The sequence below is a fragment of the Streptomyces sp. NPDC050145 genome, from assembly GCF_044460245.1.
Lineage (GTDB): Bacteria > Actinomycetota > Actinomycetes > Streptomycetales > Streptomycetaceae > Streptomyces.
The window spans coordinates 1-222,955 of the sequence record NZ_JBITJS010000010.1 but is presented as its reverse complement, the minus strand read 5'-3'; the positions used below and the strand labels follow the sequence as shown (position 1 = coordinate 222,955).

At 71.0% G+C, this 222,955-nt stretch carries 209 protein-coding genes and 1 tRNA gene; 82 read left to right on the top strand and 128 right to left on the bottom strand.

Features of this window, described 5'->3' with window-relative positions:
• Positions 1-75 precede the first annotated feature (75 nt).
• Positions 76-243 carry a DUF3117 domain-containing protein gene (locus ACIBTU_RS21680; protein WP_003966491.1) on the bottom strand — a complete coding sequence of 56 codons (168 nt, stop codon included), beginning with the start codon at positions 241-243 and terminating at the stop codon, positions 76-78.
• 327 nt (positions 244-570) lie between these two features.
• On the opposite strand from ACIBTU_RS21680, the gene ACIBTU_RS21675 reads away from it, so the two are divergent.
• The gene (locus ACIBTU_RS21675; protein ID WP_399127936.1) at positions 571-1,374 is read left to right on the top strand and encodes an enoyl-CoA hydratase/isomerase family protein; all 804 of its coding nucleotides are present in this window, start codon (positions 571-573) and stop codon (positions 1,372-1,374) included.
• Positions 1,375-1,386: 12 nt separating this feature from the next.
• Here ACIBTU_RS21675 and ACIBTU_RS21670 read toward each other — a convergent pair whose 3' ends face one another.
• Together ACIBTU_RS21670 and ACIBTU_RS21665 are read right to left on the bottom strand one after the other, a co-directional pair.
• Positions 1,387-1,989, bottom strand: a complete 603-nt coding sequence (locus ACIBTU_RS21670; RefSeq protein ID WP_399127935.1) for a DNA-3-methyladenine glycosylase I — start codon at positions 1,987-1,989, stop codon at positions 1,387-1,389.
• Complete coding sequence (locus ACIBTU_RS21665) at positions 1,986-2,378, bottom strand: DivIVA domain-containing protein (protein WP_399127934.1); 393 nt, start codon at positions 2,376-2,378, stop codon at positions 1,986-1,988. Before ACIBTU_RS21665 ends, ACIBTU_RS21670 begins: the two co-directional genes overlap by 4 nt.
• A 146-nt stretch (positions 2,379-2,524) precedes the next feature.
• On the opposite strand from ACIBTU_RS21665, the gene folP reads away from it, so the two are divergent.
• Positions 2,525-3,385, top strand: coding sequence for a dihydropteroate synthase (gene folP, locus ACIBTU_RS21660; protein ID WP_399127933.1), 861 nt, complete (start codon positions 2,525-2,527; stop codon positions 3,383-3,385).
• A gap of 16 nt (positions 3,386-3,401) precedes the next feature.
• On the opposite strand, the gene ACIBTU_RS21655 is transcribed toward folP, so the two are convergent.
• Both ACIBTU_RS21655 and dapE read right to left on the bottom strand, forming a co-directional pair.
• Positions 3,402-4,151, bottom strand: coding sequence for a TIGR00730 family Rossman fold protein (locus tag ACIBTU_RS21655; RefSeq protein WP_188337027.1), 750 nt, complete (start codon positions 4,149-4,151; stop codon positions 3,402-3,404).
• 125 nt (positions 4,152-4,276) lie between these two features.
• Positions 4,277-5,359 carry a succinyl-diaminopimelate desuccinylase gene (gene dapE, locus ACIBTU_RS21650; protein WP_399127932.1) on the bottom strand — a complete coding sequence of 361 codons (1,083 nt, stop codon included), beginning with the start codon at positions 5,357-5,359 and terminating at the stop codon, positions 4,277-4,279.
• Positions 5,360-5,457: 98 nt separating this feature from the next.
• Between dapE and ACIBTU_RS21645 the strand changes: the two genes are divergently transcribed.
• Both ACIBTU_RS21645 and ACIBTU_RS21640 read left to right on the top strand, forming a co-directional pair.
• A complete protein-coding gene (locus ACIBTU_RS21645) occupies positions 5,458-6,405 on the top strand; it encodes a heavy metal transporter (protein WP_399127931.1) in 948 nt (315 codons plus the stop codon).
• A gap of 362 nt (positions 6,406-6,767) precedes the next feature.
• Positions 6,768-7,211, top strand: a complete 444-nt coding sequence (locus tag ACIBTU_RS21640) for an ATP-binding protein (RefSeq protein ID WP_399127930.1) — start codon at positions 6,768-6,770, stop codon at positions 7,209-7,211.
• A 106-nt stretch (positions 7,212-7,317) separates the two neighbouring features.
• Here the strand turns inward: ACIBTU_RS21640 and ACIBTU_RS21635 are convergent, their stop codons facing one another.
• Together ACIBTU_RS21635 and fdxA are read right to left on the bottom strand one after the other, a co-directional pair.
• Positions 7,318-8,412: a bifunctional succinyldiaminopimelate transaminase/glutamate-prephenate aminotransferase gene (locus tag ACIBTU_RS21635; RefSeq protein ID WP_399127929.1), complete on the bottom strand. Its 1,095-nt coding sequence runs from the start codon at positions 8,410-8,412 to the stop codon at positions 7,318-7,320.
• A 131-nt stretch (positions 8,413-8,543) separates the two neighbouring features.
• Positions 8,544-8,864, bottom strand: a complete 321-nt coding sequence (fdxA, locus tag ACIBTU_RS21630; RefSeq protein WP_161301852.1) for a ferredoxin — start codon at positions 8,862-8,864, stop codon at positions 8,544-8,546.
• 140 nt (positions 8,865-9,004) lie between these two features.
• On the opposite strand from fdxA, the gene ACIBTU_RS21625 reads away from it, so the two are divergent.
• Together ACIBTU_RS21625 and ACIBTU_RS21620 are read left to right on the top strand one after the other, a co-directional pair.
• Positions 9,005-10,021, top strand: a complete 1,017-nt coding sequence (locus ACIBTU_RS21625) for a GNAT family N-acetyltransferase (RefSeq protein ID WP_399127928.1) — start codon at positions 9,005-9,007, stop codon at positions 10,019-10,021.
• Complete coding sequence (locus tag ACIBTU_RS21620; protein WP_399127927.1) at positions 10,018-10,839, top strand: tetratricopeptide repeat protein; 822 nt, start codon at positions 10,018-10,020, stop codon at positions 10,837-10,839. Before ACIBTU_RS21625 ends, ACIBTU_RS21620 begins: the two co-directional genes overlap by 4 nt.
• Positions 10,840-10,976: 137 nt before the next feature.
• On the opposite strand, the gene ACIBTU_RS21615 is transcribed toward ACIBTU_RS21620, so the two are convergent.
• The 8 genes from ACIBTU_RS21615 to ACIBTU_RS21580 all read right to left on the bottom strand — a co-directional run bounded on the left by ACIBTU_RS21615 (position 10,977) and on the right by ACIBTU_RS21580 (position 18,158).
• Positions 10,977-11,597, bottom strand: coding sequence for a response regulator (locus ACIBTU_RS21615; protein ID WP_399128066.1), 621 nt, complete (start codon positions 11,595-11,597; stop codon positions 10,977-10,979).
• A gap of 2 nt (positions 11,598-11,599) precedes the next feature.
• Complete coding sequence (locus ACIBTU_RS21610; protein WP_399128065.1) at positions 11,600-12,760, bottom strand: histidine kinase; 1,161 nt, start codon at positions 12,758-12,760, stop codon at positions 11,600-11,602.
• 5 nt (positions 12,761-12,765) lie between these two features.
• Complete coding sequence (locus ACIBTU_RS21605; protein ID WP_399127926.1) at positions 12,766-13,509, bottom strand: ABC transporter permease; 744 nt, start codon at positions 13,507-13,509, stop codon at positions 12,766-12,768.
• Positions 13,506-14,411, bottom strand: a complete 906-nt coding sequence (locus ACIBTU_RS21600; protein WP_399127925.1) for an ABC transporter ATP-binding protein — start codon at positions 14,409-14,411, stop codon at positions 13,506-13,508. Before ACIBTU_RS21600 ends, ACIBTU_RS21605 begins: the two co-directional genes overlap by 4 nt.
• 95 nt (positions 14,412-14,506) lie before the next feature.
• Positions 14,507-16,480 carry a hypothetical protein gene (locus ACIBTU_RS21595; protein WP_399127924.1) on the bottom strand — a complete coding sequence of 658 codons (1,974 nt, stop codon included), beginning with the start codon at positions 16,478-16,480 and terminating at the stop codon, positions 14,507-14,509.
• A 143-nt stretch (positions 16,481-16,623) separates the two neighbouring features.
• Positions 16,624-17,013: a DUF6113 family protein gene (locus ACIBTU_RS21590; RefSeq protein ID WP_399128063.1), complete on the bottom strand. Its 390-nt coding sequence runs from the start codon at positions 17,011-17,013 to the stop codon at positions 16,624-16,626.
• A 35-nt stretch (positions 17,014-17,048) separates the two neighbouring features.
• Positions 17,049-17,939: an N-acetyl-1-D-myo-inositol-2-amino-2-deoxy-alpha-D-glucopyranoside deacetylase gene (gene mshB / locus ACIBTU_RS21585; protein WP_399127923.1), complete on the bottom strand. Its 891-nt coding sequence runs from the start codon at positions 17,937-17,939 to the stop codon at positions 17,049-17,051.
• A gap of 24 nt (positions 17,940-17,963) precedes the next feature.
• Positions 17,964-18,158: a hypothetical protein gene (locus ACIBTU_RS21580; protein WP_188337040.1), complete on the bottom strand. Its 195-nt coding sequence runs from the start codon at positions 18,156-18,158 to the stop codon at positions 17,964-17,966.
• Between the two features lie 263 nt (positions 18,159-18,421).
• Between ACIBTU_RS21580 and ACIBTU_RS21575 the strand changes: the two genes are divergently transcribed.
• Complete coding sequence (locus ACIBTU_RS21575; protein WP_399127922.1) at positions 18,422-20,569, top strand: prolyl oligopeptidase family serine peptidase; 2,148 nt, start codon at positions 18,422-18,424, stop codon at positions 20,567-20,569.
• Positions 20,570-20,778: 209 nt separating this feature from the next.
• Here the strand turns inward: ACIBTU_RS21575 and ACIBTU_RS21570 are convergent, their stop codons facing one another.
• From ACIBTU_RS21570 to ACIBTU_RS21505, 14 genes are all read right to left on the bottom strand, one after another.
• Positions 20,779-21,819, bottom strand: coding sequence for an ABC transporter ATP-binding protein (locus ACIBTU_RS21570; RefSeq protein WP_399127921.1), 1,041 nt, complete (start codon positions 21,817-21,819; stop codon positions 20,779-20,781).
• A complete protein-coding gene (locus ACIBTU_RS21565; RefSeq protein WP_399127919.1) occupies positions 21,806-22,789 on the bottom strand; it encodes an ABC transporter ATP-binding protein in 984 nt (327 codons plus the stop codon). Before ACIBTU_RS21565 ends, ACIBTU_RS21570 begins: the two co-directional genes overlap by 14 nt.
• 5 nt (positions 22,790-22,794) lie before the next feature.
• A complete protein-coding gene (locus ACIBTU_RS21560; RefSeq protein ID WP_399127918.1) occupies positions 22,795-23,814 on the bottom strand; it encodes an ABC transporter permease in 1,020 nt (339 codons plus the stop codon).
• Positions 23,807-24,730: an ABC transporter permease gene (locus ACIBTU_RS21555; protein ID WP_399127917.1), complete on the bottom strand. Its 924-nt coding sequence runs from the start codon at positions 24,728-24,730 to the stop codon at positions 23,807-23,809. The genes ACIBTU_RS21560 and ACIBTU_RS21555 overlap by 8 nt, the downstream gene beginning before the upstream one ends.
• Before the next feature lie 81 nt (positions 24,731-24,811).
• A complete protein-coding gene (locus tag ACIBTU_RS21550) occupies positions 24,812-26,452 on the bottom strand; it encodes an ABC transporter substrate-binding protein (protein WP_399127916.1) in 1,641 nt (546 codons plus the stop codon).
• A 131-nt stretch (positions 26,453-26,583) separates the two neighbouring features.
• Positions 26,584-27,087 carry a GNAT family N-acetyltransferase gene (locus ACIBTU_RS21545; protein WP_399127915.1) on the bottom strand — a complete coding sequence of 168 codons (504 nt, stop codon included), beginning with the start codon at positions 27,085-27,087 and terminating at the stop codon, positions 26,584-26,586.
• 59 nt (positions 27,088-27,146) lie between these two features.
• Positions 27,147-27,668, bottom strand: coding sequence for a GNAT family N-acetyltransferase (locus tag ACIBTU_RS21540; RefSeq protein WP_399127914.1), 522 nt, complete (start codon positions 27,666-27,668; stop codon positions 27,147-27,149).
• A 504-nt stretch (positions 27,669-28,172) separates the two neighbouring features.
• The gene (locus ACIBTU_RS21535; protein ID WP_399127913.1) at positions 28,173-29,330 is read right to left on the bottom strand and encodes an ABC transporter ATP-binding protein; all 1,158 of its coding nucleotides are present in this window, start codon (positions 29,328-29,330) and stop codon (positions 28,173-28,175) included.
• Positions 29,323-30,375 (bottom strand): ABC transporter ATP-binding protein, encoded by a 1,053-nt coding sequence (locus ACIBTU_RS21530; protein WP_399127912.1) that lies wholly within the window; start codon positions 30,373-30,375, stop codon positions 29,323-29,325. The genes ACIBTU_RS21535 and ACIBTU_RS21530 overlap by 8 nt, the downstream gene beginning before the upstream one ends.
• Positions 30,376-30,386: 11 nt before the next feature.
• Positions 30,387-31,337: an ABC transporter permease gene (locus ACIBTU_RS21525; protein ID WP_399127910.1), complete on the bottom strand. Its 951-nt coding sequence runs from the start codon at positions 31,335-31,337 to the stop codon at positions 30,387-30,389.
• Positions 31,330-32,262, bottom strand: a complete 933-nt coding sequence (locus tag ACIBTU_RS21520; RefSeq protein WP_399127909.1) for an ABC transporter permease — start codon at positions 32,260-32,262, stop codon at positions 31,330-31,332. The genes ACIBTU_RS21525 and ACIBTU_RS21520 overlap by 8 nt, the downstream gene beginning before the upstream one ends.
• Before the next feature lie 177 nt (positions 32,263-32,439).
• Positions 32,440-34,065, bottom strand: coding sequence for an ABC transporter substrate-binding protein (locus tag ACIBTU_RS21515; RefSeq protein ID WP_399127908.1), 1,626 nt, complete (start codon positions 34,063-34,065; stop codon positions 32,440-32,442).
• Between the two features lie 591 nt (positions 34,066-34,656).
• Positions 34,657-36,564 carry a translational GTPase TypA gene (typA, locus tag ACIBTU_RS21510; protein WP_399127906.1) on the bottom strand — a complete coding sequence of 636 codons (1,908 nt, stop codon included), beginning with the start codon at positions 36,562-36,564 and terminating at the stop codon, positions 34,657-34,659.
• 266 nt (positions 36,565-36,830) lie between these two features.
• Positions 36,831-39,206, bottom strand: a complete 2,376-nt coding sequence (locus ACIBTU_RS21505; protein WP_399127905.1) for an ABC transporter family substrate-binding protein — start codon at positions 39,204-39,206, stop codon at positions 36,831-36,833.
• A 402-nt stretch (positions 39,207-39,608) separates the two neighbouring features.
• On the opposite strand from ACIBTU_RS21505, the gene ACIBTU_RS21500 reads away from it, so the two are divergent.
• Genes ACIBTU_RS21500 through ACIBTU_RS21480 form a run of 5 tightly spaced genes read left to right on the top strand, consistent with a single transcriptional unit; the run spans position 39,609 to position 44,208 of the window.
• Complete coding sequence (locus tag ACIBTU_RS21500; protein WP_399127904.1) at positions 39,609-39,920, top strand: hypothetical protein; 312 nt, start codon at positions 39,609-39,611, stop codon at positions 39,918-39,920.
• 25 nt (positions 39,921-39,945) lie between these two features.
• Complete coding sequence (locus tag ACIBTU_RS21495; RefSeq protein WP_399127903.1) at positions 39,946-40,758, top strand: hypothetical protein; 813 nt, start codon at positions 39,946-39,948, stop codon at positions 40,756-40,758.
• A gap of 17 nt (positions 40,759-40,775) precedes the next feature.
• Positions 40,776-42,695, top strand: coding sequence for a fumarate reductase/succinate dehydrogenase flavoprotein subunit (locus ACIBTU_RS21490; RefSeq protein WP_399127902.1), 1,920 nt, complete (start codon positions 40,776-40,778; stop codon positions 42,693-42,695).
• Complete coding sequence (locus ACIBTU_RS21485; protein ID WP_399127901.1) at positions 42,692-43,468, top strand: succinate dehydrogenase/fumarate reductase iron-sulfur subunit; 777 nt, start codon at positions 42,692-42,694, stop codon at positions 43,466-43,468. Before ACIBTU_RS21490 ends, ACIBTU_RS21485 begins: the two co-directional genes overlap by 4 nt.
• Positions 43,469-43,518: 50 nt before the next feature.
• A complete protein-coding gene (locus ACIBTU_RS21480) occupies positions 43,519-44,208 on the top strand; it encodes a phosphotransferase (protein WP_399127900.1) in 690 nt (229 codons plus the stop codon).
• A 58-nt stretch (positions 44,209-44,266) separates the two neighbouring features.
• On the opposite strand, the gene argG is transcribed toward ACIBTU_RS21480, so the two are convergent.
• The gene (gene argG, locus ACIBTU_RS21475) at positions 44,267-45,712 is read right to left on the bottom strand and encodes an argininosuccinate synthase (protein ID WP_399127899.1); all 1,446 of its coding nucleotides are present in this window, start codon (positions 45,710-45,712) and stop codon (positions 44,267-44,269) included.
• A gap of 172 nt (positions 45,713-45,884) precedes the next feature.
• On the opposite strand from argG, the gene ACIBTU_RS21470 reads away from it, so the two are divergent.
• Complete coding sequence (locus ACIBTU_RS21470; protein ID WP_399127898.1) at positions 45,885-47,948, top strand: TPM domain-containing protein; 2,064 nt, start codon at positions 45,885-45,887, stop codon at positions 47,946-47,948.
• A 79-nt stretch (positions 47,949-48,027) separates the two neighbouring features.
• Positions 48,028-48,738, top strand: coding sequence for a PspA/IM30 family protein (locus ACIBTU_RS21465; protein WP_399127897.1), 711 nt, complete (start codon positions 48,028-48,030; stop codon positions 48,736-48,738).
• Between the two features lie 31 nt (positions 48,739-48,769).
• Here the strand turns inward: ACIBTU_RS21465 and ACIBTU_RS21460 are convergent, their stop codons facing one another.
• From ACIBTU_RS21460 to ACIBTU_RS21435, 6 genes are all read right to left on the bottom strand, one after another.
• Positions 48,770-51,460: a SpoIIE family protein phosphatase gene (locus ACIBTU_RS21460; RefSeq protein ID WP_399127896.1), complete on the bottom strand. Its 2,691-nt coding sequence runs from the start codon at positions 51,458-51,460 to the stop codon at positions 48,770-48,772.
• 228 nt (positions 51,461-51,688) lie between these two features.
• Positions 51,689-52,147 (bottom strand): ATP-binding protein, encoded by a 459-nt coding sequence (locus ACIBTU_RS21455; RefSeq protein WP_399127895.1) that lies wholly within the window; start codon positions 52,145-52,147, stop codon positions 51,689-51,691.
• A 177-nt stretch (positions 52,148-52,324) separates the two neighbouring features.
• Positions 52,325-52,774: a (deoxy)nucleoside triphosphate pyrophosphohydrolase gene (locus tag ACIBTU_RS21450; protein WP_399127894.1), complete on the bottom strand. Its 450-nt coding sequence runs from the start codon at positions 52,772-52,774 to the stop codon at positions 52,325-52,327.
• A 30-nt stretch (positions 52,775-52,804) separates the two neighbouring features.
• Positions 52,805-53,005 (bottom strand): SPOR domain-containing protein, encoded by a 201-nt coding sequence (locus ACIBTU_RS21445; protein ID WP_399127893.1) that lies wholly within the window; start codon positions 53,003-53,005, stop codon positions 52,805-52,807.
• Between the two features lie 253 nt (positions 53,006-53,258).
• Complete coding sequence (locus ACIBTU_RS21440; RefSeq protein ID WP_399127891.1) at positions 53,259-54,968, bottom strand: purine-cytosine permease family protein; 1,710 nt, start codon at positions 54,966-54,968, stop codon at positions 53,259-53,261.
• A 197-nt stretch (positions 54,969-55,165) separates the two neighbouring features.
• Complete coding sequence (locus ACIBTU_RS21435) at positions 55,166-55,918, bottom strand: GntR family transcriptional regulator (protein ID WP_399127890.1); 753 nt, start codon at positions 55,916-55,918, stop codon at positions 55,166-55,168.
• Positions 55,919-56,147: 229 nt separating this feature from the next.
• Between ACIBTU_RS21435 and ACIBTU_RS21430 the strand changes: the two genes are divergently transcribed.
• Positions 56,148-57,257, top strand: a complete 1,110-nt coding sequence (locus tag ACIBTU_RS21430; protein ID WP_399127888.1) for a threonine synthase — start codon at positions 56,148-56,150, stop codon at positions 57,255-57,257.
• Between the two features lie 235 nt (positions 57,258-57,492).
• On the opposite strand, the gene ACIBTU_RS21425 is transcribed toward ACIBTU_RS21430, so the two are convergent.
• Positions 57,493-57,753, bottom strand: coding sequence for a hypothetical protein (locus ACIBTU_RS21425; protein ID WP_399127886.1), 261 nt, complete (start codon positions 57,751-57,753; stop codon positions 57,493-57,495).
• 122 nt (positions 57,754-57,875) lie between these two features.
• Between ACIBTU_RS21425 and ACIBTU_RS21420 the strand changes: the two genes are divergently transcribed.
• Positions 57,876-58,436, top strand: coding sequence for a DinB family protein (locus ACIBTU_RS21420; protein ID WP_399127885.1), 561 nt, complete (start codon positions 57,876-57,878; stop codon positions 58,434-58,436).
• A gap of 77 nt (positions 58,437-58,513) precedes the next feature.
• Positions 58,514-59,209 carry a DUF2993 domain-containing protein gene (locus ACIBTU_RS21415; RefSeq protein ID WP_399127884.1) on the top strand — a complete coding sequence of 232 codons (696 nt, stop codon included), beginning with the start codon at positions 58,514-58,516 and terminating at the stop codon, positions 59,207-59,209.
• A 14-nt stretch (positions 59,210-59,223) separates the two neighbouring features.
• Here the strand turns inward: ACIBTU_RS21415 and ACIBTU_RS21410 are convergent, their stop codons facing one another.
• Genes ACIBTU_RS21410 through pcaH form a run of 9 tightly spaced genes read right to left on the bottom strand, consistent with a single transcriptional unit; the run spans position 59,224 to position 66,968 of the window.
• Positions 59,224-59,898, bottom strand: coding sequence for a 3-oxoacid CoA-transferase subunit B (locus ACIBTU_RS21410; protein ID WP_399127883.1), 675 nt, complete (start codon positions 59,896-59,898; stop codon positions 59,224-59,226).
• The gene (locus ACIBTU_RS21405) at positions 59,895-60,590 is read right to left on the bottom strand and encodes a 3-oxoacid CoA-transferase subunit A (RefSeq protein ID WP_399127882.1); all 696 of its coding nucleotides are present in this window, start codon (positions 60,588-60,590) and stop codon (positions 59,895-59,897) included. Before ACIBTU_RS21405 ends, ACIBTU_RS21410 begins: the two co-directional genes overlap by 4 nt.
• A complete protein-coding gene (locus tag ACIBTU_RS21400; protein ID WP_399127881.1) occupies positions 60,587-61,783 on the bottom strand; it encodes a thiolase family protein in 1,197 nt (398 codons plus the stop codon). Before ACIBTU_RS21400 ends, ACIBTU_RS21405 begins: the two co-directional genes overlap by 4 nt.
• A complete protein-coding gene (locus tag ACIBTU_RS21395) occupies positions 61,780-62,976 on the bottom strand; it encodes a 4-hydroxybenzoate 3-monooxygenase (protein ID WP_399127880.1) in 1,197 nt (398 codons plus the stop codon). The genes ACIBTU_RS21400 and ACIBTU_RS21395 overlap by 4 nt, the downstream gene beginning before the upstream one ends.
• On the bottom strand, positions 62,973-63,359 hold the full coding sequence (gene pcaC / locus ACIBTU_RS21390; RefSeq protein WP_399127879.1) for a 4-carboxymuconolactone decarboxylase: 387 nt from the start codon (positions 63,357-63,359) through the stop codon (positions 62,973-62,975). The genes ACIBTU_RS21395 and pcaC overlap by 4 nt, the downstream gene beginning before the upstream one ends.
• Positions 63,356-64,108, bottom strand: coding sequence for an alpha/beta fold hydrolase (locus ACIBTU_RS21385; protein WP_399127878.1), 753 nt, complete (start codon positions 64,106-64,108; stop codon positions 63,356-63,358). The genes pcaC and ACIBTU_RS21385 overlap by 4 nt, the downstream gene beginning before the upstream one ends.
• A complete protein-coding gene (locus ACIBTU_RS21380; protein WP_399127877.1) occupies positions 64,101-65,654 on the bottom strand; it encodes a lyase family protein in 1,554 nt (517 codons plus the stop codon). The genes ACIBTU_RS21385 and ACIBTU_RS21380 overlap by 8 nt, the downstream gene beginning before the upstream one ends.
• Positions 65,651-66,199 (bottom strand): protocatechuate 3,4-dioxygenase subunit alpha, encoded by a 549-nt coding sequence (pcaG, locus tag ACIBTU_RS21375; RefSeq protein ID WP_399127876.1) that lies wholly within the window; start codon positions 66,197-66,199, stop codon positions 65,651-65,653. Before pcaG ends, ACIBTU_RS21380 begins: the two co-directional genes overlap by 4 nt.
• Positions 66,192-66,968: a protocatechuate 3,4-dioxygenase subunit beta gene (pcaH, locus tag ACIBTU_RS21370; RefSeq protein ID WP_399127875.1), complete on the bottom strand. Its 777-nt coding sequence runs from the start codon at positions 66,966-66,968 to the stop codon at positions 66,192-66,194. The genes pcaG and pcaH overlap by 8 nt, the downstream gene beginning before the upstream one ends.
• Positions 66,969-67,170: 202 nt before the next feature.
• Between pcaH and ACIBTU_RS21365 the strand changes: the two genes are divergently transcribed.
• From ACIBTU_RS21365 to ACIBTU_RS21350, 4 genes are all read left to right on the top strand, one after another.
• Complete coding sequence (locus tag ACIBTU_RS21365) at positions 67,171-67,914, top strand: IclR family transcriptional regulator (protein WP_399127874.1); 744 nt, start codon at positions 67,171-67,173, stop codon at positions 67,912-67,914.
• Between the two features lie 88 nt (positions 67,915-68,002).
• Positions 68,003-68,692 (top strand): alpha/beta hydrolase, encoded by a 690-nt coding sequence (locus tag ACIBTU_RS21360; RefSeq protein ID WP_399127873.1) that lies wholly within the window; start codon positions 68,003-68,005, stop codon positions 68,690-68,692.
• A gap of 194 nt (positions 68,693-68,886) precedes the next feature.
• Positions 68,887-70,059, top strand: coding sequence for an MFS transporter (locus tag ACIBTU_RS21355; RefSeq protein ID WP_399127872.1), 1,173 nt, complete (start codon positions 68,887-68,889; stop codon positions 70,057-70,059).
• Between the two features lie 92 nt (positions 70,060-70,151).
• Positions 70,152-70,793 (top strand): DUF6000 family protein, encoded by a 642-nt coding sequence (locus ACIBTU_RS21350; protein WP_399127871.1) that lies wholly within the window; start codon positions 70,152-70,154, stop codon positions 70,791-70,793.
• Between the two features lie 10 nt (positions 70,794-70,803).
• On the opposite strand, the gene ACIBTU_RS21345 is transcribed toward ACIBTU_RS21350, so the two are convergent.
• Positions 70,804-72,132, bottom strand: a complete 1,329-nt coding sequence (locus ACIBTU_RS21345; protein ID WP_399127870.1) for a hypothetical protein — start codon at positions 72,130-72,132, stop codon at positions 70,804-70,806.
• 536 nt (positions 72,133-72,668) lie between these two features.
• Positions 72,669-73,685 (bottom strand): hypothetical protein, encoded by a 1,017-nt coding sequence (locus tag ACIBTU_RS21340; RefSeq protein ID WP_399127869.1) that lies wholly within the window; start codon positions 73,683-73,685, stop codon positions 72,669-72,671.
• Positions 73,686-74,080: 395 nt separating this feature from the next.
• Here ACIBTU_RS21340 and ACIBTU_RS21335 point away from each other — a divergent pair.
• Positions 74,081-74,153, top strand: a tRNA-Arg gene (locus ACIBTU_RS21335).
• Positions 74,154-74,281: 128 nt separating this feature from the next.
• Here ACIBTU_RS21335 and ACIBTU_RS21330 read toward each other — a convergent pair.
• The 7 genes from ACIBTU_RS21330 to ACIBTU_RS21300 form a co-directional block, all read right to left on the bottom strand.
• Entirely contained in the window at positions 74,282-75,475 is a 1,194-nt protein-coding gene (locus ACIBTU_RS21330) for a hypothetical protein (protein WP_399127868.1), read from the bottom strand.
• Complete coding sequence (locus ACIBTU_RS21325) at positions 75,456-76,862, bottom strand: N-6 DNA methylase (protein WP_399127867.1); 1,407 nt, start codon at positions 76,860-76,862, stop codon at positions 75,456-75,458. Before ACIBTU_RS21325 ends, ACIBTU_RS21330 begins: the two co-directional genes overlap by 20 nt.
• Positions 76,859-77,044 (bottom strand): hypothetical protein, encoded by a 186-nt coding sequence (locus ACIBTU_RS21320; protein ID WP_399127866.1) that lies wholly within the window; start codon positions 77,042-77,044, stop codon positions 76,859-76,861. Before ACIBTU_RS21320 ends, ACIBTU_RS21325 begins: the two co-directional genes overlap by 4 nt.
• A gap of 225 nt (positions 77,045-77,269) precedes the next feature.
• Positions 77,270-80,593, bottom strand: coding sequence for a type I restriction endonuclease subunit R (locus ACIBTU_RS21315; protein WP_399127865.1), 3,324 nt, complete (start codon positions 80,591-80,593; stop codon positions 77,270-77,272).
• Entirely contained in the window at positions 80,590-81,879 is a 1,290-nt protein-coding gene (locus ACIBTU_RS21310) for a restriction endonuclease subunit S (protein WP_399127863.1), read from the bottom strand. The genes ACIBTU_RS21315 and ACIBTU_RS21310 overlap by 4 nt, the downstream gene beginning before the upstream one ends.
• The gene (locus ACIBTU_RS21305; RefSeq protein ID WP_399127862.1) at positions 81,872-83,506 is read right to left on the bottom strand and encodes a type I restriction-modification system subunit M; all 1,635 of its coding nucleotides are present in this window, start codon (positions 83,504-83,506) and stop codon (positions 81,872-81,874) included. The genes ACIBTU_RS21310 and ACIBTU_RS21305 overlap by 8 nt, the downstream gene beginning before the upstream one ends.
• Before the next feature lie 36 nt (positions 83,507-83,542).
• Positions 83,543-85,690: a hypothetical protein gene (locus ACIBTU_RS21300; protein WP_399127861.1), complete on the bottom strand. Its 2,148-nt coding sequence runs from the start codon at positions 85,688-85,690 to the stop codon at positions 83,543-83,545.
• A 352-nt stretch (positions 85,691-86,042) separates the two neighbouring features.
• Here ACIBTU_RS21300 and ACIBTU_RS21295 point away from each other — a divergent pair, with 352 nt between their 5' ends.
• Positions 86,043-87,791: a DUF6119 family protein gene (locus ACIBTU_RS21295; protein WP_399127860.1), complete on the top strand. Its 1,749-nt coding sequence runs from the start codon at positions 86,043-86,045 to the stop codon at positions 87,789-87,791.
• Between the two features lie 192 nt (positions 87,792-87,983).
• Here ACIBTU_RS21295 and ACIBTU_RS21290 read toward each other — a convergent pair whose 3' ends face one another.
• The 3 genes from ACIBTU_RS21290 to ychF all read right to left on the bottom strand — a co-directional run bounded on the left by ACIBTU_RS21290 (position 87,984) and on the right by ychF (position 90,032).
• Complete coding sequence (locus ACIBTU_RS21290) at positions 87,984-88,397, bottom strand: DNA-binding protein (RefSeq protein WP_399127858.1); 414 nt, start codon at positions 88,395-88,397, stop codon at positions 87,984-87,986.
• Positions 88,379-88,663, bottom strand: coding sequence for a hypothetical protein (locus tag ACIBTU_RS21285; protein WP_399127857.1), 285 nt, complete (start codon positions 88,661-88,663; stop codon positions 88,379-88,381). The genes ACIBTU_RS21290 and ACIBTU_RS21285 overlap by 19 nt, the downstream gene beginning before the upstream one ends.
• 280 nt (positions 88,664-88,943) lie before the next feature.
• Positions 88,944-90,032 carry a redox-regulated ATPase YchF gene (ychF, locus tag ACIBTU_RS21280; RefSeq protein ID WP_399127856.1) on the bottom strand — a complete coding sequence of 363 codons (1,089 nt, stop codon included), beginning with the start codon at positions 90,030-90,032 and terminating at the stop codon, positions 88,944-88,946.
• Positions 90,033-90,218: 186 nt separating this feature from the next.
• Here ychF and ACIBTU_RS21275 point away from each other — a divergent pair, with 186 nt between their 5' ends.
• Entirely contained in the window at positions 90,219-90,914 is a 696-nt protein-coding gene (locus ACIBTU_RS21275; protein ID WP_399127855.1) for a DUF6542 domain-containing protein, read from the top strand.
• Positions 90,915-90,932: 18 nt separating this feature from the next.
• On the opposite strand, the gene ppgK is transcribed toward ACIBTU_RS21275, so the two are convergent.
• Positions 90,933-91,679, bottom strand: a complete 747-nt coding sequence (gene ppgK, locus ACIBTU_RS21270; protein ID WP_399128062.1) for a polyphosphate--glucose phosphotransferase — start codon at positions 91,677-91,679, stop codon at positions 90,933-90,935.
• Positions 91,680-91,717: 38 nt separating this feature from the next.
• Positions 91,718-92,716: a 4-hydroxy-3-methylbut-2-enyl diphosphate reductase gene (locus ACIBTU_RS21265; protein WP_399127854.1), complete on the bottom strand. Its 999-nt coding sequence runs from the start codon at positions 92,714-92,716 to the stop codon at positions 91,718-91,720.
• 126 nt (positions 92,717-92,842) lie between these two features.
• Here ACIBTU_RS21265 and ACIBTU_RS21260 point away from each other — a divergent pair, with 126 nt between their 5' ends.
• From ACIBTU_RS21260 to ACIBTU_RS21245, 4 genes are all read left to right on the top strand, one after another.
• Positions 92,843-94,231 (top strand): APC family permease, encoded by a 1,389-nt coding sequence (locus ACIBTU_RS21260; RefSeq protein ID WP_399127853.1) that lies wholly within the window; start codon positions 92,843-92,845, stop codon positions 94,229-94,231.
• 474 nt (positions 94,232-94,705) lie between these two features.
• Positions 94,706-95,974: an exodeoxyribonuclease VII large subunit gene (gene xseA, locus ACIBTU_RS21255; protein WP_399127852.1), complete on the top strand. Its 1,269-nt coding sequence runs from the start codon at positions 94,706-94,708 to the stop codon at positions 95,972-95,974.
• Between the two features lie 14 nt (positions 95,975-95,988).
• Positions 95,989-96,231 carry an exodeoxyribonuclease VII small subunit gene (locus ACIBTU_RS21250; RefSeq protein ID WP_399127851.1) on the top strand — a complete coding sequence of 81 codons (243 nt, stop codon included), beginning with the start codon at positions 95,989-95,991 and terminating at the stop codon, positions 96,229-96,231.
• A 153-nt stretch (positions 96,232-96,384) separates the two neighbouring features.
• On the top strand, positions 96,385-96,975 hold the full coding sequence (locus ACIBTU_RS21245) for a malonic semialdehyde reductase (protein WP_399127850.1): 591 nt from the start codon (positions 96,385-96,387) through the stop codon (positions 96,973-96,975).
• A gap of 100 nt (positions 96,976-97,075) precedes the next feature.
• On the opposite strand, the gene ACIBTU_RS21240 is transcribed toward ACIBTU_RS21245, so the two are convergent.
• Positions 97,076-97,612: a DUF4245 domain-containing protein gene (locus ACIBTU_RS21240; RefSeq protein WP_399127849.1), complete on the bottom strand. Its 537-nt coding sequence runs from the start codon at positions 97,610-97,612 to the stop codon at positions 97,076-97,078.
• Positions 97,613-97,827: 215 nt separating this feature from the next.
• Between ACIBTU_RS21240 and glpX the strand changes: the two genes are divergently transcribed.
• A complete protein-coding gene (gene glpX, locus ACIBTU_RS21235) occupies positions 97,828-98,862 on the top strand; it encodes a class II fructose-bisphosphatase (RefSeq protein ID WP_399127848.1) in 1,035 nt (344 codons plus the stop codon).
• Between the two features lie 132 nt (positions 98,863-98,994).
• Here the strand turns inward: glpX and ACIBTU_RS21230 are convergent, their stop codons facing one another.
• Both ACIBTU_RS21230 and ACIBTU_RS21225 read right to left on the bottom strand, forming a co-directional pair.
• Complete coding sequence (locus tag ACIBTU_RS21230; protein ID WP_399127847.1) at positions 98,995-99,363, bottom strand: WhiB family transcriptional regulator; 369 nt, start codon at positions 99,361-99,363, stop codon at positions 98,995-98,997.
• Positions 99,364-99,551: 188 nt separating this feature from the next.
• Entirely contained in the window at positions 99,552-100,247 is a 696-nt protein-coding gene (locus tag ACIBTU_RS21225) for a DUF1707 domain-containing protein (RefSeq protein ID WP_399127845.1), read from the bottom strand.
• Between the two features lie 166 nt (positions 100,248-100,413).
• Here ACIBTU_RS21225 and ACIBTU_RS21220 point away from each other — a divergent pair, with 166 nt between their 5' ends.
• Positions 100,414-102,081, top strand: coding sequence for a fumarate hydratase (locus ACIBTU_RS21220; RefSeq protein ID WP_399127844.1), 1,668 nt, complete (start codon positions 100,414-100,416; stop codon positions 102,079-102,081).
• 76 nt (positions 102,082-102,157) lie between these two features.
• Here ACIBTU_RS21220 and ACIBTU_RS21215 read toward each other — a convergent pair whose 3' ends face one another.
• Positions 102,158-103,684 (bottom strand): ricin-type beta-trefoil lectin domain protein, encoded by a 1,527-nt coding sequence (locus ACIBTU_RS21215; RefSeq protein ID WP_399127843.1) that lies wholly within the window; start codon positions 103,682-103,684, stop codon positions 102,158-102,160.
• Between the two features lie 138 nt (positions 103,685-103,822).
• On the opposite strand from ACIBTU_RS21215, the gene ACIBTU_RS21210 reads away from it, so the two are divergent.
• The 4 genes from ACIBTU_RS21210 (at position 103,823) to ACIBTU_RS21195 (ending at position 108,925) form a co-directional block, all read left to right on the top strand.
• Positions 103,823-105,220 carry a class II fumarate hydratase gene (locus ACIBTU_RS21210; RefSeq protein ID WP_399127842.1) on the top strand — a complete coding sequence of 466 codons (1,398 nt, stop codon included), beginning with the start codon at positions 103,823-103,825 and terminating at the stop codon, positions 105,218-105,220.
• 95 nt (positions 105,221-105,315) lie between these two features.
• Positions 105,316-105,987: a DUF402 domain-containing protein gene (locus tag ACIBTU_RS21205; protein ID WP_399127840.1), complete on the top strand. Its 672-nt coding sequence runs from the start codon at positions 105,316-105,318 to the stop codon at positions 105,985-105,987.
• A gap of 126 nt (positions 105,988-106,113) precedes the next feature.
• A complete protein-coding gene (locus ACIBTU_RS21200) occupies positions 106,114-106,833 on the top strand; it encodes a class I SAM-dependent DNA methyltransferase (RefSeq protein ID WP_399127839.1) in 720 nt (239 codons plus the stop codon).
• 37 nt (positions 106,834-106,870) lie between these two features.
• On the top strand, positions 106,871-108,925 hold the full coding sequence (locus tag ACIBTU_RS21195; RefSeq protein WP_399127838.1) for a SpoIIE family protein phosphatase: 2,055 nt from the start codon (positions 106,871-106,873) through the stop codon (positions 108,923-108,925).
• Between the two features lie 207 nt (positions 108,926-109,132).
• Here the strand turns inward: ACIBTU_RS21195 and ACIBTU_RS21190 are convergent, their stop codons facing one another.
• Entirely contained in the window at positions 109,133-110,194 is a 1,062-nt protein-coding gene (locus ACIBTU_RS21190) for an Lrp/AsnC family transcriptional regulator (protein ID WP_399127837.1), read from the bottom strand.
• A 90-nt stretch (positions 110,195-110,284) separates the two neighbouring features.
• On the opposite strand from ACIBTU_RS21190, the gene ACIBTU_RS21185 reads away from it, so the two are divergent.
• Both ACIBTU_RS21185 and ACIBTU_RS21180 read left to right on the top strand, forming a co-directional pair.
• The gene (locus tag ACIBTU_RS21185) at positions 110,285-111,574 is read left to right on the top strand and encodes an MFS transporter (protein ID WP_399127836.1); all 1,290 of its coding nucleotides are present in this window, start codon (positions 110,285-110,287) and stop codon (positions 111,572-111,574) included.
• Positions 111,571-112,869: an amidohydrolase gene (locus ACIBTU_RS21180; protein WP_399127835.1), complete on the top strand. Its 1,299-nt coding sequence runs from the start codon at positions 111,571-111,573 to the stop codon at positions 112,867-112,869. Before ACIBTU_RS21185 ends, ACIBTU_RS21180 begins: the two co-directional genes overlap by 4 nt.
• A gap of 99 nt (positions 112,870-112,968) precedes the next feature.
• Here ACIBTU_RS21180 and ACIBTU_RS21175 read toward each other — a convergent pair whose 3' ends face one another.
• Positions 112,969-115,257: a transglycosylase domain-containing protein gene (locus ACIBTU_RS21175; protein WP_399128061.1), complete on the bottom strand. Its 2,289-nt coding sequence runs from the start codon at positions 115,255-115,257 to the stop codon at positions 112,969-112,971.
• A gap of 256 nt (positions 115,258-115,513) precedes the next feature.
• On the opposite strand from ACIBTU_RS21175, the gene ACIBTU_RS21170 reads away from it, so the two are divergent.
• The 5 genes from ACIBTU_RS21170 (at position 115,514) to ACIBTU_RS21150 (ending at position 120,423) form a co-directional block, all read left to right on the top strand.
• The gene (locus tag ACIBTU_RS21170) at positions 115,514-116,455 is read left to right on the top strand and encodes an SPFH domain-containing protein (protein WP_399127834.1); all 942 of its coding nucleotides are present in this window, start codon (positions 115,514-115,516) and stop codon (positions 116,453-116,455) included.
• Positions 116,452-116,706 (top strand): hypothetical protein, encoded by a 255-nt coding sequence (locus tag ACIBTU_RS21165; RefSeq protein ID WP_399127833.1) that lies wholly within the window; start codon positions 116,452-116,454, stop codon positions 116,704-116,706. Before ACIBTU_RS21170 ends, ACIBTU_RS21165 begins: the two co-directional genes overlap by 4 nt.
• A gap of 113 nt (positions 116,707-116,819) precedes the next feature.
• A complete protein-coding gene (locus ACIBTU_RS21160; protein WP_399127832.1) occupies positions 116,820-117,347 on the top strand; it encodes a PadR family transcriptional regulator in 528 nt (175 codons plus the stop codon).
• On the top strand, positions 117,344-118,030 hold the full coding sequence (locus ACIBTU_RS21155) for an ABC transporter ATP-binding protein (protein WP_399127831.1): 687 nt from the start codon (positions 117,344-117,346) through the stop codon (positions 118,028-118,030). The genes ACIBTU_RS21160 and ACIBTU_RS21155 overlap by 4 nt, the downstream gene beginning before the upstream one ends.
• Positions 118,027-120,423 (top strand): FtsX-like permease family protein, encoded by a 2,397-nt coding sequence (locus tag ACIBTU_RS21150; RefSeq protein WP_399127829.1) that lies wholly within the window; start codon positions 118,027-118,029, stop codon positions 120,421-120,423. The genes ACIBTU_RS21155 and ACIBTU_RS21150 overlap by 4 nt, the downstream gene beginning before the upstream one ends.
• A gap of 218 nt (positions 120,424-120,641) precedes the next feature.
• On the opposite strand, the gene ACIBTU_RS21145 is transcribed toward ACIBTU_RS21150, so the two are convergent.
• On the bottom strand, positions 120,642-121,595 hold the full coding sequence (locus tag ACIBTU_RS21145; RefSeq protein ID WP_399127828.1) for a LysR substrate-binding domain-containing protein: 954 nt from the start codon (positions 121,593-121,595) through the stop codon (positions 120,642-120,644).
• A 132-nt stretch (positions 121,596-121,727) separates the two neighbouring features.
• Between ACIBTU_RS21145 and ACIBTU_RS21140 the strand changes: the two genes are divergently transcribed.
• Together ACIBTU_RS21140 and ACIBTU_RS21135 are read left to right on the top strand one after the other, a co-directional pair.
• The gene (locus ACIBTU_RS21140; RefSeq protein ID WP_399127827.1) at positions 121,728-122,282 is read left to right on the top strand and encodes a peroxiredoxin; all 555 of its coding nucleotides are present in this window, start codon (positions 121,728-121,730) and stop codon (positions 122,280-122,282) included.
• 15 nt (positions 122,283-122,297) lie between these two features.
• Positions 122,298-122,828 carry an alkyl hydroperoxide reductase gene (locus tag ACIBTU_RS21135; RefSeq protein WP_188337119.1) on the top strand — a complete coding sequence of 177 codons (531 nt, stop codon included), beginning with the start codon at positions 122,298-122,300 and terminating at the stop codon, positions 122,826-122,828.
• Between the two features lie 134 nt (positions 122,829-122,962).
• Here ACIBTU_RS21135 and ACIBTU_RS21130 read toward each other — a convergent pair whose 3' ends face one another.
• The 4 genes from ACIBTU_RS21130 to ACIBTU_RS21115 all read right to left on the bottom strand — a co-directional run bounded on the left by ACIBTU_RS21130 (position 122,963) and on the right by ACIBTU_RS21115 (position 128,059).
• Positions 122,963-124,339 carry an AI-2E family transporter gene (locus tag ACIBTU_RS21130; RefSeq protein ID WP_399127826.1) on the bottom strand — a complete coding sequence of 459 codons (1,377 nt, stop codon included), beginning with the start codon at positions 124,337-124,339 and terminating at the stop codon, positions 122,963-122,965.
• A gap of 116 nt (positions 124,340-124,455) precedes the next feature.
• Positions 124,456-125,190, bottom strand: a complete 735-nt coding sequence (locus ACIBTU_RS21125) for a transglycosylase SLT domain-containing protein (protein WP_399127824.1) — start codon at positions 125,188-125,190, stop codon at positions 124,456-124,458.
• Between the two features lie 390 nt (positions 125,191-125,580).
• The gene (locus tag ACIBTU_RS21120) at positions 125,581-126,906 is read right to left on the bottom strand and encodes a PhoH family protein (protein ID WP_399127823.1); all 1,326 of its coding nucleotides are present in this window, start codon (positions 126,904-126,906) and stop codon (positions 125,581-125,583) included.
• A gap of 379 nt (positions 126,907-127,285) precedes the next feature.
• Entirely contained in the window at positions 127,286-128,059 is a 774-nt protein-coding gene (locus tag ACIBTU_RS21115) for an isoprenyl transferase (RefSeq protein WP_399127822.1), read from the bottom strand.
• A gap of 170 nt (positions 128,060-128,229) precedes the next feature.
• Between ACIBTU_RS21115 and mgrA the strand changes: the two genes are divergently transcribed.
• A complete protein-coding gene (gene mgrA / locus ACIBTU_RS21110) occupies positions 128,230-129,267 on the top strand; it encodes an L-glyceraldehyde 3-phosphate reductase (protein WP_384621117.1) in 1,038 nt (345 codons plus the stop codon).
• 990 nt (positions 129,268-130,257) lie between these two features.
• Positions 130,258-131,556: a cytochrome P450 gene (locus ACIBTU_RS21105; RefSeq protein WP_399127820.1), complete on the top strand. Its 1,299-nt coding sequence runs from the start codon at positions 130,258-130,260 to the stop codon at positions 131,554-131,556.
• Here ACIBTU_RS21105 and ACIBTU_RS21100 read toward each other — a convergent pair.
• The 4 genes from ACIBTU_RS21100 to ACIBTU_RS21085 are packed head-to-tail and all read right to left on the bottom strand — an operon-like array spanning position 131,553 to position 134,514.
• The gene (locus tag ACIBTU_RS21100) at positions 131,553-131,957 is read right to left on the bottom strand and encodes a hypothetical protein (RefSeq protein ID WP_399127819.1); all 405 of its coding nucleotides are present in this window, start codon (positions 131,955-131,957) and stop codon (positions 131,553-131,555) included. The genes ACIBTU_RS21105 and ACIBTU_RS21100 overlap by 4 nt on opposite strands.
• 23 nt (positions 131,958-131,980) lie before the next feature.
• On the bottom strand, positions 131,981-132,442 hold the full coding sequence (locus tag ACIBTU_RS21095; RefSeq protein ID WP_399127818.1) for a protease inhibitor I42 family protein: 462 nt from the start codon (positions 132,440-132,442) through the stop codon (positions 131,981-131,983).
• 3 nt (positions 132,443-132,445) lie between these two features.
• A complete protein-coding gene (locus ACIBTU_RS21090) occupies positions 132,446-134,014 on the bottom strand; it encodes a peptidoglycan-binding protein (protein WP_399127817.1) in 1,569 nt (522 codons plus the stop codon).
• Between the two features lie 20 nt (positions 134,015-134,034).
• A complete protein-coding gene (locus ACIBTU_RS21085; protein WP_399127816.1) occupies positions 134,035-134,514 on the bottom strand; it encodes a hypothetical protein in 480 nt (159 codons plus the stop codon).
• A gap of 258 nt (positions 134,515-134,772) precedes the next feature.
• Here ACIBTU_RS21085 and ACIBTU_RS21080 point away from each other — a divergent pair, with 258 nt between their 5' ends.
• From ACIBTU_RS21080 to thrS, 3 genes are all read left to right on the top strand, one after another.
• Positions 134,773-136,431 (top strand): serine/threonine-protein kinase, encoded by a 1,659-nt coding sequence (locus tag ACIBTU_RS21080; RefSeq protein WP_399127815.1) that lies wholly within the window; start codon positions 134,773-134,775, stop codon positions 136,429-136,431.
• A gap of 124 nt (positions 136,432-136,555) precedes the next feature.
• On the top strand, positions 136,556-136,747 hold the full coding sequence (locus tag ACIBTU_RS21075; protein ID WP_399127814.1) for a hypothetical protein: 192 nt from the start codon (positions 136,556-136,558) through the stop codon (positions 136,745-136,747).
• A gap of 228 nt (positions 136,748-136,975) precedes the next feature.
• Positions 136,976-138,196 (top strand): threonine--tRNA ligase, encoded by a 1,221-nt coding sequence (gene thrS / locus ACIBTU_RS21070; RefSeq protein ID WP_399127813.1) that lies wholly within the window; start codon positions 136,976-136,978, stop codon positions 138,194-138,196.
• On the opposite strand, the gene ACIBTU_RS21065 is transcribed toward thrS, so the two are convergent.
• Positions 138,188-138,382, bottom strand: coding sequence for a hypothetical protein (locus tag ACIBTU_RS21065; RefSeq protein ID WP_399127812.1), 195 nt, complete (start codon positions 138,380-138,382; stop codon positions 138,188-138,190). The genes thrS and ACIBTU_RS21065 overlap by 9 nt on opposite strands.
• Entirely contained in the window at positions 138,379-138,678 is a 300-nt protein-coding gene (locus ACIBTU_RS21060) for a hypothetical protein (RefSeq protein ID WP_399127811.1), read from the bottom strand. Before ACIBTU_RS21060 ends, ACIBTU_RS21065 begins: the two co-directional genes overlap by 4 nt.
• Positions 138,679-138,838: 160 nt before the next feature.
• On the opposite strand from ACIBTU_RS21060, the gene ACIBTU_RS21055 reads away from it, so the two are divergent.
• Complete coding sequence (locus ACIBTU_RS21055) at positions 138,839-139,129, top strand: winged helix-turn-helix domain-containing protein (protein WP_399127810.1); 291 nt, start codon at positions 138,839-138,841, stop codon at positions 139,127-139,129.
• Here ACIBTU_RS21055 and ACIBTU_RS21050 read toward each other — a convergent pair.
• Positions 139,112-140,092 carry a GNAT family N-acetyltransferase gene (locus ACIBTU_RS21050; RefSeq protein WP_399127809.1) on the bottom strand — a complete coding sequence of 327 codons (981 nt, stop codon included), beginning with the start codon at positions 140,090-140,092 and terminating at the stop codon, positions 139,112-139,114. The genes ACIBTU_RS21055 and ACIBTU_RS21050 overlap by 18 nt on opposite strands.
• 302 nt (positions 140,093-140,394) lie before the next feature.
• Between ACIBTU_RS21050 and ACIBTU_RS21045 the strand changes: the two genes are divergently transcribed.
• Positions 140,395-140,910, top strand: a complete 516-nt coding sequence (locus ACIBTU_RS21045) for a DinB family protein (protein WP_399127808.1) — start codon at positions 140,395-140,397, stop codon at positions 140,908-140,910.
• A gap of 154 nt (positions 140,911-141,064) precedes the next feature.
• Here ACIBTU_RS21045 and ACIBTU_RS21040 read toward each other — a convergent pair whose 3' ends face one another.
• From ACIBTU_RS21040 to ACIBTU_RS20970, 15 genes are all read right to left on the bottom strand, one after another.
• Entirely contained in the window at positions 141,065-141,403 is a 339-nt protein-coding gene (locus ACIBTU_RS21040; protein ID WP_399127807.1) for a helix-turn-helix domain-containing protein, read from the bottom strand.
• Positions 141,404-141,414: 11 nt separating this feature from the next.
• Positions 141,415-141,783: a type II toxin-antitoxin system RelE/ParE family toxin gene (locus ACIBTU_RS21035; protein WP_399127806.1), complete on the bottom strand. Its 369-nt coding sequence runs from the start codon at positions 141,781-141,783 to the stop codon at positions 141,415-141,417.
• 76 nt (positions 141,784-141,859) lie between these two features.
• On the bottom strand, positions 141,860-142,555 hold the full coding sequence (locus ACIBTU_RS21030) for a hypothetical protein (protein WP_399127805.1): 696 nt from the start codon (positions 142,553-142,555) through the stop codon (positions 141,860-141,862).
• Positions 142,556-142,569: 14 nt separating this feature from the next.
• The gene (locus tag ACIBTU_RS21025) at positions 142,570-143,439 is read right to left on the bottom strand and encodes a hypothetical protein (protein ID WP_399127804.1); all 870 of its coding nucleotides are present in this window, start codon (positions 143,437-143,439) and stop codon (positions 142,570-142,572) included.
• 16 nt (positions 143,440-143,455) lie between these two features.
• Entirely contained in the window at positions 143,456-144,127 is a 672-nt protein-coding gene (locus ACIBTU_RS21020; RefSeq protein ID WP_399128060.1) for an OmpA family protein, read from the bottom strand.
• Complete coding sequence (locus ACIBTU_RS21015) at positions 144,127-144,714, bottom strand: hypothetical protein (RefSeq protein ID WP_399127803.1); 588 nt, start codon at positions 144,712-144,714, stop codon at positions 144,127-144,129. The genes ACIBTU_RS21020 and ACIBTU_RS21015 overlap by 1 nt, the downstream gene beginning before the upstream one ends.
• A 32-nt stretch (positions 144,715-144,746) precedes the next feature.
• Positions 144,747-145,313, bottom strand: a complete 567-nt coding sequence (locus tag ACIBTU_RS21010; protein ID WP_399128059.1) for a pilus assembly protein TadG-related protein — start codon at positions 145,311-145,313, stop codon at positions 144,747-144,749.
• A gap of 41 nt (positions 145,314-145,354) precedes the next feature.
• A complete protein-coding gene (locus ACIBTU_RS21005; protein ID WP_399127802.1) occupies positions 145,355-145,573 on the bottom strand; it encodes a hypothetical protein in 219 nt (72 codons plus the stop codon).
• A gap of 148 nt (positions 145,574-145,721) precedes the next feature.
• On the bottom strand, positions 145,722-146,609 hold the full coding sequence (locus ACIBTU_RS21000; RefSeq protein ID WP_399128058.1) for a DUF5936 domain-containing protein: 888 nt from the start codon (positions 146,607-146,609) through the stop codon (positions 145,722-145,724).
• 25 nt (positions 146,610-146,634) lie between these two features.
• Positions 146,635-147,585 carry a type II secretion system F family protein gene (locus ACIBTU_RS20995; RefSeq protein WP_399127801.1) on the bottom strand — a complete coding sequence of 317 codons (951 nt, stop codon included), beginning with the start codon at positions 147,583-147,585 and terminating at the stop codon, positions 146,635-146,637.
• 37 nt (positions 147,586-147,622) lie between these two features.
• Positions 147,623-149,008 carry a CpaF family protein gene (locus ACIBTU_RS20990; RefSeq protein ID WP_399127800.1) on the bottom strand — a complete coding sequence of 462 codons (1,386 nt, stop codon included), beginning with the start codon at positions 149,006-149,008 and terminating at the stop codon, positions 147,623-147,625.
• On the bottom strand, positions 149,005-149,343 hold the full coding sequence (locus ACIBTU_RS20985) for a TadE/TadG family type IV pilus assembly protein (RefSeq protein ID WP_399127799.1): 339 nt from the start codon (positions 149,341-149,343) through the stop codon (positions 149,005-149,007). The genes ACIBTU_RS20990 and ACIBTU_RS20985 overlap by 4 nt, the downstream gene beginning before the upstream one ends.
• 143 nt (positions 149,344-149,486) lie before the next feature.
• The gene (locus ACIBTU_RS20980) at positions 149,487-151,082 is read right to left on the bottom strand and encodes a CpaE family protein (RefSeq protein WP_399127798.1); all 1,596 of its coding nucleotides are present in this window, start codon (positions 151,080-151,082) and stop codon (positions 149,487-149,489) included.
• A gap of 223 nt (positions 151,083-151,305) precedes the next feature.
• Complete coding sequence (cpaB, locus tag ACIBTU_RS20975) at positions 151,306-152,034, bottom strand: Flp pilus assembly protein CpaB (RefSeq protein WP_399127797.1); 729 nt, start codon at positions 152,032-152,034, stop codon at positions 151,306-151,308.
• Between the two features lie 70 nt (positions 152,035-152,104).
• The gene (locus tag ACIBTU_RS20970; RefSeq protein WP_399127796.1) at positions 152,105-153,049 is read right to left on the bottom strand and encodes a hypothetical protein; all 945 of its coding nucleotides are present in this window, start codon (positions 153,047-153,049) and stop codon (positions 152,105-152,107) included.
• A gap of 310 nt (positions 153,050-153,359) precedes the next feature.
• On the opposite strand from ACIBTU_RS20970, the gene ACIBTU_RS20965 reads away from it, so the two are divergent.
• Entirely contained in the window at positions 153,360-154,409 is a 1,050-nt protein-coding gene (locus ACIBTU_RS20965) for a chitinase (RefSeq protein WP_399127795.1), read from the top strand.
• Between the two features lie 56 nt (positions 154,410-154,465).
• Here the strand turns inward: ACIBTU_RS20965 and ACIBTU_RS20960 are convergent, their stop codons facing one another.
• Entirely contained in the window at positions 154,466-154,993 is a 528-nt protein-coding gene (locus tag ACIBTU_RS20960) for a PadR family transcriptional regulator (protein WP_399127794.1), read from the bottom strand.
• A 138-nt stretch (positions 154,994-155,131) separates the two neighbouring features.
• Here ACIBTU_RS20960 and ACIBTU_RS20955 point away from each other — a divergent pair, with 138 nt between their 5' ends.
• Positions 155,132-155,671, top strand: coding sequence for a hypothetical protein (locus ACIBTU_RS20955; RefSeq protein ID WP_399127793.1), 540 nt, complete (start codon positions 155,132-155,134; stop codon positions 155,669-155,671).
• A 22-nt stretch (positions 155,672-155,693) separates the two neighbouring features.
• Here the strand turns inward: ACIBTU_RS20955 and ACIBTU_RS20950 are convergent, their stop codons facing one another.
• The gene (locus tag ACIBTU_RS20950; protein ID WP_399127792.1) at positions 155,694-157,040 is read right to left on the bottom strand and encodes an Nramp family divalent metal transporter; all 1,347 of its coding nucleotides are present in this window, start codon (positions 157,038-157,040) and stop codon (positions 155,694-155,696) included.
• Positions 157,041-157,125: 85 nt separating this feature from the next.
• Positions 157,126-157,704 carry a hypothetical protein gene (locus ACIBTU_RS20945; protein WP_399127791.1) on the bottom strand — a complete coding sequence of 193 codons (579 nt, stop codon included), beginning with the start codon at positions 157,702-157,704 and terminating at the stop codon, positions 157,126-157,128.
• A 127-nt stretch (positions 157,705-157,831) separates the two neighbouring features.
• On the opposite strand from ACIBTU_RS20945, the gene ACIBTU_RS20940 reads away from it, so the two are divergent.
• Genes ACIBTU_RS20940 through ACIBTU_RS20930 form a run of 3 tightly spaced genes read left to right on the top strand, consistent with a single transcriptional unit; the run spans position 157,832 to position 159,919 of the window.
• Positions 157,832-158,287, top strand: coding sequence for a hypothetical protein (locus tag ACIBTU_RS20940; RefSeq protein ID WP_399127790.1), 456 nt, complete (start codon positions 157,832-157,834; stop codon positions 158,285-158,287).
• 1 nt (position 158,288) lies between these two features.
• On the top strand, positions 158,289-159,551 hold the full coding sequence (locus ACIBTU_RS20935) for an amidase domain-containing protein (RefSeq protein WP_399127789.1): 1,263 nt from the start codon (positions 158,289-158,291) through the stop codon (positions 159,549-159,551).
• Positions 159,551-159,919 carry a hypothetical protein gene (locus tag ACIBTU_RS20930; RefSeq protein ID WP_399127788.1) on the top strand — a complete coding sequence of 123 codons (369 nt, stop codon included), beginning with the start codon at positions 159,551-159,553 and terminating at the stop codon, positions 159,917-159,919. The genes ACIBTU_RS20935 and ACIBTU_RS20930 overlap by 1 nt, the downstream gene beginning before the upstream one ends.
• 27 nt (positions 159,920-159,946) lie before the next feature.
• Here the strand turns inward: ACIBTU_RS20930 and ACIBTU_RS20925 are convergent, their stop codons facing one another.
• The 4 genes from ACIBTU_RS20925 to ACIBTU_RS20910 all read right to left on the bottom strand — a co-directional run bounded on the left by ACIBTU_RS20925 (position 159,947) and on the right by ACIBTU_RS20910 (position 163,833).
• Positions 159,947-161,431, bottom strand: a complete 1,485-nt coding sequence (locus ACIBTU_RS20925; protein ID WP_399127787.1) for a GntP family permease — start codon at positions 161,429-161,431, stop codon at positions 159,947-159,949.
• A 157-nt stretch (positions 161,432-161,588) separates the two neighbouring features.
• Positions 161,589-161,999, bottom strand: coding sequence for a RidA family protein (locus tag ACIBTU_RS20920; protein ID WP_399127786.1), 411 nt, complete (start codon positions 161,997-161,999; stop codon positions 161,589-161,591).
• Positions 161,996-162,763, bottom strand: coding sequence for an IclR family transcriptional regulator (locus tag ACIBTU_RS20915; protein WP_399127785.1), 768 nt, complete (start codon positions 162,761-162,763; stop codon positions 161,996-161,998). Before ACIBTU_RS20915 ends, ACIBTU_RS20920 begins: the two co-directional genes overlap by 4 nt.
• Positions 162,760-163,833 (bottom strand): sugar kinase, encoded by a 1,074-nt coding sequence (locus tag ACIBTU_RS20910; RefSeq protein WP_399127784.1) that lies wholly within the window; start codon positions 163,831-163,833, stop codon positions 162,760-162,762. The genes ACIBTU_RS20915 and ACIBTU_RS20910 overlap by 4 nt, the downstream gene beginning before the upstream one ends.
• Before the next feature lie 143 nt (positions 163,834-163,976).
• On the opposite strand from ACIBTU_RS20910, the gene ACIBTU_RS20905 reads away from it, so the two are divergent.
• Entirely contained in the window at positions 163,977-165,275 is a 1,299-nt protein-coding gene (locus ACIBTU_RS20905) for an amino acid deaminase (RefSeq protein WP_399127783.1), read from the top strand.
• A 245-nt stretch (positions 165,276-165,520) separates the two neighbouring features.
• Positions 165,521-167,128 (top strand): amidohydrolase family protein, encoded by a 1,608-nt coding sequence (locus tag ACIBTU_RS20900; RefSeq protein ID WP_399127782.1) that lies wholly within the window; start codon positions 165,521-165,523, stop codon positions 167,126-167,128.
• A gap of 15 nt (positions 167,129-167,143) precedes the next feature.
• Here the strand turns inward: ACIBTU_RS20900 and ACIBTU_RS20895 are convergent, their stop codons facing one another.
• The 3 genes from ACIBTU_RS20895 to ACIBTU_RS20885 form a co-directional block, all read right to left on the bottom strand.
• Positions 167,144-168,016: a serine protease gene (locus ACIBTU_RS20895; protein ID WP_399127781.1), complete on the bottom strand. Its 873-nt coding sequence runs from the start codon at positions 168,014-168,016 to the stop codon at positions 167,144-167,146.
• A 148-nt stretch (positions 168,017-168,164) separates the two neighbouring features.
• Complete coding sequence (locus tag ACIBTU_RS20890) at positions 168,165-168,809, bottom strand: hypothetical protein (protein WP_399127779.1); 645 nt, start codon at positions 168,807-168,809, stop codon at positions 168,165-168,167.
• Positions 168,810-168,906: 97 nt separating this feature from the next.
• The gene (locus ACIBTU_RS20885; protein WP_399127778.1) at positions 168,907-169,536 is read right to left on the bottom strand and encodes an alpha-ketoglutarate-dependent dioxygenase AlkB; all 630 of its coding nucleotides are present in this window, start codon (positions 169,534-169,536) and stop codon (positions 168,907-168,909) included.
• Positions 169,537-169,789: 253 nt separating this feature from the next.
• Between ACIBTU_RS20885 and ACIBTU_RS20880 the strand changes: the two genes are divergently transcribed.
• A complete protein-coding gene (locus ACIBTU_RS20880) occupies positions 169,790-170,998 on the top strand; it encodes a pyridoxal phosphate-dependent aminotransferase (protein ID WP_188337153.1) in 1,209 nt (402 codons plus the stop codon).
• A 113-nt stretch (positions 170,999-171,111) separates the two neighbouring features.
• Positions 171,112-171,525 (top strand): hypothetical protein, encoded by a 414-nt coding sequence (locus tag ACIBTU_RS20875; RefSeq protein ID WP_399127777.1) that lies wholly within the window; start codon positions 171,112-171,114, stop codon positions 171,523-171,525.
• A gap of 50 nt (positions 171,526-171,575) precedes the next feature.
• On the opposite strand, the gene ACIBTU_RS20870 is transcribed toward ACIBTU_RS20875, so the two are convergent.
• Positions 171,576-173,300, bottom strand: a complete 1,725-nt coding sequence (locus ACIBTU_RS20870) for an Ig-like domain repeat protein (RefSeq protein WP_399127776.1) — start codon at positions 173,298-173,300, stop codon at positions 171,576-171,578.
• A 184-nt stretch (positions 173,301-173,484) separates the two neighbouring features.
• Positions 173,485-175,317 carry a phosphoenolpyruvate carboxykinase (GTP) gene (locus ACIBTU_RS20865; RefSeq protein WP_399127775.1) on the bottom strand — a complete coding sequence of 611 codons (1,833 nt, stop codon included), beginning with the start codon at positions 175,315-175,317 and terminating at the stop codon, positions 173,485-173,487.
• Between the two features lie 326 nt (positions 175,318-175,643).
• Here ACIBTU_RS20865 and ACIBTU_RS20860 point away from each other — a divergent pair, with 326 nt between their 5' ends.
• The 3 genes from ACIBTU_RS20860 to ACIBTU_RS20850 all read left to right on the top strand — a co-directional run bounded on the left by ACIBTU_RS20860 (position 175,644) and on the right by ACIBTU_RS20850 (position 178,621).
• Entirely contained in the window at positions 175,644-176,327 is a 684-nt protein-coding gene (locus ACIBTU_RS20860; protein ID WP_399127774.1) for a hemolysin III family protein, read from the top strand.
• Between the two features lie 123 nt (positions 176,328-176,450).
• Positions 176,451-178,007, top strand: coding sequence for an MFS transporter (locus ACIBTU_RS20855; RefSeq protein WP_399127773.1), 1,557 nt, complete (start codon positions 176,451-176,453; stop codon positions 178,005-178,007).
• Positions 178,008-178,012: 5 nt separating this feature from the next.
• Complete coding sequence (locus ACIBTU_RS20850) at positions 178,013-178,621, top strand: TetR/AcrR family transcriptional regulator (protein WP_399127772.1); 609 nt, start codon at positions 178,013-178,015, stop codon at positions 178,619-178,621.
• A gap of 188 nt (positions 178,622-178,809) precedes the next feature.
• On the opposite strand, the gene ACIBTU_RS20845 is transcribed toward ACIBTU_RS20850, so the two are convergent.
• The 5 genes from ACIBTU_RS20845 to ACIBTU_RS20825 form a co-directional block, all read right to left on the bottom strand.
• Entirely contained in the window at positions 178,810-181,152 is a 2,343-nt protein-coding gene (locus ACIBTU_RS20845) for a galactose oxidase-like domain-containing protein (RefSeq protein ID WP_399128057.1), read from the bottom strand.
• Positions 181,153-181,253: 101 nt separating this feature from the next.
• On the bottom strand, positions 181,254-182,471 hold the full coding sequence (locus ACIBTU_RS20840; RefSeq protein ID WP_399127771.1) for a glycosyltransferase: 1,218 nt from the start codon (positions 182,469-182,471) through the stop codon (positions 181,254-181,256).
• Positions 182,468-184,087: an ArnT family glycosyltransferase gene (locus tag ACIBTU_RS20835; RefSeq protein ID WP_399127770.1), complete on the bottom strand. Its 1,620-nt coding sequence runs from the start codon at positions 184,085-184,087 to the stop codon at positions 182,468-182,470. The genes ACIBTU_RS20840 and ACIBTU_RS20835 overlap by 4 nt, the downstream gene beginning before the upstream one ends.
• Positions 184,084-185,352, bottom strand: a complete 1,269-nt coding sequence (locus ACIBTU_RS20830; protein WP_399128056.1) for a glycosyltransferase — start codon at positions 185,350-185,352, stop codon at positions 184,084-184,086. Before ACIBTU_RS20830 ends, ACIBTU_RS20835 begins: the two co-directional genes overlap by 4 nt.
• A 164-nt stretch (positions 185,353-185,516) precedes the next feature.
• A complete protein-coding gene (locus tag ACIBTU_RS20825) occupies positions 185,517-187,547 on the bottom strand; it encodes a thioredoxin domain-containing protein (protein WP_399127769.1) in 2,031 nt (676 codons plus the stop codon).
• A 100-nt stretch (positions 187,548-187,647) separates the two neighbouring features.
• On the opposite strand from ACIBTU_RS20825, the gene ACIBTU_RS20820 reads away from it, so the two are divergent.
• Entirely contained in the window at positions 187,648-188,256 is a 609-nt protein-coding gene (locus ACIBTU_RS20820; RefSeq protein WP_399127768.1) for an antibiotic biosynthesis monooxygenase, read from the top strand.
• Between the two features lie 25 nt (positions 188,257-188,281).
• Here the strand turns inward: ACIBTU_RS20820 and ACIBTU_RS20815 are convergent, their stop codons facing one another.
• Complete coding sequence (locus ACIBTU_RS20815; protein ID WP_399127767.1) at positions 188,282-188,713, bottom strand: MmcQ/YjbR family DNA-binding protein; 432 nt, start codon at positions 188,711-188,713, stop codon at positions 188,282-188,284.
• A 128-nt stretch (positions 188,714-188,841) separates the two neighbouring features.
• Here ACIBTU_RS20815 and ACIBTU_RS20810 point away from each other — a divergent pair, with 128 nt between their 5' ends.
• Positions 188,842-192,045 carry a tetratricopeptide repeat protein gene (locus tag ACIBTU_RS20810; protein ID WP_399127766.1) on the top strand — a complete coding sequence of 1,068 codons (3,204 nt, stop codon included), beginning with the start codon at positions 188,842-188,844 and terminating at the stop codon, positions 192,043-192,045.
• Between the two features lie 161 nt (positions 192,046-192,206).
• Complete coding sequence (locus tag ACIBTU_RS20805) at positions 192,207-192,974, top strand: MHYT domain-containing protein (RefSeq protein ID WP_399127765.1); 768 nt, start codon at positions 192,207-192,209, stop codon at positions 192,972-192,974.
• A gap of 99 nt (positions 192,975-193,073) precedes the next feature.
• Here the strand turns inward: ACIBTU_RS20805 and ACIBTU_RS20800 are convergent, their stop codons facing one another.
• Positions 193,074-193,325: a hypothetical protein gene (locus ACIBTU_RS20800; protein WP_399127764.1), complete on the bottom strand. Its 252-nt coding sequence runs from the start codon at positions 193,323-193,325 to the stop codon at positions 193,074-193,076.
• Positions 193,318-194,199: a mycothiol conjugate amidase Mca gene (gene mca / locus ACIBTU_RS20795; RefSeq protein ID WP_399127763.1), complete on the bottom strand. Its 882-nt coding sequence runs from the start codon at positions 194,197-194,199 to the stop codon at positions 193,318-193,320. The genes ACIBTU_RS20800 and mca overlap by 8 nt, the downstream gene beginning before the upstream one ends.
• Positions 194,200-194,329: 130 nt before the next feature.
• On the opposite strand from mca, the gene ACIBTU_RS20790 reads away from it, so the two are divergent.
• Positions 194,330-194,734 (top strand): DUF4307 domain-containing protein, encoded by a 405-nt coding sequence (locus ACIBTU_RS20790; RefSeq protein WP_399127761.1) that lies wholly within the window; start codon positions 194,330-194,332, stop codon positions 194,732-194,734.
• Between the two features lie 173 nt (positions 194,735-194,907).
• Entirely contained in the window at positions 194,908-195,405 is a 498-nt protein-coding gene (greA, locus tag ACIBTU_RS20785) for a transcription elongation factor GreA (protein ID WP_399127760.1), read from the top strand.
• A gap of 74 nt (positions 195,406-195,479) precedes the next feature.
• On the opposite strand, the gene ACIBTU_RS20780 is transcribed toward greA, so the two are convergent.
• The 3 genes from ACIBTU_RS20780 to ilvA form a co-directional block, all read right to left on the bottom strand.
• Positions 195,480-196,343: an ABC transporter permease gene (locus tag ACIBTU_RS20780; protein WP_399127759.1), complete on the bottom strand. Its 864-nt coding sequence runs from the start codon at positions 196,341-196,343 to the stop codon at positions 195,480-195,482.
• On the bottom strand, positions 196,340-197,311 hold the full coding sequence (locus tag ACIBTU_RS20775) for an ATP-binding cassette domain-containing protein (RefSeq protein WP_399127758.1): 972 nt from the start codon (positions 197,309-197,311) through the stop codon (positions 196,340-196,342). Before ACIBTU_RS20775 ends, ACIBTU_RS20780 begins: the two co-directional genes overlap by 4 nt.
• 172 nt (positions 197,312-197,483) lie before the next feature.
• Positions 197,484-198,725, bottom strand: a complete 1,242-nt coding sequence (ilvA, locus tag ACIBTU_RS20770) for a threonine ammonia-lyase (RefSeq protein ID WP_399127757.1) — start codon at positions 198,723-198,725, stop codon at positions 197,484-197,486.
• Positions 198,726-198,900: 175 nt separating this feature from the next.
• On the opposite strand from ilvA, the gene ACIBTU_RS20765 reads away from it, so the two are divergent.
• The 3 genes from ACIBTU_RS20765 to ACIBTU_RS20755 all read left to right on the top strand — a co-directional run bounded on the left by ACIBTU_RS20765 (position 198,901) and on the right by ACIBTU_RS20755 (position 200,213).
• Positions 198,901-199,389 carry a MarR family winged helix-turn-helix transcriptional regulator gene (locus ACIBTU_RS20765; RefSeq protein ID WP_399128055.1) on the top strand — a complete coding sequence of 163 codons (489 nt, stop codon included), beginning with the start codon at positions 198,901-198,903 and terminating at the stop codon, positions 199,387-199,389.
• Between the two features lie 90 nt (positions 199,390-199,479).
• Positions 199,480-199,962: a sigma factor-like helix-turn-helix DNA-binding protein gene (locus ACIBTU_RS20760; protein ID WP_399127755.1), complete on the top strand. Its 483-nt coding sequence runs from the start codon at positions 199,480-199,482 to the stop codon at positions 199,960-199,962.
• A complete protein-coding gene (locus ACIBTU_RS20755) occupies positions 199,959-200,213 on the top strand; it encodes a hypothetical protein (RefSeq protein ID WP_399127754.1) in 255 nt (84 codons plus the stop codon). The genes ACIBTU_RS20760 and ACIBTU_RS20755 overlap by 4 nt, the downstream gene beginning before the upstream one ends.
• A gap of 19 nt (positions 200,214-200,232) precedes the next feature.
• On the opposite strand, the gene ACIBTU_RS20750 is transcribed toward ACIBTU_RS20755, so the two are convergent.
• Positions 200,233-201,405 (bottom strand): cystathionine gamma-synthase, encoded by a 1,173-nt coding sequence (locus ACIBTU_RS20750; RefSeq protein ID WP_399127753.1) that lies wholly within the window; start codon positions 201,403-201,405, stop codon positions 200,233-200,235.
• 682 nt (positions 201,406-202,087) lie between these two features.
• Here ACIBTU_RS20750 and ACIBTU_RS20745 point away from each other — a divergent pair.
• From ACIBTU_RS20745 to ACIBTU_RS20735, 3 genes are all read left to right on the top strand, one after another.
• Positions 202,088-203,179, top strand: coding sequence for a hypothetical protein (locus tag ACIBTU_RS20745; protein WP_399127752.1), 1,092 nt, complete (start codon positions 202,088-202,090; stop codon positions 203,177-203,179).
• A 181-nt stretch (positions 203,180-203,360) separates the two neighbouring features.
• Positions 203,361-204,947: a M48 family metalloprotease gene (locus tag ACIBTU_RS20740; protein WP_399127751.1), complete on the top strand. Its 1,587-nt coding sequence runs from the start codon at positions 203,361-203,363 to the stop codon at positions 204,945-204,947.
• A 266-nt stretch (positions 204,948-205,213) separates the two neighbouring features.
• Positions 205,214-206,323 (top strand): hypothetical protein, encoded by a 1,110-nt coding sequence (locus tag ACIBTU_RS20735; protein WP_399127750.1) that lies wholly within the window; start codon positions 205,214-205,216, stop codon positions 206,321-206,323.
• A 7-nt stretch (positions 206,324-206,330) separates the two neighbouring features.
• Here ACIBTU_RS20735 and ACIBTU_RS20730 read toward each other — a convergent pair whose 3' ends face one another.
• Complete coding sequence (locus ACIBTU_RS20730) at positions 206,331-206,675, bottom strand: DUF1330 domain-containing protein (protein WP_399127749.1); 345 nt, start codon at positions 206,673-206,675, stop codon at positions 206,331-206,333.
• Between the two features lie 126 nt (positions 206,676-206,801).
• A complete protein-coding gene (locus ACIBTU_RS20725; RefSeq protein ID WP_399127748.1) occupies positions 206,802-207,845 on the bottom strand; it encodes an NAD(P)-dependent alcohol dehydrogenase in 1,044 nt (347 codons plus the stop codon).
• A gap of 118 nt (positions 207,846-207,963) precedes the next feature.
• On the opposite strand from ACIBTU_RS20725, the gene ACIBTU_RS20720 reads away from it, so the two are divergent.
• From ACIBTU_RS20720 to ACIBTU_RS20710, 3 genes are all read left to right on the top strand, one after another.
• The gene (locus tag ACIBTU_RS20720) at positions 207,964-208,911 is read left to right on the top strand and encodes a helix-turn-helix domain-containing protein (protein WP_399127747.1); all 948 of its coding nucleotides are present in this window, start codon (positions 207,964-207,966) and stop codon (positions 208,909-208,911) included.
• A 62-nt stretch (positions 208,912-208,973) separates the two neighbouring features.
• On the top strand, positions 208,974-209,633 hold the full coding sequence (locus ACIBTU_RS20715) for a TetR/AcrR family transcriptional regulator (RefSeq protein WP_399127746.1): 660 nt from the start codon (positions 208,974-208,976) through the stop codon (positions 209,631-209,633).
• 18 nt (positions 209,634-209,651) lie between these two features.
• Positions 209,652-210,026: a VOC family protein gene (locus ACIBTU_RS20710; RefSeq protein WP_399127745.1), complete on the top strand. Its 375-nt coding sequence runs from the start codon at positions 209,652-209,654 to the stop codon at positions 210,024-210,026.
• A 62-nt stretch (positions 210,027-210,088) separates the two neighbouring features.
• On the opposite strand, the gene ACIBTU_RS20705 is transcribed toward ACIBTU_RS20710, so the two are convergent.
• The 4 genes from ACIBTU_RS20705 to ACIBTU_RS20690 form a co-directional block, all read right to left on the bottom strand.
• Positions 210,089-210,772: an ABC transporter ATP-binding protein gene (locus tag ACIBTU_RS20705; protein ID WP_399127744.1), complete on the bottom strand. Its 684-nt coding sequence runs from the start codon at positions 210,770-210,772 to the stop codon at positions 210,089-210,091.
• Between the two features lie 55 nt (positions 210,773-210,827).
• Positions 210,828-212,312, bottom strand: a complete 1,485-nt coding sequence (locus ACIBTU_RS20700) for an ABC transporter permease (protein WP_399127743.1) — start codon at positions 212,310-212,312, stop codon at positions 210,828-210,830.
• 256 nt (positions 212,313-212,568) lie between these two features.
• Positions 212,569-213,825, bottom strand: a complete 1,257-nt coding sequence (locus ACIBTU_RS20695; RefSeq protein ID WP_399127742.1) for an Ig-like domain-containing protein — start codon at positions 213,823-213,825, stop codon at positions 212,569-212,571.
• Positions 213,826-214,142: 317 nt separating this feature from the next.
• Positions 214,143-214,481 (bottom strand): hypothetical protein, encoded by a 339-nt coding sequence (locus ACIBTU_RS20690; protein WP_399127741.1) that lies wholly within the window; start codon positions 214,479-214,481, stop codon positions 214,143-214,145.
• Between the two features lie 109 nt (positions 214,482-214,590).
• On the opposite strand from ACIBTU_RS20690, the gene ACIBTU_RS20685 reads away from it, so the two are divergent.
• The gene (locus ACIBTU_RS20685) at positions 214,591-214,884 is read left to right on the top strand and encodes a hypothetical protein (protein ID WP_399127740.1); all 294 of its coding nucleotides are present in this window, start codon (positions 214,591-214,593) and stop codon (positions 214,882-214,884) included.
• Positions 214,885-214,903: 19 nt separating this feature from the next.
• On the opposite strand, the gene ACIBTU_RS20680 is transcribed toward ACIBTU_RS20685, so the two are convergent.
• The 4 genes from ACIBTU_RS20680 to ACIBTU_RS20665 form a co-directional block, all read right to left on the bottom strand.
• Positions 214,904-216,058, bottom strand: coding sequence for a diguanylate cyclase domain-containing protein (locus ACIBTU_RS20680; protein ID WP_399127739.1), 1,155 nt, complete (start codon positions 216,056-216,058; stop codon positions 214,904-214,906).
• Between the two features lie 99 nt (positions 216,059-216,157).
• Positions 216,158-216,979, bottom strand: coding sequence for an enoyl-CoA hydratase/isomerase family protein (locus tag ACIBTU_RS20675; protein WP_399127738.1), 822 nt, complete (start codon positions 216,977-216,979; stop codon positions 216,158-216,160).
• Positions 216,980-217,019: 40 nt separating this feature from the next.
• Positions 217,020-218,141, bottom strand: coding sequence for an adenylate/guanylate cyclase domain-containing protein (locus tag ACIBTU_RS20670; RefSeq protein ID WP_399127737.1), 1,122 nt, complete (start codon positions 218,139-218,141; stop codon positions 217,020-217,022).
• Positions 218,142-218,356: 215 nt separating this feature from the next.
• Positions 218,357-219,229, bottom strand: coding sequence for a biotin--[acetyl-CoA-carboxylase] ligase (locus tag ACIBTU_RS20665; RefSeq protein ID WP_399127736.1), 873 nt, complete (start codon positions 219,227-219,229; stop codon positions 218,357-218,359).
• 121 nt (positions 219,230-219,350) lie between these two features.
• Here ACIBTU_RS20665 and ACIBTU_RS20660 point away from each other — a divergent pair, with 121 nt between their 5' ends.
• From ACIBTU_RS20660 to ACIBTU_RS20645, 4 genes are all read left to right on the top strand, one after another.
• The gene (locus ACIBTU_RS20660; RefSeq protein ID WP_399127735.1) at positions 219,351-220,925 is read left to right on the top strand and encodes an acyl-CoA carboxylase subunit beta; all 1,575 of its coding nucleotides are present in this window, start codon (positions 219,351-219,353) and stop codon (positions 220,923-220,925) included.
• A gap of 25 nt (positions 220,926-220,950) precedes the next feature.
• Complete coding sequence (locus ACIBTU_RS20655; RefSeq protein WP_399127733.1) at positions 220,951-221,157, top strand: acyl-CoA carboxylase epsilon subunit; 207 nt, start codon at positions 220,951-220,953, stop codon at positions 221,155-221,157.
• Between the two features lie 96 nt (positions 221,158-221,253).
• Positions 221,254-221,382 carry a morphogenic membrane protein MmpB gene (gene mmpB, locus ACIBTU_RS20650; protein ID WP_399127732.1) on the top strand — a complete coding sequence of 43 codons (129 nt, stop codon included), beginning with the start codon at positions 221,254-221,256 and terminating at the stop codon, positions 221,380-221,382.
• Positions 221,383-221,425: 43 nt separating this feature from the next.
• Positions 221,426-222,040, top strand: coding sequence for a nucleoside triphosphate pyrophosphatase (locus ACIBTU_RS20645; protein ID WP_399127731.1), 615 nt, complete (start codon positions 221,426-221,428; stop codon positions 222,038-222,040).
• Here the strand turns inward: ACIBTU_RS20645 and ACIBTU_RS20640 are convergent.
• The gene (locus tag ACIBTU_RS20640) at positions 222,009-222,476 is read right to left on the bottom strand and encodes a hypothetical protein (protein WP_399128054.1); all 468 of its coding nucleotides are present in this window, start codon (positions 222,474-222,476) and stop codon (positions 222,009-222,011) included. The genes ACIBTU_RS20645 and ACIBTU_RS20640 overlap by 32 nt on opposite strands.
• A gap of 369 nt (positions 222,477-222,845) precedes the next feature.
• Here ACIBTU_RS20640 and ACIBTU_RS20635 point away from each other — a divergent pair.
• Positions 222,846-222,955: biotin carboxylase N-terminal domain-containing protein (locus ACIBTU_RS20635; protein ID WP_324787317.1), on the top strand; the 110-nt coding region annotated here is incomplete at its 3' end.

Genomic DNA, 222,955 nt, shown 5'->3' with positions numbered 1-222,955 from the left:
GCTGCAGGTGGATACACGACTGCCCCGGCACCGAATGTGTGCCGGGGCAGTCGAAAAGGTATGGTCGCTTCCGCGTCAGCCGACGACCTTCTTCAGGGCATCGCCGAGGGCATCCGCCTCGTCGGGCGTCAGCTCCACTACGAGTCGACCGCCGCCTTCGAGCGGAACGCGCATGACGATGCCCCGCCCCTCCTTGGTCACCTCGAGCGGGCCGTCACCCGTTCGCGGCTTCATGGCCGCCATGCTCGTTCCCCTTCCTGAAACCAGCTCATCGTCAGCCGACGGCCCTCTGAACGGGCACACGTCACCGGCATCGAACACATTGCTTCCAGGCCATTATCCCGCATGGCGACACCCGATGACCAACATCAGTCGGCATCGCTTGCGCAACGCACTTGACCAAAACCACCCAATTCGGCGATGTGACTGCGATACTTCGCGCCTTCCACGGCCTCCGGGGGACAGATTTGTTTGACGCAGGTCACACACCGGGGGTGCTCCAAGCGTCGTGATCTCCGTCATGCTGAGCACGGAGACTAAGCGATCGCATAGGCGCAGAGGAGGGGTCCCATGGCGGACACCGTGCTGTACGAGGTGAGCGACGGACTCGCGACGATCACGATCAATCGCCCCGAGGCGATGAACGCGATGAACACCGAGGCCAAGGTCGCCCTCCGCGACGCGGCGCAGGCGGCCGCGGCCGACCCGGAGGTGCGGGCGGTGCTGCTGACGGCGTCCGGGGACCGGGCGTTCTGCACGGGGCAGGACCTCAAGGAGCACCTCGCGTCGCTCGCGGCGGACCGGGAGAGCGGCGAGGGCCGCACCATGAGCACGGTGCGCGAGCACTACAACCCGATCGTGCGGGCGCTGACGCAGATGCCCAAGCCGGTCGTGGCGGCGGTGAACGGTGTGGCGGCGGGTGCCGGTTTCGGTTTCGCGCTGTGTGCGGACTACCGGATCGTCGCGGACACGGCGTCGTTCACGACGGCGTTCGCCGGTGTCGGGCTGACCGCCGACTCTGGCATCTCGTGGACGCTGCCGCGGCTGATCGGGGCCGGTCGCGCCGCCGACCTGCTGCTCTTCCCGCGCAGCCTCAAGGCGCAGGAGGCGTACGAGCTGGGGATCGCGAACCGGATCGTGCCGGGCGCCGAGCTCGCCGAGGAGGCGCTCAAGGTGGCCCGCAAGCTCGCCGGCGGGCCGACGGTCGCGTACGCCGCGCTGAAGGAGTCCCTCGCGTTCGGCGCGGGGCACTCGCTCGACGAGACGCTGGAGAAGGAGGACGAGCTGCAGGCGCGGGCCGGCGCCTCCGAGGACCACGTCATCGGTGTCCAGGCGTTCGTCGCCAAGGAGAAGGCGAAGTACGTCGGGCGCTGACCCTGCCCGGGCTCAGGCGCGCGGTGCGGTCGTGCGGACCCAGCAGTCGGCGAGGTGGTCGTCGACCAGGCCGCACGCCTGCATCAGCGCGTAGGCCGTGGTGGGGCCGACGAAGCGCACGCCGCGCTTCTTCAGGTCCTTGGCCAGGGCCTTCGACTCGTCGGTGATCGCCGGGACCTCGCTCAGGGAGCGGGGTCCCTTCCTCTTCCGGCCGGTGGGGGCGTGCGACCAGATGAGGCGCTCCAGCTCGCCGGCTTCCCATTCCGCGAGCACGCGCGCGTTGGCCAGCGTCGCGTCGATCTTGGCGCGATTGCGGATGATCCCCGCGTCGGCCAGCAGGCGCTCGCGGTCGGTGTCCGTGAACCGGGCGACCTCCGCGATCTTGAAGCCGGCGAACGCGGCGCGGAAGCCCTCGCGGCGGCGCAGGATCGTGATCCAGGACAGGCCGGACTGGAAGGCCTCCAGGGTGAGCCGCTCGAAGAACGCGTCGTCGCCGCGCACCTCACGGCCCCACTCCTCGTCGTGGTACGCCATGTAGTCCTCGGAGGCCACGGCCCAGGGGCAGCGCAGCTTGCCGTCGGGTCCGGCGACGGCGCCGGTGACGGGCGTGCTCATCGCGGGTCCTCCCCCGGCTCGGTGCCGAATCCGCCGGGCGGCGCGAAGCCGCCGTGGCCGGGGTGCCCGTCCTGCGGGCCCGGCCGCGTGTGGGCGGTGGCGAGGGCCGACTCCAGCTCGGTGATGCGGGCGTCGCGCTCGGCGAGCTCCGCGCCCAGTCTGTTCAGCGCGTCGTCGACCTCCGCCATGCGGTAGCCGCGCACCGCCGTCGGGAGGCGCAGCGCCTCGACGTCCGCGCGGGCCACCGGACGGTCCTGCGGCAGCGGGTCCGCGTAGAACTGGGACGGCGCGTCGCGCAGCGTGCCGCCGTCGCCCCCGCCGAGGACGGCGAGGGTCACCGCGCCGACGACCACGACCAGCGCGACGACCAGAAACAAGAACATGAGCATCCGTGGGGTCCCCTGGCTCGACCGGTGGCTCGGTCGGGCCGGTGTGGATCCGGCCCGAAACCGTCAGGGTCCGATCGTGCCATGCCGCACTGACAGTTAAGGTCGCAGGCGACCGATCAAGTGGGATCCAGAGGAGAGTCACAGGGATGCTCAGGCTGGGCAGGCGCGAGTTCGCCGCCGACGAGCCGGTGATCATGGCGATCGTGAACCGGACCCCCGACTCCTTCTACGACCAGGGCGCCACGTTCCGGGACGAGCCGGCGCTCGCCCGGGTCGAGCAGGCGATCGCCGAGGGCGCCGAGATCGTGGACATCGGCGGGGTGAAGGCGGGCCCCGGCGAGGAGGTCGACGCCGACGAGGAGGCGCGGCGGACCGTCGGCTTCGTGGCCGAGGTGCGGCGGCGCTTCCCGGACGTGATCATCAGCGTCGACACCTGGCGGCACGAGGTCGGCGAGGCCGTCTGCGCGGCGGGTGCCGATCTGCTCAACGACGCGTGGGGCGGTGTCGATCCGAAGCTGGCCGAGGTGGCCGCGCGCCACCAGGTCGGGATCGTGTGCACGCACGCGGGCGGCGCGGAGCCGCGCACGCGGCCGCACCGGGTCGGCTACGAGGACGTGATGGCGGACATCCTGGACGTGACGGTGGGGCTCGCCGAGCGGGCCGTCGCGCTGGGCGTGCCGCGCGAGTCGGTGCTGATCGATCCGGGGCACGACTTCGGGAAGAACACCCGGCACTCGCTGGAGGCGACGCGGCGGCTCCCGGAGATGGTGGAGACGGGCTGGCCGGTGCTCGTCTCGCTGTCCAACAAGGACTTCGTGGGCGAGACCCTGGACCGGCCGGTCAAGGAGCGGGTGATCGGGACGCTGGCGACGACGGCGGTGTCGGCGTGGCTGGGGGCTCAGGTCTACCGTGTGCACGAGGTCGCGGAGACCCGGCAGGTGCTCGACATGGTGGCGTCCATCGCGGGGCACCGGCCCCCGGCGGTCGCCCGCCGGGGACTGGCCTGACCCTCAACGCGGCGGACTACTTCCCGGTCTCCTTGGTGACCAGGGTGATCGCCTCCTCCACGTCGTCCGTGACGTGGAACAGGAGCAGGTCGGCCTCGCCGGCCTTGCCCTGGGCGATCACCGTGTTCTTCAGCCAGTCGACCAGCCCGCTCCAGTACTGCGTGCCGAACAGGACGATCGGGAAGCGCGTCACCTTCGTGGTCTGCACGAGGGTGAGCGCCTCGAAGAGCTCGTCCAGGGTGCCGAGGCCGCCCGGCAGCACCACGAAGCCCTGCGCGTACTTGACGAACATCGTCTTGCGGACGAAGAAGTAGCGGAAGTTCAGGCCCAGATCGACGTACTGGTTGAGGCCCTGCTCGAAGGGCAGCTCGATGCCGAGGCCGACCGAGATGCCCTTGGCCTCCACGGCGCCCTGGTTGGCCGCCTGCATGGCGCCCGGGCCACCGCCCGTGATGACGGCGAAGCCGGCCTCGACCAGGGCCCGGCCGATGGCCACGCCCGACGCGTACTCCGGCGAGTCCTCGGGGGTGCGCGCGGAACCGAAGACGCTGATCGCGGGCGGCAGTTCGGCCAGGGTGCCGAACCCTTCGATGAACTCGGACTGAATGCGCAGGACCCGCCAGGGGTCGGTGTGCACCCAGCCCGAGGGGCCCTCCGTGTCGAGCAGACGCTGGTCGCTCGTCCCTGGCTGCACCTGGTCGCGCCTGCGGACCACAGGCCCTGTCAGCTGCTCCTTGGGACGCCGCTTGCCCTCCGGGTTGCTCATCGCCTGCTCCCTTCCTGCGTGGTGGACACGCCCTTACGTAGAGCAAGGGTAGGTCTACGCGGGTTACAGGGGCGGGGCCACGCCGTATCGGGGCGAGGTCCGTTCAGCGAGGCGTCGGGTCCGTGTCAGGGAGCGGTCAGCCAGGACGCGAGCACCTTCTCGGCCTCCAGGATGAGGGCCGTGTCGACGCGCTCGTCGATCTTGTGGGCGTAGATCGGGTTGCCCGGTCCGAAGTTGACCGCGGGGACGCCGAGGGCGCTGAAGCGGGAGACGTCGGTCCAGCCGAACTTGGGGCGCGGCTCGCCTCCGACGGCGGCCAGGAACGCGGCCGCGGCGGGGTGGGTGAGGCCGGGCCGGGCGCCGCCCGTGTGGTCGTCGACGACGAACTCCTCGATGGGGCAGTCGGCGAAGAAGTCACGGACGAACTGCTCGGCCTCCTCCATCGAGCGGTCCGGCGCGTAGCGGAAGTTGACCGTGACGGCGCACGCGTCGGGGATCACGTTCGTGGCGACGTAGCCCTCGATGCGGACCGCGTTGAGGCCCTCGTGGAACTCCAGGCCGTCCACGACCGGCTTGCGCGGCTCGTAGGCGGCCAGCTTCTCCAGGACGGGCGCGGCGGCGTGGATCGCGTTCTTTCCCATCCACGCGCGCGCGGAGTGGGCGCGCTCGCCCTTCACCTTGAGGATGACGCGCAGGGTGCCCTGGCAGCCGCCCTCGACGAGGCCCTCGGTGCCCTCCAGGAGGATCGCGAAGTCACCTGCGAGCCAGTCGGGGTGGGCGTCGGCCACATGCCCGAGTCCGTTGAGGTGTGCGGCCACCTCTTCGTTGTCGTAGAAGACGAACGTGAGGTCGCGGTTGGGCTCCCTGACCGTCTGCGCGATGCGCAGCTGGACCGCGACGCCGGACTTCATGTCGCTGGTGCCGCAGCCCCACAGGGTGCCGTCCGGGTCGAGACGGGACGGCACGTTGTCCGCGATCGGGACCGTGTCGATGTGGCCGGCGAGGATCACGCGCTCGGCGCGGCCGAGGTTCGTACGGGCCACCACGTTGTTCCCGTACCGGTCGACCTGGAGGTGCGGCAGGGCGCGCAGGGCGGCCTCGACGGCGTCGGCGAGCTCTTTCTCGCTGCCGCTGGGCGAGGGGAAGTCGACCAGCTGGGCGGTGAGGCGGGCGGCGTCCTGGGTGAGGTCGAGCGCGGTGCGGTCCATGCCGCCGAGCCTATCCCGGAGGCTCTGAGGGCAGGCTCCCGCGGGCCCGCACGGCAGGCTCCCGTGGGGCTGTCGGAGGGCTCCAGTACCTTGGACGCGTGCCTGAGCCCCGTGTTCCCTTCCGGCGCGCCCGCCTCCTGCGGCTGGGCGCCGCCGCCGTCGTGCTGCTCGCGGTGGCGACGTACGTGGCGGTGCAGTACGCGACCGGCGGCCGGACCACGCCGAAGTGCGTGGTGGTGTCGGCGAACGGGGACGGGGCGAGCTACGAGTTCACGGCGGAGCAGGCGGTGAACGCGGCGACGATCTCGGCCGTCGGCACCTCGCGCGGGATGCCGGAGCGGGCCGTCACGATCGCGCTGGCGACGTCCCTGCAGGAGTCCGGGCTGCGGAACATCGACTACGGCGACCGGGACTCCCTGGGCCTGTTCCAGCAGCGGCCCTCGGAGGGCTGGGGCACGGCCGCCCAGATCATGGACCCGGGGTACGCGGCGGACCGGTTCTACGAGCATCTCGCGAAGATCCCCGGGTACTCGCGGCTGCCCCTGACGGTGGCCGCGCAGCGGGTGCAGCGCAGTGGCTATCCGCAGGCGTACGCCAAGCACGAGCCGGACGCGACGCTCCTGTCCGCCGCGCTGACCGGCCGGGCCGCGGCCTCGCTGACCTGTGAGGGCCGGCCGGGCGGCGCCGAGGCGGTGCGCTCCGGCGACCCCGCGCGCGTGAAGGCCGCGCTGGTGCGGGACTTCGGCAAGGACCTGGCGCCGGTCGCGGACCGCGAGGGACGGTCGGTACGGGTGCCGGTGGCGACGGTGCTGGACGCGGCGGAGGGCGGCGACCGGCAGCGCGGCTGGGAGCTGGCGCAGTGGGCCGTGGCCAACTCCTCGGCCCTGCGCATCGAGCGGGTCTCCTACGCGGGGCGCGAGTGGGCCGCGGGCAAGAACGGCGGCGCGTGGCGCCGGGCGGCGAAGGAGAAGGAGAAGGCCCAGGGCTCCGCTCCGGCCGGTTCGACGCCCCGTGCGGGCGAGGTCCGGATCGTCACCGGGCAGTAAGACCCGGGGCCCCGGCCATCGAGGCGCCCCTGATCGCCGTCGGGCAGTCGTGCGAAGGGTCACCCGGTGGAGGGGTGCCGGGGGTTCGGGGCGAACGGTCGGGCGAAACATCTCGATCGGGTGGCGGAGGCGCGTCGGAGGGCCGGGCGGGCAAGGGGCGTAAGGGTTCTGCACAGGGTTTTCGCCGGGACACGACAAGCGGCTAATGCCCGATTTCATCCCCAGCCGATAATGCGACGCATTGCCAACCCTTTATGTCGCCGACCCGCAACCTTCCTGGGCCCTGGGGCGGTTGTCACGGCGTCCGAGCACGCCGCAGGGCGGGCCGGACGGCCAGAGTCCTCTCCCGTAGAAGGAGCATCATGTCCCTCCCCCTGACCCGTCGGATCGCCCGTGCCGCCCTGCTCGTGGCGGCGGGAGCGGCGCCCGTGGTCGGTGCGGCCGGTGCCGCGAGCGCCGCGCCCCTCCCGGCCACGACCGACCTGGGCGGCGTGACCGCGCTGGACGGCGCGCACCTGGGTGAGACGGTGGACGGCGCCGCGCAGAACGCCACGGGCGTCGCGGGCAGCACCGGTGGCAAGGCCGTGAAGAAGACCGTCCCCGCCGCGGGCAAGACGGTCGGCAAGAGCGCGAAGACCGCCACCCCGGCGGCGCAGAAGGCGGCGGGCGACCTCGCGGGCAGCGCCGGTGACGTCGTCGGCGACACGGCCGGCTCGGCGACCAAGGGCGGTCTGCCGACCGACGCCGTGACCAAGGGCGGACTGCCGACCGGCCAGCTGCCGACCGGCGGTCTGCCGATCGGCTGAGGCCCGGCCCTTACGGGGCCAGACCGGTGACCGGGTGTGGGGAGCTCGCCTGTGGCGGCTCCCCACACCCCGTTCCCGTACGACCGTTCCTGTGGGAACGAAGGGGTCAGGCCAGGCGGGAGACGGCCGCCGCGACGCGCTCGTCGGTGGCAGTCAGCGCCACCCGCACGAACTGCTCCCCGGCCGCGCCGTAGAAGTCGCCGGGCGCCACGAGGATGCCGAGCTCGGCGAGGTGCGCGACCGTGTCCCAGCAGGACTCACCGCGGGTCGCCCACAGGTAGAGGCTGGCCTCGCTGTGCTCGATGCGGAAACCGTGGGCCTCCAGGGCGGCGCGCAGCCGGTCGCGGCGGGCCGCGTAGCGGGCGCGCTGCTCCTGGACGTGCTGGTCGTCGCCGAGGGCGGCCACGACGGCGGCCTGGGTCGGCGCGGAGGTCATCATGCCGCCGTGCTTGCGGATCTCGAGGAGCTCGCCGAGGACCGCCGCGTCACCGGCGAGGAACGCCGCCCGGTACCCCGCGAGGTTGGACCGCTTGGACAGCGAGTGGACGGTGACCAGGCCCTCGTAGGAGCCGCCGTTGACGTCCGGGTGCAGGACCGAGACGGGGTCGGCCTCCCAGCCCAGCTCGATGTAGCACTCGTCGGAGAAGACGAGGATGCCGTGCTCGCGGGCCCAGGCCACGATCCGGGTGAGCTCGTCCTTGGACAGGACGCGACCGGTCGGGTTCGACGGGGAGTTGAGCCAGAGGAGCTTGACGCCCTCGGGGTCGAGCTCGGTCGGGTCGTCGTACGCCACGTAGTCGGCACGGGCCAGGCGGGCGCCGACCTCGTACGTCGGGTAGGCCAGGCGCGGGTAGGCGACCTTGTCGCCCGGGCCGAGGCCCAGCTGCGTCGGGAGCCAGGCCACGAGCTCCTTGGAGCCGACGACCGGCAGGACGTTGCGGTGCGTGAAGTCGCGGGCGCCGAGGCGGCGCTCGCACCAGGAGACCAGCGCGTCACGCAGCTCGGGCGTGCCCCAGACCGTCGGGTAGCCGGGCGAGTCGGAGGCTCCGGCCAGCGCCTTCTGGATCAGCTCCGGCACCGGGTCCACGGGCGTGCCCACGGAGAGGTCGACGATGCCGCCGGGGTGCGCCGCGGCCGTCTTCTTGTACGGCTCCAGCTTGTCCCAGGGGAAGGTGGGGAGGCGGTCGGAGACTGCGGACACCGGGCGGCTCACTTCTCTCTCGGAACGGACTCAGTACCGGTGAGTACCGGGTTCGGAAAACAGCCCGGTCCCGTACGGCTGACGAAGCCGTACGGGACCGGGGCCGTGCGCATGCGTACCGCTGACCGACGTCAGCCGTTCTGCGGCGGCAGTGCGGCGATGAACGGGTGGTCCTTCTCGATCAGGCCCATCTTCGAGGCACCACCGGGCGAACCGAGCTCGTCGAAGAACTCGACGTTCGCCTTGTAGTAGTCCTTCCACTCCTCAGGAGTGTCGTCCTCGTAGAAGATCGCCTCGACCGGGCAGACCGGCTCACAGGCACCACAGTCGACGCATTCGTCCGGGTGGATGTACAAGGACCGGGAGCCCTCGTAGATGCAGTCGACCGGGCACTCCTCGATGCACGCCTTGTCCTTGACGTCGACACAAGGCTGCGCGATGACGTAGGTCACGCTGTCGTTCCTCCTCGATAGGGCGCTGGCGGGCCTCCACAGGCTCCGCCGCCTGGCGCGCGGGAGCGCGGCGTCGTCGATGCCCGCCTCTAGTATCTCCGTTCCTGGGCATGATCCGAACAGGAGGGGTGGACCGAGCTGTGGAATTCACTGCGGGCGGACGGCTCGAGGTTCGCTTGAACCTGTCTGACGTGGGAAAACGCGTGTCTGTACGACGGGTGACGGAGGACGGTCCCGCGGGTCGGAAGTTCACCGACACCGTCGGGGTTCTCACATCGTGGGACGACGGTGTGCTGCACATCACACGACGGGGTGGTGAGAGCGTGCGCATCGAGGAGTCGACGCTGGTCGCGGGCAAGGTCGTGCCCGCCGAACCCGCCCGCCGCCGCGGCCCCGCCGCCACGTATCCGGAGCTCGCCCGGGTCGCCTCGCGCGCCTGGCAGCCGCTGGAGAGCGAGCGCCTCGGCGACTGGGAGCTGCGCGCCGCCGAGGGCTTCACCCGACGCGCGAACTCTGTGCTGCCGTTGGGCGACCCCGGCCTCCCTCTCGACGAGGCCCTCGCCCACGTACGGAATTGGTACGCGTCCCGCGGCCTGCCCGCCTACGCCCAGACGGCAACCGGGGCGCGCGGCACACAGGAGTCGCTCTGCGCGGAACTGGAGGCGCGGGGCTGGGTGCGGGAGGTCAGCGCGGAGCTGCGGATCGCCTCGCTGGCACCGATCGGGGACGCGGTGGACGCGGCCGGTCTCGGGGACCGGGTGACGCTCACGCGCGCGCCGCACGAGGCGTGGCTGGCCCGGTACCAGCGCAAGGGCACGAGCGAGGTCGCGCTGAAAGTGCTCGGCGCCGGGCCCTCCGTGTGGTTCGCGACGGTGCCCGGCGAGGGCGGGGTGCCGGCGGCGATCGGGCGGTGCGTGGTCGACGGGCGGTGGGCCGGGTTCGCGGCGGTCGAGGTGGCCCCGGAGCGGCGCCGTGAGGGTCTCGGAACGCTGGTGATGGCGGCGCTGGCCCGGCAGGCGCTCGACGAGGGCGCGTCGGCGGCGTGGCTTCAGGTCGAGGCGGAGAACGCGGGGGCGCGGGCGCTGTACGACGGGCTGGGCTTCGGCACGCATCACGCCTACCACCACTACCGGGCGCCGGAGGCGGACGGGCGATGACCAGCGAGGTGCGCCGCAGGTTCGCCGAGGAGGCGCGGGCCGAACGACCCGATCTGGCGCTGCTGTGCCTGCTGGTCGCCGCGGAGGCGGATCCCGGGCTCGACGAGGCCGGGATGGACGCCGTGCAGATCGAACTGGACGAGCTGGCCGGGCAGTTGCCGTTCCGGCCGGGCGGGCCGCGGTCCTGGGCCCTGGCGCTGGGCGAGCTGCTGGGGGCCCGGCTCGGCTTCCACGGTGTGCCCGGCGACTACCAGCGGCTGGACTCCTCGCTGCTGCACGCGGTGATGCGGCGGCGGCGCGGGCTGCCGATCCTGCTGTCGGTGGTGTGGCTGGAGGTGGCGCGGCGGGCCGGGGCGCCGGTGTACGGGGTGGCGCTGCCGGGGCATTTCGTGGTCGGGTTCGGGACGCCGGAGGAACAGGTGCTGGCGGATCCGTTCGCGGCGGGGCGGGTACTGAGCGGGGCGGACGCGGAGCTGCTCGTCGTCGGGGCGACCGGGGCGCCGCTGGAGGGGTCGATGCTGCGGCCCGCCGATCCGGTGGAGATCGTGCTGCGGATCCTCAACAACGTGCGGGCGTGGGCGGCGGCGCGCCCCGAGCACTCCGACGTGTCCCTGTGGGCGGTGGAACTGTCCCTGCTGCTCCCCTCGCATCCGGCGCGGCTGCGCTACGAGCGGGCCCAACTGCTGGTCCGGCGCGGAGAGTTCGTGTCCGGCGCCGTCGAACTGGACGCCTACGCGGAGGTCCTCGGGGCGGTCGACGACGCGGCGGCGGAACTGGTACGGGGCCAGGCCCGGGCGGCCCGCGCGATGATGAACTGAGCCGTGCGGGGGCGGCTTGCCGCCGGGTGCGCGTCTCGTTCCGGCCGCAGCACCGCCGTAGGGGCCGAGGTGCATCGCCGGCCTTCTCACCGCCGTGGCCGATCGCGCAGTTCCCCGCGCCCCTGGCGGGGCGTGGCTCACAGCCAGCCCTTCTCCCTCGCCACCCTTACCGCCTCCGCCCTGTTGCGGACTGCCAGTTTTTGGATGGTGGTGGAGAGGTAGTTGCGGATCGTGCCCTGGGAGAGGTTCAGGGCTTGGGCGAGTTCCGCGTTGGTGCGGCCGTCGGCGGCCTCGCGGAGGACCTCGCGTTCGCGGTCCGTCAGGGGGTTGGCGCCTTCGGCGAGGGCGGCGGCGGCCAGGACCGGGTCGATGACGCGTTCGCCGCGCAGGACCGTGCGGACGGCCTCGGCGAGCTGGGCGGCGGGGGCGTCCTTGACGAGGAACGCGTCGGCGCCCGCCTCCATCGCACTGCGCAGGTAGCCGGGGCGGCCGAAGGTCGTCAGGACGATCAGCTTCACGTCCGGGAGGGCGGCGTGGAGTTGCGCGGCCGCCTCGATGCCGGTGCAGCCGGGCATCTCGATGTCGAGCAGCGCCACGTCCACGGTGTGCGCGCGGGCCGCCGCGAGGACCTCGTCGCCGCGGGCGACCTGCACGACGACCTCGATGTCCGGCTCCAGGCCGAGGAGCGCCGCGAGGGCCTCGCGCACCATCGACTGGTCCTCGGCGAGCAGCACCCTGATCGTCGTGTCGTTCCGCATGATCATGCGGCGGATCCTACGGAGGCCGCGGGGACCCGGGCCACCAGCAGGAAGCCGCGCCCAGCCGCCGGGCCGGTGTCGAGGGTGCCGCCGACGGCCCCGACGCGTTCGGTGAGGCCGGTGAGGCCGTTGCCGGGCGGGGCGCCGGAGGGTCCGGCGCCGTCGTCCTCGACCGTCAGCTCGACGACCGGCCCGGCGAGGGTCTCGCGCCGCACGAGGTGGACGAGACAGCGCCGGGCGCCGCTGTGCCGTACGACGTTGGTGACGGCCTCGCGCAGGGTCCAGGCGAGCACCGACTCCTGGGTCTCGGGCAGGTCGGGGCCGGTGGAGGGGACCTCGGCGGCGATGCCGGCGGCGGTCAGCGCGGCCTGGGCGCCCGCGAGTTCGGCGGCGAGCCGGGGGCGCCGGTAGCCGGTGACGGCCTCGCGGACGTCGACGAGGGCCTGCCGGCTGACCTTCTCGATGTCGGCGACCTGGTCGGCCGCCTTGTCGGGGTGGTCGGGCAGCATCCGGCCGGCCAGTTCGCTCTTGAGCGTGATGAGGGACAGGGAGTGGCCGAGCAGGTCGTGCAGGTCCCGGGCGAGCCGCAGCCGCTCCTCGTTGGCCGCGAGCTGGGCGACCCGCGCGCGGGCCTCGCGCAGCTCCCTCGTGGTCCGCACGAGCTGGCGCACGCCGGTCATGGAGAAGCCGCCGAGCAGCGCGGGCACGACCAGGCCGAGTTCGGGCCCGTCGTCCAGGTATGCGGCGATGGCGACCATGAGGCCGGTGGTCACGAGGATCGCGATGCGGGAGACGCGGATCGGGAGCACGGCCCCGCAGGCCACGGCCACGTAGACGAAGAGGACGAGCCAGGGTGCGCCCAGGGTGAGGGAGAGGGTCACGGCGCCGGCCGTCAGGGCGGTCAGGGCGCCGGGCACGATCGCGCCGATCACCGGCCAGTTGGTGTGCCGGAAGACCAGGGTCACGTAGGTGAGGGTGAACAGGATCAGGCCGGTCCAGCCGAGGACGGTGCCGGTGGCGGCGTGGTGGTGGTCGAGCAGGTCGGAGACCGGCGCGCCCATGAAGATCAGCCACATGCCGATCCAGAGCAGCTTCACGAAGAACTCGCGGCGGTTCTCGGGCGGTTGCCCGACCTTGGGGAGCCGCCCGCTCACCGCGTCCATGTCGCTCACGCCTTCAGGGTGTCCTTCCGGTACAGCCACGCGGCGCCGCCCGCGAAGAGCAGGAAGTACGCGACGAGCAGGGTGACGTCCCCGGCGTGCGGGGCGTCGCCCAGTTCGATGGCCCGGCCGAGGGCAGCGTACGCGTGCGTGGGCAACCAGCGCGCGATGTCCTGCAGCCACTGCGGGAAGGTCGTGGAGGGCATCCACAGGCCGCCCAGGATGGACAGGCCGAAGTAGACGATCATCGTGAGGGGGCGGACCGCGTCGCCGGACGCGAGGTAGCCGATGGCGACGCCGAGCGCGGCGAAGCAGAGGCTGCCGGCCCAGATCGCGCCGGTGAGCGCGAGCCACTGCCAGGCCTCGAACCGTACGTCCTTCAGGAGCGCGGCGACGGCGAAGACGACCACGATGGACGGCAGGGAGACAACGGCGGCGCTCGCGGTCTTGGCGAGGACGTAGCCGCGGCCCGGCAGGGTGGTCAGGCGCAGCTGGCGCACCCAGCCGCTCTCGCGCTCCTTGGCGATGCGTTCGCTGTTGCCCATGAGGACGGCGGTGAGGGCGCCGAAGGAGGCCATCGAGACCATCATGAACGCGGCCACGTTCAGGCCGGTGCCGTCCACCGTGTCGCCCGCGCCGCCCGCGCTCCCGGAGATGATGAGGAACAGGACGGACGGGTAGATCACCGAGAAGAACAGGAACTTCTTGTTGCGCAGGGCGCGGGCGAGTTCCAGTCTGATCAGGCTGTTCATCGGGTCCTGGCCTCCTCGGCCTCGGTGATGGCGACGAAGGCCTGCTCCAGGCCGAGGCCCGCGACCTCCAGGTTGCGCGGGTAGAGGCCGAGCCCGTACACGGCGTGCACGGTCGCGTCGGCGTCGGTGGTCTGGATGCGGACCGTGGGTCCGGAGTACGTGATGGCGGTCAGGAACGGGAGCGCGGCGAGGGCGTCGGTGTCGAGGTCCCCGTCGAGGTCGAAGGAGACCTTGCGGGCGCCCGCCTTCGCCTTGATCTCGGCGGCGGTGCCGTCGGCGAGGAGACGGCCGCGGTGCAGGACGAGGACGCGGTCGGCGATGGCGTCCGCCTCCTCCAGGTAGTGCGTGGCGAAGAGGACGGTGCGGCCGCGGTCGGCCTGCTCGCGCATCGTGGCCCAGAAGGCCTGGCGGGCGGAGACGTCCATGCCGGTGGTCGGCTCGTCGAGGACGATCAGGTCGCTGTCACCGGCGGTGGCGAGGGCGAAGCGGACGCGCTGCTCCTGGCCGCCGGAGAGCTTGTTGACCTTGCGGTCGGCGATCTGGGCGATGCCCGCGCGGCTGAGCACCTCGCCGGCCGGGTACGGGCGCGGGTGCAGGGAGCAGGCCAGCTGGACGAGTTCGGCGACGGTGACCTCGTCCATGAGGCCGCCGCTCTGCAGCATGGCGCCGACGCGGCCGCGCACGATGGCCTCGCGGGGGCTGGTGCCGAAGACGCGGACGTCGCCGCTGTCGGCGGGGCGCAGGCCGAGCAGGAGGTCGAGGGTGGTCGACTTACCGGCGCCGTTGGGCCCGAGGAGGGCGACCGTCTCGCCCGGGTGCAGGTCGAGGCTGAGGCCGTCGACCGCCTTGACGGTGCCGTAGGCCTTGGTGACCCCGGTGAAGGTGACCGCTGCTGCATTCATACGGCCATCGTCGCGGGCGGGGGGTGGCGCCCGGCAGTGTCGCGCGTCGCGACTCCCGCATGACGGATGTCATGCGGGAGCCGTGACGGGGCCCGCTACGTGGGGTTGGTGTCGATCTCCACGATGCGCTCGGCCGGGGTCTTGCCGAGCAGCGCCCGGCCCATCGCCTGGGCGACGTCCTGCGGGGTGACCGGGGTCTTCTTGCCGGTGCCGCGGGTGATCAGGACGCCGTCGAAGGTGTTGCCGTACAGCTTCTTCAGGGCGTCGAGGTCGTACGTCTCGGAGAGCTTGCCGTCGACGGCCTTCATGCCGAGGATCTTCGGCAGCGACTTGTCGGGGCCGAACGGGATGGACGCGCTGCCCGCCTTGATGGTGATGAGCCCGGACATGGCCGGCTCGGCGAACTGCTTCATCTTCCGGTCGACCTCGGCGTTCGGCACCGTGGGCTGCCGGGTCGTCGTCGGGACGTCGACGGGGCCCGAGGCGCCCGTCTCGACCTGGGCGCGGTAGGCCTCGCTGACGGCGGCGGTGGACTTCTCCACGTCGATGCCCTTGCCGGTCTTGCCGTAGACGGCGACGGCCTTGCCGGGCTCGAAGCGGATGGTGCCGTCGCCGGACGCGGCGGCGCCGCCCGCGGCCCGCTCCAGGGCGGCCGCGAGCTTCTCGTTGTCGACCGGCATGACCGGGTCGACGACGCGCTCGCCGCCGAACAGGGAGCCGATCACGGACACCGGGTTGTAGTCGCTGCCCGCGGCGGCGCTGACGGTGGCCGCGCTGTCCAGGGAGAGGCCCGCCTGGGCCGGCTTCAGCTCGACGGTCCTGCCGTCGACGGCGAGCTTCAGGGCCTGGTCGGTGCGGGCGCCGAAGGCGGTCTCCAGCTTGGCGGCGGCCTCGTCGCGGGTGCCGCCGCCGATGTCGACGCCGAGGACGGTGGTGCCCTTGGGGACGTCGGAGTGGTTCATGAGCAGGCCCGCGCCGTAGGCGACACCGGCCAGGCCGACGACGCCGGCGCCGATCAGGACCAGCTTGTTGCGGCCCTTCTTCTTGGCGGGGGCGGACTGGGCCGGCACCGGGTCCGGCAGCTTCGGCGGGGTGAACGGCGTGGGGGCCGGGCCCTGGCCGCCGGTGGGCGGGGCGAACGGCGAGCCGGGGCCGCCGGCCCCGGGGACGCGCGGGATGCCGCTGGTGAGGGTGTCACCGGAGACATGGCCGGCGCCCTGCGCGGAGGGGCCGGACTCGGGGGCCGGCTTCTGCGGGGTGAGGATCGCGGTGTCGTCGCTCATCCGGGGCACGGACTGCGCGCCGGGGACGGCCGGGTCGGGGACACCGGAGGTGATCATCGGGCCGTCGCCGCTGACGGGGCCCGTCGTCGGGCCCGCCGGGCCGCGGCCGGGTGCGCCGGACTCCTGGCCACCGGAGAAGAACGGCAGGTCGCCGCGGTCGCCGGGCGCCTGCGGGCGCGGGCCGGAGGACGAACCGAGCGGGCCGGTGGCGATCGCTCCGGTCACGTCGAAACCGCCGGACGAACCGCCGTCCCGGGGCGCCTCGGGCGTCCGGGGTGCCTGCGGCTCGGGGTCGGAGGACTGGTCGCCGGAGGCCGAGGCGGCGGGCGCCGCCTTGCGCGGGGCGAACCAGTCGCTGGTCTTCTCCTCGCGCGGCGTCCCGGGCTCGGCGGGCGCCTGCGGGGCACCGGCCGGCGTCCCGGACTCCGTCGTCGAGGCCGCGTAGGACGCGAGGGCCGAGGGCCGGGACGCGTCGTCGGCGGGGGCCCCGGCCGCCGGCCGGGACGGCTCCGCGCCGTCCTTGGGCTTGCCGTCCGCATCGCTCATCGGTGTGCGCATGACGACCGGCGGGATCGGCCGGGAGCCGGGGATGTTGATCCGGATCCGGGTCGTCAGCGTGGTCTCGGTCTTCGGCGCGTCCGGAATGTCGGTGCCCTCGTCGCCCGGAGGCGTCGATCCGGCGTCGCCGGGACGCGCGGACGTCCCGTAAGGAGGCGTTCCCGACGGGTACGCGGCAGCCCCGCGCCCCTGGGGCCCGGAGGACGAACTGTCAGTTTCACGACTCAAGGCAGGTTCTCCCGGTTGGCTCCGCCGCCCGTCTCGACCTCGCGCGGGCTGCTCGGCGGCGCGCACCACCATACTGGCCGCGGCCGGGAGTCACTGTGTGACGGATGGTGAATCCCGTGCGGCGAGGTCGTCGAAGTGGTACGTCACTTCCCAAGTCGGGCGTCGGACGCGGGTGGTTGCCGCCCCGCGCCAAGGGTGGCGCACATCACAGCCACGGCCATCCCGCCGAGCAGGAAGACGTACGAGCCGAGGCCGGCGCCGAACACGAAGTCGCCCTCGGGGCGGCTCGTGGTGAGCAGGACGACCGCGACGAGCCAGCCGGCCGCGGGGATCAGGGCGCCGGTGCGGGTGCGCAGCAGGCGGGCGCCGCCGAGGAAGAGGCCGGCCGCACCGACGAGCGCGAGCAGCAACCCGCCCGGGAACCAGCCGCTTTGGACGAGCGCGCCCGCGAGGCCGGCCAGCGCGCCGAGCACCAGCAGCAGGAGCAGGGCAGCAATCCGGGCCGGTGAGGCCCCGCCGAAGGAGAAGGGCAGGTCGACCTGCCGGTCCGTCGCCGTCTTGCCGCCGCTCACGCGCGCACTCCCTCGAACAGGTCCTTCTCGTGGGCCGATCCGGGCTCGCCCCGCACCAACTCGTAGTACTCGATGTCGAACAGCGGCTGCGCCAGGTCGTTGGACAGCGCGAAGACCGTGCCGTCGGCCGTGACGTCGACCTGGGTGGCGTGGGCGCGCATCGCGGCGGCCTTGCGGTCCGCGTAGGGGCGGCCGTCGATCTCGGTGGTGATCCGCTCGTCGTCGGTGACGCCGGGGACGTCGGACACGGCGGCGGCGACGGTGAACGGGGTGGCGGCCAGGTCCGCGGCGAGGCGCCGGAAGCCGTCCTCGACGACGGTGCGGGGCACCCGGTTCCAGTAGATCTTCTCGATCGTGTGCGGTTCGCCCAGATCGCGCCGGAAGGCGGGCTCGGCGGCGAGCTCCGCGGCCCGGTGGGCGACGCGGTGCGCCTGGATGTGGTCGGGGTGGCCGTAGCCGCCGTCGGGGTCGTACGTGACGAGGACCTGCGGACGGATCTCGCGGACGACGGCGACCAGGTGCGCGGCGGCCTCGTCGAGGTCGGCGGACCAGAAGGAGCCGGGCCGCTCGTTCTGCTCGGCGCCCATCATCCCGGAGTCGCGGTAGCGGCCCGGGCCGCCGAGGAAGCGGTGGTCGGCGACGCCGAGCTCCTTCATGGCGGCGGCCAGCTCGCCGATGCGGTGCGGGCCGAGCAGATCCTCCCGGTCCGGGGCGAGATGTGCCAGATCTGCCGGAATGACCTCGCCCTCTTCGCCGAGGGTGCAGGTCACCAGCGTGACGTGGGCGCCTTCGGCGGCGTACTTGGCCATCGTGGCGCCGTTGTTGATCGACTCGTCGTCGGGGTGCGCGTGCACGAGCAGCAGACGCCGGGCGGGCAGTTCGGTCATGCGCCCACCCTAAATCGAGCGGCGCTAGAACTTGATGCCGCCGATCATCCCCGCGACGTTCGTCGTCAGCTGGGTGATGGACGGGGCGATGGAGGAGCTCGCCAGGTAGAAGCCGAGCAGCATGCAGACGATCGCGTGCCCCCACTTCAGGCCGGACTTCTTCGTCAGAATGAAGACGATGATCGCGAACAGCACCACGGCCGAGATCGAGAGTGCCACAGCGGTCCTCCTCCAAGGTGATCCGGACGTCGGGCTATGAAGTCGAGCTACGAGGTCGTGCCACAAAGTCGAGCGGTGAAAGTGAACTGCCCACGCAGTGCGTATGCATGATAACTATGCGTCGCCGCGCATGAGTCGCGGGAAGGGTGCACGGGGGCGGCGGGGAGCGCGCGGGGGCGCACGCCCTCGCGAGGGAGCCCTTCAGGCCGCGCACGGGGACACAGGGGGCGCGTGTGCGGGGTCCCGCAGCCTAGGCTGCGGGGATGACCACCGAGATCGGAACAGACACCGGCGCCGAGGCGGCGTACTCCTTCCCGCGGCAGCACGCGCGGACCCAGCGTTTCACCCTGGGGGCGCCGCGCGCCTTCACGGTCGCGCCGGACGGGGAGCGCGTCGCCTTCCTGCGGTCCCCGTCCGGCACGGACCGGGCGAACGCGCTGTGGGTGCTCGACGTGACGTCCGGTCAGGAGCGGGTGGCCGCCGACCCGGTGGCGCTGCTCGACGGTGCCTCGGAGCGGCTCTCGGCGCAGGAGCGGGCCCGGCGCGAGCGCAGCCGCGAGGGCGGCGCCGGCATCGTGGGCTACGCGACGGACGCCGCCGTGGAACTGGCCGCGTTCGCGCTGTCAGGCCGCCTCTTCGTCGCCGAGCTGCGCGCGGGCACCGCCCGTGAACTCCCGGTCCCCGGGCCGGTCATCGACCCCCGCCCCTCCCCCGACGGCCTGCACGTCGCGTACGTGACGCAGGGCGCGCTGCGGGTCGTGGGCGCGGACGGCGCGGGCGACCGGGCGCTGGCCGAGCCCGAGTCGGACACGGTCACCTACGGGCTCGCCGAGTTCATCGCCGCCGAGGAGATGTCCCGCTACCGGGGCCACTGGTGGTCCCCCGACTCGGACCGGCTGCTCGTGGCCCGCGCGGACGACGCCGCCGTGCAGCGCTGGTGGATCGCCGATCCGGCCCACCCGGACCGTGAGCCGGCCCGCACCGCGTACCCGGCGGCGGGGACGCCCAACGCCGAGGTGCGGCTCTTCGCGTACGGCCTCGACGGGGCCCGCACCGAGATCGTCTGGGACCGCAAGGCGTACCCGTACCTGGCCCGGGTGCACTGGTCCGCGGACGGCGCCCCGCTGATCCTCGTGCAGGCCCGCGACCAGCGCAGCGCGCTCTACCTGGCGGTGGACCCGGTCGACGGTTCGACGCGGATGGTGCACGCCGACGAGGACGACCAGTGGCTGGAGCTGCTGCCCGGCGTGCCCTGCTGGTCGCCGAGCGGGCAGCTGGTGCGGATCGCGGACGAGGGCGGGGCGCGGGTCCTCGCGGTGGGTGAACGGCCGCTGACCGGGCCCCAGTTCCACGTGCGGGCCGTGCTCGACGTCGGAGAGAGCGATGTGCTGGTCTCGGCGTCCGCGGGCGCCGACGCCGAGTTCCCGGAGACCGGCGAGGTGCATGTCCTGCGGGTCAACGAGCTGGGCGTGCAGCGCGTGACGACCGAGCCCGGCGTGCACTCCGCGGTGCGCGGCGGCGACGTCACCGTCCTCGTCTCGGCGACGCTCGCCGAGCCCGGGGCGCGGGTGCGGGTGGAGCGCGACGGCAAGCACGTGGCGGACATCGCCTCGTACGCCGAACGGCCCGTGCTCGCCCCGCGCGTGACGCTCACGGAGGCGGACGGCGTCCCCTGCGCGGTGCTGCTGCCGACCTCGTACCGGGAGGGCGACGGGCCGCTTCCCGTGCTCATGGACCCCTACGGCGGGCCGCACGGGCAGCGGGTCATGGCCGCGCACAATCCGTGCCTGACCTCGCAGTGGTTCGCCGACCAGGGCTTCGCGGTGATCGTCGCGGACGGGCGGGGCACGCCCGGCCTCTCCCCCGGGCGCGAGAAGTCGATCCTGGGCGACTTCACGGTGACCCTGGACGACCAGGTGACGGCGCTGCACGCCCTTGCCGAGCGTTTTCCGCTGGACCTGTCCAAGGTGGCGATGCGCGGGTGGTCGTACGGGGGGTACCTGTCGGCGCTCGCGGTGCTGCGGCGGCCGGACGTCTTCCACGCGGGGATCGCGGGGGCGCCGGTCACGGACTGGCGGCTGTACGACACCCACTACACGGAGCGGTATCTGGGCGACCCGGGTGTCGACTCGGCGGCGTACGCGAAGAGTTCTCTGGTGACGGACGACGGGCTGTCCGAGGTGGCCGCGCAGCACCGGCCGATGCTCATCGTGCACGGGCTGGCCGACGACAACGTGGTCGTGGCGCACGCGCTGCGGCTGAGCTCCGCGCTGTTGGCGGACGGGCGACCGCACGAGGTGCTGCCACTGTCCGGTGTCACGCACATGACGCCACAGGAGCAGGTCGCCGAGAACCTGCTCCTGCTCCAGGTGGACTTCCTGAAGAGGTCGCTGGGGTTGGACGGTCGCTGACGGCCCGGTGGGGGCTGGTCGCGCAGTTCCCCGCGCCCCTGAGATGCATGGCGCTTCGCGCCGCATCTCCCCGACAAAGGCGCGGGGCGCCTTTCATCTGGGGAAGGCGCGGCGAAGCCGCATGCCTTCAGGGGCGCGGGGAACTGCGCGATCAGCCACGACGCGGGGAGAGCCGCCGAACCAGCGAACCCAGCAGACGGAACTGCCCCCTAATCGCTGGGCACCACGTGCTTCTCTTCCGCGAAGTGGCAGGCCGACGGGTGCTTCGCGGGGTTGGCCTCCTCGCCGATGCGGAAGACCGCCGGGACCGCCAGGAGGGGGACCTCGTCCACGCAGCGCTGCTGCGCCTTCCAGCAGCGGGTGCGGAAGCGGCAGCCCGAGGGCGGGTTCGCCGGGGACGGGACGTCGCCGGAGAGGATGATCCGCTCGCGGTGCTCGCGCGCGTCCGGGTCCGGGACGGGCACGGCCGAAAGCAGCGCCTGCGTGTAGGGGTGCGTCGGATGCTCGTAGATCTCGGCGTCCGTGCCGATCTCGACGATGCGGCCCAGGTACATCACGCCGACCCGGTCGGAGATGTGCCGCACGATCGAGAGGTCGTGCGCGATGAAGACGTAGGAGAGGTCGAACTCGGACTGGAGCCGGTCGAGGAGGTTGACGACCTGGGCCTGGACGGAGACGTCGAGCGCGGAGACCGGTTCGTCGGCGACGATGATCTCGGGGCGCAGGGCGAGGCCGCGGGCGATGCCGATGCGCTGGCGCTGGCCGCCGGAGAACTGGTGCGGGTACCGGTTGATGTACTCGGGGTTGAGGCCGACCACGTCGAGGAGGTCCTGGACGCGCTTGCGCCGGTCGCCCTTCGGGGCCACTTCGGGGTGGATCTCGTACGGCTCGCCGATGATGTCGCCGACCGTCATGCGCGGGTTGAGCGAGGTGTACGGGTCCTGGAACACCATCTGGATGTTGCGGCGGACGGCCTTCAGGGCGCGGCCGGACAGCTTGGTGATGTCCTCGCCCTTGTACTTGATGGCGCCGGCGGTGGGGCGTTCGAGGTTGACCAGCATCTTGGCGACGGTCGACTTGCCGCAGCCGGACTCGCCCACGATGCCGAGGGTCTCGCCCTGGGCCAGCTCGAAGTCGACGCCGTCGACGGCCTTGACCGCGCCGACCTGCTTCTTGATCAGGATGCCCTGGGTGAGGGGGTAGTGCTTGACCAGGCCCTGTACCTCCAGGAGGGGTTCAGCTTGAGGCATCGAGCGTCTCCTTCCAGAAGTGGCAGGCGCTGCGCCGCTCCGGGGCGACCTCGTAGAGCGGCGGGACGTCGGTGCGGCAGATGTCCTGGGCCATCGGGCAGCGCGGGTTGAAGGCGCAGCCGGGCGGGATGTTCATGAGGTTGGGCGGCAGTCCCTTGATGGCGAACAGCTCCTGGCCCTTCTGGTCCAGGCGCGGGATCGACTCGAGCAGGCCCTTGGTGTACGGGTGGGCGGGCCGCTTGTAGATCCCGTGGACGGGGGACGTCTCGACGATGCGGCCCGCGTACATGACGGCGATCTTGTCGGCGACGTCGGCGACGACGCCGAGGTCGTGGGTGATGAGGATGAGGCCCATGTTGAGCTCGCGCTGGAGCTCGGCGAGCAGGTCCATGACCTGGGCCTGCACGGTGACGTCGAGGGCCGTGGTGGGCTCGTCGGCGATGATCAGGTCGGGTTCGAGGGCGAGCGCCATCGCGATCATGATGCGCTGGCGCATGCCGCCGGAGAACTGGTGCGGGTACTGGCCGACGCGTTCCTTCGCGGCGGGGATGCGCACCCGGTCCATCAGCTCGACGGCCTTGGCCTTCCCGTCCTTCTTGGACGTGCCCTTGTGGACGACGAACAGTTCGCCGATCTGCTCGCCGACGCTGAGCACGGGGTTGAGGGAGGACAGCGCGTCCTGGAAGATCATCGCCATCTCGGCGCCGCGCACCCTGCGCCGCTCCTCCTCCTTGAGCTTCAGCAGGTCGCGGCCCTTGAAGAGGATCTCGCCGCCGGTGATCTTGCCGGGCGGCACGTCGAGGATGCCCATGACGGCCTGGGCGGTGACGGACTTGCCGGAGCCTGACTCGCCGAGCACGGCGAGTGTCTCGCCCTCGTCGACGGTGTAGTTGACGCCGTTCACGGCCTTGGCGACGCCGTCCCGGGTGTGGAACTCGACGTGCAGATCGTGTACTTCGAGCAACGGCATGGGCGCTACCTCAGCTTCGGGTCGAGGGCGTCGCGCACCGCGTCGCCGAGCATGATGAACGCGAGGACGGTGAGGGCGAGGGCGCCGGCCGGCCACAGCAGCATGTGGGGGGCGTTGCGGATGTAGGCGGAGGCGGCCGAGATGTCGATGCCCCAGCTGACGGCCGGCGGCTTCAGACCGACACCGAGGTACGAGAGGGTCGCCTCGAGCGCGATGTACGTGCCGAGCGCGATGGTCGCGACGACGATGACCGGTGCGATGGCGTTCGGCGTGATGTGCCGCAGCAGCATGCGGGAGTTGGAGGCGCCGAGGGCGCGGGCCGCCTGCACGTAGTCGTGCTGTTTGGCGGTGATGACGGAGCCGCGGGCGATGCGGGAGATCTGCGGCCAGCCGAGCAGCACCATGAAGCCGACGACGGGCCAGACGGTGTTGCTGGTGACGACGGACAGCAGGACGAGGCCGCCGAGGACGACGGGGATCGCGAAGAAGATGTCGGTGATCCGGGACAGGATCGAGTCCCAGAAGCCGCCGAAGAAGCCCGCGAGGCCGCCGAGGACGGAGCCGAGGAGCGCGACGCCGAGGGTGGCGCAGACGCCGACGGTGATCGAGTTCCGGGCGCCGTACACGGTCCGGGTGTAGACGTCGCAGCCCTGGCCGTTGAAGCCGAAGGGGTGGCCCGGCTGGGAGCCCTCCTGGGCCTTGGCGAGGTCGCAGGAGAGCGGGTTTCCCGAGGCGATGGCCTGCGGCCAGATCGAGATGAAGACCAGGAACAGGATGATCAGCCCGGAGATGATGAAGACCGGGTTGCGGCGCAGGTCGCGCCAGGCGTCCGACCACAGGCTGCGGGGCTTGCCGGAGGGACCGCCGCCGGCGGGTCCGCCGGTTCGGGTCTTCTCCAGGGTCTCGCCCTCGCTCGTGGCGAGGTCCATGGCGCCGCCCATGCCGGTCGCCGCGATGGCCCCGTCCTCGGGGGCCCGCCCGCCGCCGGACCAGGGTGCAGGCTCTGGCGCTTCGGGTTCAGGCATAGCGGATCCTCGGGTCGAGTACGGCGTACAGGAGGTCGACGATCAGGTTCACCATGAGGAAGACCAGGACGAGGATCGTGACGAAGCCGACCACGGTCTGGGTGTTCTGGCGCACGATGCCCTGGTAGATCTGGAAGCCGACGCCGTGGATGTTGAAGATGCGCTCGGTGACGATGGCGCCGCCCATCAGGGAGCCGATGTCGGCGCCGATGAAGGTGACCACGGGGATCAGCGAGTTGCGCAGCAGGTGCCGGGTGATGACGCGGCGCCGGGGCAGGCCCTTCGCGATGGCGGTGCGGACGTAGTCGGCGCGCCGGTTCTCCGCGATCGAGGTGCGGGTCAGCCGGGTCACGTAGGCGAGGGAGACCGAGGCGAGCACGAGGCCCGGCACGATCAGTTCGCTGAACGGGGCCTCGGTGGAGACCGCTGGACTGATCCAGCCCCATTCGACGCCGAGCAGCAGTTGCAGCAGCAGACCGGTGACGAACGTCGGGATGGAGATCACGACGAGGGTCAGCAGCAGCACGCCGGTGTCGATCGGGCGGCCGCGGCGCAGGCCGGTGATCACACCGAGGGTGATGCCGACGATGATCTCGAAGAGGATGGCGACGATGGTCAGCCGGATGGTGACCGGGAACGCGCTGGCCATCAGCTCGGTGACCTTCTGGCCGTTGAACGCCGTGCCGAAGTCGCCGGTGAACACGTTCCCCATGTACGTCAGGTATTGCTGGAGCACCGGCTTGTCGAGGCCGAACTCCTTCTCCAGCTGGGCCTTGGTGGCCGGGTCGCAGGCCCGGTCGCCGCAGAGGCCGGCGATCGGGTCGCCCATCACGTTGACCATGAGGAAGATCAGCAGCGTCGCGCCGATGAAGACCGGGATCATCTGCAGCAGGCGCCGGATCACATAACGTCCCATGAGGACTCCGGGTTCCGGTTCCGTGAGCGGTGAGGGCGGCAGTCCGGCCGGTGACCGGTCCGGACTGCCGCCCTCCTGGGGTCAGTTGACCTTGATCTCGTTGTAGACGGGGACGCTGAACGGGTTCAGCGCGACGTTGGAGACCTTGTCCGAGTAGCCGGCGCTGCCGTTCTGGTACCAGAGCGTGATCGCGGCCATGTTGTCGCGGACGACGCCCTCGGCCTCCTGGAACTTCTTGATGGCCGCCGCGGAGTCGGACTCGGCGTTCGCCTCGTCGATCAGCTTGTCGAACTGCTTGTTCGACCAGTGGCCGTCGTTGGAGGAGGCGTTGGTGTAGTACAGCGGCTGCAGGAAGTTCTGGATGAGCGGGTAGTCCATCTGCCAGCCGGCGCGGAACGGGCCCTTCATCTTCTTCTGCGTGATCTTGTTGCGGAAGTCGGCGAAGGTGCCGGTGGGGCTGCCGACGCAGGCCTTGTCGTTGTCCAGCGCGTTGTTGATGGAGTTGCAGACCGCGTCCACCCACTCCTTGTGGCTGCCGGTGTCGGCGTTGTAGCCGAGCTGCACCTGGCCGCCGGGGATGCCGCCGCCCTCCTTGACCAGCTTCTTGGCCTCGGTGGGGTTGTAGTCGCAGTACTTGCCGCACAGGCCGGGCTTGTAGCCGCCCTTCTCGCCGAGGACCGGGGAGGTCCAGTCGGTGGCCGGGGTGCGGGTGTTCTGGAAGATCGTCTCGGTGATCTGCTTGCGGTTGATCGCCATGGACAGGCCCTTGCGGACCTTGTCGCTGTCCGCCTTGTTCCACGCGGGGTCGTAGAACGGGAAGGCGAGGGTCTGCAGGATGCCGGCCGGCGTGTTGATGTACCGGTCGCCGAGGTCGGCCTTCACGTTCTTGAGCTGGGACGCGGGCACGTCGTCGACGAGGTCGAGGTTGCCGGCGGTCAGGTCGGTGTAGGCCGTGTTGTTGTCGGTGTAGACCTTGAGGTCCACGCCGCCGTTCTGCGCGCCGTCGGGTCCCGGGTACTTGTCCCACTTGCGCAGGGACATCTGGGAGCCCTTCTGGTACGAATCCACCGTGTACGGGCCGTTGCCCACGGGCTTCTTGACCCAGGCCTCGTGGTCGTCGAAGAACGCCTTCGGGAGCGGGGAGAAGGCCGCGTAGCCGAGGGTGTCGGGCCACAGCGAGAACTTCTGGTTCAGCTTGACCGTGAAGGTGCGGTCGCCGGTGACCTTGAGGCCGGACAGGGTCTGGGCCGACTGGGTGCCGCTGTCGGGGTGGACCTTGTCGTAGCCGTCGATCTGGCCGAAGAAGTAGGCGTTCTTCTGGTTGTTCTTCAGGCTCGCGCCGTAGTTCCAGGCGTCGACGAAGGACTTCGCGGTGACCTTCTCGCCGTTTGAGAACGTCCAGCCGTCCTTGACGGTGATGGTGAAGTTCTGCGAGTCGGAGGTGTCGATCTTCTCGGCGAGCATGTCCTTGGCCTCGCCGGTCTTCGGGTCGTACCGCTTGAGACCCCGGAAGATCATGTCGAGGACCTTGCCGCCCTGCACCTCGTTGGTGTTGGCGGGCTCCAGCGGGTTCTGCGGGTCGCCCCAGGAGGAGCGCACGACGCCGGAGCCGTCACCGCCACCGCCGCCTCCCCCACTGTCACTGCCTCCACCACAGGCCGTCGCCGCGAGGGCTACGGCCACCGCACCTGCAGCCCATTTGGCGTGCGTGGCTCCACGCATGGAGTGCCTCCTCTTACCGACTCTTGCCGATCACGCGTCACGTACGCCTCAATATCAACTCAACCCGGACATGTCGCACGCCGGGTGGGCCAACGGGTGTACGCGGTCGGAAGAGGCCGCGGGAGGGCCGGTCAGACGGCCGGTGCGGGGCGGACCCAGCGGACCTCGCCGTCCTGGTGGACGTCGGTGGGAGTGAGGCCCGCGGCTCGGGCCACGGCGGCGGAGGCGTGGTGCTCCGGGTGGATGTGGGCCAGGACCGTGTCGAGCGGGCCCGCGATCCGGCCGGCCGCCAGGGCGTCGGCCAGGGCCTTCGCCGCCTCGCTCGCGATGCCTCTGCCCTGCCAGGGGGTGCCGGTGATCCAGGCGATCTCGGCGGTGCGGTGGGTGAGGTCGACGGTGGCCTGGACGGTGCCGGTCAGGACGTGCTCCTCCGTGACCCGTACGACCCAGTTCAGCCAGACGGTGCCCGGGTCCGGAGACCCCGCGACGAGCCTCTCGTACCGCGCCCTGAGCTCCTCCTCACCGTACGGCTCACCCCCGATGAAGCCGTGCAGCGCCGGATCCCGAAGCACCCGCACCATCTCCCCGGCGTGCGCCACTTCGAGGGGTACGAGCTCGAGTCGGGCGGTGCGCATGAACTGAGCCTGAACCACGGTTCTCCTCCGCGATGTGACGATGTGAACGTGGGCGGCGGCTAGGCGGCGGCCGCCGAAAGGTCCGTCCGCCACACGTTCGAGCGGATGAAGTTCCCCTTGGGGTACTCGAACTCGCACTCCTCGACGAGTTCGAACCCCGCCTTGCGGCAGACCGCGTTCGACGCGGCGTGGTGGACGGAGGGAAAGGCGTACAGGAAGCGACGCCTGCCGTCGGCCGCGGCCCTGGCGACCACCGCCTTGGTCGCCGCCACCGCCAGGCCGCGCCCCTGGAACTCCGGCAGGATCCCGTACCCCGTCTCGTAGGCCGGCTCGCCGCCCCACTCGTGGTCCCAGAAGCCGGTCGAGCCCACCGCCCGGCCCTTCGGCAGCAGCACGACACGGAACATGGTCCCGTTCGCCTCCGGGTCGAGGTAGCGCCGGTGCCTCTCGACGAGCCGCTCCTCGCTCTCCGGACCACCGAGGTGTTCGGTCATCTCCGGCGTGTTGTTCCTCCGGAGCAGGTCCAAATCACCCTCGGACCAGGGCTCGAGGACTGTGTGCGGAACATTGATCGCTGCCATGCCGCCACGATACGACCGAGCTCTGACAACGCTCGGGGGCTGGCTGCGTCGTCAGCTGCGCGGGGTGCCGCCGACGGCGAAGGCAACTGGAGCGCGTAGCCGGTGCGGCCCGAGCAGGGGGCGGTGTCGCATTACGGCTGCGCCGCGTGGGCGCGCGCGGCCACGACGGCGCGGCTGACGGCGGCGGAGCTCGGCGACTGTGGCGGAGGCCCGCTGCACGGCTCGCCCAGGGGGCTGCTGCCCGAGGCCGAGTGCCGGGCCGAACGCCCCGGAGGGGGCGGGCGGGTGGGAGAAGGCGGCTGGCCAAAGGCGAGCGGGCCGGTGCAGATCAGCCCCGTCAGGGGGCGCGGGCCAAGTGCCCCGTCGGGGCCGTATCGGGAGGGGCTCCGGCGCGTGGGCGCGCGTGGCCGGACAAGGGGGCTCGGCCCCTACTGCGCGGTCCCGTTCCCGGAACGACCGGCGGCCCGCACCAGGAGGTGCGGGCCGGCGGGCTTGGTGTGCGGGTCAGGACGCGTGGACGACGTCCTTCTCCTCGGCGAAGTGGCAGGCGGAATCGTGGGCCGCCTCCGAGTCCGAGCCCTTGAAGCGCTCGGGGATCGCGAGGAGCGGGACCTCCTCGGCGCACTTGTCCTGCGCCTTCCAGCACCGGGTGCGGAAGCGGCAGCCCGAGGGCGGGTTCGCCGGCGAGGGCACGTCACCGGTGAGGATGATGCGCTCGCGGCCCTCACGGGCCTCCGGGTCCGGCACGGGCACCGCGGAGAGCAGCGCCTGCGTGTAGGGGTGCGTCGGGTGGTCGTAGATCTGCGTGTCCGTGCCGATCTCGGCCATCTTGCCGAGGTACATGACCCCGACCCGGTCCGAGATGTGCCGGACGATCGACAGGTCGTGCGCGATGAAGATGTAGGAGAGGTTGAACTCGTCCTGCAGCTTCTCCATCAGGTTGATGACCTGCGCCTGGACGGACACGTCCAGGGCCGACACCGGCTCGTCGCAGATGATGATCTCCGGGTTGAGCGCGAGGCCGCGGGCGATGCCGATGCGCTGGCGCTGACCGCCGGAGAACTGGTGCGGGTACCGGTTGATGTACTCCGGGTTGAGGCCGACGACGTCGAGCAGGTCCTGGACCTTGCGGCGCCGGTCGCCCTTCGGAGCCACCTCGGGGTGGATCTCGAAGGTCTCCCCGATGATGTCGCCCACCGTCATACGCGGGTTGAGCGAGGTGTACGGGTCCTGGAACACCATCTGGATGTTGCGGCGGACGGCCTTCAGGGCGCGTCCCGACAGCCTGGTGATGTCCTGGCCCTTGTAGAAGACCTCGCCCGCGGTCGCCTTCTCCAGGCTCATCAGGAGCTTGGCGACGGTCGACTTGCCGCAGCCGGACTCGCCGACGATGCCCAGGGTCTCGCCCTGGTACAGGTCGAAGGAGATCCCGTCGACGGCCTTGACCGCGCCGATCTGCTTCTTGAAGAGGATGCCCTGCGTGAGCGGGAAGTGCTTCTTCAGGTTGCGGACCTGGAGGATCGGCTCCCCGCGCTCGATCGTCCTGTCGAGGGCGGCGACGGCCGCGTCCTCACCGGCCGCCTTGACGACCTCGACGTCCGTGACGTTCGGGGTGGCGTCCACGGCTGCGTTCTCGGAGTCCTTCTTGCTGAGCTCAGCCATGGATCGTCTCCTTCCAGAAGTGGCAGGCGCTGCGCCGGCCGGGCAGCGCGCCGCCGTCCTGCTCCGTCACCTCGACGAGCGCCGGGATGTCGGTGCGGCAGATGTCCTGCGCCTTCGGGCACCGCGGGTTGAACGCGCAACCGGGCGGGGTCTTCAGGAGGTTGGGCGGCAGACCCTGGATCGCGTAGAGCTCCTGGCCCTTCTGGTCCAGGCGCGGGATCGAGTCCAGCAGACCGCGCGTGTACGGGTGCGCGGGCCGCTTGTAGATCTCGTGGACCGGCGCCTGCTCGACGATCCGGCCCGCGTACATCACGGCGATCTTGTCGGCGACGTCGGCGACGACGCCCAGGTCGTGCGTGATGAGGATGAGGCCCATGTTGTACTCGCGCTGCAGCTCCGCGAGCAGGTCCATGACCTGGGCCTGGACCGTCACGTCGAGGGCCGTGGTCGGCTCGTCGGCGATGATCAGGTCCGGCTCCAGGGCGAGCGCCATCGCGATCATGATGCGCTGGCGCATACCGCCGGAGAACTGGTGCGGGTAGTCGTTGACGCGGGCCGCCGCGGCCGGGATCTTCACCCGGTCCATCAGCTCGATGGCCTTCGCCTTGGCCTCCTTCTTGCTGAGGCCCTGGTGCACCCGGAACATCTCGGCGAGCTGGTAGCCCACCGTCAGCACGGGGTTGAGGGAGGACAGCGCGTCCTGGAAGATCATGGCGATCTTCGCGCCGCGCAGCTTGCGCCGCTCGTCCGGCGCCATCTTCAGCATGTCCTGGCCGCGGTACAGGATCTCGCCCTGCGGGATCTTGCCGGGCGGCATGTCGAGGATGCCCATGATCGCCTGGGCGGTGACGGACTTGCCGGAGCCGGACTCGCCGAGTACGGCCAGCGTCTCGCCGGAGCTGACGCTGTAGTTGACGCCGTTCACCGCACGGACGATGCCGTCACGGGTGTGGAACTCGACGTGCAGGTCGCGGACTTCGAGCAGGGGCCCGTCGTCGTCGGACCGCGGGGCCGGAACCAGCGCGGGGTTGTCGATGATGGTCATGTACGCCTCCCTCAGCGCATCTTCGGGTCGAGGGCGTTGCGCACCGCTTCGCCGAGCATGATGAACGACAGGACGGCGATGCTGAGCATGATCGACGGGAACAGGATGATGTGCTGCGCCACGCGGATCGAGTTGCCGCCCGCGGAGATGTCGGCACCCCACGAGACACCGCTGGTGAGGCCGAGTCCGAGGAAGGACAGGGTGGCCTCGGCGGCGATGTAGACACCGAGCGAGATCGTGGCGACCACGATCACCGGCGCGATGGCGTTCGGCAGGATGTGCTTGAACAGGATGCGGTTGGTCCCGGCGCCGAGGGCGCGGGCCGCCTGCACGTAGTCCGCCTGCTTGACCGTGATGACCGAGCCGCGCATGACGCGCGCCGTCTGCGTCCAGCCGAGGAAGGCGAGGGCGGCGATGACGACGGGGATGCTGCGGTCCGAGAAGGCGTTGAGCATGACCATCGCGCCCAGGAGGAACGGGATGCCCATGAACATGTCGGTGAGACGGGAGAGGATCGCGTCCATCCAGCCACCGAAGTAGCCGGCGAGCATGCCGATCAGACCACCGAAGAGGGTGACCACGAGTGTGGTGCCGAGGCCGACCATGACCGAGGCACGGGTGCCGTGGATCATGCGCGAGTAGACGCTCTGGCCCTGGGCGTCGTAGCCGAGCCAGCCGTCGGAGAAGACCTTCCCCAGCTCGGGCTTGCCGAGGTAGTGGTTGGCCAGGTCGCGGTCGGTCGGGTCGATGCCCGTGAACAGGCCGGGGAAGGCCGAGATCACCAGGAGCAGCAGGATCAGCAGCGCCGAGACGATGAAGATCCAGTTGGAGCGGAGGTCGCGCCAGGCGTCGCTCCACAGGCTGCGGGCCTTCTCGGCCTTCACCTTGACCGTGGGCTCGGGCAGTTGACCGCCGGCGGCGGCTGCGGCGGGGGCTTCCGCGGACTTGGTCAGATCAGACATAGCGAATCCTCGGGTCCAGGACCGCGTAGAGCAGGTCGACGATCAGGCTGGTGACGAGGTAGACGAGAACCAGGATGGTCACCAGTCCGACCAGCGTGGTTCCCTCCCGGCGCGACAGGGCTTCGTAGATCGTGCCGCCGACGCCGTGGATGTTGAACAGACCCTCGGTCACGACGGCGCCGCCCATCAGGGCACCGAGGTCGGTGCCGAGGAAGGTGACGACCGGGATCAGCGAGTTGCGCAGCAGGTGGACGCCGATGATGCGCTGCTTGGGCAGGCCCTTGGCCACCGCGGTGCGCATGTAGTCGGAGCGGAGGTTCTCCGCGACCGACGTACGGGTCAGTCGGGCCACGTACGCGAGCGAGGCGGCCGCCAGCACGATGGCCGGCATCAGCAACTCGCTGTAGTTCTGGTCGTTGTTGACGTTCGGCTGCATCCAGCCCAGCTGGAAGGCGAAGACCGTCTTGAAGATGAACCCGAGCACGAACACGGGGACCGAGATCAGCAGCAGCGTCAGGAACAGCACGCCGGTGTCGACGAGCTTGCCGGCGCGCATGCCGGCGATGACGCCGAGCAGGATGCCCAGGACCGCTTCGATCACGAAGGCGAGGGACGCCAGCCGGATGGTCACCGGGAACGCGTCGCCGAGGACGTCGGTCACCGGGCGCCCCGAGGCGATCTGCGTGCCGAAGTCGAAGTGCAGGATCATGTCCCGCATGTAGTGCCAGTACTGGACCAGCACGGGCTGGTCGAGCCCGTACTCATGGCGCAGCTGCGCAATGATCTGCGGGCTGCTCGCCTTGTCGCCGAAGAGACCCCGGACGGGGTCGCCGGGCAGGGCGTACACCATGAGAAAGATAAGCAGAGTCGTCCCGATGAACACCGGGATCATCTGGAGCAGTCGTCGTGCGACATAGCGCCCCATCATGCCTCCATGTCAATCGCAGCAAGGGGCCCTTTTCGCCGTACGCACGTCCGCGCACTCCAAAGCGAGCGCGGTACATACAGTGAAAAGGGCCCCCCGGCCAGTTTTTCGGCCCGCACGTACCGCTGCCCCCGGGTGCGGCCGGGGTGCAGCGGACACGAACGCTGTCAGCGGTTACTACTTGTGGACCTGGACGCCGTCCAGGATCGGGTCGCCGTCCTGCGCGTACTTGACGCCGGAGACCCGCTCCGAGTAGCCCGCGTTGACCTTGTAGTACCAGAGCGGGATGGTCGGCATGTAGTTGACCAGCTGCTTCTCGACGTCCTGGTACTTCTTCTCCGACTCCTCCAGCGTCTTGGCGCTGTCGGCGTCGGCGATCATCTCGTCGACCTTCTTGTTGGAGAAGCCACCCTGGTTACCGTCCGACTTCGTGCCGAACAGGTCACGCACGAAGTTGGCGTTGAACGGGTAGTCGAGCACCCAGCCGGAGCGGTACATCGACTTGACTTCCTTGGCGTCACGCGCGTTGGTGTCCGCCTGGAAGTCGGCCTTCGAGTCGCCCACGCAGGTCACGTTGACGGCCTTCTTGATGGAGCCACAGACGGCGTCCACCCACTCCTTGTGACCACCGTCCGCGTTGAACTGGATGGAGATCTTGTTGCCCGGGACGCCGCCGCCCTCTTCGATGAGCTTCTTGGCCTTGGCCGGGTCGTACTTGGTGACGTCGCCCGCGGCGTTCGGCTGGTAGCCGAGGACGCCCTTGGCGACCCAGCCCGTGGCCGGCTCACGCGTGCCCTGGAGCACGGTCTTCGTGATGGTGTCACGGTCGATCGCCATGGACAGACCCTGGATGACCTTGGGGTCGATGTCCTTCCACTGCTTCGTGTAGTACGCCACGGCCAGCGTCTGGATCGCCGAGTAGGACTGGTCGACCGCGCGGTCACCCAGGTCCTGCTTGTAGACCGGCAGGTCCTTCGGGGCGAGCTGACGCAGGACGTCGACGTTGCCCGACTTCAGGTCCTCGTAGGCGGTTTCGAGGTTGGTGTAGTTCTTGAACGTCACACCACCGTTCTTCGCCTTGTTGGGGCCCTGGTACCCGTCGAAGCGGGTGACCTTGATCTCCTTCTTGTGCTGCCAGGAGACGAACTTGTACGGGCCGTTGCCGACCGGCTTCTGACCGGCGGCCGTCGGGTCCTTGAAGAAGGACTCGGGCAGCGGCGAGAAGACCTCGTAGCCCAGCTTGTACACGAAGTACGGGATCGGCTTCGAGAGCTCGATGGTGAAGGTGTTCTCGTCGACGACCTTCAGACCGGACATCTTGTCGGTCTTCGCCTTGCCCTTGGCCGGCGCGACGTCGTCGTAGCCCTTGATGTCCGAGAACCAGAAGCTGTTGGTCTGCTTGTTCGCCGGGTTGGCGGCCCAGTTCCAGGCCTTGACGTACGAGTCGGCGGTGACCGGGGTGTTGTCGTGGAACTTCCAGCCCGGCTTCAGCTTGACCGTGAAGGTCTTGTTGTCCGTGGTGTCGACCGACTGGGCGTTCACCATGGTGATGTTGCCCTTGGCGTCGTAGTCCACCAGCTGCGAGAACAGCGTGGACAGAACGATGCTGCCGTTGGACTCCATGGTGTTGGCGGGCTGCAGGGGGTTCTGCGGCTCACCCACCTCGACGGAGAACGTGCCGTTCGGGTCGACGGCGGCCTTGTCGTCCTTGCCGCTGTCGCTGTTGCCGCCTCCGCACGCGGTCGCGGCCAGAGCGATGATCGCCGCGCCCGCCACCCACTTGGCGCTCTTGGCACCACGCATGGGGTTCCTCCTCATGAGTCCACTTGTTCACTGCGAGAGAGGGCGCATCCACCCCGGTTCGGCACCCCTGCCGCCCCGGCGCTTCGAGCGCCCCAGTGTGCTCGTGAGTCGGCGCTCCCCACTGCGCGTGACCCATTGACCCGAGCTCTACGGCGTCAACTATTAGCCACCTACGGGCTCCCGACCACAGTGTTTTGGTCTCGGTTCGATCACACCTGATGCGTACTTCTCCCAAAATCCGGACAAACCGATCCGGACGAGAGGGTCACGAAACGGGCACGTTACCTATCTATCGGTCAGCAGCGTCCGGATACCGGACGGGATGTGGGAGAAATCGAGTTGCGTGAGCGGACCACGGCGCTCACCCTTGATATGAGGTGCGCCCACAGCCGGGAATCCGGCGGCGGCCCGGTCGGCGGACCCGAAGGGTCTACGCGCGCCACGCTCTCGCAGCGTAGCGGCCCCCGACTCCCGAGTACACCGGCCAGTACCCCAAGGAGCGGCAAACCCGCACACGGCCGGCCACGGACACGCGAAGGGCCCGGCACCCCGTGGGGGTGCCGGGCCCTTCAGCCGTCAACTGGCCTGGTGTCAGCCGTGCTTGGCGCGCGAGGCCGTGCGGCCGCGCTCCTTCTGGTCCAGGACGACCTTGCGGATGCGGACGGCCTCCGGGGTCACCTCGACGCACTCGTCGTCACGGCAGAACTCCAGGGACTGCTCGAGCGACAGCTTGCGCGGCGGGACGATCGCCTCGAAGGAGTCGGCGGAGGAGGAGCGCATGTTGGTGAGCTTCTTCTCCTTCGTGATGTTCACGTCCATGTCGTCGGCGCGCGAGTTCTCGCCGACGATCATGCCCTCGTACACCTCGGTGCCGGGGTCGGTGAACAGCACGCCGCGCTCCTGGAGGTTCGTCATCGCGAACGCGGTGACGGCACCGGCGCGGTCGGCGACCAGCGAACCGTTGTTACGGGTCGTCAGGGTGCCGAACCACGGCTCGTGGCCCTCGTGGATGGAGTGGGCGATACCCGTACCGCGGGTGTTCGTCAGGAACTCGGTACGGAAGCCGATGAGGCCACGCGACGGCACCACGAACTCCATGCGGACCCAGCCGGAGCCGTGGTTCGACATGTTGTCCATGCGGCCCTTGCGGACGCCCATGAGCTGCGTGACCGCGCCCATGTGCTCCTCGGGGACGTCGACGGTCAGGCGCTCGACGGGCTCGTGCGTCTTGCCGTCGACCTCGCGGGTGACGACCTGCGGCTTGCCGATGGTCAGCTCGAAGCCCTCGCGGCGCATCTGCTCGACCAGGATGGCGAGCGCGAGCTCACCACGGCCCTGGACCTCCCAGGCGTCGGGACGCTCGGTGTCGAGGACGCGCAGCGACACGTTACCGATCAGCTCGCGGTCGAGGCGGTCCTTGACCTGGCGCGCGGTGACCTTGCGGTCCTTGACCGCGGCCTTGGCGGTGGCGCCCTTGCCGGTGCCGCCACGGCCGACGAGCGGCGAGGTGTTGGTACCGATGACCATGGAGATGGCCGGCTCGTCCACCGTGATGAGCGGCAGCGCGACCGGGTTCTCCGGGTCGGCGAGGGTCTCACCGATCATGATCTCGGGGATGCCGGCGACCGCGCAGATGTCACCGGGGCCGGCGACCTCCGCGGGCTTGCGGGTGAGCGCCTCGGTCATCATCAGCTCGGTGATGCGGACGTTCGAGACCGAACCGTCGCGCTTCATCCAGGCCACGGTCTGGCCCTTGCGCAGCTCGCCCTGCTCGACACGGAGCAGCGCGATACGGCCGAGGAAGTTGTCGGCGTCGAGGTTGGTGACGTGGGCCTGCAGCGGGGCCGACTCCTCGTACGAGGGGGCCGGGACGTGCTCCAGGATCGTCGAGAAGAACGGCTCCAGGTTGGTGGAGTCCGCCGGGACCGTGCCGTTCTCCGGCTTGGTCAGCGACGCGATGCCGTCACGGCCGCACGCGTAGACGATCGGGAACTCGATCTGGTCCTCGTCGGCGTCCAGGTCGAGGAAGAGGTCGTACGTCTCGTTGACGACCTCGTCGATCCGGGAGTCCGGACGGTCCGTCTTGTTGATGCACAGGATGACGGGCAGCCGCTGCTGCAGCGCCTTGCGCAGCACGAAGCGGGTCTGCGGGAGCGGGCCCTCGGACGCGTCCACGAGCAGGACCACCGCGTCGACCATCGACAGACCGCGCTCGACCTCGCCACCGAAGTCGGCGTGGCCCGGGGTGTCGATGATGTTGATCGTGATGACGTCGCCGCCATCCTTCGGGTGGTACTTGACCGCCGTGTTCTTGGCGAGGATCGTGATGCCCTTCTCACGCTCCAGGTCGTTCGAGTCCATCATGCGATCGTCGAGCGACTCGGCGGCGTGCGCGGCGAACGAGCCGGCCTGCTTGAGCATGGCGTCGACGATGGTCGTCTTGCCGTGGTCGACGTGGGCGACGATGGCGACGTTACGGATGTCGTGGCGCGTGGCCATATTGCGGCGTACTCCCGGAGTGAGTGGACGGCTGCGCGTACATCAGTGATACGCGCGCCCTGCCGGGCTGGACACGCCACGGCCTCACCCCATGGTACGGGGCTTGACGGGTTGAGGCTCTTCGGGGCTCTTCGCGCAGGTGGGGGCGCAGGTGGGGGTGAGCCCCGAGGTGGGGGGAATCCGCAGGTCAATGGGTGTGAACAAGCTTGCCCGCCGGGTGGTCCGGCGGGCAAGAGACTTGAGCTGGATCTGATCTGAGAATCTGTTCAGCGGTCCTTCGGGGCGGGCGCGGTGCGCTTCACGCCGGGCTTGAGGTAGCCGATGTTCTCGTAGTCCGGCTCCTGGAAGCCGAAGGCTCCGGCGTTGACCAGGTCCTTGCGGGCGGCCACCAGCTCGGGGCGCTGGTAGAGCGGAATCGATCCCGCGGCGGCCCAGATCCGGGCGTCCGCCTGCTTGACCAGCGAGCGCTCCTCGTCCTGGTCGAGCTCGCCGATGGCCTGGTCGAAGAGCTGGTCGATGTGGTCGGTGCCGACCCGCGTGTAGTTCTGCTCGACGGTCAGCGAACCGTCGGCGGCCGGGACGGGCTTGGCGTAGATCGGGCGGGCGTCGGTGGCCGGGTAGGCCGAGGCGGGCCACGAGTACAGGGCGAGGTCGTACTGGCCGGACGCGATGTGGTCCTTGAAGTAGCTCTCGTCGGCGACCTTCGTGATGTCGGTGCGCACGCCGATCTTCTCCAGCATCTGCGTGATCCGGTCCGCGACCGAGCGCAGCTGCTCCGAGCCGGCGCCCGCGGGGACCACGAAGCGCAGGGTCAGCGGCTTGCCGTCCTTGGCGAGCGGGCCCGCGGCGGCGCGGGCGGGGGCGGCCGTGCCCTTGGGGGCGTAGGCGCCGGGGGCGCCGCCCTGCTGGGCGTCGTACCGCTTGGCGTCGTTCTTCAGCCCGTCGGAGTGCTTGTTCTTCTCCCGGTCGGCCACGCGCAGCTTCGCCGCGTCGGCCTGGTGGAGGAGGGCGACGTACTGGGCGGAGGTGTCGGCGGCGGCGCCCAGCAAGGGGGTGGAGGCCGCGGCTGCGGTGTCGCCCGGCTTCCCGTCGTCGCCGGACTTCTGGTCGTCCTCGCCGACGATGTACGTACCGTCGCCGGTGTCCTCCGACTCCCCGCTCTCCTTGCCCGCCTTCTTGTCGTCCTTCGAGTCCTTGGAGTCCTTGGAGTCCTTGGAGTCCTTGGAGGAGTCGTCGGCGCGGCTGCCGGCCGCCTTCGGGTGGTCCTTCTTCTCCTCGTCGACCGCGCCGCCGGGCACCCAGCCCGCCTCGGCGAGCAGCGCCCGCGCCTCGGCCGTGTCCTGCTTGCCCAGCGCGTCGCTGTTGTCGGCGTACGCGTCCTGGCCGGCGAGGGCCAGGTGGTTGTCGACCGTGCCGGCCGGCAGGCCGAGCGGCTTGAGGACGGACTCGGCGAGCTTGCTGCGGTCGATGGCGCGGGCCACGGCGCGCCGGACCCGCTCGTCGGCGAGCGGCCCCGAGGAACCGTTGAGGGCGAGCTGCGTGTACGCGGGCTCCAGGGACTTGCGGAGCTTGAAACCGTGCAGCTCCGCCTGCTCGGCGGTGTACTTCCTGACCGCCTTGCGCGTCTTCGCGCGGGCCGTGGTCTCCTCCTCGGCCGCCTCGTCGTCGTCCGCGCCGTGCGCGATCGCCCACGAACGGGTCGCCTGCGCCGGGGTCAGCGCGGCGCCGGGGCCGTGGGCCAGCGGGCCCGAGGCACCCTTGTCGCGGGCCGCGAACGCGATGCGGTCGGCGCCGCCCGGGTCGACATCGGCCAGGTCGAGCTTTCCGGCGGCGAGCGCGGCGGGGCGCTCGGCGCGGGGCACCGCGGCGAGGACCAGTTTGTCGAGCTTGGGCTGCTCGCCCCACCAGCGCGGGTTCCGCTTGAGGGTGGCCTGCTCGGCGTCGCGGTCGATCTCGTCGAGGGCGAACGGGCCCGCCGTGACCTTGAGCCCCCGCCGGGCGCCCTCGTTGAAGCTGTCCGGCGTCCCCATGACGTCCTTGGGGTACAGCGGTGAGAACAGGGCGCGCCAGTCCGCGTACGGCTTGGCGAAGGTGACCCGCACCTCGAGGTCGTTCGCGCCGCGCTCGATCTTCTCGATGCGGTCGTAGCCGGCGTTGTGGGCCGTCCAGTACGCGGAGTCCTTGCCGGACAGGGCGCGCCACTGGGCGGCGAAGTCGGGGGCGCCGATCTCGCGGCCGTCGCTCCAGACGGCCTGCTGGTTCAGCTTGTACAGCACGACCTGCTTCGGCTCGGTCTTGATGACCTCCGCCTTCTCCAGGTAGTCGGCGTCGCGGGCGGGGCGGCCCTGGGCGTCGATGCGGAACATCGACGGCAGCACGGCGCCGGTGATCCGGGCGGTGCTCGCGTCGGCGTCCGCCTGGAAGGTGTTCAGGGTCTGCGGCAGGGCGTCGATCGCCCAGCGCAGGGTGCCGCCGTCCTTGATCTGCTCGCGGGCGGCCGGGGCGATGTCCGGTCCGGCGGCGGGCTTGCTCGCCTCGTCGTCGGAGCCGCACCCCGCGAGGGCGGTCACGGCGAGGGCACCGCTCACGAGGAACGCGGCCGATCGGGCGGCTGCGCCTGGGCGCCTAGGGGTTCGGTGCATCTCGGCGTCTACCTCCGGAGCGGGCCTGGTGATCACGTTTGGCGGTATATGTCGCTGATCACATCTATTGCTCCAGGGAAACGGGGCGGCCCCTTCGCCTGTCGGCGACACGACGGCCTCCGGCCCGTTTCCCACTCGTGCGGCCCAATTCGGCCGTTGTCGGCTGCGGGTGGGTGGGGGCTGGTCGCGCAGTTCCCCGCGCCCCTGAAATGCAGACGCTTCGCGTCGCATTTCCCCGATGAGGCGCAGCCTCGTCAGGGGCGCGGGGAACTGCGCGAGAAGCCCCACCGGGCCGCAGCCGCCGTCGAAACCGAACCGCCCCCTTCCCAAAGCGCAATGTGACGCGCGACACTCGCACCCGCACACGCATCTCCGCCGCAACCCGCGGAAGCGAGGCACACCATGTCCCTGACCGACGATCTGACGGTCGTTCAGCGCTGCGTGGACGAACTGACCCGAGCCGTCAACCAGCTCCCGCCGGAGGCGAAGGGCCCTGATCTGCGCAGGGTCCGCGCCGACGCCGAGCACCTGCGCGAAAGCGTGGCCCTCCTGCGCGCCACCGCGACGCCCTCCGTGGAGCAGCCCGCGATCCAGCCCGTACCGAAGCCCGTACCGAAGAACGTCGTACCGATCCCCGACACCCCGTACGACAACTCCCTGTGGACCGACTCCGACGACGAAGGGCTCGGCGCACGGGACCGGCACGCTCCCTGAACCCACCCCACCTGCGGAGGCTTCCTTGGCCACCGGCACAGAAAGCGGCACCGGCGTCCGGAGCCGGACCCGGGCCGCGATCACCGCCCGTCATCTGCGCACGGACCGCTGGTGGCTGGCCCCCGCCGCGACCGCGGGCGGACTCCTCGCGTTCGTCGTCTACTCGACCTGGCGGGCCTTCGCGAACGCCGACTACTACGCGGCCCCGTACGTCTCGCCGTTCTACTCGCCGTGTCTGGCCGACAACTGCGCCCCGATGCGGCACGGCCCCAACTGGGAACTGTTAGGGGGCTGGTGGGGCCTGTCCCCCGCCCTGCTGATCCTGATCTTCCCGCTGGGTTTCCGGTTGACCTGCTACTACTACCGCAAGGCGTACTACCGCGGCTTCTGGGCGTCACCGCCCGCCTGCGCTGTCGCCGAACCGCACAAGAAGTACAGCGGCGAGACCCGCTTCCCGCTGATCCTGCAGAACATCCACCGCTACTTCTTCTACGCGGCCGTCCTCGTCGCCTGCATCCTCAGCTACGACACCGTGCTGTCCTTCCGCGACGAGCACTACGCGTGGGGCCACATGGGCCTCGGCACCCTGGTGTTCCTGCTGAACATCACGCTGATCTGGGCGTACACCCTGTCCTGCCACTCCTGCCGGCACATCGTCGGCGGCCGCCTCAAGCACTTCTCCAAGCACCCGGTGCGCTACCGCCTGTGGGGCTGGGTCGGGAAGCTCAACGCCCGCCACATGCTGCTCGCCTGGGCCTCGCTGGTGAGCGTCGCGCTCGCCGACCTCTACGTGTACCTGGTCGCCTCCGGCGCCTTCGACGATCCGCGCTTCTTCTGATGGTGAGGTCTGGCCGAATGTCTGTAGTGGAGCGGCAGCAGTGGGACGTCGTCGTGATCGGGGCCGGCGGCGCCGGGCTGCGGGCCGCGATCGAGGCCCGCGAGCGGGGCGCCCGTACGGCGGTGATCTGCAAGTCCCTGTTCGGCAAGGCGCACACCGTAATGGCCGAGGGCGGCATCGCGGCCGCGATGGGCAATGTGAACTCCGGCGACGGCTGGCAGGTCCACTTCCGGGACACGATGCGCGGCGGCAAGTTCCTCAACCAGTGGCGGATGGCCGAGCTGCACGCCAAGGAGGCCCCCGACCGGGTGTGGGAGCTGGAGACCTGGGGCGCGCTCTTCGACCGCACGAAGGACGGCCGGATATCCCAGCGCAACTTCGGCGGGCACGAGTACCCGCGCCTCGCGCACGTCGGTGACCGTACGGGCCTCGAGCTGATCCGCACGCTCCAGCAGAAGACCGTCCAGCTCCAGCAGGAGGACCACAAGGAGACCGGCGACTACGAGTCCCGGCTCAAGGTCTTCCAGGAGTGCACCGTCACCCGCGTCCTGACCGACGACGCGGGCCGGGTCTGCGGCGTCTTCTGCTACGAGCGCGAGACCGGGCGCTTCTTCGTCATCGAGGCGCCGAGCGTGGTCCTGGCCACGGGCGGCATCGGCAAGTCGTTCAAGGTGACGTCGAACTCGTGGGAGTACACGGGCGACGGCCACGCGCTGGCGCTGCTCGCCGGGGCTCCCCTGCTCAACATGGAGTTCGTGCAGTTCCATCCGACGGGCATGGTCTGGCCGCCCTCGGTCAAGGGCATCCTCGTCACCGAGTCCGTGCGCGGCGACGGCGGGGTGCTCAGGAACTCCGAGGGCAAGCGGTTCATGTTCGACTACATCCCCGACGTCTTCAAGGAGAAGTACGCGGAGTCGGAGGCCGAGGGCGACCGCTGGTACGAGGACCCCGACCACAACCGGCGCCCGCCCGAGCTGCTCCCCCGCGACGAGGTGGCCCGCGCGATCAACTCCGAGGTGAAGGCGGGCCGCGGTTCCCCGCACGGCGGCGTCTTCCTGGACGTGTCGACGCGGATGCCCGCCGAGGTGATCCGGCGCCGGCTGCCGTCGATGTACCACCAGTTCAAGGAGCTGGCGGACGTCGACATCACCGCGGAGGCGATGGAGGTCGGGCCGACCTGCCACTACGTGATGGGCGGCATCGCCGTCGACTCGGACACGGCGGCGGCGCGCGGCGTGCCCGGCCTCTTCGCGGCCGGCGAGGTCGCGGGCGGCATGCACGGCTCCAACCGGCTCGGCGGCAACTCGCTGTCCGACCTGCTGGTCTTCGGGCGGCGCGCCGGACTGCACGCCGCCGAGCACGCACAGGGCATCGGCCGCGCCGAGCGGCCCTCCGTGGACGACGCCGGGATCGACGCCGCGGCCGCCGAGGCGCTGCGCCCCTTCTCCGCCGAGCCCGCGGCGGACGGCGCCGTCCCCGAGAACCCGTACACCCTCCACCAGGAACTCCAGCAGACGATGAACGACCTGGTCGGCATCATCCGCCGGGAGGGCGAGATGGAGCAGGCGCTGCGCAAGCTCGGCGAGCTGCGGGTGCGGGCCCGGCGGGCCGGGGTCGAGGGGCACCGGCAGTTCAACCCGGGCTGGCACCTCGCGCTCGACCTGCGGAACATGCTGCTGGTCAGCGAGTGCATCGCCCGCGCCGCCCTGGAGCGCACCGAGTCGCGCGGCGGGCACACCCGCGAGGACCACCCCGGCATGAACCGTGACTGGCGGCGGCTGAACCTGCTGTGCCGGCTGCGCGACCCGGCGGATCCCGGATCCGGCCGGATCGCGCTGGCCCGCGAGGAGACCCCGCCCGTCCGCCCCGACCTGCTCGCCCTCTTCGAGAAGGAGGAGCTGGTGAAGTACCTGGCCGAAGAGGAGCTGCTGAAGTGAGTGACGCGTACCGGGCGCACTTCCGCGTGTGGCGCGGGGACCAGGACGGCGGGGACCTGCGGGACTTCGAGGTCGAGGTGCACGAGGGCGAGGTCGTCCTCGACATCGTGCACCGGCTGCAGGCCACCCAGGCCCCCGACCTCGCGGTCCGCTGGAACTGCAAGGCCGGCAAGTGCGGCTCGTGCTCGGCGGAGGTCAACGGGCGGCCCCGTCTCCTGTGCATGACCCGCATGTCGGCCTTCACCCGCGAGGAGACCGTCACCGTGACGCCGCTGCGCGCCTTCCCCGTCGTACGGGATCTGGTGACGGACGTCGGCTTCAACTACACGAAGGCGCGGCAGGTCCCGGCGTTCGTGCCGCCCGCGGAGCTGGCGCCGGGCGAGTACCGGATGGCGCAGGAGGACGTGGACCGCTCGCAGGAGTTCCGCAAGTGCATCGAGTGCTTCCTGTGCCAGGACACCTGCCATGTGGTGCGCGACCACGAGGAGAACAAGCCGGCGTTCGCCGGTCCCCGCTTCCTGATGCGGGTCGCCGAACTCGACATGCATCCGCTGGACGCCGCCGAGGCGAGCGGCCTCGACCGCAAGAGCACCGCCCAGGACGAGCACGGCCTCGGCTACTGCAACATCACCAAATGCTGCACCGAGGTCTGCCCCGAGGGCATCAAGATCACCGACAACGCCCTGATCCCCCTGAAGGAGCGCGCCGCGGACCGCAAGTACGATCCGGTGGTCTGGCTGGGCAACAAGATCCGGCGGAGGCCTTCTTCGTAGAGGCCTCGTCGCAGGGGCTTCGTCGCAGGGGCTTCGTCGTAGGGGGACGGTTGGAAGATCAGCGCGAACGAGAACTGGTGCTGCTCGGGCGGGGCCGGACCGCCGATGTCTACGCACTCGATCCCGGCTGGGTGCTGCGGCGCTACCGGGACGGGCTCGACGCCCGGCCCGAGGCCGAGGTCATGGGCTATGTGCGCGGCCACGGCTTTCCCGCGCCGCTGATCCGGTCCGACGCGGGGCTCGGGCCCGGCGATCTGGTCATGGAGCGGCTCGACGGTCCTACGCAGGCCGCGCTGCTGTTCCGCGGCGAGCTGGCGCCGGCCGACGCGGGGGCCGAACTCGCCGCGCTGCTGCGCCGGCTGCATGCCGTGCCCGCCCGGGCCGGTGGCCGGGTGCTGCATCTCGATCTGCACCCGGAGAACGTGATCCGCACCGCCGACGGGCCCGTCGTCATCGACTGGGGCACCACGGAGCTGGGCGATCCGGCCCTGGACTGGGCGATGTCGGCGATCGTGCTCGCCGAGGTGTGCCTGCACCCCGACTGGTCGGACGCGGCTCCGGCGCTGCGGGTGGTCCTCTCCGCGCTGCTCGCGGATCCCGCGCCGGGCACGACCGGTCCCGTCCTGGACGAGGCCCGCGCCCGCCGCACGGCGAACCCGACGCTGACCGGCGAGGAGAAGCTCCGGCTCGGCGCGGCGGCGGAGCTGGTGCGCGCGGTGGCGGCGGGCAGCACCCCGTAGGCATGACGAAAGGGGCGCCCCCGGCTGGGGGCGCCCCTTTCGCGCGTACTGCGGCGGATCAGTCCGTGCCGGACTCCATCGCGGCGCGGTCCAGGACCTCGTCCTCGGCGGAGACCTCGCCGCGGGAGGCGATGGCCTCGGCGCCGCCCTCGGGCATCGTGCCGATGAGCTCCGTGACGGCGGCCTGGGCGGCGCCCGAGACGGCGGTGCCCGAGCCGATCAGGCCGAGGCCCGCGTACTGCTCCAGCTTGGCGCGGGAGTCGGCGATGTCCAGGTTCCGCATCGTGAGCTGGCCGATGCGGTCGACCGGGCCGAACGCCGAGTCCTCGGTGCGCTCCATGGAGAGCTTGTCCGGGTGGTAGCTGAACGCGGGGCCGGTCGTGTCGAGGATCGAGTAGTCCTCGCCGCGGCGCAGCCGCAGGGTGACCTCGCCGGTGACGGCGGCGCCGACCCAGCGCTGGAGCGACTCGCGGATCATCAGGGCCTGCGGGTCCAGCCAGCGGCCCTCGTACATCAGCCGGCCGAGGCGGCGGCCCTCGGCGTGGTACTGGGCGAGGGTGTCCTCGTTGTGGATCGCGTTCACCAGGCGCTCGTACGCGATGAACAGGAGGGCCATGCCGGGGGCCTCGTAGATGCCCCGGCTCTTGGCCTCGATGATCCGGTTCTCGATCTGGTCGGACATGCCGAGGCCGTGGCGGCCGCCGATCGCGTTGGCCTCCATCACCAGGTCGACGGGGGAGGCGAACTCCTTGCCGTTGATCGACACGGGGCGGCCCTGCTCGAAGCCGATCACGACGTCCTCGGTCGCGATCTCCACCTCGGGGTCCCAGAAGCGGACGCCCATGATGGGCTGGACCGTCTCCACGCCCGTGTTCAGGTGCTCCAGGGTCTTCGCCTCGTGCGTGGCGCCCCAGATGTTGGCGTCCGTCGAGTACGCCTTCTCCGTGGAGTCCCGGTACGGCAGGTCGTGGGCGACCAGCCACTCGGACATCTCCTTGCGGCCGCCGAGCTCCGTCACGAAGTCGGCGTCGAGCCACGGCTTGTAGATCCGCAGGTTCGGGTTGGCCAGCAGGCCGTAGCGGTAGAACCGCTCGATGTCGTTGCCCTTGAACGTGGAGCCGTCGCCCCAGATCTGGACGTTGTCCTCGAGCATCGCGCGGACCAGCAGCGTGCCGGTGACGGCACGGCCGAGCGGCGTCGTGTTGAAGTACGCGCGGCCGCCGGAGCGGATGTGGAACGCGCCGCAGGTGAGCGCGGCGAGCCCCTCCTCGACCAGCGCCGCCCGGCAGTCGACCAGGCGCGCGACCTCCGCGCCGTAGTTCTTGGCGCGGCCGGGCACCGAGGCGATGTCGGGCTCGTCGTACTGGCCGATGTCGGCGGTGTACGTGCACGGGATGGCGCCCTTGTCGCGCATCCACGCGACGGCGACCGACGTGTCGAGGCCGCCCGAGAAGGCGATGCCGACGCGCTCGCCGGCCGGGAGGGAGGTGAGGACCTTGGACATAGGAAGAGTATGCATCACGATGCATGGTCATGCAAAGGCGTTCCCGCCCTCAATTTCCGCCCGCGACGCCCGTCCCGCGTTTCCGCCCGCGGCTTCCGCCCCACTTTCCACCCCGGCATCCTCAGCATCCCCCCGGTCGCGACGCCCCGCACCCGGACATAACCTCCGAAAGGTGACCTCGCCCATTGCCGCCACAGCCGTGCGGACGGCCGCGGCCGCGCTCCTCGCCCTCCCCTGGCTGCTGCTGCCCGCGGCCCCCGCCCGCGCCGACGACCCGGTCGCCCTCTCCCGCACCGGCCAGGTCACCGACAAGGTGGACGCCCTCGGCGACCGCGACGACGTCACGGCCCGGGCGCTGACCACGCTCGACGACACCCGCGGCATCCAGCTCTTCGTCACCTACGTGCGCGACTTCTCCGGCCGCACCGCACAGGACTGGGCGAACGCGACCGCCGAGAAGAACGGCCTCGGCCTCGACGACGTGCTCCTCGCCGTCGCCACCCACGACCGGCGGTACGCCTTCTCCGTGGACCGGGACGCGCGGCTCACCGACACCCGGCTCCAGGACATCGCCCGGACCGCCGTCGAACCCGCGCTGCGCGAGAACGACTGGGCGGGTGCCGCGATCGGCGCGGCGAACGGTATCGGCGCCGTCGTCGCGGGACAGCCCGTGCCCACCCCGACCCTCACCCCGGGCGCCGCCGACCCCGGCGGCGGGGGCGACGGCGGGACCGGCACCGGCGACCTCGCGCTCCCCCTCATCGCGGTCGGCGCGGCGGGCGCGCTCGCCGCGTACACGTACACCCGGCGCAAGAAGCGGATGAACACCCGCACCACGCCCGCCGGCGGCGCGGTAGCGGGCGGCTGGGGGAAGCCGGCCACCACCTCGCTGCCCGAGCTCGACCGGCAGGCCCGGCATCTGCTCGTCGAGACCGACGACGCGATCCGCACCAGCACCGAGGAACTCGGCTTCGCCACCGCCCAGTTCGGCGAGGAGGCCGTCACCGCCTACGCGGAGGCGCTCGCCGCCGCGCAGAGCGAGCTCACCGCCGCGTTCAGGCTCCGCCAGCAGCTCGACGACGCCTTCCCCGAGGACGACGCCACCAGGCGGCGGATGCTCGACGAGATCATCGCCCGCTGCACCGAGGCGGACCGGCGGCTCGACGCCGAGGCGGAGGGGTTCGACCGGCTGCGCGCCCTGGAGAAGTCCGCGCCCGAGGCCCTGGCCGGCGCCGAGCGGGCCTTCCGCGAACTGACCGCCCGTACCTCCGACGCCCAGGAGACCCTGCGCACGCTCGGCACCCGGTACGCGCCCTCCGCCCTGCTGCCCGTCGCCGGCCATGTCGAGCAGGCCAAGGACCGGCTGGTGTTCGCCACCGCCCAGCTCGGCGAGGCCCGCCAGTACGTGGACCAGGGCGACACCGGCAAGGGCGCCGTCCATCTGCGCGCCGCCGAGGGCGCCGTCGACCAGGCCGGCACCTTCGTCACGGCCGTCGAGCGGCTCGCCCGCGAACTCGCCGAGGCCGACGAGAAGCTGCCCGCCGCGCTCACCGACGCCGAGGCCGACCTCGCCGACGCCCGCGGCCTCCTCGACGGCACCGCCCAGGGCGTCCCCACCGCCGACCTGCGCGGCCGCGTCGCCCGCGCCGAGTCCGTCGTCGCCGGCGTCCGCAAGGAACAAGCGGCCGGTCCCCACGACCCGATCGGCGCCCTGCGCCGCGTCGAGGAGGCCGACTCCGCGCTCGACCGGTCGCTCGCCGCCGCCCGCGCCCGCGAGGCCGGCGCCGAACGCGCCCGCACCCTGCTCGGTCAGGCCCTGCTGACCGCGCGCAGCAGCACCGGCGCCGCCGCCGACTTCCTCACCACGCACCGCGGCGCGATCGGCAGCGAGGCCCGCACGCGGCTCGCCGAGGCCGAGCGCCGGCTCGCGAACGCGGGGGCCGCCGAGTCCACCGACCCCGCCGGCGCGCTCGCCGAGGCCCAGCAGGCCGACGCCCTGGCCCGCCAGGCCCGTTCCCTCGCCGAGCGGGACGTGCGCGCGTACGGGAATCCGTACGGGGGCGGCGGGCGCGGCGGCACCGGCACGGGCGGCGCCGTGCTCGGCGGGATCATCCTCGGCCAGGTCCTGCGGGGCGGCGGCGGAGGCGGATCCGGCGGCGCCTTCGGCGGGGGCGGTCCCGGCAGCTACGGGGGCGGCGGCACCCGGGGCCGGCGCGGCACGGGCGGCCGGTTCTGACCAGCGCACCACGACCGACGACGCACCACGACCGACGGCTCCGCACCACCACTGACGGCTACGCACCAAGGGATCCCAGATGACCAAGCAGACCATCCTCGGCCGGGTCACCCAGCTCGCCAAGGCCAACATCAACGCGCTCCTCGACGGCGCCGAGGACCCGCAGAAGATGCTCGACCAGCTGATCCGCGACTACACGAACAACATCCGTGAGGCCGAGGACGCCGTGTCGACCACGATCGGCCAGCTGCGCCTCGCGGAGCAGGACCACGCGGAGGACGTGGCCGCGGCCGCCGAGTGGGGCGGCAAGGCGCTGGCCGCCAGCCGGAAGGCCGACGAGCTGCGGGCCGCCGGGAGCGCGGCGGAGGCCGACCGCTTCGACGACCTGGCCAAGGTCGCGCTGGGCCGTCAGCTGCGGTCGGAGAAGGAGGCCCGGGACGCCGAGCCGTCGATCGCCACGCAGAGCGAGGTCGTCGGCAAGCTGAAGAGCGGCCTCGAAAGAATGAAGGCCAAGCTGACCGAACTCCAGGCGAAGCGCGACGAGTTGGTGGCCCGCGCCAAGACCGCGCAGGCCCAGAACCAGATGCTGGACGCGGCGCAGAACATCGACATCCTCGACCCGACCAGTGAACTGAGCCGCTTCGAGGACAAGGTGCGCCGCGAGGAGGCGCGGGCGCTGGGCAAGCAGGAACTCGCCGCGTCCTCGCTCGACGCCCAGTTCGAGGAACTCGACGCGCTCGGCGACGCGGCCGAGATCGAGGCCCGGCTCGCCGCCCTCAAGACCACCTGACGCGCCCCGCGCGTCAGGGTCAGAGTCAGAGTCAGAACAGGCTGAGCAGGGCCTCCGTCGGGTCCACGAGCCCCGAGTCGCCGTCGGGCAGCGCCAGTTCGAACCAGACGGTCTTGCCGCGCGGGGTGCGGCGCGAGCCCCAGGCCGCGCTGAGCAGGCCCACGAGCTGCAGCCCGCGCCCGCCCTCGTCCGTGTCCCGGGCGCGGCGCCGGCGCGGCTGCACCAGGCCCGCGTCCCACACCTCGCACACGAGCGTGTGGTCGAGCAGCAGCCGCAGCCTGATCTCGCCCTCGCCGTACCGCAGTGCGTTGGTGACCAGCTCGCTGACCAGCAGTTCCGTCGTGTCGACGAGCGCTTCGAGACCCCAGTCGGTCAGCCGCTCCCGCGTGTACTCGCGGGCCCGGCCCACCGATTTCGGCTCGCGCGGCAGCGTCCAGTCGCCCACGTTCTCCTCCGGCAGGCCCTGGACGCGGGCCATGAGGAGCGCGATGTCGTCCTCGCCGTGGTGCGTGTCGAGGCTGCCGAGGACGTGGTCGCAGATGTCCTCCAGCTCCTCGGAGTGCGTGCGGGCGGCCCCGGTCCCGGACCTGGGCGGCGCGTCGAGCGCCGCGCGGAACGAGGAGAGGCCCTCGTCCAGCGGATGGTCCCGGGACTCGACGAGCCCGTCCGTGTAGAGCGCGAGCAGCGCCCCCTCGGGCAGCTCGACCTCCACCTCCTCGAACGGTTCGCCGCCGACCCCGAGCGGCATGCCCGGCGGCACGTCCAGCATCAGGGCGCCCTCGCCGGGCTCGACGAGGACCGGCGGGAGGTGGCCCGCGTTGGCGAAGGTGCAGCGCCGGGTGACGGAGTCGTAGACCGCGTAGACGCAGGTGGCGAGGTACACCTCGGAGAGGTCGCCGCGCTCCGGGGCGCCGGTTCTGCGGGCCGCTCTGGTCGCCTGCTGGACGCCGCCGGGGGTGCCGAGGCCGCGCGCGATCTCGTCCAGGGCGCTGAGCACCTCGGCCGGTTCGAGGTCGAGCAGGGCCAGCGTGCGGACCGCCGTACGGAGTTCGCCCATGGCGACGGCGGCGCGCAGGCCGCGGCCCATGACGTCGCCGATGACCAGCGCGGTGCGGTGGCCCGGGAGTTCGATGACGTCGAACCAGTCGCCGCCGACCTCCGTCGCCGCGTTGCCCGGCAGGTAGCGGCAGGCGATGTCCAGGCCCGAGGCCTCCGGGTTGTCCGGCGGCAGCAGGGAGCGCTGCAGTATCAGGGCGCGCTCGTGCTCGCGGCGGTACAGGCGGGCGTTGTCGATACAGACCGCGGCGCGCGCGGCCAGCTCCGTGGCGACCGCCCGGTCCCGCTCGCCGAAGGGCTCGCTGCCCTTGGTGCGGGAGAACTGGACGAGGCCGACGACGGTGTCGTGCGCGACCATCGGCACCGCGAGCGTGGAGCGTACGAGGCCGCCCGGCTCGGCGGGCAGCAGCTGGGGGCGTGCGGTGCGCAGGGCGTCCGCACAGGCCGAGTTGAACGCGAAGCGGTGTACCGCGCCCACGTTGACCGGGGCCTCGCTGCCGAGGTCGAGGAACGGGATGTCGGCGACGGCGCTCGCGGCGGCGACCCGGCGCAGCTCGGCGCTGCCGTCGGCGAGCCCGGGCGGCGCCTCGTCGCCCGCGAGCAGGCCCTGGTACAGGTCGACGGAGGCCAGGTCGCAGAAGCCGGGGACGACGATGTCGAGCAGCTCGCGGGCGGTGGTCTCCAGGTCCAGCGAGTTCCCGATGCGGGCGCCCGCCTCGTTCAGGAGCGCCAGGTTGCGGCGGGCGTGGGCGGCCTCGCGGGCTGCGGCGTGCCGGCGTGTGACGTCCGTGACGAGCCCGGCGATCCCGATGGGCCGGCCCGAACCGCTGTGCACGCGGTAGAGGTTGACCGACCAGTGGCGGCGCTCGAGGGAGTCCGGCGCGGTCCCCACGAGCTGCATGTCGGTGACGGCCTCGCCGCTCTCCAGGACCCGGCGCAGCGCGCCCTGCACCCGCTCCGCCTCGTGCCGGGGCAGGTAGTCGTGGACGGTGCGCCCGCGGTGGTCGTCGACGTGACCGCCGAAGACCGCGGTGAAGGTGCGGTTGGCCCGCTGGACCTTGAGGTCGGTGCCGAACAGCAGGAAGCCGAAGGGAGATTGGCCGAATATGGCCTGCGAGGCGGCGAGGTCGGTCTCGATGCGCCGCAGGGTCCGTACGTCGACGACGATGCAGACCGCGGCGCGCTCGCCGGACTCGGTGAGCGTGGGCATGACGTAGACCTCGGCGAGTCCGGTACGGGCCTCGGCGTCGGCCGCGCTCTCGTCCGCGTCGCCGCCCGGCGCACGGAAGGGGACGACGCCGGTCCACTCCCGGCCGTCCAGGATCTCGGCCATCTTGCGGTGGCCGCGCTCGCGCAGGTCGGCGGGGACGAACGCCTCGATGGGGTCCTTGCCGACGGCGTCCTCCGCGGCGACGCCCAGGATCTGCGCGGCGCGCCGGCTCCACTGGTCGATCAGTCCGTCGGGTCCGATGGAGAAGGAGGCGACCTTTATGTAGTCGTAGATCGATCCGGGCGGGCTCGACTGCCAGACATCGGCCTGCGCGGGCTGCCCGGCGCGGCCGGGCTCCGGCCCGCTGCCGCCGCGCGGGGCCGATCCGGCATGCCGCGCCGAGGCCGCGCCCGAGGAAGCCTCGGACGCTCCGGCCTTCGCTGGTATCTCGCTCACGCGAACCGTCCCCTCCAGCTCACCGCGTCCGGCATCGGTCACCGGGGCGGCTGCCCGCAGTATCCAGCACTACGGAGCCGCGCAACACGGTGTTCACGATCACACCATGCTCCCGACGCTTTTTGGCCCGTCGGGACCGACTCTTTCCGTACCCAGGGTCCGGGTGCGCCCACACACGATGCCACGCACCGGCCACCCGCATCCCTCTCCTGACCGATCAGGAGCTGCTCAACCCGGGAGAGTCAGTTCGAACCAGACCGTCTTGCCCGCGTCCTCGGTGCCGCCGGGCTTGGTGCCCCAGCGCCGGGCCACCCCGGCCACCAGCTGCAGGCCGCGGCCGCCCTCGTCGTCGGGGGCGGCGGTGCGGGCGCGGGGCGGGTCGGGCAGCGGGTCGGAGATCTCCACCAGGAGGGTCTCGCCGTCGCCGGCGGGGCGGATCAGGCTGACCCCGATGGGGCCGGAGGCGTACCGCAGGGAGTTGGTGACCAGCTCGCTGACCAGCAGTGCCGTGACGTCCTCGAGGTCGTCCAGGCCCCAGTCCGCGAGCTGGGTACGGACCGCCCAGCGGGCTTTGCGCACGGCCGACGGATCGGCGGGGAAAGCCCACTCGGCACGGTCGCCTTCGGTGTGGAGCACCCAGACCACTTCCCTGCCCCGCGACGAATCCCGCCCGACTGCAGCGGGCATACCCAGACCATCCGAAGAAACCCGAAGAAACTCGAAGAAGTCAGGAGAAACACGAAGAAGTCAGGAGAACTCAAAACAACTGCGAACATCTCCGAACGACACCGGATGATCCCGGACGACTCCGGATAACCCAGACAACACGGATATACCCGAACTGTGCCGGATGCTATCGCGTCGTCACCGCTCGCGCACCGCGTCCGCCCCGGGGTCCGCCGCCCCGGGGGTCTCCACCAGGGCTTCCTTCAGGGCCGCCGCCACCGCGGGCACGTCCTGGTCCAGCCAGTCCACCGACCACACCTCGTCCGGCTCCAGCCAGCGCAGGGCGTCGTGGTCCTCCAGCGGCTCCGGCTCGCCGGACAGCAGCCGGGTGCGCCACACCCGCAGGACGTACCCCGGCTTCAGCGGCCACTCCCCGGGCACCCGCGCGACCGGCTCCGCCGCCACCCCGAGCTCCTCGCGCAGCTCACGCACGAGCGCGCGCTCCGGGGGCTCGCCCGGCTCCACCTTGCCCCCGGGAAGCTCCCAGCGGCCGGCCAGCTCGGGGGGCGCACTCCGTCGCGCGGCGAGCAGCCGGCCCGCGGAGTCGTACAGGGCGGCGGCGACCACCACCACGGGAATGTCCGTCATGGGGTGGAGCCTACGGGCGCCTCGGCCCGGTCAGTTCACCGTGCCGGTCGACCCCGAGCCGCTCTGGCCCAGGAGCTCCACCCAGTACAGCTGCTTGTGCCCGCGCTCGTCGAGGCTGTCGGCGATGCTCTCGGCTTCCGCCCTGGTGGCGTACCGGCCGACGCGGTAGCGGTTGCCGTTGTCGTCCTGGCGGATGACCTGCCACGGCAGCGTGGTCGTGCCGTCACTCATCGCGCCCCTCCGCTCTCCGACTCCGGCTCGCATCGCGCCCCGCCCCCTAAGCATCCCGATGAGCATCCCGAGGAAACCGCATTCCGCATATGCCCGAGCGTACGCCTGACCTTTACGGAGCGGATACGGAATGGCACAAAGAGATACGCGGCAAGCCACCGACCGGCCAAGACACGGCACAACGGTGGGGGGCGCGTTCGTCTGAACGCGCCCCCCACCCCTCAGCCGGCCCGCTGCCGGCCGGCCGTCCCGCTCAGCCCGCGCGCACCGTCGGCACCGGCAGCAGCACCGGCTCTCCCGTCGGCGCCTTCGTGCACACGTCGCCGCAGGTGGCGTCCAGGGAGCAGCACAGCGAGCAGATCGGACCGGCCTGCACCGGGCAGTCCGCGATGTCCGGCAGCTCGTACGCCGTCTCGCACACTCCGCACACGTGCGTCGCCGTCACGTCCTCGACCACCGCGTCCGGGCCGTTCACCGGGTTCGGCCGGGCCAGGTAGTAGCGCCCCTTCGTGGCCCACGCGATCAGCGGGCACAGCACCAGCGCGAGGCCCGCCGCGATGAACGTGGAGAACGCCTGCGGGTACTCCCCGAACAGTCCGAAGAACGCCAGGATCGACACCGTCGACGCGATCACCATCGAGCCGAACCCGGCCGGGTTCACCGCGTACAGGTAGGCCCGCTTGAACTCGATGTACTTCGGGCTCCAGCCCGCGCGCTTGTTGATGACGAGGTCCGCCGCGACCGCCGCGATCCACGCGATGCCCACGTTCGAGTAGAAGCCCAGCAGCTTGTTCAGCGCCGCGAACATGTTCATCTCCATCAGCGTCAGCGCGATGGCGAGGTTCAGGAAGATGTACCAGACCCGGCCCGGGTGCCGGTGCGTCACCCGGGAGAAGAAGTTCGACCACGACAGGGAGCCGCTGTACGCGTTCGTCACGTTGATCTTGATCTGCGACACGACGACGAACAGGGCCGCGACCGGCAGCGCCACCGAACCCAGCCACGGCTTCAGCGCCTCGACCTGCGGCGCGATCGGCTCCAGCGCGTGCGTCCGCCCGACCGCCTCCAGTGCCACGAACGCGAGCAGCGCGCCGCCGAGCTGCTTCGCCGCGCCGATCACGACCCAGCCCGGGCCCGCCGCGAGAACGGCCAGATTCCATCGCTTCCTGTTGGCCTCCGTCTTCGCCGGCATGAAGCGCAGATAGTCCGCCTGCTCCCCGATCTGCGCGATCAGCGACAGCGCGACCCCGGTGCCGAGCCCGAAGCCCAGCCAGTCGAAGCCGCTGCCCGCGCCCTCGGTCCCGCCGAAGTGCGTGAACGCCGAGAACGAGCCCGGCGACTCGAAGGCCAGCACCACGAACGGCAGCACCAGCCCGATCAGCCACACCGGCTGCGTCCACGCCTGCACCTTCGCCAGCGCGCCCATCCCCCGGAACACGATCGGGATCACGATCAGCGTCGTCAGCAAGTAGCCCACGGGCAACGGCAGTCCGGTCACCTCGTGCATGGCCTGCGCCATGATCGAGCCCTCGAGCGCGAAGAAGATGAACGTGAACGAGGCGTAGATCAGCGAGGTCAGCGTCGACCCGAAGTAGCCGAAGCCGGCGCCCCGCGTGATCAGGTCCATGTCCAGGCCGTACTTCGCACAGGCCCGCGCGATCGGTATACCCGTCAGGAAGATGATCGTCGCCGCGCACAGGATCGAGGCCAGGCCGCTGGTGAACCCGTAGGTGAACACGATCGAGGCGCCGATCGCGAAGTCCGCGAGGTAGGCGATGCCGCCCAGCGCGGTCGAGGCGACCATCGTCGGCGACCAGCGGCGGTACGCGTGCGGGGCGTAGCGCAGCGAGAAGTCCTCGCGGGACTCGTCGGCGGCCAGGCGTGCGTAACTGCGCTTCGGGGGGCGGTCACTGGGCTGCCCGGGCGTCTCCGGGCCTGCGGTGGGCAGAGCGGTCTCGGTCATCGGCGGCTTCCCGTTCGTCCGTCAGTCGGCGGTATACCGGCGGGACCGGTACGCAGACGGAAGGTAGGAGCCGCGCGTGACAGCTCGGCGCCGTGCGGGATTGCCGGGCGGTTACGGGAGGCCCGGCCGGGTTAACTCCCTGTCACACGAGGCGGACCGGGGCGTCCGGCTATCGGGCGCCCCCTCGCTCGCGCCCGCTATTTCACGGGCAGGTGGTACGCGATCCGGTAGCGGTCCGCCGGGACCACCACGTCCGCCGTCTCCACCGGTCTGCCCGACGCGTAGAAGGTCCGGCTGATGACCAGGACGACGTGGCCCGGCACGCCGCCGAGTGCGCTCAGCTCCTCGGCCAGGCCGGGGCGGGCGGCCACTTCCTCCGTCACGTTGTCCACGATCACGTCGATCGCCGCCATCCGGTCCACGACGCCGCAGCCGCCGAGCGGGCCCTCCTCCGGGAGCATCACCGGGGTGCGGCCCGTGACGGTCAGCGGCTCCCACGAGGTGGACAGCATCATCGCCTCGCCCGCGTCCCGGTACACGTACTTGGTGCGCATCACGCGGTCCCCGGGCCGCAGCCCCAGGCGCTCCGCGATCGCGACGTCGGCCTCGGCCTGCTCGCTGCGGGACTCCCAGGTGCCGCGCGCGGACGGCTCGGCCTGCTCCTGCCGGAACGGCGTGGAACCGCTCCCGGAGCGGTAGCCGGAGCGGGCCACGCTGCGCGGCACCGGGCGCTCGCGCACGTAGGTGCCCGAGCCCGAACGGCCCTCGACCAGGCCCTCCGCCATCAGGACCTTCCGCGCCTCCAGCGCGACCGTGTCCGAGACCCCGTACTCCTCGCGGATCTTGGCCTGCGACGGGAGCCGGGTGTGCGGCGCCAGCGAGCCATTGACGATCTTCTTGCGGAGATCACCCGCGACGCGCAGGTAGGCCGGCTGCTCACCGAATGTCACTGGTTTTCCCCCTCGGATCCCAATCTGATTGACAGACAGCGACAGCCTGGCAACCGTGGGTTGAGCCGTGCAAGCAAAGGCCAAAGAATCACTCGAAGTGATGACTTGAGGGTGCTCAACCCTTCACGCAGCGACTTTCTCCAGGTAGTGCATGTTTCACACATCGAATCCCGAGTCGCATGCGCGTGCGGGCTCCAGGCGGAAAGGCACCGCCGCCTAATCTCTCCCCATGACCGCGCTGCCTGACCGCTACTGTTCCGTCGACGGGACCCGGGTGCCCGCCGCCTCGCTCGACTGGTGCTGTCCCGTGTGCCGAGGCCCGCTGGATCTCGACTACGCCCCCACTCCGGCGCCCCTCAAGTCCCTCGCCGGACGGCCGAATTCCCTGTGGCGCTACGCCGAGTGCCTGCCCCTCCCGACACCGGACTGCACGCTCGGCGAGGGCCGCACTCCGGTCGTTCCGCTCTCGAACGCGGTCTCGGCCAAGCTGGACTTCCTGATGCCGACGCTGTCGTTCAAGGACCGCGGCGCCGTCATGCTCGCCGCCCTCGCCGCCCGCCTGCGCCCCGAGCGGGTGATCGCCGACAGCAGCGGCAACGCGGGCACCGCCGTCGCCGCCTACTGCGCCCGCGCCCGACTGCCCTGCACCGTCTACGTCCCCGAGGGCACGTCACCGAAGAAGCTGGAGCAGATCGGCGCGCACGGGGCCCGTCTCGAGATCGTCCCCGGGGACCGCGAGGCGACGGCGCGGGCCGCACGCGAGGCCGCGGACGAGCCGGGCGTCTTCTACGCCAGCCATGTCTACAACCCGTACTTCCTGCACGGCACGAAGACGTACGTCCACGAGCTCTGGGAGGACCTCGGCGGCCGCCTGCCCGACGTGCTCGTCGTCCCCGTCGGCAACGGAACCCTGCTCCTGGGCGCCGCGCTCGCCGTCCAGGAGCTGCACAGCGCGGGCCTGATCGACCGCCGCCCGGCCCTGCACGCCGTACAGGCCGCGGCCGTCTCCCCGCTCGCCGACGCCTGGCGCGCCGGCGCCGACGACCTCCTCTCCATCCCCCCGCAGGCCCCGACCTTCGCCGAGGGCATCGCCATCCCGAACCCGCCCAGGGCCCGCCAGATCCTCCGCGCCGTACGGGAGTCGGGCGGCGCCTTCCACACCGTCACCGAGGACCAGATCCGCCACGCCCAGCTGGACCTGGCCTCCCAGGGCCTCTACGTGGAGTCCACGGGCGTGGCCTGCTGGGCGGCTGCCCGCGAGACGATCCCCCTCGAGAACCGCACCGCGGTGGTCCCCCTGTGCGGCGCCGGCCTGAAGACGGGCCTGGCGACGACCTAGGCGACGAAGCCGGATCCGGCCCGCAGACACGTACGAGACGGCAGGGACCGCACGGGGCATGTGCGCGCGCAGCACCGAGCCCAGGCTTCCCCGCACCGTGAGGGCCGCGGTGCCTCCGAGATGGCGAGCACGGACATGCCCCGTGCGGTCCCGGACCCGCCCCGACACCTGTAGGGACGATCGGAAAGCCGCCAAAGGCCCCCGGAGGGCCACCCTCCCTTCAAGCGCCCCCCGGTCACAGCTCCTGGACGTACCGCTTGGCCAGCCGCAGGGGGACACTCGGATGCCCGTCCCGCACGGCCTTGATCGCGGCGACGTCCCCGCGCTCGCGGCGCACGGTGCGGACCCGCCCCTCGTCGACCTCGCGCCGGAAACCCTCGTAGGTGCCGTAGGTCTGCCGGAACACCGTCTGCCGCTTCCTCGTCGAGCGCTCGGCAGAGGCGACCACGGCCCCGGCGACCACGAGGAAGAGCGCCACTTCCATGCTTTCGATCACGAACGTCCCCCCGTTCCCCCGCCCGGACGAGCGGGCACATATCGATCAACCTACCTCCGTACGCAGGGCGTTCGGCCGTAAACCGGTCGCGGCGGTCGCACGGCGCGGGTGACGATGAGCGGATGACCGAGGCATCCGAACGATGGACCCAGGCGACCGTCTACCCCGACATGTGGGCGGACCCGGACGACGACCCGCGCAACAGCGAGGGCCCGTCGCCGGACGGCGAGCTGGCGACGCTGGACGACTTCCTGACCAACTACCGACTGACCCTCAAGATGAAGTGCGAGGGCCTGAGCCCGGAGCAGCTGTCGCGCCGCTCGGTGCCGCCGTCGACGATGTCGCTGCTCGGCCTGTTGCGTCACCTCGCGGAGTGCGAGCGGGACTGGCAGAACTGGATCACGGACGGCGATCCACAACCAAGCCTGTACGGCGAGAACGACGGGGACTTCGAGGGAGCGGTGGCGGACCGGGCGGTGGTGGACGCGGCGTACGCCGACCTGGAGCGGGAGCAGGCGGCGATGGACGCGGAGCTGGCCCGGCACCCGGATCTGGGCACACGCCTCGGCAAGCACGCCACGTCCGTACGGGAGTTGATGGTGCACCGGATCGAGGAGTACGCGCGGCACTGCGGCCACGCGGATCTGCTGCGGGAGTGCGTCGACGGCCGCGTCGGCCAGTAGGGAACCGTGATCAAGACGTTGCACGAAGTGTGACGCCGGTCACGGCTGTCTGGTCTAGGCCTTGCTGAGGTGGCCGGATGCGCACACTACGAAGACTCGTGATCGCGGCCGTCGTCCTCGTGGCCGTGGGAGTGGGAGCCGACCGGCTCGCCGTCCACGTCCTCGAGGGCAAGGCCGCGGACAAGCTGGCTGCGTCGATCGGCCTGGCCGCCTCACCGGACGTGTCCATCAAGGGGTTCCCCTTCCTCACCCAGATCGCCTCGGGCGGCCTCGACGAGATCGACGCGTCGATCGACTCCTACGAGGCGACGGTGCCCGGCGGCAGCACGGCCCGCCTCGACGACCTCGAACTCCGTCTTCAGGACGTGGAGTTCACCAACGGCTTCTCGGCGGCGAAGGCCCGCACCGCGACGGGCACCGCGCTGATCCCGTACGACCAGCTGCTGAAGGCGGCCGCGTCCGACCAGGGTTCGGGCGCCCGCGTCACCCGCCTGTCCGACGGCGGAAACGGCCGGATGAAGGTGGAGGTGACCCGGGACGACCGGACCTACTCCGTGCTGAGCACGGTGGAGGTCACCGGCACCACGATCCGGGTCCGCGCCGAGAAGCTCCCGGAGGCGGAGGGTGTCTCGGAGGACCAGATCCGCTCGGTGACCGACTTCCAGCAGTCGATCACCCGTCTCCCGCGCGGCGTCTCGCTGCAGGACGCGACGCCGCTCCCGGACGGCCTCCAGCTCGCCGTGGGCGGCACCGACGTCCCGGTGAGCGGCTGAGGCACCGGCGGGGGTCAGCCGCGCAGCAGGGGGAAGCCGAGCCGTTCGCTCAGTTCGTCGGCCCCCGCTCCCCAGGTCTCGCGGACGAGGACGCCGCCGTCGGGGCGGCCCACGTCGAAGACGCCGTGGTCGGTGTAGACGCGGTCGACGCAGCGGACCCCGGTGAGCGGGTAGGTGCAGTCCGGGACGAGTTTCGGGGTGCCGTCCTTGCCGAAGAGGGCCATCATCACGAAGACCTGCTTGGCGCCGATCGCGAGGTCCATGGCGCCGCCGACGGCGGGGATCGCTCCGGGCTTCCCGGTGTGCCAGTTGGCCAGGTCGCCGTTGACGGCGACCTGGTAGGCGCCGAGGACGCAGACGTCGAGGTGGCCGCCGCGCATCATGGCGAAGGAGTCGGCGTGGTGGAAGTAGGAGGCGCCGGGCAGGGCGGTGACCGGCACCTTTCCGGCGTTGGTGAGGTCGGGGTCGATCTCGTCGCCGCGGGCGGCGGGGCCCATGCCGAGCATGCCGTTCTCGGTGTGCAGGACGACGCCGCGCTCGGGCGGCAGATGGTCGCCGATCTTGGTGGGCTGTCCGATGCCGAGGTTGACGAACGCGCCCTCGGGAATGTCGCGGCCGATCACGGCGGCGAGTTCGGTCATGGACAGCGGGCCGCGGTCGGTGTGTTCGGTGGTCATCGTGCGGGTCATCGTGCCCCCTGGACGGTGTAGCGCTGCGCCGCGACCTGGACGACCCGGTCGACGTAGATGGAGGGCGTGACGACGGCCTCGGGGTCGAGGACGCCGGTGTCGACGACCTCGTCGACCTGGACGATCGTGGTGGTGGCCGCGGTGGCCATGACCGGCCCGAAGTTGCGCGCCGTCTTGTTGTAGACGAGGTTGCCGAGCCCGTCGGAGCGGTGCGCGGCGATGAGCGCGTAGTCGCCCTTGATCGGGTACTCGAGGAGGTACTCGCGCCCGTCGATGGTGCGGGACTCCCGGCCCTCGGCGAGCGGCGTGCCGACGGCGGTCGGGCAGTAGAAGGCGCCGATGCCGGCTCCGGCCGCCCGCATCCGCTCGGCGAGGTTGCCCTGCGGGACGACTTCGAGTTCGAGGCGGCCGGAGAGGTAGAGCTCGTCGAAGACGTACGAGTCGACCTGGCGGGGGAAGGAGCAGACGACCTTGCGGACGCGGCCGGCCTTGAGGAGTGCGGCGAGGCCGACGTCGCCGTTCCCGGCGTTGTTGGCGACGACGGTGAGGTCACGGGCGCCCTGCCGGATGAGGGCGTCGATGAGGGCGAAGGGCATGCCGGCGAGGCCGAATCCGCCGACGAGGACGGTGGATCCGTCCTCGATGCCGGCGACGGCCGCGTCGGTCGTGTCGAGCAGCTGCGTGCGGCTCATCGTCCGGCCTCCAGGTTCTGCGGGTTCTCCAGGACGACGGCGAGGGCCTGGCCCACGCCGATGCAGATGGCGGCGACGCCCCAGCGCTCGCCGCGTTCTCGGAGCACGGCCGCGAGGGTGCCGACGAGGCGGCCGCCGGAGGCGCCGAGCGGGTGCCCGAGGGCGATGGCGCCGCCGCGCCGGTTGACGAGCTCCGGGTCGATCTTCCAGGCGTCGACGCAGGCCAGCGACTGGACGGCGAAGGCCTCGTTGAGTTCGACGGCGCCGACGTCGGACCAGCCGATGCCGGCGCGGGCCAGCGCGGCCTCGGCCGCGGCGACGGGTGCGAAGCCGAAGGACTGCGGTTCCAGCGCGCGGGCGGCGCGGCCGGCGATCCGGGCGAGCGGGGCGGCGCCGATGGTGTCGGCGGCGGCCTCGGAGCCGAGGAGGACGGCGGAGGCGCCGTCGCTGAGCGGGGAGGCGTTGCCGGCGGTGATGGTGCCGTGGTCGCGGAAGACGGGGCGCAGGGCGGCGAGCTTGTCGGGGGTGCTGCCGGGGCGGATGCCTTCGTCGCGGGTGAGGTCGGTGCCGTCGACGGGGGCGACGAGGTCGTCGTAGAACCCGTCCTCCCAGGCCTGGTGGGCCAGTTGGTGGGAGCGGGCGGCGAAGGCGTCCTGGCGTTCGCGGGAGATGCCGAAGCGTTCCTGGAGCTGTTCGTTGGCCTCGCCCAGGCTGACGGTCCACTCCTTCGGCATCTTCGGGTTCACCAGGCGCCAGCCGAGCGTGGTCGAGACGGCGGCGGTGTCGCCGGCGGGGAAGGCGCGGTCGGGCTTGGGCAGGACCCAGGGGGCGCGGGTCATGGACTCGACGCCGCCGGTGAGGACGAGGTCGGCGTCGCCGGTCTCGATGGTGCGGGAGCCGGCCATGACGGCGTCGAGGCTGGAGCCGCAGAGCCGGTTGACGGTGGTCGCGGGGACGCCGACGGGGAGGCCCGCGAGGAGCGCGGCCATGCGTCCCACGTTGCGGTTGTCCTCGCCGGCGCCGTTGGCGTTGCCCCAGACGATGTCGCCGAGGGCGGCGGGGTCGAGGCCGGGGGTGCGGGCGAGGAGGGCGGAGATCACGGCCGCGCCGAGGTCGTCGGGCCGGACGCCGGCGAGGCCGCCGTTGAAGCGGCCGAAGGGGGTGCGGACGGCCGCGTAGACGTAGGAGTTCATCGGGGGTCACGCTCTCGGGTCGGCCAGCCGGTGTAGCACTCGGCGAGGTAGGTGGAGCCCGCGTCCGAGCCGGTGACGCAGGAGAGTTCGCCGACCTGGCGGCGTGCGTCGAAGTCACTGGCGTCGGGCAGCCGGTGCAGCATGGTGGTCATCCAGTACGAGAAGTGCTGGGCCTTCCAGACGCGTTGGAGGGCGCGCTCGGCGTACTGGTCGAGGGCGTCCTCGGCGCCGTGGCGCAGGTGCCGCTCCAACTGCTCGGCGAGGACGCGGACGTCGGCGAGGGCGAGGTTGAGGCCCTTGGCGCCGGTGGGCGGGACGGTGTGGGCGGCGTCGCCGGCGAGGACGAGGTTGCCGTGGCGCAGGGGTTCCTGGACGAAGCTGCGGAAGGGCAGGACGACCTTGGAGGTGATCGGCCCTTCCTTGAGGGTGTAGCCGTTGGCGCCGACGCGCTGCTGGAGCTCCGCCCAGATCCGGTCCTCGGACCAGTCGTCGACGTTCTCGGCCGGGTCGCACTGGAAGTACATCCGCTGGAGCGTCTCGGTGCGCTGGCTGATGAGGGCGAAGCCGCGTTCGGAGTGGTTGTAGATGAGTTCCTCGCTGGAGGGCGGGGCCTCGCAGAGGATGCCGAACCAGGCGAAGGGGTACTCGCGGAAGTACTGGCGGCGCTGATCCTCCGGGAACGCGTGGCGGCAGATGCTGCGCGAGCCGTCGGAGCCGACGAGGATCCGCGCGGAGATCTCGTGCCGGGCGCCGTCGGCGTCGGTGAACCGCATGAGCGGGCGGTCGCCGGTGATGTCGTCGACGCTGACGTCGCTGACGCCGAACCGGACGTCGCCGCCGTCGCGTTCGCGTGCGTCGGCGAGGTCGATGAAGACGTCGGTCTGCGGGTAGAGCTGGACGGTGGCGCCGTTCAGGGCCTCGAAGTCGACGCGGTGGCCGCCGCCGCCGAAGGCGAGGTCGATACCGGCGTGCCGGGAGCCCTCGCGCAGGACGCGGTCGCTCACGCCGGTCTCGACGAGCATCCGGACGCTGTCCTGTTCGAGGATGCCCGCGCGGTGGGTCTCCTCTATCTCCCGGCGGCTGCGTATGTCGATCGCGACGGAGTCGATGCCGGCCCGCTGGAGCAGGTGGGCGAGCATCAGCCCGGCGGGTCCGGCGCCCACGATGGCGACCTCGGTGGTGCTGCGGTTCATCCCTGCTCCTGCTGGTCGAGGTCGTCGAGGACCTGCTGGGCGACGGCGAAGCCGTGGTTGGCGGCGGGGACGCCGCAGTAGATCGCCGACTGGAGGATCACTTCGGCGATCTCGTCGTCAGTCAGGCCGTTGGTGCGCGCGGCGCGGACGTGCATCGCGAACTCGCCCCAGTGGCCGAGGGCGAGCATCGCGGTGAGCACGGCGACCGAACGGGCCTTGCGGTCCAGGCCGGGCCGCGCCCACACGCTGCCCCACGCGTAGCTGGTGATCAGCTCCTGGAAGGGCTGGGTGAAGGGGGTCTTGGCGGCTTCGGCACGGTCGACGTGCGGATCGCCGAGGACCTCGCGGCGGACCCGCATGCCGTCGTCGTACGGGTTGTTCATCGCTGCTCCCCGCTCAGATGGGTCGTCAGGAGACGGGCCGTGGCGGCCGGGTCCTCGGCGGGCGGCAGGTGCGCGACGCCGTCGAGCACGACGTCGACCTGGTCCGGGGTGACGACGGTGTCGTGGGCTCCGCCGGCCACGAGGGGCGGCACCTTCGCGGAGGTGAGCCGGTCGCGGACGTCGTACGTGGCGAGGGCCTCGCAGGCGAGGGCGTACGAGGCGTCGTCGACGTGCTGGAGCGCGAGGAGCAGTCCGCACCCGGTGACGGGGTCGCGGGCGAAGAACCCGGGGGCGAACCAGCGGGTGGCGGAGCCTTCGACCATGGCGGCGGTGCCCGCGCGGCGGACGTACGCGGCGCGCTCCCGCCAGCCCTCGGGCGTACCGATCCTCGGCGCCGAGGCGAGGGTGACGATCGCGTCGAAGGGGCCGGGTTCGAGGGCGAGGGTGAAGCCGACGGCGCCGCCGAGGGAGACGCCCGCGTAGGCGGCGCGGCGTCCGGCGGCGAGCTCGGCGGACCGGGTGCGGACGGCGGCGGCCAGCTCGTCGACGGTGAAGGCGTGGGTGGCGGGCGGGCTCGCGCCGTGGCCGGGCAGATCCCAGCCGACCACCTGCCAGTCCGGGGGCAGGAGCTTGGCGCAGTCGGACCAGAGGCCGGCGACACCGGTGCCGAGCGAGGGCCCGAGGACCAGCAGGTGCGCGGCACTCTCGTCGCCGGCGAGCCGGGTGAGGACGAGGTTCGGTTCAGTCACGCTGTGCCTCCCAGGCGGCGACGGCGGCGTCCACAAGAGCTCCGGCTTCGCCGAGGTAGGCGCGGATGTCGGGGGTGGCGGGGGTGTGGGGGGCGGTGGGGGTGTCCGGTTCGGCGGGGCCGTCGGGTTCGGCGGGGCCGTCGGGTTCGGCGGGGCCGTCGGGTTCGGCAGGGCCGCCCAGTTCGGCGGAGCCGCCCGGTTCCGCGGCGCTGTCCGGGGCGGGGCTGTCCGGTTCGTGGGAGGCGCGCGCGTCCGGTTCGTGGGAGAGGCCGCGTTCGGCGGGGCCGCCCTGCTCGGCGAGGCTGTCCGGTTCGGCAGAGCTGTCCGGTTCGTGGGAGCCGCCGCGTTCGGCAGAGCCACCCGGCTCCGCAGGGCCGCCCGGTTCGCGGGAGACACCGCGTTCAGCAGGGCCTCCCTGCTCGGCGGAGCCGCCCCGTTCGCGAGAGACGCCGCGTTCGGCGAGCAGGTCCGGCGCCGCGTACTCGGCGCGGCGGGCCATGGTGGCGGTGTCGACGTGCAGGCCGGCGACGAGTTCGGCGGCCTGTCCGCCCGCGGTGACGGCCAGTTCGAGGAGCCGGGCGAGGGCCGGCCACTCGGCGTGCCAGGCGCCGTCGGGGCGTTCGTCGACCGCGCCCGCGGCGGACCGGTGGAGCTGGGCGGCGAGGCCGGGGGCCTGCTGGGCGGCGGCGTGGACGAGCACGGAGAGGACCGGGTTCTTCTTGTGCGGCATCGTCGAGGAGCCGCCGCGTCCGGGGGCGCCCGTCTCGCGGACCTCGGCGGTCTCGGGCCGCCCGAGCAGCAGTACGTCGGCGGCGAGGACGCCGAGCGCGTCGGTGGCGGTGGCCAGCGCGTCGCCGATCGCGGTGACCGGGGTGCGCCGGGTGTGCCAGGGCAGGCCGGCGGGGGCGAGGCCGAGCGCGTCGGCGAACGCGCCGGGCGCCGCCGCGGCTCCCGGTCCGGCGAGGTGGGTGACCAGCGCGCGGGTGCCCGCGGCGCCGCCGTACTGGACGGGGAACCGGAGCGCGTCGAGGCGGGTGACGGCGTCGGCGACCCCGGCGAGCCACTGGGCGGCGCGCAGTCCGAAGGTGGTCGGGACCGCCCACTGGGTGAGGGTCCGGGCGACGGCCACGTCGTCGCGGTGCGTGCGGGCGAGCGCGGCGAGCCGGTCACCGGTGGCGACGAGGTCGGCGCGGAGCCGGGCGACCGCGTCGCGGGCCAGCAGCATCAGCGCGGTGTCGAGGACGTCCTGGCTGGTGAGGCCCCGGTGGACGGCGCCCGAGGCGTCGCCGGCGGCGGCGCGGAGCTGCTTGACGAGGGGGACGACGGGGTTGCCGGCCGCCTCGGCGTCGGCGGCCAGGGCGGTGAGGTCGGGGGCGAGCGTGGCCGCGGCCTCGGCGACCCGCGCCGCCTCGGTGTCCGTGGCGGTCCCGGCGGCGACGAGGGCCCGGGCCCAGGCGGCCTCGACGCTCAGCAGCGCGGCGACCACGGCGGTGTCGTCGGCGACGCCGGCCGCGCGGTGCGCTCCGGGGCGGAGCAGGGCGCTCATGCCGTGTGCCGCGGGTAGTGCAGGAAGACGGTCTCGCGGGCGCCCTGCAGATGGATGTCGAAACGGAGGTGCCCGTCCTCGTCGCGTACGGCCTGGAGGGTGGACCGGTCGGCCTCGGGCAGGCCCGCGAGGAACGTGTCGCTCTCGCCGGGCAGGTAGGCGCGGGTGAAGAGCCGGTCGAGGAGGCCGCGCGCGAAGACGGTGACGGCGAAGAAGGCGGCGCCGCCGTCGGTCCCGGCGGGGACGACGGTGGTGAACGCGTAGCGGCCGCCGGGGTCGGTGGCCGCGCGGCCCCAGCCGGTGAAGCGGCCGTCGCGGTGCAGCGAGCCTTCGACGCGCGGGGTACGGCCGTGGGCGTCGGCCTGCCGGATCTCGATCAGCGCGTCGGGGACGGGGGTGCCGTCACCGTCGTACACGGTGCCGTGCAGCCGGATCGCCCCGGCCGAGCCCGGCGGGACGAGGGCGCTGCCGCCGTCGTACGGGAGGGCGTAGTGGAAGAAGGGTCCGACGGTCTGGCCGGGAGTGGGAGCGAGGGCCTCACTCATGGTCGTCACGCTCCAGGAGGGTCGCGTGGGTGCCGGTCAGCACGATGTCCCAGCGGTAACCGGTGGCCCACTCGTGGGTGGTCAGGTCGTGGTCGTACGCGGCGACCATCCGGTCGCGCGCGGCCGGGTCGGTGACCGACTGGTAGATCGGGTCGAGCGCGAACAGCGGGTCGCCCGGAAAGTACATCTGGGTGACGAGCCGCTGGGTGAACTCCGTGCCGAACAGCGAGAAGTGGATGTGGGCCGGGCGCCAGGCGTTGCGGTGGTTGCGCCACGGGTACGGGCCGGGCTTGATCGTGGTGAAGCGGTAGTACCCGTCGTCGTCGGTGAGGCAGCGGCCGACGCCGGTGAAGTTCGGGTCGATCGGGGCGGGGTGCCGGTCGCCCTTGTGGATGTAACGCCCGGCGGCGTTGGCCTGCCATATCTCGACGAGCTGGCGGCGCACGGGGCGTCCGTCGCCGTCGAGGACCCGGCCGGTGAGCAGCATGCGTTCGCCGACGGGTTCGCCGCCGTGCTGGATGGTGAGGTCGGCCTCGACCGGGTTGACGTCGGTGTGCCCGAAGACGGGGGCCACGAGCTCGATGCCCTCGGGGTCGACGTGGCGCGGGTCCTTGGTGGGATGGCGGAGCAGCGAGCTGCGGTACGGCGCGAAGTCGAGCCGCGGCTGGGCGGATCCGAGGTCGGTCGTGGCGTGGGCCGCGGCGATCTCCGCCGTGATCCGCTCCTGCGGAACCGGCTCGGGAGCTGCGGTGCTGGTGGTCGTCGTCACACCGCCACGCTAGGCACGGCGCGGTGCGGCCGCGACGAAGCCTTTTCACTGAGTGAAAACGAGAGATGATGAGCGGGAGACCGCTCGCGGAACGGAAACGAACGGAATCCGACGGAAAAGGCGAGGCGGGGCAAGGCGGGGCGGCGCGGGGCGGGCCGACACGGAGCAGGTCGAGACGAGGCAAGGCGAGGCGGGTCGAGACATGGCAGGGAACAGCCGGCAGCCGGGCGCCAGCGTGACGGGCCGCGCGCTGTCGATCCTGGGCGCCTTCGACGAGAAGCACCGTTCGTTGTCGCTCAGCGACCTCGCGGCCCGCGCGGACCTGCCGCTGGCCACGACGCACCGCCTCGTGGCCGAGCTCGTCCAGTGGGGCGCGCTGGAGCGCAGGTCCTCGGGCGAGTACGTCATCGGCCGCCGCATGTGGGACATCGGCCATCTGTCGTCGGCGGAGACGGGGCTGCGCCAGGTCGCCGAGCCGTTCCTCCACGACCTGTACGGCGCCACGCTGGCGACCGTGCACCTTGCCGTCCGCGAGGGCACCGACGTGGTCTACCTCGACCGGCTGCGCGGGAACCGGTCGGTCCCGGTCGTGAGCAAGGTCGGCTCGCATCTGCCGCTGTACGCCACCGGGGTCGGCAAGGTCCTCCTCGCGTACGCGCCGCCCGAGGTCCAGCGCGCGGTGCTGGACGAACTCGCCCCCGTCACCCGCCACACCATCGTCCAGCCGGGGGTGCTGCGCCGTCAGTTGCGCCAGGTCCTGGACCGGGGCTACGCCGTCACGGTCGAGGAGATGAGCCTCGGCGCCTGCTCCATCGCCGTGCCGATCCGGCGCGACGAGGAGGTGGTCGCGGCGCTCGGCGTGGTGGTCGCGTCGCTCAAGGGGAGCGAGCAGCGGCTGTACGGGGCGCTCAGGGTGGCCGCGCAGTCGATCGGCCGACGCCTCTGATCAGCCCCTCGGAAGAAAGTCGGCGCAGCCTTCCGCTGGACGGAAGCTGTGGTGCCGGTCACAGCGCACAGGTGCCTTAAATCGGTCCATGACTCGACACCTGATGCTGGTCCACGGCGCCTGGCACGGCGCCCGGGACTGGGCTTTGCTCACACCGCATCTCACCGAGCGGGGCTTCACCGTCCACACGGTCGACCTCCCCAGCAGCGGCGCTCCCGGCCAGGCGCTCGGCGACCTGCGCGCCGACGCGGCGGCGGTGCGGGAGGCGGTCGGCGCGATCGACGGCCCGGTCACGCTGGTCGGCCACTCGTACGGCGGGATGGTGATCACGGAGGCGTCCGCGCGGCTGGAGAACGTGGACCGGCTGATCTACGTGGCCGCGTTCATGCTCCCCGAGGGCGTGTCCGTGCTCCAGGCCGTCGGCGGCACCCCGCCCCCGTGGTGGGTGATCGACCGGGAGAACCGCACCGTCGACGTGAAGGACCCGACAGCCGTCTTCTTCGCGGACTGCCCGGCCGACGTCGCGTCGGACACGACGGCCCACCTGGGCCTCCAGTCCCTGGACTCCTTCGAGCAGCCGCTGACAGGCGCGGGCTGGACCACGATCCCCAGCGGGTACGTCCTGTGCGAACGGGACGCCGCCATCCCGCCGTTCGCGCAGGAGGCGATGTCGGCGTCCGCGTCGACCGTCGTGCGCATGCCGACCGGCCACTCCCCGTTCCTCGCGAACCCCGCAGGACTGGCCGACCACATCACGGAACTCACCGCAGCCGCCTGACATCTGACACCCACTCACCCCAGACGGACGAACCCCCTCACCCCTCCCCTCCCCTCCCCCAGTTCCACAGTCCGCTCAACTGTTGGAGTCCCCCTGTGCCCGCTCCCGTGACCTCGTCATCCTCATCGCCATCCTCATCGCCATCCTCATCGTCAACCGTCCCCAAGACCGACCCCCGAAGCCTGTGGCCGGTCGTGCTCTGCTGGCTGGCCGTCGCGCTGGAGGGCTACGACCTCGTCGTGCTCGGCGCGGTCATCCCGACCCTGGTCCGCACCCACGCGCTCGGTTTCACCGAGGCGTCGGCGACCTCGGCCGCCACGATCGGCCTGGTCGGGGTCGGTGTCGGCGCCGTGGCCATAGGCCCGCTGGCCGACCGCTTCGGCCGTCGTACGACGCTGATCGGCAGCATCGCCCTCTTCTCCGTACTGACCCTGGCCATGGCGGCCGCGCCGAACGCCACGCTCTTCATCGCGCTGCGCTTCCTCGCGGGCCTCGGCCTGGGCGCCTGTCTGCCGACGGCGCTGGCGTTCATGAGCGAGCACGCCCGCGCGGGCCGCTCGGGCACGGCGATGACGCGGATGATGACGGGCTATCACGTGGGCGCCGTGCTCACCGCACTGCTGGCCCTCTCTCTGATACCGCATCTGGGCTGGCGGTCGATGTTCGTGATCGGCGGCATCGCCGGGCTGCTGACGGTGCCGGTGATGTGGGCGAAGCTCCCGGAGTCGCGGACGTACACGGAGACCGTCGCGTCGGAACGGGTCCGCCCCTCCGAGGTCGTCCGCGGCCGTCTGCTGTGGGTCAGCCTCGGCCTGTGGGCGGCGTCGTTCTGCGGCCTGCTCCTCGTCTACGGCCTGAACACCTGGCTGCCGACCATCATGGGCGCGGCCGGCTACTCCCTCGACGCCGGCCTCGGCCTGCTCCTCACCCTGAACGTGGGCGCGGTGCTCGGCCTCGTACTCGCCGGCCGGATCTCCGACGCCCGGGGCACGAAGCCGACCGTCCTGGCGTGGTTCGGCGTCGCCGCGGTGATGCTGGCGCTCCTCTCCATCCGGATGGAGAACACCGTGCTGGTCTACGGCGCGGTGCTGGCGGCCGGAGTCTTCGTGTTCAGCGCGCAGGTCCTGGTCTACGCGTTCGTCAGCCAGCTCTACCCCGCGCGTATCCGCGGCACGGCCCTCGGCATGTCCGCCGGGGTGGGCCGCTTCGGCGCGATCGCGGGCCCCTTCCTCGGCGGCGCCCTCCTCACCGCGGGCATCGCCTACCCCTGGGGCTTCTACGCCTTCGCCGCGGCCGCGGTGATAGCCCTCCTGGCCCTCCTGACGGTCCCGTCGAAGCCGGAGCCGGAGCCGGCGACCGAGGCGTAGTCACGCGAAACACGTGGCACCGGGAGCGGCGGATCGACAAGACTGCGCAGGTGAACCGCCGCCCCTGCCCCTTGCCCCCGGAGAGGTGACCCATGCCGGCTCAGCACCCTCGGGAGATCGGCTTCGGCCACGTCATCGAGCGCTTCGTGACGCCCAAAGACACGGGGCGGGCCAGGTACTTCGATCTGAACAGCGGGCGGATCCTGCGGCCCGGGTGGCCGCACGCCGAGGTGTTCGCGCGGCGGATGGCCGAGGACGCCGCGGCAGTCACCGACGCCGAGCTGTCGGCACTGCTCGGATACGAGTGGCGCTCACGGGTCACGGGGGCCTGCCTGATCGGGGTCGGCCGCCGCACGTCGTTCCGCGAGCGCCTCGGCGAGCTCCTCCTGGCCAGCGATTTCTGCTTCGCCGGCAGCGCCTACTGCTTCGCCCTGGCCCGCTTCGGCACGGCCGCCGACGCCGAGATCCTCACCGCGTACCTGGACCGCTACCTCCCCCGCACCGACCTCCGCTACGACCAGCCGGCGGCCCTCGGCGCCCTGGTCCACCTCGACACCCTCCTCGGCACGGACCACGCCGCCCGCTTCACCGATCCGGACGGCGGCCTCTGGAAGCAGTGGGTCGACGCCCTGGTCCACCTGCGCGACCATCCCGCGTACACCCCGGAGGAACAGGGCCGCTACATGGGCCTGCGCTGCGCGTTCTACGACCGTGGCGGGCGGCGGGCCGGGTAGCGCGTACGGATCAAGGACCGGTGATCGCCTTGATCGTGTACAGGTACGACTCCTGCTGCCACGTGGTCGTGAACACGGCGGTCGGACGGGCGGCGACCTGCGGCACGCGGCCGTCCGAGGTGAGCGTCTTCGCGCTGCCGAAGGTGCCGGAGCGGCTGATCAGCCGGGCGGTGGCCTTCGTGACGCTGTACGGCGGCGTGGAGACGGGTGTGGTGGTCTGCGACACGAGCATGCCGTCGCCGTCGTCGTCCAGGGCGAGGTCGGGGCGGTCGCCGGCGCCCAGCGACGCGATGGTGCCGAGGGTGCCGCCCGCGGAGAGCTTGCGGCCGTACAGCTCGCGCTTTCCGGCGTTGTTGCGCACCCACACGATCACCGAGTCGCCGTCCAGGTCGGTCCCGAGGGTGTGGTGGGCGTCCGCGTTCTCGGTGGACGTCGAGACGCGCAGGGGGTTCGAGAGCGTGCCGGAGCGGCTCCAGCGCGAGGCCCAGACCTGCGGGTGGGCGCCGCCGCCGGAGCGGTAGCTGACCACGGCGTCGCCGTCCCGGTCCACGCCGACCCGGACCATGCCGAAACCGCCGTACGCCGCGATCGGCGTGGTGAGCACCTTCGCCGCGGAGATCGAGGTCGCGGTCATCCGCTTGGCCACCACCTCGGAGCCGCGCACCCAGGCGACGACGAACTGGCCGTTGCGGTCGACGCCGATGGCCGGCGGCTCCGCCGAGCCCGAGCCGAGGGTGTGCACCGCGCCGAGCGTGCCGTCGAGCTTCAGCCGGCGGGCCACCACGTACCAGCTGCCGTCGCGGATCTCCGTCCACGCGACCATCGAGCTGCCGCCGGGCGTCACGGCGACCGAGGGCGTGGAGGCGGGGGCCCCGGGGGTGGAGAGCATCTGCAGCGAGCCGACGAGGCTGCCGGAGGACGCGACCCGGCGGCCGACGACGGTGCTGTCCTGCTGCCAGACCACGGACGAGTCGCCGGAGTCGTCGGAGTCGGCCTGCACCCAGCTGATGGCGCGGCCGTCAGGGGACAGGGTGCGGGTCGCGCCCAGGGTGCCGCTCGCGTACTTCACCCGGGTCTGGACCTTGAAGTAGGAGCTGCCCGCGTTGTCCATGGCCGCCCAGGCGAGCAGCGCGTCGCCGGAACGGTCGATGGAGACCTGGGGGTTGTCCTGGCCGGACCAGCCGGACGGGGTGACGTTCCACGTGGACGTCCACGCGGCGTCGGCGTTCACCGCGAGCGTCGCGGTGAACGCGACTCCGGCCGCGGCCGCCACGGCCCCCGCGCCGATGAGGCGACGCCTTACCGAACGCCGGTGACGTGCTGCCTGCTGAGCTGCCACTCTCTTGTATCCCTTCCAGGGCCTACGGCTGGTCAGTAGCTACAGCGCGCCGGAATGCGCACACGTCACACCAGCACCACCAGCACCACAGACCCCACACGCGTACGGCGAAGGCCGCCCGTCCCGCTGCGTCGCGGGTCGGGCGGCCTTCGCCGCACGGGTGGTACGTGTCGTACGCGGGATCAGACGTTGAAGCGGAATCTCCAGTAAAGAGCTCCCACCTGCGGAAACGCGGTTCCCGCATGCCTCATCCAGCACGGTATTAAGTCACCCAACGCATTCGGCGCCCGCGGCGGCGCCGAAAAGGAATCTCTCCACCGTCATCCAATCGAGGGCGCGCTGAGAGAGGTACTGGTAGGCGGTGAGGGGATATCGGACCGGCTTCCGAGCGTAAGCACACGATCAGTTGCCGAATATCCCTCGTGACGTGGGAGGTTCGGCTTTCCTGCGCACAAGGGTCAGGCCGACGCGCCACTGGTTGAGGTCAGAATCGACTTCGAGACCATCGACGGGACATTCCCTCGCCAACTCCGAGATCAGTCGAGCTTCTCGAATGCCGGCCTCGGCGCAATAACGGGCGTGCGCTTTTCATTGATATTGAGCCAGGCTGGAGCTTCCACCGACATGAGCTTGCGGTCAACAGAAATCAGATTCTGCTGCGCCGCTTCGTTTAGGGCGTCGAGAATATCGACCACCTTTACCTTCCCATACTTCTCTAGTTGCGCCTGAATCTTCTGCGCCTTCGCGCTGGGCTTGTAATAATACGGTGCACGATCATGCCTGCCAACCGTCAGAATCGCTTCAGCGACCGCCTCATATGAATCGTTAAACAAACCCATGAAGCCATCCGGGTCTGGAAGTGCAATCAGGTGGAGACTTTTCCATCTCTGATATCCCGCTGGAAGATCCAAAGCCTGCGGAACAATCGCTACTCGGAGCCCTTTCCCATCTTCGAGTTGATGCCAATTGCTCTTGATGGTCGCGGCGGCAAACCGGGCCTTCTCCGTACTGCTCAGGAAAATGTCGGTTTTCCATACCTTCTTAATTCGTTCCCGCAGATCAGGTTCGGCAGCGACGCCGCGAGCAGCGATCGGCACCCAGGATCCAAATGCGAATGGTCGACCTGACCCGTCAGGCAACAACACCGCGTCACCACTCGCATTATTGACGACGGCTTCAGTGAATCCGAGATGGCGTGCACGCTCGTGCCCGAACATCAAGGATGTCGGTCTATCCAGGTCAGCGAATGCCCTGGGGCTCACCTTCCTGAGCGCTTCACTGACCAGGTCGGTAACGCGCGATTCCTCACCCACAATCGCTTCGTGAACGGCCCACTCAAACCCATCCCCGCGCGATCCCTTGTCGCGGTGGAGGCGAGCGAGCTTAGCGAGCTGCCGAAACGTGACATCAACGCGATCGCAATTTAGGTCTTCGAGGTCCGCTTGCGACAATTCATCAAAATGGGCTCTCAGGATTGATCGCGATACTGCGTAAAGAGCACGACCGTACTCATCAACTGGTTCGACCTGACTAAGGAAAGTTACATCAGCCATTCAGCAGCTCCCATTTTCGCCAAGGCTGTAACCTGTGGAAATGCGGGCGCATCCCAGCACCACCCCAGCACGGGATGCGCGACAAAGTACAAGAAGACCGAAGATCGCCAACGCTACACGGCAGCGCCCGCACACGTCTGAAGTCTGCGGAACTTCTACGAGCGCAACATCAGGCTGACGCCACCGCACCGAACCTCGCAGAGCAGCACAGCGATCGCGCTCACTCGCGGTCTTCCCGAACGCCGGCGGCGAGCTCCGACGCCTGGCCGCCGCCCAGAATGCACGCCCAGACCTCGTGCACGTCCAGACCTCGGGGCCGGCGCGAGCGTCCACGGATCCCGTATACCCCCGGTTTGGCGGGGCATAGTCAGGAGCTTCTGCGCTGTCGCAGGTCAGCCTGCATGGCTCAGCGGGTGGAGCAGGCGCCTTCTAAGCGCTCGACCGCAGGTTCGAGTCCTGCCGGGGGCGCCCCAAAAATGGCTGGTCAGGGCTCTCTCGGACCACCAGCGGAGAAACGGTGCGCGCGGTACTGCGCCGTTCGTTCAGAGCGTTGGATTCCGTACTCCAGAGAGGGGCAACGTGGGTCAGCTCGGCATTTAGCTGGCCGAAGTGAGACGCGCCAGGCCCCCCTTCTCCAGCTCGTGCACCACCAGCTCCTCCATCACGTGTCGCTCCATGACGGAGGCGTAGGCGAGGTCGTGCAGGGCAGCAGCACGCCTGGCGAAGTCCCGCCTCACCGCATCGGTCGGCCAGGGGATCTTGTAACGGGACAAGTCCTTGCGCCTCATCGCGCGGGCCTGCTCACCCTGCGTAACGGCCGTCAACTCCCGCCTCCAGTAACGCAGCGAGTGCAACAACCACATCCGATCGACCTCGGACTCCGTGTAAATCGCGAGCGTCCGCCGACCTGGCACTACCGGGGTAGTAGTGAGCACGGTCCGCACCTCCCCGGGACGGGGCGCGATCAAGAGGCTGCCGGACGGGCATACAACTTCCGCTTGCGCCACGGTGCGTGAAGTCACTGCACCCAGATGTACTGTCTTGCAGTTCAGTACTTCGCGGGGAGACACCCACGGCATAGCCGACTGCTCGCTGTCCGGCAGAGACTGTGCCGCACCAGCCGTAACCTGACACACTTCGCCCACTGCACGCTCGGTAGCGGTACCTTGCCCGCACGTCTGCAGCGCCTCCATGAAATGCGCATCCGCTAGTTCCGTCGCGCAAGACACAATCCGGGTGTTCAACGCATTCTTGCGCTCAGCAAGCGAGATCAGCGAAAGCAGCCTCTCCCGCACCGGCGCTGGAGGCACTGGCACGGGAAGTCGGTTGAGTGCCTGCAGAGGCAAGGTCATGTGCTCGGCGTTCGACGAGGACAGCGCGAGATAGCTCTGGCTCTGCGAGGTCTTCAGCCACCATCGAAGCCACAGATCCAATTGTTGGGCGCGGCCCTCTGGTGTCCAGCGGACGACCGCGAGCGACCTGCCGACATTCCATCCTGCGTGCTCCTCCCCTGCAACTGCTGCCTCCCCCACACGCCCCACGAGCACGACAAGGAGGTCCCCAGACCTCAGCGTGCTGCGTGGGTGGCGTCTGGCCACATCGGGAGGCACAAATGTGAACTCCTGGACGTGCACACCTCCCTCGACGATCTCTGTGGCGCGGATCATCGGGATTCCGCCGGATGCCTTCTGCTGTCGCGCAATTCCGTAGGCGGCGTACTCGACCCCAGGGAACTCACGCAACTCAACGACGGGCCACGGAGTGGGGACATCATCCGATTCTGTAGTCATGCCTGCTCTCCAGGGCATCACGGACTCGGTTCCTGGCTGTGGCGCTACGATCCATGCACTCATACAGCTCGGCCTTCCGGTTCCGGTCTCCGTCACTTGAATGCAACTGCGCGGTGCCCCCGTTCCGTACGTAGCGTGCGGGAGTCAGATCGAAGTCCGCCTCAGCGATTTCCTCGTACCTCGCCGCACGGCACCATGGGACGGATTCAGGGTCCCCCTCGCCCTCACGGCGTCGAAGTCCCTGCCATTCACCGAAGATCTGCAGCAGGCGTTCGGCCGAGTCCTTTGCGAAGCGGCGCCGCTGCCCCTCCTTCGCCGCTGGCAGTTTCCCTGCATCCGCGAACAAGACCTGATCGGAGTGCGGCCGCTCCCCTTTGGCCAGCAGCCACAGCGCCGTGCTCGCGCTGGCGTGCGGAAAGAGCCACGTCGGCAAGGCCACGACGCCCACGACCAGACCGTTCTCCAGCAGCCCACGGCGGATCAGTCCGTCGGTGCTGTTGCTGCTGTGCGCCGCGCCGGAAGACAGCAGAACTACGGCCCGTCCTTGTGGCGTGAGATCGGCAAGGATGTGCTGGACCCAGGCGAAGTTCGCGTTACCCGGACGTGGCACCCCCAGGGTCCACCGCCAGTCGTCCTTCAGTTCACCGTGCCCCCAGTCCCGCTGGTTCACAGGAGGGTTGGCGACGATCACGTCGGCCGGTATCGGTGAAGTGCCGGCCCTGAGGGTGTCAGCTCCTTCCTTGCCGAGGTCGGCAAGGAATCCGTGCAGGGCGAGGTTGACGGCTGCGGCATAACGCGCCGTCCGGTTGATATCCGCACCGGACAAGCGCACTTCACCCCCCTGTGCCCGAGCCTGGTGTGCGGCGGCGCGCAGCAGTCGCCCGCTGCCGCACACCGGGTCCCGAACAATCTCGCCTCCTCGGGGAGCGGCCAGCCCCGCGAAGAGGTACGCCAGGTCGTTTGACGTGAAGTAGTCATCGCCACGCGCATAGCGTGTCGAGTACGTGTCGAGGAGCACGTCAAGGAGCCTCGGGTCCGGATCCAGCTGCCGCACCTCCGCGATCAGCTCACGGAGGGCCGGGTCGATGAGCTCGAAGGGACGGCTCAGACCTTCGTCGCGATACGCAGGAAGACTGTGGGCGCGAGCAACGGGCGTACGCGGCCACACTGCGCCGAGCCTGGCCCCCGCTGACTCCGAACCCGGCCCCCACAACCGGTCCACCTCCGCCAGTGATCCATGGCGGGACCAGCAGTGAAGGTAGACCACTTGAAAAGCAAGCCGGTACGTCGTCGCAGCATCGGCGACGCTGCGTAGCTTCTCGACGGCCCGCAGCACTCGCCGGTACTTCAGCCGCCCCTCTTCGTTCGCCCATTCCTCCTGGGTCACGACGACCTCAGCCAGGAGACGACCGCCAGCCCGATGAGAACAGCGGCTCCGCAGGCGGCACCACCGTTCTGGATGGCCGTGACGATCTCTCCCGCGCCCACGAAATCGAGGATGCCGGCCACGAGCCCCACCACCACGGACGCCAGGACGACCACCACCAACAGCAGCGCTCGCTGCGACATGCCACAACTCCCTCGGTTCCACCAGCAGTTAGCAGTTCTGCGGTTCGTTCCGCGGACTTGAAAGTAGTGGCCTGACGCACCTCACGTCTCGCAGCACGGGAATTTGCTTTTGCCGTAGGGCGGTCGGGCACAGCCCCTGCCGACCCCGCGAAGGGCATCCGGTCGGGCAGACGACCGCCCCGGCAAACAGACGCTTGCCGGGGCCAGAAGCGAGATGAGCGAGGGCTATGCGTCGGCGGCCGAGCCGTCCTGGGACCACTTGTCGGCAAAGTGTTCCATCTGACGGATCACCAGATCGATCGCTTCCTTGGACTGCTCCGGCGGGTAGCCGTGGCGGGCCAGGAGGCGCCTGATGGTGGCGCGGAGCCTGGCCCGGACCGGTTCGCGGGCGATCCAGTCCTTCTTGAGGTTCTTGCGGACCTGGACCACGAGGTCCCGGGCGATACCGGAGAGGATCTCGTCGCCCATGAGGTCGCGGGCGCTGCCGAGGTCGGCGACCGCGTCGTAGAAGGCGAGTTCGTCGTTCCCCAGCGGCGGGGTGAACTTCTCACCTCGCCGGGCGTCTTCCGCAACCGTCTTGGCCAGTTCCACCAGCTGGGCGATGATCTCGGCGCTGGTGAGCTGCTGGCGCATGTAGCGGGTCATCAGGTCCTGGAGGCGCTCCGAGAACGCGGTCTGGCGGACGATGTTGTGCCGGGTCTGCTCGCGCATCTTCTTCTCGACGAGGCGGCGCAGGGCTTCGGCGGCCAGGTGTGGGGTTTCGCTGTTCTGCAGGCGGCCGACAAGGGCGTCGTTGAGGTGCGTGAGGTCGGCCTTGTCCAGTCCGGCCTCGGAGAAGAGGTCGGTGACGCCGCCGGTCTCCACGACGGCAGAGGTGAGCTGGGAGAGGTAGAGAGCGACGTCACGGGCGACGGGCAGGCCCTGGGCCTCGCGGTCCATGGCGTCGAGCTTCGCCATGTACGTACGGACCTCGACGAGGAACTGGATATCGCGCTTCCAGTACGGCTGGTCGGTGAACCGTGAGGAGATGTCGGCGGAGGAGCCGGCGAGGGCGAAGAAGCGCTCCAGGCGGTAGCCGTGCTCACGGAAGCGGCGGCTGAGGGTCTGGTTCGGGTCGTCGAGCTGGTCGGGATTGTTGCCCGGGGTGGCGGGGCTGCGGAGGTACTCGGCCGTGGTGTAGGCCGCCTTGACGAAGGCTTTCGGGTCGGGGCGGGAGAGGCGTTCGCGCCAATTCCAGCCGAGAAGCATCTGGTCGAGGATGTCGTACTCGTTGCGGAGTTCGTCCAGGGCGCGGTCGATGTCCTGGCCGAGGGTCCGGTCTTCCTGGTCGTCGGCGGAGTACTCGGCGATGGCTTTCTGGAGGTTCTCGGTGAGGGGGGCGTAGCCGACGAGGAGGCCCTCCTCCTTCTTGCGGAAGCGGCGGTTGACGCGGGCGAGGGCCTGCATCAGGCCGGCGCCGCGCAGCGGCCGGTCCAGGTACATGGTGTGGATGGACGGTGCGTCGAAGCCGGTCAGGAGCATGTTGTTGACGATGAGGAGCTGGAGTTCGTCCTCGGGGTCCTTGGCACGGTTGATGACGGCCTTGCGCTGGGAGTCGCGCAGGGCGTGGGCGCGCAGTTCCTCGGAGTCCTTGCGGGAGTCCGAGGAGTAGACGATCTTCATGGCGCCGGTGGTGGGGTCGTCCGTGTGCCAGTCCGGGCGCAGTTCGCGCAGGGCGTCATAGACGCGGACGCAGATCTCGCGGGTGGCGCAGACAAGCATCGCCTTACCGGGGGCTGCGCCGGGTGCGTCGTCAGCGTCCGCGACGAAGGGCAGCATCGCTGCACGGCGTGCTTCCCAGTGTTCGACGAGGTCCTGGGTCAGGTCGCGTATCCGGGCGGGGGCGCCGTACATGGCGTTCATGGTGGCGACGGCCTGCTCGACGCGGGTGCGCTCGGTGTCGTCCAGGCCATCGGTGATGCGGTCGGCCTCGGTGTCGATGGCGGTGGGGTCGACGTCGCGGTCGAGGACAAGCTGGACAACGCGGCTCTCGTGGTAGACCTTCACGGTCGCGCCGTCGTCGGCGGCCCGTTTGAGGTCGTAGGTGTCGATGTAGTCGCCGAAGACCTCACGGGTGTTGCGGTCGGCCTCGGAGATCGGCGTGCCGGTGAATGCGAGCAGCGTGGCGTGCGGGAGGGCGTCGCGCAGGTGGCGGGCGTAGCCGTCGAGGTGGTCGTAGTGGCTGCGGTGGGCCTCGTCAACCACGACGACGATGTTGCGCCGCTCGGAGAGGAGCGGGTGGTCAGTCCCGGATTCCTTCTCCAGCTTGGTGCGGCCGAACTTCTGGAGGGTGGTGAAGAGGATGCCGCCGGTGCGCTTGGCGGCCAGCTCTTCACGGAGTTCGGAGCGGTTGAGGAACTGGTGGGGCTGTTCCGGCAGGACCTCGCTCTCCTTGAACGTGTCGAAGAGCTGGTCGTCGAGGTCGGTGCGGTCGGTGACGACCACCACGGTGGGGTTGTGCAGGGCGGGGTCGCGCATGACGAGGTTGGTGGTCAGCACCATCTCCTCGGACTTGCCCGAGCCCTGGGTGTGCCAGACCACGCCGGCCTTGCCGTCGGTCGCGGCGGCACGGCGCACGGCGTCGGCGGCGCGGGTGACCGCGAAGTACTGGTGCGGCTTCGCGATCCGCTTCATGCGCTTGCCGGGCACGAAGTTGATGAAGGACCGGACGAGGGCGAGGAAGCGGGGCTGGGTGAACAGGCCGTGCAGGGCCAGGTCCTGGCCGGTCGGAACGTCGGCATCGGCGTCGGCGTGGACGGCGGCAGCGTCCACGGTGTCCACGCGGGCGCCGAACTCGTCGGTGTTCCACGGGGCGAAGTGCTCGTACGGGGTGAAGGGCGTGCCGTACTTCGCGGTGATCCCGTCGGAGAGCAGCACGACCGCGTTGTAGCGGAAGGCGGTCGGGAACTCCTCGATGTAGTGCCGGATCTGGGTGTGCGCGGCGGCCAGGGTGGCGTTCGGGTCGCCGGCCCGCTTGAGCTCGATGACGGCGAGCGGGAGGCCGTTGACGTACAGGACGAGGTCGAAGCGGCGGTTGCGCTCACCGTTGATCACGGTCACCTGACGGACGGCGCGGTATGTGTTCGCGTCCGCGTGCTCCAGGTCGACGATCCGGACGGTCGGGGTGTGCTCGGCGCCGAGCGCGTCGGTGTACGTGACGGAGTGGACGCCGTCGGTCAGGTAGCCGTGCGCGGTCCGGTTCTCCTCGTACGTGTCCTGGGAGGTCGGGGTCGCGGCGGTCGCGAGGGCCTCACGGACGGCCTCCGGGGGGAGGGCGGGATTGAGCCGCTCGATGGCCTCGCGGAGATCGGAGTAGAGGATCAGGTCGTCCCAGGAACGGCGGTGACCGGAACCGGGGGCGAGCTCATTGCCCGCGGCCTTGGGCCAGTCGAGCTCCAGGAGCTCTTCGAGGGCGAGGAACTCCCAGTCGATTTCGAGGGGGCGGAATTTGTCGGGGGCGGGGGTGCCGGGGGTCTCGCTGCTGCCGTCGTCGTGCCCGTGCTTGGTCATACGTGGTCCTCGACAATCTTCTCGGCGTCCTTGACGCGGATGCGGCCGGACATGAGTTGAGGGAGGAGGGTGTCGCGGAGAACGGCGAGCGAGCGGTTTTCCTCGGCGGCATGCGCTGCACTCTCATGCAGAGGCGCGGCGACCATCGCGAACTCCTCGATCACACCCGCACCGGGAAGACGAACCTGCATGGCCTTAAAGTTCTTTCGGCTCAGCTCCAGAAACGTAGACCCATTACTGAGGCTAACCATCTCTGGTACACGCGACCGCATCTCATGGAAGAGCCACCATCGCATTGAATCATCGGGAGGCGTTACCACAATGAATCCCTGATTCACGGCAGCAGGGATCTGCGGCAAAGCAAACGCCCCAATGGTTGCGCGCGAAGTCATGAAGATGGATTTGGCGGGGTACAGCGGAGACGCACATGCCTCCAAGCCGTCGGAGGTGATACTTCGCCCGGTATTGAAGAGATAGGGGGACGGCAAAGCCGTCACATCCGATGGCGTCGTCCAGGCAATGTCACCACCCCAGTAGGACTCGACCTTCGTACTCGGAGTCCCACCTCCACCCACCCCAGCAACGCTCCCAAAAGTCGCTTCACCAGGCTCAACACCAGAAACCGCCTGCAGGAAGGTTGCATCGGCCAGCTCAATCGCCGTGGCCGCGATGCGCTCATTGACGGCGATCTTGTCGTCCAGCGCCCCAAGCACGGCACCGATACGGTCCTGCTCAGCACGATCAGGGACGCAGACATGGAACGCCTTCGCCTCGGGGAAGTAGACCGTCTGATGTGTCGTCCCATGAGCGAAGCGCCGGATCGCCTCCTGCTCACCGAGGAGGATGTAATGAAGGTAACGCGATGACAACTCGGGCCCACATACCCAGTTGATAAAATCCTGGCTAGTCGCCATGGGAACACCCATGGTCACCACATACCCAACCGATGCAGTACGTGACAGGCATACGGTACCTGCTGGCAGCAAGCGGGCTGATGAATTTTCTAGCCCCGCTTCGGAAATCCACTGCAAGGTCGAATTGATCGTACGTCCATGATTTCCCGTTGCATCTTTGATTCCGACCCACGGAACGTCCCCGTCCCAATATTCAGGACTACGACGACTCGGTGTGTGCCCGCTTTCCAGCCTGGCCAGATCCGTAAGCCGTCTCCAGGCGAACCCAGGGGCCGCAGCCGTTCCAGGGTTACCAACGCTCAGGGCCCACCTGCCAGGAATGATCCCGGTGGTGGCTGCACGCCCTCCGGTCTGAGTGGTCTTGCTAGCCATCAAGCTCTCCCAGCTGCTCTCGCACCGTCTTCGCCAGCTCGTCCGACTTGTCGAACAGCTCGTACAGCTCCCCCGTCAGCCGCGCGATCTTCTCTGCGACCGCCTCGGCGTCCTCTTCCTCCGCCTCAGCCGCCCCGACGTACCGCCCGGGCGTCAGCACGTACCCATGCTCCTGAATCGTCTTCAGGTCCGCGCTCGCGCAGAATCCCGGCACGTCCGCGTACGACTCCCCCGCGTCCTTCGCGCTCGTCGTCCCGCGCCACGCGTGGTAAGTCCCCGCGATCTTCGCGAGGTCGGCTTCCGTCAGAACGCGCTCAGTGCGGTCGACCATCTCGCCCATGTCCCGGGCATCGATGAAGAGAATCTCGCCCCGGCGATCCGAAGCCGCGACCTTCTGCCCCTTCACGCCCGCCGGGGACTTGTCCTTCGCCAGGAACCACAGGCAGGCAGGAATCTGCGTCGTGCGGAACAGCTGAGAGGGCAGCGCGACCATGCAAGCCACCGTGTCCCCATCCACCAGCGCCTGCCGGATCTCCCCCTCGCCGCTCTGCTGGCTGCTCATCGAGCCGTTGGCAAGGACGACGCCGGCCGTTCCCCGCTCCCCCAGCTTGCTGATCATGTGCTGGAGCCAGGCGTAGTTGGCGTTACCCCTCGGCGGGACGCCGTACTTCCATCGCGCATCCGACTCGTTGCGCGCCCAGTCCTTGATGTTGAAGGGCGGGTTGGCCATGACATAGTCGGCCTTGAGGTCCGGGTGCTTGTCGTCGGCGAAGGTGTCGCCCCAGCGGGCGGCGAGGTTGCCGTCGATGCCGTGGATGGCGAGGTTCATCTTGGCCAGGCGCCAGGTGCGTTCGTTGAGCTCCTGGCCGTAGACGGAGATGTCGGCCTTGTGGCCGCGGCCACGGTGGGCCTCGATGAACTTGGCGGCCTGGACGAACATGCCGCCGGAGCCGCAGGCCGGGTCGTACACGCGGCCCTCGTACGGTTCCAGGACCTCCACAAGGAGACGGACGACGCTGCTCGGGGTGTAGAACTCGCCGCCCCGCTTGCCTTCCGCGCGGGCGAAGTTGCCGAGGAAGTACTCGTAGACCTCGCCAAGGACGTCCTGGGCGGGCTTGTCGTCGCTGCCGCCGAAGCGGGCGTCGGTGATGAGGTCGACGAGTTCGGCCAGGCGCTTCTTGTCGACGTTGTCCTTGTTGAAGATCTTGGGGAGAACGCCGGTCAGCGACGGGTTGGCCTTCATGATGGCGTCCATCGCCTGGTCGAGGACTTCGCCGACGTTGCCGCTCTTGGCGTTGGCGGAGATCGAGGACCAGCGGGCGCTCTCGGGGACCCAGAAGACGTGGTGCCCGGTGTACTCGTCCTGGTCCTCCAGGAACTCCTCCAGACGGTCCTCGGCAATGCCCTCCTCCGCGAGCTCCTTGGCGAGCTGTTCGCGGCGCTCCTCGAAGGCGTCGGAGACGTACTTGAGGAAGATAAGGCCGAGGACGAATTCCTTGTACTGGTTGGCGTCCATGGAGCCGCGCAGCTTGTCGGCGGCCTTCCAGAGGATGGCCTGGATCTCCTTGGGCGTGGAGGCGGTGAACAGCTCCGCCTGGTCGGCGGGCTTCTTCTTCCGGGGAGGCATGGGCGCTCGGGTCTCCTTCGAGAGTCGGACGAGAGATCAGGCGAGAGGGGGTTCGGTGAGGGTCAGCGTGCCGTCGACGAGGCCGGCGGCGGTCAGGGAGGTCAGGTCGTCGAGGGCCGCCGCGTGCTGGCGCAGCAGGGCCGTGCGGCGGGCGATGTCGGCCAGGAGCGCGTCGTACCGCTCCGCCTCGTCGCCGGGGAGGTCGGGGATGAGGAGGTCCTCTATGCGGCGAGCGGAGCGGACCGCGCCGCTCACCCGCCGGTGTTCGGTGGCCGCCGAGCGCAGGAGCGCCGCCACGACGCGAGGCCGTACGGGATGCTCGGCGTCGGACCGTACGCGCAGGACGCGGGCGGGGAAGGCCACCACCGACAGACCCTCGTCGTCGACGTACGCGCCGAAGCTCGGGGTGGCGGTGACGACGATGTCGCCGGGTTCGGTGAAGTAGGCATGCTCGTAGATGTTGAGGAGTACGGCGCGGTCGATGCGGTGGCTGTCGACCGGCGCGCTGCCGGTGATCTCGGCCGGGGTGAGGACGGTGTAGTGGCCGCCGCCGTCCGTGAGGAGGTGTTCGGCGGCGATGCGGTGGCCGGGCAGTCGGCGCAGGCGGCGGTCCTTGAGCAGGCGGGCCACGGTGGTGCGGCGGGCCGGCTGGTCGTCAGGGCGCAGGACGGCGTTGGCGCTGATCGTGGGCGCATGGTCGAGTGCGCTACGGGTGGCGTCGATCAGCTGCTGGAGGCGGAGTTCGGTCTCGGAGATGCGGGCCGGGCGTTCGACGACGGTGCGGGTGTAGCGGTCGGCGTGCGGGCGGTGCTGTGGGGTGAACGCGGCCCCCGGTGCACCGGTCAGCGCGGTGGCCCGGACGACGGCGGCGTTGCGCGGTTCGTGGCGGCTGTCCGCCCGCCAGCCGGCGTCGCGGAAGATGTCGATGTCCTCGGCCAGCGCGTCCAGGGTCTGCGGGGTGAGGGTGCGTGAGGCGAGGTCGGCGAGGAGGACCTGGCCGGTGCGCTTGTCTTCGGGGGTGCGGTGCAGGATCCAGATCGCGGTGCGGTGGGCCGGGCGGAAGGGAAGTACGCCTTCGGGGAGGCTGATCGCGGCCTTGAGGAGGTGCTGTTCCAGGAAGTCCCTGCGCAGGCGGTCCGCTTCGCCGCGTGCGGGCAGGGGTCGGACGAGTGCGTCGGCGGGGCCCAGGACGACGGCCGTGCGGTCCTCGGCGAGGAGGTCGGTGAGGTCCTGCAGGCTCTGCAGGACGGCGAGCCGGCTGCGGGTCTCGGCCGCCTCGTAGGGGAGGCAGCAGGCGATGACGTGCGGGTTTCCCCAGTCGTCCGTGGCCAGTTCCTCGCCGTCCGCAAGGTCCATCTCGAACTCCTGGACGCCCTGTGCCATGAGGCGGCGGCGGGCGAGCCGGGCCAGGTCCGGCATCGGGTCCGCGGAGAGGAAGAAAGGGGAGTCCCCGGCGTCGGAGACGGAGTCGCGCAGGGCGACCAGCAGATCGCCGCTTCGGGGATGCAGGACGGCGGCCGTCGCTCCTTCCTCGCGCTCGTTCAGTCGCGCGAGGCCGGTCAGGCGGGCCATCGTCCGGCTCACCAGCGGAATCGGTTCATCGGCGGCGAGGTCGTCGCAGCCCAGGCGGCGGCGTGCGTCCATGACCCGTTCGAGCGCTTCGGCCGGGGTGTAGGCGGCCTCGGTGAGCTGGTCGGCGAGCACGGCGAGCAGGGGGCCCTGACGTTCGGCGTCCGGCAGGTCGCGTAGCTCGCTTTGGAGGAAGGTGTCGTCGAAGTCGGTCTCGGCGGCACGCTCCAGGATCGCCTGCCAGGGCAGGTCGGAGAGCGGTTCGTCGAGGAGCTGTCGCAGGCAGAGCAGCGCGGTCACCGTGTCGACCAGGGTGCGGGCGGGGATCGCGCGCCGCCAGGCGGACAGGGTGTGCAGCACCAGCTCCGCCCGGATCTGGTCGGCGTCGGCATTGCCGCGGCCGGTGGACAGGAGCCATTCGGCGACTTCACGGCCGTCGAAGAGCGGACTGGCCCCCTCGTGCGCGACAGGCCCGGGGAAATCCGCGTGCCGGCGGGCCCAGGTGGTGACGACGGGACGTTGGACCTGGGCCAAGGTCCCGATTTCGGCGTAACTGATCCGCCAGGAGATCTCCTCGGGCAGGATGGGAGCGGTTGCTTCACGTGTGCCAGCCATGCGGTTCCGCTCCCTTCGTGAAGACTGCCTCGTGCTCCCGGTCGAGAACGTTTCTCCCAGGGCACCTCACACGCTACAGCCGGTCGAGCTCCCAGCTTTGCCAACGGTTGATAACCAGGGTTATCAGGTTCTTGAGCAATTTCATCTCCAATCTTCTGGCACCTTCGTCACCATCACCCCGGCACCACCCGCCGGGACGCCAGCCCCATACGAGTCCGACCGCACCGGCGTCCTCATCGCCGCACCTCTGCTCCCTTGCCGGGCACTCACCTCTGTCCGCCTCGACACCCCCCGTCCCGTAAGGCCGCTCGTGTTACCGAACCGCACCGCAACCTCGCCCCAGGAGACCTCTGTGTCCAGCACCGCGTCGAAGCGCACCCTGTACCGCCTGACCCACGTCGAGGCGACCCCTGAGTCGATGCTCGAAGCCCTCGACGTCGACGCCCTCGACACCCTGGACGCGGTCGTGCGCGACGTCAGCGATCACATGGGAGTTCCCGCCCTCGCGGTGTCCTTCGCCGTAGCGAAGGAGGAAGCCGCCTGGGGCAAGGACATCCTCCGGCTCACCGACGAGTCGGACCTGCTGCAGAGCGAGCAGCGCACCGGCGCACTGCTCGTGCTCGCCGTCGACGACGTGGTGTACGCGATCGGCTTCGACCAGGGCTACCGGCTTCTCCCCGCCCAGCTCAAGGACGCGCACTTCGGTCTGTCCTTCGGTATCCGCGCCATCAACCCCCGTCAGGTGCGGGACTTCACTGCCAGCGTCCTCGGCCAGGCGCGCATCGACAGTTCCCTGATCCCTGCCGGCGCCTCCGTACCGGCACTCGGACTCCGGGACCACGGGCGGATCATCCGCCACCTCGGCGGCTACCTCGACGAAGTCGACCTCACCGCAGGGAGCGGCACCAGGAACGGGGCCATGACCGCGGACGGCGGCATCGGTCTCCGTATCAAACTCGGCACCACCCCCGCCACACTGATCAAGGACATCCGCGCCATCGCCGCGATCTGTGAGCACGTCGTTCCCCACCCCGACCTGGCCTTCGTCGAGCACATCACCGCGGTCAAGGACCCTTCCCTCATCGACGCGCTCGACGCGGAACTGGACGCCACGCTCGGCCGTCCCGCAGACGGCCGGATCATCACCGCCGTCCCCTTCTCCCAGAGCACCGACCTGCCCCGGTCCACCGCCTGCACCATCAAGATCGGGTCCTGCCCGCCCCACCTCCGGGACGAGTTCAGTCTCGACTACGTCCTGGAGCGGGCCCGTGTGATCAAGGCAGGCGCCCGCGTCACGGCGCTCCGGCAGGGCACCGTCGAACTGTTTCGTGACACGCTCTCCGCACGGACCGCGCTCGCCCCGCGCACCGCCTCCCTGGAAGCCCTGTCCAAGGAAACCGCCATGAAGTGGATCGAGGCCACCTTCTCCCTCAGCTCCCGCACGTTCTGTCTGCTCGACGGTGAGTGGTACGAGCTCGGGGCGGGCTACCTGCGCAACGTCAACGAGACCGTGGCTCCCTTGTTCCCCGACGCGCCCTCCGTCGATCTCCCCCGCTGGCCGCTCGTCGAGAAGCTCAACAAGAAGGGTATGCGCGTGATGCGTCCCGTAGACGAAGGCGACTACAACAAGCTGGCCGCCCAGGCCCGTCCCAGCTGGGTCTGCCTGGACAAGAAGAATGTCCACAACCCCTTTCGGGCAAGCAACTCCGTCGAGATCTGCGACCTGTTCACCGAGGACGACACTCTTGTCCTCGTGAAGCCCGCGCACTCCTCTAGCCCGCTGAGTCACCTGTTCAGCCAGGCGCGCGTCTCCGTTGAGCTCCTCTTCGAGAACGCGGCCGTACGCGCGGAGTTCGCCCGGTCCGTACACGTCAACAGCGATCCGGCCCGCAGCATCCCCGAGGACTTCACCCCGCGCCGCGTCGTCTTCGCGATCCTTCTGAAGGACGGAGCCAAGCTCACGCCGGACTCCCTCTTCCCGTTCTCCGCCATCACCCTGGCCCAGACCGCGAAGGCCCTCGCCGCTCGCGGCGTGACCGTCGAAGTCATCGGCGTCGAAAGCGAGTCGGCCCAGTCCGCCATGCGCGACGAGGCTGCATAGCCGCCCGGCAGGAGCGGACCGAGATCGAGGCGTGGCTCGCGTTCGCGGACGCGCACCTCCAACACCTCACCGAATCGGCCTCAGCACCGAAACTGCCCACGCCGCCGAAACCCAGCGGCGACGACCTCAAGCCCTTCCTCGGTCACTGGAGCCCCTACGGACCCCGCTCCCACTGAGCCGGACCAAGGGAAATCACACCGCCACGAGCCGGACCCGCTCGCCGCACAGCTTGGCCATGTCGTCAATATCGGAAGTCAGCATGACAACGGGGCGGTGCTGTCGCAGCGCTGCCTCGGCGACGGCCGCATCGATCGCGTACTTGTGTCCGTGCAACCCGGCATTCATCAGCAACTTCGAGGCAGCCCTCGCCTCCTCGTCACCGACCGGGACGACCCGCAGCCCGGAAAGCACCCAGTTCAGGCGTGACTTGTTCGTACGGGCGTGGACGGCCTCGATGATGGTGAGCGCACTGATCACGACCTCCATGCCACGCGAGCGCGCCTCAGCGATCAGAGCCACCACCTGTTCTCCGTCAGCGAGCAGCTTCGAGAGTCCCTCGCTGTCGAGGACGAGCGTCCCCTCGTGACTCAGCCTGCGGCGGGCCACTCGGCCTCCTCGGCGAACACCTCGTCGAAGACCTGCCGCGCCCGCTGACGAGCCGGCTCGGAGACCGGCCCCTTGCGGCTCTCGTAGTCCACCAGGTACTCGTCCAGGACCTGCCCGCGCAGCTCACGCTCGACCGCCTCGGCGATGAACGCGGAGAACTCCCGCTTGCCCACCCGAGCCCGGATCGCCTCCGCGGTCCCCTCCGGCAGCGACAAGCTCACCCGCGTCGCTGGCCCTTCCCCGATGCTGTACGTCGCCTCAGCCATGCCCCCGATTGTGTCAAACGAGTAGGAAAAGCGCCACGTCCGCACTACCTTCACAGCTCGGTCAGCGCCCCGCTCACACAAATCCCAGCACGGGCACCCCCATCCCATCCCAACACGATCCCAGCACGGTACGGACGACCAGGGATGACGACAGGTGACGAGGGATCAGCTATCCCAGCACCATCCCAGCACGGGAAAAGCAAAGGGCCCGACTCCGAAGAGTCGGACCCTATTTGACCTGCGCGTTTGCCAGATCGGCGACGTGGTGTTATGTCACCCGTCACACATTGAACCGGAACTCCACCACGTCGCCGTCCTGCATCACATACTCCTTGCCCTCCATGCGGGCCTTGCCGGCCGCGCGGGCCTCGGCGACCGAGCCGGTCTCGACGAGGTCGGCGAAGGAGATGACCTCGGCCTTGATGAAGCCCTTCTGGAAGTCCGTGTGGATGACGCCGGCCGCCTCGGGGGCCGTGGCGCCCTTCTTGATGGTCCAGGCGCGGGATTCCTTGGGGCCGGCCGTCAGGTAGGTCTGCAGGCCGAGGGTGTCGAAGCCGACGCGGGCGAGGGTGGCGAGGCCGGGCTCCTCGGCGCCGACGGACTCGAGGAGCTCCATGGCGTCCGCCTCGTCGAGCTCGGCGAGGTCCTGCTCCAGCTTGGCGTTCAGGAAGATCGCCTCGGCCGGGGCGACCAGCGCGCGCTGCTCGTCCTTGAACGCGTCGTCGGTCAGCTCGTCCTCGTCGACGTTGAAGACATAGAGGAAGGGCTTGGTGGTGAGGAGGTGGAGGTCGTGCAGGAGCTCCTCGTTGCCCGAGCCCTGGACGATGCCGGCGGAGAAGAGGGTGTCGCCCTTCTCCAGGATCTCCTTGGCCGCCTCGACGGCCGCCACCTTCGGGACGACGTCCTTCTTGATGCGCGACTCCTTCTGGAGGCGCGGGAGGACCTTCTCGATCGTCTGGAGGTCCGCGAGGATCAGCTCCGTGTTGATCGTCTCGATGTCGTCCTTGGGCGAGACCTTGCCGTCGACGTGCACGACGTTCTCGTCCTTGAAGGCGCGGATGACCTGGCAGATGGCGTCCGACTCGCGGATGTTCGCCAGGAACTTGTTGCCCAGGCCCTCGCCCTCGGAGGCGCCCCGCACGATGCCGGCGATGTCGACGAAGTCGACCGTGGCCGGGAGGATCTTCTGGGAACCGAAGATCTCCGCGAGCTTGGTCAGGCGGGCGTCCGGGACGCCGACCACGCCGACGTTCGGCTCGATCGTGGCGAACGGGTAGTTGGCCGCGAGCACGTCGTTCTTGGTCAGGGCGTTGAACAGGGTCGACTTGCCGACATTCGGCAGACCGACGATTCCGATCGTGAGCGACACGTTGCGACTTCCCGTACGTGGTGGGCGCTGATGGCCTTGGATGGTTTGGCTGGGCGATCCACCAGTCTACGGCCTGGCGGCACGCCGCCCGGTGATGCGTCGAACAGGCGACCAGTCACCGTCAAGGTCGGCCAAAGCGCGTGTCCTATGGCGTATTCCGCACATAAGCCGACCTATGTTGGGCCTGTGGAGCAACCCAGGACGCGTACCCCGCAATCCCGGCCCCGCCGGACGACCCCGCTGCCGCCGCAGGCGCGGGCCGGACGCGGTGGCGCGCGGCCCGCCGGTCCGGGCCGCCCGGCGGATCCGGCCGGTCCCGCCCCGGAGTCGGCCACCGTGTACCGGGCGGGGGCGGGCCGCACCCGGCCCGTGCCGCCGGTCCTGCTGACGCTGCGCCGGTTCCCGAACCCTCGGCTCACCGGCCTGGGCAGCGGTCTGTTCTGTGTGGGCTCGATGCTGGCGCTCGGGCTCCTGGACTCGCTGCTGTTCGGCAGCTCGAAGGCCTTTTATGGCGTGACGTTCCTGCTGGTCAGCGGGCTGACCGCGGGCTGGGTCCGGAAGGCCGACCTGGTGGCGGGGCCCATCGCCGCGCCGATCGCGTTCGCCGTCGGGGTCGTGCCGATCGCGCAGGGCGGCAGCGGCTTCGGGGCGCAGGTGATGGGGGTCGTGACGACGCTCGCGCTGAACGCCGGGTGGCTCTACGCGGGCACGCTCGTCGCAGGAGTCATCGTGCTGGTGCGCCGGGCGCGGCTGAACGCGCACCGGGAGGCGCAGCGCCGGGCGGCCGCGGCGGCGGGGCGACGGCCCTCCCAGCCGGGCCAGGGACCGTCGCAGGGCCAGGCGAGGGCTCAGGCGCCCAAGCCCCGTCGCCGTACCGCCTGACGCAACACGGGCCACACGTCACGTACGGGACGCGGTCATGGCCGCGCCCACGATCCCCGCGTTGTTCTGCAGCTCCGCCGGGACGATCTCGGCCCTGATGTGCTCGATGAGCGGCAGGAACTTGTGGGCCTTGCGGCTGACGCCGCCGCCGATGATGAACAGCTCGGGCGAGAACAGCATCTCGACGTGCGCCAGGTACTTCTGGACGCGTCGGGCCCAGTGCTCCCAGCTCAGGTCGTGATCCTCCTTGGCCTTGGTGGAGGCGTGCTTCTCGGCGTCGTGGCCGTTCAGCTCCAGGTGGCCGAGCTCGGTGTTCGGGACGAGGTTCCCGTCGACGAACAGGGCGCTGCCGATGCCGGTGCCGAAGGTGAGCAGGAGGACGGTGCCCTTGCGGCCACGGCCCGCGCCGAACTGCATCTCGGCGACGCCCGCCGCGTCCGCGTCGTTCAGGATCGTGACGGGGAGGCCGCCGAGCTTCTCGCTGAGCAGGGTGCGGGCGTCCACGTCGATCCAGCTCTTGTCGACGTTGGCCGCGGTGCGGACGGTGGCGCCGCCGGTGACGACGCCGGGGAAGGTGATGCCGACCCGGTCGCAGGGGCCGTCGAAGTGCTCGACGACCTGCCGGACCCCGTCGGCCACGCCGTCGGGCGTGGCCGGGTGCGGGGTCAGCACCTTGAACCGTTCCGTCGCGAGTTCGCCCTGCTCCAGGTCGACCGGTGCGCCCTTGATGCCCGATCCGCCGATGTCCACGCCGAAGATCTGCATGGGATGCATGGGACCACGCTACGACGCCGCGCGCGAGATCACTTCTCGGCGGAGGCGCCTTCGACGAGGGCGGCGGCCTCGGCGCGCAGGTCGCGGCGGAGCTCCTTGGGCAGCGAGAAGGTGATGGACTCCTCGGCCGCCTTGACGATCTCCACGTCCGCGTAGCCACGCTGCGCCAGGTACTCCAGGACCTCCTCGACGAGGACGTCGGGGACGGAGGCGCCGGAGGTGACGCCGACCGTGGTGACGCCCTCCAGCCAGGCCTCGTCGATCTCGCTCGCGAAGTCGACCAGGTGCGCGTCCTGCGCGCCGGCCAGCTTGGCGACCTCGACGAGTCGCACCGAGTTCGAGGAGTTGCGCGAGCCGACGACGATGACGAGCTCGGAGTCCGCGCCCATCTGCTTCACGGCGAGCTGGCGGTTCTGCGTGGCGTAGCAGATGTCGTCGCTCGGGGGCGAGACGAGGCCGGGGAACTTGGTCTTCAGGGCGTCGACGGTCTCCATCGTCTCGTCGACGGAGAGGGTGGTCTGGGAGAGCCAGACGACCTTGTCCGGGTCGCGGACCTCGACCTTGTCGACGTCGGCGGGGCCGTCGACGAGGGTGATGTGGTCGGGGGCCTCGCCGGAGGTGCCGATGACCTCCTCGTGGCCCTCGTGGCCGATGAGGAGGATGTCGAAGTCCTCCTCGGCGTAGCGGATCGCTTCCTTGTGGACCTTGGTGACGAGCGGGCAGGTCGCGTCGATGGTGGCGAGCTTGCCGCGGGCGGCCTCTTCGTGGACGGTCGGGGCGACGCCGTGCGCGGAGAACATGACGATGGCGCCCTCGGGGACCTCGTCCGTCTGCTCGACGAAGATGGCGCCCTTCCGCTCCAGCGTCTGCACCACGTACTTGTTGTGCACGATCTCGTGGCGGACGTAGATCGGGGACCCGTACTGCTCGAGGGCCTTCTCGACGGCGATCACGGCACGGTCCACACCGGCGCAGTAGCCCCGGGGGGCGGCGAGCAGGACGCGGCGGGGGCCAGTCGTAGCAGTCATGCTCCCCATCGTAAGGCCGAGCACAGCAGGCCAAAGATCGCCCGTCTGGGGAAGACTGGTGTCGGCGCGATGCGCTTTCGGCGCGTTTCATCCCGGTTTCGTCGGCGTTCGACCCACGGAGACACGATGTCCGCATCAGCAGGGCCCGGCGTGCCCGAGGCCACCGACGTACCGGACGGCAGGCTGCGCCGTGATCTCGGCTTCCGGGATCTCGTCGTGTACGGGCTGCTGTTCATCGCCCCGATGGCGCCGGTCGGCGTCTTCGGCACCCTGGACGCGAAGTCGCACGGCGCGGTGGCGCTGGTGTACGTGGTGGCGACGGTCGCGATGGCGTTCACGGCGTTCAGTTACGCGCAGATGGTGCGGGTGGTGCCGCAGGCGGGCTCGGTGTTCGCCTACGCGCGCGTGGGGCTCGGGCGCGGGCCCGGGTTCGTCGCCGGGTGGATGGCGATGCTCGACTACGTGCTGATCCCGGCGGTGGCGTACCTGTTCTCGGGGATCGCGATGAACGCGCTGGTGCCGTCGGTGTCGCGGTGGGTGTGGACGGCGCTCGCGGTGGTGATCACGACGCTGCTGAACCTGTGGGGGGTGCGGGCCGCGGCGCGGGTCGGGTTCCTGGTGCTCGCCATGGAGATCGTGGTGCTCCTGGTGTTCATGGTGTCGGCGATCGTGGTGCTCGCGCGGGACGGGACGCAGCGTGACTGGCTGTCGCCGCTGACGGGTGACGGGTCGCAGGGGGCGTTCGCGCTGTCGGCGGTGATCGGGGCGGTTTCGGTGGCGGTCCTGTCCTATCTGGGCTTCGACGCGATCGCGACGTTCGCGGAGGAGGTGACGGGGGGCTCGGCGAAGGTGGCGCGGGCGGTGCTGTTCTGTCTGGCGTTCACGGGTGTGCTGTTCGTGGCGCAGACGTATCTGGTGGCGCTGCTCGAACCGACGACCTCGGCGCAGCTGGCGGCGGAGCCGGCGAAGCAGGGGTCGGCCTTCTACGACGCCGTGGACGCGTCCGTCGGGGGCTGGCTGCACGATCTGGTGGCGGTGAGCAAGGCGATCGGGGCGGCGTTCGCGGCGCTGGCGGGGCAGGCGGCGGCGGGGCGGCTGCTGTTCGCGATGGCGCGGGACCGGCGGCTGCCGCGGTTCCTCGCGCGTACGGAGTCGGGGGTGCCGCGGTTCGCGATCCTGGTGGCGGCGGTGATCACGCTGGCGGCGGCGGGGTGGGCAGCGCGGCGTGACGACGGCCTCGACCATCTCGTGTCGGTGGTCGACATCGGCGCGCTGACGGCCTTCACGCTGCTGCACGCGAGCGTGGTGGGGTACTTCGTCGTACGGCACCGGGGTGACGGGGTCAGCTGGTGGCGGCATCTGCTGATCCCGGCGATCGGGGCGGCGATCACGGTGGCGGTCATCGTGGAGGCGTCCGGCACGGCGCAGGTGGTCGGAGCGGTCTGGTTGGCGGCGGGCCTTGTCGTACTCGGCGTCCAGTCCCGCCGCGGCATCGTGGAGCCGGACCGAGGCTGAGGCCGCCCCTCTGTGACCCGGCACCTGAGGCACCCCCCGGGGCTCCGCCCCAGCCCCCGCTCCTCAATCGCCGGAGGGGCTTGATTTGGCCGCCGTAGGGGCGAGCACGGGGCTTGATCTGCCCGCCGTCGGGGCGAAGGACGCGGAAGGCTGCGCGCAGCGCGCCTTCAGGGGCGCGGGGCTGTACCGATATGCGGCTCCGCCGCGCGGGCGCAAGAAGCCCCACCGGGCCGCAGGCTGCGACGGACGGGCGGAGCTACGGCGAGTGGAGCCGGCGGGCCCGGACAGGCGACCGCCGTCGCGACAGGCGGCTTGGGAAGGCTGCGCGCAGCGCATGCCTTCGGGGGCGCGGGGAACTGCGCGACCAGCCACCGCGTACCCGTCACCCGGCGACGACGAGGCGGAGCTACGGCGATGGGTGGGCCCGGGCCCACACGTGCTCCCGTTGTCAGCGGAGGCGATTACGCTCGGCGCATGGCTGCCCACACGTCCCCCGACGCCCCGCTCCCCGTGGGCCAGGTCTCCCGGCTCATCGGCGGGTGGATCGACCGGCTCGGCGCGATCTGGGTGGAGGGCCAGATCACCCAGTTGTCCCGCAGACCCGGCGCCGGCGTCGTGTTCCTGACGCTGCGCGACCCGTCGCACGACATCTCCGTGTCGGTGACCTGTTACCGCCAGGTGTTCGACGCGGTGGCGGACGTGGTCCGGGAGGGCTCACGGGTCGTCCTGCACGCGAAGCCGGAGTGGTACGCGCCGCGCGGTCAGCTGTCGCTGCGGGCGGCGGAGATCCGCCCGGTCGGCGTGGGCGAGCTGCTGGCCCGCCTGGAGCAGCTGAAGAAGTCGCTGGCCGCGGAGGGCCTGTTCGCCGCGGACCGCAAGAAGCCGCTGCCGTTCCTGCCGCAGCTGATCGGCCTGGTGTGCGGCCGCGCCTCGGCGGCGGAGCGCGACGTGCTGGAGAACGCGCGGCACCGCTGGCCCGCCGTCCGCTTCGAGGTGCGCAACGTGCCGGTGCAGGGCGTGCACGCGGTGCCGCAGGTCGTGCAGGCGGTCAAGGAGCTGGACGCCATGGACGCCGTGGACGTGATCGTCGTGGCGCGCGGCGGCGGCAGCGTGGAGGACCTGCTGCCGTTCTCGGACGAGCAGCTGGTGCGGGCGGTGGCGGACTGCCGTACGCCCGTGGTGTCGGCGATCGGCCACGAGCCGGACAGCCCTCTGCTCGACCTGGTCGCGGACCTGCGGGCCTCGACGCCGACGGACGCGGCGAAGAAGGTCGTGCCGGACGTGGGCGAGGAGTACGAGCGGGTGCGCTGGCTGCGGGACCGGGCGCGGCGCAGCGTGGAGGCGTATCTGGACCGGGAGGAGCGGGGGCTCGCCGCCGCGCTGGCCCGGCCGTCGATAGAGGATCCGCACCGGATGGTCGACGCGCGGGAGGAGCAGGTCGCGGCACTGACCCAGCGGGCCCGCCGTACGCTCGGCCATCTGCTCGACCGGGCGGAGTCCGAGCTGACGCACACGCACGCGCGCGTGGTCGCGCTCTCCCCCGCGGCGACGCTGAAGCGCGGGTACGCGGTGCTGCAGCGGCCGGACGGGCACGTGGTGCGGGCTCCGGCGGAGGCGGCGCCCGGCGCCGAGCTGCGGGCCCGGGTCGCCGAGGGCGAGTTCACCGTACGCGTCACCGGGCACGAGGGCCCGCCCCCCGGGATCGACGACGACCCCGACGACCCCATCGAGAACGAAGCGTGAGGACGGACATCAGCATGACGACGAAGGCGGCCGACGAGGCGCTCGGCTACGAGCAGGCGCGGGACGAACTGATCGAGGTCGTACGACGCCTGGAGGCCGGCGGCACGTCCCTGGAGGAGTCGCTCGCGCTGTGGGAGCGGGGCGAGGAGCTGGCGAAGGTGTGCCGGCGGTGGCTGGACGGGGCGCGGGCCCGGCTCGACGCGGCGCTCGCCGAGGAGGAGGCGGCCGAGGAGGGCCCGGACCAGCCCGAGGAGTGACCGGGCAGCGCCCGTGACCTGCGGCGCAGCGGTGTGAACAGCGCCACACCCAGTTTTGTTGAAAGTTGAACCTCATAGCCGTACTGTGGTGTGCAGCGGGTGATCCTGAACAGGGATCACCACAACCACCCTCGTCGCACCAGAAGGTTGATCATGTCTCTCGTTCTTGACGCCGCCGCCCAGGACCTCCTCTTCCGCGAGGCCCGCACCGCGAACACGTTCACCGACGAGCCGGTGACCGACGAGCAGGTCCAGGCGATCTACGACCTCGTCAAGTTCGGCCCCACCGCGTTCAACCAGTCGCCGCTGCGCATCACGCTGGTCCGCTCCCCCGAGGCCCGCGAGCGCCTGGTGCAGCACATGGCCGAGGGCAACCAGCCGAAGACCGCCGCCGCCCCCCTGGTCGCGATCCTCTCCGCGGACAACGAGTTCCACGAGGAGCTGCCGGAGCTCTTCCCGCACTTCCCCGCCGCCAAGGACGCCTTCTTCTCGGAGCGCCCGGTCCGTGAGGGTTCCGCCACGCTGAACGCCGCGCTGCAGGCCGCGTACTTCATCATCGGCGTGCGCGCCGCCGGCCTGGCCGCGGGCCCGATGACCGGCCTGGACTTCGCCGGTGTCCAGAAGGAGTTCCTGGACGGCGACCACACCCCGCTGATGGTCGTCAACATCGGCAAGCCGGGCGAGGACGCCTGGTTCCCGCGCTCCCCGCGTCTCGAGTTCGACCAGGTCATCACCACGGTCTGAGCCCGACCCGCGGCTGAACGCCGCACAGCAACGACGAAGGCGCCCCCGGATCACTCCGGGGGCGCCTTCGCGCGTACGGGCAGCTACGGGCAGCCGAGAATCAGGCGCTCTTGTCCTGCTTCAGCTCCAGCGATTCGGCCATCTTCGTCAGCTGGCCGAAGCCGGCGGTGCCGGTGACGACCGTGGTGGAACCCTTGCTCTTCAGGACCAGGGCGTCGTACTTCGCGCCCTTGTAGTGCTGCCAGGTCTCGTCGCCGATCCGCTGGGTGCGCGAGGTCTCCTCGGCGCCCTGGCTGGCGTCGTCGATGAACCGGGACGGCTTGTCGGTCGACTGCTCGACGGCCACGTACTGGCCCTTCGGGTCGAGGAAGCCGAGGTGCCAGGCCTCGTTGGCCGCGCCGTCGTAGCGCACCGAGGTGGCCTTCCACTCCTTGGTGAGACCGGTGGGCGCGGCGACCGGGTACGAGGCCGCGCGGCGGGCCGTCAGCAGCTCCACCTGGTAGTCCACGCGCTTGACCGGCGGCTCCTTGGAGTCGTCGTGCGGGATGAACACATAGGCGGTGCCGGCCGCGACGACGCAGACGCCGAGCGAGAGGACCAGGCTGCCGACCGTCTTCTTGCCATTTCTTCCTGCCACGTGCCCCATCGTCGCAGGTCGCCGAACGATCTCTGTCAGGAGGTCCGGCAGGGAGCACGGAACGGCGCATTCTGACATGAACGGATCCGCTCATCCGTGGGGCGGTCTGCTCAGATTGTCGGACTGGCGATAGAGTCGGGGCCATCAACCCTCATCCGGCCGTCGTCGTATCCCGGTGAACGCCAGAAAACGCCGGAACAGAAAGGTGCGTCTCGATGACCGAGCATCACCAGCTTCCGTCCGAACTCGAGGTCCCCTCCGAGGCCCCCGACCGCAACCTCGCCCTGGAGCTCGTCCGGGTCACCGAGGCCGCGGCCATGGCCGCGGGCCGGTGGGTGGGCCGTGGTGACAAGAACGGGGCGGACGGCGCGGCCGTGCGCGCCATGCGGACCCTCGTCTCGACCGTGTCGATGAACGGCGTCGTCGTCATCGGTGAGGGCGAGAAGGACGAGGCCCCGATGCTGTTCAACGGCGAGCGGGTCGGTGACGGGACCGGCGCCGAGTGCGACATCGCCGTGGACCCGATCGACGGCACGACGCTGTGCGCGAAGGGCATGCCGAACGCGATCGCCGTGCTGGCCGCCGCCGACCGCGGCACCATGTTCGACCCGTCGGCCGTGTTCTACATGGACAAGCTGGTGACCGGCCCCGAGGCCGCCGACTACGTGGACATCAACGCCCCGGCGTCGGTGAACATCCGCCGGGTCGCCAAGGCGAAGAACAAGGCCCCCGAGGACGTCACGGTGGTCATCCTCGACCGGCCGCGCCACGAGGGCATCGTCAAGGAGATCCGGGAGACCGGCGCCCGTATCAAGCTGATCTCGGACGGCGACGTCGCCGGCTCGATCCTCGCCGTGCGCGAGGACACCGGCGTGGACATGCTGCTCGGCATCGGCGGCACCCCCGAGGGAATCATCTCGGCGTGCGCGATCAAGTGCCTGGGCGGTGTCATCCAGGGCAAGCTGTGGCCCAAGGACGACGCGGAGCGGCAGAAGGCGCTGGACGCCGGGCACGACCTGGACCGCGTCCTGTCGACGAACGACTTGGTCTCGGGCGAGAACGTGTTCTTCGTCGCGACCGGCATCACCGACGGCGAGCTGCTGCGCGGCGTGCGCTACGGCTCGGAGACGGCCACGACCTCCTCGCTCGTGATGCGTTCGAAGTCGGGCACGATCCGCCAGATCGACTCCACGCACCGGCTGCGCAAGCTGCGCGCGTACAGCGCGATCGACTTCGACCGCGCCAAGTAGGCAAGAGCAGGCGACAGCAGGCAGGCAGGCAGGCAGGCAGGCAGGGCAGCAGGCTGTCAGACGCCGGAGGGCGCCCCGTTCCGTACGGGGCGCCCTCCGGCGTCTGCGCGTGTGCGGGGTCCGGCCGCCGCGCTAGCCGGCGGCCGCGACGGTGTGTGCCGCGTTCTTCAGCTCCACCTCGCGGCGCCTGCGCCGGGCGAGCACGACCCGGCGCTCCGCCGCGGTGAGGCCGCCCCACACCCCGTACGGCTCCGGCTGGAGCAGGGCGTGCTCGCGGCACTCGACCATCACGGGGCAGCGGGCGCAGACCCGCTTGGCGGCGTCCTCGCGGGACAGCCGGGCCGCGGTGGGCTCCTTGGAAGGTGCGAAGAACAGGCCCGCCTCGTCGCGCCGGCACACCGCCTCGGTGTGCCACGGCTCGTCCTGGTCCCGCTCGCTGACTGGCACCCGCTGGCGCGGAACGGCGGCTACCTGCAGGGACTGGCGCGGCGGATGCAGCACGGTCTACTCCTGACGACGGCTTACGACGGCTTTGCGCGAGCGGGAGACGATGCAGCAAGCTCTACCCGCTGTGTCGGCGCCTATGCACTGAGTTGCATCGAGTTCCGCGGCGCGGAAGTTCCCGCGCGCGTACGGGAGTTAGGGCCGCCGCCCCTCCGCACCCCCGAGTCGCCCTGAGTCGCCCCGAGTCAGTCGAGATGCTTGCGCAGTTGCTTGGCGACGCTGCGGCCGACGTACTTGTGCAGATCCTTGATGATCTTGCCGCGCTTGGGCTTCGCCTCGATGTTGCCGAGGACGGCGACGCCGTCGACGTGCACGACGGGCGCGTCGGGGTCCGCCGCCTCCAGCGTGTCCACCTCGAAGTTGCCGAGAACGCCGCCGCCGCTGCCGTGGAGGGTCACGTTCTCGGGGACGCGGATCTCCACGTTGCCGAAGACGGAGACCGCCTTGATGTAGATCTGCCGGTGCTCGAAGATCGCCTCGCTGAGGTCGATCTCGATGTTCCCGAACACCGCGTACGCGTGCGTGCGCTGACCCACGCGCCAGCGGCCCTTGCGGCCGGCCGCGCTGAACACCGCCACCAGGTTCTCGCTCGGGACGGCCGGGGCCACGCCGGGCGGCGTCGTGCCGGGCGCCGGGCGCGGGGCGTCGGGGCGGGCCGCGTCGGCGCCGGGCAGGTCGCGCACGAGCGGCTCCAGGTCGCCGACGGTCTTCGCCCGGTAGACCCCGTCGATCCGCTCGGCGTGCTCGTCGGCGTCGAGCCGGCCCTCGGCGAGCGCCTCGCGCAGGATGTCCGCGATCCGGTCCCGGTCGGCGTCGGAGGCGCGCAGCTCCGCGGGGTCCGCCGCGGGCGCGCTCGGCTGGGGGCGCTTGTGAAGGTCCACGACAGCAGCGTACACAGACGCGATAGATCGCGACTAGACGTACGCGCGCACGTACGCGCGGGCGACTGAGCCTTACCTCACAGGCGCGCCCGCGTCGTCAGGTTCTACGCTGGTTGGCGCTGCCAACGGATGCCAGCTGCTGTCTGTCAAGTGAGGAATGGGCGAGATGCCTGAGTTCGCGTACACCGATCTGCTCCCCCAGGGCGAGGACACCACCCCGTACCGCCTGGTCACCGCGGAGGGTGTCTCCACCGCAGAGGGGCCGGACGGCCGTACGTTCCTGAAGGTCGAGCCCGAGGCGCTGCGCAAGCTCGCCACCGAGGCGATCCACGACATCCAGCACTACCTGCGCCCGGCCCACCTCGCGCAGCTGCGCCGCATCGTGGACGACCCGGAGGCGTCGGGCAACGACAAGTTCGTGGCGCTCGACCTGCTGAAGAACGCGAACATCGCGGCGGCCGGCGTGCTCCCGATGTGCCAGGACACCGGCACGGCGATCGTCATGGGCAAGCGCGGCCAGAACGTGCTGACCGAGGGCGAGGACGAGAAGGCCCTCTCCAAGGGCATCTACGACGCCTACCAGAACCTGAACCTGCGGTACTCGCAGATGGCTCCGCTCACCATGTGGGAGGAGAAGAACACCGGCTCCAACCTGCCCGCGCAGATCGAGCTGTACGCGACCGACGGCGGCGCCTACAAGTTCCTCTTCATGGCGAAGGGCGGCGGCTCGGCCAACAAGTCGTTCCTGTACCAGGAGACGAAGGCCGTCCTGAACGAGTCCTCCATGATGAAGTTCCTGGAGGAGAAGATCCGTTCGCTGGGTACGGCCGCGTGCCCGCCGTACCACCTGGCGATCGTGGTGGGCGGCACGTCCGCCGAGTTCGCCCTGAAGACCGCCAAGTACGCCTCGGCGCACTACCTGGACGAGATCCCGGCCGAGGGCTCCGAGCTGGGCCACGGCTTCCGGGACAAGGAGCTGGAGGAGAAGGTCTTCGAGCTCACGCAGAAGATCGGCATCGGCGCGCAGTTCGGCGGCAAGTACTTCTGCCACGACGTGCGCGTGGTGCGTCTGCCGCGGCACGGCGCGTCCTGCCCGGTCGCGATCGCCGTGTCCTGCTCGGCGGACCGCCAGGCCGTCGCGAAGATCACCGCCGAGGGCGTCTTCCTGGAGCAGCTGGAGACGGACCCGGCGCGCTTCCTGCCGGAGACCACGGACGAGCACCTCGACGAGGCCTCCGACGTCGTCAAGATCGACCTGAACCAGCCGATGGACGCGATCCGCGCCGAGCTGACCAAGTACCCGGTCAAGACCCGGCTGTCGCTGAGCGGTTCGCTGGTCGTGGCCCGCGACATCGCGCACGCCAGGATCAAGGCGCGGCTCGACGCCGGCGAGGACATGCCGCAGTACCTGAAGGACCACCCGGTGTACTACGCGGGCCCGGCGAAGACCCCCGAGGGCTACGCGTCCGGTTCCTTCGGCCCGACGACGGCCGGCCGCATGGACTCCTACGTGGAGCAGTTCCAGGCGGCGGGCGGCTCGATGGTGATGCTCGCCAAGGGCAACCGCTCGCAGCAGGTCACCGACGCGTGCGGCACGCACGGCGGCTTCTACCTCGGCTCCATCGGCGGCCCGGCCGCCCGTCTCGCCCAGGACTGCATCAAGAAGATCGAGGTCCTGGACAACGAGGAGGACGGCATGGAGGCCGTCTGGAAGATCGAGGTCGAGGACTTCCCGGCGTTCATCGTCGTGGACGACAAGGGCAACGACTTCTTCAAGGACCCGGCCCCCGAGCCGACGTTCACGCACATCCCGGTGCGCGGCCCCGGCCTGTAAGGCCCCCACGCACACGGACGGCCCCGGTCACCTCTCGGTGAGCGGGGCCGTCCGCTTTTTGCGGTGGGGGGTGGGGTCAGGCGGTGAACTTCTGACTCGCCGAGCCGTCGCACTTCTGCAGGCGGATCTGCGACTTGGCGGCCGACTGGGTCAGGCACATCCCGGTGGCCGCGGCGGGCCGCAGGGTGTCGCCGTCGCGGACGAACTTCTGGTGCTGGCCGCCGTGGCAGTTCCAGACGATCATGCCGGCGCCGGCCGAGTAGGTGTCGTCGCCGGTGTCCAGGCAGCGGTCCTGCGTGAGGCCGGTGATGACGGTCTGGCGGGCCGAGTCGTACCACCAGGTCTGGTTACGGGTGCCCGCGCAGTCCCAGCCGAGGACGCGGGTGCCGTTGGAGCTGACGGAGCTGTCGACGTCCATGCAGTTGCCGGTGGCGCCGTTCTTGAGCGGCTTGTAGACGTCGTCCCAGGCGAGCGGGAACAGGGTCGGCTTGCCGGTCGAGTTGACGTCCGCGCAACTGGCCGTCTTCAGCCCGGAGTTGTAGAGCTGGGTGAGGCAGGAGGCGAAGGCCAGGTGGCCGCGGGCGTTGGGGTGGAAGGACTGGCGCAGCGAGTTCTCGTCCGGGGTGCCGGGCTTGGAGAGGTCGATGAACGCGCCGCGGGCCCAGGTGTCCTCCATGCAGACCTCGTGGCCCTGGAAGAGCCGCGAGTTGTCGAGGTAGGTGGCGCCGGTGTCCTGGGCGATCTTGCGCATGCCGCGCTCGAAGGCGGGGACGGCGACGTTGCGGCCCCACTTGGTGTCGGAGTCGTAGCCGAGGCCGCCGCAGGAGAGCTTGCCGGGGAAGCTCGGGTTGTCGTAGAAGTCGGGGCCGATCGGGCTCGGGTAGCCCATGACGACGAGCTTGTAGTCGCCGTCGGCGTAGCCGGCGCCCTGCATCGTGGTGCGCAGGTCGCGGACGGTCTGCTCGATCTTGGGCACGAGGCCGTCGACGCGGGCCTGCCAGCCGCTCGCGTACTTGGACTCGCAGGGGCCCTGGGACAGCAGGTAGCGCTCGACGCAGTCGGTCATGACGGGGCCGAACTGGAGGTCGTCGTTGGCGCCCGCGACGAGCAGCACCATCTTGACCTTGGTGTTGCGGGCCTTGACGGCGAGGTTGTCGCTCTGGACGAGCTCGTCGGCGTACTGCTTGCCGCCGCCGATCCTGATGTTGCCGGAGTAGGCGCCGGAGCACGAGACGTTGTAGGTCACGTCGGCGGGGATGGTGGTCTTGTGGATGGCGGAGTCCGCCGAACGGTGGCACCAGTTGTCGGGGCCGTTGGTGGGCGATTCGTAGGTGCCGATGCCCTCGCCGGAGATCTCGCTGTCGCCGAGCGAGACGAGCGAGGTCTTGCGGTCGGCGAGCGGCCGTTCGGCCGGGTCCCCGTAGAGCTTGGTGGCCTCGGCGGCGCGGACCTTCTCGAGTTCGGGCGGGAGCGGTGTGCTCGCGGTGGCTGTGGCGGTCGCGTCCGGTGCCGCGCCCGCGGTGGGGGCCGCGAGCCCGAGCACGGCCGCCGCCACCGCGACAGCGGCGGCCGTACAGCGGATTCTGGGTCTGATGCGTTGCATGACGCCTCCCCGGCTTCGGTGTTACCCGAGGTATTTACTGGTGGGTAGGCGTCATGGGAATAGCCAGAACAAGACAACTGCTCAACTTTTAGAGAGCTGCAAGGCAGGTTTCGCTGTGATTTCGAAGGGTTTGTGGCGATGACGAACGACGACAGCGGCTACCGGATCGAGCACGACTCCATGGGCGAGGTGCGGGTGCCGGCCGACGCCAAGTGGCGGGCCCAGACCCAGCGCGCGGTGGAGAACTTCCCCGTCTCGGGGCAGCGTCTGGAGCGCGCCCACATCGAGGCGCTGGCCCGGATCAAGGCCGCCGCGGCGAAGGTCAACGCGGAACTCGGGGTGCTCGACAAGGACGTGGCCGGCGCCATCGTGGACGCCGCGGCCGAGGTCGCCGAGGGCCGCTGGGACGACCAGTTCCCCGTCGACGTCTTCCAGACCGGCTCGGGCACCTCCTCCAACATGAACACGAACGAGGTCCTGGCCACCCTCGCCACCGAGCGCCTGGGCCGCGAGGTGCACCCCAACGACCACGTGAACGCCTCGCAGTCGTCGAACGACGTGTTCCCCTCCTCGATCCACATCGCGGCGACCGCCGCCGTCACCCGTGACCTGATCCCGGCGCTCCACCACCTCTCGGCGGCCCTGGAGCGCAAGGCCGCCGAGTTCGCCGACGTCGTCAAGGCGGGCCGCACCCACCTGATGGACGCCACGCCGGTGACCCTCGGCCAGGAGTTCGGCGGCTACGCGGCGCAGATCCGCTTCGGCGTCGAGCGGCTGCGCGCCTCGCTCCCGCGCCTGGCCGAACTCCCGCTGGGCGGCACCGCCGTGGGCACCGGGATCAACACGCCGCCCGGGTTCTCCGCCGCCGTCATCGCCGAGGTCGCCCGCACCACCGGGCTCCCCCTCACCGAGGCCCGCGACCACTTCGAGGCGCAGGGCGCGCGCGACGGCATCGTCGAGACCAGCGGGCAGTTGCGCACGATCGCGATCGGCCTCACGAAGATCTCCAACGATCTGCGCTGGGCCGCGTCCGGGCCGCGCACGGGCCTGGCCGAGATCCAGCTGCCCGACCTCCAGCCGGGCTCCTCGATCATGCCGGGGAAGGTGAATCCGGTCATTCCCGAGGCGACCCTGATGGTCGCCGCGCAGGTGATCGGCAACGACGCGACGGTCGCCACGGCGGGCGCCGCTGGCAACTTCGAGCTGAACGTGATGCTCCCGGTCATCGCCAAGAACGTCCTGGAGTCGATCCGGCTCCTCGCGAACGTGTCCCGGCTGCTCGCCGACCGCACGATCGACGGCATCACCGCCGATCGCGAACGGGCCCGCGAGTACGCCGAGTCCTCGCCCTCCGTGGTCACGCCGCTGAACAAGTACATCGGCTACGAGGAGGCCGCCAAGGTCGCCAAGAAGTCCCTCGCCGAACGGAAGACGATCCGCGAGGTGGTCCTGGAGGGCGGCTACGTGGAGCGCGGCGACCTGACGGTCGAGCAGCTCGACGCGGCCCTCGACGTGCTGCGCATGACCCGCCCCTGACGGGGTGCCGGACCGGGTGCCCGACGGCGTGACGCGGTGACCTGATCGTGACGCGTACCGCAGCGCGTAATGGCCCGAGCCCCTAACATCTGGCCATGAACGACGACGACCGGACGGGTGGAGGGCGCTGGGCGCCCGGTGAGCAGGTTCTGTGGCGCTATCGCGCCAACGGGGGCGACGGCTTCCACATCTGCCGTCCGGTCACAGTGGTCGAGGATTCGGCCGATCTGCTGGCGGTGTGGCTGGCGCCCGGCACCGAGTGCGTGAAGCCCGTCCTCGCCGACGGCACCCCGCTGCACCGCGAGCCGCTGGCCACCCGCTACACGAAGCCGCGCACCCTGCTGCGCGACCGCTGGCTGGGCACGGGCGTGCTCAAGCTGGCCCGGCCCGGCGAGCCCTGGTCGGTGTGGCTGTTCTGGGAGCGCGGCTGGTCCTTCCGGAACTGGTACGTGAACCTGGAGCAGCCCCGTACCCGCTGGTCGGGCGGGGTCGACTCCGAGGACCACTACCTGGACCTGTCGGTGTACCCGGACCGCAGCTGGCGCTGGCACGACGAGGACGAGTTCGCGCGGGCCCGCGAGGTCGGGCTGATGAACGCGGCGCAGGCCGCCTCCGTACGGGAGGCGGGACGGCGGGCGGTCCGGATGATCGAGGCGTGGGGGCATCCGTTCCCGGACGGCTGGCCGGACTGGCGGCCCGATCCCTCGTGGCCGGTTCCGGCCCTGCCGGGCGACTGGGACCGTACGCCCGCGCACGTGTCCTCATGAGACCCTTGATGCGCCCCCAGGCAGTAAACGTAGGATCGTCCTCCGCAACAGCGCGGCGCAGCACGGGAAGTGGCGGAGGAAGCATCACCGGCCGCAACTCTTCGCGTGTGCGGCAGGTCTGACACGATGTCGACGAGGTCATCGAGGGGCGGGACCGTGAGTCAGAACAGTGGGGCGTACGAGGGGTACGCGGCGGGCGGCGCGGCCGACCGGTCGGGCCAGGCCGCGGCCTTCGACGCGATCGGGGCGCGCTACGACGAGGCGTTCCCGCACAAGGACGGCCAACTGGCCTCGGTGGAGCGGCTCCTGGCCGGGCTCACGCCCGGCGCCCGGGTGCTCGACGTGGGCTGCGGCACCGGGGTTCCCACGGCCCGGCAGCTGGTGGACGCGGGGCACACGGTGGTCGGCGTCGACCTGTCCGCGGGCATGCTGGAGCTGGCGCGCAAGCACGTGCCGGAGGCCGAGTTCCGTCAGGCCGATCTGACGACGCTGGCCGCCGACGGGCCCGGCGGGCTCGGGCAGTTCGACGCGGTCACGTGTTTCTTCACCCTGCTGATGCTGCCGCGCGCGGAGATCCCGGGCGCCCTGCGGCTGCTGCGCTCGCTGCTGCGTCCCGGGGGGCGGCTCGCGCTGTCCATGGTCGAGGCGGACCTGGACGACACGGAGATCCCGTTCCTGGGTTCCACGATCCGGGTATCCGGGTACCTGCGGGAGGAGCTGCAGCGGACCGTGCTCGACGCGGGCTTCGAGATCACCGGCGAGGAGACGTACGCGTACGCTCCCGCCAGCACCGACGCCCCACCCGAGCACCAGCTGTTCATCGACTGCCGGCGCACCGGCCAGTAGCACGGCGCGCAGCCCCGGACGGACGGATTCGACACGCGTGACGGAGCACTCAGCCTCTTACCCAGGCTCGCACGACGGCCCCCGGGGCCAGGCGGCACGGCCCGCCGACCCCCGCGGGGCGCTGCGGCATGCCCCGCAGGCGTCCACGGCCCCGGGCGGTTTACCCGAGCAGCCGCGCCGGGCCGCCGCGCCGTCCGCCGCGGCCGCCTCCTCCGCCGCCTCTTCCTCGGCCGCCGCTGACGCCGAGCACTCGCAGCCCAGTACGCCCTCGCCGGAGCCGGTGCGGCCGGCCGGGCCGCCGGACGGCGGGGAGCGCCGCTCCGGGCAGCCGCGTCCGTCGGGCCAGCCGGTGGCGATGCGCCGGGACGGGGACCGGCTGCGGTTCGTGGGCGCCGCGACCCGGCGGATCGCGCGCGGCATCGACCTCGACGAGATCGTGATGGGGCTGTGCCGGGCGACCGTGCCGACGTTCTCCGACGCGATCCTCGTGTACCTGCGCGAGCCGCTGCCGGTCGGCGACGAGCGGCCCACGGGCCCGATGGTGCTGCGTCTGCGCCGCACCGACCGGATCCCGGACGCGGACGACACCGACACGGACTCGGACAGTGGGAGCGGTACCCTTCCGGCTGCGCTGCCGCAGCCGGAACTGGCGGCGGGCAGCGCCGAGTTGTGCGAGGTCCGCACCGGCGGCGCGCTCGCGGAGGTGCTGCGCGGGGTGCGTCCGGTGTTCGCGGACTCCCCCGCGGCGATCGCCGCGCTGCCCGAACTGCTCGGTGAGTGCCGGTCGTTGCCGACCGGCCGGCGGGCGATCCTGGCACCGCTGCGGGGGCGGCGCCGGGTGATCGGCGCCGCCGTGTTCCTGCGCCGCCCGGACCGGATCCCGTTCGACGCCGACGATCTTCTCGTCGCGGGCCAGTTGGCCACGCACAGCGCGCTGGGCATCGACAAGGCGGTCCTGTACGGGCGCGAGGCGTACATCGCGGACGAGCTGCAGCGCACGATGCTGCCCGAGACGCTGCCGCGGCCCACGGGTGTGCGGCTGGCCTCGCGGTATCTGCCGGCGGCGGAGACGGCGCGGGTCGGCGGCGACTGGTACGACGCGATCCCGCTGCCGGGCAGCCGGGTGGCGCTGGTCGTCGGCGACGTCATGGGCCACTCCATGACCTCGGCGGCGATCATGGGCCAGCTGCGGACGACGGCGCAGACCCTCGCCGGGCTCGACCTGCCGCCGCAGGAGGTGCTCCACCACCTCGACGAGCAGGCCCAGCGGCTCGGCACGGACCGCATGGCGACCTGCATGTACGCGGTCTACGACCCGGTCTCGCACCGCATCACGATCGCCAACGCGGGCCATCCGCCGCCGGTGCTGCTGCATCTGGGCGGGCGGGCCGAGGTGCTCCGGGTGCCGCCGGGCGCGCCCATCGGGGTCGGCGGGGTCGACTTCGAGGCCGTCGAGCTGGACGCGCCGGCCGGGGCGACGCTGCTCCTCTACACGGACGGGCTCGTCGAGTCGCGGCTGCGGGACGTCTGGACGGGCATAGAGCAGCTGCGTGAACGGCTCGCGGCGACCGCCCAGTTGACGGGCCCGGACCATCCGCCGCCGCTGGAGGCGCTGTGCGACGAGGTCCTCGACATGCTCGGCCCGGGCGACCGGGACGACGACATCGCGCTGCTCGCGGCGCGGTTCGACGGGATCGCGCCGAGTGATGTCGCGTACTGGTTCCTGGAGCCGGAGGACGCGGCGCCTTCGCGGGCGCGGCGGCTCGCCCGCTCGGCGCTGGCCCGCTGGGGTCTTGAGGAACTCACCGACTCCGTCGAGCTGTTGGTGAGCGAGGTCGTGACCAACGCGGTGCGGTATGCCTCGCGGCCGGTGACGCTGCGCTTGTTGCGGACGGATGTGCTGCGGTGCGAGGTGGGTGATGACGTGCCGCAGTTGCCCCGGCTGCGGCAGGCTCGGGCCACGGATGAGGGTGGGCGGGGTCTTTATCTGGTCAACCGGTTGGCCCGGCGCTGGGGGGCGACCCGGTTGTCGACGGGCAAGGTGGTGTGGTTCGAGCTCTCCTTGCCGGGGGCGGCGGGTTCAGCGCCGTAGCTTCGCCTGTGCGTTGTCGCGTGCGGGTCCGGTGGGGGCTGGTCGCGCAGTTCCCCGCGCCCCTGGAAGGCATGCGGCTTCGCCGCGCCTTCCCCAGATGAAAGGCGCCCCGCACCTTGATCGGGGAAATGCGGCGCGCAGCGCCTGCATTTCAGGGGCGCGGGGAACTGCGCGACCAGCCCCCACCGGGCCCGCACCCGGCAGCGTTCACAGGCCCACCGGGACATAGCCCCGGGCCCGGCCATCGTCGTCCAGCAGCCTGCCCATGCGCTTCGCCGTGCGGAGGGTCACCGTGCGGTCCTCGATGCGTAGGTGCGGGAAGCGGTCGTCGAGGAGGGACTCGAGGGCCGCCATGCCGTCGAGGTCCCGTAGCCAGACGGAGAAGAGCAGATTGCAGGACCCGGTGACGGAGGTGCACAGCCGCATCTGGGGGAGCCGGGCGAGCGCGGCCCCGGTCGCGTCCAGCTCCCCGTGCGGCACCCGGGCCCGGTACGTGGCGAGCGCGGGCCACCCGGCGAGCTGCTGGGCCAGATCGCAGCGCAGCAGGATCTCCCGGTCCCGCAGTTCACGGGCGAGCCGCCGCCGCACCGTGGACTCGCTGATCCCGACCCGCTCGGCGAGTTCGGCGTAGCCCGCGCGCCCGTTCGCGCCGAGGGCGAGCAGCAGTTTGAGGTCGACGTCGTCGCGGGGCAGGAACGCGCAGGGCGTCGTGGAACCGGTCACCGCGCCGGTGGTGCCCTGCGCGGTGAGGCGGGCGCGGCCCGCCGGTTCCAGGGCGCGCACCTTCCAGTTGCTGCCCTCCTGGTAGAGCCGCATGCTGAGTCGGCTGCGGGTGCCGCGCACTCCGGGCAGCCGGCCGATGTCCTCGGTGACACGGCGGCCGAGCGCGGGCAGGTCGGGGGCGGCGATGGACAGGAACAGGTCGTAGTCGCCGACGACGAGTTCGGCGCTGAACACCCAGGGCAGGGCGACGAGCCGGGCCGCGAGTTCCTCGACGCGGCTGGGCCGGCAGGTGACCTCGACGTAGGCGACGGTGGTGGTGGCCGGGCCGGCGTAGGCGGTGACCCAGGCGAGGCCCTCCCGTTCGAGGCGGGCCCAGCGGCGGGCGGCGGTGGTGGCGTCGACGCCGACGGCGGGGCCGACGCGGGACCAGGGGGCGCGCGGGTCGGTCTGGAGGGCGTCGATCAGGGCGAGGTCGGCCTCCTCGAAGGCGGCCCTCGCGGCGGCGGATTCCTGCGGGGCATGCGGCAGGCTGCCGGTTTCCTGCATTTACGGGCCCCTCTCGCGCGGCGGCCGGATTCTGTCCCCACTTCCGAGCCGCTCCCCCACACCAGCACGCCCACTCTAGAAGGAGTGCCTGTGGCCCCACCGTCGCACAACCCCGGCAACGCCCCCGGGAAGGAGCGCCTCGATCGAGGCGCGAGGATCACCGTCGCCCTGCTGTTCGCCGCCTGGCTGATCGACTACGTCGACCGGCTCGTCATCAATCTGGCGCTGCCCTCGATCGGTGACGAGTTCGACCTGAGCCGCACCCAGCAGGGCGTGGCCGTCTCCGTCTTCTTCGTGGCGTACGCGCTGTGCCAGATCCCGGGCGGGATGCTGGCCGACCGGTTCGGCGCGAAGCGGGTCACCTGCTGGGCGCTGCTGATCTGGTCCGTGTTCACGGCGCTGACCGGCCTGGCGGGTTCGTTCGCGATCCTGCTGGTGGTGCGGTTCCTGTTCGGGGTGGCCGAGGGGATCTTCCCCGGCGCCTCGATGAAGGCGGTCAGCGAGCGAACGACGCCGGGCCAGCGGATGAGCGCCAACGGTCTGGTGCAGTCGTCGAACGCGGTGGCCGCCGTGGTCGCCCCGCTGGTCGCGGCTCCGCTCATCGCCCACTTCGGCTGGCGCTCGGCGTTCTTCAGCGTCGCCGCCGTCGGAGTGTTCGTGTACGCGGCGGTGCGGCTGTGGCTGCCGGAGCCGCAGGACGCCACCGTCCGGTCGGCGGCCCCGGCGGGCGGGACTCGTACGATCGTGCGCTCCGGCACCATGTGGGCATTCGCCGGGATGTTCTTCGGGTACGACATCATCGTGTGGGGCCTCAACACGTGGGTGCCGTCGTACCTGAGCGAGGAGCGCGGGCTCGCGCTGACCTCCGCCGGGGCGCTGGCCGTGGTGCCGGCGGCCGTGGCGACCGTCGCCGTGATCGTCGGCGGCCGGCTCGCGGACCGGTTCGAGGGGCATCAGCGCAAGGTCGTGGTGCCCGCGATGGCCGTGTCGTCGATCGCGCTGCTGCTGATGGCGACGGCCTCGGGCACGGCCGCGTTCGTGGCGTGGATGACCGTGGCGATCGGCTCCGCCTCCCTCTCGTACATGCCGGTCTTCGCGGTGCCGCTGCGCAGTCTGCCGCCCGCGCTGACCGGGGCGGCGGCCGGACTGATCACGTTCGGCGGGCAGCTCGGCGGGGTCGTCGCGCCGACCGCGATGGGGCTGCTCGCGGATGCCGCCGGGTTCACCGCCGCCTTCGGCTTCCTGGTGCTCGGTGCCGTCCTCGCGGCGGTGCTGTCCGTGTTCACCCCGCAGGACTCCCTCTCCTTCCGCCGGGCGCTGCGGCTGCCCGAGCCGGCGCCCTCACTTCTTCCCGTAGCAGCAGAAAGCGAGCAGGCATGACCACCGAGAGCACCACCGAGAGCTCCTCCCCCTTCGCCGGCGGCCTCGACGCGCACCTTCCCGAACTGCGCGCGCTCTACGAGGACTTGCACGCCCATCCCGAGCTGTCCCTGCAGGAGACGCGGACCGCGGGGATCGTCGCGGCGCGGCTGCGGGCGCAGGGCGGCTGGGAGGTGACCGAGGGCGTCGGCGGCACCGGTGTCGTCGGGGTGCTCCGCAACGGGGACGGGCCCGTCGTGCTGCTGCGCGCGGACATGGACGGGCTGCCGGTCCTGGAGGCGACGGGGCTGCCGTACGCGTCGGTGGCGCGGGCCACGGACCGGGACGGGAACGACGTGCCGGTGATGCACGCCTGCGGCCACGACATGCACGTGACGTGTCTGCTGGGGGCGGCGGCGCAGCTCGTCGCGCACCGGGGCGCGTGGCGCGGCACGGTCCTCGCGGTGTTCCAGCCGGCGGAGGAGACGGGTGAGGGCGCGCGGGACATGCTCGCGGACGGCTTCGCGGAGCGTTTCCCGCGACCCGACGTGTGTCTGGGCCAGCACGTGGGCCCGTTCCCGACGGGGATCGCGGTGACGCGGCCGGGTCCGGTGATGGCGGCGTCGGACAGTTTCCGGGTGCGGCTGTTCGGGCGGGGCGGGCACGGGTCGACGCCGGAGTCGACGGTGGACCCGGTGGTGATGGCGGCGGCGCTGGTGCTGCGGCTGCAGACGGTGGTGTCGCGCGAGGTGGGTGCCTCGCAGGCGGCGGTCGTGACGGTGGGCGCGCTGCACGCCGGCACGAAGGAGAACATCATTCCGGACGAGGCCGAGCTGAAGCTGAACATCCGGTCGGTGGACGAGTCGGTGCGGGAGCGGGTTCTCGCGGCGGTCCGCCGGATCGTCAAGGCGGAGGCGGAGGCGTCGGGGGCGCCGAAGGAGCCGGAGATCACCTCCCTCGGCACGTTCCCGGTCACGGTGAACTCGGCGGAGGCGACCGAGGTGACGGTCGGCGCGCTGCGCGGGACGCTCGGCGAGCAGGCGGTGGTCATGCTGCCGCATCCGATCAACGGCAGTGAGGACTTCGGCCTGTTCGGGGACGCGCTCGGGGTGCCGTCGGTGTTCTGGCACTTCGGCGGCGCGGCCCTGGAGGCGTTCGCCGGGGTCGACTTCGATGCGGTGGCGACGCGCGGGCTGCCCCCGGAGATCCCGGTGAACCACTCCCCGCTCTACGCTCCGCTGCCGGAGCCGACGATCGAGCTGGGCGTGCGGTCGATGCTCGGGGCGGCGGGAGCGTGGCTGGGCGGGGCGGAGTGATCCGGGCCGTCTGACCTCCGTACGACGTCTGCTCTCCCTACGACGACGCAGGGGCGCCCGGAACCGTGTGGTTCCGGGCGCCCCTGTGTGTGGCCGGTGTCAGTTCTTCGGTTGGGTGCCGTTCCAGCCGCCCGTGTCTCCCCCGTCGCCGCCCGGGTCCTCCGGGATGCCGATGGTCGGGGTGCCCGTGTCGGTCGGCGGCTCGATCGTCGACGTCGGATCGTCCGTCGGCGGCTCGGTCGTCGGCTCGTCGGTCGGCGTCGACGGGCTGGTCGGCGGCTCCGTGGTCGGCTCGTCGCTCGGCGTCTCGGGTGCCGTCGGCTCGTCGCTGGGGGTGACCGGGGCCTGGGTGGTGGGCTCGACGCCCGCGCCCATGTCGGTGTCCAGGTCGAAGCGCTCGCCGGAGTTCGTGGTGTTGAAGGTGTACTGGGCCCAGATGCGGGCCGGGAAGCTGCCACCGTTGACCCGGCCGCCGCCGGCCGCGCCGGACAGCGAGACCTGGGCGCCCTGGGTGACCTTCACCGGCTTGTCGTTGCCGCACTGGGTGGTGCCGGCCTTGGCCGCCTCGCCGAACATGCCGACGGAGGTGACCAGGTCGGGGGTGTAGCCGGTGAACCAGGCCGAGCGGTTGCAGTCGGACGTACCGGTCTTGCCGGCGACCTGCTGGCCCGCGCGGCCCGGGTTGTCGCGGACGGAGGTGCGGGCCGTACCGTCGTCGACCACGCCGGTGAGCACCGAGGTGACGGAGTCGGCGGCGGCCCGGCTGATGACCTGCTCGCCGGACTGCTCCGGCAGGTCGAGCTTCTGGCCGGCCAGGGACACCGACTTCACGAGCTGCGGGGTGACCAGCTTGCCGTGGTTGTCGAGGGTCGCGTAGACGCCGGCCATCTCCAGGGGGCTCGCGCCCATGGTGCCGAGGGTCTGGGCGTAGTACGGCTTGAGGTCGGCCTCGTCCATGCCGAGCTTCTTGGCGGTGTCCATGACCTGGTCCATGCCGACGTCGGCGCCCATCTGCGCGAAGACGGAGTTGATGGACTTGTTCATCGCGGTCTGGACGGTGACGTCGTCGTAGTCGACGTCGTCCTCGTTCGGCGGGGCGAAGCCCACCTCGCTGCCGCCTTCGACGACGGGGCGCTTGCTGGTGCCGTCGTAGACCGTGCCGGCCCGGATCGACTGGCCCTCCTGCGTCTTCGCGTTGTTCTCCAGCGCGGCGGCGAGGATGAGCGGCTTGAAGGTCGAGGCGGGCTGGTAGTCGGTGCGGGTCGCGTTGTTGCGCCAGTGCTTGTCGATGCCCTCGCCGCCGTACATGGCGAGGACCTTGCCGGTCTTCGGGTCGACGGAGACGGCGCCCGCCTGCACGTTCGCGTCGGTCTTGCGGCGCTTGGAGTCGAGCTGGTCGGTCAGCTGCTGCTTGACGGCCTTCTCGAGCTGCTTCTGCTTCTTGCGGTCGATGTTGAGCGTGATCGTGTAGCCGTGGGCGTCGAACTGGTCCTCGGTGAGGTTCAGTTCCTTCATGGCCTCGGCCTTGGCGGCCTGGTAGAGGTAGCCCTCCTGGCCCTGGAGGCCCGCGGCCGGCTTGGGGTCCTTGGGCGTCGGGAAGGTCATGCCGGCGCGCTCGCTCGCGCTGAGCCAGTGCATGTCGACCATGTTGTCGAGGACGTAGTTCCAGCGCTGCTTGACGAGCTTCTTGCCGGTGTCGGAGGCGATCGCCCAGTCGTACTGGTTCGGCGCCTGGAGCAGCGCGGCGAGGTACGCGCCCTGCTCGACCTTGAGCTCGGAGGCGTCGACTCCGTAGTAGGCCTGGGCGGCGGTCTGGATGCCCCAGGCGCCGCGGCCGTAGAAGCTGGTGTTGATGTAGCCCGCGAGGATGTCGTCCTTGGACTTCTTGCGGTCCACCTTCAGCGAGATGACCAGTTCCTTCAGCTTGCGCGAGACGGTCTGGTCCTGGGTCAGGTAGTAGTTCTTCACGTACTGCTGGGTGATCGTCGAACCACCCTGCTTGCCCTTGCCGGTGACCGTGTTGAGGACGCCGCGCGCGGTGCCCTTCAGGTCGATGCCCTGGTCCTTGTAGAACGTCTTGTTCTCGGCGGCCACGAAGGTGTGCTGGACGCCCTTGGGGACCTCGGACAGCTTGACGATCTCCCGGTTGACCTCGCCCACGCGGGCCATGGTCGAGCCGTCGCTGTACTTGTAGACGTTGCTCTGCAGGTCGGCTTCCGGGTTGCCCTCGGGTATGTCGATCACCATGTAGAGCACCACGAAGGCGCCCATGCACAGGAGCACGAACCCGAAGAAGGCCCCCAGCAGCTTCTTCCAGGTGAAGAAGCGGCGTATGCCCGAGGGCCGCGCCGCACGCCGGCCCGCATTCCTCGCATCCGCTCGGCCCATGACCTCGTCGCTCCGCTTCTCGTCCGCCAACATTCCTGATTCGTTCGGAATCAGCTCATGAAGCTAACACCGCCACTTAAGGCAAAACTGTGCCTTTCCGGTCATTTCCGGACGTGACAATCAGCACCTACCCCATGGGAACCGACGATCCAGACGGCCGGATGGTTGCCGTGCGCCGAAAAGTGATATCACTATGCTAGACAGCGTTCGCCCCGGACCGGGGGCGAACCGGCAGTTCAGGGGAACGGGGACAGTCATGTCAGAGACGGACACCACACCGGACGTCACGCCGGACGTGCCGGCCATGCCGAAGGCGCGCGTACGGGAGGTCACGGCGCACAGCATCGGGGGCGGGCTCGCGCTGCTGCTCGGCCTGCTCGGGCTCGCGGCGGGCGTGGTGCTGATCGTGGCGGCCACGACGCTGGACTCGGACGGCGCCAAGGCGCTGCTCATCGTGCTCGGTGTCGCGCTCGGGGTCGGCGCCTTCTTCGCGATGTGCGGGCTGAACATGGTGGCGCCGGGCGAGGCCCGCGTCGTCCAGCTCTTCGGCCGCTACCGGGGCACGATCCGCACCGACGGGCTGCGCTGGGTGAACCCGCTGACCTCGCGCACCAAGATCTCGACCCGGGTCCGCAACCACGAGACGGCGGTCCTCAAGGTCAACGACGCGTACGGCAACCCGATCGAGCTCGCCGCGGTCGTCGTGTGGCGGGTCGAGGACACCGCGCAGGCCACGTTCGAGGTGGACGACTTCCTGGAGTTCGTCTCGACGCAGACCGAGGCGGCCGTCCGGCACATCGCCATCGAGTACCCGTACGACGCCCATGACGAGGGCGGCCTGTCGCTGCGCGGGAACGCGGAGGAGATCACCGAGAAGCTGGCCGTCGAGCTGCACGCACACGTGGAGGCGGCCGGCGTCCAGATCATCGAGTCCCGGTTCACGCATCTCGCCTACGCTCCGGAGATCGCCTCGGCGATGCTGCAGCGGCAGCAGGCGGGGGCGGTCGTCGCGGCGCGGCGGCAGATCGTCGACGGGGCCGTCGGGATGGTCGAGGCGGCGCTGGCGCGGATCGCGGAGCAGGATTTCGTGGCACTGGACGAGGAGCGGAAGGCGGCGATGGTGAGCAACCTGTTGGTCGTGCTGTGTGGTGACCGTGCGGCGCAGCCGGTCCTGAACACGGGGACGCTCTACCAGTGACCCCTCCCCCGCCTCCGCCACCGCCTCCGGCGCGGAAGCAGGTGCTGTTGCGGCTCGATCCCGCTGTGTACGAGGCGCTGGCGCGGTGGGCCGGGGACGAGCTGCGCTCCGCGAACGCGCAGATCGAGTTCCTGTTGCGCAGGGCTCTCGCCGAGGCCGGGCGGTTGCCCGGCGGGGCGGCGCCCATTGCCCGGCGGGGGCGCCCGCCCAAGAGCTCGGACGGTTCGGAGGGTTCGGCGGCTGACGGCTGACGGCTGAGTGTGGCTGGTCGCGCAGTTCCCCGCGCCCCTGGAAGTGCACACTTCGTGCGCAACTCCAGGGGCGCGTATACACCCGGGGTATACACACGGTGTATAGTCACGTCATGTCCATCGGCCACACCCTTCTCGGGCTGCTCGAATCAGGGCCCCGCCACGGTTACGACCTCAAGCGCACGTTCGACGAGACCTTCGGGCACGACAAGCCTCTGCACTACGGGCAGGTCTACTCGACGATGTCCCGTCTCCTGAAGAACGGGCTCGTCGAGGTCGACGGGATCGAGGCCGGCGGCGGCCCCGAGCGCAAGCGGTACGCGATCACCGACGCCGGCATCACGGACGTCCAGCAATGGCTGGCGACCCCGGAGAAGCCGGAGCCGTACCTCCAGTCGACCCTGTACACGAAGGTCGTCCTCGCGCTGCTCACCGACCGCGACGCGGCCGAGCTCCTCGACTCGCAGCGCGCCGAGCACCTGCGTCTCATGCGCATCCTCACCGACCGCAAGCGCAAGGGCGACCTCGCCGACCAACTGATCTGCGACCACGCCCTGTTCCACCTGGAAGCCGACCTGCGCTGGCTGGAACTGACCGCCGCGCGTCTCGACCGTCTCGCCGCGGAGGTGCGCCCCTCATGACCCCCTCCGGTTCCCTGCTGACCGCCGTCGACCTGCACAAGGCCTACGGCCCGACGCCCGCGCTCGACGGCGCCTCCTTCTCCGTACATCCCGGCGAGGTCGTCGCCGTGATGGGCCCGTCCGGTTCGGGCAAGTCGACGCTGCTGCACTGCCTCGCCGGGATCGTGACGCCGGACTCCGGCAGCATCACGTACGGCGGCCGCGACCTGACGGCCATGTCGGACGCGGAGCGCAGCGCGCTGCGCCGCGGCGAGTTCGGCTTCGTCTTCCAGTTCGGCCAGCTGGTCCCCGAGCTGACCTGCGTGGAGAACGTGGCGCTGCCGCTGCGGCTCAACGGCGTGCGGCGCAAGGAGGCCGAGCGCACGGCCGCCGGCTGGCTGGAGCGGCTGGAGGTCGACGACCTGGCCGACAAGCGGCCCGGGGAGATCTCCGGCGGCCAGGGCCAGCGCGTAGCGGTGGCCCGCTCGCTGGTGACGAACCCGCGCGTGCTGTTCGCCGACGAGCCGACCGGCGCCCTGGACTCGCTGAACGGTGAGCGGGTCATGGAGCTGCTGACGGAGGCGGCGCGGAGCACGAACGCCGCGGTCGTCCTGGTCACGCACGAGGCCCGGGTCGCCGCCTACTCCGACCGCGAGGTCGTGGTGCGCGACGGGAAGTCCCGGGACATGGAGTTCGCCCGATGACACTGCTCGACGACCGTCCGGCGGCGCCCACCCCGGCGCCCGTACGGCAGGGGCTCGGCGGCCGGCTGCGCGACCTCGGCATCGGCGTGCGGTGCGCGGTGGCCGGCGGCCGCGAGGGCTGGATCCGTACGCTGCTGACCGCGATCGGCGTGGGGTTCGGCGTGGCCGTGCTGCTGGGCGCGGCGTCCGTGCCGACGCTGCTGCAGGCGCGCGACGACCGGGGCGCCGCCCGGCAGTTCGGCATGGACACCGGCGGACAGCCCGACCGCTCGGACCGCTCGCTGCTGCTGAGCGACGCGTCCTCCGACTGGCGTGACGGGACGGTCGGCGGTTATCTGGTCCGCCCCGACGGCGCGCACCCCGCGCTGCCGCCCGGCGTCGACAAGCTGCCGGGACCGGGCGAGATGCTGGTCTCCCCCGCCCTGCGCGAGGTCCTCGCCTCCCCCGACGGCAAGCTCCTCAAGGAGCGCTACGCGTACCGCGACGTCGGCACGATCGCCCCGGCGGGCCTGAGCGACCCCTTCGACCTGTACGTCTACATCGGCTCCGACCGGCTCAGCACCGAGCGGGAGGCGCGGCGCGTCGACTTCTGGGGCCATGTGTACCCGACGCCGCCCATGGACCCGGTCCTGGTCCTCATGGTGGTGCTGGCCTGCGTGGTGCTGCTCGTGCCGGTGGCCATCTTCATCGCGACGGCCGTGCGCTTCGGCGGCGAGCGGCGCGACCGGCGGCTCGCCGCGCTGCGCCTGGTCGGCGCGGACGTGCGGATGACGCGGCGGATGGCGGCGGGCGAGGCCCTGTTCGGGGCGCTGCTCGGGGTGGTGTTCGGTGCCGGGTTCTTCCTGGCGGCGCGGCAGTTGCTCGCCCATGTCGAGGTGTGGCGGCTGTCCGCGTTCCCCTCGGACCTGTCGCCGGTCCCGGCGCTCGGGCTGCTGATCGTGGTGGCCGTGCCACTGGCGTCGATCGCGGTGACGGTGTTCGCACTGCGTTCGGTGGCGATCGAGCCGCTGGGCGTGGTCCGCAACCGCCGCACCCGGCCGCGCCGCCTGTGGTGGCGGCTGCCGATCCCGGTGGCCGGCGGGGCGCTGCTCCTGACCTCGAACGCGGTCGGCGGCACGGACACCTTCGGGGTGGTCCGGGTCTCGGCGGGCATCGTGCTGGTCCTGCTGGGGCTGGTCCTGGCGCTGCCGTGGCTGGTCGAGGCGGTCGTACGGCGGCTGCGCGGCGGTCCGGTGCCGTGGCAACTGGCCACGCGCAGGCTCCAGTTGTCCAGCACGGCCGCGAGCCGTGCGGTCGCGGGGATCACCATCGCGGTGGCCGGCGGCATCGCCCTGCAGATGTTCACGGTCGGGGTCAGCGACGACTTCACGAAGTCCACCGGAAAGCAGCCTCAGGGGGCCCAGATGCTCGCCCAGTCCGGCTTCCCGGACCGGGCACTGGGTCGGCGGATGGTGGACGAGTTCCGCCGGAACGAGGGCGTGCGGAAGGTCGTCGCCACCGTCGACACGTGGGCCGGCGCGGAGGACGCGAAGCCGGACGAGCACGGGTACACCCCGTCGGTCTCGCTCTCCGTCGGCCCCTGTTCCGCGCTGCGCGAGCAGGCGAAGGTGACCTCGTGCCGGGACGGGGACGTGTTCCGGGTGCTCGGCTCGGGCGACGCGTCCATGGACCGGGAGCTGAAGGAGATCGGCCGCCCGGGCGCGCGGCTCGTCACCGGCGACGTGGGTGACGGGGAGTCGCCCGACCATGCGGTGCGCTGGACACTTCCGAAGGACACCCGCACCGTCCAGTCCCGCCGCTCCGCCTTCGGCGGCCGCTTCAGCGGCATCTACGCCACCCCCGCCGCGTTCGACACGGGCGCGCTGAGCAATGGGGTGACGTCGGCCCAGATCGAGGTCGACGAGTCGGTGCCGGACGCCGTCGAGCACGTGCGCAACGTGGCGTTCCAGGTGGACCCGAGCATGCGGGTGTGGACCGTGCGGTCGACCGAGCGGGACAAGACGTACGAGAGCATTCTGCGGGGGCTGTTCACCGCGGCGGCGATCACGATCTCACTCATCGCGGCGTCCATGCTGATCACGCAGATCGAGCAACTGCGGGAGCGCAGGCGGCTGTTGTCGGTGCTCGTCGCGTACGGGACGCGGCGGTCGACGCTGGCGTGGTCGGTGTTGTGGCAGACGGCGATCCCGGTGGTGCTCGGGATGGGGCTCGCGGTGGCGGGCGGTCTGGCGCTCGGCTGGCTGACCCTCCGCATGGCGGGCAAACCGGTGACGGACTGGCTCCTGTTCCTCCCGCTGGTCGGCGTGGGCGCGGCAGCCATCCTGGCCGTGACCCTCCTCTCCCTCCCCCCGCTCTACCGCCTGATGCGCCCGGAGGGCCTCCGCACGGAGTAGCCCTCCGGGGGCGGATACCCGGGGTACCGCTCTGCCCGGGGGCACCGGGGGCGCGGCCCCTGAGATAGCGCACGCAGTGCGCATCTCAGGGGCGCGGGGAACTGCGCGCCCAGCCACGACGGCGCGACACCCGGCGACGATGCTCAGCCCCTACGGCGGCACCCGTCCGCGCACCCAGCAGACGCACACCGGCACGGCGTGCTGCCGAAGCGGGGCCGCTAGAGGACCCGGACCGGCAAACCGGTCAACGCCCCCCGAAGCGCCGCCGCCAACTCCTCGTACTCGGCGCCGCGAGCCGCCCCCGCACGCATCGCGAACGCCACCCGCCGGGAAGGCGCGGGCTCGGCGAAATACCCGGTGAGAAGCTGCGCGCTGCGGCTGGTCTCGACCGACACGGCGGTCCGGGGAAGCAGGGTCACGCCCAGCCCCCCGGCGACCAGTTGGACCAGCGTCGAGAGCCCCGCCGCGGTCGTCGTCACCGGAACGTCGTCCCGCCCCGCCTCCCGGCAGATGTCCAGCGCCTGGTCCCGCAGGCAGTGCCCCTCGTCGAGCAGCAGAAGGTTCAGCTCGCGCAGGGCGTCCCGGGGAATCCCCTCCCTCCCGCCGAGCCAGTGGTCGATCGGGGTGACCAGCACGAAGTCCTCGTCGAACAAGGGGATTTCGGCGATCCCCGGCACCCCGAGCGGCACGGCGAGCAGCAGCAGGTCGAGCCGCCCGGCGGTGACGCCCTCCAGCAGGGAGGAGGTCTGCTCCTCGTGGACCTGGAGGTCGAGATCCGGGTACCGGTCGTGCACGAGCCGCAGCAGGGTCGGCAGCAGGTAGGGCGCGATCGTGGGGATGACCCCGAGCCGCAGCACCCCGGTGAACGGAGCCCGTACGGCCTCCGCCTCCTCGACGAGCGCCCCGACCTCGTCGAGCACGGCCCGCGCCCGTACGGCGATGCGCTCCCCGGCCGGCGAGAGCAGCACCTTGCGCGTCGTACGCTCGACGAGGGTCACCCCGAGCGTCTCCTCCAGCGCGGACACGGCCCCGGACAGCGCGGGCTGGCTCATCCCGATCGCGGCCGCCGCGTCCCTGAAGTGCAGATGCTCCGCGACCGCGGCGAACGCCCGCAGTTGCGCCAGGCTGGGCTGCCGGCGCTTCAGGCCCGGCTTTCCGCTCGATACGGCCACTGATAGCCACCTCCGATCAACACGACCGAGTCTAGCTATTTCCGTAATCAATGCACGGTGTGCCACGATCATGAGCAGTCCAACCCATGGAAAGGCCCTCAAAAGGGGCCTTTCTCGCTGCAAGGAGAGCACGTGCTCACTGTCGGTGACAAGTTCCCCACCTTCGACCTCACTGCCTGCGTCTCGCTGGAGAAGGGCAAGGAGTTCGCGCAGATCGACCACAAGACCTACGAGGGCAAGTGGAAGATCGTCTTCGCGTGGCCCAAGGACTTCACCTTCGTGTGCCCGACCGAGATCGCCGCGTTCGGCAAGCTGAACGACGAGTTCGCCGACCGTGACGCCCAGATCCTCGGCTTCTCCGGCGACTCCGAGTTCGTGCACCACGCCTGGCGCAAGGACCACCCGGACCTGACGGACCTGCCCTTCCCGATGCTGGCCGACTCGAAGCACGAGCTCATGCGTGACCTCGGCATCGAGGGCGAGGACGGCTTCGCGCAGCGCGCCGTCTTCATCGTCGACCAGAACAACGAGATCCAGTTCACGATGGTGACCGCCGGTTCCGTGGGCCGTAACCCCAAGGAGGTCCTGCGGGTCCTCGACGCCCTGCAGACCGACGAGCTGTGCCCGTGCAACTGGAGCAAGGGCGACGAGACCCTCGACGCGGTCGCGCTGCTCTCGGGCGAGTGAGCGGAGTCCTCTGACATGGCACTCGACGAACTGAAGTCCGCCATACCGGACTACGCCAAGGACCTGAAGCTCAACCTGGGCTCGGTCATCGGCAACTCGGACCTGCCGGCCCAGCAGCTGTGGGGCACGGTCCTCGCGACCGCCATCGCCTCCCGCTCGCCGCGCGTGCTGCGCGAGCTGGCTCCCGAGGCCGAGGCGAACCTGTCGCCGGAGGCGTTCAAGGCCGCGAAGTCGGCGGCCGCCATCATGTCGATGAACAACGTCTTCTACCGCACGCGTCACCTGCTCTCGGACGACGAGTACGGGACGATGCGCGCGGGTCTGCGGATGAACGTCATCGGCAACCCCGGCGTCGACAAGATCGACTTCGAGCTGTGGTCGTTCGCCGTCTCGGCGATCAACGGCTGCGGGATGTGCCTCGACTCGCACGAGCAGGTGCTCCGCAAGGCCGGCGTCGAGCGCGACGTCATCCTGGAGTCCTTCAAGATCGCCTCGGTCATCCAGGCGGTCGCGGTGACCCTGGACGCGGAAGCTGCGCTGGCGTAACGGGTCATCACGAGTGAACCGGGGTCGGATTCGTCCGGCCCCGGTTTTCTCATGTCACGGGGCTCCGCCCCGGACCCCGCTCCTCAATCTCCCCCAGACTTCGTCCGGGGGGACCCCCAAGGGGCTTGAGTTGGTCACCCCCCGGAGGGGCTCGCGTCGACTGCCGTCGCCCCGCGCGGCTCCGGCGTCTGCCGAAGCGCCTCGCCCCGGGACCATGCCCGTAGGTAGACGACCACCGTGTTGGTCACCGCGACCAGGGGCACCGCCACCACCGCGCCGCCGATCCCGGAGACCATTCCGCCCGCGGCGACCGCCAGGACGACGGCCAGGGGGTGGACCCGTACCGCGCGACCGAGGATGAAGGGCTGCAGGATGTGGCCCTCGATCTGCTGCACCGCGAGGACGACCGCCAGCGTCATCACCGCCGTGAACACGCCCTGGGTGACCAGTGCGACGACCACCGCGAGCGCCCCGGACACGACCGCGCCGACGAGCGGGATGAACGCGAACAGGAAGATGAAGACGGCGAGCGGCACCGCCATGGGGACGTCGAGGAAGAAGATGCCGAGGCCGATGAAGATGGCGTCGATCAGGGCGACTATGACCGTGCCGCGCACGTACGCCGTGAGCGTGCGCCAGGCCCTCGGCCCCGCGCCCGCGATGCCCGGACGGGCCTGCGCGGGGACGAGCTTGAGCGTCCAGTCCCAGATGCGCCGGCCGTCGTAGAGCAGGAAGAGCGTCGAGAACATCGTCAGGAGGATGCCGGTCATCGCCTCGACGATGACGGTGACACCTTCGAGGCCCGCGGACGTGATCTCGTCCGTGTTCGCCCCGATCGCCTCGCGCAGCGACTTGGCGATGTCGTTGATCTGATCCTCGGTGACATGGAACGGGCTGTTGAGCAGCCACTTGCGCAGCTCGTCGATGCCGTCCTGGACCTGGTCGGAGAGCGCGTCGATGTTCTCCTGGACCTGCCAGACGACGAACCAGCCGACGAGGCCCATGATGACGAAGCCGAGGATCGCGGTCAGGGCGGTGGCGAGTCCGCGCGGGACGCCGTGGCGGCGCAGCCGGGCCACGGTCGGCTGGAGCAGCGCGGTGATGAGCAGTGCCGCGATGAACGCGAACACCACCAGCTGCACCGAGCTGATGACCTTGATCAGGACCCAGAGGGCGCCCGCGAGCACGAGGAGCCGCCAGCCGGCCTCGGCGGCGACCCTCAGGCCCCAGGGGACGGCGGCGACGGGCTCGGGCCGGGCGGCGACGGCGGGCGCGTAGGCCGGCGGGGCGGGCACGTGCTCCTGCCGCGACTCGACCGACGCCGGCTCGGGCTCAGCGACTGGCTCGGCCGCAGGCTCCGTGGCGGGCTCGGGCCGTACGGGGTCCGGGAGTTCGGACTCCTCCTCCCGTTCGACCTCCGCGCGGCGTTCGTCCAGGCGCTCGTCCAGACGCTCGCCCAACATGCTGATGCCGGCGCCTACTCTGCCGAGCCAGCCTGGCACTCGCGACATGATCCGTCCTCTTCCCCCGTGCCTCATCGCCGCTCAGACCGTACATGGCCGAAGCCCCTCACCGTATGACGGTGAGGGGCTTCGGGAGGTTGAGCTGGGTACGGCTCGGTACCGGCTCAGTACCAGTTGTTCGCCTGCCAGAAGGTCCAGGCCTCACACGGACTGCCGTAGCGGCTGTTCATGTAGTTGAGGCCCCACTTGATCTGGGTGGCGGGGTTGGTCTGCCAGTCGGCGCCGGCCGAGGCGTACTTGCCCGCGGGCAGCGCCTGGAAGAGGCCGTAGGCGCCGGAGGAGGCGTTGACCGCCTTGTAGTTCCAGCTGGACTCGTGGTTCACGATGTTGCTGAAGCACTGGAACTGACCGGACGGCACCATGGAGCGGGCCATCGACTGGATCTGCGACACGGAGTAAGAGGCCTGCGGCGCGAAGCTCGAAGCGTCGCGGGACGCGGAGCGGCTGGCGGCCTGCTTCTTGGCCTCCTCGCGCTCCTTGGCCTCCTTCTCGGCCTTCTCCTTCGCGGCCTGCGCGTCCTGCTGCTTGGCGATCGCGTCCTCGGCGGCCTGCTTACGGGCCGACTCCTCCGCGGTCTTCTGGGCAGCGGTGTCGGCCGCGATGGCCTGGGTCTGCGCCTGCTGCTGCAGCGACGAGGTCTGCACCTGCGCCTGCTGACCGACAGGGACGTCCGCGAGGAGGGTCGCGTCGCTCGCCGTGGCGGCCTCTGCCTCGTTCGAGGGCTGGCCGGTGCTGCCCGAGGCAACACCCACGACTGCGCCGACTGTGGTGACCGCGGTGGCAGAGGCCACTGCGAATCCCCGGACCGAAATCCGGCTCACACGGTTTCCTTCCAGCATCGCCCGCTGTGGTGTGACCCTCGCGGACGCAATCTTGCCCCTGGCGCAGGCCTCCCAACTGACGGGTCACGGGAGGCACGGACCCGGTGGGCAACTCCCGAGAGGGAGGCGCCGCGTGGTGCTCGGGCGGCATACGACATTCGTTATGGAGTTCGAGGTGCAGCTGGTGCCGCGGTGGTGCCGTACCGCTGGGGGTACAGAAGTGTCGTATGCGGGGCCTGACAGGACCGTGACTCTGCCGTATGGCGATGCCGTGAAGCAATTCTGTGCTGCGTGGGAAACGTCACACCCCGTTTGCCCCACGGGTTTTACGGAAACGAGCACACGCCAAGACGCCGCCCGGCTAAGCTCTCAGGCTTTGCCGGGCGGCGCCAAGTACCCCCAAACGGGCTAGATCTGACCGTCCTCCAGCATTTCGGTCACCAGAGCCGCGATCTGCGACCGCTCCGAGCGCGTCAGCGTGACGTGCGCGAACAGCGGATGACCCTTCAGCTTCTCGACGACGGCCACGACTCCGTCGTACCGGCCCACCCTCAGGTTGTCGCGCTGGGCGACGTCATGAGTGAGGACGACACGGGAATTCGCGCCGATACGGGACAGAACGGTCAACAGGACGTTCCGCTCCAGCGATTGGGCCTCGTCCACGATCACGAACGCGTCGTGCAGCGAGCGGCCGCGGATGTGGGTGAGCGGCAGGACCTCCAGCATCCCGCGCGACGTGACCTCCTCGATGACCTCGCGGGTGGTGACGGCCGAGAGGGTGTCGAAGACGGCCTGTGCCCACGGCCCCATCTTCTCGGCCTCGGAGCCCGGCAGATAGCCGAGCTCCTGCCCGCCGACCGCGTACAGCGGCCGGAAGACCATCACCTTCTTGTGCTGGCGGCGCTCCAGGACCGCCTCCAGGCCCGCGCACAGCGCGAGCGCCGACTTGCCGGTGCCGGCCCGGCCGCCCATCGAGACGATGCCGACGTCCGGGTCGAGCAGCAGATCGAGCGCGATCCGCTGTTCGGCGCTGCGGCCCTTGAGGCCGAAGGCCTCCCGGTCGCCGCGCACGAGCCGGACGTTGCCCTCCGGCGTGACCCGGCCGAGGGCCTTGCCGCGCTCGGAGTGGATCGTCAGGCCCGTGTGGACGGGCATGTCTGCCGCCTCGGGGACGTAGAGGCTGTCCTCCTCGAAGAGCAGGTCCACCTGTTCGGCGGGGAGCGTCAGTTCGGACATTCCGGTCCAGCCGGAGTCCGTGATGGCGAGCTCGGCCCGGTACTCCTCGGCGAGGAGTCCGACCGAGGACGCCTTGATCCGCAGCGGCAGATCCTTCGACACGACCGTGACGTCGTACCCCTCGGCCTGCAGATTGCGGGCGACCGCGAGGATCCGGGAGTCGTTGTCGCCCAGGCGGTAGCCGGACGGGAGGATTCCCGGGTCGGAGTGGTTGAGCTCGACGCGGAGCGTTCCGCCCAGTTCGCCCGTGGGGATCGGGGCATCCAGACGTCCGTGCCGGATCCGGTAGTCGTCCAGCAGGCGCAGGGCCTGCCGGGCGAAGTAGCCGAGTTCCGGATGCTGCCGCTTGGCCTCCAGTTCCGTGACCACGACGACCGGCAGCACGACTTCGTGCTCGTCGAAGCGGGTCATGGCGTTCGGATCGGCCAGCAGGACGCTGGTGTCGAGAACATAAGTGCGCCGGTCGGGCTTGCGGAGGCGCTTGTTGCTGGTCACCACGAAGGACGTACCCCCTCGGAATGAGGTCGGGCGAGCGACGGAGGAGTTGTCGGGCCGGGAGGGTGGGAGAAGACCACCGGTCGTCGGCCGCGCTGCGCGGGCCGAGACCGGCCCTCCAAGTCGTCTTCCGTACGCTTCTGCGTGCGGTCGTCCTGGTGCAAAGGGCCTCCCGGGCGGGCAGCCCCGTGCCGCCCGCTGAGATGCGGTGTCCTTGGCGCGGACACCGACCTGGAGGGCTTATTCCCGCGAAAGAGCGCCGCCATGCAACGAGGCATGGCGGCGCGTTCGTTAACTCCTGATGACGCTTTATGTCCTGGTGGCGGGCGGGGCTCCGGAAGACTGTCCAGCCGCCTGCCCAGCCGCCTGACTAGCCACCTGACTAGCCGCCGAAGCGGCGGTGGCGGGCCGCGTAGTCACGCATGGCGCGCAGGAAGTCGACCTTGCGGAAGGCGGGCCAGAAGACGTCGCAGAAGTAGTACTCGGAGTGGGCGGTCTGCCAGAGCATGAAGCCGGACAGGCGCTGCTCGCCGCTGGTGCGGATGACGAGGTCCGGGTCGGGCTGGGCGCTGGTGTAGAGGTGCCGGCCGATGGAGTCGATGTCGACGGCCTCGGCGACCTCTTCGAGGGTCTGCTTCTGCTCGGCGGCCTCGTGCAGCATGGAGCGGACGGCGTCGGCGATCTCCTGGCGGCCGCCGTAGCCGATCGCCACGTTCACCACTATCCCGTCGACGTGCGCGGTGGCCGCGTCGGCCTCCTTGAGCACGCTCCGCAGGCCGTCGGGCAGCAGGTCGGTGGCGCCGACGTGGTGGACGCGCCAGCGGCCGTCGGCGGCGAGGGAGCGGACCGTCTCCTCGATGATGCCGAGCAGCGGGACCAGCTCCTCCGGGGGCCGGTCGAAGTTGTCCGTCGACAGCAGCCACAGGGTGACGACCTCGACGTCCGTCTCGGTGCACCAGCCGAGGAACTCCTCGATCTTGGCGGCGCCCGCCTGGTGGCCCTGGGCGGGGGTGGATCCGGCCGCCTTCGCCCAGCGCCGGTTGCCATCCATGATGACCCCGATGTGCTTGGGCACCTGGTCGTGGTCCAGGTGGCCTTCCACCCGGCGCGCGTACAGCCTTACCAGCAGGCCGCGCAGCCTGTCGCGCAGGTTCACGGTCTTTTTCGCCCCTCCGTGCAGACGGCAGTCCCCGAGGGCGAAAGCCTACCCCTGTGCGGACGGGGGTCTGTGACGGGGTGCGCGGGGGCCGTGCGAGGGCTGTGCGGGGGCCGTGCGGGCGGGTGGGAGGCGGGTGCGGGACAGGGGACTGACGTAGTTTCGTCTCCATGAACGACACCTCTCCCTATGTCGCCGCGTCGGACCGTTACGACGCGATGGAGTACCGGCGCACGGGCCGCAGCGGCCTGAAGCTGCCCGCGATCTCGCTCGGCCTGTGGCACAACTTCGGTGACGACCGCACGCTGGACTCCCAGCGCGCGATCCTCCGCCGGGCCTTCGACCTGGGCGTGACGCACTTCGACCTGGCGAACAACTACGGACCGCCGCCCGGCTCCGCGGAGTTGAACTTCGGCAAGATCTTCGCGCAGGACTTCACCCCGTACCGGGACGAGCTGGTCGTCTCGACCAAGGCGGGCTATCTGATGCACCCCGGCCCGTACGGGGAGTGGGGCAGCCGCAAGTACCTGATGTCGTCGCTCGACGCGTCGCTGAAGCGGATGGGCCTCGACTACGTCGACATCTTCTACTCGCACCGGCCCGACCCGAACACGCCGCTCGAGGAGACGATGGGAGCGCTCGCATCGGCGGTGCAGCAGGGCAAGGCGCTGTACGTCGGTGTCTCCTCCTACAGCAGCGAGCAGACGGCCGAGGCGGCGCGGCTGCTGCGGGAGATGGGCGTCCCGGCGCTCATCCACCAGCCGTCCTACTCGATGATCAACCGCTGGACCGAGGACGACGGGCTGCTCGACACCCTCGAGGCGGCCGGCATGGGCTGCATCTCCTTCGTGCCGCTGGCGCAGGGGCTGCTGACGGGCAAGTACCTGAAGGGCATCCCCGAGGGTTCGCGGGCGACGCAGGGCAAGTCGCTCGACCCGAACCTGCTGAGCGACGAGGTGCTGCGCCGGCTGAACGGGCTGAACGACATCGCGCAGCGGCGCGGTCAGTCGCTGGCTCAGCTGGCGCTGACCTGGGTGCTACGGGACGAGCGGATGACGTCGGCGCTGATCGGCGCGTCCAGCGTGGGTCAGCTGGAGGAGAACGTGGCGGCGCTCGCGGGTCCGAAGCTGACGGCGGAGGAGCTCACGGAGATCGACTCGTTCGCCGTGTCGACGCCGGGTACGAACATCTGGGCCGGCCGGAGCTGAGCTGAGTCGAGCTGGGCCGAGAAAGAAAAAACGGGCCGGTCCGTGGGGGGGAGACGGACCGGCCCGAGGGGGGGTTTCCACCATAACCCTTCGTAAGTGATGCTGCGTGCATCGGCGCGCCATCACTACGCTCCGGAGTCGCTCGGCGACGGCCGACGGGCCCTTTTCGGCCGCTCCCCGGCGGGCTCACCGGCTTTCCGGGAGCGCCCGCGCCGGGCGTTTCGCGTGTCGCCGGGTGTCCCTCTCCCGTGTCCGTCACGCGGTTGACGTGGCACGCGGCACCGCGCAGCCCCCTCCACTGCGCGGTACCGCCGCGCAGCTTTGCTCACGCGAATTGCCGTTGGTCTGAACTTACGTGAGGTTTACGTGAGGATCGAGCGAAAAAGATAACGATGCGGAATCGCTTGCTCCGCCCCCTGTTCGGCGCCGTCCGGTTCGGGATCGTCCCGTCTCATCGCGGGCTGCGGGCCGGTGGGGGCTGGTCGCGCAGTTCCCCGCGCCCCTGAGGTGGCGCACGGCGTGCGCCACCTCATAGGGCGTGAAGGCGCGGCGAAGCCGCAGCCTTCGAGGGAAGGCTGCGCGCAGCGCATGCCTTCAGGGGCGCGGGGAACTGCGCGACCAGCCCCCGCCGGGCGGCACTCGGCGACGAGACCGGCGGAGCTGCGGCGCCCTCCGTCGGAGCTGCAACCGCCTCGGCGGTGGGCGCGTCGGAATCGGCGGGGTGGGGTGTCCGGCCTCACCTTGTTCTGGCGTGAATCGGTGTGGGTTACAGGTACCGGGAGGGGGGTCGGTGGGGGTGTCCCCCGGACGTTTCAGGGGGATGGCCCCTCTTCCGTGGGGCAGGGGGAACGCACGTACCCTTGGCGGACCCCGGCCGCTGTGAACATGCCGTCAGCGCGGCGGCGTTCCGCTCGAAACAACCGATTTGCCCGCCCGTTCGTTCTGTCCGTCTCCGGCGCAGCGATGCGACCACCGCAGAAATGCGAGCACATGTCCGTACGTTCCGCGATAGCCAGCTGGCTGACCCGCCTCTACTTCACCCGGCTTCGGAAGAAGGGGGGCAGTCTCGACCTCTCCATTCTGTCGAAGCTGCCCGAAGGCGCCCTGCTGCCGCTGCGCCGTGACGGCGTCGACCCGGTCCCCGAGATCGGCGCGCTGCGCGACCGTGAGCCCGTCAGCAAGCTGCCCATCCCCGGCATGACGGTGTGGCTCGTCTCCGGTTACGACGAGGCGAAGGAAGTCCTCGGCGACGCCAAGGCGTTCAGCAACGACTTCCGGCATCTGGTCGGCGTGGGCGGTGCCGGGGCCGACCAGAATCCGGGCGGTCTCGGGTTCTGCGACCCGCCGGACCACACGCGGCTGCGCCGGTTGCTGACCCCCGAGTTCACGATGCGGCGCCTGTCGCGGCTGACTCCGCGCATCCACGCGATCGTGGAGGAGCAGCTCGCGCAGTTGGAGAAGGCGGTCGCGGAGTCGCCGGACGGCACGGCGGATCTCGTCGAGCATTTCGCGATGCCGGTGCCGGCGCTCGTCATCTGCGAACTGCTCGGGGTGCCCTACGAGGAGCGGGACGCGTTCCAGCAGTTCTCCGTGGCGCGCTTCGACGTGCTGGGCGGCGCCGGGGCGTCCTTCGGCGCGGTGTCGGCGTCGCTGGACTATCTGCGCGGCGTCGTCGCCGAGCAGCGTCGCAACCCGGGCGAGGGTCTGCTCGGCATGCTGGTGCGTGAGCACGGCGACAACATCACGGACGAGGAGCTGACCGGCCTCGCGGACGGTGTCCTGACCGGCGGTCTGGAGACCACGGCGAGCATGCTCGCGCTGGGCACGCTGATCATGATGGAGGACCGGACGCACTTCGAGGCGATCCGGGAGGCCGAGGATCCGGCGACGGTCGCGGCGCCGTTCGTGGACGAGCTGCTGCGTCATCTGACGGTCGTGCAGACGGCGTTCCCGCGCTTCGCCCGTGCGGACACGGAGATCGGCGGGGTGGGGATCTCGTCCGGCGACATCGTCATCGTGTCGCTCAGCGCGGCCGACCGGGACCCGCGCCTGGGCGAGGACATGGACGCCTTCCTCCCCGCGCGCCCGCCGGCCGCCTCCCACCTGGCCTTCGGCTACGGCATACATCGCTGCATCGGCGCGGAGCTCGGCAAGATGGAGCTGCGGGCCGCGTTCCCCCAACTGGTACGCCGCTTCCCGGAGTTGCGCCTCGCGGTGCCGTCCTCGGAGCTGGAGTTCCGCAAGCTGTCGATCGTCTACGGCGTCGACACGCTCCCGGTGAAGCTCTAGACGTCGGCGCCGCGCGTCGAGCGGCGCATGCCGATGAGTTCGGCGACGGCGTGCAGCCAGCGGGCCGCCGCCTTCTCGGCGTCCGGCGCGTCCCCGGCGACCTGCCCCGCCTCCTCCAGCCACGCACGCAGCAGCGCGGACGCCTCCGGCGACGGAAGCGGCTCGCTCAGCTCCGCCGCGTACCGGATTCCGCCCGCCCGCACGATCTTGCCGACGTAGGCGACGGACCGGGGCAGCACCCCGAGCCGGTCCAGGGTGACGGCGGCGGCGATCACCCCGTCCCCGAACAGCGCGGTACGGAATTCCGGCCGCGTGAGCCCGTAGCGGAGCAGCGCGGCGACGTCCGTCTCGGCGAGCAGCTGGTCGTCGGTGCGGGGCGGGGGCGTGGGCGTGGATGACATGGGGTGGACCTCGGTTCGCGCGCTCAGCGGACGGTGATCTTGTACTCGTAGTACTCGATGCGGGTCTGGGGGGTGCCCGTGGAGGTGGGGACGGGGGCCGCGTTGGGGGCTGCCGAGGAGGAGGGGGTGGCGGTGGCCTCGGCTGCGCTGTGGCAGAAGCCGTTGGGGCAGTGGACCAGTTTGACGGTGGTCGTGCCTTTGTGGGACGCGGTGAAGTCGAAGTACTGGGTGCCGTCCTCGCCGGCCTCGTGGTCGTTGCGGCGGCCGTCGTAGTCGAGGACGGTGGTGTCGGGCTTCGGGTCGGCGAGGTACCAGTTCTCGCCCATCGCGGAGCTGGCGGGGACCTCCAGGGTGAAGGTCTCGCCCGCGTCGACGCTGATGGACCGTTCCCCCGTGCCGTACGACGCGGCGGAGGAGCCGCCGCAGCCGGTGAGGGCGAGGGTGAGGGCCACAGCGGGGAGGAAGAGGAGGGGTCTTGTGCGCACGGATCAGTCCTGGTCGATGTAGACGCGGTTCACGTCGCCGTTGTTGCTCTTGTCGAAGCGGTCGTCGGTGACGGCGCTGAAGTCGCCCTTGATGAAGTCGTCCTCGCTGACCCAGGTCGTGGTGCCCCAGGGGTTGTAGACCTGGAGCATGTCACCCTCCTGGCCGACGATCATCACGCCGTGGCCGATCCAGTCGCCGTCCTCCTCGCCCTCGATGTTGATGGGGACGGGCTTGCCCTCGGCGACGGACTCCTCGATGTCGGGCAGGACGTCGCGGCGGTCGTTCTCGCTGTTCATGTCGTGGGACTCGTAGGCGTCGCCGGTGTGCGGGCTGAGTTCCTTGTTGGAGATGTCGACCTGGCCGTCGGAGTCCATGCCGGCGGGCTGACGGTCCCACCACCAGCCTTCGTTGGCGCCGTCGCCCTCCTCGTGGAGGCGCATCTGCTCGTCGGTGAGGCGCTCGCGGAAGTGGGCGTCGCTGTCGTCCTGGCCGTCGGGGCCGCCGGTCAGTTCCAGGGCGTAGACGGGGTCGACCATGGCGCGGGCGGTGACCGTGGAGGACGGGACGCAGGTGTTGCCGTCCTGGGACCAGTTCTCCTGGCCGAAGGTCTGGCGCTCCTGGCCCGTGGAGGAGTTGGTGCTGACCGGCGCGAGGTGTTCGCGCAGCCACTCCTCGTCCTTGTTGTGGATCTTGCCGCCGAACTCCTCGACCTCGTCGACCGAGTAGCCGGAGGCGAGTGCCTTCATCAGGTAGGCCTTCTCCTGCGGGGTGCCCGCGTCGGCGAGGAGGCGTTCCATGCGGGCGCGGTCGGCGGGTGAGAGGTCCTCCATGGCGCGGCCGGAGCGTTCGAGGTCGTTGGCGGTGAGGATCTCGTTGAGCTCGGGGTCGCCGCCGATGTTGGAGGTGTCGGCGAGGGCGATGCGGTCGACGGCGGACAGCTCGTCGGTGCCCATTTTCCCGGCGCGGGCCTCGGAGGCGTACTTGTTGAGGTCGCGGGCGCAGCGGCGGGCCGCGTCGTCGGCGTCGGAGGCGGCGCCGGCCAGGTCGTCGATGCCGTGGCCGGCGAGGGTGCGGGCCGCCTTGCGGGTGGCCTCCTCGCCGTCGTCCTCGTGCCAGTCGTCGAAGAAGCCGTCCTTGTCGCCGAGTTGGGCGCGGGCGTTGCGCAGTTTGGTGCGGCCGCCGCTGTCCTTGGTCTGGGCCGTCTCCAGGAGGTCGGAGAAGAGGATGAGGGCGTTGCCGCCGCCGCGCAGGGCCTCGGCCATCTGCTCGGCGGCGCGGGCGGTGGCGTCGACGGCGTCCTGGGCGAGGACGCTGGTGTCGCCGACCCACACGTCGGGCAGGCCCTTGCGGCTGACGGTGTCGGCGCGGTCGTGGACCTTCATGGCGTCGTCGGCCTGGCCCTTGTAGCGCTTGCCGAGGGACTCGATGAGGGCCGGGTCGCCCTGGGGCGCGGCGACGCCGAGCGCGTCGTCGATGGCGTCGATGAGGTCGTTCTTGCTGTCGGCGGAGGAGATGCGCCCGCGCAGGCCGTCGAGGCGGTCGCGGCGGGCGGTCGTGGATTCGGTGGTCACGGTCGAGGCACTCTGCCCTGTCAGTAGTCGGTGAGGGCCGAGGGCCGCTCGGCGTAGGCGGGGCCGGTGGTGACGGGGGCCGTGTCCCCTACGGGGTTGGTGCCGCGGACCGGGTTGGTGCCGATGGGCGGGGCGCCGGGGGTGGGATTCGTACCGATGGGCGGGGTGCCGGGGGTCGGGTTGGTGCCGACCTGGACCTTCTGGGCCTGGGTGCGGACGAGACCGTCGGAGCCGCCGTACACGCCCTTCGCCGCGCGCACCTTGTCGGCGAGTTCGTGGAGGGCGTCCTCGATGGTCCGGGACTCGGCCGTCCAGGCGCTGGAGTAGGCGCTGAAGGCGGGGCCCACGTCGTCGCCGCCCAGCACGTCCTGGCCGTAGCAGGGGGTCCCGGCGAGGAGTTGCCGGATCGTTCCGGCGTCGTCGCCCGCGTGATCGAGCTCCTTCGCCTGGCTCTTCATGCCGGCATGCCGGACCTGGTAGCCGTCGCCCGAGGCGGCCATGGTGTTCCCCCGTTTTCGCCTGTGCCCGTCAACTCATCCGCCTGGCGCGGCAGATGGAATGATCATGATCTCCACAAAGCGGCACAGAGGGCAATCCCGGTGCCGCAAGCGCACACAGCTCCGTCACGTCCCGTCCACACCGCCGGTACGCCCGCGCGCGCCCCGGCATAGGCTGCTGGACGCGAACCGGCCACCGGCCGGTTCCCCGGGGGCGGGGATCAGTCAAAAAGGGCAGAGGAATTCAGGGGGCGGCGGTTCATGGAGCTTGAGGCGCGGAGCGGTGCGGGGGCGGCGTTCGCTCCCTTGCAGGCGGACGATCCGCAGGTCGTGGGCGGGTACCGGCTGGTGGCGCGGCTCGGCGCCGGTGGCATGGGCCGGGTCTATCTGTCGCACACGCGGGGCGGCCGTCCGGTCGCGGTGAAGGTGGTGCGGCCGGAGCTGGCCGACGAGCCGGACTTCCGGCGGCGGTTCGGGCGGGAGATGGAGGCGGCGCGGCGGGTGCGCGGGGCGTACACGGCCGAGCTGATCGACGGCGACGCGGACGGTACGCCTCCGTGGCTGGCCACGCTGTACGTTCCCGGCCCCTCGCTCGCGGAGGCGGTGGCCCGGCGCGGGCCGCTCCCGGTACCGGCGGTGCTGTGGCTGATGGCGGGGATCGCGGAGGCGTTGCAGGCCGTGCACGCGGCGGGGATCGTGCACCGGGACCTGAAGCCGTCGAACGTGCTGCTCGCGTCCGACGGCCCCCGTGTCATCGACTTCGGCATCTCGCTGGCCGCCGATCTGACCTCGTACACGGTGACGGGGACCGCGATCGGGACGCCGCAGTACATGGCGCCGGAGCAGGCGGCCGCGTCGGACGGCGTGACGGCGGCGACGGATGTGTTCTCGCTGGGGCAGACGGTGGCGTTCGCCGCGCTGGGTGAGCCCTTGTACGGGAGCGGGCCCGCGGCGAGTGTGCTGTACCGGATCGTGCACGAGGCCCCTGACCTGGACCGGCTGCCGGAGGAGGTGCGGCCGATCCTGGCGCGGTGCCTCGCGGCGGATCCGGCGGAGCGGGCGGGGCTCGCGGAGGTCGTGGCGTGGTGCCGGGAGCGGCTGGGGGCGGAGCCGGAGCCGGTGGCGTGGGCGGAGGTCACGGGGCCCGAGCCGAGCGTGCCGGGGCCGGCGCCCGTGCCGGTTCCGGTGCCGGGTTCGGCGGATCCGGCGCAGACCTGGCCGCTGACGGCGCAGGCGCCGGGGGTGGTGCCGTATCCGGCGACCCTGCCGGCGCCGCAGGAGCCGAAGCGGCGTACGCGGCTCGTGGCGTCGGCGCTGGTGACGGCCGGGGTGCTGGTGGTGTCGGTGCTGGCGTGGCAGGTGATGGACGGGACGCGGGACGACGGGGCGCGGGCGGGTAAGGGTACGAGCTCGGGCCCGACCGCGTCGGCGTCGAGGTCCCCCTCCCCCACAGCTTCCGCCTCGGCTTCGGCCGACAGGACCGGCTCGCCGCTGACGAAGGACGAGGCGCCGCGCACGTCGTTCGCTCAGGGGGTGGCGTACCCCCAGGTGTGGCTGGACGCGAAGAACTCGGTGAACATCCACAAGGAACCGGCGCAGTTGAGGACGGCGAAGGGCGACATCCAGTTCAGCTGCGCCGACAACTCGGGCTGCGAGCTGAAGAGCGACACCAGCGTGTTCGTCCAGAGTTTCGCCAAGCCGGGCGGGGCGACGCGGGACATGTGCGACCTGATGCTGGCCCGCAGCAAGACCCACACCCTCTCGCTGGCGGCGGCGGCAAACGGTACGGAGATCTGCGTGAAGCACCGCTCGGGGGATGTCGGGGTGCTGGTGTTGCAGACGAAGTCGACGGCGATGCCGGACATCGCGTTCGTGACGGCGGACCTGACGGTCTGGCGGAAGGAGACGCGGGAAGGGTAAGGGTCGGACGCATCCCGGAACCCCAACTCCCGCCTCCCGTTTGCCAGTTACCGCCAAGAACACCGCACCCGTTTTGGCGCCCGCCCGCACGGCAGCAGGGTGGGCGGCGTCTTACGTTCGAGGTATGAGGCGACGCAGGCAGAGCGGCAGCGCGCGCGTCAGGGTGCTGCGGCAGGTGCGGGAGCGGGCGGCGGCGCGGCGACAGCAGCCGGTCGAGAGACGCCGGAAGCGGTTCGGGCGCCGGGCCGAACGGGTGCGGCCCTGGCTCCAGTTCCTGGCGGACCTGGCGGCCCTGCTGGCACGCGTCGTCAGCTGAGGGGGCCGCCGAAAAGGACGTGCCGACGAAATGTGGGCGCTGTTACGGTCGCGGTATGAGTCAGCGCAGCGAGTACGTCATGACGACGACGCCGGTGAGTGTCCCGGTGTGCTGACTTGTGTGTGATCGTCGGTCTGAGCCCGGGGCGAGTGCCCGGGCTCTTTTTGTTGTCTGATCGCCGACGCCCCGGGTGCTCGTTCCTCAACTGAGTGCAGTGAGGGGAACGTCGTGGAGCAGCGGAAGAGCGGGCGGGAGCTGGGGTTGTTCGGGACCGATCCGTTGATCGGGGCCGGGCTGCCGTACTGGTTGCCCGACGGGGCCGTCGTGCGGCACGCGCTCGAGGAGTACGTGCGGGAGGCCGAGCGGCGGGCGGGGTACCGGCATGTGTACTCGCCGGTGCTCGGCAAGCGGGAGTTGTACGAGATCTCGGGGCACTGGGACCACTACAGCGAGGACATGTTTCCGCCCATGGAGGTGGGCGGGGAGGAGTTCGTGATGCGGCCGAGTCTGTGTCCACATCATGCGGTGATGTACCGGAGCCGGGCGCACAGTTATCGGGAACTGCCGTTGCGGATGGCCGAGTTGGGGGCCATGTACCGGGCCGAGCTGTCCGGTGTGCTGGGCGGGCTGAACCGGGTGCGGGCCATTCATCTCAACGACGCGCACATCTTCTGCGCCCTGGAGCAGGTGGAGGAGGAGGCGTGGGGTGCGCTGGAGATGATCAGGGAGGCGTACGCCGCGCTCGGGATCCGTGCGGTGCGGTACCGGCTGTCGCTTCCGGGACCCGGGGGCAAGTACGTCGCCGCTCCCGAGAAGTGGGAGCGGGCCACCGCCTTGCTGAAGCGTGTGCTGGAGCGGTCGGGGGTGGCGTACGAGGCCGAGGAGGGCGAGGCCGCGTTCTACGGACCGAAGATCGACGTGCAGGTCGCGGACCGGGCGGGGCGGGAGTCGACCCTGTCCACCGTGCAGGTCGACTTCCACCAGCCGGAGCAGTTCGACCTGCGGTACGTGGGCCCGGACGGGGCGCGGCACCGCCCCGTCATGGTCCACCGCAGCATCATCGGCAGCGTCGAGCGCGCGGTCGCGCACCTCGTCGACGTGCACGGGGGTGCGTTCCCCGCGTGGATGGCGCCGAGCCAGATCGTCGTACTGCCCGTTTCCGAGGGCGAGTTGGCTTACGCGGAGGCGTTCGCCGAGCGGTGTCGTGCCGAGCGCGGGCTCCGGGCCGAGGTCGCCGGGCCCGAGCTCGGGAGCCTCGGCGCCCGGATCCGGAACGCCCGGCTCGTCCCGTATCAAGCAGTCGTCGGCGCGAAGGAGGCCGATGCCGGGCAGGTCGCGCTGCGGCTGCGCGACGGGCGGCGGATCGATCCACTGCCCGCCGCCGACGTTCTCGACCGCGTCGGCGCCCTCGTCGCCGGCCACAGCACCGACCTCTGGCCCTCAGCCTGACTTCGGCGCGGGCGGCAACAGCTCCAAGGGGTCGATCAGGGGCGGGTAGTGCCGCGCGCAGTCCAGGCACGCGTAGACGTTGAAACCGGGGCCCGTCGGCGCGAACACCTCGTGGACCAGTACGGGTTCGGAGGTGAGCTGCTCGCAGCGGGCGCACATCCGTACCGGGCGGCGGGGCTCGCTCATCGGGTGCCCCCGTGGATCAGCTCCAGGCGCGGGCCCACGTCGATCCCGATCGTGGCCAGATACAGCGCGCGCCGCCGTTCTCGTTGGCGGCGGCGCTCGGTGGGCGTCAGGACGTACGGGCGGACCAGGGGGTGCGCGGCGCCGTCGAGCCGTTCGGTGTGGCGGTACGGGGCCGCCGTGCGGATCGGGTTGAGCGGAGGTGGCGGCGGGGCGGTGGTTGCGCGGTGCCGTCCGGCGGGCGCGGGCAGGCAGATACGGAGGACCCATGCGAGGGCCCGAAGAGTAAGGTCGAGCATTGCTGACGCTCCAGAGAGTAAGCGTTGGCCACGCCCCGGGACGGTTGCCGCCGTCGCCGGGGTCTTTCATGTTCACCGTAGCGGGCAATGGATGGCCATGCATAGCACTTGGATGCCTTCCAGCTATTCGCGCAGCTCACAGGTGTCGTACGTTGTTCGAATGGCAGAGGACTCGGAGCAGAACCGCTCACCGATCGACCCGACCAAGATCGCCTACGTCTACGTGCAGGTGGCGGACTACATCGCGGGGCAGATCGCCGAGGGCACGCTCCGACCGGGAATGCGGCTCCCGTCGGAACGTGACCTCGCCGAGCAGTACGGCGTCGCTTACCTGTCCGTGCGCCGGGCCATGAAGGAACTGCGCGCACGCGGCCTCATCGCCACGCTCCCGGGCAAGGGAACCTTCATCGCTTACCCGGAAGCGGACGACGACTCAGCTCAGGACAGCTGATTCCCAGGTCATATTGATCGCCCGCTCGAAATTGACGTACCCGGCGCGACGGAACGCGGCGGCCATCGGCACGTTGCCGAGGTCCGTCGCGGCGCGGACGCGCGGCACGTCCTGCTCGGCGAGGATCCGCGTGCCCTCGGCGAGAATCTCGTCGATGTAGCCCTGGCCGCGGTGGGCGGGCAGGACGGCGATGTAGGCGATGGTCGCGTTGTAGCCGTTGTGGGCGGGGATGACGAAGCCGACGGGCTCGCCGTCCGGGAGTTCGGCGATCCGCCACCAGTCGCGGGGACTGGAGTAACTGGCGAACTCCTCCTCGTACTGCTCGGTGGCGGCCTCGCGCGGGGACATCCGGGTGAGGTCGTCGCGGCCGTGCGCGTCGAGGGTGCCGTCGAGGACGGCGGTCATCAGGTCGATGAGTTCGGCGGGGTCGTCGGGGTTCTTGAGCGGGCGGAACGTGAGGCGGTCGCCGGGCGGGGCGATGTCCGTGCCCGGCTTCCATTCGAGGCGGAGCCGTTCGACGAAGAGCTTGGCTCCCGTGCGTTCGGCGACCGTCATGCGGTCCTCGACGGCCTGTCGGGCGGCCGGGTCCTCGCGCCAGTCCGGCGGGATGAAGCGGCCGTACTCGGGGTGCGTGGTGCCCGGGGTGAGCGTCGCGGCGGTGGCGGTGCGCAGGAGGCGCTCGCCGATGTCGAGACGTTCCGCCTCGGGGAGGCTGTCGTCGAGGTCGAGGATGTCGAGCAGTTGCGGGGCGTCGCCGTCGGGGCGGCTCCACCAGGCGAGGCGGGCCAGGAGACGGTCACCGCGCAGGGCGACCCACATCCACTCGGGCCGGCGGCGGCCCTCGGTGAGGTCGTCGGCCAGCTCGTGGTTGATGACGTAGGAGAAGCGGGTGAAGAGGTCGAGCTCGTCGGCGCCGGTGATCGGGCGCAGAGTCAGGGCAGGGTCGTGCTGAACTTCGGTCAAGGCACACTCCGTGAATAGCGCCTGTCCCCGACCGGATCGGGCCTGCCGCGCGTCTTGATCAGACGCGGCGTGCGGTGCCCCGGGAGGACGTGAGCGCGGTGATGATGGTGGTCAAGCGGTACGTGACGTCCATCGCTTACCCCTCCTCGTCCTTCGTCCTGGGCCCGTCGGACCGTGTCGTCGATCTTTCTACGCGAGAACCCGGCCCGACCACAACTCCTTTTTCTGGTTCATGTGTTGAACAAGCGGCGAGGACGCGCAAGGCCTGTCCGGCGGATCTTGTGACCGGCTAACGTGCGGGCATGGCACCTTCACTTGAGCGTCCCCCCTTGCAGGCCGACGAGCGCACCGCGCTCATCGGCTGGCTGGACCTCCAGCGGCAGATCCTGCGATGGAAGTGCGACGGCCTGAGCGAGGCCGACGCGCACCGTTCCGTCATCCCGACCTCGCCGGCGATGACGATGGCCGGGCTGATCAGCCACATGCGGTGGGTCGAGCACACCTGGCTGGAGGTGGTTTTCCTCGGCGGCGACAAGACACAGAACCCGTCCTTCGACGAGACGAACGAGGGCGCCGACTGGCAGGTCGACGGCGTTCCGCTGCAGCAGCTGCTCGAGCAGTACGAGGCCCAGTGTGCCCGCAGCAACGAGATCGTGGCCGCGGCCTCCCTGGACGACATCGGCCGCCACCCCGACTTCCGCGCCGGTAAAGCCAACCTCCGTTGGATGCTCATCCACCTCGTCGAGGAGACCGGGCGGCATGCGGGACACGCGGACATCGTGCGGGAGCTGCTCGACGAGGTGAAGGGGTACTACTGATCTCAGCGGCAGCCGCCGCCTCCGCCCGTCGTGCCGCCGCCTCCGGTGCCGCGGTGCGGGGGCGACCACGTGAGCGGGGCGACTACGGGCCCGCACGGGACCGGCCTCCGGACGGCTGTATGGCCTTCCGGCAGGCACGCTCAGCGGCAGGCCGTCACGCGGCGTCTTCTGCCGCTTCGGGCACCAGACTGATCTCGTGATCCTTCTCCCGGTGATAGACGACCGTGATGGACGCTTCCAGCCCACGGGAGAGCTTCTCCAGCAGTGCGGGGGTCGGGTGGGCTCCCGAACCTTCGATGATCGACACCTTGGCCTGCGTGATCCCGCAACGTGCGGCAGCTTCTGCCTGCGTGTACCCCAGTTCCTTGCGTCGGTCGTAGAAGATCTGAGCAAGATCTCCCTGAAGCCTGTACGCCCTCTGGGTCTTGAGGTGCTCGGCGACCTCCTCGCCCTGCTCCTTCAGCCGATGAGCCTGCAGGGTCTTGTACCTCATGTGTCCGGCCATCACGCGTCCCCTTTCCACTCGTAATCCTCGTGCGCCGGTCCATGCTCCGCCTCACAGACCTTCTTGGCATCCTTCGCCCGCTGCACCTGGACCTCTTCCCGAGGCCGGGTCTTGTAGAACCAGGTCAGCAGCACGACGGACCGCCGGTCGGTGAGCCAATAGGTGAGCCGTACGTGGCCCGCGCCGAGGGTGAAACGCAGCTCACGGACACCGTCGCCGAGGTACTTGGACCTCGGCTCGCCGAGCGTCAGAGGGCTCTCTGCCAGTTCTCCCGCTTTCTGGTCGACCTTCAGGAAGTGCTCCAGCGGGAGCGTGTCCAGCCATTCGGCGACCTCGGGTTCCACCTCGATGTCGTACGGCTCATCCATATCGTCCACGATATATATCGCGCGCGATATACACAACCGGCTCGAGATCACCGGTCCAGGGAAGCGTCGGAGGCGCTCAGCGCTGACGTCCCGAAGCCCCGCACGTTCCGCGGGGGTCGTCCGTCGGAGAGATCCGCAAGCGCGACAGGGGAAGCGTCAAAGTGCGGTTGTCCTTACCGGACTTCCGGTCGGCACCGGTGTCCCAGAGGACGACGTTGCCGCCCGATGCGCCGAGGTGGAGCAGCGGGCGCGCCGGTTCGAAGGCTCCGCCCTGGACCGGAATCTCTTCAGCCGCCTGCCCGGCCAGCGGGGCGACACAGACCCACTCCGGTTCGATGCCGTAGTACGACGACGGGATGTTCCCGCTCGATGCCTGTGACACCGCTGTCGTACCGGTCTTCGCGGCGGGGCCGAGTACGAACCGGGTGGTGCCCCAGTCGCACAGAGCGAACAGGACGGCCAGCAGGGTCACCAGCACCGGAATCCGGTCGAGGCGGCTGAGGTGAAAGTGGCGGGCGTAACCGTAGAGGGCCGGTCCGAACAGGAGGATGAGCACCAGCGCGCCCCAGCGTGTCGCCGCGTACAGCTGCCACACGGCCGAGACACCGACCGCCTCCGCATCCGTGTCGAACGCCTTCAGGTACGCGTCGTGCACAAACGACCCCACCCCTGGAAACGCGCCGAAGAAGAGGGGCAGCAGCGCGGGCAGCACCCAGGGCACCCACGTCTGCCATCTGCGCTGCCCGATGAACAGCGCCAGACCGCGCAGCACGAGAACGATCGCTGTCAGTCCCCATACGGCGCGAATGCCATTCGCGGAACTCCCGACCCCCAGAACAGCGCAGAGCACTCCGCCGATCGTCCAGCCGATCGCCCAGGGGTACACGTGTTCCGGCCAGCGTTCCCTGGGCAGTTCCCGGGCTGCGGCGAGGAGAAGTCTGTCACCCACGCCGCCACCCCCACCAGGAGCACAGCGCAGCCGACCAGGACGTCCATGTATCCGAGGTACGCGGCACGGGTCATGAACACGGCAAGGAGACCTGTGATCAAGAGCAGGTAGGCCAGCCGGCTGGTACGGATCCGGCTGGCCCAGATGAGTTCCGTCGGCTTTTCGGACGTGTCCTTCCTGACCACCCGCCGCACTCGCACACCCGACGACGCCGGTGCCGTACCGGGAAGGCGGAGCCGGGAGAGGCGCAGCGCCTCGGCCTCCGTGAAAGCCGTGACGTGCCGGCCTTTGTCCCGTAGCCCTGCCCGGACCACTGCCTTCGCGCCGTAGCGCCACAGCCATGGCGGAATCCGGGCGGGTGGCTGCGCGCTCACCGCATCGTACGGACGCCATTCGGGCCTTCGGCGGCTCTCCGAGACACGGCGGTCGGCGGCCAGCACCGCCAGATCGAGCAGAAGGTGACTCGCTACGTACTCGACCTGCCGCCGGGCCCCCCTGACCGCTCCTTGGTACGTCCCGTCCAGGCTGATCTCCACCACGTACCGCAGGGGCAGCACCTCGCCCGCGCCGACAAGCGCGGGCCGCTCCAGGATCGCCCACTCGCGCCGCCCGCATGTCGCCTCGAACAGTTCGCTGTCCGCCTTCAGGCCGTTCAGGGATATCAGGAGAACAATGCGATGCGGAGTGGTGGTTCTGAACGACGCCAACTTCGCTCCCCTGCCGTCAACTTGGCGGGTCCGCCTCGCTCTTCGGGAACGACACCTCCACGCGGCGGTTCTTCTTGCGGCCCTCTTCCGTGCCGTTGTCCGCGATCGGGTAGTCCTCGCTGTAGCCCCGCACCTGGAAGGTGAGGTCGCCGCCGTTCGCGCCCAGCGCCGTCTGGAGCGCGTCGTGGACCGCCTCCGCGCGCTGCTTGGAGAGCTTGAGGCCGTGGGCATACGAGCCCAGGTTGTCCGTGAAGCCGAAGACTCTGACGGTGCCGGCCTTCTGGGTGTTGATCTCGTCCGCGATCGCCTGGATGCGGGACTTCGCGTGCGGGTTCAGTTTCGCGCTGTCCTTCGGGAACAGCACCTCCGCCTGGAGCGCGAACGTCACGTCCTCGTTGGTGTCCGTCCGCCGCTCGTCGCCGGACAGGTCTTCCACGACGGACTTGATGTCCAGCACCTTGGCGGGGGCGAGGGTGGCTCCGTCGGCCAGCTTCAGGCCGGGGCTGTTGGCGTCGACCTGTGGGGGTGGGCTGGTGCTCGTGCTGCCCGGTGGGGCGGAGGCGCCGCCCGGTTCGTCGTCGGCGTAGGCCGCGCTCGTGGCGGTGCCGGTGGCCAGGAGGGCGGTGGCCGCGGTGAGGGCGGCTGCGGCGGCCAGGCGGCGGTGCGGTCCGATCCGGCTGGGGCTCATCATTCGCCCTCGCTGATCTCGATCGCGGCGGGGGGCATGGCGCCGACCTGGAAGGTGACCTCGGAGGTTCCTTCGGGGGGTGCGGGGAATTGGGCGTACCAGGAGGCCGAATCGCCGGACCTGAGCCGGGTGAACTTGGTGCACAGGCAGCGCCCTGTGGTGTCCCTGAGCACGAGGTACTTCTTCTTGCCCGCCTGGTCGACGAGGCTCGCGCCGGACATGGAGCCGCCGTTGACCGCGAGTTCGGTCTCCTCGCTCTGCCACTCGGCACCCATCCAGGAGCGGCTGCCGTCGTTGCGCACGGTCCCGTTGACGTTGACGAAGCCACCCTGGTCCCGGACGGCCGAGGTGATGGTGACCGTGATGTCTCCGTCCTTCGACTCCGCGAGCACTTGGTCAGTCGGAGTCTCGGACGAGGACGGCTTCCCGCCGTCCTTGTCGGCGGAGGCACTGGTCGGGGAGCCCTTCGGGCTGTCCTCCTCCCCGTCACCGTCACCACCGCAGCCGGCCACCGAGAGGAGCAGACCGGTGGTCAGCGCCAGCGCGGCCAGGGTCCGGCGGGTCGTCGTAGTGCGCCGAAGGTTCATCGCTGCGGCTTCCCTCTCTGTTCGTTCGGGTGTCAGTCGGCCAGGTGGACGGAGAACAGGTCCGATGCGTCGGGCAGATCGGCCGGATCGAAGTCATCGGGGTCGATCTCGATGTCCTCACCGCCGCAGACGAGTTGGACCGGCTTCTTCGGGTCGGCGTCCGGCGGGATGTCGCAGCGCGGCTCGATCACGGCCGTCGCATGCGCCTTCGCCTTCTGGTTCTCCGTGCCGGGAATGATCGTGTCGCCGACCGTGTAGCGCGTCTCGATCTCGACCGAGTAGCCCGGGTAGCCATTGACCTCGGTGAGAGCCGGGCCGCCGATCACGTCGGCGTCGTTCGCGGCTGCCAGCGCGCTCGCGGCCGCCCCGGCGTCCGTGCCGTCGAATTTGTCGCCTGTGAGCCAGTCCAGCCAATCGTCGGCTTCGCCGTCGAGGGCCGTCTCCAGCTTGTCCATCAACTCGTCCCGCGCGGACTGCGTGGCCGCAAGTGCCGCTGCGTCCGCGGCAGATTGAGCGCCATTACGCGCCGACGCGGCTTGCGCGAAGGCGAAGAAAGCAAACGCCACAAAGAGCAAGATTCCGGTCAGCCAGATGTATATGGGGAGCGTCGATCCCCTGTCACCCTGAAGGCCTCGACCTGTCAGCCACCGATGACTCGGTCGACGGCGTCGCCGATCGCGCCGGAGATCAATCCGTCCAGCCCCAACTGGTCGATCAGCGTGAAGATCCCGGCGATCAGAATCATCAGGCCCGCGTACTCCACGAACCCGGCACCGGAATCGCTCCGCGCTCCCCGGACCCGCTCCCCCAAAGAGTTCGTCCACGTCACCCACGCCCCGAGCACTCGGTCCTTGATCACGGGATCCCCCTTCCGCGCCGTACTCCCCGGCATCCAGAACAACACACGCAACGTACGTGAAAGGCGACCGTGTGCACACGGTTTCGGCAATTACAGGGCAGGCCTTGGCCGGAAGTTGTCGTCCTGTTGCCCGGGGCGTCATCGGTGATCAGCGCCCGAGAATCGAGCCGAAGTCGGAGCCCGAGCCGAGGAACATGCCCGTCGCGATCAGGATCATCGTCGCGGGGAGCATGAAGACGAGGGTGACCATGGTCGCCTTCGGGATGGTTTTCGCGGCCCGGCGACGGGAGTTCTGGGCGTCGGTGCGGCGCATGTCCGTGGCGAGCTGGATCAGAGTGTCGGCGATCGGGGAGCCCAGCTCCTCGCCCTGCTGGAGCGCGGAGACGAACTGGGCCACCTGCTCGGAGGAGTTGCGGCGGCGGAGTTCGTCGAAGGCCTGGCGGCGCGGGACGCCCATGTCCATCTGGCGGAGCGTGATGCGGAGTTCGTCGGCCCAGGGACCCTCGTACTTCTCCGCTACGCGGTCCAGGGCCTGGCGGAAACCGAGGCCTGCCGAGACGACGACGGCGAGGACGTCGAGGAAGTCGGGGAGGGTGCGGTCGATGACTTCTTTGCGCTCCCGGGTCGCCTGCCAGATCAGGGCGTCGGCGGCGAGCGCGCCGAAGGCGAGGGTGAGGAGGGCGAGGAGCAGGTTGCCGTTCTTGAGGAAGACCAGGGCCATCAGAACGCCGAAGGCGCCGTAGACGGCGCGGCGGGCGGCGTAGCGGTCGATGGTGAGGCCGCCGGGGTTGCCGGCCATGTCGATGCGGCGGCGCTTCGCGTCGACGCGGCGCGGGCCCATCAGGCGCAGGACGAGCGGCGCGAAGCGCATGCCGAGCCGGTCGACGGCGGAGCCCGCCGCCGAGACGCGGGTGGCGCCGACTTCGAGGGCGAGGGCGAGGTCGCTGGGGACCTTGGCCTCGGCCCGGTACATGCGGATGCCGGTGAGGATGCCGAGGACGGCGAGGCCCGCGACGAGGGCGATCAGCAGGCCCATGAGGGGGGAGGACAGCGCGGGCACGTCAGACCTCGATCTTTCCGAGGCGGCGGATGACGAAGAAGCCGACGGAGTACAGGCCGAGGGAGAGCAGGATCAGGGTCTGGCCGATTCCGGAGCCGGTCACCCGGGCGAGGGCGCCCTCGTTCGAGGAGTTGATGAGGAGGAGGGAGCCGAGGCCGAGGAGGGGGACGGTGAAGGCGGTGGCGTTGACCTCGGAGAGCATCGTGCGGATCTCGCGCCGGGTCTCTTTGCGGTCTTCGAGGGTCTGGGTGAGGTTGCGGAGCGAGGAGACGACGGAGCCGCCCGCCTTGTTGGACAGGACGAGCGTGGTGACGAGGACGATCAGCTCGCGGGAGGGGAGGCGGGCGGCGAGTTCGTCGAGGGTGTCCTCGACGGAACGGCCGAGCGCCAACTGGTCGGAGACGCGGGAGAGTTCCTCACCGGCCGGGGCTTCGAGCTCCTCGGCCGCCATCGCGAGAGCCGTGCGCAGGGCGAGTCCGGCTGCTGTGGCGTTGGCGAGGAGCCGGGCCACGTCGGGGAGCTGGTTGATGAACGCCTCGATGCGCTTCTGGCGCTGCCAGTTGAGGAAGATGACCGCCGCCCAGATCGCGACCGCTCCGGCGATCGGGCCGAAGAACGGGGCGAGGGTGGTCGCCGCGAGGATCCACAGGGCGGCGACGACCGCGGTGACGTAGACGAGGAACTCGCCCGGGGTCAGGTCGAGGCCGGTCGTGGACAGGCGCAGGTGGACGGCGCGGCCGAGGCGGGTGCGGCGCAGCCTGCGGTCGATCCCGGTGAAGCGGCGGGTGCGGGCGCCGGAGGGGAGGGCGGGGGCGCCGGACGCGTAGGTGTCGAGGCGGTCCTCCAGGGCGCGGCGCTGAGCGCGTCCCGAGGCGTAGACGTGGGCACCCGCGACGGCGACCACGCAGGCGAGGACGGTCGCGCCGAGGGCGATGAGGGCCGGGTTCGTCACGCGGCGACTCCCCTTCCGGGAACGGTGTGCCGGCCGGTCATCCGGTGGCCTCCCTGGTGTTGCGTACGTCGGCGAACTCGACGACCCCGAAGCCGGGCGGGACGGACTCCCCCGCCACGTACAGGCGGTCGGCGACCCGGCGCGGCAGCGGCAGATGCTCGTAGTAGCCGTGGACGCGCCTGTCCTGGCCGGTGGCATCGGACGGCAGGCCGGTCGGGAGGAAGGGCTGGGCGGCGAAGCGGGTGACCGTGTTGATCGTGAACTGTTCGCGGCCGTGCGAGACAAGCAGGGCGATCTCGGTGATGCGGCGGGAGCCGTCGGCGTGCCGGGTCAGCTGGACGATGACGTCGACCGCCGAGTTGATCTGATCGCGCAGGGCCTCGAAGGGGACGTCGACCTCGGACATCGAGCCGAGGGTCTGGAGGCGGGTGAGGGCGTCCTCGGCGGTGTTGGCGTGGACGGTGGCGAGGGAGCCGTCGTGGCCGGTGGACATCGCCTGGAGCATGTCGAGCGTCTCGCCGCCGCGGACCTCGCCGACGATGATGCGGTCGGGGCGCATGCGCAGGCTGTTGCGGACGAGGTCGCGGATGGTGACCTGGCCCTTGCCCTCCACGTTCGGGGGCCTCGACTCCAGGCGGATCACGTGGTCCTGCTGGAGCTGGAGTTCGGCCGAGTCCTCGATGGTGATGATGCGCTCGTGGGGCGGGATCAGCGCCGAGAGGGCGTTGAGGAGCGTCGTCTTCCCGGAGCCGGTGCCGCCGCTGACGATGATGTTGAAGCGGGCGCGGACGCAGGCCGCGAGCAGCATCAGCATGTGCTCGTCGAGGGAGCCGAGTTCGATGAGTTCGGTGAGGCTGTACGCGCGCGGGAAGCGGCGGATCGTGAGGGTGGCGCCGGTCAGGGCGAGCGGCGGGATGATCACGTTGACGCGCTCGCCGGTGGGGAGGCGGGCGTCGACCATCGGGTTCGACTCGTCCACGCGGCGGTTCACGGTCGACACGATGCGCTCGATGGTCTGCATGAGCTGCTCGGCGGAGGCGAAGCGCATCGGGAGCTGTTCCACGCGGCCGGCTCGCTCCACGAAGATCGCGTCGGGGCCGTTGACCATGATCTCGGTGACGGAGGCGTCCGCGAGGAGGGGTTCGAGGATGCCGAGGCCGAGGGCCTCGTCGACGACGCGGCGGATCAGCTGGGTGCGCTCGGTCGAGCTGAGTACGGGGCCCTCGCGGCTGATGATGTGGCCCAGGACGCGCTCCAGGCGGAGGCGGCGGTCCGCGGCCTGGAGGGACGACATCTCGGCGAGGTCGATCTCTTCGAGGAGCTTGGCGCGGTAGACGGCGACCAGGCTGTCGTCGCGGGACGGGTCCGTGCCGGGGGTCGTGCCCTGGGGCTGGGTGGCCGCCACGCGGGAGCGCAGGCTCATGGTTCGCTCCTGTCGGTCCTGTCGGTCTGGTCGTTGGGCATGGTCGCTGTGCGGTGCAGGTCCCAGCCGTCGAAGAGGGGGATGATCGCGGGGACGTGGACGGTGACGGTTGCCTGGACGGCGTCTCCGGGGGCGATGGCGGCGCGGGGGTTCAGCCAGGTGCTGGTGCTGCCTGTTGCGGCGGCTTGGCCGGTGCCGGGTTCCAGGGATTCGGCTCGGGCGGCTGCGCGGGCTGCGGAGCCGGCCTGGTTGGCGCCGTAGCCGACGAGGCCCAGTTGGATGGCGGCCATGCCGATGATCAGGAGGAAGGGGAAGAAGCCGGCGAACTCCAGCATGGACACTCCGTTGTCGGCGCGGAGACGCCCTTTCGCCGTTGCGGGTTGCTGTTTCGTGGGCGACTTACGGTTCGTCGTGGCTGGTCGCGCAGTTCCCCGCGCCCCTGAAGGCGCACTTCGTGCGCCCCAGGGACGCGCCGACTTCACTGGTCCGGGGCTTTCTCTGTCGCGGCGCCTGCCTCGCCCGTTACCGACCAGCCCGGGTTGATGCCGGGGAAGAAGAGGGGGACGTCGACCTCGACGCTGGCCTTCATGACTGGACCGGACGGGGTGCAGGAGACGGCGGCGTCCTGCCAGGCCGAGGGCAGGTGGGAGCGGCCCGCCTCGGCGCAGGCACCGCCGTAGTCCCCGTTCACGGCGGCAGCCGATGTCGCCGCCCGGGCGGCCTCGTCGGCGGCGTTTCCGGCGAGGGAGTACGTGTAGCCGTACAGGACGCACTGCCAGAGCAGGCCCATCACGACGAGGACCAGCGGGAACATCGCCGCGAACTCGAGGGTGACGGCGCCCTTGTCGGCGCGGCGGCGGCCGCGGCGGCCGGGCTCGGGGGCCGGGGACGCGACGAGGTCGAGCTCGGCGGCCAGGGTCCAGATGGCCTGCTTGACCGTGGAACGGTTGTCGAGGTCCTGCATGCGGCCCGCGTCGACGGCGGCCTGGAGTTCCTTGTAGGCGGCCGGGATCGTGGTGCGGGCGGTGCGGGTGCCGGTGACGCGCTCGACCAGGGTCGCCTGGATCTCGGCGGAGCGGGCGTCGCGGTTGACGACCGTGACCGTCTCCTCGGCCTTGCGGATCTGGAGGCGGTCCCAGAGGCGGACCATGCGCTTGGCGGCGCGGACCGCGACGACGTCCGGGGTGACGAGGAGGGCGGCCTGGTCGGCGAGTTCGATCGCGGCGGCGTTCGCGGCGCCGAGCTGGGTGCCGCAGTCGACGACCACGACCTCGTAGCGGGCGCGCAGGGCGTGGACGACCTGGCGGGCGACGCGGTCGGTGACCTCCTCGCCGCGTTCGCCTTCGGCGGGGGCGAGGAGGAGGTCGATGCCGGTCTCGTGGGTGAAGACGGCGTCGGCGAGGACGCGGGGGGTGATGTCGTGGATCGCGGCGAGGTCGGCGACGGAGCGGCGGAACTGGACGTCCAGGTAGGAGGCGATGTCGCCGGACTGGAGGTCGAGGTCGAGCAGCGCGACGGTGCGGCCGGACGCGCGGGCGGCGAGGGCCAGTTGGACGGCTACGAGGCTGGTGCCGACGCCGCCCTTGGCGCCGGTGACGGTGACGACGCGGCCCGCACCGGCGGCGGGCAGCAGTTCGTGACCGGTGCCGGTGCCTCCGGCGAGGTGGCGGCGCATGCCGGAGGACCAGGAGGCGGCGGCCTGGACGCGCTCGGCGAGGGCGTCGTAGCCGAGCGGGAACGCGACGATGCCGCGGGCTCCGCTGTCCATCGCGGCCGTGAGCAGGGCGGGGCTCGTGTCGGCGGTGACCAGGACGACGCCGACCGCGGGGAAACGCAGGACGAGGTCGCGGATCAGCTCCAGGGCGGGGACCGGGCCGATCCGTTCGTGTACGAGGACGACCTCGGGGAGTTCGTCGATCGACTCGGCGGCCAAGCGGGCCAGGGTGTCGAGCAGGGCGGTGGAGTCGGGGACGGGTGGGGCGGGCTCGGTGTCGGGCAACTGGGAGAGCAGCGTGATGAGCGCGCGCCCCGCCTCCGGCTCCCCCACGGCAACAAGAATCCGGGTAGCACTCATCCCCGACCCCCTTCCTCAACGCGCCCCGCGAGGGGCGCAGGGCTGTACACCCCGGCCGGCAACTCCGCCGCGGGGCACGTCCGGCGGCCATGGGAGCGCACGGAGTGCGCCTTCAGGGGCGCGGGGAACTGCGCGACCAGCCACGACGAGAGGCGCACCCGGCGACGCGCGAGCGACCCGCTACGGCGCGATGCCGCTACCCGCACGGCAACCGCCCGCGCCATCACTTGTCCTCGTCAAGGGTGTAGGACCGGTCGCCGGGGGCGATGGCGCCGTCGCCGCCGGGGGCGACCCGGGCGAGCCGGACGTGGGTCGCGAAAGACTCGGCGTAGGCGACGCGCTGCGCATCCGCCGCCCCGAGCGCGAACGTGATCGGCACGGCCTCCCCCTGCCGCCGCACAGAACTCCGGTCCCCGCCGGAGGCCCCCGCCCCCTGCTGGTCGATGGGCGTCAGCTTGCCCACGTCGAGAACCTCCGCGTTCTCGACGATGACCTTCGACTGGTCCTTCTGCTTGTCGTTCTCGGCCTTGAAGGTGGCGTAGATGTTGACCTTCGACCCGGGGTCGATCTTCCCCGCGACGCCGGTCTCCGCGTCGATCATGATGGCGATCTCCTGCTGCCCCGGCTTGAGTTCGGGCCGGTCGACGACCATGTCGCTCTGGAGCAGGGAGCCCTTCTTGAGCTGCGTGACGGCGATCTTGCCGCGGATCGTGCGCAGGTCGGTGACGGCGGTGCCGGACAGCCACCGCTTCGGCATCTCGACCTTCTCGAACTGGTCGGCGGTGAGCTCCTTGTACGGTGCCACGTCCGCCTTGAGCCGGTACGCCGTCTTCTCCGGCCCCACCTTGGAGTTCACGTCACGGATCACCGCGAGGACCCCGGCGAACGCGCCGAGGGCGCACAGGGCCGAGACGACCAGGAGGATGACGCCGCGACGCTGACGTGAATTCATGGACCGGACAACCTCGTTGAAGTTGAGTTGACGGGGGGCGGACGGAATTGGACGGAGTGCGGGGCGAGGGTCAATGCCCGGCGCGAGGGAGCGCCGCCCGCCCCGCACCGGCACCGGCCGGCGCGAGCACGGGCCGCCCGGCCCCGCCGTACGGTTCGGGCGGCGCGTCGGCGGTCAGCCGTGCGGAGCAGAACCCGCAGCGGTCCCCGATGAGTTCGAGCCCGCACCAGCGGCAGTCCTCGCGCTTCACGGACGAGACCAGCTGGTAGAGCACGGAGATGTCGGGGATCGCGGCGGCGAACTCGACGATCCTGCCGGGGCTGCCGGGCTTCCCCGTGGCCCACCAGCGCGGCGACTCCGCGGGCAGCGGCGTCTCCACGGCGCCCTGGACGCGCCACGCGGCGGCGAGCGTGCCGGTGACCCAGTCGGCGGGCTGCGGCCCGGCCGCGTAGTAGAGCCGCGTGCCGAAGGAGGGGCCGGACGGGACGGTGTCGGGGCCGGTGACGCGCAGCACCTGCGGCTGCGGCGAGGCGACGACGGCGAACTGGGCGCTCGGCGACCAGGACTTGGCGTGGGCGCGCAGCGAGACGGGGACGCGGTCCAGCTTGGCGACCGATCCGACGACGGCGCCCGCGTGGACGTAGTGCGCGAGGAGGCGTCCGGCGGAGGCGAGCACGCCGGGGCTGAAGTCGCAGATGGAGAGCTGGCGCAGTTGGAGGGCGAGGACGGCGAGGCCGAGCGGGGGCAGTTCGGGCCGCAGGATCGCCATCCGGTCGGTCTCGAGCACGGAGCGGATCGAATGCAGTCGGTGGAGGACCGCGTCCGGGGCGGATTCCGGACAGAGCACGATCACATAGCCGTGCGCCTCGATCAGGGCGTGTACGTCACCGATCGCGCGGCCGAGCGGATACGCGTCCCGGGCCGCGCCGACGGGCAGCACGGCGGCGGTCGGGGTGTGCCGGTCGGGCGAACCGAGCACGAGGTCGGGGTCGGTGACGGCTATTGCGGTCGGCACGCGAAACCCCCCGGTCGTCCTGGCCTCCTCCGGACACCGCGGTGCGCTGCGGTGTGCTTGTCCGAGCACCATATCCACGCGGGCGTCCGCCAACACCCCACTTCGCACTGTTCACACAGTGATCGGCCCGGGTTGGCGAGGAAGCGTCGTTCGAGCTCTTGACATCCCCATTGGTCTGGACCAGTTTGGATCCGCGGCAGCCGCTCTCTCCACCTCCTCAACTCCTCGCGCTCCAGCCCCACTTCGCTCGCACTCCACGCCGCGAGCCCCTCGGGGCCCGGGGAGCAATCCCCCCACACGGAGGCAGAAAATGACTCGTACCGATCGAAAAGGAACACCTCAGGCGCCCTCTCGCCGGCGGCGGAAAAGGTCCCGGGCCGGCCTGCTCACCGGCGCGCTCACGGCGGTCGCCCTGACGGCCGCCGGGCTCGTCACCACGTCCGCCGAGGCCACGCCCACCGACGCGGCGGCCGCCGCGGTCCCCGCGCACGCCGTCACCGGCTACTGGCAGAACTTCGACAACGGGGCGACGGTGCAGACCCTGGCCGACGTGCCGGACGCGTACGACATCGTCGCCGTGGCCTTCGCCGACGCCGGCGCCACACCGGGCGCGGTCGACTTCACCCTCGACTCGGCCGGCCTCGGCGGGTACACGGAGGACGCCTTCAAGGCCGACATCAAGGCGAAGCAGGCGGCGGGCAAGTCGGTCGTCATCTCCATCGGCGGCCAGAACGGCACGGTGGCCGTGAACGACGCGGACTCCGCGGCGAACTTCGCGCGGTCCGTCACGTCCCTCATGACCGAGTACGGCTTCGACGGCGTCGACATCGACCTCGAGAACGGGCTGAACTCCACGTACATGGCGCAGGCCCTGAAGACGATCGCCGCGGACGCCGGTTCCGGCTTCGTCCTCACGATGGCCCCCCAGACCATCGACATGCAGTCCCCGTCCGGGGAGTACTTCAAGACGGCCCTGGCCGTGAAGGACATCCTCACGGTCGTCAACATGCAGTACTACAACAGCGGTTCGATGCTGGGCTGCGACGGCAAGGTCTACAGCCAGGGCACGGTCGACTTCCTCACCGCGCTCGCCTGCGTCCAGCTGGAGGGCGGCCTCGACCCGTCGCAGGTCGGCATCGGCGTCCCGGCATCCGTGAACGCGGCGGGCGGCGGCTACGTATCCCCCGGCGTGGTCAACGACGCCCTCGACTGCCTGACCAAGGCGACGAACTGCGGCTCCTTCAATCCGCCGCGGACCTACCCGGGCCTGCGGGGCGCGATGACCTGGTCCACGAACTGGGACGCGGCGTCCGGCAACGCCTGGTCCTCCACGGTCGCCCCACACGTCCACACCCTCTGACCACCCCACCCCCCGAACCGGGCCGCGCCGCCGCTCCCCCGGCGGCGCGGCCCCGACTAGCGCGCTTCCAGCGCCGCGATCTCCTTCTCCGCCCACTCGGCCCACTCCGCCTGCATCGCCATGAACCGCTTGCCCCACTCCAGGGTCAGGCGGCCGTAGAGCGACAGGGGGTCGTCGCCCCAGTCCATCGACTCGTCGAAGGACCGGAGGGCGGCCAGGCGGGCCGTGGCGGAGGTGGCGCGGGTGCGGAGGAAGCCGCGGGCCTCCTCCGGTTCTACCGCGCCGAGGAGGAAGACGCGGAGCAGGATGTCGTTGCGGCGGTAGCCGTCGGGGGCCGTCTCCAGGAGCCAGTGGCGCAGTTCGGCGCGGCCCTCGTCGGTGATCTCGTACGTCTTGCGGCCGCGCGGGCCCTCCTCCGCGACCCGGATCAGGCCGGCCGCGTCGAGCTTGGTGAGGTCCGTGTAGATCTGGCTCTGGGTGGCCGGCCAGACGTTCTCGAGGCTCGTGCGGAACGTGCCGAGCAGGTCGTAGCCGCTCGCCGGGCCGTCCGCGAGCAGGCCGAGGAGTGCGTGTCGAAGGCTCATGCCAGGCAGCATAGCTTTGATATTCCAGTATTGACATGTCGTGAGTGGAGGTTCTAGTTTTGACATGTCAGAACTAGAATATCGGTGAGCGTCTCTTGTTCGGGGGAACCTGTGGCCTATCTGCGTAGCTTTCTTCCTTTGATCGTCGTCAGCCTGCTGATCGGCACGGTCGACGTCCGGTGGGCGCTGCTCGCCGGGCTCGCGCTCGCCGTGGTGCTCGCGGGGGCGCAGCGGCGGGCCGGGCGGGGGTGGGACGCGCTCGTGATCGAGGTCAGCGCCGCCCTGTACTTCGCCGGGTGCGCCGTCGCCGCGTTCGCCGCCCCGGACTCCGGCCCGATCGAGCACTACGCGTCCGCCGGGTCGTCGCTCTGGTTCGCGCTCGTCGCCTGGGGCTCGCTCGGGATCGGGCGGCCCTTCACGCTCGGCATCGCCAGGACCCAGGTGCCGCGCGAGCTGTGGGGCAATCCCGTGTTCCACAAGGTCAACATCGTGATCAGCGCCGTGTGGGCCGCCTCCTTCACCGTGAGCGGGATCGGCACGGCCTGGCTGCGGCACGCCCAGCCGCACGACAGCGCGGGGCGCACGGTGCTGACCGTGCTGTGCGTGGCCCTGCCGATCCTGTTCACGGTGCGCTATCCGGACATCGCCCGGGCCCGCGCCACGGCCCGGAGCAACTGACCAGAGCAGTGAGTACGAGCGGTCAGAAGAAGTCCGACCAGGGCTGGTCCCAGATCTGCTTCACGCACAGCACCACGAAGAGCAGGCCCGCGACCGCCAGCATGCCGTTGCTGAGCTTGCCGTTGCGCCAATCGGAGGGTGTGCGCGAGGAGTTGAGGAGCCAGATCAGGGTCAGCGCCAGGAACGGCATGAACGCCGCGCCCAGGACCCCGTAGAGGATCACGAGGCGGAACGGCTGGCCCTGGAAGAGCAGGACGATCGGCGGGAAGGTCAGCCAGAGCAGGTAGGCGCGGAAGGGCCAGCCCTTCTCCCGGTCGCCGCGCGGGACTTCGGAGCCCCGGGTCCGCGCGCTGCGGTACCGCTCGGCGAAGTCGGCGAACATCAGGCTCACGCCGTGCCAGACGCCGATCAGCGAGGTGAAGGACGTGGCGAAGAAGCCGACCAGGAAGAGCTTGGCGGTCGCCGTGCCGTACTCCGCCTCCAGGATCTTCGACAGGTCCACGAGGCCCTGATCGCCGGACGCGATCGCGATGTTCGAGGAGTGCAGCAGCTCGGCACCGACGAAGAGCATCGCCACGACGAAGATGCCGGTGGTGATGTAGGCGACGCGGTTGTCGAGCCGCATGACCTTCATCCAGCTCGCGTCCGACCAGCCCTTCGCGTTGACCCAGTACCCGTACGCGGCCAGGGTGATGGTGCCGCCGACGCCGCCGATCAGGCCGAGCGTGTTGAGGATCGAGTCCTTCTCGTCGGGCACGACCGGGAGCAGGCCCGCGAAGGCGTCGGCGAGGTTCGGGGTGACCCGGATCGCCAGGTACACCGTCACGACGAACATGACGCCGACCAGGACGGTCATGACCTTCTCGAAGACCGCGTACTTGTTGAACCAGACGAAGGCCAGCCCGACGAGCCCGCACAGGATCGCCCACGGCTTGATCGACCAGTCGCCCGGGAACACGTCGGGGAACAGCGCCTGGAGGGGCAGCGCGCTCGACGACATCGCGGCCGCGCCGTAGACGAAGCCCCACACGATCACGTAGACCGCGAAGAACCACGTGGTCCAGCGGCCGAGACTGGCCCAGCCGTCGAACAGCGTGCGGCCGGTGGCGAGATGCCAGCGGCCGCACGCCTCCGCGAGGCTGATCTTGACGAGGCAGCCGATGACCGCCGCCCACAGCAGGGTGTAGCCGAAGTTGCTGCCGGCGATCAGGGTCGCGACGAGGTCGCCCGCCCCGACGCCGGTCGCGGCGACGACGATGCCGGGGCCGATGTGGCGCCAGCTGGACTTGCGGGGCCCGCCGAGGTCGTGGGCCGTGGAGTCGGTTCCTGGGGTTCCTGGAGTTCCTGGTGTTCCCGTGGTGTCCGCCATGAACACCAAGGGTGCGTAAAGATCCGTGGCGGACAAGGGGTTGGGCAGGAAACGGCCCGAACGTGGTGGGTCCGTGATCCCGGGCTCAGTCCTCGAAGTACGCGTCGAGCGCCTTGTCGAGGGTCTCGGTCCACTCCTGGAGGCGGGCCTTGTCGGGGGCCTCGACGTCGTTCGGGTACCAGCGGCTGTTGGGCGTGTGGACCGTCACGAGGAGGCGCTTGCGGGCCGTGCCGACCTCGACCGCGCTGATCTCGTCCCAGGTGAAGTCCGCCTCCTGGTCGTCGAGCGTGAAGCGGACGCCGGTCGCGTCGACGGTGATCGAGCCGCGTCGGTCCTTCGCCTCGAGCACCGGACCGTCACCCTCGGCCGCCTCGGCCTCCGGCTTCTCGGTTTCCTCAGTCTCGGTCTCCGATTCCGGCTCGGCGTCGGTCTCCGGCTCCGCGTCCGACTCGGCCTCGGCCTTCGCCTCGGCCGCCGAGTCCTCGGCCGCCGCGTCCTCGGGCACCGCGTCCTCCGTCACCTCCTCCGACGGCTCGTCGGATCCCGTGACCGCGTCCTCGACTGCCGTCTCCGGGACGGGAGACGTCAGGCCGGGGACGTACGCCGGGTCGAAACCGGCACCGGTGACGGGCGTGACCTTCTGGCTCTCCATACGCTGCTCCACGGGCCGAAGTATGGCGGACGAGGCTGTGCGGCGCTCCCTCCGGGCCCACCTCGTTATTTGACGTGCCCATTACCGTGCTCTGTTACCTTCGGCGACTCAGGCAGTGCGAGACGGGGGTCGAACGCGCATGGCATGGGACGAGTGGGAAGAGCTCAAGGCCGCGGCGGCCGAACGGCACCGCACCGGACAGGCCGGACCCGCCGCGCCACCGGCCCAGATGCGGCTCAACCAGCTCGCGCCCGACGGCGGCGGCGGGGGCCGGCCGGACATCGATATCAAGACCAAGGGCGTGCACGGCGCCGCGAACGACACCGAGACGCTGTCCCGGAACGCCATGACGCGCCTGGACCACTCCCTCGACGGCAGCGACGACGTGTACACGTACCACATGTTCAACGGCTGGACGAGCTCCGTACAGCTCAAGGTGTGCGCCCTCAACTGGGAGGAGCACATGGTGTCCCTGGCCAAGCAACTTGGCGATCTGAGCGCCAAGTTGAGGGACTCCGCGAACGGGTTCGACGGCGCGGACGCCGAGGCGGAGCGCCGGCTGAACGCCGCCGTCCGCGACCTCGGGAAGGCGTGACGTGGTCACCTACGAGGGCATCAACAGCGCCCACCCGGAGAAGTGGAAGACGGCCTCCGACGAGTTCCACTCGCTGGCCAAGTACGCCCTCCAGGCGGCGAAGGACCTGCGCGACTACGGGGTCAAGCCGCTCGCCGAGAACTGGACCGACGAGGTCGGCAAGGCCGCCGCGGGCAAGTTCGCGTCGCTGGCCGACCAGTTCGAGGTCGCGTACGACATCCTGCTCGCCGTCAACATGGTCGCCGACGGCGTGACCACCGCGATCGAGACCGCGCACAGCACGATGCGCGAGGCGGTCCGGCTCGCCGACAGCTACGGGCTGACGATCGGCGCCGACGGGACGATCACCGGGCCTCCCGTGCACAACCGCACGGAGGCCGAGGAGATGGGCCCTTACCGGCAGCAGGTGAAGGACCTGATCGACCAGGCGGTGGAGCAGGTGACGACCGCCGACAAGCTGGCCGCCACCGAGTTCGCCAAGCTCGGCGCGCAGACGACGCTCACCGATCCGTCCAAGGCGCTCAACGAGCTGCAGACGCACGCCTCGCACGTCCAGATGCAGATGATGGCGGCGGACGTCCCGGTGGACGAGGACCCCACGACCGTGCGTCAGTGGTGGGACGGCCTCACGCCGAAGCAGCAGAAGGACATGATGCTCGCCGAGCCGGCGCTGATCGCGAACCTCGACGGCATCCCGCCCGACGTCCAGACGGAACTGCGCGGCAACGGCAAGTACGACCGGGTCAAGCTCGTGCAGTACGCCCTCGACCACTGGGACAAGGACGACCCGACCGACTTCGGCAACAACTGCACCAACTTCGTCTCCAACGCGCTGCTCGCCTCCGGGATGCAGCAGAAGGAGTCGTTCTGGGGCGGCACCACGGACGACGACAGCTGGATGGTCGGCAATCCGAGCGGCTGGGACTGGGTCGACAAGAAGCTCGCCTACTCGGACAACTGGACCGCCGCCGAGAACAACCAGAACTTCATGCTCCGGCACGGCGGCGAGGAGATCGCACCCGCCGACGTGAAGCCGGGCGACATCATCTACTACGAGCAGTCCGGGCCCAACGACTCGATCGAGCAGGGCAACACGCACCACGCGGCGATCGTCACCGCCGTGATGCCGGACGGCGAGATCAAGTACACCCAGCACAGCGACTCGTACCAGAACGTGAGTCTCGAAGGCCGGATCGAGGCCACCGAGAAGCACGAGGGTCAGCAGAACATCCGCATTGTCCGCCCCAACCCCGACTGGTACTGATGACCACCATGAACCAGCCCACCGCCGCCCCGACCCGCCGCGACGGCCTCCTCACGGCCGCCGTGGCCCTGACCGCGCTGTCGGCCGTGCTGCTCGGCGCGCACATCTCCTTCGACGGGGACACGTTCCAGGACTGCGTGTACCTGGGCCCCTCGACGCGGATGTACGTGACCGCGTGGGCCGGGCCCGTGTGCAGCCTCGCGGCGCTGCTGCTCACCGTCCGCCGCACCGCGCGCTTCGGCGGCGCGCGGGCGGCGGTGGTGTGCCTGGCGGTGCTGCTGCTCGCCGTCCAGGTCTTCGCGCTGTACTGGGTGTACGCGCCCGACCCGGCCGGCGGCACGGGCTGCTCGGGGCTGGCCCTTCTCTGAGCCGGCTCCGGACGCCCCGTACGGCCTCTAGACGAAGAGGCTGATCACGGCGGCGACCGCGAAACCGGCCACCGACAGGACCGACTCCAGGACGGTCCAGGTGCGCAGGGTGTCGCGCTCCGAGATCCCGAAGTACTTGGAGACCATCCAGAACCCGCCGTCGTTGACGTGCGAGGCGAAGATGGAGCCCGCCGAGATCGCCATGATGACGAGGGCGACGAAGGCCTGCGAGTAGTTCCCCTCGCTGAGCAGCGGGGCGACGATGCCCGCCGTCGTGACGATCGCGACCGTCGCCGAGCCCTGGGCGACGCGCAGGACGAGCGAGATCAGGTAGGCGAGGACGATGATCGGCAGGCCGACGTCGTTGAAGGTGTCGGAGAGGGCCTGGGCGATGCCGCTCGCCTTGAGGACCGCGCCGAAGACGCCGCCGGCGCCGACTACCAGCAGGATGTTGCCGACCGGCTTCAGGGAGGCGGTGGAGACCTGCTCCAGGGACTTGCGGGACCAGCCGCGGCGGATGCCGAGCAGGTAGTACGCGAGGAGCAGGGCGATCGTCAGGGCCACGAAGGGGTGGCCGAAGAACTCGATGACGGAGCGGGCCGTCGACGGGTCGAAGGCGATCGAGGAGAACGTGGCGAGCAGGATCAGCACGAGCGGAGTGCCGATGATCGCGAAGACGATGCCGAGCGGCACGGGCTTCTCGTGGGGCTCGACGCCGGCCTTGCGCTGCTCGGCGACGAGCGCGGCCTTGGCCTCCTCGGCGGCCTCGACCATGTCGTGCGGGACGGGCACGAAGATCCGCTTGCCGATCCAGGCGGCCCAGCCCCAGGCGGCGAGCACGGCGGGGATACCGCACACGATGCCCATGAGGATGACCCAGCCGAGGTCGACCTTGAGCAGGCCGGCGGCGGCCACGGGGCCGGGGTGCGGGGGCAGGAAGGCGTGGGTCATGGACAGACCCGCGAGCAGCGGCATGCAGTACAGGACGATCGACTTGCCGCCGCGCTTGGCGGCCGCGTAGACGATCGGCGCGAGGACGAAGATGCCGACGTCGAAGAAGACGGGGATGCCGAAGATGAGGCCGGTGAGGCCCATCGCGAGCGGGGCGCGCTTCTCGCCGAAGAGGTTCAGCAGGCGGGAGGCGAGGACTTCCGCGCCGCCGGAGACCTCGAGGACGGCGCCGAGCATGGTGCCCAGGCCGATGATGATGGCGACGTGTCCGAGGGTGCCGCCCATGCCGGTCTCGATGGTGGAGACGGCGTCGGAGCGCTGGACGGTGCCGAAGAGTTCGGTGACGGAGAGGCCGGCGCCGAGGCCGACGGCTATGGAGACCGCGAGGAGGGCCACGAAGGGCTGCAGCCGCACCTTGATGATCAGGAAGAGCAGCAGCACGATGCCGAGGACGGCGATCGTCAGGAGGCCGGCGGTGCCGTGGATGAAGGGCAGGATCCCGCCGGTGTGGGGCGGGGGCGCGACCGGGGCGGTGGCCGCGAGGGGGGACAACGGGGACATGTGGGACCTCGTAAGAGCATGAAGCTTTCAGCAGGAAGGGGACTGTCGTGGTGCGGCGCCGATGGGGGTGACGCGCCGCACCGCGACGGTGAACTCGGTGCACTCGGGGAACTGCGGGTTCCCGTGGGGGATGGAGCCTCGGGTCCGGGCGGGTGGGTCAGCTCAGGACGGCGAGCGCGTCGATCTCGATGAGCAGGCCCTTGGGCAGACCGACGTAGACGGTCGTGCGGGCGGCGGGGGCCTCCTTGAGGCCCTGCTCCTCGAAGTACGCGTTGTAGATCGCGTTCATCTCGGCGAAGTGGTCGACGTCGGTGAGGTAGACGCGCATCATCATGACGTCGTCCCAGGTGGCGCCGCCCTCTTCGAGGATCGCCTTGACGTTGGCGAAGGTCTGGAGGGTCTGCTCGCGCAGGGTCGGGCCGGCCGGGGTGGGGGCCTGGCCCTCGACGGCGGGCAGGAAGCCGACCTGGCCGGCGACCTGGAGGATGTTGCCCTTCTTCACGCCGTGGGAGAACTTCGCGGGCGGCGCGGTGTGCGTGGAGGGCGTGAGGGCGGTCTTCTCGCTCATGATGAACTGGCTTCCTTCGAGGGGGTGTTGCCGGAGTAGTCCCGGCTGATGGCTTCCGCCGTGCGGCGCACCAGCGGCAGCAGGGTGAGGAGTTCCTCTGCGGTGACGACGACGTTCGGCGCGGAGACCGACATCGCGGCGACGACCTTGCCGTCGGCGCCCCGGATGGGCGCGCCGATGCAGTTGATGGATTCCTCGTGGCCACCGAGGTCGGTGGCCCAGCCCTGTTCCCGCACCGTGTCCAGCTCCTGGAGGAAGGCGGACGCGTTCGGGGTGGAACGGGCCGTGTAGTGGGGGTAGTCGAGCCGCTCCGCGATGGCGCGGCGCTCGGGCTCGGACAGGTCGGCGAGGAGCAGTTTGGCGACGGCGGCGACCGTTATCGCGACCGGCTTGCCGATGCGCGAGTACATGCGCACCGGGTAGCGGCTCTCCACCTTGTCGATGTAGAGGACCTCGTTCTCCTCGTAGACGGCGAGGTGGACCGTGTGGCCGCACTTCTCGTTGAGGGCGACGAGGTGCGGGTGGGCGATCTCGCGCACGTCCAGGTTCTCCACGGCCTCCTGGGCGAGCGCGAAGAGGCGGGCGCCCAGGCGGTAACGCTGGTCGGACTGGCGGTGCACGAGGCCGTGCTCGTGCAGGGTGCGCAGCAGCCGCAGGGCGGTGGACTTGTGGACGCCGAGCCGGTCGGCGACCTGGCCCAGGTCGGCGGGTCCCTCGGCGAGCAGCGGCAGGATGCTGAGCGCGCGGTCGACGGTCTGGCTCATGGCGTGCGTTCCTCCTCGGCGTGCCCCTCGTCGGCGGAGTCCGTGCCGGTCCACCCGGGGCCGAGGTGCAGTTTCTCCCACGCGGGGCGCTCCAGGCCGGTCAGCCGGTCGGCGTGGTCGCGGGTCGGGGGTGCGGTGAGGTCGCCCGGGACGGTGAGGGCGGCGGCGGCCCAGAGGTGGCCGTGGCGCAGCCGGTCGGCGAGCGGCAGGCCGCGCAGGGTCGCGGAGAGGAATCCGGCGGCGAAGGCGTCGCCCGCGCCGACGGCGGCGACGACGTCGACGCGCGGGGCGGGCTCCTCGACGCGGGTGGTGCCCTCGTAGGCGACGGCGCCGTCGGCGCCCCGCTTGACGACGAGGATCTCCGGCTCGGGCAGGGCGGCGCGGATCGCGTCCGGTCCGCCGGTGATCCCGAAGGCGTCCTCGGCCTCGTCCTCGCCGACGAAGACGAGGCCGGCGCGGCGGGCGAGGTCGAGCAGGACGCGGGCGTCGGCGGGCTCGGACCAGAGGCCGGGGCGGTGGTTGACGTCGAAGGAGACGAGCGGGCCGCCGTCCGCGCCCATGGCGGTGCGGAGCAGGCCGAGGCAGTCGTCGGAGAGAGCGGCGGTGATGCCGGACAGGTGCAGGATCCGGCCGGAGCGCAGGGCGTCGAGGTCCGTGTTCGTGGCGGACATCGCGGAGGCGGCGGATCCGGCCCGGTAGTAGGCGACCTCGTGGTCGTCGCCGGCCCGGTCGCCCGCGGTGCGGAAGTAGATGCCGGTGGGGCGGGCGGGGTCGCGGCGCACGGCGCCGGTGTCGACCCCGTAGGCGGCGATCGCCTCGACGAGGTGGTCGCCGAAGCCGTCGGCGCCGACCCGGCTGACCCAGCGGGTGGAGTGTCCGGCGGCGGCGAGTCCGCACACGACGTTGGACTCGGCTCCGCCGATACCGCGGTCGAACGAGGGAACGTCGGCGAGCCGCCCCGGGACGGAGGGCCGGAACGTGACCATGGACTCGCCGAGCGCGACGACCTCCACGGCCTCCCGGGCAGCCGGGGAGGCCTGTGCGGCGGGTGCGGATCCGGTGGCGGTCACGGTGCGGGGTCTCCTCGTGGCGGGGGCGCGGCCCGGGGTCAACGGCTCCGTTGACCCGGCGTTGGCTCGGATGTTAGACAGCAGTAAGCGACATACGCAATGACCGTTGCACATGATGCAACGGGCAAGCCTGAGGAGGCTCCATGACCGCCGACAAAGCCGTCGACGCCGTCACCGCGCTGGAGGAGCTCGCGCACGAGCGAGTGGACTTCCGGTTCAAGGGCATGCCGCCGGCGGCCGAGGGCCTGACGGTCGCGGAGCTCGCCGAGCGCCGGCTCAACCTGTTCACCGACGGCTTCACCACGCCGGTGCTCGCCCTGTCGGCGGAGCGCCTGGAGCACAACCTCGCGCTCATGGAGACGTACACGGAGCGGCACGGGCTCGCGTTCGCGCCGCACGGCAAGACGTCGATGGCCCCGCAGCTGTTCCAGCAGCAGGTCGACCGCGGCGCCTGGGGCATCACGCTCGCCGTGCCCCACCAGGTGCGCGTGGCACGGAAGTTCGGCACCGAGCGGGTCTTCCTGGCGAACGAGCTCGTCGACGCGACGGCCCTGCGCTGGATCTCCGCCGAGCTGGACCGCGACCCCGCGTTCCGCTTCATCTGCTACGTGGACTCCGTGCGCGGCGTCGAACTGATGCAGGCCGCCCTGACCGCCGCCGGGGCCTCCCGGCCGGTGGACGTGGTCCTGGAGCTCGGCGCGGGCGACGGCGCCCGGACCGGCCTGCGCACCGAGGCCGAGTGCGCCGAGGTCGCGGACGCGGTGGCGGCCGCGCCCTCGCTGCGGCTGGTCGGTGTCGCCGGGTACGAGGGCGAGGTGCCGCAGGCGACCCCCGAGCGGGTGCACGCGTGGCTGCGGCGGCTCGTCGCGCTCGCCGCGGACCTCGACAAGGCGGGGCGCTTCGCCGGGCTCGACGAGATCGTGATCAGCGCGGGGGGCTCCGCCTGGTTCGACGCCGTGGCGGACGTCTTCGCCGAGATCCCCGAACTGAGCGCGCCCGTCCTGAAGTTGCTCCGCTCCGGGGCGTACGTGTCGCACGACGACGGGCACTACCGGCGGCTGACGCCGTTCAACCGGGTCGCCGAGGAGGGCGCGCTCGAGCCGGCGTTCCGGCTGTGGGCGCAGGTCGTGTCGCGGCCGACGCCCGAGCAGGCGTTCACCAACGCCGGCAAGCGGGACGCGGCGTACGACCTCGATCTGCCCGAGGCGCAGGTCGTGCGGGACGGTCGTACGGGGGCCGTGCGGGATGCCGACGGGGTCTCGGTGACGGGGCTTTCGGACCAGCACGGGTGGGTCCGCACGGAGGGCTCCGCCGGGGTTGAGGTGGGTGACTGGATCGGCATGGGCCTGTCGCACCCCTGCACCTCCTTCGACAAGTGGCAGCTCATCCCTGTCGTCGAGGCCGACGGCACGGTCGTGGACTACGTCCGGACGTTCTTCTAAGCGCCGTAGGCCCACCGGCCGCGTGTCGACCACCGGCCGGTGGGGGCTGGTCGCGCCCCGCGGCGCAGCCGCTGATGTCACAGCCCCGCGCCCCTGAGATGCGCACTTCGTGCGCGATCTCATCGGGCGGTGCCCCGTCGGGGAAATGCGACCCGAAGGGTCTGCATTTCAGGGGCGCGGGGAACTGCGCGACCAGCCCCCACCGGGCCGCACCGAAAGACCACCCCCCAAGAGAGGCAGCCAGAATGTCGGAGCTGGTCATCAAGGACGCCCGCGTCATCGACGGCACCGGCGCGCCCGGATATCGCGCCGACGTGGCCATCACCGACGGCCGCATCACCCGCATCCACCCGGAGGGCAAGGGCTCACGCCCCACCGCCGCACGGACCCTGGACGCGGACGGGCTCGCGCTGTCCCCCGGGTTCATCGACATGCACGCGCACAGCGACCTCGCCCTGCTCCGCGACCCGGACCACAGCGCGAAGGCCGCCCAGGGCGTCACCCTGGAGGTCCTCGGCCAGGACGGCCTGTCCTACGCGCCCGTCGACGACCGCACCCTGGGCCAGGTCCGCCAGGTGATCGCCGGCTGGAACGGGGACGGGTCCGACATCGACTTCGACTGGCGCACCGTCGGCGAGTACCTGGACCGCCTCGACCGCGGCATCGCCGTGAACGCCGCCTACCTGATCCCCCAGGGCACCGTGCGGATGTACGCCGTCGGCTGGGACGACCGGGACGCGACGGACGCCGAGCTGGACCACATGCGCCGCCTCGTCGCCGAAGGCATGGAGCAGGGCGCGGTCGGCATGTCGTCGGGGCTGACGTACACCCCGGGCATGTACGCGAAGGACGCCGAGCTGACCGAGCTGTGCCGGGTCGTCGCCGGGTACGACGGCTACTACTGCCCGCACCACCGCAGCTACGGCGCCGGCGCTCTGGAGGCGTACCGCGAGATGGCCGAGCTGACCCGCACCGCGGACTGCTCCCTGCACCTGGCGCACGCCACGATGAACTTCGGCGTGAACAAGGGCAGGGGCACCGAGCTGCTGGAGCTGCTCGACGGGGCGATCGCGGCCGGCGCCGACATCAGCCTCGACACCTACCCGTACACACCGGGCGCCACGACACTCGTCGCGATGCTGCCGAGCTGGGCGAACGAGGGCGGCCCCGACGCCACCCTGGCCCGGCTGCGGGACGACGCGACGGCGGAGCGGATCCGGCACCACGTCGAGGTCATCGGCTCCGACGGCTGCCACGGCGTGCCGATGGAGTGGGACACGATCGAGATCTCCGGCGTCACCGACCCGGCCCTCGCCGGACACGTCGGCAAGACGGTCGCGGAGGCGGCCGCCGAGCAGGGCGAGGCCCCCTGGGTGACCGCCCGCCGGCTGCTGCTCGCCGACAACCTGGGCTCGACGATCCTCCAGCACGTCGGTCACGAGGACAACGTGCGGGCGATCATGCAGCACCCCGTGCACACCGGCGGCAGCGACGGCATCCTCCAGGGCGTCAAGCCGCATCCGCGCGCGTACGGCACGTTCCCGCACTACCTCGGCCACTACGCCCGCGACCTGGGCGTGCTGTCCCTGGAGGAGACGGTCGCGCACCTGACCTCGCGGCCCGCGGCCCGGCTCAGACTGCCGGACCGCGGTCTGGTCCGCGAGGGCTACCGCGCCGACCTGGTGCTCTTCGACCCGGACACGGTGGCGGCGGGCTCGACGTTCGAGGCGCCGCGCACCCTGCCGGTGGGCATCCCGCACGTGCTGATCGACGGCCGGTTCGTCATCGAGGACGGCCGCCGCACGGACGTCCTCGCGGGCCGGTCCGTACGGCGTACGCCTTCGAAGAGCTAAGAGGCCGTCACAGAACTAGGCCTGGGGCTTGGGGAGTTCACACTTCTCGCGCCCCAGGTCGAGCGTCCCGTCGTGGCGCAGGCAGGGCACGATCCCGTAGGTCTGCTGCGCGTAGCGGGCGTCGGGGCGGACGGTGACGTTGCCCTTGCGGTCGACCTCGCAGGGGTTGTCGAGCGTGCACTCCTCGCCGTTCTCGTTGTGGGTGTTGTTGACGGCGATCACGCGTCCGGTGTGGTCGTCGATCACCGGGGAGCCCGAGGTGCCGCCGATGGTCTCGCACCCGGGCGTGTAGCGGACCGAGTCCTTCCAGGTCCACCAGTACTCCTTGAGCGCGGGCACGAACCCGTCGACGGAGCACTTGTACTGCTTCTTCCAGTACCCGGACACCACGGTGATGTCGGTGTTCTTGCGCGGGTGGCGCGGGTCGATGAGCAGCGGCGCCACGTGGTACTTGGCCTCGATCTCGGCGTACGTGGTGGTGAGCCGGTACAGCGAGACGTCGGTGTCGGTCATCGTCGCGTACGAGATCTGGTCGGCCTGCACGGTGCCGAGCTGGCCCGCGTTCTCGTCGAGGACCTTGAAGGTGCGCTTGGACGGCTGATCCACGACGACCTGGCCGGCCTTCGGGAAGCCGGTCTCTATGCAGTGCCCGTTGGAGAGCACCAGCGCGGGGTCGTCGGGCTCGGACTGCGGGGTGCGCACGATCGAGCCGGAACAGTTGCTGAGCGCGACGGTGCCCGCGAAGGTGACGGGCGCGTCGTTCGGTCTCTCCCGGACGCCGTTGTCCGCGGCGGCGGGTGCCGCGCCCGCCCCGGCCAGGACGAGCGCGAAGGCCGCGCCGGTGAGGACGCGGCCGAGCCTGGGTGTCATCGGTGCTGCAGGTGCCATTGGGTGGAGCCCCCCTTGCCGACGCCGGGTACGGCGTCCGTTGCCGATGGTTGCCGTGCGCATTCTTCGGGCTCGGCGGGCGGCGCGACAAGAGGGCGGACGTCAACTCCCCGGGGTCACGGGGCAGTTGTGGCGGGTGAACGCCGGGTCACTTCGGGCCCTTGGTGGTTCCGTTGCCCCGGCCGGGGTTGTTGGTGGAGTTGCCGCGGGCCGGTTCGGACGCGGCCGGGGACGCGGTCGCGGGGGGCTTTCCGGCGCTGCCGGGCGCCGAACCGGTCGGGCTCGCATCGTCCTTCGCGGGGGTGTGCGACGGATCCGTGGTCGCAGCGGCGTCCGGGGACCCGGTGGATCCGGCGCCGGCCGGGGCCTCGCTCGCGGCGGGGCCCGGGGTCGCGGGGGCCGAGTGCTCGGCGCGCTGCTTGCCGCCGCCGTCGCCGTCGTCGTCTCCTGCGGTCCCGGACAGCGGGCCGCTCGACGGGCTCGATCCGAAGACGCCGAAGACGACGGCGCCGAGGAACACGACGCAGACCGCGCCGAGCGCGAGCCCGCCGCGCCGCATCAGGCGCCCGCGGCGCCCGGAGGTGTCGACGAAGACGGCGCCGTCGTCGGGCACCGCCGGGAGCGGCTCCGTCGCGTCGTGGAGGGCGGCCGGGGCCACGGTGGCCGATTCACGCCAGCCGTGGACGGTGGCCGGGTCGGCGTAACCGTCGTAGGCGCCCGCCGCCTGCTGTGGGTCGTAGACGACACCGGACAGGTTCGCTTCGGCGTCTTCTTGGGGGTGCTGCCAGGACATGAGCGCGGATCTTAAGGGGTTCCGGTGGCCCGGAACAGTCGTCGGCGATATCGCCGCAGACCCGGACCTTCCCCGCCAAGCGCGCGGAACGTCGGGGTCAGCGCACCCCGTGTGGCCGGAACTGGACGCTGATCCTGGGGCCGGCGGCCCGGGTCGACTTGGGGATCGCGTGTTCCCAGGTGCGCTGGCAGGAGCCGCCCATGACGATGAGGTCGCCGTGCCCGAGGGCCCGGCGCACGGCCGGCCCGCCGCCACCCACGGGCCGCAGCACCAGATCCCGGGGCGCGCCGACGGACAGGATCGCCACCATCGTGTTCTCGCGGGCGCCGCGCCCGATCCGGTCGCCGTGCCAGGCGACGCTGTCCCGGCCGTCGCGGTAGTAGCAGAGCCCGGCCGTGGTGAACGGCTCGCCCAGTTCGCGCGCGTAGTGGGCGCTCAGCGCGTCGCGGGCCTGCCCGAGCACGGGGTGCGGCAGCTCCTCGCCCGCCCCGTAGTACTTGAGGAGCCGGGGCACGTCGACGACCCGCTCGTACATCTGGCGGCGCTCGGCCCGCCACGGGACCTGCGCGGCGAGGAGCTCGAACAGGGCGTCGGCGCCGCGCAGCCAGCCGGGCAGCACGTCGATCCAGGCGCCGGCCCCGAGCTCGGTGCGGCGCAGTCCGTCGAGGCCGCCGAGCGCGGTCTCCTCGATCCGGTCGGCCTGGTCGAAGAGGGATCCCTGGAGCATGACTCCAGCCTACCCCCCTCTTTCGAACATGCGCTCGAATATGCGTACGCGCCCAGAACGCCCGTCCTCACGAGTGGCCGATCTCACCCGGCCCGACAGGCCCACGCATCCAAGCCGCACCCCCACCCGCACCAGGCATTCCTCAGGCATCCGGCACTGCGTGCCATCACATCCGAAACCGGGCCGCCACGGGGTCCTCCGGGCGGCGGCGGAGGGTGCGCGCCCGCGCGAGCGGCCGCCGTACAGTCTGTCCATGCAGCTCATCCAGTCGACCAAGCTCGCCAACGTCTGCTACGAGATCCGGGGTCCGGTTCTCGAGGAAGCGATGCGGCTGGAGGCGGCAGGGCACCGCATCCTCAAGCTGAACACCGGCAACCCGGCCGCGTTCGGCTTCGACTGCCCGCCCGAGATCCTCGAGGACATCCTCCGCAACGTGGGCGACGCCCACGGCTACGGCGACGCCAAGGGCCTGCTCGCCGCCCGGCGCGCGGTGATGATGCACTACCAGACCCTCGGCGTGGAGACCGACGTCGAGCACGTCTACATCGGCAACGGCGTCTCCGAGCTGATCGTGATGGCCATGCAGGGCCTGCTCGACGACGGCGACGAGGTGCTGGTCCCCGCGCCGGACTACCCGCTGTGGACGGCCGCCGTCTCACTGTCCGGCGGCACCGCCGTGCACTACCGCTGCGACGAGCAGTCCGACTGGATGCCCGATCTCGCCGACGTGGAGCGGAAGGTCACCGACCGCACCAAGGCGATCGTGATCATCAACCCGAACAACCCGACCGGCGCCGTCTACAGCGACGAGATGCTGCGCGGTCTCACCGACATCGCCCGCCGCCACAACCTGCTGGTCTGCTCCGACGAGATCTACGACAAGATCCTCTACGACGGCGCCACCCACACCCCGACCGCCGCGATCGCCCCGGACCTGCTGACCCTCACCTTCAACGGCATGTCGAAGGCGTACCGGGTGGCCGGCTACCGGGTGGGCTGGATGGCGATCTCGGGGCCGCGCGCGCACGCCCAGTCGTACATCGAGGGCCTCACGATCCTGGCCAACATGCGCCTGTGCGCGAACATGCCGGGCCAGCACGGCGTCGTCGCCGCGCTCACCGGGCGGCAGACGATCGACGACCTCGTCCTGCCGGGCGGCCGCCTGAAGGAGCAGCGGGACGTGGCGCACGGGCTGCTCACGCAGATCCCGGGCGTGACGTGTGTGAAGCCGAAGGGGGCGCTGTACCTGTTCCCGCGCCTCGATCCCAAGGTGTTCAAGATCAAGGACGACCGGCAGATGGTGCTCGATCTGCTGCGCGCCGAGAAGATCATGGTCGTCCAGGGCACGGGCTTCAACTGGCCGGAGCCCGACCACTTCCGCGTCGTCACGCTGCCCGACACCCGGCAGCTGACGGAGGCCGTGACCCGGATCGGCAACTTCCTCGACGGATACAGCCAGTAGCCCCGGCGGGACCCCACTCCGGACGCGACGCGTTTTTGGACAGGTTCTAATTTAGACGAAGTCCAAGGTACGATGGAGGTCAATCCGCGCCCGCTCCTGTCTGGAGGCCTCCGATGTACGAGCCGATCCGCACCAAGTCGGTCCACACGCCGGTGGCCGCGCCCGGTGGCGACTTCCCGCACCGCTCGCGCGAGGAGGAGCTGGACATCCAGCTCGCCGGGCACCTCGCGGCCCTGCTCGCCGTGACCGACGAGCTGCGCGCGGTCGCCGGGTCACCGGAGCTCGACACGGCCGCGGAGGAGCTCGCCGCCCAGATCGCCCGCCTGCGCGGGGGGCACACCCCCGTCCGCTCGACCGTGACCGACGCCCTGCGCGCGCCCCGTGCGATCGCCCTGCACCAGCGCGCCCACGCCCTCGCGGGCCGCGCCCTGGTCGTCGCCGCGTCCCGCGCGGACACGGCGGCGGCGATCCTCGCGGCCCGCCGGATGGAGTTCCACGCGGACGCCACGGAGCCTGTCGCCGCTTAATCCGTGGCGTAGGGCCGGATCGTCGATGCCCCCGGCCCTACGTCTCCAGGTCAGCGGCGCACGAGCACCGTCGCCGAGGCCGTCGCGTCCCGGTGGTAGGCGTCACCGGTCCAGGTCAGCGTGTACGTCGCCGACTTGATGGTCCGCGGGGTGTCGCGGAGGGTGAACGTGCCGTCGGCGCCGACCGTCACCGGAGCCAGGTCCGTCGTGCCCAGCCGGTCCGTACGGCGCACGGTGAGCGTGAGATCGGCGGGCAGCGCGGGACCCGTGGCCGTCAGCGTGCCCGGGATCACCACACCGCCGCTCGTCGTCGCCTCGCTCGGCGCGTCGAGGGTGAGCGTCGCCGGCGCCTTGCCCACCTGCACCGTCTTCACGACGTCCGTCGCGGGGCGGTGCGTGAGGTCGCCCAGGTAGGACACCCGGTACGTCGCCTCGCCGACCTTGTCCGGCACGTCGAAGACGGTGAACGTGCCGTCCGCGGCGAACTTCACCGGGGTCAGCTCCGTCTTCCCGTCCGCGTCCTCGCGCACGGCCGTCACCTTCGCGGGGTCCGCGGGCGCGGACCCGTCGAACTCGAGCCGGCCGCGCAGCGCCACCGGCTCCCCCACCACCGCACTGCTCGGCGACTGCGTCAGATCGCCGCTGAACCGGGCGTCGTACTGGGCGGCCGGCGGCGTGATGACGTGCAGCCAGAACTGGTTGCCGTAGGAGGTCACGGCGAACAGCCGGGAGCCGTCCGCGGAGAACTCCAGGCCGCGCGGGGCGATCTCGCTGCCGTCGAGGCTGCCCTCGAAGGCGAACTCCAGCGGCGCCGTCGTGTCCGCCGGGTTCGCCGGCTGGATCAGCAGGTCGGGCGTGGAGCCGTAGGCGGCGGCGCCCCGGGCCACGTACTTGCCGTCGCCACTGAAGGCGACCGCGGAGGCCTTCGCGCCGGCGGGCAGCGGCTGGTACTGCTCGGCCGCGTCGGTGAAGTCGTCCGCGTTCAGCAGGCGGGTGCCGGACGCGGCGTCGGCGACGGCGAGCTTCTTGCCGTCGGCGCTCGGCGCGAGGTCCTTGAAGTCGAGCGCGCCCTTGCCGTCCTCCCCCGCGAAGCGGCGCTCGGGGCCGCGTACCGGGTCGTCGTTGTCGGCGGCGAACGCGGTGATGAACGGGTTCGGCGCGCTGGAGTTCGCCGGCTGGGCCGCGTAGAAGCGGTCCGGGGCGGCCGGGCCGCCGCCGAAGAGCTGGATGCGGCCGTAGTCGCCCCAGCCGGTGTTCTGCGCCGGATCGCTCAGCCGGCCCAGGGTCGCGTACTGGGTGTCGCAGTAGCCGAACGAGTACGCGGTCGTGTGCCAGACCCGGCCGCCCGCGACGGCCAGCGAACGCCCGCAGGTGTCGTAGCTCGCGCTCGTCAGGCTCCGCTGCTCCAGGGTGGCGGCGTCGAAGGCCAGGATGCCGCTGGGCTGCGACACATACAGGGTGGTGCCGTCGGCGCTGACGTCGAGGCCGGAGGCGACGGCGGGCGTGCTGATCGAGGTGATCTTCCGGCCGTCGAAGTCGTAGACGTGCACGGCCGGGGGCGTCGGGTTCGACGCGGTGCCCTCCGTGACGTAGACCCGCTGGTGGGCGGAGTCGACCGCCAGCGCCGAGAAGTTGGTGACCGGCAGCTTCACGGCGGTGTCGGCGGGCGTCGCGGCGACGGCCTGCGACGCCGTGGCGCCGACGAGTCCCGTCGCGCCGAGCACACCGGCCACGAGCAGCGCGGCGGTACGTCTGAGGTGCTGAACCTTGCTCAACTGTGCCCCCCACAGGCTGAGTTGGCGCCCATCTCCCCGATGAGCGACTGTGTGGGGACATTGAAGCATGTGGTGGACATGTGAAGGGCCGAGTTGATCACGGCCCCCCGACAGACCGGCACAGCGGCACACATGCGAACGAGCCCCCCGTACGCCGTTGTACGGGGGGCTCGTTCAGGTCCGGCTAGCCGAGGCGCTGCACCAGGTTGCGGTACTCGTCCCACAGCTCCTTGGGCGTGTGATCGCCGAAGGTGTTGAGGTGCTCGGGTACCAGAGCGGCCTCCTCGCGCCAGACCTCCTTGTCGACGGAGAGCAGGAAGTCCAGGTCGGAGTCGGCCAGTTCGAGGCCTTCCGTGTCCAGGGACTCCTTGGTCGGAAGGACGCCGATCGGGGTCTCGACACCTTCCGCCCGGCCGTCGAGGCGGTCGACGATCCACTTCAGGACGCGGGAGTTCTCACCGAAACCGGGCCACACGAAGCGCCCGTTCGCGTCCTTGCGGAACCAGTTGACGTAGTAGATCTTCGGGAGCTTGGCCTGGTCCTTGTCGGCACCGACCTTCACCCAGTGGGCCATGTAGTCGCCCATGTTGTAGCCGCAGAACGGCAGCATCGCGAACGGGTCGCGGCGCAGCTCGCCGACCTTGCCCTCGGCGGCGGCGGTCTTCTCGGAGGCCACGTTGGCGCCCAGGAACACGCCGTGGTTCCAGTCGAAGGACTCGGTGACCAGCGGCACGGCGGAGGCGCGGCGGCCGCCGAAGAGGATCGCCGAGATCGGCACGCCCTTCGGGTCCTCCCACTCCGGCGCGATGATCGGGCACTGGCCGGCCGGGACGGTGAAGCGGGCGTTGGGGTGCGCGGCCGGGGTCTCGGACGCGGGCGTCCAGTCGTTGCCCTTCCAGTCCGTGAGGTGCGCGGGCGCCTCCTCGGTCATGCCCTCCCACCACACGTCGCCGTCGTCGGTCAGGGCGACGTTCGTGAAGACGGAGTTGCCCCACATCGTCTTCATCGCGTTGGCGTTGGTGTGCTCGCCGGTGCCGGGCGCGACGCCGAAGAAGCCGGCCTCGGGGTTGATCGCGTAGAGGCGACCGTCCTCGCCGAAGCGCATCCAGGCGATGTCGTCGCCGATCGTCTCGACGGTCCAGCCGGAGATCGTGGGCTCCAGCATCGCGAGGTTCGTCTTGCCGCACGCGGACGGGAAGGCCGCGGCGACGTACTTCGACTCGCCCTGCGGCGGCGTCAGCTTGAGGATCAGCATGTGCTCGGCGAGCCAGCCCTCGTCACGTGCCATGACGGAGGCGATGCGCAGGGCGTAGCACTTCTTGCCCAGCAGGGCGTTGCCGCCGTAGCCGGAGCCGAAGGACCAGATCTCGCGGTCCTCGGGGAAGTGCGAGATGTACTTGGTGGAGTTGCAGGGCCACGGGACGTCCTGCTCGCCCTCGGCCAGCGGGGCGCCCAGCGTGTGGACGGCCTTGACGAAGAAACCGTCCTCGCCGAGCTCCTCCAGGACCGGCTGTCCCATGCGGGTCATGGTGCGCATGGAGACGGCGACGTACGCCGAGTCGGTGATCTCGACGCCGATCGCGGACAGCGGCGAGCCGAGCGGGCCCATGCAGAACGGGACGACGTACATCGTCCGGCCCTTCATCGAGCCGCGGAAGACGCCCTTCTCACCGGCGAAGATCTCCCGCATCTCGGCGGGGGCCTTCCAGTGGTTCGTCGGGCCGGCGTCCTCCTCCTTCTCGGAGCAGATGAAGGTGCGGTCCTCGACGCGGGCGACGTCGGACGGGTCGGAGGCCGCGTAGTAGGAGTTGGGGCGCTTGATCGGGTCGAGCTTCTTGAACGTCCCCTTGGCGACCAGCTCCTCCGCCAGCCGCTCGTACTCGGCCTCCGAGCCGTCGCACCAGACCACGCGGTCCGGCTGCGTGAGCTCGGCGATCTCGTTGACCCACGAGATCAGGCCCTGGTGGGTGGTCGGGAGGGTGTCCGGGGAGTTGGGAGCCGCGATGTCGCGCGCCACGATCGCTCCTAAAAGAGGGGTATGGAGGTTGATGCCCCGTGGGGGCTGCGACCCGGACGCTGCGCCTCCCGTTCCACTGGACCTCAGTGGGCGCTCATCCGGTGCCGACGGCACTCATTTGATCATCCGACCGTTTCGCCCATATGTCCAGGGGGCCTCACACCTGAGCGACGTGAGGATTCCCACTCGATACGCAGATTTCACCTTCTGATGACCCTCCGCCTCCGCTCACGGCCGCACGAGTGAGGGGTGGGGCCTGCCCCAGGGCCGAGAAGGGGGCGGGCTCCATATCCGCGGCCTACGGTCCCGTAGGTACGATGCCCGCCATGAGCGCCGCCGCAGAGCACAGTGAAATCCCCGCAGCAGAGCCTTCGTTGCTGAAGCCGATGATGCGCGGCTGGCTGCACGCGGGCATGTTCCCCGCGGTCCTGATCGCCGGCATCGTCCTGACCGCGCTCGCGGACTCCACCCGCGGCCGCGTCGCCTGCGGGATCTACGTCCTCACGGCCTGCCTGCTCTTCGGGGTCAGCGCGCTGTACCACCGGGGGAACTGGGGACCGAAGGCAGGCGGCCTGCTCCGCCGCCTCGACCACGCGAACATCTTCCTGATCATCGCGGGCACCTACACCCCGCTCACGATGCTCCTGCTGCCCGGCGCGAAGGGCCAGTGGCTGCTGTGGGGCGTCTGGGGCGCCGCGGCGGCCGGGATCGTCTTCCGCGTCTTCTGGGTCGGCGCCCCGCGCTGGCTCTACACCCCCTGCTACATCGCGATGGGCTGGGCCGCGGTCTTCTTCCTCCCCGACTTCATGCAGAAGGGCGGCATCGCGGTGCTCGTCCTCGTGATCGTCGGCGGGCTGCTCTACAGCGCGGGCGGGGTCATCTACGGCATCAAGCGGCCGAACCCGTCGCCGCGCTGGTTCGGCTTCCACGAGGTCTTCCACTCGCTGACGCTGGCGGCGTTCGTCGTGCACTACGTCGGGATCTCGCTGGTGGCGTACCAGCACGCCTGATCCGTACGAGCTTCTCCCCCAGGGCCGCGGCACTCGCCGCGGCCCTTTTGCGTGCCCGGAGAGAGCTTTCATTGAAGGGCGCTTTATTGACAGACACTCCCAAGTGAGAGTTACTCTCATTTCATGGCTACTGTCACTGAACAGGTGGAGGCGCGCCCGGATCCCCGGCGCTGGTGGGCCCTCGGGGCCCTGGTCGCGAGCATGCTCGTGCTCGGCTTCGACATGACGATCCTGAACGTGGCGCTGCCGAGCATCGCCGCACAGCTCGGCGCCGACACGGGCGAGCAGCAGTGGATGGCGGACGCCTACATCGTGGTGTTCGCCGCGCTGATGCTCCCGGCGGGACTGCTCGGCGACCGGTTCGGGCGGCGCCGGATGCTCATCGGCGGGCTCGGCGTCTTCCTCGCCGCGTCCGTCGTCGGCGCGCTCTCCTCCGAGGTGACGTGGGTGATCGCGGCCCGCGCGCTCATGGGCGTCGGCGCGGCCTTCGTGATGCCGCTCGCCATCTCCGTACTGCCCGGCCTGTTCCCGCGCGCCGAGCAGACCAAGGCCATCGCCATGATCTCCGCGGCGTCCGCGCTCGGCCTGCCGCTCGGCCCGATCATCGGCGGCTGGCTCCTGGACCACTACTGGTGGGGCTCGGTCTTCGTGATCAACGTGCCGATGGTCGCGATCGGCATCACCGCCTGCCTGCTCCTGCTCCCGGAGACCCGCGACCCGGCCGCGCCCCGCGTCGACGTCCTCTCCACGGTCCTCACCGCGGTCGGCCTCGGCGCCCTCATCTACGCGATCATCGAGGGCCCCGGCAAGGGCTGGAGCAGCGGCACCGTCCTCGGCTCCTTCGCGGCGGCCGCCGTCCTGCTCACCGCGCTCGTACGACGGGAGCGGCGCAGCCCGCGCCCCATGCTCGACCTGTCCCTGCTCGGCAACCAGGGCTTCCTGACGAACACGCTGCTGGCCACGCTCGGCATGTTCGTCATGTCCGGCCTGATGTTCGTGCTGCCGCAGTACCTACAGGCGGTGCTCGGCACGGACGCGCTCGGCACCGGGGTGCGGATCATCCCCATGATGGGCGGGATGCTGCTCGCGGCCCGGCTCGCCCAGCCCCTCGTCGACCGGTTCGGGGCGCGGTCCGTGATCTGCGTGGCGCTGATCGTGCTCGCGTTCGCCGGGTTCCTCGGGGCGCGGACCACCGTCGACTCCGGGTACGGGTTCACGGCGCTGTGGCTGAGCATCGCCGGCGTCGGCTTCGCGTTCGCCATGATCCCCGCGATGGGCGGGGCCCTCACCACCCTGCCCAAGGACGAGGCGGGCCGCGGCTCCGGCCTGCTCAGCACGGTCCGGCAGACCGGCAGCGCGCTCGGCGTCGCACTGCTCGGGGCGCTGGTCGCCGGGGCGTACTCCGCGCACCTGGACACGGGCGGGCTGCACGGGGCGGCGGCGGACGCGGCCGGGGACTCGGTGATCGGCGCGCACGTGGTCGCGGGGCGGCTCGGCGACCGGGCGCTCGCCGCGTCCGCCGACGCCGCGTATCTGCACGGCATGGACCTGGCGCTCGTCGTCATCGGCATCACGGCGCTCGTCGCGGCCGTGCTCGCGGCGGTCCTCCTGCCCGGTCACCCCGCGTCCGGCGGGACGGGCGCGAAGGTGGCCCCGGCCGGCGCCGATGCCCGAGAATGAGGGGCATGGCCGCCTCAGCACAGACCTCGGAGCCGCGCATCGGGCTACGGGAGCGCAAGAAGATCAAGACCCGTACGGCGATCCGCGAGGCGACGTACCGCCTGATCCGGGAGCAGGGCTACGACGCGACGACCGTCGAGCAGATCGCCGAGGCGGCGGAGGTCTCCCCCTCCACGGTGTTCCGCTACTTCCCGACCAAGGAAGACATCGTCCTCACCGACGAGTTCGACCCGATCCTGGAGCGGGAGCTGCGGGCGCGGCCCGCCGACGAGTCGATCGTCGACTCCCTGCGGCACGTGATCGACCACAGCATGGAGCTCGCCCAGCAGAGCGAGGACCCGGAGACCTCGCGGCTGCGGATGCGGTTGCAGGTCGAGGTGCCGGCGGTTCGGTCGCGGATGATGGAGTCCATGTCGGTGACCGGGCAGATCGTGTGCCGGGTCCTCGCGGAGCGGACGGGTCGTGACGCGGGGGATCTCGAGGTCCGGGTCTATGCGATGGCGGTCGTCGGGGCCCTTATGGAGGCCACGATGTACTGGGCCGAACGCCCCGACTCCGTCGAGCTGCGGGAGGTTGTCCTGAGGGCGCTGGACACGGTGCAGCGGGGCCTTTGAGGGTCGTTCGCCGGGTGCGCCCCCGGTGGGGCTTCTCGCGCAGTTCCCCGCGCCCCTGAAATGCATGCCCTTCGGGCGCATTTCCCCGATGAGAAGCGCCCCTGAGATGGCGCACGAAGTGCGCATTTCAGGGGCGCGGGGAACTGCGCGATCAGCCCCCACCGGGGCCGCACCCGGCGACGAGACCGCTACCGGGCAGATGAGTCCCGGGGCCCGCAAGCAACCCCGTCCCCGTTCCGGTCCAACCGCAGAGGATCATCCGCCCCGTTCACCACAAGCCGCCCGAACCGTTGCCGGTCCAGCCAAGCGCAGCGCGCCCGCGTGGACGACTTCACCTGCGGCGGAAACACCGTAGGAACGCACACGTTCGCCGAGCCGTAGTGCCGATCGCACCCGGCGACGACCGGGCTGACCGGCGCCGACTTGCGTGCCGCCCGCTTCCCCTCGGGCTCGGCCGAGAGCCCGTCCGCGAACGAGTGGACGTGCGCCGAGGCGTCCCCGGCACCGGAGACCGCGGCCCCGGTCAGATGGACCCACTCGGCGACGGACGGCACCCCGTTCGCGTCCACCGCGAAGAGCATGTACCAGCCGGGCGGCGCCAGGTTCGGGTTCGACGTGACGTTCAGGTCGACGTTCGCCCCGTCCACCGACAGCGGCAGATCCACGTACCGCTGGTTGGGGTCGGAGGAGTGCGTGACCGCTGCCGGACGGATCAGCTCCGCCTTGGCGATCGGCCGGTCGACGGTGATCCGCTGGGTGTCCCCGTACTTCCACTCCTTGTCGATGACCGAGGTGATCTTCGGCCGGGCCCCCTTGAGGAGATAGGGCGGCGTGTAGATCGACACGTTGTGGTTCCAGGAGCCGTTGCCCGGGTTGTCGCCGGTGGTCATGACGCGGCCGTCGGGGAGCAGGAACGCGGAGGAGTGGTAGCCGCGGGCCTCGGGGTCCGGGGCGACCGGGTCGAAGGTGGTGGTCCCCGGGTCGAAGATCGAGGACTCGTAGACGGGGTTGGCCCGGTTGTGCAGGGCGCCGCCCGTCTCCAGGACCTTGCCGTCGGGCAGCAGCACCGCGGAGACGTACATCTTGCCCTGGGCGCCGGTCTCGGGCTGCGGCCCGTTGCCCAGGTCGACGGTGCCTTGCGGGAGTTGGGGTCCGGCGACGTACTTCGGGTTCGGCTCCTTGAGGTCGATGACGTCGACGAGGCGGCCCGCGTCGGGGTTGGAGTCGATGTTGCCGCCGCCCATCGTGAGGACCTTCTGGTCCTGGGCCGGAGGCAGCAGCACGCTGGCGGACTGGTCGCGCTGGTCCTTGTTCTGGAGGCCGGGGACGTCCGTGACGGTGTTCTTGTCGTAGTCGTAGACCGAGGCACCGGTGCCGGGCGTGCCGTTGCCGAAGACGTGGCTGCCGGAGTAGAAGAGGCGGCCGTCCTGCATGAGGATCATCGACGGGTACAGGCCCCAGTACGACCAGGTCTGGTGGACCTGCGACAGCGGCAGCCACTCCCCCTTCGCGGCGTCGAAGCGCTCGGCGGTGACGGACCCGGTGGAGTCCTCGCGCAGGCCGCCGAAGGACATCACGTCACCGTTGCCCATGACGGTCGCGGACGGGTACCAGTGGCCGTCGTTCATGTCGTTCGTCTTCGTGTACGCCTCGGTGGCCGGGTCGAAGACGTAACTGTCCTTGAAGCCCTCGTAGCCGTGCGAGCCGTCCTTGGCCGGGTACGCCTTGTTGCCGCTCATCACGAGGACCCGGCCGTCGGCGAGCTGCACATGGCCCGCGCAGAACATGTCCTTCGGCGTCGGGATCGTCTTGTACGTGCCCTTCTCCGGGTCGTAGACCGCCGAGGTGAAGGTGCCGGCCGCGAACATCTCCTCGCTGTTGCCGGAGCCCGCGATCAGCAGGATCTTGCCGTTCCTGAGGACGACGGAGTGCATGGAGCGGACCGGGTTCTGCGTGGGCAGCACGTCCCAGCGGCCGTCCGCGCACTCCTTCTGCGTGCCGGTGCACTCGGGGTCCGGGACGGGGTCCGCGACCTGTTCCATCGTGTAGTCGTCGGTGGTCGCCGAGCCGGTGCCGTAGACGGAGACGCCCCAGCTGATGCGGTCGGTGCCGGGCGGCACCTCGGGTGTACGGACGGCGGCCTGAGCCCAACCGGTGCTCATGGCCAGAGTCTTGAGGTCGGTCCAGTACTGCCAGCCGGCGGTCGTGTCGTGCCGGAAGAGCGTCACCGAGGCGTCCGGTGTCGTCGTCTTGTACCAGAGCCCGAGGTCGTACTGCCTGCCGACGGTGACGGGCGGCGCGCAGTCGGCGGACTCGGTGATGAGCGCCTTGCGGTCGCCGTCGACGCGGCGGGTCAGCTCGACCTTCATGGCCTTGGTGCCGGTGCGGGCGTCGGCGGTGGTGGTGAACGTGAAGTCGTTGTCGCCCCAGCCGGACTTCTCCCAGCAGGCGGGCATGTCGCCGGTCCCGGCGGTCTCGAAGCCGGGGTTCTTGACGAGGTTGGCGGCGGAGGCGGGCTGCGGCACGGCCATCAGGAGGGAGGCCGCGAGCGCGGTCACCCCCGCGAGGGCCGTCCTTCGCGTGGGCCCCGACCGTCTCGTACGTGTCGTTCGTATCGTTCCTGTCGTGCGGCTCACGCGGCGGCTCCTGTCGCGGTCTCGGCGGTCGGCTCGGCGATCTCCGGTGGGCCGGACACCTGGGGTGTCCCGGGCTTCTTGGTCTTCCTCGCGTAGACGAGCGCCTCGGTGCCGGCGAAGCGCAGGACGAACGTGGTGACGAGCGCGAGCGCCGTCGCGGGCAGCACGGCGAGGCCCAACTCCCGTACGAACAGGGCGATCAGCGGGATGCGCAGCACCAGGTCCGCGTTGGCGAGCAGGGCGAAGCGGGCGGTGCGGTCGGCCCAGTGGCGGTGGCCGCGCCGGGTGCGGAAGAGGAGGCCCTCGATGAGCAGGAAGTTCCAGGCGACGCCCGCCTGATTGGCGAGGATCTCGGCCGGCAGGTAGTGCAGGCCGGCGTGGGTGAGGGCGGACAGGGCTAGCAGGTTGGGCACGAAGCCGGTCAGGCCGATCAGCCCGAAGACGAGCATGCGGGCGAGCGGGGCGGCGGTGCGTAGTTCGACGAGGTGGCGCAGGTAGCGCAGTTCCTCGCGGACCGTGGACTTGGACTCGCCCGCGTGCCGTTCCTGGAAGACGAACGGCACCTCGGCGACGCTCAACCGGCCGGTGCGGACGGCGAGTTCGAGCAGGATCTTGTACCCGAGCGGCTTGAGGGCGTCGGGGTGGACGGCCGCGCGGCGGATCGCGAAGAAGCCGCTCATCGGGTCGCTGATGCCGCGCAGCCCGCGCGGGAAGAGGCCCTTGGCGAGCCAGGTGGAGGCGCGGGACACGGCGACGCGGTGGCCGCCGGACAGTCCGGCGCGGCTGCCGCCGGGCAGGTAGCGGCTGGCGACGACGAGCTGGGCGCCCTCCTGCTCGCCGGTGGCCACCAACTCCGGTACGAGGGACGGTGGGTGCTGGAGGTCGCCGTCCATGACGACGACCCAGTCGGAGGTCGCGGCGCGGATCCCGGCGACGACGGCGCCGCCGAGCCCGCCGGTGGGTTCGTCGCGGTGCAGGACGGTCACCGGGAAGGGGCAGTCCTGGGCGATCTCCCGGATGACGCGGGGCGTCTCGTCGCTGGAGTCGTCGACGAAGAGGACCTCGCAGGGCAGCCGATGCGGGACCGACTCGGTGATGCGGTACAGGAGTTCGGCGATGTTGTCCTGTTCGTTGAAGGTGGGGACGACGATGGTGACGGCGCCCGGCTCGGGCACCTCGGCGCCGTCGAGCTCGGTCTCGGGATGCACGGTCATCGGCTGCCCCCTCCCTGGACGCGGCGGATCTCGATGCGGTCCGGGCCCTCGCCGAAGGTGGCGACGGGCGCGGAGTGCCGCAGCGCGTCCCGTACGTTCGGCAGATCGGCGGCGTCGCGGCGCACGGTGGGCGAGGCGACCACGTAGTCGAGGTCGCGCCAGCCGTCCGGCATGGTCCGGGTGACGGCCGGGTCGAGGTCGGCCTTGTAGAACCAGATGGCGCCGAGGCCGGGTTCGTAGCCGGCGTGGACGAGGTCGAGCCAGAGCGCGTCGTCGACGAGGACGCGGGTGGCGACCGGGTCGCGGACCTCGCTCGCCATCCAGGCGGCGGCGCCCCGGTACGGCGCGTTCGCGTCGACGGTCATGGCGGTGCGGTCGCCGTCGTACCAGCGGGGGACGACGAGGCCGGCCGCGCAGGCGGCGAGCAGGGCGACGGCGGTGAGGCGCAGCCCGCGTGGCGCCCGGCCCCGGTGCACGAGGGCGTGGACGACTCCGGCGGCGGCCCCGGCGAGGACCAGGGCGAGGAACGGCAGCGCCTGGACGATGTACATGGCGGGCAGGTAGCCGGTCGGGCGCATCGCGACGAGGGCGAGGACGGCGACGGCGAGGGCGGGTCCGGCGAGGGCGCGGGCGGTGACCGACCAGCGCAGGGTGACGAGCAGGAACAGGGCGGCGGCGAGTCCGCCGATGGGCAGCACCCGGTCGTAGTAGAGCCAGGAGTGCAGCACACCGTGCGAGCCGGAACCCGCGTCGAAGAGGAAGCCGGAGCCGGGGCGGCTGAGCTGGTAGCTGATGCCGTCCCACAGCGAGACGTGGCCGCCGCCGGGGAACAGCTCGCCCTTGAGCAGGGCGAACAGCGGGTAGGAGAGGCCGACGAGCGCGCAGGCCGTGATGGCGCCGGTCAGGGCGAACTTGCGGGTCGCCGGGTGGCCGTGGCGCCACATGGTGACGAGCAGCGCGGGCAGCAGGACGAGCATCGTCTCCTTGGACAGGACGCCCGTCGCGGCGGCGAGCCCGGCGGCGAAGTGGTGCCACAGGTGCCGGCTCGGGGACGCGGCGAGGCAGAACGCGAGGAGCATCCACATCACGGCGATGTTGTCGAGGAAGATCTCGCGCTGGAGCACGACGGCCAGCGGGGAGAGCCCGAACAGGGCCATGGCGAGGCCCGCGGCCCACATCGGCAGCCGGAGCCGGCGGGCGAGGACGTAGACGAGGACGGCGCTGACCGCGCTGACGCCGAGCATGGCGAGGCGCATGGTGCCGACGGTCATGGCGGACGGGTCGGCGAGCGCCGGGATCCAGCTGACGGCGGCGAGCTGGAGCCAGCCGAGCGGCGGGTGGTCGTACCAGTACGTGTAGTGGGCGAGCCCGTCGCCCTGCTGCACGGCCCAGGCCTGGGCGAGGTACGTGCCCTCGTCGTCGCTGAAGTTGGGGTAGCCCGCGATGTTCCAGCCCTGGACGAGGACGATCGCGGCGAGGAGTACGGCGCACAGCGCGAGGTCGGCCGGTGAGCTGCGGAAACGGACGGCCCGGACCGGGGTGCGCAGGCGGGCGGGGACACGGGTGGGCTGCGCGACCGGCGTGGAGCTGCCGGCCGCGGGAAGGGTCGCGGTCACGCGGGTACGTCCTCTCGGGCGGCACGCTCGGCGGGCAGATGGGCTCCTACGTGACTGGTCAGCTCCCAGTCGCTGCGGCCGCGCTGCTCGCGCCAGACGGCGCGGATCGCGGCGCCCGCGAGGAGCAGTTGGTAGAAGGGCCCGCCGGCGATGAGCTTGAGGTAGTGGACGAACCGGACGCGCATCCCGTACTGCCTGCCGAAGTCGTGCAGGCCGACGACCTCGAAGACGAAGGTCACGAAGGCGGTGACGGCGGGCAGGAAGGTGATGAAGGCGATGCCGACGGGGACGTCCATGAGGAGGGCGACCGCGGCGTTGAGCGGGATGATCAGGCCGGTGAACGCCTGCATGAACGGGGTCATGAGGGTGTACCGGGCGAGCATCCGCTGCCGGAGCGTGGGCAGTTGCTTCCAGTCCTTCTTCCGGTAGACCTGGAGGAATCCCTGGTTCCAGCGGGTGCGCTGTTTGAGCAGGGACATCAGGGTGCCGGGGGTCTCCTCGCGGGTGACCATGTCGGAGTCGTAGGCGACGACGACCTTCTTGCCGGTGCTGGACAGGCGTACGCCGAGGTCGCAGTCCTCGGCGAGGCACTCCGGGTCCCAGCCGCCGGCCTCGCGCAGCACGTCGGTGCGGACGAAGACGGTGTTGCCGCCGAGCGGGATGAAGCCCTTCTGGGCGTGCAGGTGCAGCCGGGAGCGGAACCAGAAGAAGTACTCCAGGCAGTTGCGCAGGCTGTACCAGCTGGAGTGGAAGTTGATCAGCTGGACGCCGCCCTGCACGACGTCGGCGCCGGTGTCGCGGAAGGCGTGGTCGACGTGGGCGAGCAGGTCGTGGTGGACCTGGTCCTCGGCGTCGAAGACCCCGACGACGTCGCCGCGGCAGTACGGGAGCGCGGTGTTGAGCGCCTTGGGTTTGTTCTTCCGGGCGTGGGTGTCGACGACGACGCGGACGCGCGGGTCGCGGGCGGCGGCCCGCTCCGCGACCTGGGCAGTCTCGGGGTCGTCGTGCCCGACGATGACGATGATCTCGAAGTCACGGTGCCCGGACTCGAGGAGCCGCTGGATGGTGTGATCGAGCACGGCCTGCTCGTGCCGGGCCGGCAGGAGCAGCGAGAAGGACAGGGCCCCGTGATCTCCGGGAGCCGCGAACCGCGTGGAGGCGAGCACCTCCGGCGTGCGCCAGGCGTGCATCTGCCACCACAGCGTGAACGCGGCCATCCAGAAGAGGGCCAGTGATATCGCCGCGACGAGCGCAGCACTGAGCATGGCGCCGGCATCAGACATGCCGACGGCATCGGTTGCAAGCAAAAGATCCCCCCAGATCCCCATAAGTGCGACATTCCGTCACACTCACCCCACCGATGGGGTGAGGATATGGGGAACCTGTGAAGGAGGGGAACCTGTTCGGATAAATACCGTGCTAACCCGTGTTAACCCTGCGTTTCGCCCAAGATGCGTGTCAGTCCACCGACGTCGGTCACCGGCGCGTCACACACGAAGTGGTGGCACACGTAGACGCTCTCCCGCCCGTCCACCTGCGGCCGGTCCGCGAGCAGCGGGAGTTCGGTGCCGCCCTCGGGTCCGGCGGCGACCACGGCGCCGGGCGCGGTCGCGGTGAGCGCCGCGTGGTGCATCCGGCCGCCGACCTCCCCGATGACGGCGATCTCGCGCGGCCCGTCGAGCAGCGCCTCGGCGACCGCGAGGCCGTTCCCGATGAACCGGGGCGCGCGCGGACCGAGCGCCTTCACGACCCCCAGCGCCCGTTCGGCGGCGGCACGGTGCGGCTCGGAGCCGGTCTGCGCGGCGTACGAGAGGAGGGCTCCGGCGGCCGCGGTCCAGCCGGACGGGGTCGCGTTGTCGGTCGGGTCCTGGGGCCGGCGGATCAGCTGCTCGGCGTCGGCGGCCGTGTCGTACAGGGCGCCGCTCTCCGGGTCCACGAACCGGTCGAGGACGTGGTCGAGCAGGAACCCGGCGAATTCCAGCCACACACCCTCGCCGGTCACCGACGCCAGCGCGAGGAAGCCCTCGGCGACGTCCGCGTAGTCCTCCAGGACCCCCGCGTTGTCCCCCGCGCGGCCGTCCTTGCTGGTGCGGGTGAGGCGGGCGGCCGGGTCCATGTGCAGGCGCACGAGCAGGTCGCCGGCGCAGACGGCGGCGTCGACGAGGTCCTGGCGGCCGAAGTAGGCGCCGGTCTCGGCGAGCGCGGCGATCGCCAGGCCGTTCCAGGCGGCGACGACCTTGTCGTCCCGGCCGGGCGCGGGCCGCTCGGCGCGGGCGGCGAGGAGCCGCTCCCGGATCCGCTCCACCTGCGCGGCGTCGGCGACGCTCTCGGTCTGCGGGAGCCGCAGCACGGAGGCGCCCTCCTCGAAGGTGCCCTCCTCGGTGACCCCGAAGTGCTGGGCGGCGACGGCCCCGTCCTCGGCGCCGAGCACCTCGGTCAGCTGCGCGGGCGTCCACACGTAGTAGGCGCCCTCGACGGACTTCCCGGTCGCCGGGTCCTCGCTGTCGGCGTCGAGCGCGGAGGCGAACCCGCCCTCGTTCGTGCGCAGTTCCCGCACCATGAAGTCGGCGGTCTCCAGCGCGACCCGCTTCGCGAGCTCGCTGCCGGTGGTCCGCCACAGGTGGGCGTAGGCCCGGCAGAGCAGCGCGTTGTCGTACAGCATCTTCTCGAAGTGCGGCACGGTGAACTCGCGGTCCACGGAGTAGCGCGCGAAGCCGCCGCCGAGCTGGTCGTAGATGCCGCCGCGGGCCATCCGCTCGCACGTGTCGACGGCCATCTGGAGGGCGCCCTCGGCGCCGGTGCGCGCGTGGTGGCGCAGCAGGAACTCGATGACCATGGACGGCGGGAACTTGGGCGCCCCGCCGAAGCCGCCGTACGTCGCGTCGTACTCCCGGGTCAGTCCGAGCAGCGCCGCGGCGAGCTCCTCCTCGCCGGGCACCTGGGTGTCCCCGTACGGCAGTTCGCGCCGCGCCAGATCGGCGGTGATCTTCCCGGCGACCTCGGCGACCTCGTCGCGCCGCCCGGTCCACGCGTCCCGCACCCCGCCGATGACCTGCGCGAAGGAGGGCATGCCGTGGCGGGGCTCGGGCGGGAAGTAGGTGCCGAAGTAGAACGGCTCGGCTTCCGGCGTCAGGAACACGGTCATCGGCCAGCCGCCCTGCCCGGTGGCCGCCTGCACGGCCTCCATGTACACGGCGTCGACGTCGGGCCGCTCCTCGCGGTCGACCTTGATGTTCACGAAGTGCTCGTTCATGGCGGCGGCGGTCGCCTCGTCCTCGAAGGACTCGTGCGCCATGACATGGCACCAGTGGCAACTGGAGTACCCGACGCTGAGCAGCACGGGCACGTTGCGCCTTCGCGCTTCCTCGAAGGCTTCCGGGGACCACGGCCACCAGTCGACCGGGTTGTCGGCGTGCTGGAGCAGATAGGGCGACTGGGATGCGGCCAGGCGATTCACCATGCCCGCAGTATCGCAGCCCGCTCCGGCCGTGCCCGCTTGCGACGTCCCAGGCACCGGAGGAGTGTCGTAAGCAGGTACACAGAGAGGAATGGGGGCCGTCATGCATGTGCGCACGACTTACGTGACAGGCGATCCGGGAAAGATCGACGAAGCCCTGGACGGCCTCCGGGCAGAGGCCGTGAAGCTGCTGTCCGAGCAGCCGGGGTACCGGGGATACGGGCTCTTCGCCGACCGTGAGGTCGGCAAGATGGTCATGGGGAGCTGGTGGGACTCCGCCGAGCACGCCAGCGGCAGCGACGACCAGCTGAAGCAGCGCCGGGCGGAGCTGGTCTCGCCCTTCGCGTCGTCGATGTCCGTGATGACGTTCGAGGCGCTGGGCTACACGCGCGGTCCGCGGGCCGAGGCGGGTGCGGGGTTCCGCCTCGCGCGCTTCCAGATACCGCCGGGCGCGCTCGACGATCTGGCCGGGCTGTTCCGGTCCACCGCGCTGCCCCGGTTCGAGGAGACCCCGGGCTTCGCGGGGGCGGCGCTGCTCGCCGACCGCGCCACGGGCTTCGGCTCCGTCGGCACGATCTGGCGCGACCACGAGGCGTTGGCGGCCTCCCGCGGCACCCAGGCGGGCACCCGGGCGAAGGCGACCTCGGAGGTGCCGATGAACGTCATCGCTCTCGAGGAGTTCGAGGTGGTGCTCCTCGAACGGCTCGACTGAGCGCACCGCCGCGTCTCCACGGATCTCACCCCGCCGGACCGCCCCGTTCGTCGAGGGCCGCCACCCTGCGTGCGCCCGCCACCTGCCGGTAGGACGCGTCGAGAAGTTCGGCCACCTCCTGCCAGTCGACCTCGTCCGGGGCGGTGGTACCGCCGGCGGCGAGGTCGAGGCCGACCCAGCCGTACGGGGCGAGGTAGGCGGGCACGAAGCAGCGCGGGTCCTCGGCGAGGGCCGCCCGGTCGCTCTCGTCCGGCAGGACCAGGAGGGCCTGGTCGTAGCGGACTCGGCTGTCGGCGGAACCCTTCGTCGAACCGCCGTACCAGGCAAAGCACTTGCCCGCCCGGAAGCCGGGGCGGCCGTGCGCGATCTGCTCCTCCGCGTCCGGGAAGGCCAGGGCCACCCGGCGCAGGCGCACCAGATACGGGTCGTCTTCGTCGAACATGACGGGGTGGGGCATGGCTGGATGATGACACCCGCCCCGCCCGGGCCGCCTCATTGTGCGATCGCGGGACCCTCGCGCCTTCACGCCGTACGCAGGACACTTGTCCGTGAACTGACGGGATGTCGATCGGAGGGGGACCGAGTATGCGAGACAGCCATCGGGCGGAGGCCGAGCGGCTGTTGGCCCGGGCCGTCGAGGAGGAGGTCAGGCGCTCCGGCGGCCGGGTCGACGGAAAGGTGCTGCTCGCGCGGGCGCGCGGTGCGCTGGACGCGATGGGACAGACCGCCGTCGAGGAGTACGCCGCCTACACGGGGGCGCTCGACGCGACGTCGGCCGGGCGGATGACGTTCGGGGAGCGGTTCGCCAAGGAGGGCGGGTCGACTCCCCTGATGGTGGCGGGAGTCGGGGCCGTCACCGCGTGCGTGGCCGACCTGGCGCTCGGCGCCGGGACCGGGGTCGCGGTGGGCGCGGGCGCCGCCGTCGCCGTACTGGGCGCGGCCGCGACGGTCGCCAAGGTGACGGCCGCGCATCTGCCGGCGGCGAGCCGCAGCGCGGGCGCGGCGAGCCAGCCGGGCGGCCCTGAGCAGCTGCGGCTGCAGTGGCTGACGGCCCTGGAGGTGCGGGGCATCCGGCCGTTCCTGGACCAGCAGCGGGTGCTCGCGGCGAGCACCGGCGCGGGGACGGGCGCGAAGAAGACGGTCGTGCCGCAACTGCGCGGGACCGACAAGAGCGCGGCCGCGCGGCGGCGGACCGTCCTGGAGCAGTCGTTCGGTCAACTCCCGGAGCCGGACGGCCCGTTCGCGGGGCGCCGGGCCGCCCTGTCGAGGATCACCCAGTGGGTGCACGCGGCGCGGGCCAGTACGCAGACCCGGCCGACCGTGGTGGTGCTGCACGGGGCGCCCGGCTCGGGGCGCACGACGCTCGCGGTGCGGGCGGCGCACGAGCTGCGCGACCAGTTCCGCGGGGCGTGTGTCGTGGATCTGCGCGGGGACCGCTCGGACGCGGCGCCGCTGTCGACGCGGGACGCGCTTATGCATCTGCTCAACCGGCTCGGCGCGCCGCGCGAACAGCTCCTGTTCCGGGAGCGTTCCTCACAGGACCAGCAGGTCAAGCGGCTGAGCGAGCTGTACCACCAGTATCTGACCGGGCTGCCCGTCACGATCGTCCTGGACGACGCGGCCGACGCGGCGCAGGTGCGCACGCTGATCCCGGAGCGCTCCGACAGCCTCGTCGTCGTCACCTCCCGCAAGCCGCTGGACCTCGGCGAGGACACCCCGGCGTGGGTGCACCAGCTGTCGGTGGAGGCCCTCGACCCGGCCGGCGCGGAGGAGCTGCTGCGCGAGGCCGCCGAGGACCCGGAAGGACCGTACGACGCCGAAGCGGCCGACGCCGTACGGGAGTTGTGCGGTGGTCTACCGCTCGCGCTGCGGATCGCCGGGTCCGCGATCGGGCCGCGCACCCCGCGTCAGCTCGCCGCTGACCTGGGCGCGTACGGGCCGGTGGAGCCGGTCGAGCGGGTGCTGTGGCTGCGCTACACCGACCAGTCCGAGCAGGCCCGCCGACTGCTGCGGCGCCTCGCGCTCGCCGGCCGGGCCTCGCTCGGCGCGGCCGCGGCGGCGGCGCTGCTCGCCACCGACACCAAGGAGGCGACCAAGCATCTGACGGCGCTGTCCCGCGCCGGTCTGATCGACCGGGTCCGCGGCAGCCGCTACCGGCTGCACGACCTGGTGCGCGGCTTCGCGCAGGCCCGGCTCGCCGACGAGGAGGAGCCCGCCGAGCGCACGGCCGCGCAGGAGCGCCTGATCCAGAACTACGCGGATCTCGCCGACTCCGTGATCCGCCTGGTCGACGGCAACATGTCGACGCGCGCCGGGCAGATGGGCCCGCACGGCTTCACCTCGCTGGACGCGGCGCTGCGCTGGCTGGACGACGAGTCGAGCTTCATCACGGCGGCGCTGCGGCACGCGGAGGGCGTCAACCAGGACGCGGTGCTCGGCCTGCTCGGCGCCCTGTGCGACTACTGCCTGCTGCGCGGCGACCTCTACCGCCTCGGCGAGATCAGCGAGCTGACCCAGGCCATCGACCAGGGACTCCTGGTGCGGTCGGTGCAGTGGCGCACGGGCATCGCGGCCCGCCAGCTCGGCGAGCTCGACAAGGCCCGTACGACGCTGTCGTCGGTGGTCGACCTGTACCGGGAGGCGCACCACCGGGCGGGCGAGGCCCGCGCGCTGTGCTCGCTCGGCATCACGCTGCACCACCAGGGCCAGCTCAAGGAGGCGAGCGCGAAGCTGCGCGAGGCGCTCGACCTCCAGACCACGCCGGAGACGAAGGGCGACCGGGGCTGGACCCTGCACGCGCTCGCGGCCGTCGAGCGGGACCGCGCGCACGTGCGTGAGTCCCTGGAGCTGCTGACCGACGCGCTCGCCCTGCACCGGGAGAACGAGTCGCTGCACGGCGAGGCCTGGGCGCACTTCCAGCTCGGCCAGCTGTGCCTGCGCATGGGCGACGTGGAGCGCGCCGAGGAGCAGCTGCGCACCGCCCTCGACCTGTACGGCCGCACCCGGGACGCGCGCGGCGAGGCCTGGGCGATGACCCAGCTGGCCCGCACCCGGCTGGTCGAGGGCGACGCGTCGGCGGCGGTCGACGGGCTGCGCCAGGCCGCGTCCCGGCACCGGGACAACGAGGACGCGCGCGGCGAGGCCTGGACGTACTACTACCTGGGCCAGGCCCTGGAGGAGACCGGCGATCTGGATCAGGCGGTGCGCGAGCTGGAGCGCTCCCGCACGATGTTCTCCCGGATGCGGGACGTGTACGGGCTCGCCTGCGCCCGGCACCACTCGGCGCGCGTCACCCGCGACCAGCGGGCCGCGCAGACCGGTTCCCTGCGCAACTCCGGCTTCGCCCGGCAGCTCCTCGTCGACGCCCGCGCCGACTTCCAGCGGATCGGCGTCGCGCACGGCGAGGCGTGGACGTGCCTGGAGCTGGCGGTGGTCGACGCGGGCAACACACGGCTCCAGCAGGCGCTGGACCTGTGCGAGGAGGCGCAGGGCCTGTTCGCCTCGTACGGGGACCGGCGGGGCGAGGAGTGGGCGGCGTTCCTGCGCTGCACGCTGCTGCCGTACGCCTCGCCGGGCGGCTCGGAGGTCGGCACGGCCGTCGCCCAGGAGGAACTGGCGGCGCTGACCCGCACCCCGGCCCCGACCCGCGACGGCAAGCTCGACGACTACGTGACGGCGTACGGGCTGCTTCTGGAGCGGGGCGTCGACCTGGACGCGGGCTGGCAGGCGTGGCGGCTCGGCATGGTCCCGAGCCGGCACGCGCGGGACGTGATGGGGGTGACGGACTGACGCCGGACTGACGGGGCGCCAGCTCCTCACGGTTGCACAACGATGTGCAGGTTACGTTCGGTAACCTGCACTCGGCACCTTCACACCGCCCTTACTTTCTCTCCGTACCCAGTAGTAACCCGACTGGGTCCACCCCCACAGCACCGGAGAGTGAAAAGTACATGCAGGGCACAGTCGACGGCTTCAGCTACGGGCTGATGACACCCGTGGCGGCCTACCTGATGGCGTGTCTGGGCTCGGCGCTCGGACTGCGCTGCGTGGCCCGGACCGTCGTCCAGCGCGAGGGCCGCCGCACGGGCTGGCTGGCGCTCGGCTCGGCCTGCCTCGGCGTCGGCATCTGGACGATGCACTTCATCGCGATGGTCGGCTTCCAGGTCGAGGAGACCGCCATCACCTACGACGTCCCGCTGACCCTGCTCAGCCTCGGCGTCTCGATCGCCGTGGTCGGCATCGGCGTCTTCATCGTCGGCCACCGCGGCACCGCCGCCGTCCCGCTCGCCACGGCCGGCATCCTGACCGGGCTCGGCGTCGCGATGATGCACTACCTGGGCATGGCCGCGATGCGCATGGACGGCGAGATCCAGTACGACACGACGCTCGTGGCGCTGTCCGTCGTGATCGCCGTCGTCGCGGCGACCGCCGCGCTGTGGGCCGCGGTCAGCATCCGCGGCTTCCTGCCCTCGCTCGGCGCCAGCCTCGTCATGGGCCTCGCCATCTCGGGCATGCACTACACCGGCATGGCGGCCGTCAGCGTCCAGCTCCACGAAGCGGCCACCCACACCGCGGGCCACTCGGGCAGCTCGTTCCTGCTGCCCATGATCGCCGGCCCGTTCATCTTCCTGGTCCTGTCGGCCGTGGTCGTCATGCTCGACCCCAGCCTGATCCTGGGCGAGGACGACGACTGGCACGCAGAGCCCCGCCGCGCCTGAGGCACACGGAGTGTGCCTTCAGGGGCGCGGGGAACGGCGCGACCAGCCACGGCGGCGGTCGCGCCGCCCCCAGGCCTCGCCCGGCAGACGAGTAGGCGCTCAGCCCCGGTCAGCCACGGTGCCGCCCACAGAAGAGTCGGCCTCACCCCCGGAGGGACCGTCACCCTTCTCCTTGAAGGAGACCTTCCCCATATGCCGGTTCATCGACTTCATCAGGCCCCACACGGCCAGCGCCATCACCGCGAAGACGATGAAGCCGAGAACACCCGGAGTCACCTTGTTCTCGTCGACCTCCTTGGCGGCAAGGGGGACGAGATGGGTCATTGCCAGATTCGCGTTCACATCAGGCATTGTGGCGGATGCCCGCGAAGAGGTCGTCCTCGGGGAGGGACGTGGGGACGAGCGACTTCACGAGCTCGTACTCCTCCGTCGGCCACACGGCCTTCTGGACGTCCATCGGAACCCGGAACCAGCCGCCGTCCGGATCGATCTGCGTGGCGTGCGCGATCAGCGCCTTGTCCCGGATCTCGAAGAAGTCGGCGCACGGAATGTGCGTGGTCAGCGTGCGCTCGACCCGCCCGAACTCGTCCCACCGCTTCAGCCAGTCCTCGTACGGCGACTCCATGCCGCGCTCCAGGAGGGCGTAGTGCAGCGCCTCGGTGCGCGGCCGGCTGAAGCCCTGGTTGTAGTACAGCTTCACCGGCTGCCACACCGGCCCGTACTCGGACTCGGGGAACTTCTCGGCGTCGGCCGCGCCCTCGAAGGCCACCATCGTGATCTTGTGGGTCATGATGTGGTCGGGGTGCGGGTACCCGCCGTTCTCGTCGTACGTCGTGACGACCTGGGGACGGAACGAGCGGATCTGCCGGACCAGCTCACCGGCCGCCTTGTCGATGTCCTCCAGGGCGAAGCAGCCCTCGGGCAGCGGCGGCAGCGGGTCGCCCTCGGGCAGGCCCGAGTCGACGAAGCCGAGCCACTCCTGCTGGACGCCGAGGATCTCCCGGGCCTCGTCCATCTCCTTCTTGCGCACCTCGTGGATGTGCTCCTCGATGTACGTGTCGCCCTGGAGCTTGGGGTTGAGGATGGAGCCGCGCTCACCGCCCGTGCAGGTCACCACGAGCACGTCCACCCCCTCGGAGACGTACTTGGCCATGGTGGCCGCGCCCTTGGACGACTCGTCGTCGGGATGGGCGTGTACGGCCATCAGTCGCAGCTGCTCAGTCAAGACAAGATCCTCGTGAGATAGGGCGCCCGGTGTCGTCCGGCGCAATGTGCGGCTTCTATAGTGACCGAACCGGGGGGCGGAAAATTCCGGTGCCCGCGATCCTGACGGGCCACGCGAGAGGATCTGGCCGATGAGCGCCGTGCAGCAGCAGCTGCCCGAGGGGCGGTACGGCTCGTCGCGCGCCGCCGACGCCCGCGCGGACCGCAAGCTGAGGATCGCCGCGATCGTGACCGGCACCCTCTTCGCCGCCCTGATGATCTGGTTCGGCTGGTACTACGTGGTGGGCAACAAGTTCAGCGGCGAGATCATCGCCTTCAAGACCCACACGTCCTCGGTCGAGGTCCATCTGGAGATCCGTAAGGACTCCGACGCGAGCGGTTACTGCACCGTCCGCTCGCAGAGCGCCGACGGCGCCGAGGTCGGCCGCGCGGACTTCCGCTTCGACCAGCGGAAGGAACGCATCGACCAGGTCGTCACTCTGCGCACCTCGGGCCACGGTACGACCGCGGAACTCGTCGGCTGTCACGCGGACTGACCCGGGCTTCACCCTTCCTGACTACGCCTGACCTGCGTGGACAGAATTCTGGAGGCTTATGTCCTCCCCCTTTCACCGTTGAATTGTTAGGCTCGTGGTTTCGCCCACCTGGAAGGGAACATCCTTCAGGTAGGGCGATGCTTTGTATTCCCAGTACCTACGAGGAGCACCCTGTGACCCAGACCAGCGAAGACGTCACCTGGCTCACGCAGGAGGCGTACTCCAAGCTCAAGGAAGAGCTGGCGTACCTGTCTGGTCCCGCGCGCGAGGAAGTCACCGCGAAGATCGCGGCCGCGCGCGAGGAGGGCGACCTGCGCGAGAACGGCGGGTACCACGCGGCCAAGGAGGAGCAGGGCAAGCAGGAGCTCCGCATCCGCCAGCTCACCCAGCTTCTCGAGAAGGCCAAGGTCGGCGAGGCGCCGGCCGACGACGGCGTGGTCGAGCCCGGCATGGTCGTCACCATCGCGTTCGACGGCGACGAGGACGACACCGTCACGTTCCTGCTCGCCTCGCGCGAGTACGCGAGCTCGGACATCGAGACGTACTCGCCGCAGTCCCCGCTCGGCACGGGCGTGAACGGCAAGAAGGTCGGCGACGACGCCCAGTACGAGCTGCCGAACGGCAAGCTGGCCTCGGTGAAGATCCTCAAGGCCGAGCCCTACGTGGGCTGACGCCTCCCCGACGCCCTGCGAGCGGGCCCCGAGCCAGGACGGCTCGGGGCCCGCTCGCGTCGCAGGGCGTCCGGTCAGGCGGAGCGGCGGTACTTGCGGACCGCGAGCGTGCGGAAGACGAGCAGGATCAGTACCGAGTAGATCAGCGACGCCCAGATCGGGTGCTGCATCGGCCAGGCGGGAGACTGCGAAAGGCCCGGGTCGCCGAAGAGCTGGCGGCAGGCCTGCACGGTCGCGCTGAACGGATTCCAGTCCGCGATGTGCCGCAGCCAGGGCGTCATCTGGCTGGAGTCCACGAACGCGTTCGACAGGAACGTCACCGGGAAGAGCCAGATGATGCCGCCCGAGGTCGCCGCCTCCGGGGTGCGCACGGACAGGCCGATCAGCGCGCCGATCCAGGTGAACGCGTAGCCGAGCAGGAGCAGCAGGCCGAAGCCGGCCAGGATCCTGCCGATATTGGTCGGCTCGGCGGAGCCGGGGCGCCAGCCCACGATCAGCGCGACGACGGCCAGGATCAGCAGGGTGAACGCCGTCTGCACCAGGTCGGCGACGGTGCGGCCGGTGAGGACGGCCCCGCGCGCCATGGGCAGCGAGCGGAACCGGTCGATCAGGCCCTTCTGCATGTCGTCCGCGATGCCGGCGCTGGAGCCGGCCGTGGCGAAGGTGACGGTCTGCGCGAAGATGCCGGCCATCAGGAAGTTCTTGTACACCGTGGGGTCGGTGGAGTCGCCGATCTTCATCGAGCCGCCGAAGACGTACGTGAACAGCACGACGAACATCACCGGCTGGATGACCCCGAAGAGGACCATCTCGGGGATCCGGGTCATCCGGATCAGGTTCCGCTTCGCGACGACCAGGGAGTCGCGGACGGCCTGGCCGACGCCGGGAGCGGCGCGGGGCGCCGGGGGCGTAGGGGCGGTCTGGCTGACGGCGGTCATTTCGCGGCCTCCTCGTCCTCGCTCGCCTGCTCGGCCAGGTGGCCGGTGAGCGAGATGAAGACGTCGTCGAGGGTCGGGCGGCGCAGCCCGATGTCGTCGATCTCGATGCCGCGCGCGTCCAGGTCGCGGATCACCTCGGCGAGCAGCTTCGCGCCGCCGATGACGGGCACCGTCAGCTTGCGGGTGTGCTGCTCGACGGTGGTCTCGCCCTTGCCGTAGGCGGCGAGGACGGCGCGGGCGTCGTCGAGGTGCTCCTGCTCGTGGACGACGACCTCGACGCGCTCGCCGCCGGTCTGCGCCTTGAGCTGGTCGGCGGTGCCGCGCGCGATGACCTTGCCGTGGTCGACCACGCAGATGTCGTGCGCGAGGTGGTCGGCCTCCTCCAGGTACTGGGTGGTGAGCAGCAGGGTCGTGCCGCCCGCGACCAGCTCCTGGATGACCTCCCACAACTGCTGCCTGTTGCGCGGGTCCAGGCCCGTCGTCGGCTCGTCCATGAACATCACGGGCGGCGACACGACGAGGGCGGCCGCGAGGTCGAGGCGGCGGCGCATGCCGCCGGAGTACGTCTTGGAGGGGCGGTCGGCCGCGTCCGCGAGGTGGAAGCGCTCCAGGAGCTCGCTCGCGCGGGCCTTCGCCTCCTTGGCCCGCATCTGATAGAGCTGGCCGACCATCTGGAGGTTCTCCCGGCCGGTCAGGTACTCGTCGACGGCGGCGAACTGGCCGGACAGGCCGATCGAGCGCCGCACCTCGTTCGGATGCTTGAGCACGTCGATCCCGGCGACGACCATGTGGCCGCTGTCCGGGGTAAGCAGGGTGGTGAGGCAGCGTACGGCGGTGGTCTTCCCCGCCCCGTTCGGCCCGAGCAGGCCCAGGACGGTGCCCTCTGGGACGTCCAGATCGACCCCGTCCAGGGCCCTGACGTCGCCGAAGGTCTTCACCAGACCTTCGGCGTGGATGGCGCCTGGCATGTGGTTCCCCCAACGCGTGAGTTACCAGCTGGTGAGTGCCGGTGGGTGCCGGTGGAAAAGTCTAGGTTCGCCCGGGCGGCGTCGCCCGGCGGACCCGTGAGGCACCTCACACGCTATCGCGATGTATCGCGTGTCGCCACAGGTTTTTCACAACCCCGGTTTCACGACCCCGTCAGTCGATGACCGTGTAGCCCGCCTCGCGCAGCGCCGACGCGACCTCCACGCAGTGCGCCGGACCCTTCGTCTCCAACTGGAGCTCGACCTCGACCTCGGTGAGCCCGAGGCGCGGATCGGTGCGGACGTGGCTCACGTCGAGCACGTTCGCGTCGACGACGGACAGCACACCGAGGATCGAGGCGAGCGCGCCGGGACGGTCGTCGAGCCGCAGCCGCAGCGACAGGTAGCGGCCCGCGGCGGCCATGCCGTGGGTGAGGACGCGCTGCATCAGCAGCGGGTCCACATTGCCGCCCGACAGGAGCGCCACGACCGGGCCCTCGAAGCCGCGCGGGTCGCTGAGGAGCGCCGCGACGGGGCTCGCGCCCGCCGGTTCGACGACGAGCTTGGCCCGCTCCAGGCACAGCAGCAGCGCACTGGACAGAGCGTCCTCGGACACCGTACGGACGCCGTCGGCCAGGTCCGCGACGAGGCGGAAGGGGACGTCGCCGGGGCGGCCCACCTTGATGCCGTCGGCCATCGTCGAGGGGTGCGGCACGGAGACGGGGCGCCCGGCGTCCAGCGAGGGCGGGTACGCGGCCGCGCCCGCCGCCTGCACGCCGATGACCTTCACGTCGGGGCGCAGCGCCTTGACCGCGACGGAGATGCCCGCGAGGAGCCCGCCGCCGCCGACCCCGACGAGGATCGTGCGCACCTCGGGGCACTGCTCGAGGATCTCCAGGCCGAGCGTGCCCTGACCCGCGACGATGTCCGGGTGGTCGAAGGGGTGGATGAACACGGCGCCGGTGCGCTCGGCGTACTCCTGCGCGGCGGCCAGCGTCTCGTCGACGACATGACCGTGCAGCCTCACCTCGGCGCCGTAGTCACGGGTGGCCGCGACCTTCGGCAGGGGCGCGCCGACGGGCATGAACACCGTGGAGCGCACGCCGAGGAGCGCGGAGGCCAGGGCCACGCCCTGCGCGTGGTTGCCCGCGCTGGCGGCCACGACTCCGGCCGCGCGCTCCTCGGGCAGCAGTCCGGCGATGCGCACGTAGGCGCCGCGCAGCTTGAAGGAGCCGGTCCGCTGGAGGTTCTCGCACTTCAGGTGGACCGGCGTGCCGGCCAGCTGCGAGAGATGATGGCTGTGCGCCATGGACGTCACCCGAGCCACCCCGCCCAGCATCTTCTGGGCGCCGCGCACGTCGTCGAGCGTGACCGCGGGAAGACGGCGGGGCAAGGAGTGAGACGTGCTGTAGCTCATGACTGAAGTCTCGCAGCTCACGGCGGGCGTGACGCGTCGTGTTCATACCGCGATACCGGATTGAACACGGCTGGTACGGCACGCGCTTTCGCCGCGTACTCTGTGCCCCAATCCTGTGCAATCCCCCACCCACGCATGAAGTGAGCCTCCGGCCATGCCCACACCACAAGAAACGATGGACATGTCGACCGCCGGCGATTCCGGCCTCCTCGAAACCCTGCAGCACGAGGTGGCGGTCTTCGCCCGTCGCGCCGAACAGACCCGGCTGGGCGGGGTCGGGCAGGTGCGCAACTCGATGGACCGAGCCGCGTACCTGCTCCTGAACCGGCTCGACAAGGAAGGCCCGATGGGCGTCAAGGCGCTCGCCGCGAGCATGGGCATCGACTCCTCGACGGTGACCCGTCAGGTGGCCCCGCTGGTCGACACGGGCCTGGTCAAGCGGACCTCGCACCCCGAGGACGGCCGGGCGGTGGTGTTGCAGCTGTCGCCGCGCGGGCTCGCGCGGCTCGACGAAGTACGCACCTCGCGGCGTGCGTTGATGGCCGAGCTGACCGAGGACTGGGAGCCGCTGGAGCGGGAGCAGTTCTGCGCGCTGCTGACGCGCTTCAACTCGGCGCTGTCCGCCCGCCAGACGGGTCAGCCGGCGCCCGGCGCCCCTTCCTGAGCGACACCTGAGCAGTTCCTGAGTCCTTCCTGAGCGAAACCGCGGCTCCTGCCTCTTGACCAAGGGGTCGCGGTCGGAATCAGATGAAGCGTGCGCGATCGGCAGGCGTTCAGGAACGCTCGCCGGGCCCGTGAGTTCGAGTCGTTCGTCGCGGGCGCGGCCGGGCGGCTGCTGCATGCCGCGACACTGCTGACCGCCGAGCCGCCGGACGACCATCCCCGGGCCCAGAAGCTGCTCACGGCGGCGCTCGCCCGCACGTACGCGTCCTGGGACCGGCTGCGCGGCGAGGATCCCTACGACTGCGCCCGCAAGGAGCTGGCCGTCCGGTTCGCGCGCGGCGCCTGGCACCAGCACCGCGGACGCGGCGGCGCCCTGGCGCACGTACCCCCGCAGGAGCGTCTCGTCCTGGTCCTGCGGCTGTTCGAGGGCGTCGGCGAGGAACAGGTGGCGGCCCTGCTCGGGCTGCCGGCGGAGCGCGTACGGTCCCTGCACGCGCGGGCGATGACGCTCGTGCTGCATCCGCCGCGCGGGGCCGCGCCGGCCCCTTCTCTGGGAGGGACGGCCTCGGCATGAACCGGCTGCAGCGCAAGGAGGACTCCGTGCGCGCCGTGCTCGACGCGGCGCAGCCGCCCGCCGTGCCCGCCGAGCTGTGCGCGGACGCGATGCGGCGGGGCGGGCGGATGCTGCGCCGGCGGACGGTGGTGCGGCGGCTGATGTGGTGCCTGCTTCTCGCCGCGGCCGTCGCGTTCGCCGTCTGGGCGGTGTCCGCGCACCCGTGGGTGGAGCCGCCGTCGGAGACGACTCCACCCCTGACGGGGCTGTAGGCGGGTGGCTGCAGGCGGGCTACTTCTCCAGGGCCTGCTGGAGGTCGGCGAGGAGGTCGTCGGCCGACTCGATGCCCACCGAGAGGCGGACCAGGTCGGCGGGGACCTCCAGGGCCGAGCCCGCGGTCGAGGCGTGGGTCATGCGGCCCGGGTGCTCGATCAGGGACTCGACGCCGCCCAGGGACTCGCCGAGCGTGAACAGCTTCGCCCGGTTGCAGACCTCGACGGCCGCCTGCTCGCCGCCGTCGACGCGGAACGAGATCATGCCGCCGAACGCCTTCATCTGCTTCGCGGCGATCTCGTGGCCCGGGTGCTCGGGCAGGCCCGGGTAGAGGACCTGCGTCACGCGCGGGTGGCGGGTGAGCATGTCGGCGACGCGGGTCGCGTTCTCGCTGTGCCGGTCCATGCGGACGGGCAGCGTCTTGATGCCGCGCAGCACCAGCCAGGAGTCGAAGGGGCCGGCGACGGCTCCCATCGCGTTCTGGTGGTAGGCGAGCTCGTCGCCGAGGGCGCTGTCGGCCACGACCAGGGCGCCGCCGACCACGTCCGAGTGGCCGCCCATGTACTTCGTCAGGGAGTGCACGACGACGTCCGCGCCGAACGCCAGCGGCTGCTGGAGGTAGGGGCTCGCGAAGGTGTTGTCGACGACGAGCTTGGCGCCGGCCTCGTGGGCCACCTGGGCGACCGCGGCGATGTCGGTGATGCCGAGCAGCGGGTTCGAGGGGGTCTCGACCCAGACGGCCTTGGTCTTCGGGGTGATCGCGGCGCGGACGGCGTCCACGTCGCCGGTGTCCGCGACGGACCACTCCACGCCCCAGCGCGAGACGACCTTGTCGAACAGGCGGAACGTGCCGCCGTACGCGTCGTTCGGGATCACGACGTGGTCGCCGGGGCTGAGCAGGGTGCGCAGGAGGCAGTCCTCGGCGGCGAGCCCCGACGCGAAGGCGAGGCCGCGGCGGCCTCCTTCGATCGCGGCGAGGTTCTCCTCGAGGGCGGTACGGGTCGGGTTGGCGCTGCGGCTGTACTCGTAACCGCCGCGCAGACCGCCGACACCGTCCTGCTTGTACGTGGAGACCTGGTAGATCGGGGGGACGACGGCGCCGGTCACGGGGTCTGCCGTGTTGCCGGCGTGGATGGCGGTGGTCTCGAATCCGCGCGGGGCGCTGCCGCTGTGGTTGTGCGTATCGCTCATGAGTCCCGAGCGTAGGCGCTCCGCGCGGTACGTGGCGGCCTTCCGCCGTTGTGCGTCGGCTGTTCGTCACCGGGGCCCTCCGGTGGGGGAGCCGATCGTGCCCCCGCGGCGCCCGTCGTGGGCTGCCTGCCCGTCACCGGGGGCCGACCGGCGGGCTGGTCGCGCCGGCGCGGGGCCGGGGGTGCGGGTGCCTGCGGCGCGGAGCGGTTCGGCGGTGCGGGTACGGGGACGGGTGCCGCGCCGCCTTGAGCAGCACCCCAGCCCCGGGTACGGGGACCGGTGCCCGCCGCCTTGAGCAGCACCGCAGCCCCCGGTACGGAGACGGGTGCCCGCCGCCTTGACAGTCACGCGGCGCCTGCTGCCCGGCCCGCCCCCTTCTCCCACCCTCCCGCCCCCTCCGGGGGCGTCGGCCCGGCACCCCGCCTCGGGCAGTCCGCCGCCGGGACCCCGGCACGGGTGGGCAAGGCGGGGCCCCCGCACCGAGTGCGTGACTCGTCGGGGCTCGGGTACAGGACCGTCGCCGCAGGGGGCGAACGCCGTCGCCGGGTGCCGCCGTCGTGGCCGATCGCGCCCACGCGGCGGAGCCGTACGTCGGCACAGCCCCGCGCACCTGGCACCCACCCTTCGGGGCGCTGATGCTCCGGTCGTCGGGGAGAAGTCAGGGGCGGGTTAGCTTGTAGGTATGGGAATTCTCTGGGTGCTCATGGCCGTGTTGATGATCGCCTGGGTCGTGATGCTGCGGCGGCGGGGCGGGGTGCGGCTGGTGTCGCCGGGGGCGCCGGACGCGGCCGATCCGGCGGACTACGGCTTCGTGCGGCAGGAAGAGCTGGACGTACGGCTGCCGGGGCCCGACCAGGACCTGCTGGACGTGATGAGCGTCGTCCAGCGCAACCAGGACTTCACCGCGGCCGCGCAGCTCCTCGCCGGTACGGGCAAGGAGACCGAGACCCGCTGGGAGCGGGTGCAGGCGATCGCGGGCGCGGCGGCGCTGGAGGCGCAGCAGACGCCGCGGCTCGGCGCGGGCTGGCTGCAGGCGTGGCGGGCGCAGAAGCCGAAGGACGCGGGCGGCGCGCAGGTGTTCGCGGAGTTCCTGGTGCAGCAGGCGTGGCGCGGCGGCGGTACGCCGGACGAGCAGCGGATCGTGCTGGAGGAGGCGCGGGCCGCGTGCGAGCAGGCCGCGCTCCTGGCCCCCGGCGACCCGGTCCCGCACATCACGCATCTCGCGGTGGCCCGCGGCCTCGGCTACTCCCAGCAGGAGTTCGAGCAGCTGTGGCTGAAGATCCTGGACACGGCGCCGGGTCACATGGGCGCGCACCTGGCGGGCCTGCGGTACTGGACGGAGAAGTGGCACGGCTCGCGCGAGGAGGCGTTCGCGTTCGCGGAGGCCGCCGCGGCGCGTGCCCCGCGCGGTTCGCTGCTCGCGGCGCTGCCGCTGTTCGCGCTGTACGAGCACCTGCCCGAGATCACGATGGTGCGGAACTTCTACGAGAGCGAGGTCGTGACGAAGGCGCTGCACGGCGCCATGTTCGCGGTCTCGCAGGCCCGCGCGGACGACCCGATGCTCGCGCACGTACGGCATCTGCTGGTGTTCTTCCTGGTCCGCATGGAGCACTGGGGCGAGGCGATGGAGCAGCTGCTGCGGGTCGACGGGCACGTGGGCGCGATCCCGTGGACGACGGAGCCCGATCCGGCGGCCTCGTACGCGGTGTACCGGGCGCTGGCGGTGGCCGGATACGAGGCGAACGGCGGCAGCCCGGCGACCCTCCCGCACTGACCGGCACCGATTGTTCATCCCTTTCATGCAGCCCGCGGCGCAATCCTGTTGATCAGGGTGCCGCGGGCTGTGTCATACTCCCGTTCCCCCCACACACGCACCATCCGCATCACCAGTCCCACCTGGTGTTTTCTCGTCTTCCCGTGGGGGGAACCGCCCGATGGGCTCAACTCTGCGTGCCGTGCGCGCTCTTGTCCTGCTGCTCGGCTTCTATCTCGTCGGCCTCGTGCTGCTCGGCGCGCTCGGCGCCCTGGACTGGTGGATCATCGGCGGCGGCCACGGCGGCGCCGCGCTGAAGATCGTCGTGGTGAGCGTGATCGTGGCGATCCCGATCGTGCAGGGCATGTTCGCGGTGCGCAGCCCGCGCTTCGAACCGCCCGCCGACGGACTGCGCGTCGGCGAGCACCAGGAGCCGCGCCTGTGGGCGACGGTGCGGCGGCTCGCCGAGGAGACCGGCACCCGCGCCCCCGGCGAGATCTACCTCGTGCCGCACGTGAACGCGGCCGTGTACGAGGAGTCCCGGCTGCTCGGCCTGCGCTCGGGCCGCCGCGTCCTGCTGATCGGCGCCCCGCTCCTCACCGGCCTCGACGAGGCCCAGCTCATCGGCGTACTGGCCCACGAGTTCGGCCACTACTCCAACTCCGACACCCGGCTCGGCGCGATCAGCCGGCGCGGTTTCGAGCAGATCTCCCGGACCGTCGGCACGCTCCTCGAGCGCTCCGCCGCCAAGCAGGCCGGTGAGCGCGAGAAGGCCGAGGCCAAGGAGGCCAAGCGGGTCGCGAAGGGCAAGAAGGCGCGGGAGGTCAGCGCGGGTTCGGCGGGCATCACCTTCCGTCTCGCCGCGCGGCCCTTCATCTGGTACGGGCAGTTCTACGTGCGGGTGATGCGCGGGTCGATGCGGCGTCAGGAGTACGCCGCCGACCTGGCCGCCGCCCGGATCGCGGGCCGGGACGCGACGGCGTCGGCGCTGCGCGAGATCCCGGTCCTGGACTCGGCGTTCGGCTTCTACATGAACTCCTACGCGACGCTCGGCGCGGAGGCGGGGCTGCTGCCGCCGCACGGCGAGGTCTACGGCGGCCTGAGCCGTCTGCTCGACGCCCGCTCCCCCGAACTCGACGAACTGCGCGGCGAGTTGCCGGACGAGGAGCCGTCCCCGTACGACACGCACCCGCCGATCGCGGACCGCGTGGCCCGCATCGAGGCCCTGCCCGACGACGGGCGCCGCGCGCACACGGCGGGTCCGGCGCTGGGCCTGCTGGCCGATCCGGCGGCCGCGTTCGCCGCGCTGGAGCAGGCGTCGCTGACCCCGCGCGCGCTCGGCCTGCGCCGGGCCGCGGACTGGCCGCAGCTCGTGCACGAGTCGATGACGACGTACACCAGCGCTTCGGCGGAGCCGCTGCGGCAGGCGGTGCGCGAGGCGACCGGCGGCGACGGCTCCCTGGAATCGGTGCTCGCGGCGATCGAGGCGGGCGCGCTGTGGCAGCTCGCGGAGCACCTGCCCAAGTCGCAGGAGGCGGCGTCGGCGACGGGCCGCGCGGCCCGCGAGTTCGCCCGCCCCCGCCTGCACGCGATGCTCCGCGACCTCCTGGTCACGGAGCTGATCGCCTCCGGCGCGGCCCGGTTCGAACTGTCCTGGACCGGTCCGGCGACGCTTCACCTCCCGGAGGGGCAGGGGGCTCGGCTGCAGCCCGCGCTGGAGGCGGCGGTGGCGGACGTCCCGAACACGTCGGGTGTACGGGACCTCTTGGCCGCGCAGGCGGCCGTGTAGCGGGTGCGGGTCCGGTGGGGGCTGGTCGCGCCCACGCGGCGGAGCCGCATATCGACACAGCCCCGCGCCCCTGAAATGCAGACGCTTCGCGTCGCATTTCCCCGAGGCGTGAGCGCCCGATGAGATCGCGCACGAAGTGCGCATCTCAGGGGCGCGGGGCTCTGTCTGCGAACGGCTCCGCCGCGGGGCGCGACCAGCCCCCACCAGCCCCGCGCCAACGAACGAACCGCACCACCCCACCCCCCATCTCGAGAAAGCCCTGGAACGTGGACCGTCTCTTCCTGATCGTCGGCGCCATAGGCGCCGTCGTCTTCGTCATCCGCTGGATCGCGATCCAGCGCAACCACGACCGCGGCGTCGGCCGCATCCCCGACGCCGAGATCACGGCCGCGGCCACCGCCCTGGGCCTGATCCCGGTCACGGAGATCGACGCCAAGTCGGCCATGGCCCCGGACCCGACCGCCGAGGCCGTCAAGGCGGCGATCAAGGACGGGAGTTGGGAGGAGGGCGCCCGATTCCTGGCCGACGCGGGACGCGACTGGCAGGAGCGGGACCGGCGGTCCTCGCTGCTGGCCGACGAGGCCGTGAAGGACGACGGGTGGCTGCTGGCGTGGCGGACGGCCCGGCCGGGCGACGCCGACGCCGCGCTCGTGCACGCGCGGTCGCTGGTCTATCTGGCCTGGGAGATCCGGGGCAGCGCCATGGCCCGGAACACGACGCGGGAGCAGTTCGCGGGCTTCCACCGGGTGCTGGACCAGGCCCGGGAGGCGTTCGCCGCGGCGCAGGCCGAGGCGGGCGACGACCCGTGCCCGTACCTCGCGGAACTGCCGCTGGCGATGGGCCTCGGCTACACGAACGAGCGGTTCTCGGCGCTGTGGGCCGAGGTCGAGAAGCGGGACCCGCACCACCTCGCGGCGCACCGCTCGGCGCTCCAGTACTGGTGCGCCAAGTGGCAGGGCTCGCACGAGCTCGCCGAGGAGTTCGGCCGGGCCGCGGCGGCCAAGGGCGAGCCCGGGCAACTGCTGTCGGCGGTCTTGCTGGACGCGTACTTCGAGTACGAGATCGCGCACGACGACCTCGCCCCGGGGACGTACTACAGCCGGCCCGAGATCGTCGCGGCGACCGACGCCGCGCTCGCCGACATCGCGGCCGCCCACGCGGCGGACCCGCACGACCGCCGCATCCCGCCGGTCCGGCACCTCGTCGGCAGCTTCCTGTACTGGCAGAACCGGTACGCGGAGGCGCTGGAGCAGTTCCGGGCCGCCGACGGCTACGCGGGCACGCCGCCCTGGTCGTACTACACGGACCCGGCCGGCGAGTACGTCAAGGTCCGCGACTACTGCGCGGCCCAGGTGCGGCGCGCCGCCCGCGGCTGAGCCCCGCTCAGGCCGCCGCCTCCCGCATCGCCCCCGCGGTGCGCACCGCGTCGTAGTCCGCCGGGACGCCCTCGATGATGACGAGCTCGCCGGGGATGTGGGCGGTGCGCAGCGGGAGGATCTCCTGGTAGGCGGGGGACGCGTACCAGGCGTGGGCGCGCTCCAGGTCCGGGAACTCGACGATGACGACGTCCCCGAGCCGCTCCCCCTCCTTCCACTGCCCGGTCCTGCCGTGCGAGAGGAACCGGCCGCCGTAGGGCTCGAAGGTGGACTGGACGCGCTCGATGTACTCCAGGACCTCGGGGTGCACGGGGGGCGTGGGGCGCAGTACGGCGATGGCGTAGGCGGTCATGGGTGAGCCCTCCTCGGGTCCGGCGGATCGTGTCTCGGTGGGTACGGGAACGATCCTGCCGGGGCCCGGGGAGGGCGTCGATTACCTCAGAGGTCGTACAGCGGCCTCAGAAGTCGTACAGCCGCGTCAGATGGTCGCCGTGTCGATCACGAAGCGGTACCGCACGTCCGAGTTCAGGACCCGCTCGTACGCCTCGTTGACCTGGCTCGCCTCGATGAGCTCGATCTCGGCTCCCAGGCCGTGCTCGGCGCAGAAGTCGAGCATCTCCTGGGTCTCGGCGATGCCGCCGATCATCGAACCGGCGAGGATCTTGTCGCCGCCGATGAGGGAGAGGAGGTTGAGCGCGATCGGCTCCTCGGGGGCGCCGACGTTGACGAGCGCGCCGCCCGTACGCAGCAGGCTCAGGTACGCGCCGAAGTCCAGCGGGGCCGAGACCGTGGAGAGGATGACGTCGAAGGTGCCGGCGAGGTCCTTGAAGGTCTGCGCGTCACTCGTGGCGTAGTAGTGGTCGGCGCCGAGCTTCAGCCCGTCGTCCTTCTTGCGCAGCGACTGCGACAGGACGGTGACCTCCGCGCCGAGCGCGTGGGCGATCTTGACGGCCATGTGGCCGAGGCCGCCGAGGCCGATCACGGCGACCTTCTTGCCGGGGGCGGCGCCCCAGCGCTTGAGCGGGGCGTACGTGGTGATGCCGGCGCAGAGCAGCGGCGCGGCCACGTCGAGGGAGAGCCCGTCGGGGATCTTGACGGTGAAGGCCTGGTCGACGACGACCTTCTGCGAGTAGCCGCCGTAGGTGGGCTCGCCGTCCTTGCCGATGGCGTTGTACGTGCCGACGTTCCCGCGGACACAGTGCTGCTCCTGCCCGGCCAGGCAGTTCTCGCACTCGCGGCAGGAGTCGACCATGCAGCCGACGCCGACCCGGTCGCCGACCTTGAACTTCGTGACGCCGGGTCCGACCTGCTCGACGACACCCGCGATCTCGTGTCCGGGCACCATCGGGAAGATGGCCTCGCCCCAGCCCTCGCGGGCCTGGTGGATGTCGGAGTGGCAGATTCCGGCGAACTTGATGTCGATCAGGACGTCGAACTCGCCGACCGCGCGCCGCTCGATGGTGGTGCGCTCCAGGGGAGCCTTGGCGCTGGGCGCCGCGTATGCGGCAACAGTCGTGGTCATGCTGTCCAGCGTGCCGGTTCGCGGGACATTCGCCCAGGTCACCGCTTTGCGTACGACCAGTGGTCCTACTACTGGCGGGGACAGGCTGGTGGTCGTAGGACCGGGAATACTGGACGATATGGACGACACCCCCCGGCCCGCCCACGAGCCCACGCCCGAGCCCGGAGCCGAGCCCGGAGCCCGCCGCGACGGTCTGGACCGCAGGGCCGAGCTGAGCGAGTTCCTGCGCAGCCGGCGGGCCCGGCTGCAGCCCGAGGACGTGGGGCTCGCCTCGCACGGGCGGCACCGCCGGGTGCCGGGGCTGCGCCGCGAGGAGCTGGCGCAGCTGGCCGGGGTCTCGGTGGCGTACTACACGCGCCTGGAGCAGGGCAACGGGCGGAACGTGTCGGCGGAGGTGCTCGACGCGATCGCGCGCGCCCTGCGCCTGTCGGACGCCGAGCACGCGCACCTGATGGACCTGGCGCAGGCGAAGCAGCAGCGCCGCCGGTACCGGGCGCCGCGCCGGCAGCAGATCCGTCCGGCGCTGCGGCACATGCTGGACGCGATGGAGGGCGTGCCCGCGTACGTCGGCGGCGCCCGCTCCGAGATCCTCGCCTGGAACCGGACGGCGGCGGCCCTGTTCGGCGACTGGGGCGCGCTGCCTCCGGCGGAGCGGAACTGGGCGCGGCTCACCTTCCTCGCGCCCGACTACCGCGAGCTGTTCGTGGACTGGGACTCCAAGGCCTCCGACATGGTCAGCTATCTGCGCCTGTACGCGGGCCGCCACCCGGAGGACCCGGAGCTGTCGGCGCTGGTCGGCGAACTCTCCGTCAAGAGCGAGGAGTTCCGCCGCCTGTGGGCGACGCACGACGTGAAGGAGAAGGGCCACGGCGTGAAGCGCATGCACCACCCCCTGGTCGGCGACCTGTCCCTCTCCTACGAGACCCTGAACCTCCCCGACGACGAGGGCCAGTTCCTCTCGGTCTACTACGCCGAACCGGGCTCCCCGTCGGCAGAGGCCCTGCGCCTCCTGACCAGCTGGGGCACGGACCCGGCGTCCCCGTCCCCGGAGACGCGGCGGGCTTGAGGGAGCGTGTCCCCCAGCGTTCCCTCTTGACTGAGTGAGTACTCACTCCGTAGCTTCGTGGCATGCCCGCACCCGCCAGGAAGCGCGCTCCCGGCATGAGCCCGGACGAGCGCCGCAGCATGATCGTCGCGGCCGCGCTGCCGCTCGTCGCCGAGCAGGGCGCCGCCGTCACCACCGCACAGATCGCGCGCGCCTCGGGGATCGGCGAGGCCACGGTCTTCCGCGTGTTCCAGGACAAGGACGAGGTCCTCGACGCGGTCGTCGCCGAGGCCGCCGGGCCCGAGCACGTGCGCCGGGAGCTGGCCTCGATCGCCCTGGAGCAGCCCCTCGCCGACCGGCTCACCGAGGCCGCCGAGGCGCTGCGCGCCCACCTGGAGCGGATGGGCGCGGTCGTCGGCGCGCTTCACGCCTCGGGCCGGCGGCGCGGCAGGCCCGAGGGCGAGCGGCCCACCGAGGACGGCCGCCAGGCCTCCCTGCGGATCGTCCGCGAGGCCCTGACCGAGCTGATCGAGCCCGACCGGCAGCGGCTCCGGCTGCCTCCGGAGAAGCTGGCCGCGCTCTTCCTCGGCATGCTCTTCACCCGCCCGGGCACCACCGACTCCGACGCCGATCCGACGGCCGCCGAACTCGTCGACGTCCTGCTGCACGGATCGCTCGCCCCCGTCGAGCACGGATCACTCGCGCACACCGAGCACGGATCACCCACCCGCACGGAACACTGACCGCACCGGGAGCCCTTCATGGCCGTGAGCCTCAACCACACCATCGTCCCGGCCGTCGACCGCACCGAGGCGGCCCGCTTCTTCGCAGCGGTGATGGGCCTGGAGGCCCTGCCCCCGGCCGGCCACGACGGCCACTTCGCCCCGGTGCGGGTCAACGACTCCCTCACCCTCGACTTCATGACGGTCGAGCACCCCGAGGGCCACCACCTCGCCTTCGACGTGGACCCCGCCACCTTCGACGCGATCCTGGCCCGCGTCCGGGACCTCGGTGTCCCCTACGGCAACTCCCCGCGCGACCCGGCCAACGGCCGCACCGACCACCCGCTGTGCCCGCGCGGCCTGTTCTTCACCGACGCAGCGCGCAACCTCTACGAGGTCATGTCGCCCGCGTAGGCCAGGGTTCTGGCGCCCCCCCACCGGCCGAGCGGCACACTCGCCGCTCCGCGTACGACCTTTCACGAGGTCGCGTTCTCCGTGACCGTGATCCGTCCCCTGCGGATCGTCGCCAGGCGCGGGGCCTTCTTCGCGAGGGTCGTGTCGTGGGTGACCATGATGAACGTGAGGCCGTGCTCCTTCCAGCGGTCCTCCAGTACGTCCATGATCTCGTCGCGCATCGACTCGTCGAGGTTGCCGGTGGGCTCGTCGGCGAGGAGGACCTTGGGGTTCTTCACGAGGGCGCGGGCGATGGCGACGCGCTGCTGCTGGCCGCCGGACATCTCGGAGGGCAGGTGGCCGAGGCGTTCGCCCAGGCCCACCGAGTGCAGGGCCTCGGCGGCGCGTTCGCGGCGGTCGGCGGCGCGCAGGCCGAGCGGGACGAGGGCGGTCTCGACATTCTCGTGCGCGGTGAGCGTCGGGATGAGGTTGAAGGACTGGAAGACGAAGCCGATGGACTCGGCGCGGACCCGGGTGAGCCGGGCCTCGGGCAGCTTCGCCAGGTCGGTGCCGTCGAGTTCGACGCTGCCCGCGGTGGGCCGGTCGAGGCCGCCGAGCATCTGGAGCAGCGTCGACTTGCCGCCGCCGGTGGGGCCCTGGATGACGAGCCGGTCGCCGTCGCCGATGGTCAGGTCGACGCCGGCCAGCGCCTCCACGGTGTCCTTGCCGCGCCGGTACTGCTTGGTCACGCCTCTGAGCTGATACATGGGGGAACTCCCGTGATACGTACGAGGATCGGGGCTGCGGGGGAAGGGGCGGTGCTCACTCGACGCGGCGCAGCGCGTCCGCCGGGCGCAGCCGCGCGGCCCGCCAGCCGCCGAACGCTCCGGCGACGAGGCCGCCCGCGACGGCGAGGCCGACCGCGAGGGCGATCGTGGTCGCGGAGACGGGGGCACTGAGCGCGATGTCGAGGCTCTTGCCGGCGCCGGACTGGCGCATCGTTCCGCCGCCCCCGCCGAAGCCGCCGGGGCCGCCCGGGCCGCCCGTGGATCCGGCGCCGCCCGCGCCGAGTTCGGCCGTGAGCGTGGGGCTGATCGCGGTGACGGCGTAGGCGCCGGCGAGGCCGACCGCGATGCCGAGGGCGCCGCCGATGAGCCCGTTGACGACGGCCTCGCCGACGACCTGGCGGGTGACCCGGCCGGACTTCCAGCCGAGCGCCTTGAGCGTGCCGAACTCGCGCACCCGCCGGGACACGGCCGAGGAGGTCAGCAGGCCGGCGACGAGGAACGCGGCGACGAGCACGGCGATCGACAGCCAGCGGCCGACGTTCGAGGCGAGGTCCGAGGCCGTGGACAGGGAGCCGGAGACGGTGGAGGCGAGGTCGGCGGAGGTCGTCACGGTCGTACCCGGCACGTTCTTGCGCACGGCCGCCTTCACGGCGTCGATCCGCTGGGAGTCGGTGGCCCGGACGTAGACCGTCGTGACCTTGTTCTTCGCGTCGGCGAGTGTCTGCGCCTGCTTCAGCGGCAGGTAGAGGTCGGCGGCGGCGTCCCCGCTGTCCGGGGTCGCGATGCCGATGACCTTGTACTTCACGCCCTTGACGGTGACGGTGTCGGCCGGGGCGAGCTTCTTCTGCTTGGCGTAGGACGCGTCGGCGACGACGACCTTCGCGTTCGTCTCGGAGGACGCGAAGGTCCGCCCCTTCGTGATCTTCGAGGAGGTCAGCGGGCCGAGCTCGCCCTTCGTGACGTCAGTTCCGTACACGGAGTACGAGTTGACGGAGAAGTCGGCGCCGCCGCCCTCGACGCTGCCCTGCGGCTGTCCGCCGCCCTTTCCCGCGGGCCCGCCGCCGCTCTCCCCCTGCTGGAACCTGCCGCGCGTGAACTGCCCGTCGACCTTCAGCACTTGGAGACTGAGCCCGCCCACGGTGTCGGCGACGCCCGGCTGCCCGGCGACCTTCGCGACGGTCGACGCGGCGAGCGTCTGGAAGCCCTGCACCATGACGCGGTCGCTGCTCTGCTCCTCGCCGTCGCCGTCGCCGTCCGTGCCGCCCTCGCCCTTGGCGTCGAAGCGGAAGCGCGGGCGGGCGCTGCCCCCGTCGGAGGGCGCGGCGGCGGCCTTGGTGACGGTCATGTCGGTGCCGAGCCCGTACAGCGACTGCAGGACCTTGTCCTGGGCTCGGTTCATGCCCGAGGACACGGAGTTGACGACGATGACGAGGGCGATGCCCAGCGCGAGCCCGGAGGCGACGACGAGCGCCGCCTTTCTGCGGCGGCGCAACTCGCGCCGGAGATACGTGAAGAACATCGAAGCCTCGCCGGATGACGGCCCACGGGACGGGGGCACGGACAGGAACGGCGAAACGCTAAGGACGGGCCGTAAGCGTGGGCTGAGGCCGGCATGAGAGCGGGATGAGAGCCCTGATTCAGGGCTTACGCACAGGTTTCCGGCCGCACCCGCGATCCCGGCCGGCAACAGAGTTCCGGCAAGCACAGAGCCCCGGCACGCGGTGCGTACCGGGGCTCTGCGACTGCTGCTGCGGCTGTGCGGGGAGCGAGCGGGATCAGGCGGCGGAGCCGGCCTTCCACTCGGCCCAGCTCAGGTTCCACCCGTTCAGGCCGTTGTCCGGCTGGACGGTCTTGTCGCCGGTGTTCTGCACGATGACGACGTCGCCGACCATCGAGTTGTCGTAGAACCAGGCGCCGGGGGTGCTGGAGTCGCCCGCACCCTTGGCGTCGGCGAGACCGACACAGCCGTGGCTGGTGTTCACCGAGCCGAAGATGGACTTCGCGCCCCAGTAGTTGCCGTGGATGAAGGTGCCGGAGTTCGACAGACGCATGGCGTGCGGCACGTCCTTGATGTCGTACTCGCCCTTGCCGTCGTCGTCCGTGAAGCCGACCGTCGCGCCGTTCATCCGGGTCTCCTTGAACTTCTCGGAGATCACCATCTGGCCTTCGTACGTCTTGTTGTCGGGCGAACCGGCGGAGATCGGGATGGTCTTGACGACCTTGCCGTCACGGGTGACGGTCATCTGCTTGGTCTTGGCGTCGACCGTGGAGACCTGGTTGCGCCCGACCTTGAAGGTGACGGTCTTCTGCTGCACACCGGTCACGCCGTCCGCGCCCTCGACGCCGTCGAGGTCCAGCTTCAGGGTGACGGTGGAGCCGCCCTTCCAGTAGTCCTCGGGGCGGAAGTCCAGGCGGTTGCCGTTGAACCAGTGGCCGACGACCTCCTGGCCGCTGCTGGAGGAGACCGTGATGTGGGACTGCACATCGGCCTTGTTCGTGATCGCCTTGTCGAAGTTGATCGAGACCGGCATGCCGACGCCGACGGTCGAACCGTCCTCCGGCGTGAAGTTGCCGATGAAGCTGTTGGCCGGGGAGACGGTCGTGAACGACGCGTTCTCGTGCGCGACCCGCTTGCCCGAGTCCTGGGCCTCGGCGGCGATCTTGTACGTGGTCGACCGCTCGAGCTGGTTGGTGGGCTTCCAGCTCTTCTTGTCGGCCGATATCTGACCGGCGACCGCGGTGCCGTCGGCGGTCGTCATGGTGACGTCGGTGAGCGTGCCCTTGCTCACGGTGACCTTCGCGGCGTTGTTGATGCTCGCGTTGTCGGAGCCGTCCTTGGGCGCGATCTTGATCTCGGCCTGGGACGTCTTCTTCGCCGCCGCCTCGTCGGCCTGCGCGGCCTGCGATTCCTTCGTGCCGCTCGCCGAGCCGCCCGAATCGGCGTCGCTTCCGCTGCACGCGGAGAGCACCAGCACGCCGCCGAGCACAGCGGACGCGGCCATCAGACCCTTGCGCCGCTTACCGTCCGTCATCACACGCTTCTCCATAGTCGCCGAATTACCCGACTTCCCGACGTCCCGGCCAGTCTCAGCCGTCCCGAGTGCGGTCACGGAGAACACAGGTGTTCCCCATACCCGTACACAACGCGGTGACCGGTTCGTCCCGTTCCCGAAAACGCTCGGATGTGGGCGAGGACACGTCCGTAAAGACGTGACCGGCAGCGCACCGACGGTGACGACACCCCCGCTGAACCCCCGTGCCCCACGCCCCCACTCGCGCGATTCTCCCCTACGGGACGACGCGGCCCCGGGCAGCGGTGCGCCGCCCGGGGCTGTCGATCCGGGGGCCGCTACACGTGATCCGTGTCGTCCTGCCGCTCATCATCCTCGTCCAGGTCCCAATCCGGCGAATCGGGGTCGTAATCCACCTGTTCGCTGGACCAGGAGGCCTGGACGAGCTCCGTGCCGGGCACCTCCCCGACCAGGTCGAACGGGTCCACGAGGTAGGCGATGGCCTCCGCCTCGTCCTCCTGGACGGCGCTCTCGGCGTGCGAACGCTCCTCCGGCGGCATCGCGTCGTCGTCGGAGATCCGCTGGAGCGCGGCGCCGGTGAGCGCCTCCGCGTCACCGATCTCCAGGACCAATTCCACCTTCAGGCGAACAAAACGTGACGTCTCATCAGTGTTCATGACCCGGAGCGTACGGCCCACCCCACCCGTGACTTTCCTGTGACCCGCACCTTTCACTAACATCGGCGGACACGGCCAATTCGCCAGCGCCACAAGGGGGATCGCTTCCGTGTCCGCCGCACGCCGATCACTGCTCACCGCCACAGCCGCAGGGACCCTGCTCGGGGCCCTGTGGTTCGTCCCCAATGCCACGGCGACCCCCGGGGAGTCCGAGACCGTCCACACCGACGCGCGCACCGCCTCCGCGGTGACCGACGCGCGCACCGACCGCGAACTGCGGCTCGCCGACACCGGCACCATCGACACCACCCCGTACGTCATGGGCGGCGCCGTCTGCCTGTGCCTGGGCGTCGGCTTCGTGACGTACTCGGTGCGCAGACAGCGCGCGACCGAGGCCTACTGACCGAGTCGGCCAACTGCCGCTACGGCTCCGGCTCCAGGCCTCTGATGCGGCGCCGCTCCCCCTCGCCCGCGACCGGCGGCGGCGCGTCCGCCAGCCGGACGACCGGGTCGTCCAGACCGCCGTCCCGCCCGGCGACGACGGGCTTCGCCGAGCGCAGCGCCTTCGCCCGGTACTGGGCGGCGTCCGCGAGCCGGAACAGCCGGCGGGCACTGGAGACCTCGCCGATGGGGTCTCCGGTCGAGGCGATCCCGCAGGCCACCCCGTCTCCGAGGTCGAGTTCCGCGGCGCGGGCGCAGACCTCGCCGCCGACCCGCACCACCTCGTCCGCGGCGGGCCCCACCGCGAGCAGGCAGAACTCGTCGCCGCCGAGCCGCGCCGCGAGCGTCCCCGGAAGCATCGCGCCGCACAACGACAGGACGGACCCGAAGCGTTCGAGGAGCCGGTCGCCGACGGCGTGCCCGAGGGTGTCGTTGACCCGCTTGAGCCCGTTCAGGTCGCACACGACGAGACTGACGACCGCCCCGTCCGCGCGGTGCCGCTCGACGGCCTCGTCGAGGCGGATGTCGACGGCCCGCCGGTTGGCGAGGCCCGTCAGGGCGTCGGTGAACGCGAGGCGCCGCGCCTCCTCCAGGCGTTCGGTCTGCGCGATGCCCGCCGCCACGACGGCGGCGAGCACGGTCGCGAACTCGGCGTCGCCCCGGTCGAACACGGGCATCCCCTGCGGCCGCGCCACGTACAGCTCGCCCCAGGCGCGCCCGTGCAGCACGATCGGCGCGACGACACAGCAGCCGCGCCCGCGCCGGCGCAGCGCGGCCACCCGCTGATGGCAGTAGCCGCCGCGCTCGACGGGCCCGGCGGCCGTCTCCACCCAGGCGTTCGCCGCGCCGCCCCCGGCCCACCGCTCGTGCAGGAACTCGGTGATCTCCGGGAACTGGTGCACCGGATAGGTCTCCCGCTCGGGGAACTCCTCCTCGTCGGGCGCGAGGTCCCCGACGTTGACGAGCACCCGGAGCCGGCCGTGCCCGCGCTCCCACACGGAGAGCGCGGCGAAACTGCCGGTCAGCGCACGGCAGGCCCCCAGCGCCGCGGCCCGCCAGGAGTCCCGCGGAGCCTTTGCGGCGGCCATGCCCTGCGCAAGCGTCACCACGGCGCGCAGCCGGTCGTCCTCTCCCATTCCCCCAGGCTAGGAATGTTTCCGGCATTTCGGTGAATTCAGCGCGTCCGACTCGGTGATCTTGGTCTTCTCCGGGGCCCGGGGCGACTCACTCCCGGCTCACTCCCCCGGCCACTGCGGGCGCCGCTTCTCGTTGAAGGCCGCGACACCCTCCGCGCGGTCGCCGGAGAAGGCCACCGAGCGCCAGGCCGCGTCCTCGACCTCCAGTCCGGCCCGCAGGTCCAGGCCGTGGCCGAGGCGCAGCGCCCTCTTCGCGGCGCGCAGCCCGACCGGCGAGTTCTCGGCGATCCGCCCGGCCAGCGCCAGCGCCTCCGTACGGTCCTGGCCCGCCGCCACGACCTGGTCCACGAGCCCGAGCTCGCCCGCCTCGGCCGCCTCCACGCGCCGCGCCGAGAAGATGAGCTCGGCGGCGCGCGCGGCCCCGATGCGGCGCGGCAGCAGCTGCGTACCGCCGCCGCCGGGGATCACGCCGACCGACACCTCGGGAAGGCCGACGACGGCGGTCGCGTCGGCCACGATCAGATCGCAGGACAGCGCCAGCTCGAAGCCGCCGCCGAGCGCGAAGCCGTGCACGGCCGCGATCGTCGGCATCGGCAGTTCGAGCACGCCCGTGTACGCGGCGCGGGCCACCGGCCGCTGCCGTACGAGGTCCAGGTCCGTGAAGGAGTTGCGCTCCTTGAGGTCCGCGCCGACGCAGAAGGCCCGCTCGTGACTGGACGTCACCACGACCACCCGCACGTCCCGGTCGGCCGCGAGCGCGTCGCACGCGGCGCCGATCGAGCGGGCCATGTCGGTGGAGACCGCGTTCATCGCCTTGGGCCGGTCGAGCACCAGCTCGGCGACGGCCCCGGCGGCCCCGGCACCCTCCTCGCCGTGGCGCCGTACGACCACGAACTCCCCGAACCGCTGCTCTGCACCCATGACTCACCCTTCCGGTTAACGCCAGTTAACCGTCAAGATGTCAGGTGCGCCGGGTCAGCGTCCAGGGCTCCACGACACCGAGCCCGCGGACCGGGCGCTGCCACATGGGCTGCAGCGCGAACCGGTACGAGGGCGGCGCCTCGCCCGCTTCCTCGGCCTTCTGCGCCTGCGCGGCGGCCTCCGCCTCCGAGCTCGGCGTGTCCCCGGCCCGGATCAGCTCCTCGGCGAACGCCCCGTCCACGAGAACGGCGTCCTTCGGCGCTATCGAGGTGAGCCGGCTCGCCAGGTTCACGGTCGTGCCGAACACGTCGCCCATGCGCGTGGTGACGGTGCCGAAGGCCATGCCGACGCGCAGCTCCGGCATCGTCTCGTCGTTGCTCATCGTCTCGATGAGCCGCAGCGCGATCTCCGCGGCCGTGCCCGCGTCGTCGGCCGCGTACAGGACCTCGTCGCCGAGCGTCTTGATGAGCCGTCCGCCGTTCGCGGCGACCAGGTCCGCGGCCGTGGTCTCGAAGGCCTCGACGAGCTCGCCGAGTTCCTCCTCCTCCATGCGCCGGGTGAGCCGGGTGAACCCGACGAGGTCGGCGAAGCAGACGGCGAGCCGCCGGTCCACCATCTCCTCGTCGTCGGCCGCCTGCACGACGCGCCCGGTGGCCGCGGCGAGCTGCCGCCGCCACACGTAGACGAGGAACTCCTCCAGCTCGGGCAGCAGCAGCTCTATCAGCGGATACGTGACCTCGGTGCGGGTCATCCCGGGCTCCGGCGGCTCCGTGAGCCCTTCCAGGAACGAGTCGATCTGCCACTCGGCGAGCCGCGCCGTGGTCTGCCCGGTGGACCGGGCCACCTGCACGGCCATCGCCTCGCTGAGCAGGCCCGCCTCGACGAGACCGGCGAGCCGGCGCAGCGCCAGGACGTCCGCCTCGGTCAGCGCCTTGGCCTGCCCGATGTCGGCGAAGCCCATGGCCCGCCAGAACCTCGACGCGAGCTCCATGGAGACACCGGCGCTGCGGGCCGCCTGGAACGGGGTGTAGCGGCGCTCGGCACCGAGGATCAGTCCTTCGAGGCGCAGCGCGAGGGGATCCGCGGTGTCCTTCTCGTCCCCTTCCGGCTTCTCGGGGTCGGGTGGGGTGCCCGTGCCGGAGCCCGAGTCGTCGACGGTCACGCCTGCTGCCCTTCCGATCTGCCGCGGTCAGGTATCGACCGGCCTCAACGATACGGCAGCCCTTGTGCCCCACGTCACTCCACTCGACGCGGGTCCCGCCTACGGGGGTGCCGAGTGCTCTGGTCGGGCGAGCGCGGGCCCCTGGGGCGCACGAAGTGTGCCTTCAGGGGCGCGGGGAACTGCGCGAGAAGCCCCACCGGCCCGCAGACGAACGACTACGCCGGGCGCAGATGGACGATGTCACCCGCACCCACCGGGACCCGCTCACCATCCTCGCCCCGGACCACCAACCGCCCGTCCCCGTCCACGGCCACCGCCTCGCCCACCAACTCCCGCTCCCCCGGAAGAACGGCCCGCACCCGCCGCCCCACGGTCGAGCACCCCGCCGCGTACGTCTCCTGCAAGCGCGACAACACCGGGTCACCCTGCGCCGCGCACCACTCCACGTACCACCGCTCGAACGACCTGAGCACGGCCCGCAGCAACGGCTCCCGGTCCACCACCGCCGCCCCGGCCAGCGCCAGCGACCCCGCCTGCGGCACGGGCAGCTCCTCCGCGCGGAGCGACACGTTGAGCCCGACCCCGATGACGATCCCGCCCTCGCCGGAGGCCTCCGCCAGGATCCCGCCCGTCTTGCGCTCCTCGCCGTCGACGGTGACGAGCACGTCGTTGGGCCACTTCAGGGCCGTGTCGACTCCGGCGGCCGCGGACAGCGCCGTGGCGACCGCGACCCCGGTGAGCAGCGGCAGCCAGCCCCAGCGCGACACCGGCACCTCGTGCTCGGCGGGCTTCACCAGGACGGAGAAGAAGAGCCCCGAGCGCGGCGGCGCCGACCAGCGCCGGTCGAGCCGCCCGCGTCCCGCGCTCTGCTCCTCGGCGACGAGCACGGCGCCTTCCTGCGCGGTCCCGGCGACGGCGCGTGCCACCAGATCGGTGTTGGTGGACCCGGTGCTCGCCACGATGTCGAGGGACGACCAGAGGCCGTCCTGCCGAAGCAGCGAGCGGCGCAGCCCGCTCTCGGAGAGGGGCGGCCGGTCCAGGTCGGACCAGGGGCTGGCGGGCACGTCTGAACGATCTCGCGGCGTCATGCAACCCAGCCTAGGTGTGGCATACGACGCACTGCCGAACCGTAGGCGCGCCACTACTCTACGAGTCAGTAGCCCCGTCCCCCCGTGAGCAGCGTCGAACCAGGCAGGGAGCCGCGCCCCGATGAACGAGATCGACATCCACACCACCGCCGGGAAGCTCGATGATCTGCGGCGGCGGATCGACGAGGCGACGCATGCGGGTTCGGCGCGTGCGGTGGAGAAGCAGCACGCGAAGGGGAAGCTGACGGCGCGTGAGCGGATCGGGTTGCTGTTGGACGAGGACTCGTTCGTGGAGCTGGACGAGTTCGCGCGGCATCGTTCGACGGACTTCGGTCTGGAGGCGAACAAGCCGTACGGCGATGGTGTGGTGACCGGTTACGGGACGGTGGACGGCCGGCCGGTGGCGGTGTTCTCGCAGGACTTCACGGTGTTCGGCGGCGCGCTGGGCGAGGTGTTCGGGCAGAAGATCATGAAGGTGATGGACTTCGCGCTGAAGACGGGCTGTCCGGTCGTGGGGATCAACGACTCGGGTGGTGCCCGTATCCAGGAGGGCGTGATGGCCCTCGGGATGTACGGGGAGATCTTCCGCCGCAACACTCACGCCTCGGGTGTGATCCCGCAGATCAGCCTGGTGGTGGGCCCGTGCGCGGGCGGCGCCGTCTACTCCCCGGCCATCACGGACTTCACGGTGATGGTGGATCAGACCTCGCACATGTTCATCACCGGCCCGGACGTCATCAAGACCGTCACCGGTGAGGACGTGGGGTTCGAGGAGCTGGGTGGTGCGCGGACGCACAACAGCCGTTCCGGGGTCGCGCATCACATGGCGGGGGACGAGAAGGACGCGATCGAGTACGTGAAGTCGCTCCTGTCGTATCTGCCGTCGAACAATCTGAGCGAGCCGCCCGCCTTCCCGGAGGAAGCCGACCTTCAGGTGTCGGAGGAGGACCGTGAGCTGGATGTGCTGATTCCGGACAGTGCGAATCAGCCGTACGACATGCACACGGTGATCGAGCATGTGGTGGACGACGCGGAGTTCTTCGAGACGCAGGCGTTGTTCGCGCCGAACATCCTGACGGGCTTCGGGCGGGTCGAGGGCCGTCCGGTGGGGATCGTGGCGAACCAGCCGATGCAGTTCGCGGGCTGTCTGGACATCGACGCGTCGGAGAAGGCGGCGCGGTTCGTGCGGACCTGCGACGCGTTCAATGTGCCGGTGCTGACGTTCGTGGATGTGCCGGGGTTCCTGCCGGGGGTGGAGCAGGAGCACACGGGGATCATCCGGCGGGGGGCGAAGCTGATCTACGCGTACGCGGAGGCGACGGTGCCGTTGATCACGGTGATCACGCGGAAGGCGTTCGGTGGCGCGTACGACGTGATGGGGTCCAAGCATCTGGGTGCGGATCTGAATCTGGCGTGGCCGACGGCGCAGATCGCGGTGATGGGTGCGCAGGGCGCGGTGAACATCCTGCACCGTAAGACGCTGGCCGCGGCGGACGATGTGGAGGCGACGCGGGCGCAGTTGATGGCGGAGTACGAGGACACGCTGCTGAACCCGTACACGGCCGCCGAGCGGGGCTACGTGGACGCGGTGATCATGCCGTCGGACACGCGGGCGCATGTGGTGAAGGGGCTGCGGCAGCTGCGGACCAAGCGGGAGTCCCTGCCGCCGAAGAAGCACGGCAACATCCCCCTCTAGGCAATCTGTAGCTAGGAGCCGCAGCATGGTGATCAAGGTCGTACGGGGCAACCCGACCCCCGAAGAACTCGCCGCCGCCCTCGCCGTCGTCCGCGCCCGCGCCGCCGCGGTCTCCGATGCGCCCGCCGCCGCGGTGGAGCCGGACGCCTGGGCCCACCCGGGGCGGATCGCCCGGCGTCGCCTCCCGGCCCCGGGCGCGACGAGCTGGTCGCGCACGTACTGGCCCGGCTAGGCCGCCCGGACCCCGGGGGAATTAGTCCTTCCGTACGGGGGCGGCTGAGTACGCGTACTCAGGCGCCCCGCAAGCGCGGCCCGCAGTATCGGTTGCGTGCTGTGGTCAGACCCTGAGGACGAACCCATCGAGGAACTGCGCGAGACGCAGGAGATGCTGCGCCGTGCGGGCCTCGTGCTCGCGCTTGCCATGATCGTGGCGATGGTCGTGCTCGGCCTGCTGTGAGCGCGGGCGCGGTCCGGCGGCGTACGGCACTAACCTGACCGGCATGACCGCTCAGCGCCGCCTCATCCTGGCCTCACAGTCCCCCGCCCGTCTGGGCCTGCTGCGTCAATCCGGCTTCGCGCCCGAGGTGATCGTCAGCGGGGTCGACGAGGACGCCGTGACCGCCCCGACCCCGGCCGAACTGGCCCTCGCCCTCGCCGAGGCCAAGGCCTCCGTGGTCGCCGCGAAGCCCGAGGCGCACGGCGCCGTCGTGATCGGCTGCGACTCCGTGCTCGACCTGGACGGCGAGGCGCTCGGCAAGCCCGCCGACGCCGAGGAGGCCACGGCCCGCTGGAAGGCGATGCGCGGCCGCGCCGGCACCCTGCAGACGGGCCACTGCGTGTACGACACGGTCTCCGGCCGGTACGCCTCCGGCACCGCGTCCACGGTCGTGCGCTTCGGCGAGCCGAGCGACGCGGAGATCGCCGCCTACGTGGCCACGGGCGAGCCGCTGCACGTGGCGGGCGCCTTCACCCTGGACGGGTTCTCGGCGCCGTTCATCGACGGCATCGACGGCGACCACGGCAACGTCATCGGGCTCTCGCTGCCGCTGCTGCGCCGGCTGCTCGCCCGACTGGGCGTCGGCATCACGGAGTTGTGGGCTCCGGAGACGAACTAGCCGGAGGGGCGGCCGGGCCGTCCGCCGCGCCGTTCTCGACACCGTTCTCGACACCGTTCTCGTGACGGTCGTACGCGACCAGGGTCAGCACGATCAGGGCGAGCACGACCATCATGAAGACGAAGGCGAGCCAGCCCACCAGGCCGATCGAGAACGCGCCGAGCAGCCCGTGCACGACGGCCGCGCTGATCAGCAGGATCCGCCCGAAGCCGCCCGGCCCCCGGTCCCGGACGGCGGCCCGTACGAGGACGAGCGCGCACAGCACCAGGTAGAGACCGAACAGACCACCCGCGACCCACGCGCCGATCGACATGGCGCGCGGGTCGAGCCCCGCGAGCGACATGTCCTGCCGATCGACCACCAGGCCCAGGAACCAGTTCAGGAAAACGATCCCGAGTGCCTCCGCGATCAGAACGATCGAGGCCACCCACGCCACCGGCCTGCGCGCCACCGGTCCCACCCACTTCCACCGACTGTTACCCCGAGTATGTTCACTGCCTCGCGAACGCTACTAACGGGTAAACCTCGGGACAAGGGTTCTGTCCGAGGCAAAGAATCGTTGGGCCATTCGTAGGGACTCCACAAAGAAAGCTGACGGGCCGGGGAGCCGTCTCACAGAGACCTTGACCACACGCCAGGGCTAGGGTTGTCCCCAGGGATCCCGCACACCCAGGCACGACAAGGGATTTCGGGGACCGAGCGCGCCTCGAGTAACGCTCCGTGTGGGCAAGGTCACCATTGGGGACGGGTCGAAGTGCCGTGTCGGCAGTCCCTAAACTCGGCTTGTTTCAAGGAGGGAGCCATCGTGCGCAAGGTGCTCATCGCCAACCGTGGCGAAATTGCTGTCCGCGTTGCCCGGGCGTGCCGGGACGCCGGGATCGCGAGCGTTGCTGTCTACGCCGATCCGGACCGGGA

What these genes read in the sequence shown, in the direction of transcription:
- ACIBTU_RS21680 (WP_003966491.1), bottom strand. Translation starts at nt 243, where the DNA reads ATGGCGGCCATGAAGCCGCGAACGGGTGACGGCCCGCTCGAGGTGACC.
- ACIBTU_RS21675 (WP_399127936.1), top strand. Translation starts at nt 571, where the DNA reads ATGGCGGACACCGTGCTGTACGAGGTGAGCGACGGACTCGCGACGATC.
- ACIBTU_RS21670 (WP_399127935.1), bottom strand. Translation starts at nt 1,989, where the DNA reads ATGAGCACGCCCGTCACCGGCGCCGTCGCCGGACCCGACGGCAAGCTG.
- ACIBTU_RS21665 (WP_399127934.1), bottom strand. Translation starts at nt 2,378, where the DNA reads ATGCTCATGTTCTTGTTTCTGGTCGTCGCGCTGGTCGTGGTCGTCGGC.
- folP (WP_399127933.1), top strand. Translation starts at nt 2,525, where the DNA reads ATGCTCAGGCTGGGCAGGCGCGAGTTCGCCGCCGACGAGCCGGTGATC.
- ACIBTU_RS21655 (WP_188337027.1), bottom strand. Translation starts at nt 4,151, where the DNA reads ATGAGCAACCCGGAGGGCAAGCGGCGTCCCAAGGAGCAGCTGACAGGG.
- dapE (WP_399127932.1), bottom strand. Translation starts at nt 5,359, where the DNA reads ATGGACCGCACCGCGCTCGACCTCACCCAGGACGCCGCCCGCCTCACC.
- ACIBTU_RS21640 (WP_399127930.1), top strand. Translation starts at nt 6,768, where the DNA reads ATGTCCCTCCCCCTGACCCGTCGGATCGCCCGTGCCGCCCTGCTCGTG.
- ACIBTU_RS21620 (WP_399127927.1), top strand. Translation starts at nt 10,018, where the DNA reads ATGACCAGCGAGGTGCGCCGCAGGTTCGCCGAGGAGGCGCGGGCCGAA.
- ACIBTU_RS21615 (WP_399128066.1), bottom strand. Translation starts at nt 11,597, where the DNA reads ATGCGGAACGACACGACGATCAGGGTGCTGCTCGCCGAGGACCAGTCG.
- ACIBTU_RS21610 (WP_399128065.1), bottom strand. Translation starts at nt 12,760, where the DNA reads ATGGACGCGGTGAGCGGGCGGCTCCCCAAGGTCGGGCAACCGCCCGAG.
- ACIBTU_RS21605 (WP_399127926.1), bottom strand. Translation starts at nt 13,509, where the DNA reads ATGAACAGCCTGATCAGACTGGAACTCGCCCGCGCCCTGCGCAACAAG.
- ACIBTU_RS21600 (WP_399127925.1), bottom strand. Translation starts at nt 14,411, where the DNA reads ATGAATGCAGCAGCGGTCACCTTCACCGGGGTCACCAAGGCCTACGGC.
- mshB (WP_399127923.1), bottom strand. Translation starts at nt 17,939, where the DNA reads ATGACCGAACTGCCCGCCCGGCGTCTGCTGCTCGTGCACGCGCACCCC.
- ACIBTU_RS21575 (WP_399127922.1), top strand. Translation starts at nt 18,422, where the DNA reads ATGACCACCGAGATCGGAACAGACACCGGCGCCGAGGCGGCGTACTCC.
- ACIBTU_RS21570 (WP_399127921.1), bottom strand. Translation starts at nt 21,819, where the DNA reads ATGCCTCAAGCTGAACCCCTCCTGGAGGTACAGGGCCTGGTCAAGCAC.
- ACIBTU_RS21565 (WP_399127919.1), bottom strand. Translation starts at nt 22,789, where the DNA reads ATGCCGTTGCTCGAAGTACACGATCTGCACGTCGAGTTCCACACCCGG.
- ACIBTU_RS21560 (WP_399127918.1), bottom strand. Translation starts at nt 23,814, where the DNA reads ATGCCTGAACCCGAAGCGCCAGAGCCTGCACCCTGGTCCGGCGGCGGG.
- ACIBTU_RS21555 (WP_399127917.1), bottom strand. Translation starts at nt 24,730, where the DNA reads ATGGGACGTTATGTGATCCGGCGCCTGCTGCAGATGATCCCGGTCTTC.
- ACIBTU_RS21550 (WP_399127916.1), bottom strand. Translation starts at nt 26,452, where the DNA reads ATGCGTGGAGCCACGCACGCCAAATGGGCTGCAGGTGCGGTGGCCGTA.
- ACIBTU_RS21545 (WP_399127915.1), bottom strand. Translation starts at nt 27,087, where the DNA reads ATGCGCACCGCCCGACTCGAGCTCGTACCCCTCGAAGTGGCGCACGCC.
- ACIBTU_RS21540 (WP_399127914.1), bottom strand. Translation starts at nt 27,668, where the DNA reads ATGGCAGCGATCAATGTTCCGCACACAGTCCTCGAGCCCTGGTCCGAG.
- ACIBTU_RS21535 (WP_399127913.1), bottom strand. Translation starts at nt 29,330, where the DNA reads ATGGCTGAGCTCAGCAAGAAGGACTCCGAGAACGCAGCCGTGGACGCC.
- ACIBTU_RS21530 (WP_399127912.1), bottom strand. Translation starts at nt 30,375, where the DNA reads ATGACCATCATCGACAACCCCGCGCTGGTTCCGGCCCCGCGGTCCGAC.
- ACIBTU_RS21525 (WP_399127910.1), bottom strand. Translation starts at nt 31,337, where the DNA reads ATGTCTGATCTGACCAAGTCCGCGGAAGCCCCCGCCGCAGCCGCCGCC.
- ACIBTU_RS21520 (WP_399127909.1), bottom strand. Translation starts at nt 32,262, where the DNA reads ATGGGGCGCTATGTCGCACGACGACTGCTCCAGATGATCCCGGTGTTC.
- ACIBTU_RS21515 (WP_399127908.1), bottom strand. Translation starts at nt 34,065, where the DNA reads ATGCGTGGTGCCAAGAGCGCCAAGTGGGTGGCGGGCGCGGCGATCATC.
- typA (WP_399127906.1), bottom strand. Translation starts at nt 36,564, where the DNA reads ATGGCCACGCGCCACGACATCCGTAACGTCGCCATCGTCGCCCACGTC.
- ACIBTU_RS21505 (WP_399127905.1), bottom strand. Translation starts at nt 39,206, where the DNA reads ATGCACCGAACCCCTAGGCGCCCAGGCGCAGCCGCCCGATCGGCCGCG.
- ACIBTU_RS21500 (WP_399127904.1), top strand. Translation starts at nt 39,609, where the DNA reads ATGTCCCTGACCGACGATCTGACGGTCGTTCAGCGCTGCGTGGACGAA.
- ACIBTU_RS21490 (WP_399127902.1), top strand. Translation starts at nt 40,776, where the DNA reads ATGTCTGTAGTGGAGCGGCAGCAGTGGGACGTCGTCGTGATCGGGGCC.
- argG (WP_399127899.1), bottom strand. Translation starts at nt 45,712, where the DNA reads ATGTCCAAGGTCCTCACCTCCCTCCCGGCCGGCGAGCGCGTCGGCATC.
- ACIBTU_RS21465 (WP_399127897.1), top strand. Translation starts at nt 48,028, where the DNA reads ATGACCAAGCAGACCATCCTCGGCCGGGTCACCCAGCTCGCCAAGGCC.
- ACIBTU_RS21455 (WP_399127895.1), bottom strand. Translation starts at nt 52,147, where the DNA reads ATGCCCGCTGCAGTCGGGCGGGATTCGTCGCGGGGCAGGGAAGTGGTC.
- ACIBTU_RS21450 (WP_399127894.1), bottom strand. Translation starts at nt 52,774, where the DNA reads ATGACGGACATTCCCGTGGTGGTGGTCGCCGCCGCCCTGTACGACTCC.
- ACIBTU_RS21445 (WP_399127893.1), bottom strand. Translation starts at nt 53,005, where the DNA reads ATGAGTGACGGCACGACCACGCTGCCGTGGCAGGTCATCCGCCAGGAC.
- ACIBTU_RS21440 (WP_399127891.1), bottom strand. Translation starts at nt 54,968, where the DNA reads ATGACCGAGACCGCTCTGCCCACCGCAGGCCCGGAGACGCCCGGGCAG.
- ACIBTU_RS21430 (WP_399127888.1), top strand. Translation starts at nt 56,148, where the DNA reads ATGACCGCGCTGCCTGACCGCTACTGTTCCGTCGACGGGACCCGGGTG.
- ACIBTU_RS21420 (WP_399127885.1), top strand. Translation starts at nt 57,876, where the DNA reads ATGACCGAGGCATCCGAACGATGGACCCAGGCGACCGTCTACCCCGAC.
- ACIBTU_RS21415 (WP_399127884.1), top strand. Translation starts at nt 58,514, where the DNA reads ATGCGCACACTACGAAGACTCGTGATCGCGGCCGTCGTCCTCGTGGCC.
- ACIBTU_RS21410 (WP_399127883.1), bottom strand. Translation starts at nt 59,898, where the DNA reads ATGACCCGCACGATGACCACCGAACACACCGACCGCGGCCCGCTGTCC.
- ACIBTU_RS21405 (WP_399127882.1), bottom strand. Translation starts at nt 60,590, where the DNA reads ATGAGCCGCACGCAGCTGCTCGACACGACCGACGCGGCCGTCGCCGGC.
- ACIBTU_RS21400 (WP_399127881.1), bottom strand. Translation starts at nt 61,783, where the DNA reads ATGAACTCCTACGTCTACGCGGCCGTCCGCACCCCCTTCGGCCGCTTC.
- ACIBTU_RS21395 (WP_399127880.1), bottom strand. Translation starts at nt 62,976, where the DNA reads ATGAACCGCAGCACCACCGAGGTCGCCATCGTGGGCGCCGGACCCGCC.
- pcaC (WP_399127879.1), bottom strand. Translation starts at nt 63,359, where the DNA reads ATGAACAACCCGTACGACGACGGCATGCGGGTCCGCCGCGAGGTCCTC.
- ACIBTU_RS21380 (WP_399127877.1), bottom strand. Translation starts at nt 65,654, where the DNA reads ATGAGCGCCCTGCTCCGCCCCGGAGCGCACCGCGCGGCCGGCGTCGCC.
- pcaG (WP_399127876.1), bottom strand. Translation starts at nt 66,199, where the DNA reads ATGAGTGAGGCCCTCGCTCCCACTCCCGGCCAGACCGTCGGACCCTTC.
- ACIBTU_RS21365 (WP_399127874.1), top strand. Translation starts at nt 67,171, where the DNA reads ATGGCAGGGAACAGCCGGCAGCCGGGCGCCAGCGTGACGGGCCGCGCG.
- ACIBTU_RS21360 (WP_399127873.1), top strand. Translation starts at nt 68,003, where the DNA reads ATGACTCGACACCTGATGCTGGTCCACGGCGCCTGGCACGGCGCCCGG.
- ACIBTU_RS21350 (WP_399127871.1), top strand. Translation starts at nt 70,152, where the DNA reads ATGCCGGCTCAGCACCCTCGGGAGATCGGCTTCGGCCACGTCATCGAG.
- ACIBTU_RS21340 (WP_399127869.1), bottom strand. Translation starts at nt 73,685, where the DNA reads ATGGCTGATGTAACTTTCCTTAGTCAGGTCGAACCAGTTGATGAGTAC.
- ACIBTU_RS21330 (WP_399127868.1), bottom strand. Translation starts at nt 75,475, where the DNA reads ATGACTACAGAATCGGATGATGTCCCCACTCCGTGGCCCGTCGTTGAG.
- ACIBTU_RS21320 (WP_399127866.1), bottom strand. Translation starts at nt 77,044, where the DNA reads ATGTCGCAGCGAGCGCTGCTGTTGGTGGTGGTCGTCCTGGCGTCCGTG.
- ACIBTU_RS21315 (WP_399127865.1), bottom strand. Translation starts at nt 80,593, where the DNA reads ATGACCAAGCACGGGCACGACGACGGCAGCAGCGAGACCCCCGGCACC.
- ACIBTU_RS21310 (WP_399127863.1), bottom strand. Translation starts at nt 81,879, where the DNA reads ATGGCTAGCAAGACCACTCAGACCGGAGGGCGTGCAGCCACCACCGGG.
- ACIBTU_RS21305 (WP_399127862.1), bottom strand. Translation starts at nt 83,506, where the DNA reads ATGCCTCCCCGGAAGAAGAAGCCCGCCGACCAGGCGGAGCTGTTCACC.
- ACIBTU_RS21300 (WP_399127861.1), bottom strand. Translation starts at nt 85,690, where the DNA reads ATGGCTGGCACACGTGAAGCAACCGCTCCCATCCTGCCCGAGGAGATC.
- ACIBTU_RS21285 (WP_399127857.1), bottom strand. Translation starts at nt 88,663, where the DNA reads ATGGCTGAGGCGACGTACAGCATCGGGGAAGGGCCAGCGACGCGGGTG.
- ppgK (WP_399128062.1), bottom strand. Translation starts at nt 91,679, where the DNA reads ATGCAGATCTTCGGCGTGGACATCGGCGGATCGGGCATCAAGGGCGCA.
- ACIBTU_RS21265 (WP_399127854.1), bottom strand. Translation starts at nt 92,716, where the DNA reads ATGACTGCTACGACTGGCCCCCGCCGCGTCCTGCTCGCCGCCCCCCGG.
- ACIBTU_RS21260 (WP_399127853.1), top strand. Translation starts at nt 92,843, where the DNA reads ATGTCCGCATCAGCAGGGCCCGGCGTGCCCGAGGCCACCGACGTACCG.
- xseA (WP_399127852.1), top strand. Translation starts at nt 94,706, where the DNA reads ATGGCTGCCCACACGTCCCCCGACGCCCCGCTCCCCGTGGGCCAGGTC.
- ACIBTU_RS21250 (WP_399127851.1), top strand. Translation starts at nt 95,989, where the DNA reads ATGACGACGAAGGCGGCCGACGAGGCGCTCGGCTACGAGCAGGCGCGG.
- ACIBTU_RS21245 (WP_399127850.1), top strand. Translation starts at nt 96,385, where the DNA reads ATGTCTCTCGTTCTTGACGCCGCCGCCCAGGACCTCCTCTTCCGCGAG.
- glpX (WP_399127848.1), top strand. Translation starts at nt 97,828, where the DNA reads ATGACCGAGCATCACCAGCTTCCGTCCGAACTCGAGGTCCCCTCCGAG.
- ACIBTU_RS21220 (WP_399127844.1), top strand. Translation starts at nt 100,414, where the DNA reads ATGCCTGAGTTCGCGTACACCGATCTGCTCCCCCAGGGCGAGGACACC.
- ACIBTU_RS21215 (WP_399127843.1), bottom strand. Translation starts at nt 103,684, where the DNA reads ATGCAACGCATCAGACCCAGAATCCGCTGTACGGCCGCCGCTGTCGCG.
- ACIBTU_RS21210 (WP_399127842.1), top strand. Translation starts at nt 103,823, where the DNA reads ATGACGAACGACGACAGCGGCTACCGGATCGAGCACGACTCCATGGGC.
- ACIBTU_RS21205 (WP_399127840.1), top strand. Translation starts at nt 105,316, where the DNA reads ATGAACGACGACGACCGGACGGGTGGAGGGCGCTGGGCGCCCGGTGAG.
- ACIBTU_RS21200 (WP_399127839.1), top strand. Translation starts at nt 106,114, where the DNA reads ATGTCGACGAGGTCATCGAGGGGCGGGACCGTGAGTCAGAACAGTGGG.
- ACIBTU_RS21190 (WP_399127837.1), bottom strand. Translation starts at nt 110,194, where the DNA reads ATGCAGGAAACCGGCAGCCTGCCGCATGCCCCGCAGGAATCCGCCGCC.
- ACIBTU_RS21180 (WP_399127835.1), top strand. Translation starts at nt 111,571, where the DNA reads ATGACCACCGAGAGCACCACCGAGAGCTCCTCCCCCTTCGCCGGCGGC.
- ACIBTU_RS21175 (WP_399128061.1), bottom strand. Translation starts at nt 115,257, where the DNA reads ATGGGCCGAGCGGATGCGAGGAATGCGGGCCGGCGTGCGGCGCGGCCC.
- ACIBTU_RS21170 (WP_399127834.1), top strand. Translation starts at nt 115,514, where the DNA reads ATGTCAGAGACGGACACCACACCGGACGTCACGCCGGACGTGCCGGCC.
- ACIBTU_RS21160 (WP_399127832.1), top strand. Translation starts at nt 116,820, where the DNA reads ATGTCCATCGGCCACACCCTTCTCGGGCTGCTCGAATCAGGGCCCCGC.
- ACIBTU_RS21155 (WP_399127831.1), top strand. Translation starts at nt 117,344, where the DNA reads ATGACCCCCTCCGGTTCCCTGCTGACCGCCGTCGACCTGCACAAGGCC.
- ACIBTU_RS21150 (WP_399127829.1), top strand. Translation starts at nt 118,027, where the DNA reads ATGACACTGCTCGACGACCGTCCGGCGGCGCCCACCCCGGCGCCCGTA.
- ACIBTU_RS21135 (WP_188337119.1), top strand. Translation starts at nt 122,298, where the DNA reads ATGGCACTCGACGAACTGAAGTCCGCCATACCGGACTACGCCAAGGAC.
- ACIBTU_RS21130 (WP_399127826.1), bottom strand. Translation starts at nt 124,339, where the DNA reads ATGTCGCGAGTGCCAGGCTGGCTCGGCAGAGTAGGCGCCGGCATCAGC.
- ACIBTU_RS21125 (WP_399127824.1), bottom strand. Translation starts at nt 125,190, where the DNA reads ATGCTGGAAGGAAACCGTGTGAGCCGGATTTCGGTCCGGGGATTCGCA.
- mgrA (WP_384621117.1), top strand. Translation starts at nt 128,230, where the DNA reads ATGAACGACACCTCTCCCTATGTCGCCGCGTCGGACCGTTACGACGCG.
- ACIBTU_RS21105 (WP_399127820.1), top strand. Translation starts at nt 130,258, where the DNA reads ATGTCCGTACGTTCCGCGATAGCCAGCTGGCTGACCCGCCTCTACTTC.
- ACIBTU_RS21100 (WP_399127819.1), bottom strand. Translation starts at nt 131,957, where the DNA reads ATGTCATCCACGCCCACGCCCCCGCCCCGCACCGACGACCAGCTGCTC.
- ACIBTU_RS21085 (WP_399127816.1), bottom strand. Translation starts at nt 134,514, where the DNA reads ATGGCCGCCTCGGGCGACGGCTACCAGGTCCGGCATGCCGGCATGAAG.
- ACIBTU_RS21080 (WP_399127815.1), top strand. Translation starts at nt 134,773, where the DNA reads ATGGAGCTTGAGGCGCGGAGCGGTGCGGGGGCGGCGTTCGCTCCCTTG.
- ACIBTU_RS21075 (WP_399127814.1), top strand. Translation starts at nt 136,556, where the DNA reads ATGAGGCGACGCAGGCAGAGCGGCAGCGCGCGCGTCAGGGTGCTGCGG.
- ACIBTU_RS21065 (WP_399127812.1), bottom strand. Translation starts at nt 138,382, where the DNA reads ATGAGCGAGCCCCGCCGCCCGGTACGGATGTGCGCCCGCTGCGAGCAG.
- ACIBTU_RS21060 (WP_399127811.1), bottom strand. Translation starts at nt 138,678, where the DNA reads ATGCTCGACCTTACTCTTCGGGCCCTCGCATGGGTCCTCCGTATCTGC.
- ACIBTU_RS21055 (WP_399127810.1), top strand. Translation starts at nt 138,839, where the DNA reads ATGGCAGAGGACTCGGAGCAGAACCGCTCACCGATCGACCCGACCAAG.
- ACIBTU_RS21045 (WP_399127808.1), top strand. Translation starts at nt 140,395, where the DNA reads ATGGCACCTTCACTTGAGCGTCCCCCCTTGCAGGCCGACGAGCGCACC.
- ACIBTU_RS21040 (WP_399127807.1), bottom strand. Translation starts at nt 141,403, where the DNA reads ATGAGGTACAAGACCCTGCAGGCTCATCGGCTGAAGGAGCAGGGCGAG.
- ACIBTU_RS21035 (WP_399127806.1), bottom strand. Translation starts at nt 141,783, where the DNA reads ATGGATGAGCCGTACGACATCGAGGTGGAACCCGAGGTCGCCGAATGG.
- ACIBTU_RS21020 (WP_399128060.1), bottom strand. Translation starts at nt 144,127, where the DNA reads ATGAGCCCCAGCCGGATCGGACCGCACCGCCGCCTGGCCGCCGCAGCC.
- ACIBTU_RS21015 (WP_399127803.1), bottom strand. Translation starts at nt 144,714, where the DNA reads ATGAACCTTCGGCGCACTACGACGACCCGCCGGACCCTGGCCGCGCTG.
- ACIBTU_RS21000 (WP_399128058.1), bottom strand. Translation starts at nt 146,609, where the DNA reads ATGGGCCTGCTGATCGCCCTCGTCGCGGGCCTCGCCGTCCTCGGCATC.
- ACIBTU_RS20990 (WP_399127800.1), bottom strand. Translation starts at nt 149,008, where the DNA reads ATGAGCCTGCGCTCCCGCGTGGCGGCCACCCAGCCCCAGGGCACGACC.
- ACIBTU_RS20985 (WP_399127799.1), bottom strand. Translation starts at nt 149,343, where the DNA reads ATGCTGGAGTTCGCCGGCTTCTTCCCCTTCCTCCTGATCATCGGCATG.
- ACIBTU_RS20980 (WP_399127798.1), bottom strand. Translation starts at nt 151,082, where the DNA reads ATGAGTGCTACCCGGATTCTTGTTGCCGTGGGGGAGCCGGAGGCGGGG.
- cpaB (WP_399127797.1), bottom strand. Translation starts at nt 152,034, where the DNA reads ATGAATTCACGTCAGCGTCGCGGCGTCATCCTCCTGGTCGTCTCGGCC.
- ACIBTU_RS20965 (WP_399127795.1), top strand. Translation starts at nt 153,360, where the DNA reads ATGACTCGTACCGATCGAAAAGGAACACCTCAGGCGCCCTCTCGCCGG.
- ACIBTU_RS20960 (WP_399127794.1), bottom strand. Translation starts at nt 154,993, where the DNA reads ATGAGCCTTCGACACGCACTCCTCGGCCTGCTCGCGGACGGCCCGGCG.
- ACIBTU_RS20950 (WP_399127792.1), bottom strand. Translation starts at nt 157,040, where the DNA reads ATGGCGGACACCACGGGAACACCAGGAACTCCAGGAACCCCAGGAACC.
- ACIBTU_RS20940 (WP_399127790.1), top strand. Translation starts at nt 157,832, where the DNA reads ATGGCATGGGACGAGTGGGAAGAGCTCAAGGCCGCGGCGGCCGAACGG.
- ACIBTU_RS20930 (WP_399127788.1), top strand. Translation starts at nt 159,551, where the DNA reads ATGACCACCATGAACCAGCCCACCGCCGCCCCGACCCGCCGCGACGGC.
- ACIBTU_RS20925 (WP_399127787.1), bottom strand. Translation starts at nt 161,431, where the DNA reads ATGTCCCCGTTGTCCCCCCTCGCGGCCACCGCCCCGGTCGCGCCCCCG.
- ACIBTU_RS20920 (WP_399127786.1), bottom strand. Translation starts at nt 161,999, where the DNA reads ATGAGCGAGAAGACCGCCCTCACGCCCTCCACGCACACCGCGCCGCCC.
- ACIBTU_RS20915 (WP_399127785.1), bottom strand. Translation starts at nt 162,763, where the DNA reads ATGAGCCAGACCGTCGACCGCGCGCTCAGCATCCTGCCGCTGCTCGCC.
- ACIBTU_RS20905 (WP_399127783.1), top strand. Translation starts at nt 163,977, where the DNA reads ATGACCGCCGACAAAGCCGTCGACGCCGTCACCGCGCTGGAGGAGCTC.
- ACIBTU_RS20900 (WP_399127782.1), top strand. Translation starts at nt 165,521, where the DNA reads ATGTCGGAGCTGGTCATCAAGGACGCCCGCGTCATCGACGGCACCGGC.
- ACIBTU_RS20895 (WP_399127781.1), bottom strand. Translation starts at nt 168,016, where the DNA reads ATGGCACCTGCAGCACCGATGACACCCAGGCTCGGCCGCGTCCTCACC.
- ACIBTU_RS20890 (WP_399127779.1), bottom strand. Translation starts at nt 168,809, where the DNA reads ATGTCCTGGCAGCACCCCCAAGAAGACGCCGAAGCGAACCTGTCCGGT.
- ACIBTU_RS20885 (WP_399127778.1), bottom strand. Translation starts at nt 169,536, where the DNA reads ATGCTCCAGGGATCCCTCTTCGACCAGGCCGACCGGATCGAGGAGACC.
- ACIBTU_RS20880 (WP_188337153.1), top strand. Translation starts at nt 169,790, where the DNA reads ATGCAGCTCATCCAGTCGACCAAGCTCGCCAACGTCTGCTACGAGATC.
- ACIBTU_RS20875 (WP_399127777.1), top strand. Translation starts at nt 171,112, where the DNA reads ATGTACGAGCCGATCCGCACCAAGTCGGTCCACACGCCGGTGGCCGCG.
- ACIBTU_RS20860 (WP_399127774.1), top strand. Translation starts at nt 175,644, where the DNA reads ATGAGCGCCGCCGCAGAGCACAGTGAAATCCCCGCAGCAGAGCCTTCG.
- ACIBTU_RS20855 (WP_399127773.1), top strand. Translation starts at nt 176,451, where the DNA reads ATGGCTACTGTCACTGAACAGGTGGAGGCGCGCCCGGATCCCCGGCGC.
- ACIBTU_RS20850 (WP_399127772.1), top strand. Translation starts at nt 178,013, where the DNA reads ATGGCCGCCTCAGCACAGACCTCGGAGCCGCGCATCGGGCTACGGGAG.
- ACIBTU_RS20845 (WP_399128057.1), bottom strand. Translation starts at nt 181,152, where the DNA reads ATGGCCGTGCCGCAGCCCGCCTCCGCCGCCAACCTCGTCAAGAACCCC.
- ACIBTU_RS20840 (WP_399127771.1), bottom strand. Translation starts at nt 182,471, where the DNA reads ATGACCGTGCATCCCGAGACCGAGCTCGACGGCGCCGAGGTGCCCGAG.
- ACIBTU_RS20830 (WP_399128056.1), bottom strand. Translation starts at nt 185,352, where the DNA reads ATGCTCAGTGCTGCGCTCGTCGCGGCGATATCACTGGCCCTCTTCTGG.
- ACIBTU_RS20825 (WP_399127769.1), bottom strand. Translation starts at nt 187,547, where the DNA reads ATGGTGAATCGCCTGGCCGCATCCCAGTCGCCCTATCTGCTCCAGCAC.
- ACIBTU_RS20820 (WP_399127768.1), top strand. Translation starts at nt 187,648, where the DNA reads ATGCATGTGCGCACGACTTACGTGACAGGCGATCCGGGAAAGATCGAC.
- ACIBTU_RS20815 (WP_399127767.1), bottom strand. Translation starts at nt 188,713, where the DNA reads ATGCCCCACCCCGTCATGTTCGACGAAGACGACCCGTATCTGGTGCGC.
- ACIBTU_RS20810 (WP_399127766.1), top strand. Translation starts at nt 188,842, where the DNA reads ATGCGAGACAGCCATCGGGCGGAGGCCGAGCGGCTGTTGGCCCGGGCC.
- ACIBTU_RS20805 (WP_399127765.1), top strand. Translation starts at nt 192,207, where the DNA reads ATGCAGGGCACAGTCGACGGCTTCAGCTACGGGCTGATGACACCCGTG.
- ACIBTU_RS20800 (WP_399127764.1), bottom strand. Translation starts at nt 193,325, where the DNA reads ATGCCTGATGTGAACGCGAATCTGGCAATGACCCATCTCGTCCCCCTT.
- ACIBTU_RS20790 (WP_399127761.1), top strand. Translation starts at nt 194,330, where the DNA reads ATGAGCGCCGTGCAGCAGCAGCTGCCCGAGGGGCGGTACGGCTCGTCG.
- ACIBTU_RS20780 (WP_399127759.1), bottom strand. Translation starts at nt 196,343, where the DNA reads ATGACCGCCGTCAGCCAGACCGCCCCTACGCCCCCGGCGCCCCGCGCC.
- ACIBTU_RS20775 (WP_399127758.1), bottom strand. Translation starts at nt 197,311, where the DNA reads ATGCCAGGCGCCATCCACGCCGAAGGTCTGGTGAAGACCTTCGGCGAC.
- ilvA (WP_399127757.1), bottom strand. Translation starts at nt 198,725, where the DNA reads ATGAGCTACAGCACGTCTCACTCCTTGCCCCGCCGTCTTCCCGCGGTC.
- ACIBTU_RS20765 (WP_399128055.1), top strand. Translation starts at nt 198,901, where the DNA reads ATGGACATGTCGACCGCCGGCGATTCCGGCCTCCTCGAAACCCTGCAG.
- ACIBTU_RS20755 (WP_399127754.1), top strand. Translation starts at nt 199,959, where the DNA reads ATGAACCGGCTGCAGCGCAAGGAGGACTCCGTGCGCGCCGTGCTCGAC.
- ACIBTU_RS20750 (WP_399127753.1), bottom strand. Translation starts at nt 201,405, where the DNA reads ATGAGCGATACGCACAACCACAGCGGCAGCGCCCCGCGCGGATTCGAG.
- ACIBTU_RS20745 (WP_399127752.1), top strand. Translation starts at nt 202,088, where the DNA reads ATGGGAATTCTCTGGGTGCTCATGGCCGTGTTGATGATCGCCTGGGTC.
- ACIBTU_RS20730 (WP_399127749.1), bottom strand. Translation starts at nt 206,675, where the DNA reads ATGACCGCCTACGCCATCGCCGTACTGCGCCCCACGCCCCCCGTGCAC.
- ACIBTU_RS20725 (WP_399127748.1), bottom strand. Translation starts at nt 207,845, where the DNA reads ATGACCACGACTGTTGCCGCATACGCGGCGCCCAGCGCCAAGGCTCCC.
- ACIBTU_RS20720 (WP_399127747.1), top strand. Translation starts at nt 207,964, where the DNA reads ATGGACGACACCCCCCGGCCCGCCCACGAGCCCACGCCCGAGCCCGGA.
- ACIBTU_RS20715 (WP_399127746.1), top strand. Translation starts at nt 208,974, where the DNA reads ATGCCCGCACCCGCCAGGAAGCGCGCTCCCGGCATGAGCCCGGACGAG.
- ACIBTU_RS20710 (WP_399127745.1), top strand. Translation starts at nt 209,652, where the DNA reads ATGGCCGTGAGCCTCAACCACACCATCGTCCCGGCCGTCGACCGCACC.
- ACIBTU_RS20705 (WP_399127744.1), bottom strand. Translation starts at nt 210,772, where the DNA reads ATGTATCAGCTCAGAGGCGTGACCAAGCAGTACCGGCGCGGCAAGGAC.
- ACIBTU_RS20700 (WP_399127743.1), bottom strand. Translation starts at nt 212,312, where the DNA reads ATGTTCTTCACGTATCTCCGGCGCGAGTTGCGCCGCCGCAGAAAGGCG.
- ACIBTU_RS20695 (WP_399127742.1), bottom strand. Translation starts at nt 213,825, where the DNA reads ATGACGGACGGTAAGCGGCGCAAGGGTCTGATGGCCGCGTCCGCTGTG.
- ACIBTU_RS20690 (WP_399127741.1), bottom strand. Translation starts at nt 214,481, where the DNA reads ATGAACACTGATGAGACGTCACGTTTTGTTCGCCTGAAGGTGGAATTG.
- ACIBTU_RS20680 (WP_399127739.1), bottom strand. Translation starts at nt 216,058, where the DNA reads ATGGGAGAGGACGACCGGCTGCGCGCCGTGGTGACGCTTGCGCAGGGC.
- ACIBTU_RS20675 (WP_399127738.1), bottom strand. Translation starts at nt 216,979, where the DNA reads ATGGGTGCAGAGCAGCGGTTCGGGGAGTTCGTGGTCGTACGGCGCCAC.
- ACIBTU_RS20665 (WP_399127736.1), bottom strand. Translation starts at nt 219,229, where the DNA reads ATGACGCCGCGAGATCGTTCAGACGTGCCCGCCAGCCCCTGGTCCGAC.
- ACIBTU_RS20660 (WP_399127735.1), top strand. Translation starts at nt 219,351, where the DNA reads ATGAACGAGATCGACATCCACACCACCGCCGGGAAGCTCGATGATCTG.
- ACIBTU_RS20655 (WP_399127733.1), top strand. Translation starts at nt 220,951, where the DNA reads ATGGTGATCAAGGTCGTACGGGGCAACCCGACCCCCGAAGAACTCGCC.
- ACIBTU_RS20645 (WP_399127731.1), top strand. Translation starts at nt 221,426, where the DNA reads ATGACCGCTCAGCGCCGCCTCATCCTGGCCTCACAGTCCCCCGCCCGT.